This window comes from Salinihabitans flavidus, assembly GCF_900110425.1.
GTDB lineage: Bacteria > Pseudomonadota > Alphaproteobacteria > Rhodobacterales > Rhodobacteraceae > Salinihabitans > Salinihabitans flavidus.
In genome coordinates this window covers 112,374-336,704 of the sequence record NZ_FODS01000001.1, presented here as the reverse complement: position 1 = coordinate 336,704, position 224,331 = coordinate 112,374, and the positions used below count along the sequence as shown (strand labels likewise).

Genomic DNA, 224,331 nt, shown 5'->3' with positions numbered 1-224,331 from the left:
CGCCGCCTCTCTGGGCCAGACCCTTGCCGACACCACACTGCAAGAGGCGCGCGCGGGCGCTGCCGCGATCTTCCCGGTCGCGCCCGCCGATCTCATGCCCGCCTATCGCGGCAAGGCACTGGGCGACCGGCTCAAGGCGCTGGAAGCGCTCTGGATCGCCTCGGGCTTCACCCTCACGCGCGATGATCTGCTCTCGCGCTCGGACGACTTGCCCCCGCTTTGACATCGCCGGACGGGCGGGGCATCTTGCGCCTGCCCCGCGCCGCCCGCCCGTCGATCTGGCCAGCCCCGCGCCGGGCAACCCTTGCCCCGGAGTTTGCGCGCGTGTTCCGTCTGTTTGAAAACCTTGTCGATCCCTATTGCGACTACCCCGAGAACGACACCCCGCCCCGGCGGCTCTGGCCGTTCATGGCGGCCTATGCGGTCCCCTTCCACCGGGTTTTCGTGCTGGCTACCCTCATGTCCGTGGTGGTCGCGGCGGTGGAAATCGGGCTGATCTACTACATGGGGCGGCTTGTCGATCTTCTGGGCGGCGATCCGGTGAGCTTCTGGGACAGCTACGGGACCGAACTGATCCTCGCCGCGATTTTCATGCTCTTCCTGCGCCCGATCATTCAGGCGCTGGATGTCCTGTTGCTCAACAACACGATCATTCCGAATTTCGGCACGCTGATTCGCTGGCGCGCGCATAAACACGTCCTGCGCCAGTCGGTCGGCTGGTTCGAAAACGATTTCGCGGGCCGCATCGCCAACCGCATCATGCAGACACCCCCCGCCGCCGGAGAGGCGGTGTTTCAGGTATTCGATGCGATCACCTTCTCACTGGCCTATTTTGTCGGCGCCGCCATCCTTCTGAGCGACTCCGACCCGAGACTGGTGATACCGCTCATTTTCTGGCTGGTGCTTTATGCCGGCCTCATCCTCTGGACTGTCCGCCGCGTCGGCCCAGCCTCCAAACGGGCGTCGGATGCCCGAAGCCAGGTGACGGGCCGCGTGGTGGACGCCTACACCAATATCCACTCGGTGAAACTCTTTGCCCATAACCGCCGCGAACTCGACTACGCCCATGAGGCGATCGAGCATGCGCGCGAGACGTTTCAGCAGGAAATGCGCATCTATACGGTGATGGATGTGACGCTGGTGATCCTCAACGGGCTTCTTGTCGTGGGAGTTGTCGGCTGGGCGATCCTGCTCTGGGCGCAAGGGTCGGCCTCTGTCGGGGTCGTTGCGGCGGCCACCGCCCTGACGCTGCGGCTCAACGGCATGACCGGCTGGATCATGTGGGCGCTCACCTCCTTCTTCCGGCAGCTTGGCGTGGTGGCCGAGGGGATGGAAACCATCGCGCAGCCGATCACCCTTGTGGATGCGCCCGATGCCGAGCCCCTGCGCCTGACGAAGGGTCGGATCGAGATCGACAATCTCTCGCATCACTACGGGCGAGGAGCGGGCGGGCTCGACCGCGTGTCGCTCTCCATCGCGCCGGGGGAAAAGATCGGGCTGGTCGGTCGTTCCGGCGCGGGCAAATCGACGCTGGTGAAGCTTTTACTGCGCTTTTACGACACCGAAGAGGGGCGAATCCTCATCGACGGGCAGGACATCGCCCAAGTCACACAGGACAGCCTGCGCGACCAGATCGGCATGGTGCAGCAGGACAGCTCCCTCATGCACCGCTCCGTGCGCGACAATATCCTCTATGGTCGCCCCGACGCATCGGAGGAAGAGATGATCGAGGCCGCGAAAAAGGCCGAGGCGCATGAGTTCATTCTTGATCTGGAGGATTCAGAGGGCAACCCCGGCTATGACGCTCGCGTGGGCGAACGCGGTGTGAAACTTTCCGGCGGGCAGCGGCAGCGAATCACCCTCGCCCGCGTGATCCTCAAGGATGCGCCGATCCTGCTTCTCGACGAGGCGACAAGCGCCCTCGATTCCGAGGTGGAGGCCGCGATACAGAAAACCCTCTATGGCATGATGGAGGGCAAGACCGTGATCGCCATCGCGCACCGGCTTTCGACCATCGCGCGGATGGACCGAATCGTTGTGCTCGACGATGGCCGCATTGTCGAAAACGGCACGCATGACGATCTGCTCTCACACGGGGGGCTTTATGCCTCCTTCTGGGCGCGGCAGTCGGGCGGCTTTCTCAATGCCGACGAAGAGGACGAAACAGCGGCGCAATAACCCAAAGGATAGCGTGCGCTCCGTTAATCGCGCCGATCCAGCGAAATGTCGGTCATCGCCACCGACGCAATACCGACGTTATACCGACGTGATACCGAAAGCGGTTTTTGAGCGAAATCAGCGTATTAACCCTGATTCGCCCAAATCCGCTTTTACAGTGTGGTTTCGGGCTCTATGACACCGGAATGAGCGAGCATGACATCGAGCGTCTGGGCCATCACGGCGACGGTATCGCCGAAGGGCCGGTTTTCGTCCCCCTCACCCTGCCGGGTGAGCGGGTAAGCGGGGATATTGTGGGCAATCGCCTTGCCGATCCCAAGATATTGCGCCCCTCGCCCGACCGCGTGACCCCGCCCTGCCGTCATTTCAAGCACTGCGGCGGCTGCCAGTTGCAACACGCAAGCGATGATCTCGTGGCGGCGTGGAAGGTCGATGTTGTGCGTCAAGCCCTTGCCGCACAAGGGGTTTCCGCCGATTTCCGTCCGATCGTCACCTCGCCGGCCCAATCGCGCCGCCGCGCCGCCCTCTCCGTGCGACGCACCAAGAAAGGCGCGCTCGCCGGTTTTCACTCCCGCGGCACCAACGTCATCGCGGAGATCCCCGATTGCCAGCTCCTGCACCCCGACCTTATGCCCGCCCTGAAGGTGGCAGAGGCGCTGGCCGTGCTGGGCGCGAGCCGCAAGGCGGAACTGACGGTCACGGCTACCCTTTCGCGGGGTGGCGTGGACATCGCCGCGCGGGGCGGGAAAGAGCCGGATGGCCCCCTCCTCGCCCGTCTGGCCCAGGCGGCGGAGGCGCATGGGCTGGCCCGGCTAAGCTGGAACGACGAGGTGATCGCAACCCGCCTGCCGCCCATACAAGTGTTTGGAAAAGCAGAGGTTTCTCCACCCCCCGGTGCGTTCCTTCAGGCCACGGAAGAGGGCGAAGCCGCGCTTGTGATGGCGGTGAAAGAGGCAGTCGGCAGCGCTGCGAAAGTGATCGACCTGTTCGCCGGATGCGGCACCTTCGCGCTTCCTCTGGCCGAAGGGGCACGCGTCCATGCCGTCGAAGGCGACCGCGCCATGACCCGCGCACTGGAGGACGGATGGCGCATGGCAAGCGGCCTCAAACACGTCACCACAGAGGCGCGCGATCTCTTCCGAAACCCGGTCATTGTCGAGGATTTGCGCTACGACGCAGCTGTGATTGATCCGCCCCGGGCCGGGGCAGAGGCGCAGGTGCGCGAACTCGCCGCCTCCGCAATTCCGCGTATCGCCTTTGTGTCCTGTAATCCCGCGACCTTCGCCCGCGACGCCGCGATCCTCATCAGCTCCGGCTACACGCTCGACTGGGTGCAGGTCGTGGATCAGTTTCGCTGGTCCGCCCACGTCGAACTTGCCGCGCTGTTCACGAGAGGGAAAGCCTGACGGTTTCCTCTATCCCGCTGCTGCGGATCAGAGTACAATCCGGAAAAAATCGAGCGGAGTTCCCCCCATGCGCATCTTGTCCTGGCTGCTGATCGCAGCGCTTGGCTTGGGCCTCGCGGCCTGTTCCAAGTTCCAGACCTATAACGGACCAGAGGTCACAAGAGTCCTTGTTTATAAGGGCGAAAGAAAGATATACCTCCTGCACCACGACCGGGTTCTGAAGCACTACGACATGGATCTTGGTTTTGCACCGAATGGGCACAAGGCGAAACGCGGCGACGGCCGGACGCCCGAAGGCGACTACGCGATTGACCGCCGCAACCCAAACAGCGAGTTCTATCTGTCGATCGGAATTTCCTACCCCAACAAGGAGGACATAGCGCGCGCCAAGGCCGCAGGAGAGGATCCCGGCGGCGATATTTTCATCCACGGAAATCCCCGGCGACCGGGTGGACGAAAACCCGACTGGACCGCAGGCTGCATTTCGGTAACGAACGCCGAAATGCGCGAGATCTACGCGATGGTGAGGAACGGAACGCCGATTTCGATCTATCCTTGAGGGATGGCTTTCGTTCCCATTATAAGGGTCCACCAGATCTTGCCATTGTCCTCCTGAAACCAGGCGAACCCCATGTCCTGTGCCTCGGGATCAACGATGATTGCGCGGGTGTCGTCCTGATCGATCCACGCACCAAGCGTCTCAAGCTCTGTCTCGTAAGTCTCTGAAATTGCTTCTCCGGTCAGGCGGCCCGGATAGCCCGCGCGTTCCACGCGGTCGACGGGCGACGAACCGTCGGACCCGAAATGCCAGGGTCGATTCTGGATCGACATATCACGCGAATGCGTGGCCGCTGCCGCATTGAGTCTGGAATCAAGCTCGACCACCTGCGCCCCCCGAGCCCTGCGTAGCGCATTGACCGAATCAAGCATACGATACTGCACCTTTTCGGGACTTGATCCCCCGATACGGTAGAGCCGCGTTCCGTCGGATGTCGTTCCCACACCACCCGGGGCGCAGCCTGCTACGGCAAGCGCAAGAGACAGGAACAGGACGATCAGACGTGTCATTTTCATCACCCATGAATAATTTTGCCTTTCCGTCTAACCCGCTGTCCGTTGCGATGGAAACCCACATCGGCGTGAAGTTCTAAAATGAGGCGTGTTTCATTTGCGACTGCGGCTTTCCGGCAATATGATTACAAAGTTCATTCGATTGCAGATGGATGGAGAATAGCGATGAACCGGAAGACGAATGTGGGTCTCGGAAGACGGGCCTTTCTGACCGGCGGCGCCGCCTTGCTTGCAACCCCTGCGCTAACGCAACAGCTCGACAGGTCTGGCACGGTTGAAATGGAGCGGGATGTCACAACGTCTGTAAAACGCAATATTTCCAGCTTTCGCGCACTTGACTGGCGTCCCCATTTTCCGAATCTGAACAATGGCGCGATACTAGTCGATGTTTCTTCGCGCGCACTTCACTTCTGGTCCGAGGATCACAGCACCTACCGGCTTTTCCCGTCGAGCGTGCCTTTGACCGAGGATCTGACCCGCCGCGGACGAACTCGTGTTGTGCGCAAGGTCGTGGGGCCGGACTGGCGTCCGACACCGGCAATGAAACGGCGCAATCCGGAATGGCCGGACTACGTTCCGCCCGGCCCTGACAACCCGCTTGGCACCCACGCGCTTTACCTCGGCTGGACGTATTACCGTATCCACGGCACCCACGACACACGCAAGATCGGGCGGAGATCTTCGAACGGCTGTATCGGGCTATATAACGAACATATTGCAGAGCTATTCGGATATGCCAAAGTGGGCACGCAGGTGTTGCTAATATGACGACATCCTGCACCTCGGCGCGTGGAAACCTTAATCTTCGGTTTGCATTGGCGAGGCTTTGTTGTTTACACAGGGGTACGAGGTTTAGTCTTGGGCGCCTGTCGTTGCGTGTAACGTGGCAACGCCGGGCAATAACTGGAGGATACTATGAAGAAACTCGTTCTCGCCGCTGGCATCACTGCCGCTGCTTCGACCGCATACGCCGGTAACATGGTGGAGCCGGTTGTTGAGCCCGTTGTCATCGAGGAAGAAGCTGCAAGCTCTTCCGCTGCCGGCATCTGGGTGCCGCTGGTGCTTCTGGCCGTTGTCGCTGCTGTAATTGCACACGACTGATCGGCGCATTTTTGCGTGAAACGGAAAAGGGCGGTGCATAGCACCGCCCTTTTTCATTGCCTGATCCTTGCAAGGATCATCCCTTATCGATCCAGCCCGCGAGATTTTCGTCGATCACGTTGCAAAGCGCGGTGACGTGGCCTTCATCGGCATTGAGACAGGGGATATAGGTGAACGACTCACCCCCCGCCTCTTCAAAGCTCTCGCGGATTTCTTCGTTGATCTCTTCCAGTGTCTCAATGCAGTCGGCGGAAAAGGCGGGCGCCATCACGGCGATGTTGCGCTTTCCCTTTTCTGCAAGCCGGGCAACCTCTTCCACCGTATAGGGTTTCAGCCATTCTTCTGGTCCAAATCGGGATTGAAATGTAGTTACGATTTCCGCGTCCGCCCAACCAAGCCGCTCTTTCAGAAGGCGCGTCGTCTTCTGGCACTGACAATGATACGGATCACCCTGAAGCAGGTAGCGTTCCGGCATTCCGTGGTAGCTCACGACAAGAACATCAGGGCGCGAATCCAACTTCGAATAGGCGCGCTCGACCGACGCTGCGAGTGCTTCGATATAGTCCGGATGCTCGAAATAGGCTGGGACTGTGCGTGCTGCGGGCTGCCATGTTTCTTCCATCAAGGCGCTGAAAAACTTGTCGTTGGCAGTTGCTGTTGTTGCGCAAGCATAATGTGGATAGAGCGGGAAGAACAGGATACGCTCACACCCCGCTTTCACCATCTTTCGCACTCTGGACGGCGTGGAGGGATTTCCATAGCGCATGCAGAAATCCACCATGACGTTGTCACCATAGCGAGCCGTCATTTTTGCGGCGATACCCGCAGTTTGCTCTTTGGTGATGGTCAGTAGCGGGCTTTCGTTTTTCTCCTCATTCCAGATCGACTTATAGGCCGCACCGCTTGAAAAGGGGCGTTTGGTCAGAATGACAAGCTGAAGAAGGGGCTGCCATTTCCACGCAGGATAATCGATCACCCGCTTGTCCGACAGGAATTCGTTGAGGTAGCGCCGCATAGGCCAATAGCTGTAGTGATCCGGCGTACCGAGATTGGCCAACAGCACGCCGGTCTTTCCCCTCGGCACCTTGGGGTGATCCTCCGGGGCGTGTGGCGGGCGCTCTGATACTTGGCTGGCGTCTGGCATGTGTCATCCTGTCATTCACAATAGAGCATCACATAGCGTATGCCGCATCCCGGTCAAACCCGGTGGGGACCATGTTCCGCTGCGGCATGGGCATATTTCGTTGTGGCTTCAGTTCCCGACCTTCGTTTGCCTTGTGCCAAGCGCATCGGCGAGGTGGGCCGACGCAGATCCCGGTCGAAGCGGCTGCGGTTGACTGGCGTGCGGCGACCAGCCCGTCAATACAACGATTTCGAACGTTGCGGGCATCCGACCGTGGTCCATGAACGACTCGGCATAGATTTCCGCGGCACGGATAAGCACGCCCCGCCCGGTCATGCGCCTGAGCCGACCCGTGAGGGCATTGCCCTCTCCCATTGCGCGCAAATCCCGCATAAGATGCCAAGCTGTTTCGTACATTGCCCGCACCGGGACAGCGTCAGCGACAGGGAGACTGTAACCCGCGCGTTGCAGAAGGGCGCCAAGTTCGCGCAACTCCCCCATCGGCGCCACGCGGGGCGAAAGCCCGCCGGTGATCTCTGCTTCGGCTTGGGCGAGCGCACTGCGAAGTTCATGCAGCGTCTGCCCACCAAAACTCAGGCAGATCAAAAGTCCATCCGGCCGAAGGGCCCGACGGCATTGAATGAGTTGTCCCACCGGATCGTTTGCCCAGTGAAGGCAGAGACCGTGAACAACCAAGTCATATGACGCATCCTGAAGCGGCAGAACCTCGTCATCCGTGACGCAGTGCGCCTCGGGAAAGGCATTTTGCCAGAGTTCAGGAAAACCGGTTACCACAGCGGGAGCTGTAAACTCCCTATTAACCATACTCAGGCGATCCTGCACCTCGCCAATCGCGGTCTCCTGCAAAAAAAGGGCGTCGGCTTGCGCACGGGCTCGGTTGCGACGCAGTTGCGTGCGATCCGTTATCTGGGGGGGCATGTTCATAAGGGAACAATAAGTGCATGAAAGGTAAGTTTCAAACCGCGCTGGAGCTTCTTTTTCCCCCTCGCTGCGTGAGTTGCGGCGCTTTGGTTGAAAGCGACTTCGGCCTTTGTGGAACATGCTGGCGTGACACGCCCTTTATCGGAGGCCTGGTTTGTGACCTGTGCGGCGTCCCGCTGCCCGGCGAGGATGAGGGGCAATCAGAAATATGTGACGATTGCATGCGCGTGGAACGGCCATGGTCACGGGGACGGGCGGCCCTTCTCTACAAGGATCGCGCGCAGAAACTTGTTCTGGCGTTGAAGCATGGCGACCGGCACGATGTCGTTCAACCAGCGACGCGTTGGCTCACGCAAGCGGTCGCTCCCATTCTCGTTCCGGATATGCTTATCACGCCTGTGCCACTGCACTGGGCAAGGTTGCTGGGGCGGCGCTACAATCAATCGGCCTTGCTGGCAGGGGCCTTGTCGCGACACTTGGGACTGGAGTATTGTCCAGACCTCCTTATCCGCCCCCGCAACACCGCAAGGACCGATGGACTATCGCATGATGAGCGGTTCTTGCTGCTCTGTGGTGCCATTGCGCCGCATCCAAGACGCGCGCACAGAATCGCGGGACGTTCGGTTCTCGTTGTCGATGACGTGATGACATCGGGCGCCACGTTCGCCGCATGCGCCGAATGCTGTATTGCCGCATCGGCCCGGGATGTTCGCGTTCTTGCCCTAGCGCGCGTTGCCAAGGATGCCTAGATCCTGCACAAAGACTGAGTGCAAGGATGGACGTTCCGATGAATGCAATCGAAATATACACAAGTCCGCTCTGCGGATTCTGTCACGCCGCCAAACGTCTGCTGAAGCAGAAAGGCGCCGAGTTCGAGGAAATCGATATCTGGGCAGAGCCGGACCGCAAACCCGAAATGATCCAGCGCGCCGATGGCGGCCGTACGGTGCCGCAGATATTCATTGGCAATACACATGTTGGTGGATGCGATGAGCTTTACGCCCTTGAGCGTGCGGGCAAGCTCGATCCGCTTCTTGCACCCTGACCCATGCGAACGGCACTTTTGCAACTCACCTCTTCCGACGATCCGATAGACAACGTTGCGGTGACGCGAACCATGGTGGAGCGCGCCGCAAATCAGGGCGCGGGGTTCGTGCTCACGCCTGAAGTGACGAACTGCGTTTCTGGAAGTCGCACGCATCAACGGGCCGTTCTGTGCCATGAGGATGACGACCCCACCCTTTCTGGATTGCGCGACGCCGCATCCAAGTCAGGGCTGTGGCTTCTGATCGGCTCGCTTGCGCTCAGGACTCATGATGCGGACGGACGATTCGCCAATCGGTCTTTTCTAATCGATCCTTCAGGCGAAATCGCCGCACGTTATGACAAGATTCACATGTTCGACGTAAATGTGTCGGCGGAAGAGACATATCGCGAATCCGATGGCTACCGCCCCGGAACGCGGGCGCCGGTGGTTGAAACGCCCTTTGGCCGGATCGGATTGACAATTTGTTACGACGTGCGGTTTCCAGGGCTTTATCGGCGGCTGGCTCATGCAGGGGCCGATATACTGACAGTGCCTTCGGCATTTTCGCATGTTACCGGCGCGGCGCACTGGCATGTGCTTCTGCGCGCGCGGGCAATAGAAAATGGATGTTATGTTCTTGCGCCGGCTCAAACCGGACAGCATGCGGCCAGCCGAGGTCCGAAACGCCGTACTTTTGGGCACAGCCTTGTCGTGGCGCCTTGGGGTGAGGTGCTGTCCGATGCCGGTGACTCGCCAGGGACGACATTCATTGATCTGGATCTGGAAAAAGTGGCAGAAGCACGCAAGCGCCTTCCGTCCCTCAGTCATGACCGGGAGTTTGATGTAGTCTGAATGCCTAATGCCAACGAATCTCTGGCGGTTTCGCTCTTCGGCGAGATTCTGATGGCTGATCAACTTGCCCGGAATCGTCTTTCGCGGATGCTTCCCAAAGGGATGGAATTGTCGCATTTTTCGGTACTCAACCACTTGGCGAGGATTGAGGCAGAGCGCAGTCCTGCCCAGATCGCAAAGACTTTTCACGTGACACGCGGGGCGATGACAAACACGCTCGGCAAGCTGGAGGCACGCGGTTATGTGCATATCCGCCCTGATTGGGATGATGCACGACGCAAGATGGTCGCGATCAGCCCGGCGGGACGACAGGCGCGTGACGCCGCAATTGCAGGAATCGTACCAATGATTTCCGAAGTTGTAGCAGATCTTGGCGGCGAAAAAGTACGCGCCGCTCTTCCGGTTCTACGCGAACTGAGAATAAAGCTGGAGCGTGAGTAATTCAGGCGGGCTTCAGGCTTGCGGTAACATAGTTCACGCTCAGATCACGTTCAGAGATTGACCATTGCCAACTCAACGGGTTGAACACGAATCCCTTGCGATCCACCGGCGTCATTCCGGCCTTTGAAAGCAAGTCGAACAGTTCGTCCGGTGTGATAAACTTCTGCCATTCATGCGTGCCTTTCGGCAGCCAGCGCATGACATACTCTGCCCCAACGATCGCCATCGCAAAACTCTTGGGATTGCGGTTGATTGTCGAACAGATGTGAATCCCGCCGGGCTTCAGAAGTTGGCCGCAAACCGTGAGGAAATCGAGCGGGTCAGCCACATGTTCGACCACCTCCATATTGAGGATTCCGTCGAATTGTTCACCATCGGCGGCCATCGCCTCTGCCGTGGTGTGGCGATAGTCGATTTGCAGATCAGATTGTTCGGCGTGCGCGCGGGCAACCGGAATGTTACGCTCGGCGGCGTCGACGCCGACAACCTCGGCACCAAGCCGTGCCATCGGTTCGCTTAGCAACCCGCCCCCGCAACCGATGTCCAGTATGCGCAACCCGGCAAAGGGTTCAGACCCATTCAGATCGCGGGCAAACTCTTCCGCGACTTGACGAGTGATATAGTCGAGTCGACAGGGATTAAGCATGTGGAGTGGCTTGAACTTGCCGTTAGGATCCCACCACTCAGAAGCCATCGCCTCGAATTTCGCGATCTCCGCGGGGTCGACTGTGCCGTGAACCGCTTGCATTCCTGTCTCCATATGCTCATTTGGTTCGCGCTTTACTATATAGGACGGTAATGGACAAAGACTCAGGTCAAAAACGCGCAGTTCACTATCTTTATCCTCCTGTCGAGCCATTCGACCAGCGGATGTTGGATGTTGGTGACGGCCACAGCGTCTACATGGAGCAGTCCGGCAATCCCCAAGGTCTACCTGTAGTGGTTCTGCACGGCGGACCTGGGGGCGGGTGCAGCCCGGCAATGCGGCGCTATTTCGATCCGCACATCTACAGGGTGATCCTGTTCGATCAGCGTGGCTGTGGGCGTTCGAGGCCGCACGCGAGCGTTGAAAGCAACACAACCTGGCATCTCGTGGCTGATATTGAGCGTATCCGAGACGAGTTGGATATAGATCAATGGGTGGTGTTCGGTGGCAGTTGGGGGGCAACGTTGGCGTTGGTTTATGCGCAGTCACTTCCCGAGCGGGTCGCTTGCCTCGTGTTACGCGGCGTGTTCCTGATGACGCAAGGTGAGCTTGACTGGTTCTATGGTGGCGGCGCGGGGAAATTCTGGCCGGAAATCTGGGCGCGGTTCACCGGGCTGATTCCGGATGACGAGCACGATGACTTCATAACTGCATATAACAAAAGACTTTTCTGCGGGGATCGCGAGACTGAAGTGACATATGCGCGGGCGTGGTCTTCTTGGGAGAATGCGCTTGCGTCAATCTATTCGGCCGGAATGGGGGGGGATGCCCCGGCGGAGTATGCGTTGGCCTTTGCACGGTTGGAAAACCACTATTTCCACAACAAGGGCTTTCTGGGGTCGGAGGATCAGATCCTCTCAAACCTTGGAAAAATAAGTGGAATTCCCGGTTATATCGTACAGGGACGCTATGACATGATCTGTCCGCCGCAGGCCGCCTACCGTCTGTCGCAGAGCTGGCCCGGCGCCGATCTTCGGATGATACGGAATGCCGGACACGCGCTGTCGGAGCCGGGAATCAGCGCCGAGCTGGTGCGGATCATGGATCAGATCGCTCGTCAGTAGGAGGCAGAACCTGCCTGAAATTCCGTGTCGGTATAACGTCGGTATTTTGTCGGTATAACGTCGGTATCGTTTGCACGCAGTGCAAGGTCGCGCAAAGCCCTTGCAGACTCAGACGCTCTGACCTATATGCGTCTCAACAGCGGCGCGCTGGACGAGTTTTCCACTGCACCACCGGGAAAGACCAACGGGCCGCGCGCCCGTTTTTTTGTGTTTGGACGATCCATGAACGACCTGATTGCCAAGGCAGCGATAGACCATCGGCTGGCAGAGATCATTACCCCAGTGATCGAGGATCTGGGATTCGAGTTGGTGCGCGTGCGTCTGATGGGTGGCAAGACCCATCTGCTTCAGATCATGGCGGAGCGGCCCGAAGGCGGAATCGAAGTGGACGAGTGCGCGACAATCTCCAGCGCGGTGAGTGCGATTCTCGATGTGGAAGACCCGATCACCGATACCTATACGCTTGAGGTCTCAAGCCCCGGCATCGACCGTCCGCTGACCCGATTGAAGGATTTCGAGACGTTCGAAGGTTACGAGGTCAAGCTGGAGACAACCGACCTTATCGATGGGCGCAAACGCTTCAAGGGCGTGCTGGCCGGAGTCGATGGCGACGAGGTGCTGATCAATCTCGATGAAGGCACCGTTGGGTTGAAGTTCGACTGGATTAGCGATGCGAAGCTGGTTCTGACCGATGAACTGATCAAGGAAATGCTGAAGGCGCGCAAGGCAGCCGGAACGCTGAATGAAAACGATTTCGACGAGATCGAGACCGAAGGGTCTGAGGAGGACTGAACGATGGCAATTACCTCTGCGAACCAGCTTGAACTGTTGCAGACGGCCGAGGCGGTGGCGCGCGAGAAGATGATCGATCCCGCGCTGGTCATCGATGCGATGGAAGAATCCCTCGCTCGTGCAGCCAAGAGCCGCTATGGCAGCGAGATGGACATTCGCGTAAAGATCGACCGCAAGACAGGTCGGGCGAGTTTTACCCGTGTGCGCACTGTTGTCGAAGAAGACGACCTGGAGAACTACCAGGCCGAGATGACGGTCGAGCAGGCCAAGCAGTATCTGGACGATCCCAAGGTCGGCGACCAATACATCGAAGAGGTCCCCCCGGTTGAGATGGGCCGCATCGCCGCGCAGTCGGCCAAGCAGGTGATCCTGCAAAAGGTGCGCGAAGCCGAGCGTGATCGCCAGTTCGAAGAATTCAAGGACCGCGTGGGCACCATCATCAACGGTCAGGTCAAGCGCGAGGAGTACGGCAACATCATCGTTGATGTGGGCAGTGGCGAGGCGATCCTGCGCCGGAACGAGAAGATTGGTCGCGAAAGCTATCGTCCGAGCGACCGCATCCGCTGCTATATCAAGGATGTGCGCCGGGAGGCCCGCGGGCCGCAGATTTTCCTGTCGCGCACGGCGCCGGAGTTCATGGCAGAATTGTTCAAGATGGAGGTGCCGGAGATCTATGACGGCATCATCGAGATCAAGGCCGTCGCCCGTGATCCCGGCAGCCGAGCGAAGATCGCGGTCATTTCGTATGACAACAGCATCGATCCTGTCGGAGCGTGCGTGGGGATGCGCGGCAGCCGGGTTCAGGCCGTCGTGAACGAATTGCAGGGTGAGAAGATCGACATCATTCCGTGGAACGAGGATATGCCGACCTTCCTTGTGAACGCGCTGCAGCCCGCCGAAGTGTCGAAGGTGGTGCTTGATGAGGATGCGGAGCGGATTGAGGTCGTCGTGCCGGACGAGCAGTTGTCGCTCGCTATCGGGCGGCGGGGTCAGAACGTGCGCCTCGCCTCGCAACTTACGGGGCTTGATATCGACATCATGACCGAGGAAGAGGAAAGCACGCGTCGCCAAAAGGAATTCGAGGACCGCACCCATCTCTTCATGGAGAACCTCGATCTTGACGAGTTCTTCGCACAGCTTCTGGTCTCCGAAGGGTTCACCAACCTCGAAGAAGTGGCCTATGTCGAGCTGGACGAGCTTCTGGTGATCGACGGTGTGGATGACGATACCGCCAAGGAACTTCAGGCCCGGGCGCGCGATGTGCTCGAGGCGCAGAACCGCGCCGCGATGGAAAATGCCCGCGCACTGGGTGTCGAGGACAGCCTGGTTGAATTCGAGGGGCTGACACCCCAGATGCTTGAGGCGCTGGCCAAGGATGATGTCAAGACGCTGGAAGATTTCGCCACCTGCGCAGATTGGGAATTGGCCGGTGGCTGGACCACGGTGAACGGTGAACGGGTGAAGGATGAAGGTGTTCTTGAGCCGTTTGACGTATCGCTCGAAGACGCGCAGACTATGGTCATGACAGCACGCGTTCTTCTTGGTTGGGTTGATCCGACGGATGTGGGTGCCGATGAAGACGGCGAAGAGTCTGCGGGCGAGACCACTGAAGAAGAGGAGGCCGGGGCCTGATCGCAGGCCCCGGGGCTTGAACATGGGTCGCGGTGGACGAACCAAGGATCGCGAGGACGGTCCGGAACGCAAGTGCATTGCCACGGGGGAGGTGCGACCCTGCGCGGGAATGATCCGTTTCGTGATCGGACCCGAAGGTCAGGTTGCACCCGACATCCTTGGCAAGCTGCCGGGACGGGGCATCTGGGTGATAGCGGATCGTGCCGCATTGACCAAGGCCGCGAGCAAGGGGCTTTTTGCTCGGTCCGCGAAACAGCCGGTCAACGTTCCAGAGGGTCTGGTCGATGAGGTCGAGGCGCAGCTTGCTCGACGTGTCGTGAACCTCATCAGCATGGCGCGGAAATCCGGGGATGCGGTCGCGGGTTATGAACGGGTTAAGGACTGGTTGACCAAGGAAGAGGCCAGAGTGCTGATTCAGGCGTCCGATGGTTCGGGGCGCGGGAAATCGAAGCTGAGCACGCCATATGGCGGTTCCTATATCGGCTGGTTGACGGCGGATGAGTTGGGATTGGCATTTGGGCGACAAACTGTGATACATTGCGCGCTTGCCGCTGGCGGACTCAGCAAACGTGTTGTAGAGGAAGCCCAAAGGTTAAAGGGCATCCGCGAAATTACGGTGGCAGGGGCCGCCGGAAAGGAAAAGACAGCTAGATGAGCGATAACGACGGTAAAAAGACTTTGGGTCTGCGTGGCGGTGCCCGACCGGGCAACGTGAAGCAAAGCTTCAGCCACGGGCGGACAAAGAGCGTCGTGGTGGAAACCAAGCGCAAGCGCGTGGTCGTGCCGAAACCCGGCGCGGCCAAGCCTGATACGCAATCGGGGGGCAAGCCCTCGACCGGGGACCCCAAGCGCCGCCCGGCCGGAATTTCCGACGCGGAAATGGAGCGCCGCCTGAATGCGCTCAAGGCTGCCAAGGCGCGTGAGACCGAAGACGCAGAGCGCCGCGTTGCCGAAGAGAAGGAACGCGAGGAGGATCGCGAGCGCCGGCGCGCCGAGCAGGAGGCCAAGGAGCGTGAACAGCGCGAGGCCGAGGACAAGGCGCGTCAGAAGGTCAAGGACGAGGAACGCAAGGCGCGTGATACCGAGGATGCCGCAAAGGCCGCCGCCGAACAGGCGGCTGCAGTGCCGGCAGATCCCGACGCACCCGTGCAGCGGGCGAGCAAGCAGGCGCCCACGGCGACTCCGGCGCGCAAGCAGCAGGAGCGCGAACGCGAACAGCGCCCGACGCGCGGCAAGGGCCGTGGCGACGATGGGGGGCGCCGTGCGGGCAAGCTGACGCTGAACCAGGCGCTCTCGGGCGGTGAAGGCGGACGGCAGAAATCTCTCGCCGCGATGAAGCGCAAGCAGGAACGTGCTCGCCAGAAGGCGATGGGCGGCCCTGTTCAACGCGAAAAGGTTGTCCGCGATGTTCAGCTTCCCGAGGCCATCATGGTATCGGAGCTTGCCAACCGCATGGCGGAGCGTGTGGCCGATGTGGTCAAATCGCTGATGAATATGGGCATGATGGTCACGCAGAACCAGACCATCGACGCCGACACCGCGGAGCTTATCATCGAGGAGTTCGGCCACCGGAGCGTGCGCGTCAGCGATGCCGACGTGGAGGATGTGATCAAGGAGGTCGAGGACAATCCCGAAGATCTTCAGCCGCGTCCGCCGGTCATCACCATCATGGGCCATGTGGACCACGGAAAGACCTCGCTTCTTGATGCGATTCGGAACGCGAAGGTGGTTGCGGGCGAAGCCGGAGGCATTACGCAGCATATCGGCGCCTATCAGGTGACAACCGAGGGCGGCACGCCGCTGACGTTTCTCGATACGCCGGGCCATGCGGCCTTTACCTCGATGCGCTCACGCGGGGCGCAGGTGACGGATATTGTCGTGCTTGTCGTCGCTGCGGATGACGCGGTGATGCCGCAGACGATCGAGGCGATCCATCATGCCAAGGCGGCCGGTGTGCCGATGATCATTGCGATCAACAAGATCGACAAGCCAGAGGCCAACCCGGACAAGGTGCGGACCGATCTGCTTCAGCATGAGGTGATCGTAGAGGGTCTTTCGGGCGACGTGCAGGACGTGGAAGTGTCCGCCGCCACCGGACAGGGTCTTGATGATCTTCTCGAGGCGATCGCTCTTCAGTCGGAGATTCTCGAACTGAAGGCCAACCCGGAGCGTGCCGCGCAAGGTGCGGTGATCGAAGCGCAGCTTGATGTAGGCCGCGGCCCGGTTGCCACCGTGCTCGTGCAGTACGGCACGCTGCGTCAGGGCGATATCTTCGTTGTCGGTGAACAATGGGGCAAGGTTCGTGCGCTCATCAACGATACCGGCGAGCGTGTGAAACAGGCCGGGCCTTCTGTCCCGGTGGAGGTTCTGGGCATCAATGGCACGCCAGAGGCGGGCGATGTGCTTAATGTTGTCGAAACCGAGGCGCAGGCGCGCGAGATCGCGGAATACCGTGAATATGCCGCCAAGGACAAACGCGCCGCCGCCGGTTCCGCCACGACGCTCGATCAGCTTCTTGCCAAGGCCAAGGAAGACAAGAACGTCAAGGAGCTGCCTGTTCTGATCAAGTCAGATGTGCAAGGCTCTGCCGAGGCGATCCTTCAGGCGATGGAGAAGATCGGCAATGACGAGGTGCGCGTGCGCGTGCTGCACTCGGGTGTCGGCGCCATTACCGAAACCGATGTCGGCCTTGCCGAAGCATCGGGCGCGCCGATTCTGGGGTTCAACGTGAGGGCTAATGCCTCGGCCCGGAATACCGCGAATCAGAAGGGCGTCGAGCTTCGCTACTACTCCGTGATCTACGATCTCGTGGACGACGTGAAGAAGGCCGCGTCCGGCCTGCTCTCCGCCGAGATCCGGGAGAAGTTCATCGGCTATGCCGAGGTCAAGGAAGTCTTCAAGGTCTCCGGTGTTGGCAAGGTGGCCGGGTGTCTTGTCACAGAAGGCATTGCGCGTCGGTCTGCCGGTGTGCGCCTTCTGCGCGATGATGTGGTGATCCACGAAGGCACGCTCAAGACCCTCAAGCGCTTCAAGGACGAGGTCTCCGAAGTTCAGTCCGGTCAGGAATGTGGCATGGCCTTCGAGAACTACGAAGATGTCCGCGCAGGCGATGTCATCGAGATCTTCGAGCGGCAGGAGGTCGAGCGGACGCTCGATTGATCCTGTGTCGATTGATAGCAAATGGGGGCAGCCATTCAGGCCGCCCCCATTTTCATTTGCTGGATCAGATTAAATCCGTGAGCGGTCAACTTGCCTTCGCAATGACAGGCAGGCCGGAATACATCTTCTTGCCGACCTGAACACAGATTCGGCCATCCGGAAGGCTACGGACGAAGAGTCCCTGAACAAGGATATGGCTACCCAGTGTAATCGTGCGCAACATGTCAAATCCTCCCCATAGGTATTGACCAAGTTGAACGTTGAAACTGTTAGGATACTAAAACACAGCGTTCTTTCACATGAGTGTCACATTACCGTGGATTCTCCGATTTGCGAAGATGCAATTTCAATATTGTGCGCAATATTTGGACAAAGACCCAAGACATAGTAGATTTCTATAGCCAATCCCGGAGAATGGGTATTAGCGGAATATCCGCGGGGGGCATCGGAAAATCGCGCAAGTTGCGCGGAAAAACCCACTTCAGTGCTTGTTCTTCGCGAGATTCCGGGATTCCCTCCCATTTTCGGCAGGCGAAGAGTGGCATCAGCAGATGAAACGTTTCATAGCTATGTGAGGCGAAGGTGAGCGGCGCGAGGCAACTTTGCCATGTGCCAATACCCAACTCCTCCTCCAGTTCCCGAATCAACGCGGCCTCCGGGGTCTCGCCTGATTCCACCTTGCCGCCAGGAAACTCCCATAGTCCGGCCATGGATTTTCCCGCTGGTCGTTGGGCTAGCAAGACGCGCCCGTCACGGTCTATCAACGCCACAGCCGACACAAGAACGATCTTCACGAGCGGTAATCCGCGTTGATCGAGATGTAGCCGTGCGTCAGATCGCAGGTCCAGACCGTGGCCTCGCCGGACCCGAGGCCCAGATCGACGCCGATTTCCAATTCGGGATTCCGCATGTATGCGGCGCCGTCCTCTTCGCGGTACTCGGGTGAAACCCAGCCATTCTCGGCAACAAGAATATCGCCAAAGCGTATGGTGAGCCGATCACGGTCGGCGGTGGCACCGGACTTACCGATGGCCATGACGACGCGCCCCCAGTTAGGATCTTCGCCCGCGACGGCGGTCTTGACCAGTGGTGAATTTGCAATGGACAGCGCGTGGGTGCGGGCGTCTGAGTCGGTTTCGGCGCCGGTAACGGCGACTTCGACGAACTTCGTCGCCCCTTCGCCATCGCGCACGACCTGATGGGCCAGATCGAGCATCACACCATGAAGCGCGTCACGGAAGGGGCCGGTAGGAGTCGTAATGTCCACACCGGAAACGCCGGTTGCACCGAGCAGCAGCGTGTCGGATGTGGAGGTGTCGCTATCGACGGTGATGTTGTTGAAGGTCAGATTGGTCAGCTCCGCCAGCATGTCTTGCAACAGCGGGCGGGCGATCCTTGCGTCGGTGAAAATATAGACAAGCATGGTTGCCATGTCGGGCGCGATCATGCCGGAACCCTTGGCAATGCCCGCTATCCTGATCCGCTTTCCATCAATCTCGACCTCTGCGCCGGCCCCTTTGGGAAAAGTGTCAGTGGTGCGGATGCCCTCGGCAGCGTCGCGGATTGCGGACGGGGAAAGAGCCGCGCGAGCCTCTTTCAGCTTGGCGGTGATCCGTTCGTGAGGCAGCGGTTCCCCAATCACGCCGGTCGAGGATGAGAAGACACGCGATTCGGGTAGATCGAGGCAAGCCGCGACGGCGGACGTGACGATGCGCGTCGCCTCTTCACCGTTCCGGCCAGTGAAGGCGTTGGCATTCCCCGAATTGACGATGATCGCGGCGCCAGCGGCACTGTCCAGCCCGATCTTGGCTTGGCAGTCGCGGACCGGGGCGGACCGGGTGGCAGAGCGGGTAAACACCCCTGCCAGCGTCGTCCCCTTGCAGAGACGGATCAGGGTCACATCCTTGCGACCCTGATACTTCACACCTGCGGCGACGGCGGAAAATTCCACTCCGCCGATCTCCGGCAAGACGGGAAAACCCGCGGGTGCGAGCGGAGAGACCGCAGTGATCTCTGCCATGGTCAGTTCTCCAGCAAGCCGATGTTCTTGAGCACGGTGGGGTCATCAATGCTCTGCGCGCCCGAGCGGTCGATGTCCGCAGCCTCGGTCAGTTCGGCGATGCGGTCATCCACGGCCTGTTTCTGCATCTCGGCCACGATCTCGTCGCGAACATCCTCAAGCACCGGCGCCTCCTGAAGGCGGGTCTCGTTAAGGAGTATCAGGTGCCAGCCAAACTGCGTCTGCACGGGGTCGGAGACCTCGCCCACTTCAAGCTCCTTTAGCGCCTCCTCGAAGGGTTGGACCATCTGACCGGGACCAAACCAGCCAAGCTTGCCACCCGAGGGGCCGGAGGGGCCGGTGGATTTCTCTTCTGCCATCGCGGAAAATTCAGCGCCATCGTTTACGATCTCACTACGGATCGCGGCGGCTTCCTCTTCGGTCTCGACAAGGATATGGGAGGCATTGAATTCACGCCCACCCTCGAAATCGACATACTTGTCATCGTAGTAGGATTGAACCGCCTCATCGGTTATGGAGTCGCCCAACAGGTTTTCCACCGCTTCGGCGGCCAAAAGTGAGCGGCGTTCATTCTCGAGCGCAAGCTCGACGCGGCGTGGTGGATCGCCGGTGAACGACTGCGCGAGGACGGCCTGCTGCACGAGCTGATTGAGAATGCCATCGAAAAGAACGTCGTCGGCGAGCTGATCATACTGATCGGGCAGGGAGTTGCGCACGAGGATCATCTGACCGAGCGTGATTTCGTCACCGTTGATGGTGGCGACCACGGTGTCGGCGTCGGCGGTTTCGTCAGCCAGTGTGGGCGTGGCGAGAAACACGCTGAATATGGCGATCCACAGGAACCTGAGCTGTTTAGACATCGAATCATCCTTAGTTTGTTGCCGGGCCATGGCCGCGTAGGTTGGCGACGTTGACACTGTTACACCAGCCCCTTACATCGCCCTAGGGCCATTGCAAGAGGCCGTCTCGCCGCCGTTTGTATGGGCTGGCCAAGAGACGGGCAAGCATTGCGGCACATGATGATGTCAACGAGGGACGAAAACACATGTTGGGTATTGGAAATTTGGCACGAAAGGTCTTCGGCACGCCGAACGACCGGAAGATCAAGGCCGCCAAACCCATCATCGACAAGATCAACGCCCTTGAGCCGGAATTCCAAAGCCTGAGCGATGAGCAGATCAAGGAAAGAACCGAAGACCTTTCAAGCCGTGCCAAAGCGGGCGAAAGCCTCGATTCACTCTTGCCCGAAGCCTTCGCCAACTGCCGTGAGGCGGCGCAACGCGCATTGGGCTTGCGGGCATTCGATGTCCAGCTCTTGGGTGGTTTGTTTCTGCATCGCGGTAATATCGCAGAGATGAAGACAGGTGAGGGCAAGACGCTTGTGGCGACCTTTCCAGCCTATCTCAACGCATTGACACGCAAGGGTGTGCATATCGTCACGGTCAACGACTACCTTGCCAAGCGGGACGCCGAGTGGATGGGCAAGGTCTATGGTGCGCTTGGCATGACAACCGGCGTGATCTACCCGCAACAGCCGGAGGAAGAGAAGAGGGCGGCCTATGCCGCTGACATCACCTACGCCACCAATAACGAATTGGGGTTCGATTATCTGCGAGACAACATGCGGGCCGAGTTGTCCGAGATGTTCCAGCGCGCGCATAATTTCGCCATCGTGGACGAGGTGGATTCCATCCTGATCGACGAAGCGCGGACGCCGCTGATCATTTCAGGCCCGGCGCAGGATCGCAGCGATCTTTATACTGCGGTCGACAAGATCATCCCGGATTTACAGGAAGATCACTATACGATCGACGAAAAGACCCGCAATGTCACCTTTACCGACGAAGGCAACGACTATCTGGAGCAGCATTTGCATGCGCGCGGTATCCTGCCCGAAGACCAATCACTTTACGATCCGGAAAGCACCACGATTGTTCACCACGTAAATCAAGGGCTTCGTGCGCACAAACTCTTTACCCGCGACAAGGATTACATTGTCCGCGATGGAGAAGTCGTCCTGATCGACGAGTTTACCGGGCGAATGATGGCGGGGCGGCGTCTGTCCGACGGGTTGCATCAGGCGATTGAGGCCAAGGAAGGCTGCACGATCAAGCCCGAGAACGTGACCCTGGCACAGGTGACGTTTCAGAATTATTTCCGGCTCTATAACAAGCTTGCAGGGATGACCGGCACGGCAACCACGGAAGCCGAAGAATTCGCGGAGATCTATGGTCTTGGCGTGGTCGAGGTTCCGACCAACATGCCGATCGCGCGGATCGACGAGGACGACGCGGTCTATCGCACGGCGCGCGAAAAATACGATGCCGTCGTCGAGTCGATCAAAGAAGCCCACGCCAAGGGGCAGCCGACGCTTGTGGGTACGACCTCGATCGAGAAATCTGAATTCCTCAGCGACCTTCTGAAGAAGGAAGGGATTCCGCACAATGTCCTTAACGCCCGCCAACATGAGCAGGAGGCGCAGATTATCGCGGATGCCGGTAAGCTTGGTGCGGTAACAATCGCCACCAACATGGCCGGGCGTGGAACCGATATCAAGCTGGGCGGGAATGTTGAATTCAAGGTAATGGAGGCTATCGCCGCCGATCCCGATGCCCACCCCGATGAGATCCGCGAGAAGATCGAAGCAGAGCACAAGGCCGACGAAGAGGCTGTGATCGCAGCAGGTGGTCTTTTCGTGCTCGCGACCGAACGGCATGAAAGCCGCCGCATCGACAATCAGCTTCGTGGTCGGTCCGGGCGGCAGGGCGACCCTGGCAGGTCGGCATTCTTCCTGTCGCTGGAAGATGACCTGATGCGGATTTTCGGATCTCAGCGGCTTGAGAAAGTGCTCAATACATTGGGGATGAAGGAAGGCGAGGCCATTGTTCACCCTTGGGTGAACAAATCGTTGGAGCGGGCGCAGGCGAAGGTCGAGGGGCGTAACTTTGACATCCGCAAGCAGCTTCTGAAGTTCGACGATGTGATGAACGAGCAGCGCAAGGTGATCTTCAGCCAGCGCCGTGAGATCATGGAAGCGCAGGATATCAGCGAGATTACGCAGGACATGCGACACGAGGTGATTGGCGATCTGGTGCATCGTTTCATGCCGCCCAAGACCTTTGCTGACCAGTGGGACACAGAGGGGCTTTATGCTGCGGTGCTGGAGCAGTTGGGAATCGACGTGCCGGTGATCGCGTGGGCGAACGAGGAAGGCGTGGACGATGATGCCATCCGGGAACGTCTCGAGAATGCGGCCGATGAGCTCATGGCAAAGAAGACCAGCCAGTTCGGCCCGGAAAACATGCGGATGATCGAGAAGCAAATCCTGCTACAGACCATCGACAACAAATGGCGTGAGCACCTTCTGACGCTGGAGCATCTGCGCAGTGTTGTCGGTTTTCGTGGTTATGCGCAGCGTGATCCTCTCAACGAATATAAAAGTGAGTCGTTTCAGTTATTCGAATCGATGCTCGACAGTTTGCGTGAGGATGTGACCCGTAGCCTGGCCCAGATTCGCCCCATGAGCGAAGAAGAGCAGCAGGCGATGGTCGCGGACATGCAAGCTCAGCAGTCGCAGATACAGGCTGCGGCCAAGCCGCAAGGTCCGGAAGACGACGAGAAGACAGAGGAGCCCGTATTGGCCGGGTTTGACGAGAACGATCCCGCCACATGGGGCAACCCGGGGCGGAATGCACCCTGTCCTTGTGGATCGGGCAAGAAGTTCAAACATTGCCATGGGCGATTGTCTTGACGCCAAGGCGCGTCGGATCGGAATGATTCGACATGAACCCGCATCAGGTTTTGATCAAAGGGGCGCCATATAGGCGCCCCATTTTTTTGCAAAAAGGAGACCCGGGGCCGTACGAGTTTGGAGATATAGATGAAATTAAAGGATAGCACCCGGCGCTATTTGCTCGCGTTCACGACATTCTGCGCTGCCATGTCGATTTCCTTTGCGATGCAATCTGCGGAGGCGAGTCGCGCAGCTGACGCCAGGGGGAAAACAAACAAACCACCCGCGTCGAACCCGAAACCTGAACAAAGCAGTCACAACTCCCGTGCGGAACCGCGCACGGCGGACCTTTCGCTGACCGGGGTGACGCCAACCGCGTTTCTTCCGACTCCTCCGGCCGAACGGGCAGAGCCCGAGACTCTGCCGAAACCGCCTGCGATACGGGTTGCGGCGCAACTCGATGGGCTTGGTGATCTGCCGGATGAGGAGCCAACACCAAGTCTTGGTTGTCCCGTCGTGCTGGTGGCGGAGCCGGCCCCGGCAGCGATGGTAACGCTGACGCTTAGTGCCGATTGTCTGGGTGACGAGCGCGCGACCATTCATCACAGCGGAATGATGTTCACCGTTGTGACCGGACAGGACGGCAGCCTTGAGCTCACGGTGCCTGCTTTGTCCGAGAATGCGGTCTACATTGCGTCCTTTGCCAATGGCGAAGGGGCGGTGGCACAAACGCGAGTTTCATCCCTGCCCTACTATGACAGGGCGGTGTTGCAATGGCGTGGAGAGAGTGGCTTGCAGCTTCACGCGATGGAATACGGCGCGAGCTATGGCGGTGACGGCCATGTCTGGAAGGGTGCACCACGCGACCTTCAGTCTGTGGCAGAGGGACGGGGCGGTTTCATTACCCTACTGGGCAATGTCGAAGTCCCTGACGCCAGACTTGCCGAGGTCTATACCTTTCCTCACCAGCAGGCAAAACGCGATGGCACGATTGCGCTGCGGATAGAGGCCGAGGTGATCGAGGCCAACTGTGAAAGCGAGCTTGTGGCACAGATCATTGAGTTGCATGGAGGAGAAAAGCCCCGGATGCGTGATCTGACACTCGACGTGCCGGAATGTGCGGCCACAGGGGATTTTCTTGTGTTGAAAAACCTGCTCGAAGACCTGACAATCGCCAGCAAGAAATAGGCAGCTTCGGGTGACCCCATGGTGCAATTACGTGCGGCGTTTCGCGCCGCACTTTTCCTTTGCTTTACCGGTCTGTATTCACAGGCCGTCGCACAGGACATCACGCTGACATCGTATGATGGTGCGGTAGAGATCTCGGGCACGTTGCTTGGCTTTGACGGGCAGTTCTATCGTGTCGAAACCATCTATGGCGAACTGACTGTGGATGGCACAGGCGTACGCTGCGAAGGGCCGGCCTGTCCCAGCCTTCTCGACTATGTGGCGGAGATCCGCATCTCAGGTAGCGCAGGGATGGCCGAGGTGCTTCTACCCGCTCTGGTCGAGGCGTTCGCGCTGCGCAATCAATACGGGGTGACGCGGGTTTCCAAGGAGGCGCGGCGTTTCGAATACCACCTGAGCGATCGGGAGACGGGCAAACTGCTGGTCAAATTTTTGATTCACGCAAGCAATGCGGATGAGGGGTTTGCCGACCTTCTTGCCAATGAGGCCGACATCGTCATGTCACTGCGCGAAATACGGGAGAAGGAAGCCACGCGCGGCTATGAGGCGGGCTTGGGCGACTTGACCGATCCACGACGCAGTCATGTGCTCGCGCTTGATGGGTTGGTTCCTGTGGTTGCACCGGGTAATCCGGTGCGTGACATTTCCCCAGGAACGCTGGCGCGGGTCTTTGCCGGGGAAATCGATAGCTGGAAGATTCTGGGAGGTCCGGATGCGCCGATCGACCTTCACCTACTGACCAGAAAATCTGGATTGACGCAGGCGGTTGAGGATCAGTTGATGCAACCTGCGGAGCTGTCCCTCAGCAGCCAGATCAAGCGACATGAAACCCCCGACGACTTGATCTCGGCGGTGTCGCGGGCCCCCTTCGCCATTGGCATGTCCGCCTTTTCGAACACGGGTGCTGCCCGCGTGCTGGACCTTTCGGGGGGCTGCGGCTTCACGCTCTCGGCGGCACGGCGCAGTATCAAGACAGAGGACTATCCTCTCACCGCACCGATGTTTCTTTACCTGCCCGCGCGGCGGTTGCCGAAACTGGCGCGCGCCTTTCTGTCCTATGCGGTAGGTCCTGCTGCGCAGATCGTGATACGACGTGCCGGCTTTGTGGACCAGACACCGGAAGAGGTGCCGGTGACGCTTCAGGGAGATCGATTTATCAATGCGATTTCGGCGGCAGGGGAAGAGATCTCGCTGCGCGAATTGCAGAGTATGGTCAAACTTCTGGCACCGCGTGACCGGCTGACAACGTCGTTCCGATTCGAGGCAGGGTCCGCGCGGCTTGACGCGCAATCCCGATCCAACGTGCTTTTGCTGGCGCGAGGACTGGAGGCCGGGACCTATGATGAGCGGGAGATCCTGTTTGTGGGGTTCAGTGACGGGTTGGGTCGGGCAACCGGGAACCGGGAGATTGCGCAGAAGCGGGCCGAGGCGGTGCGCAAGGCGGTTCTGGAGGCGGCGGAAGCTGTAGATCGTGAGCTGCTTTCGACGCAGGTGGCAGCCTTCGGAGAGGCGATGCCGATGGCTTGCGATGACAGCGCATGGGGCCGGCAGGTGAATCGTCGGGTGGAAGTCTGGCTGCGTTAAAGCAGACCCTCGCTTCTGAAGCTGAACTCGCCGCTTTTGCCTATGACGAGGTGATCGTGAAGGGTGATGCCGAGCACGTTGCAGGCCCGCTCCACCTGTTCTGTCATGCTTATGTCAGCCTGTGACGGTGTCACATCGCCGGAGGGATGGTTGTGCACGAGGATCATGGCGGAAGCGTTGTGTTCGAGTGCGCGCTTGGCCACCTCGCGCGGGTAGACCGGAACATGGTCGACTGTGCCGCGGGCCTGTTCCTCATCGGCGATCAAGATATTCTTGCGGTCGAGGTAAAGAATGCGAAATTGCTCAATCTCCCGGTAAGCCATTGATGTGCGGCAATAATCCAGAAGCGCATCCCAGGAGCCAAGCACCTGTTGGCCCAGCACGCGGGATCGGGCCATACGGTGGGTCGCGGCCTCCACGATCTTGAGTTCGGTGACGACCGCATCGCCCACACCCTGCACCTCCCGCAGGCGTGGCGCCGGGGCCGACAGAACCTGATTGAAACCGCCGAAACGGTCGAGAAGTTGCCGCGCGAGCGGTTTGACATCCCGCCGCGGAATGGCGCGGAACAGGATGAGTTCCAACAGTTCATAGTCCGGCATGGCGTCCGCGCCGCCTGAGAGAAAGCGGTCACGGAGCCTCGCGCGGTGGTCGCGAATGTAGGAGGGAAGTCTGCCCGACTTGAGCGGCGTTTCCGGGGCCTCTTCCGCGTTGAACAGCGGCAGGGGCATTTCGGAAAAGGCGCGCGTATCGGACATGGCCGCAGACTGCCGAAGCAAGGTTAGCGAAGGGTTAACAAATCCCGCGAAACGTCGAAAATGGCACGTCGGTATAACGTCGGTATTTTGTCGGTAATACGTCGGTGGTGACTTCGCGCGCCCGGGCGGAAATGGGTCGCATGACACGGGGACCCCTCCACCGCGATGGAAATGAAAAAGGCCGGGCTTTGGACAGCCCGGCCTTTTCCGTTTCGACATGGTGAGAGCTTCAGCCCTTCATGCTGTCCCAGAAACTTTTTACCGAAGAGAAGAAGCTCTTGCTCTCCGGATTGTTGTCCTCGCTCTCGGCGGCGAACTCTCGCAGGAGTTCCTTTTGACGGGACGTGAGGTTCACTGGGGTTTCCACCGCCAGTTCGATGAACATGTCGCCAGAGCCGCCACCACGCAGGGCCGGCATCCCCTTGCTGCGCAGGCGCATCTGGCGTCCCGACTGCGACCCCGGCGGGATCTTCACCCGGCTTCGCCCGCCGTCGATCGTCGGCACCTCAATATCACCGCCGAGGGCCGCTGCGCTCATGGAGACGGGAACGCGGCAGAACAGGTCGTTGCCTTCGCGCTGAAAGATCTCGTGCGGGGCAACCTCGATGAAGATATAAAGATCGCCAGGCGGACCACCGCGCATCCCGGCTTCTCCCTCTCCGGCGAGGCGGATGCGAGTGCCGGTTTCCACCCCTGCGGGGATGTTCACGTTGAGCGCGCGATCCTTTTCCACACGTCCCTGTCCACCGCAGGAGCGGCAAGGATTCTTGATGATCTGGCCAAGTCCAGAGCATGTGGGACAGGTGCGTTCGACGGTGAAGAAACCCTGCTGCGCGCGGACTTTGCCCATGCCCGAACAGGTCGGGCAGGTTGTGGGTTCGGCGCCGCCTTCGGCGCCCGATCCGTCACAGGCGTCGCAGGGCACGGAGGTGGGCACCTGAATGGTTTTCTGAAGGCCGGAATACGCCTCTTCCAGCGTGATGCGCATGTTGTAGCGCAGGTCGGAGCCGCGCGCGGCGCGCTGACGTCCACCGCCACCGCGACCGCCCATGAAATCTCCGAACAGATCGTCGAACACATCCGAGAAGGCGGAAGCGAAATCGCCCTGAGCGCCGGGTCCGCCACGGAATCCACCGGGATGGGCGCCGCCGCCACCGCCACCGCCCATGCCGCCGTCAAATGCAGCATGACCGAAGCGATCGTAGGCGGCCTTTTTTTCGGCGTCCTTCAGAATCTCGTAGGCTTCGTTCACTTCCTTGAACTGTGCCTCGGACTCGGGGTCATCCTTGTTGCGGTCGGGATGCAGTTCCTTGGCCTTCTTGCGATATGCCTTCTTGATCTCGTCCGCGGATGCACCCTTGCTGACGCCAAGCACATCGTAGAAGTCACGTTTTGCCATGGGTCACTCCTTTATGCCGGAATGAGAGAGGCCGGTCCGGCAACCGGACCGGCCCCTGTCGGTTCCGACGTTGGGCGCATCAGCGCTTGTTTTCGTCGTCCAGGTCTTCGAAGTCGGCATCGACGATATCGTCGTCGCCCGGACCGGTCGCATCGTCCGTGGAGGCGGAATCATCGCCGCCGTCCTCTTCCTGGCTCGCCTTGTAGATCGCCTCACCCAGTTTCATGGAGGATTCCATGACGTTCTGAATACCGGACTTGATCTTCTCGGGGTTGTCGCCTTCGAGATCGTCCTTGAGCGCGGCAATGGCCAGTTCGATTGCCTCCACCGTGGTGGGGTCGACCTTGTCGCCATGCTCTTCCAGCGACTTCTCTGTCGTGTGGATGAGGCTTTCGGCCTGGTTTCTGGACTCCACGAGTTCCTTGCGGGTCTTGTCCGCCTCGGCATTCTCCTCGGCGTCCTTGACCATGCGCTCGATATCCTCTTCCGAGAGGCCGCCGGACGCCTGAATCGTGATCTTCTGTTCCTTGTTGGTGCCCTTGTCCTTGGCGGAGACGTTCACGATGCCGTTGGCGTCGATGTCAAACGTCACCTCGATCTGGGGCATGCCGCGCGGTGCGGGTGGAATGTCCTCAAGATTGAACTGACCGAGCATCTTGTTGTCGGAGGCCATTTCGCGCTCGCCCTGGAACACGCGGATGGTCACGGCGTTCTGATTGTCCTCGGCGGTGGAGAAGACCTGCGATTTCTTCGTCGGGATCGTGGTGTTGCGGTCGATCAGCCGGGTGAACACGCCGCCCAGCGTTTCGATGCCGAGCGAGAGCGGAGTCACGTCGAGCAGGACCACATCCTTCACGTCGCCTTGCAGAACGCCGGCCTGAATCGCGGCGCCCAGAGCAACCACCTCGTCGGGGTTTACGCCCTTGTGCGGCTCCTTGCCGAAGAACTTGGTCACTTCCTCCATGACCTTGGGCATGCGGGTCATGCCGCCCACGAGAACCACCTCATCCACATCGGAGGCCGAGATCCCGGCATCCTTCAATGCGGCCTGGCAGGGCTTCATCGACGACTTGATCAGGTCGCCCACCAGCGATTCCAGCTTGGCGCGGGTGAGTTTCATCACCAGGTGCAGCGGCTGGCCGTTGGCGCCCATGGAGATGAACGGTTGGTTGATCTCTGTCTGGGTGGTGGAGCTCAGTTCGATCTTGGCCTTCTCGGCGGCCTCTTTCAGGCGTTGGAGGGCCATCTTGTCCTGGCTGAGATCGACGCCGTTTTCCTTTTTGAACTCATCGGCGAGGTAGTTGACGATTCGCATGTCGAAATCCTCACCGCCGAGGAAAGTGTCCCCGTTGGTGGACTTCACTTCGAACAGACCATCGTCAATCTCAAGGATCGTGACGTCGAAGGTACCGCCGCCAAGGTCATAGACGGCGATGGTGTGTGTCTCTTTCTTGTCGAGGCCATAGGCCAGCGCGGCGGCGGTCGGTTCGTTGATGATCCGCAGCACCTCCAGCCCGGCGATCTTGCCCGCATCCTTGGTGGCCTGACGCTGAGCGTCGTTGAAGTAGGCCGGCACGGTGATGACGGCCTGCGTCACCTCTTCGCCGAGATAGGATTCGGCGGTCTCCTTCATCTTGCCGAGGATGAAGGCGGAAATCTGGGAGGGTGAATACTTTTCGCCACGCGCCTCAACCCAGGCGTCGCCGTTGCCACCGTCCATGATCTTGAACGGGACCATCTTCTTGTCCTTGGTGACTTCGGCATCGTCCACGCGGCGGCCGATCAGGCGCTTCACGCCAAAGATGGTATTTTCGGGGTTGGTGACCGCCTGACGTTTGGCCGGCTGGCCGACAAGGCGCTCATTCTCGGTGAAGGCGACAATCGAGGGGGTCGTGCGGGACCCTTCCGAATTCTCGATGACCTTCGATTGTGCCCCATCCATGATGGCCACACAGGAGTTGGTTGTCCCGAGGTCGATCCCAATCACTTTGCTCATTTCTGATCCCTTCTGACTTAGGCGATGTTTCGAGGCCGGACCCGTTTCGGCATCCGTCCCCGGACTCTTTCATGACCGACCCTTTGGACGATCACGTTTCGGAGGGTATATAGGGAGGGGAAATCGGCGCTGCAAGCACCTCGCAGAGGGGGGCGGCGTTAAATACGGGCAATTTTCGGCACCTGAGGCGCAGACATGGCTGAGCAGCTTCGGATCAGGGGGTTCGAGATCCACAAGGGTCTTCTCGGGCAGGCGGAGCAGGCCACCGTCCTCGGCGCCATCCGCGAAGTTGTGGAATACGCGCCGCTGGTCCGGCCTGTAACGCCATCGGGCAAGCAGATGTCGGTTCGGATGACTTCGGCCGGCCGGGTGGGCTGGGTGACGGATCGGCGCGGATACCGATATGAGCCGCGCCGTCCGTCGGGCGTGGACTGGCCGCCGATCCCGCAGGACGTGCTTGCCATCTGGGATGCAGTCAGCGGGGTTGAGCGTGCGCCCGATTGCTGCCTGATCAACTTCTACGGCGAGGACACCCGGATGGGTCTTCATCAGGACCGCGACGAAGGGGACTTCGGTTTTCCGGTGGTGTCCGTGTCGCTCGGCGATGACGCCCTGTTTCGAATGGGCAATACGACGCGAGGCGGCAAGACGGAGTCGATCTGGCTTGCGTCCGGCGATGTCGTGGTGATGGGGGGAGCGGCGCGTCTGGCCTATCACGGGGTGGATCGAATCCGGTTTGGCACATCGCGTCTTTTACCGAAGGGAGGACGAATCAACCTGACCCTGCGCGTGGTTGCCTAGGTGTCCGCGAGGCGGCGGGTGTCGGCGTAGCGCGACCGGCGGCTCAGCGCCGGGCTTCCCAGCTCATGGAGGCGCGGCGTCTTGTATAGAACTCCCCCATCAGGCCGATCATCAGAAGGATGGTGCCCACGATCAGGGGATATTCCACCGAACTGTAGCGCGGAAAATAGTTGATGAAGGCAAAGCCGCGCGCCTGGTCGATGCAATGAAACAGCGGGTTCCAGTCGAACATGGCAAGCATGAAGCCCGGCAGCGTGTTGGCCACGAACATCTTGCCCGATGCGATCATGTTGGCACGCTGATAAACGGTGGTGGCGATCTGCACGAAGGTGGGGAACCATGGCTTCAGCGCGAGCAGCAGCACCCCGATCGCCAACCCGGTAAACCATGCCAGAAGCAGCATGCCGAAGGTCGCGATCGGCTGATTGATCTCCAGCGGGGTAAAGGCGGCGTGGTAGACGAACAGGATCGCCGCAAGCGACAGCACCTGAATGTAAAGCGCCCCGAAGGCGGCGGCCCCGATGGCGATGATCGTGTTCATCGGCGCGTGTTTCATCATCGGCGAAGACGGCCCTTCGGACCCGACCACCGCGCCGAGCGTGCGGTTGTGCGTCAGAAACAGGAAAATCCCGCTCATTATATACAGAAGAAAATCGCCACGCAGGGCAGTGCCCCGCAACCCCAGCACTGAGAACATGACATAGAAGGCAAGCACGAACATCACCGCCTGAACGATGTTGATGAGGATCGACATGATCGCATTGCCGTGGGTCTTGCGCACACTGCGAACAACGGCATGGTAGGTCAGCTCGGCGAGCACGATGACCGAACCCAGTGTCGTCCTGGGAAGCGTTTTCTGAAACATTGCCTCAAGACCCCTGCTGTTGGGCTCGGTTTGACATGGAATTCTTGCCGTTCCGTTACGACCGGAGCATAAGGGGGCAAAGGCCATTATTCAAACAAATCCGTGCAGGAGAGTCTCTTGAACTACACAACACTCATTCCCGTCATGCGCCGGCTTGCCCTCGAAGCGGGGGACAAGATCATGGAGATCTACAATTCGGACGATTTCGACGTGAAGCTGAAGTTGGACGACAGCCCGGTGACGGTGGCCGATGAAGCGGCGGATGAGATCATTTCGGACGGGTTGCGTGCGGCGTTTCCGGACGCGATGCTTGTGACGGAGGAACAGGCCGACAGCCACATGGCGCAGGGTGACACTTTCCTGATTGTCGATCCGCTGGACGGCACCAAGGAATTCATAAACCGACGTGGAGATTTCACCGTCAATATCGCCTATGTCGAAAACGGCATGCCGCTGCGCGGCGTTGTCTATGCACCGGCGAAGGAACGCATGTTCTATACCCGGCCGGAGGGGCAGTCGGTGGAAGAGACCGGACCCTTTGACAAGGTCGCGCCGGGCGATGTGACGCCGATACAAGTATCAAAGCCCGACAATGGCGCGCTGATGGTCGTCGCGTCGAAATCGCACCGCGATCAGGCGACCGACGACTACATCGGCAAATACGCGGTGAAAGATTCCAAGAGCGCGGGATCATCTCTCAAGTTCTGTCTTGTGGCGACGGGGGAGGCCGATCTCTATCCGCGGCTCGGTCGAACGATGGAATGGGATACCGCGGCGGGGCATGCAGTGCTTCTGGGGGCCGGGGGCTCGGTCGTGCGGTTCGACGATCACAGCCTTCTGACCTATGGCAAGGCGGAGTTTGCCAACCCGTTCTTCATTGCACATGCCCCCGGGGTGGAGCTTCAGAAGGCGTAGCAGTGTGAGCCAGTGTCCGGTCAGCGTGGTGGTGGTGTCCCGGGAACGGCCCGCGGCGCTTCGGCTATGCCTGAAAGGGCTGTCGCAACAGATGCACCCCGCATTCGAGATCATTGTGGTGGCCGATCCGGGCGGAATCGCGGCGGCGGAGGCACTGCCGTTCGCAGAGCATCTCAAGCTGGTGCCTTATCAGGACGCCAATATATCGGCGGCACGCAATCGCGGTATCGCGGCGGCGACGGGCGAGGTGGTCGCCTTCATCGACGATGATGCAGTGGCGGAGCCGACGTGGCTTTGGCATCTGACGGCGCCGTTTGCCGAGCCGCGGGTTGCGGCGGCCGGTGGGTTCGTGCGCGGGCGCAACGGGATTGCGTTCCAGTGGCGGGCGCAGTCGGTGGACCGGCTTGCGCAGACGCGCGCGCTTGAGGTGACGGGGGATCGGCCTGTCGTCCTTTTTCCAAATGCGGAGAGGGCGATCAAGACCGAGGGCACCAATATGGCCGCGCGGCGCGATATCCTTGCCAATATGGGCGGTTTCGATCCGGCCTTCCGGTTCTTCCTTGATGAAACCGACATGAACCTGCGACTGGCTGCGGATGGTCTGGCCACGGCCATCGTTCCATTGGCTGAGGTGCATCACGGCTATCTTTCAAGCGAGCGACGCCGCGCGGATCGAGTGCCGCGCGATTTGCACCAGATGGGGGCAAGTTTCGCGGTGTTCCTGCGCAAGCACGCGCCGCAGAATGAGCAGGCCGGGGCATGGGCGCGTTTTCAAGCGGAGCAGCGTCGGCGGCTTGTTTCGCATATGGTCGCCGGCCGGCTGGAGCCGGGCGCAGTGCGCCGTCTTCTGCGCGGGCTGCGCACGGGGTGGCAGGACGGGCAGGCGCGCGAGCTGCGCAGCCAGCCCCCCCTTCCGCGTGCCGCCGAGGGGTTCCGTCCCTTTCCGGGACGTCCCGGCGGGCGAAGCGTTCTGATCTCGGGGCGAATCTGGAGGCGGCAGGCGTTGCGCAGGAAGGCGGCGGAACTCGCGGCATCGGGAAGGATCGTGACGCTCATGCTGTTTTCACCCACGGCGCTTTATCATCGGGTGCGATTCCGGGAGGCTGGATACTGGGAACAGTCCGGCGGCCTTTTCGGGCGGTCTGAGCGTGAGCAACCCCTTTTCCGATTCTGGCGCTTCGGACGCCGGGTGAGGCAGGAGCGGCGGCGCGTGGCGATGCAGCGCGGGCTGCCGGACGAATAACAGAAGACGGAACAGGCAATGGCAATACACAGAACGGCGCTGGTGACGGGATCGGCAGGGTTTATCGGATTTCACACCGCGCGGGCGCTTCTGGATGCGGGATGGCGCGTGATCGGGCTCGACGCGATGACCGACTATTACGATGTCACGCTCAAACGCGACCGGCACGCAGGTCTGGAGACGCATGAGAATTTCACCTCGGTCGAGGCGCGCCTTGAAGAGCCGGGGCGGCTGCTTTCACTCTTCGAGGAGGAGCGCCCCGACGTGGTGGTGCACCTCGCCGCGCAAGCGGGGGTGCGCTATTCGATAGAGGCCCCGCGCTCCTACGTGGAGGCGAACCTTTTGGGTACGTTCGAATTGCTGGAGGCGGCGCGTGCCTTCCCCCCGGCGCATATGCTTCTGGCTTCCACATCCTCGGCCTATGGTGCGAACGAGGATATGCCCTACCGCGAGACGGATCGTGCGGACTGGCAACTGTCGTTTTATGCCGCGACCAAGAAGGCAAATGAGGCGATGGCGCATTCCTACGCCCACCTCTATCGTCTGCCGGTCACGATGTTCCGGTTCTTCACGGTCTATGGCCCGTGGGGGCGACCGGATATGGCGCTTTTCAAGTTTACCAGCGCGATCCTGAAGGGACGGCCGATCGATATCTACAATCATGGCAATATGCGGCGCGATTTCACCTATATCGACGATTTGGTGGCGGGAATCCTGGCCCTGATCGACGCAGTGCCGCCGCAGGCTGACGGGCGTGGTGCCGTGAGTGGTGTCGATAGCCTGAGCCCGGTGGCGCCGTGGCGCGTGGTCAACATCGGCAATGGCGATTCCGTGCCGCTCATGCGGTTTGTCGAAGCTGTGGAGGCCGCGACCGGCCGGACAGCGGAAAAGAACTTCATGGAGATGCAGGCGGGGGACGTGCCCGCGACGTGGGCGGCGGCGGATCTTCTGGAGGATTTGACAAGCAGGCGCCCCTCCACCCCGGTAGAGGACGGCGTGGCCCGGTTCGTTGCTTGGTACCGAGAGTATTACGGACGCAGGCCCGCTACTGATTGATGAGGTTCTTGCTTTCGTCTCGGGTGCCGATTTCGACCCAGCGGCGGATCACGGCCCGGGCCATGTCGGCATCGCGTGCGTCGATGGCGCGACGCAGGTCCTGAAGCGCATTGGCCACTTCCAGTTCCGAAAGACCGGTTTCCTGCGCCCGAAGAATCTTTGGATGCGGGGTGTTGGGCTGTTCGGTTCCGATCAGAAGCTCTTCGTGCATTTTTTCACCGGGGCGCAGGCCGGTAATCTCGATCCCGATATCGCCATCGGGGTTGTTCTTGTCCTGAACGGTGTAACCGGCGCTTTCGATCATCTTGCGGGCGAGATCGCGGATGATCACGGGTTTGCCCATGTCGAGCACGAAGACATCGCCGCCCCGGGCAAAGCTGCCGGCCAGAAGCACAAGGCGCACCGCTTCGGATACGGTCATGAAATAGCGTGTCACGTCGGAATGGGTCACGGTGACGGGGCCGCCACGCCTGATCTGATCCTCGAAGAGTGGAATGACCGAGCCGGAGGAGCCAAGTACATTCCCGAAACGCACCATGGAGTAACAGGTTTTCGTGCTGCGGGTGGCGAGATCCTGCACCACCAGTTCCGCGAGACGCTTCGACGCGCCCATGATGGACGTGGGGCGCACCGCCTTGTCCGAAGAGACGAGGATGAAGCGATCCACCTCCAGAACCCGCGCGGCCTCTGCCACATTGCGGGTGCCAAACACGTTGTTGCGCAGCCCCTCAATGGAGTTGTCTTCGACCAGCGGCACATGCTTGTAGGCAGCGGCGTGGAAAATTACATCAATCTGGTATCGCTTGATCACATCAAGCATCATGTCGTACTGGCATATGCTCCCGAGCACCGGCTCGATCGGCAGGTTGGGAGCGAGATCCGTCAGTTCGCGCAGCATGTTGTAGAGCGCGAGTTCGCTGTGATCGAGCAGAACAAGGATGGAGGGATTGCAGGCCAGAAGCTGTCGGCACAACTCCGATCCGATGGAGCCGCCCGCGCCGGTGACGAGAACCCGACGCGCCTGATACGTTCCGTTGACAACGGGAAGGTCTGCCTCAAGACCGTCGCGCCCAAGCAGGCTTGCGGCGGCGATGGGGGCGACGGATTGAGCGGCGTTGTCGCCGCGCAGGACCATCTCGGCAAAGGAGGGCACGGCATGAACCTCGCAGCCAAGGCCGCGCAGATCCTGTGCAATTCGCATGCGCACATGCTGGCTTGCCGATGGCATGGCAAGCACGATTCGGTTGACGTCCAACTGCTCCACGAGTTTGCGGAGGTTCTTGGGGGAGTCGACGCGAAGCCCGCCAATGGTGAGGTTTTGCAATACGGGATTGTCGTCGACAAAACCGATCGCTTCAAATTCATTGTCGGTCAGCAGAGCTGCGGCGAGTTGTTGCCCGGTCTGGCCCGCCCCGTAGATCAGAACCCGCTTTCGATTCTGCACGCTGCGGTAGATGTGCAGCACGATTTCGCGCAGCAGGAGGCGACCGGTCACCGACAGGATGAGAAACAGCATGGAGAACACGACAAAAACCGGCACCGGCAAGGGTGTCAGCACATTTCGCACATAGGGCAGGTGACTGCTCGCCAGAGCACATGCTCCGACGACTATCGCGAGCGCCGCCGTCTCGACCATGCCCTGCATTCCATAAGCATTGAGCTTTACGCGGTGAACGCCGAAAAACACGATAAAACAGAGCGCAGTTGGAAGCACGATCGCCAGATAGGTCAGGCTGTTAGCCATGTCGCCGTGCCATGGCCATTCCCCGAGGATGAGCGACTGCGCCCCGAAAAAGGATACGATCAGCCAGAACGTGTCAAATCCAAGAAGGATCTTGCTTTTCTGAGACCGCGTCAGATTGAAGTAGAAAGACAGATTCATCCAGATCCCAACCATCCTTCGAGCCGCCTACAATTCTCGTGTTGTCGCGGTGCGCCCGGCGTCACGAATGATGTAGAAGTAATAAAAACGCCGACAGAGCAAAACTGATTATACTCAAAACCCATGTTAAGCTGCCAGTATATCTTCTGTTTGCTGCTTTGAATAGCAGGTTGCGCGCTCAAGGCGCTGAAACTGGCGGTTTTCTGCGGTTCTCGAGACGAAGCGTGAATCCCCCGAATCCGGCAGCATCCGCTGGAGCCCCGGTCACAGGTTTCGGGAGGTCGCCGGATGAGGATTCCCCGCATCACAAGGCCCCTCGAGTCGTGCCTGCGCTGCCACGGTCCTTGTGGCACCGGGACATGAGGTGACAAACCCGTTGTATCATGTGGGGGCTTGTCGCTATGAAAGTGACGACGGACAGAGACGGGGGCATCGGACAACGTGACTGCGAAAATTGGCAAGTTGGGCCTGCTGGCATTTGCAACCCTGTTTCTGGCAGCCTGTTCCCTACCGCGTGGCGCTGCGCTTCAATCAGAAATTGTGGCCACGAAATCCGGTGAGGAGGCGAGCTTTGTTGTGGAGCCGGTGACTCGGGCGAACCTGCCGCGTTTGAAGCAGTGGCCTGCAACGGGCTGGAAGGGGCACTACCGCTGGTTCGAGGCCCGGCCGGGTCCGGCCTCGAGTGTCATTCGCAAGGGCGACCGGGTGAAGCTGACGATTTGGGACAATCAGGAAAATTCCCTTCTGACCAGTAACGTGCAGAAAAACGTGGAGATTAGCAACATCGTCGTCTCTTCAAGCGGCACGATTTTCGTTCCCTATGTAGGTGAAGTGCTGGTGCGGGGAATGACGCCAGATGATGCGCGCGCGCATTTGCAGAAGGAGTTGAGCGGTATCGCTTCGACCGCGCAAGTGCAGCTCGAGATGCAATCCGGGCAATACAATTCTGTAGATCTGGTGGGTGGAGTCGCGAAACCAGGCAGTGTTCCCTTGCCGGATCGGAACTTTACCCTGCTCAGCCTGCTCGCGGAGGGCGGCGGCATTTCGCCCGCGCTCAACAACCCGCTCGTGCGGCTGATTCGGGATCGCGAGACCTATGAGATTCGCGCGTCCGATCTGTTTTCGGATTCAGAGCGCAACGTCACCCTCCGGGGCGGCGACAAGGTGATCGTCGAAGAGGATGAGAGGTATTTCATCGCGCTTGGGGCCACCGGGACCCAGCGGCTGGTATCCTTTGAAACAGAAAAGGTTATGGCGCTTGAGGCGCTGTCCATGTTGGGCGGGCTCAATGAAGGCAGCGCCAATCCGCAAGGAATTCTGGTGCTGCGTGAGTATCCGGAAACGGCATTGCGCCAGGATGGAACCGGACCGGAGAAGACCGAAGTGATCTTTACGATAGACCTGACGAGCGCGGATGGGCTTTTTGCCGCGCGGAAGTTCGAGATTCATCCTCACGACACAGTGATGGCCACCGAATCGCCCTTCCGATCGGCACGGACCATCATGTCACTCTTCGGCGTCGCCTTCGGGCTGGCAAACCAGGCGCAATAGTGATCGCGTCCGGTGACAAAGTATGACAAAAATTTAGACACAATTGTATTGTCTAACCAATGAGACAGGCCCAACAAGGCAATGAGACCTTTGTTGTGAAGGCGCTCATCCGTGTTAAGGGTCGGACTTACACGCGCGTATCAAGAATGTTTGAGGTTGGGCGACAATGCGTAGGAAAGTAACAAAGGCAATTTTCCCGGTTGCGGGGCTTGGAACGCGCTTCCTGCCCGCGACCAAATCCATTCCCAAAGAGATCATGACGCTGGTGGACAGACCCCTGATCCAGTATGCGATCGACGAAGCGCGCGCGGCCGGCATCAAGGAATTCATTTTCGTGACATCGCGCGGCAAGAGTGCCCTGGAGGACTATTTCGACCAGGCGCCAATTCTTGAGCAGGCACTTAAACAAAGTGGCAGGCATGAATTGCTCGAGACACTCAAGAAGACGACCATGGAAAGCGGCGCCATCGCTTACATCCGGCAGCACCGCGCCCTTGGTCTTGGCCATGCCGTGTGGTGTGCGCGACGGCTCATTGCGGATGAGCCTTTTGCAGTGATTCTGCCGGATGACGTGATCGCGTCCGATACGCCCTGCCTCAGGCAAATGGTCGATGCCTATCAGGAAACCGGCGGCTGCATGGTCGCGGCGATGGAAGTGCCGGACGACAAGACATCGTCATACGGGATGCTGGACGTGGCCGAGGACATGGGCTCCATGGTGGCGGTCAAGGGAATGGTGGAAAAGCCCGCGCCAGGGGAGTCACCGTCGAACCTTGCGGTGATCGGGCGCTATATTCTGACTCCGAATGTGCTGCGCAATCTCAACAAGATCAAATCCGGATCGGGCGGGGAAATCCAGCTTACCGATGCGATTGCCGATGAGATCGCTCAGGAACGCGATCCGGTTTTTGGTTACCGGTTCCGTGGACAGCGGTTCGATTGCGGGTCAAAAGCCGGATTTCTTCAGGCTACCATTGCCTTCGGGCTGGAGCGCGAAGATCTTCGGGGAGAGCTTCTTCCATTTCTCTACGAACGGTTGGCACTCGAAAAAGCTGCGGAATAGCAGGCGCGTGACAGTGGGGGGAGCCCTTTGCGAAAGCATGTGTCCAGAGATCTGACCGGACATGCTGCCTCAGACCCGAAACCAGCCCGAATCATTGATCTGTCCCGACTGATCCGGCGCACGGGACGCAGACCTACCGGCGTGGACCGGGTGGAGCTGGCTTATCTGCGGTTCGTGATCGGACGGGCAGAGCCGGCGTTCGGGCTGGTGCGCACGCGGCTTGGGTACGTTCTGTTGGACCGGGCCGGGTTGCGGGATCTGCTGGCACGGTTCACCGGGGCGCAGGAGTGGGGTCCGGCGGACCGACTTGCCCGCGCGATGCGGATCGACCCCGGTCAAAGGCGCGCCGAAAGCGATCTGAGACGCCTTTGCACGGCGCGCTGTCTGCCATCGGGATTGAAGCGGATGCTTCGACGCAACCTGCCGCGTGGGGCGGTCTATTACAATGTGGGCCACTCCAACCTGACACGGCGGGTTCTGCGCGCGCTGAAGGACGGCGCACAGGCATCCATCGTGGTGTTTCTACACGATACGATTCCGCTTGATCATCCGCAGTATCAGCGCCCCGAGAGCGAGCCACGGCTTCGCAAGATCCTGCATCAGGTATCCGTTCATGCCGATTTACTGCTGTGTAATTCAGAAGCAACGCGGACCAATCTGATCCGTCATCTGGGTGCGGAAGGTCGCGTGCCCCCGGTCTATGCCGCGCATCTTGGTGTCGATCTGGATTGTTCCGAAAACGGGAACAATGCGACGGTGCCACATATTTCCGCGCCGTATTTCCTGTGCCTCGGGACGATCGAGCCGCGCAAGAACCACGCTTTTCTTCTTGATTTGTGGGACAGGATGGCCGCAGAGCGCGGGGTGGAGGATTTGCCGCACCTGGTGATTTGCGGACGGCGCGGATGGTGCGCGCCAGCGTTTTTCGAGCGGCTGGACTCCAACCCACTTCGCGGGCGCGTTATCCATGAGTTCGGCGGGCTTTCGGATGGTGCGGTGCGGGGTCTGCTTCGGAACGCAAGGGGACTCTTGTTTCCAAGCCTTGCGGAAGGGTTCGGCCTGCCACCGGTTGAGGCCGCTGCACTCGGTATTCCGGTGATCTGCAATGATCTTCCCGTACTGCGGGAAATCCTTGGCGATATTCCCATTTACGCAACCGTGTCAGATAGTTATTTATGGGAGCGAAAAATCAGGGATCTGACGGAAGAAACGCGGTCAAGATCGGGACCGTGCAGTCGGACAGGGTTTTCCGCCCCGCGGTGGGAAGATCATTTCAAGACTGTGTTAAGCGTCACATGATACCCGAATACCGGATCATGTACGCGGGTTTGAGCGGGGCAGAGGGGTAGGGCTTGGGCGTCTGGAATTCATATCGGCTTCGGCTTCAACGGCGGCGATGGCTTGTGCGGGCCATGCGCAAGCGGCGGGAGCTGCGCCGTGTAGCCGACCGGACGGATCATATCCGGCGCGACGACCTGCTTGTCTTTTCCACGCTGCGGAATGAACGCGTTCGGCTACCTTTTTTCCTGCAATACTACCGAGATCTTGGCGTCAATCATTTCCTGATCGTGGACAATAATAGCTCGGACGGATCGCGCGAGTATCTTGCCGATCAGCCGGATGTGTCGCTTTGGACCACGACGCGCAGCTACAAACGCTCGCGGTTCGGGGTGGATTGGCTCAACTGGCTGCAGTTCCGGTATGGGCACAATCACTGGTGTCTGGTGGTCGATCCTGATGAGTTCCTGATTTATCCCTTCTGCGATACCCGACCTTTGCGGGCCTTGACGGACTGGCTTGATGCATCGTCGATCAAGTCGTTCAGCGCGATGCTTCTCGACATGTATCCGAAGGGTCGGCTTGACGCGGAGCCGTATCGGGAAGGGCAGAACCCGATGGAGATCGCATCATGGTTTGACGCCGGGAACTATACGATCGACAAGAACAGGAAGTTCGGCAACCTGTGGATACAAGGGGGGCCGCGGGCGCGTGTCTTTTTTCGGGACCAGCCGGCCAAGGCGCCGGCACTGAACAAGATCCCGTTGGTGAAATGGAATCGTCGCTACGCCTATGTCAGTTCGACCCATATGCTTCTACCGCGAGGACTCAATCAGGTCTATGATGAATGGGGCGGCGAGAAGGCGAGCGGTATTCTGCTACACGCGAAGTTTCTGGACACGTTCTCCGCCAAGGCGGCGGAAGAGCTGGATCGGCGGCAACATTATGCCGCGAGTGTGGAGTACAAGGCCTATGCCGAAAGCCTGAGAGACGATCCGGAACTGTGGTGCAAGTGGTCGGAGAAATACATCAACTGGCGTCAGCTGGAGATTCTGGGGCTGATGTCCAAGGGGAACTGGGCATGAGGCGAGGGACGGCAGAGTGAGCGTGGGCATTGTCATGCTGGTGCATACCGCGCTCGGTCGTGCGGAGCAGGTGGCGCGGCACTGGGCCGCGGCCGGTTGTCCGGTTGTGATCCACGTTGATTCCACCGTGCGGCGGCGCGACTATACCCTGTTTTCCAAGGCACTGTCGGATGTGGCCGACGTGCGGTTCTGCAAACGGCATAGGTGCGAATGGGGCCGTTGGGGCATCGTGGCGGCGTCGCAATCGGCATCGGAGATGTTGCTGGCGGAGTTCCCCTCGGTCAGGCACGTCTACCTGTCGTCGGGGTCGTGCCTTCCGCTACGGCCGGTTCAGGAATTGATCGACTATCTTGCCGCGCGTCCTCGCACCGATTTCATCGAGAGCGCGACAACGGCGGACGTGCCCTGGACGGTCGGTGGGCTGGATCACGAGAGATTCACGCTTCGCTTTCCCTTCTCCTGGAGGCGGCATCGCTACTTTTTCGACAAATATGTGGATTTGCAGCGGCTTGTCGGGTTCAAAAGGCGGATTCCGAACGGGATCACCCCGCACATGGGATCGCAGTGGTGGTGCCTGACGCGGCAGACACTTTCGGCAATCCTCGAAGACCCTGAGCGTTCGGTTTACGATACCTATTTCAAGAAGGTCTGGATTCCCGATGAAAGCTATTTCCAGTCGTTGGCGCGTCTTTATTCGACAAACATCGAGAGCCGATCGCTTACCCTGTCGAAGTTCGATTTTCAGGGCAAGCCGCACATCTTCTATGATGATCATCTGCAACTTCTTCGACGCTCCGACTGTTTCGTGGCGCGCAAGATCTGGCCGCACGCCGAAAAGCTCTATCGGGCCTTCCTGACATATCCTGCGGGGGCGATTACAATGGCGGAGCCGAACCCCGCCAAAATCGACCGCATCTTTACCAAGGCGGTAGAGCGACGGACACGTGGGCGTCCCGGGCTTTACATGCAGAGCCGGTTTCCCAATGAGGACTGGGAGAACGGCGTGACGGCCGCCCGGTATTCGGTCTTCGAGGGGTTTTCCGATCTGTTCGAGGATTTCGAAACCTGGCTCGGCCGGGCGACGGGGGCACGGGTTCATGGGCATCTCTATGCTCTGGACCGGGTCGAGTATGCGCATGGGCAGACAGCGATCAGCGGCGCGCTCAGCGATAGCGCGGCGGGACGTGACTACCGGCCCAAGGCTTTTCTGACCAACCTGATCTGGAACACGCGCGGAGAGCGGCAGTGTTTTCAATACGGACCGCGCGACAACCAAAAGGTCAGCTGGCTGATTGCAAAGGATCCGAATGCGCAGATTTCCGTGATCTCAGGGGCCTGGGCAGTGCCTCTGTTCCAGTCGAACCGCAATTTCACCGAGATCAGGAAAGAGGCGGCAAAACTTCAACGTATCGAGAGCAAGCATCTTGATGTGCTCCGCTCACCGCACGTCAAAGCACGTGTGCGCATCTGGAGCATGGCGGAGTTCATCGAAGCCCCGATGGAGCCCTTGCAAACCATCATCGACGAGATGGGGCACACCACCCTGCGCCGGCTGACGGAAGCGCCGAAAATGGCGGATCTTGCCGGCTTCGGTCAGTTTCTTCAGAACCTCAAGAATCAGGGGATGCACCCCTATCTCATGGGGGATTTCGCTGTTGCCCAGCACGATGCCGGCCCCCTGAATCCCCCCCGCAAACCCTATCTGGTGCAGTGAGTGCCGATGCCGCGACCCTTTGATTTTTTTGTCGTGTTCGCCGAGATGCGGACTGGATCGAACTTCCTCGAAACCAATCTTAACGCTCTTGATCGCGTGACCTGCCATGGAGAGGCGTTCAATCCGCACTTCATTGGCTATCCGAACCGCGAAGAGATCCTTGGCATTTCACTGGAAGAGCGGACCGACAATCCGATGGTCTTGGTGCAGGCGATCCGTGAACGAACGGACGGGCTTGGCGGGTTCCGGTTCTTTCACGATCATGACCCGAGGATTCTCATGCCCTGTTTGACCGACCCGCGTTGCGCGAAGGTCATCCTGACACGCAATCCTGTGGACAGCTATGTAAGCTGGAAGATCGCGCAGGCCACCGGGCAATGGAAACTGACAGACGTGCGCAAACGCAAGGATAGCCGGGTCGCATTCGATGCGGCCGAGTTTCGCGCCCATCTGGAGGAGTTGCAGGATTTTCAGGTGATGCTCCTCAACACGTTGCAGCGCACGGGTCAGACCGCGTTTTATGTCGCCTACGAGGATCTGCAATCGCTTGATGTGATGAACGGGCTTGCGCTCTATCTGGGTTGTGACCAGCAACTTGGGGAACTGGACGGAAAGCTGAAGCCGCAGAATCCCAGCCCCGTTTCCGATAAGGTCTCGAATTTCGAGGAGATGCAGTCGTCGATTGCGGATCTCGACAGGTTCAACCTGTCGCGCACCCCGAATTTCGAACCGCGCCGGGGGCCGTCGGTTCCGCAATATGTAGCCGGGGCGCGAGCGCCTCTATTGTTCATGCCGGTACGATCGGGACCGGATCAGGAGGTGCGCAACTGGCTGGCCGCGCTGGACGATACGTCGGTCTCCGCGCTTCAAACCGCGTTCAACCAGAAAGCATTGCGGCAATGGATGCGTACGCATTCGGGCCACAGGTCGTTTACTGTGCTCCGTCATCCTGTGGCACGTGCGCACGCGGCTTTCTGTCAGTGGGTTCTGCCGAACACGGGAGGAGATCAGAAGGTCCGGCGAATTCTGCGCAACCGCTATAAACTGCCGATTCCGGAGAAAATGCCTGATGCGAAATACGATCGCGCGGCGCATAGAACCGGATTCATCGCGTTCCTCGATTTCGTGAAGGCGAATCTCGCCGGGCAGACCAATCTGCGGCAGGATGCGCATTGGGCGACGCAATCGAGCCTGATCCGGGGGTTCGCGGATTTTGCCCTGCCCGATGCGGTGCTACGCGAAGAGGAGCTGGAGACAGCCCTGCCCGCGCTGGCAGCGCGCGTTGGCCTGCCGGATGCGCCGCTGCCGGAGCAGGCCGCGCCGGACACCCCCTTTGCCCTTGATGACGTCTATGATGACGAGGTCGAATCGCGCGTCGCAGAAATTTATCAGCGCGACTACCTTCTGTTCGGGTTCGGACCCTGGCGATAGTCCCCAAGGATCAGAGTGTCAGGCGGCCTGTGACTTCTGGTTCTCGGTCAATATGGTATAGAGCGTGGCGGGATCGTGGTTAGCCCGCAGCTTCGCGCAGATCGTGCTTTCGCGCAGGGTGCGTGAGACGAGCGCCAGCGCCTTGAGATGTTCCACACCAGCCGCCTCCGGGGCAAAGAGCGCAAAGGCGATGTCCACTGGTTGCCGATCGACCGCGTTAAAATCGACGGGCTTTTCCAGAAGGATGAAGGCGCCGACGACACTGTCAAGTTGGTTGTTGCGGGCATGCGGGATCGCCACACCATGGCCCACGCCGGTCGGACCAAGGCTTTCGCGTTCTTGCAGCGCATCCACTATGGACGAGGCGTTGAGCCCATAAGCGGATGCGGCCACATCGCCAAAATCCTGCAACAAACGCTTTTTGCTTGAGGCGGCCGAGATGACCTTGACCGCCTCCGGCTTGAGGATCGTAGAAAGGTCCATTCTGCCTGTATCCTTGGGTCCGGGGCGCCCCGATTACCCTACATCTGCGGATCGATCCAGCCGATATTGCCGTCTTCACGGCGATAGACCACGTTCAAACCGTCTTGTCCCTCTTTTCGGAAAACAAGAACCGGCGCCCCGGCGAGTTCCATCTGCATGACAGCCTCTCCCACCGACAACGACGGGATCTTGGTCTCCATCTCCGCAACGATGATCGGTTGCAGGGAATCGGGTTCCTGCTCTTCCGATTCTTCGCCGCGCGCGAGGATATAAGACGATGCGCCAGAGAGTTCAACAGGTTCCGAACGTTCCCGATGATGGTCCTTCAGTCGGCGCTTATAGCGGCGGAGCTGCTTTTCCATCTTGTCGCTGCAACTGTCGAAAGCCGCATAGATTTCGTTGGCATGGGCCTTGGCCTGCGCGGTCAGCCCGGTGGACAGGTGAACCGTCGCCTCGCACACGAATTCATGCGCGCTCTTGGAAAAGATGATGTTGGCGTCGGTAGGGCGCTCAGCGTATTTGTTAATGACAGAGTCGAACCCGTCTTTCACATGGGTCTGGAGGGCCTCGCCGATGTCGATCTGCTTTCCGGTGATTTGGTAGAGCATCCTGTCTCCTTTGCGGTAACATGCCGGACCGTACCCTCGGCGCGGGGCGCCGGGGTGGCTCAGGTCCGAATGCTGAAATAAGACACGTCCAGAGTCTGCCCGGAAACGGGACTTGAAGGAAAATCCGCGACAATCAGCGGGGCGAGTTCCATTCGTGTCATGGTTCTATTTGAGGACACACACTGCGGGCTTGTCAATGTTGTGAATCAAACTTCCGTCTTGCCTGTCGCGAAATTGAACGACGTCAGGAAATCCGGAAATCGTCGCCAAGATAGACTCGGCGCACGTTTTCATTTTCGACCACCTCTCCGGGTGTGCCGGACATCAGAACCTTGCCATCGTGCAGGATATAGGCGCGGTCCACGATCTCCAGAGTTTCGCGAACATTGTGGTCAGTGATCAGAACGCCAATCCCGCGCTTTTTCAGATCAGTCACCAGATGCCGGATGTCGCCAACCGAGATTGGATCTACCCCGGCGAAGGGTTCGTCGAGCAGGAGATAGCGCGGGTTGGCGGCAAGGCAGCGGGCGATCTCGACTCGCCGACGTTCCCCGCCGGACAGGGCAAGCGCCGGGGCGCGGCGCAAGTGCTCTATGGAGAAATCGCTCAGCAACTCCTCCAGCCGCTCGCGGCGTTTATGGCGATCCTTCTCGGTGATGTCGAGGATGGCGATAATGTTGTCCTCAACATTGAGCCCGCGGAAAATCGACATCTCCTGCGGCAGATAGCCGATGCCAAGTTTGGCGCGGCGATACATGGGCATCGAGGTCACGTTTCGCCCGTCGATCGTGACAGTTCCGCCTTCGGGCAGGATCAGCCCGGCGACGGCATAGAAAGTCGTGGTCTTGCCACAGCCATTGGGACCGAGCAGCGCCACCACTTCGCCCCGGTTGAGTTCCATGCTGAAATCGCGGATCACCACGCGCTTGCGATAGCCTTTGCGCAGGTGCGAAATGCGCAGGCCGGAACTTCCGTCGGTCACGGTCAAATCGGGCTGTGCCATCAGTTGCCCTCTGGGCGGAGGATCGTCTTCACCCGCCCGGTCATCTGGGCAGTGCCGGCGTCGATATCGAACACCATGTTGTCGGAACTGACGGTGTTGTCACCCTGAGTCAGAAGAACGTTGCCGGACATGCGGATCATGCCGTTGTCGAGATCATATTCCGCGTCATCGGACTCGGCGGCGTCTTCGCCGCTGACAACGGTCACGCCTCCGCGTGCGATAAGTTTGGAAATCCCGCTTGTGTCCTCGTTGTAGAACACGTCGACGACGGGGGCCGAAATCCGCATCTCTCCCTGCCCGATCAACACATTGCCGGTGAAGGTGGCGCTGCCGTCCTTCTGATTGACAGAAAGACTGTCGGCTGTGACTTCGACCGGGGTGTCGGGATCCTGCTGCACGTCACCGAAGGCAACCTCGAAGCCCTGCGCAGAGGCCAGAAACGGGAGCATCGACAGAAGGGCGATGGATAACACACGGGTGATGAACACGGACGACCTCATTTTTTCTCGGGTGTGTATATCAGCTTCACTCCATTTGTGAAAACCAAATACATCTCGTTCGTTTCGGCATCCTGCGTCAGCTCGGCCCGGCCCGCGGTGAAGCGGCCAGCCGGTCCGGTTCCGGTGATCTCGCCCTCACTGATCGCTTCGGCCTTTTGCAGATCGGTGATCAGTTGGTCGGTCTTGATGACGTAGCCCGTCGAGGATTCAATCCGCACTGCGCCGGACAGAGTCAGGATCTGGCCCTGGCCCTGGCTGTCCATCCTGCCGGTGTCGGCGAAAAATCCGATCTCAGCCCCGTCCGCGAACTCGATATGGGTTTCGACCTTTTCTGCGAGGGTTACGCCGGATTGATCCGGGTCGGGTCTGGCGGAGTCGGCGGAGAGCGAGATGAGGTGCCCATCGCGTGACCTGCCAGAAAAATAGGGCGAGGTGACCCGTTGCTCGCGGGCGCGCTCTTCGAGATCGAATTCGGTAAAGGGAATCGAGGCGGTGGGATCGACATTGCGCGAAAAGAGAAACAGGGTCGACAGAAGTGTCAGTGCGGCGATCGGCAGAAGGATCTTCAGCCAGGCGATCACGCGCGAATATGTCAGCCCGGTTTCCTTCATTCTCTCGTGTCCCGGCATTTGCAAGGGTCAGGCCGGGGGTGCCTTTCAGTGTGCGAAAATATCGATTTCCGGCCAGCCCGTCAGATCGAGTCTGGCCCGCATCGGCAGGAAGTCAAAACAGGCCTGCGCCAGCTCTGTCCGACCTTCACGTTCCAGCATGGCGTTGAGCGCCGTGCGCAGGTCGTGCAGATAGAGCACGTCGGAGGCGGCATAGTCGAGCTGCGCCGCGGTCAGGGTTTCGGCGCCCCAGTCGCTCATCTGCTGCATCTTGGATATATCCAAGCCCAGAAGCTCTTGCAGCAGGTTCTTGAGCCCGTGCCTGTCGGTATAGGTGCGCACGAGTTTCGACGCGATCTTGGTGCAGTAGACCGGCGCGGCCAGCGCACCGAAGGCATGATAGAGCGCGGCGATATCGAACCGGCCGAAGTGAAAGAGCTTGAGAACATTGGGATCTTCGAGCATGCGGCACAGGTTCGGTGCCTGCGTCTGACCCTTTGCCACCTGCACCATATGCGCGTTGCCGTCGCCGCCGGACATCTGAATCACGCAGAGCCGGTCGCGATGCGGGTTAAGCCCCATGGTTTCACAGTCGATGGCCACGATCGGGCCGAGGTCGAGGTTGTCGGGCAGATCGCCTTGATAAAGATGGTTCGCCACGGTGCGCCGCCCTTGCCTGTCCGTTTGCCGATACTGCACGGGAAATAGAGGCTTGCCTGTCAACTTGCAACTCTTGACGGATATCGCTGATAAGGATGGCGGGCAGGGCCCGGGCGGATGTTTACAAGGCTTCAACAACCCCTGTATCGTGCGCCCAAAGACGAACGCATCCCAATGTGTCGAGAGGAAAGGGCAGGTTATGAGTGAACGACGTCCGGTAGCGTCGCTGTGGATTGGTGAAAAGCTCCACTATCTCAATCAGTTGTGTCTCAAGAGTCATGTCGAGGCAGGGCATCCCACGACGCTTTACTGCACTGATGATGTGCAGAATGCACCCGAAGGGGTCGAGGTGCGGCCCGCGTCCGATATCATGCAGATCGACATGGATCTTGTGGCGACCACGAGCGCATCTTTCCTGTCGAATGTTTTTCGCTACAAAATGATCCGGGAGACCGGGGCGATCTGGATCGACTGCGATGCCTTCTGCCATCAACCCTTTCCCGACGATCAGGAGTATATTTTCGGAGAGCACGGCCTGTCAGGGGCGCTCAACTGCGGGGTGGTCGCACTGCCGCGGGAGTGCGAGATGATGGATCAGCTACTGGATTATTACGACAACCTGCCGGATTACCCGCCATGGTGGAACAAGAACCAGCGCAGGAAATACGACAAGGCCGACCCGACGCTGAGCCATGCCGCGCGCATCTACAAGGCGGAGCGGACGGCCTTTGGCCCGCAGGCGTTCACGTGGTTCGCCAAGCAGGCGGGGCAGTTCGAAAAGGCGCTGCCGCGTGATGTGCTCTATCCGGTGCCCTTCCAGCTCAACGATATCTTTTATGACCCGCATGGCAACGTGGAGGGGCATTTTACCGACAATACACTATCGGTGCATCTTTACACGAACGGCACCAAACCATGGTGGGAAAAACATGTGCCGCCGCCGGGTTCCTATGCCGCGCGGATGTGCGAGAAGATCGGCATCGACCCGTCGCAGGCGCTGAAATAACCAAGGGGGTTCGCGTGAACCTCAAACCTCACAAAAGCCGCCACGGGGAGCTTCTGGCGGTGTCGATGATGAAGGACGAGGCGCCGTTCCTGTTGGAGTGGTGTGCCCATCATCTGGCCGTGGGTTTCACGAAAATCCTAGTCTATACAAACGATTGCACCGACGGCACCGATGACATGCTGATCCGGCTGGAAGAGCTTGGACTGGGCTATCACCGTCGCAACGTGATCCCCGAAGGGGTGAAGCCGCAGCCGTCCGCGATCAAGCACGCGCAGGTCGAACCGCTGGTGGGTGAGGCCGATTGGGTGCTTTTGTTCGATGCCGATGAGTTCCTCTGCATCAACCATGGCGATGGCACGCTCGATTCCATGCTGGATGCGGCGGGGGATGCGAATGGCATCGTGATCACATGGCGGATTTTCGGGTCCGGCAATGTCGTGGACTGGAGCCGGGAGCCGGTGACGGAGCAGTATCTTTATGCCGCGCCGCCGACATGGAACAAGGGCTGGGGGGTCAAGACGCTGTTCAGGTTCGACCCGCATTACTGGAAGCTCGGGATTCACCGCCCGTCGATCAAGGCCAAGCATCTCAAGACCGACTTTCCCGAGACAATCAAATGGCTTAATGGCTCCGGTCAGCCGATGGAGGAGTATTTCAAGTTCCGCGGCTGGCGGTCGATCCGGCGGACTGTGGGCTATCAGTGGGCGCAGATGAACCACTATGCGGTGAAGTCCGTGGACAGCTATGCCATTCGCAAGTTTCGCGGCAACGTGAATAACAAGAAGGACAAGTATAACGCCGACTACTGGGCGCTTCAGGATCGCAACGAGGTGCGGGACGACAAGATCCTGCGCTATGCTGGGAAAACGAAGGCGATCATGGCGGAGCTTTTGACCGATCCGGTGCTGTCGGAGTTGCATTACGCCGCGTTGGAACGTGTCGAAAAGCGGCTTGACGAATACCGGAAAACAGAAGGGTATCAGGAGCTTAAGGCGTCCCTGATCGAGGCGTCCAAGATCCCGATCACGCAGATTTCGGCCAAGCCGCCCAAACCCCGAGACCCCGAGAAGATCGCCGCGCTGATGTCGGAGGTGGAGCAGAAGAACGCCGCCCGACCGGCCAGCGAGCGGCGCCGCAAGCCTGCGCCGGAGTTCGCGGATGTGACCGAGGGCGGCGACGGCTTTGTGCCGGGAGAGATCGACCTGTCGGCGGAGGCGACAGTGGAATGGGTGCCCAACCATGGCCTTGAATTGCCCGCCGACGTGCGGATCTTCGCGCAGAATACTCTCGATCAGGTGATGCGGGGGAAGTATCAGCGGCGGCTTGCGCGGTTCAACGACCGCTTCATCGAAGACGGCGAGCGAGTGCTGGATCTTGGCGCCGGGATCGGGTTCCTGTCGCTGCTGACCTGCCTGACGCAGGAGAAAACTTCGCTTCTTGTTCAAGAGGATACGCCCTCGCGCCTTGCGGTGATGCGGCAGGTGATGGCGCACAACAAGCTGTCGTTCGGCCCGCGTCTGGGGGTGGATGAGCGCCCCGTTGTGGGCAAGGACGATGCCGCGACGGTGCGGGCGGTGAACGCGCTGACGGAGGTGGTGGCGCCGGATGTGATCCGCGCCAGTCAGGCCGATATCGGGCGGCTTGTGGGGCAGCTTGCGCTGGACGGGGTGAAGCGGATCGTGCTGATCGGGCCGGCGGCGGAGCGCTATCGCCGGGGGGCGCGGCATCCGGGCGAGGACAGCGAGCGGACCATCGCCGAAGCGGTGGTGATTTCGCGCACATCGTCGGTTTCGGACAGGTGATTCGAAAACCGGGTTAACACGCTGATTTTGCGGAAAAACCCGGTTTCGGTATCACGTCGGTAAAACGTCGGTATTGCGTCGGTATCGAATACCGAAAACAGGCCCTCAGGGGCAGCGTTACCACGGCGACCGTTGCCTTTTGCGCCGGCAGGGCGGTCAGGTCAGCAGATAGAGCAGGGCGTTGAGCGTCACGAATGCGGCGGTGGTCGCGCCGAGCATCGCCAGAGAGGCGGCCCCGGCAAGGCCGTGACGCTGCGCCAGAACCGTGTAGATTCCGAACATCGGCATCGCCGCCGAGAGCACCACCGCCACCCGCAGATCGGGGGTGAGCGAGACCGCGCCCACAGCCGTGAGTGCGAGCAGCACCGCCCCCACAAGCGCGGGCTGCGCGATGAGCTTCAGCGCGACGATCTGCGCCGCCAGCCCGCGATTGCCCGACAGCGGCAGCCCCACCAGAGAGCCGCCGATCACGATGAGAGAGAGCGCGGCGGCGGAGGTGGCAAGCATCGACAGAACCCGGTCCACCGGGCCGGGGATCGTCAGACCGACGAGCGAGGCGGCCAGCCCGGCCAGCAGCCCGATGATCATCGGCATCTTCACAAGGCCCAGCAGGATGCCGCCGAGCGTGCGCAGGGGGCCGCGCCCGCCGCCGCCGGCCGCCAGTTCCATCAGAAGAAGGCTTAGCGGGACGAGCAGGATATTCTCCACAAGAAAGTTCAGCGCGAGGATCATGCCCGCCAGATCGGGAAAGGCCAGCAGCATGATCGGGTAGCCGACAAAGGCGTTGTTGGGACAGATGGAGCCCATCACGCCGAGCGCGCGGCGCGCCGGGTCGGTGCGTTGAAGGGTAAGAACGCCCCACGCCAGCGCCGCCGTGAGAAGGCCGCCCAAGGCATAGACCAGCATGTAATCGGGTTGAAACACCTCGGCCACGTCGCGTTTGGCCACGGCGGTGAACAGCAGGGCGGGCAGCGCGAGGTTGAGCACGTATCGGCCCAGCGTCCGCATGTCACTGGCCTCGAAAACGCCCTTGTGGACGATGACATATCCCAGCGCGATCAGCGCGTAGATGGGAAAGGTGATGCCAAGGATCGCGGTCATCTACGGACCGATATGCCCCTGATTTTCACCAATCTGCCCGCGATGCAGCAGCAGGTGATCGAGCAGGACGCAGGCCATCATCGCCTCGCCCACGGGCACGGCGCGGATACCGACGCAGGGATCGTGGCGGCCCTTGGTGATCACCTCTGTCGCGGTGCCGTCGGTGCGGATCGAGCGGCGCGGGGTCAGGATCGAGGAGGTCGGCTTGACCGCGAAGCGGACCACGATCTCCTGCCCGGTGGAAATGCCGCCGAGGATGCCGCCGGAGTGGTTGGAGGAGAACTCCGGCCCGTCCTCGCCCATGAAAATCTCGTCCGCGTTGGCCGTGCCGGTGAGGCCGGCGGCGGCCATGCCCTCGCCGATTTCCACGCCCTTGACGGCGTTGATCGACATCATCGCGGCCGCCAGATCGGTATCGAGCTTACCATAGACCGGCGCGCCCAACCCGGCGGGCGCGCCGCGGGCGGTGACTTCGATCATGGCGCCGACGGAGTCGTGGTTCTTGCGCAGTTTTTGCAGGTAAGCCTCCCACTCCGGGGCGGATGTCGCGTCGGGAAGCCAGAAATCGTTGCGGTCGATCGCGTCGCGGTCAAAGCGGCTGCGGTCGAGGGTCATTTCGCCCATCGCGACCATGTAGCCCTTGATTTCAAGGCCGGGCGCGAGGTGGTCCAGCGCGGCGCGGGCGATGCCGCCGGCGGCGACTCGGGCGGCGGTTTCGCGCGCCGAGGAACGCCCGCCGCCGCGATAGTCGCGGTTGCCGTATTTCAGGTGATAGGTGATGTCGGCGTGACCGGGGCGGAAGGTGTGGGCGATATCGCCGTAGTCGCGGCTGCGCTGGTCGGTGTTCTCGATCATGAGCTGGATCGGGGTTCCGGTGGTCATTCCGTTGAAAACGCCCGAAAGAATCCGCACCGCGTCGGCCTCTTGCCGCTGGGTGGTGTTCTTGTTGACCCCCGGGCGGCGCTTGTCGAGCCAGTGCTGGAGCGCCTCTGCCGAGAGGGGCACGTTCGGCGGGCAGCCGTCCACCGTGGCGCCGAGAGCGGGGCCGTGGCTTTCGCCCCATGTGGTGACGCGGAAGAGGTGACCGAAGGTGTTGATCGACATGGCGCGGGCTCCTTTCAAATCGGTCTAGCGGGGCGGCGCGGGCGGCTCAAGAGGGTTGGGGGACGCCACAGGGAGCGCGGCGGACACGAATCGGGCGCAAGCTGTTGTTAACGCTGCAAAACGCCATGCGGTAAAACGTCGGTATTTTGTCGGTATCGCGTCGGTGGGCGATGGCGCGGGCCGGTCCGGTTGTCGCGGCGCAGGGGGTGCGGGACTTGTGTTCGGCCCCGAGGATGAATAAGTTTGTCACCACCTCGGGGTGCCTTCGACGAAGGCTGAGATGCACATCTTGCGAACCCGTTGAACCTGAACCGGTTAAGACCGGCGGAGGGAAGGTTTGGAATTCTCCTGACTCGCTCCGCCCGTCGCAGATAAGGAGGATGCCATGAAGGCATTTGCATTTGCCGCGGGAGTTGTTCTGGCCACGGGCGCCGTGGCCGAGACGCCCCAACTGACCGTTTATACCTATGACAGTTTCGTGCCCGACTGGGGCCCCGGCCCACAGGTGGAGGCCGCCTTCGAAGAGACGTGCGGCTGCGATCTGAACCTCGTGGCGGTGGGCGATGGCGCGTCGCTGCTGGCGCGGCTGCGGCTTGAGGGGGAGCGGAGCGACGCGGATGTGGTGCTTGGCCTCGATACCAACCTGATCCAGTCGGCGCGCGAGACCGGGCTTTTCGCGCCGCATGACGTGGATGCGGAGTTCGATCTGCCGGTGGCCTGGGACGATCCGGTGTTCGTGCCCTTCGACTGGGGCTATTTCGCCTTCGTCAAGGACGCCGGGCTTGAGGCGCCGGGCAATTTCCGGGCGCTGGGGGACAGCGATCTGAAGATCGTGATACAGGACCCGCGCTCATCCACGCCGGGGCTTGGCCTGCTGATGTGGGTGAAGGCCGCCTATGGCGACGAGGCGCCCGAGATCTGGGAGGGGCTGGCCGACAATATCGTGACCGTCACCAAGGGGTGGTCCGAAGCCTATGGCCTGTTCCTTGACGGGGAGGCGGACATGGTGCTGTCCTATACCACCTCGCCAGCCTATCACCTGATCGCGGAAGAGGACGACAGCAAGGCCGCCGTGCCCTTTGACGAGGGGCATTACATGCAGGTGGAGGTCGCCGCGAAGCTGGCCGGGAGCGATCAGCCCGAGCTGGCCGACGCCTTCCTGCGGTTCATGGTCACCGATGCGTTCCAGTCGATCATTCCCACCACCAACTGGATGTATCCGGCGGTGATGCCCGAGGGCGGGCTGCCCGAAGGGTTCGAAACGCTGATCGCGCCGGAGCGGGCGCTTCTACTGCCTTCCGAGGAGGTGCCCGCGCTGCGCGAGGAGGCGCTTGACGAGTGGCAGCGCGCGCTCAGCCAGTAGCGCGAGTCTGGCCGGGGATCGGTGCGGCGGCGGTTGTCGCGGCGCTGATCCTTGGCACGCTCGCGGCGGTTGCCCTGCGCGCGGAGGCGGGCCGGGGGCTGTCGCCGTCCGACTGGGCGGCGCTGCGGTTCACGGTCATGCAGGCGGCGCTTTCGGCGGTCTTCAGCGTGGTGCTGGCCGTGCCGGTGGCACGGGCGCTGGCGCGGCGGGCGTTTGCCGGGCGGCAGGCGTTCATCACGCTTCTGGGCGCGCCTTTCATCCTGCCGGTGATCGTGGCGGTTCTGGGCCTGTTGGCGGTCTTCGGGCGGCGGGGTGTGCTCAATGCCGGGCTGGAGGCGCTGGGCATGCCGGCGGTGCAGATCTACGGGCTGTTCGGGGTGGTGCTGGCGCATGTCTTCCTCAACCTGCCGCTGGCGGTGCGGCTTATCCTTCAGGGATGGCAGACGATCCCGGCCGAAAGGTTCCGGCTGGCGGCCTCTCTGGACTTCGGGCCGGGCGACATGTGGCGGGTTCTGGAGCGGCCGATGCTTCTTCGGATGGTGCCGGGGGCGGCGGCGGTGATCTTCGCCATCTGCCTGTCGAGTTTCGCGGTCGTGCTGACGCTGGGCGGCGGGCCGCGCGCGACGACGGTGGAGCTTGCCATCTATCACGCCTTTCGCTTCGATTTCGATCTGGGGCGCGCGGCGCTTCTGTCATGTCTTCAGATCGCGGTTGCGGGGGCGGCGGCGCTGATTGCGCTGCGGCTGTCGGGGCAGGGCGGATTCGGCGCCGGGATGGGCCGCCCGGTGCGGCGCTGGGACGCGCGGGGGGCCGGGTTCCGCGCGATGGACGCGGCGTTCATCGGGGCGGCGGCGCTGTTCCTGATCGTGCCGCTGGCGATGGTGCTGCGCGACGGGATCGAGGGGCTTGGCCAGATGCCCGCCGACGTCTGGCGCGCGGCGGGGTATTCGATCGGCGTGGCGCTGGTGTCCACGGTGCTGATGCTGTCGCTGGCGCTGCCGATGGCGGTGGCCTCTGCCCGCTGGCAGGGACTTGAGGCGGCGGGGCTGATGGGGATTGCGGCCTCTCCTCTGGTGATGGGCACGGGGCTTTTCATCATCGTCTATCCGTTCGCCGATCCCGGGGCATGGGCGCTCGCGGTCACGGCGCTGGTCAATGCGGTGATGTCGCTGCCGTTCGCGCTGCGGGTGCTGGCGCCGGCGGCGCGCGATTGCATTGCCGACTACGGGCGGCTGTCGGCCTCGCTTGGCCTGCGGGGACGGCACTGGCTTCGGCTGGTGCTGTTGCCGCGCCTGCGGCGTCCGCTTGGGTTCGCGGCGGGGCTGGCGGCGGCGCTGTCGATGGGCGATCTGGGGGTGATCGCGCTGTTTTCCGACCCCGAGCGCGCGACATTGCCCTTGCAGATGTACCGCCTGATGGGATCATACAGGACAGAGGCGGCGTCGGGCGCGGGGCTTTTGCTTCTGGCGTTGACGCTGGCGGTGTTCTGGGGGTTCGACAAGGCGGGGCGGTATGGCGCTGACGATTGAGGGGCTGCGGCTGCGGCAGGAGGGGTTCGGCTTTGCCGCCGATCTGGAGGTGACCGAAGGCGCGCGGGTCGCGGTGATCGGGCCATCGGGGGCGGGCAAATCCACGCTTCTGGCGGCGATTGCCGGGTTCCTCGCGCCGGAGTCGGGGCGCATCCTGTGGCAGGGGCGCGATATCACCCATGCGCCGCCGGGGGCGCGGCCCGTGGCGATCCTGTTTCAGGACAACAACCTGTTTCCGCATCTGAGCGTGGCGCAGAATGTCGGGCTGGGCATCCGGCCCGACCTGAAGCTGAGCGCGGCGCAGCGGGCGCAGGTGGAGGATGCGCTGGAACGGGTGGGCCTTGCGGGGATGGGCGCGCGGCGGCCCGGCACGCTATCGGGCGGACAGCAGAGCCGCGCGGCGCTGGCGCGGGTGCTGGTGCAGGACCGGCCTGTCGTGCTTCTTGACGAGCCATTCTCGGCGCTGGGGCCCGCGCTTCGGAACGAAATGCTCGATCTGATGGCGACCCTTCTTGGAGGGACGGGCGCGACGCTCCTGCTGGTGAGCCACGATCCGGCGGATGCGCGGCGGATCGCGGAGCAGACGATCCTTGTCGCCGAAGGGGTGGCGCATCCGCCGCGGGAGACCGGGGCGCTGTTCGACGATCCGCCCGAAGTGCTTCGGGATTATCTCGGGTAGGGGCCTTGTGACGCGCAAACGGTTGCGCGGGCGGGGTGTGGGGGCCTAAAGTGCCGCCAAGTGGCGGAACCGCAAGAACAGCACAAGACCGCGGGGCAGGTATGGTTTCAGTGGAGGAGTTTGTCGAATCCTCGATCGCGCATCAGCTGGGCGATATCTCCGCCTGCGCATTCTCGCATGACGCGGATGCGTTCGAGGCGGCACGGCGCGGGTGCAGCGGCATGACGCTGGCATGGGATCACGCCGGGGATGGGCCCTATCCGTTCAACGGGTATCAGGGGCCGCGCGAGGGCAAGCCCCGCTGGGCGATCCGCAACCCCAATCACGGTAATGTCTGGAAGACGCGCGGGGCGCTGGAGCCGGTCCTCCGCGCCGGGGCGGATTTCGATTTTCTGGTGGACATGCAGGATCACCGGGGGCGCAATATCGTCACCGAGGACATGCGCGCGCCGCCGGTGTTCGCCTTCAACCGCCCCGTCGCGCGACCATGGGGGCGGGTGCTCTGGCCGCTGCCGAAATATCAGGATCTGGACAGCCCAGATTTCCTTGGCGGGCTGGACCCGGAGCGGGTGCCGTGGCGCGACAAGCAAGACCGGGTGGCCTGGCGCGGGGGGCCGGGCAATCGCGGGCGGCTTGGCAAGACCGGGGGCGGCGGGCAGATCCGGCTAGTGGAGTTGCTGCGGCGCTACAAGGCCGGGACGATGGGTGAGGAGGAGGCGCTTCGGGTGCTGCGCACCATGTCGCGCTATGCCGTGCTGGAGCGGTTTGGCGACGATCCGCGCTTTGACGTGGGATTCACCAACGCCCACAGGTTCACGATCCGCGAGGAGCCGTTCATCGACCGCCTTGAGCGGCCGATCATTCCGCGCGAGCAGTTCCAGACCTTCAAGTATATCCTCGTGCTGCCGGGGTCGGATGTCGGGTCAAGCTTCTACTGGACGATGAACAGCGGGTCGCTTGGCCTTGTGATGGATTGCGATTTCGAATCCTTCGCCACGGCGCATTTCCGCCCGTGGGAGCATTACGTGCCCTTCGGCCAGTCGGTCGAGGAACTGGAGGATGTTTTGGAATGGTGCGCGGCCCATCAGGAGGAGTGCGAGGCGATGACGCGGCGCGCGGCGCAGGTGTGCCGCCTTTTGGCGCGCTCCGACCTGCGCGACGAGATTTCAAGGGGCGTCATTGACCGGATGCGCGCGGCCTTGCCAGCGGGGGAGCGCGGATGGGCGAGGCCGCCGGAATGAGCGCGCAGCCTGCGGCAGCGGCGGACGCGGCGGTCGTGCCGGGCTGGCGGCACCGGCAGGTGATCTATGAAAGCGGGCATGTGCGGCTTGAGTATTCCGGGCCGGAGCCGGCGCGCGGCGATCCCGTATTGGTCGTGTTTCCCCCGGTCGACTATCCGTTCGACCCCGCCCTGCCGGGCTGGGGCGCGCGGTCGCTGGCCAAGCGGGGCATCGCGCATATCTGCGTTTGCCATGCCGCCGAGGACTGGCACCAGTATCCGGATTTCTTCGACGCGATGGCGGCGGCGCGGGCCTTTGTCGGGCCGGGGGTGCAGATCGGCACCTATGGTTATTCCATGGGGGGATACGGCGCGTTTCTGGGGGCGCGCACGCTTGGCGCGGTTCGGGCGGTGGCGGTGTCGCCGCAGGTGTCGATCGACCCCGCCGTTGTGCCGTTCGAGCGCCGCTATGACGCGCAGTGGGCGGCGATGGACGGCTGGCGCCACGATCTGGCCGCGCAGATGGATGGCGCGCGGGAGTATATGTTGCTCTACGATCCGCTGCATGGCAAGGATCGCCGGCATGAGGCGCTTTTCCCCAAACCCGCCCAGTATCGCCGGGTGCCGATCCACGGTTCGGGGCACGCGGCGATTCAGACCTTTGTGGACATGGGGCTACAGGAGGTGTTCTTTGATCTGCTGCGCGGGCGGACGGGGCGGCAGGCGTTTCGCCGGGCCTATCGCGGCAAGCGGGCGGGCAGCTTTCGCTATGTTCGCAAGATGGGCACGCGGCTGCATCAGCGCGGCCATCCGATGGCGGCGCGCTTTCTGGAGCTTGCGCAGGACGGTGGGTTTCAGCGGTTGTTGCGGAAATGGAGGCCGTATCATGATACATGAGAGGGCCGGAGACAAAGATCGCATGGCCCGGAGCGGTTCGGCATACGCAAGCGTATGGTTCAAGCGGTTCGGGAGATACGATCATGACGTGGGAGAGATAGATGCGGATCACGCTGCATGTGGGGCTGCCGAAAACCGGCACGACCTCCTTTCAGGATTACATGTTGCGGCATCATGCCGAGCCGGGCGCCGTGGTCTGGTATCCGGGCGTGGGAACCACGCCGCGCGATCCGTCCCATGCGTGGCTGGGCGAGGCGTTGCGCGCGGGGGACATCGAGGCGCTTGAGACGCGGCTGCGGGCCCTTGAGGGACATTCGGGTCATGTCGTGCTGTCGGATGAAAACCTCTACGTGGAAATGCCGGGCGTGACGGATGCGGTCGCCGATGCCGTCACCGGCCTGCTGGCGGATCATGATGTCACCCTGCTGTGCGTGACGCGCGAGGCGGCGCACTGGCGGCGGAGCTTCTACCTGCAATCGGTGGAGATGCGGCGCAGCCGGGCGCATTTCGATCACCCGACGGCGAAGGACATGTGGCAGACCCCGCTGAAGATGGAAGAGTTTTTCGAGCAGCCTTATGCGCAGGCGGTGCAGGACTACCCGCGCCAGCGTGACCGGATCGCGCAGATGGTCGGCGCGCAGGCGGTTGTCGAGCTTCCGTATGAGGATGCGCCGGACGTGGTGGAGTTGATGGTCCGGGCGCTGGGCCTGCCGTGGGACGGCGCGCAGGATGCGCGGCGTAACCCGTCTCTGAGCGATGTGCAGGGAGAGGTTCTGAGGCAGGCCAACGCGCAGCGGCAGGTGGACGGGCGGATGATCCGGACGCTGATCATGCGCGACAATGGCGTCGAGGTGGCCGCCAAGAAACTGGCGCGGATAAGCGAGTGGGCGCCGACGTATGACTGGGGGCAGTTTGCCTTTATGTCGAACCCGCCGCTGGAGTATAGCGAGGCGGAGTTCGAGGCGCTGGTGTCGCGGCTGCGGCAGGATGCCGAAACGCTTTGCGCGCAGGCGGAACAGGCGGGGGAGCGATGACCGACACGCCCGACCGGAAAGACCGCGGCGTTCTGTTGCGCGCGCGCAATGGCGATGTCATCGGCTATGACGCCACGGGGCTGCGCATGACGCTTTCGGATGCGGTGGTCGCCGATCTGGGGCGGCGGCTTGGCGCGGCGGAGCAGGGGTGGATCGACCCGGCGGTGCTTGGCGATATCGACGCGTGGAGCGTGGCGCAGTCGGGGGAGTGGTATCTGTTCGACGCGCGCCTGCCCGGTGCGCAGGGGGTGCGGCGGTTCCGGCGGCGCATCAGCCTGCCCGGCGACGCGGTGCCCGAGGTGATCGCCGACCCGGCCGGGGCGCTCTTCGCGATCCTGAGCCTTGGCGGGGCGCGGCGGGCCGTGACCGGGGATGAGGCGCCGCGCTTTGGCTATCATGTGGTGACGACGGGCGATGACCTTGGCCCGGCGGGTGCGGCGGGCACGGAGGCGGTGCAGGCGACCGACCTGATCCAGCGCCCGCGCGAGCAGAGCCGCGACAGCCTGATCGCCGATGAGATCGTGGCGCGGCGGCACGGGGCGCACCGGGCGCTTCCGGTGATCTATGCCCGCGCCGAATGCGACAGTTCGGCGTCGGTGGGGGCGCTGTTGCAGGGGGCGGCGCTGGCGAATTTCCGGCGCACGGTGCAGAACCTTGTTCTGGCGGCGGGAAGCCTTGGCCTGCCGGCGAAGGTGCTGAGCGTGGGGCTTGATTTCACGCTTGAGGACGTGGTGAGCGACGGCGCCACATGGCGGCGGGGCATGTATGACCTGATGGCGCAGATCACGGATATTTTCGCCGATCACGGGCTGCGCAAGCCGCTGTTCACGCTGATATATGAGGCCGGGACGGCGGATATGTCGGACGGTGAGGTGGTGCGCGCGCAATGGGAAATGGCGTGGAATCGGGGCGGGCATGACATCGTGTTCGCCGCGCCAGGATACATGTTCGCGCAGGATCGGTTCGGGCGCCCCACGGCGGAGGCGCGGGTGCAGATGGCAGAGATGGAGGCCGCCGCGATCGAGGCGGTGAACGCCGATGAGGATTGGACCTGCCCGCTGCTGCTTCTGGCGGAGCGGGAGGGGGACGGTTCGGTGATCCGCTGCCGGGGGCAGGGGATGGGGCGTTTCATTCTTGATCACGGCGATCCGATGGGTGCCGGCACGGGGTGCGGTTTCCGGCTTGAGGGCGCGACGAACGGCGCGACGATTACCGATGTGTCGGTGGCCAAGGAGGATCGGAACGATGTTCTGATTCGCTGTGACACGGTGCCCGAGGGGGATCTGACGCTTTGCTATGCCATCGGACACGAGCCGGTTGGCGATGGCAGGCCTGCCAATCGCGGGGCGCTGCGGGACGAATGGTCGATGGAGTCGCGGACGGGGGGGCGGTTGCACCGCTGGGCCCTGCCAGCCGCGTTGCCGGTGCATTGATGGAGGAGGATGGCGCGATCTTCCTCGACCTCGAATTGCCCGAAGGGGCCTTGCTGCGTTGGGAGCCGGTGGCGGAGCCTGTGCCGGGGGCGGAGCATCCCAATACATACGGAGCTGTATGGTATGCGGCGCGGGGCGAGGCCATCGCGCGCGACGGCGGTGCGGTGATCGGCTGGACACCGGAGAATGGCCTTGGCATCCCGGCGGTGCCGGTGACGGCCAATGCGGGCGGCGGGCTGAGCGACGGGGGCGGGCTCCGGTTCGAGCGGGAGGTCAACGCCGGGCTGGTGGCGGAAAACGCGCTTGTCGATGCGCGGCATTTCACCGTCGCCGTGCGGTTCGAGAGCCCCGAGCACGAGGCGCGCACGCTTGTCACGCTCAACCCCGGGGCGCATGACAACTACCTGTTCCTGTCGGAGAAGGAGGGCACGCTGATCTGGGAGGACGAGGACGCGACGGCGGGGGTGCGGATGCCATCGCGCGCGGGGGCACAATGGGTCGCGGCGTCCTATGCGCTTGGCGCGCTGTCGCTGTCGCGTGCCGACGAGGGGGGCGATTTCGAGGACGTGCAGAGCGGGCCGGCGAGCCTGTCACTGGCCGCCGCGATGGCCGGGGCGAGCGATCTTTTCATCGGCTGTCGGTCGCATCGCAAGGGGATCGTCAAGACGCTGGGCGCGTCGGTGATCCATGACATCCTGTTCTGGATCGACGCGGATTGTCTGGCCACGCCGGAAGGGCGCGGAATGCTAACGGCGGCGTGCCGCCATGTGGAAGGGGCAGACGCATGAGTTTCGACCGGGGAAGCGTTGCCGGCGACACTATCGCGGTGATCTGGATCGACGACATGATCGACGTGGTGACATGGCGCAACGCCTTTGGCCTGACGATCCAGACGCCCAATATCGACTGCTTCATGGCCGAGGGGGTGCGCTTTGCCAATGCCTATGCCACCGTGCCGCTATGCGCGCCGTGCCGGGCGGAGCTGGCCACCGGGCTGTCGCCGTTCCGGACCGGGCTTGTCGATCTCAACCGGTTCTGGCGCGATGTGCTGCCGCCCACGGCGGGCTGGCAGTTCGACCTGCGGCGGGCGGGGTTTCGCAATTTCACCACCGGCAAGGTGGACAGCAATTACAAGCCGATGCCCGACGCCTACAAGCGCATCCTGTTTCACGAGGAGCCGGAGGCGAAGGACGCGGGCAAGCGCGAGAAGGTCAAGGATTACCTCGGCAAAGGGCCGGGGATTTCGGGGGTGAATCATCCCGACGACGACGGGGCGCAGGATCACAAGTTCTATGACTGGAAGGTGGCGCAGAACGCGATCGACTATCTGGGTCGGGCCGACCCGGCGCGGCGGCATCTGATCCAACTTGGCTTCAAGCATCCGCACTACAACCTGCAATGCCCCGACCGCTTCTATCAGCGTTATGACCCCGAGGGGATCGTCTGGCCCGAGAATGCCGCGCCGGAGGATTACTTCGGCCCGCAGGAGGGGATGGCAGTCTATGAGGCGGCCTATATCACCAACGGGCCGTGGACGCCGGAGAAGGCGGGCGATCATGCCTGGCGGCAGGTGGTGCGCGCCTATTTCGCCGCGATCAGCCATGTGGATCATGAAATCGGGCGGTTCATGGAGGCGCTGAAAGCCTCGCCGCTTGGGCAGTCCACGACGGTGATCCTGCTGTCGGACAACGGGTTCAACCTTGGCACGCATGACAGCTTCCACAAGATGAGCCAGTGGGACAGCGCGGCGCATGTGCCGCTTGGCATCTGGTCGGCGCGGATGGAAGCGGGCGCGGTCGTGGAGATGCCGGTGTCGCTTCACAATCTTCCCAAGACGATCATGGATCTGGCGGGGCTGCCCTATCGCCCCGACTGGGTCTCGGGGCAGAGCCTGTTGCCGCTGGTGGATGAGAGTTTCGGACATTTCGACCGGAGCAAGTCGCCGGTCACGAGCGTGTTCGGCACGCTGTCGGTGCGGCCCGCGGGGCCGGAGCTGAGCCGCTATCGCTATTTCCGGTATCCCAACGGCGAGGAACATGTCTACGATCTGGTGGACGATCCGGGCGAGACGCGGAATCTGGCGGAAAGCGGACCGCTGGAGGCGTTGCGGGGAGAGCTTGTGGACAACGCGCTCGACCTCGGCCTGGATCTGCGCGGCTTCGAGAACCCCGAGCGGGGGGTGAACGCGATGATGTCTCTTGATGGCAGCGTGGTGATGGCAGGGGGCAACGCCGACAACGATTACTGGGCCTACGGCGCGGACGCCGAGAAGATCGTGGAAGAGCCGGACGGCGGGCGCGACACGCTTTGGTACATGGCGGGGCCGGATGACTACGTGCTTCATGCCCCGGCGCATGTGGAGAATATCCGCATCGCCACCGTGGTGGCGCGCCGCGAAAGCGATGGCGCGACGTCCAAGGAGATCGCCATCGTCGCCCATCCCGATACGCCGATCACTTTTGAGACCTCGGAGCGGGTGACGGTGAACCTGCGCGGAAGCCGGGGTGACGATGTGATGATCGGGCCCAAATACGGCGGCGCGGAGTTTCACGGCGGCGCCGGGGATGACGTGCTGATCGCCAAGTCGAAGCGGGGCAAGGATGTGCACCGCTTCTTTGGCGGGGCGGGCAATGACACGCTGATTGGTGGTAATGGGCGCGATATACTCGACGGCGGGGCAGGGGATGACGTGATCCGGGGCGGCGAGGGCCGCAGCCGCATCCACGGCGGCCCCGGCAACGACCAGATCAGCGACGGGCCGGGCGGGTCGGAGATCCATACCGGGCCGGGGCGCAATACCGTCACCTCGGACGGCGGCGACGACCGGATCTTTGTCGGGGCCGGGCACAACGTGATCCGCGCGGGAGAGGGCGATGTCACCTTTACCATCGACTATGGCGGGGTGACGGAGATTGACGGCTGGCGCGCGGGCTACCGGCTTGATCTGTCGCGCTGGCCCGCGCGGCCGGAGGTGGTGTCGGCCAGCGATGCGGAAATCGTGCTGCGGCTTGGCGTGGCGCATGTGGTTTTGCGCGGTGCGCTCAAGGACGTCGATGCGGCGGACTTGGTGGATGGCTGAGATGGCGGCGGTTGTCATAATCACCGCGAACGGAACAATCGCGCAGGCCCCGGATGCAACACGGCTTTGACCCGGATGCCCCGCTGGCCGGGCGGATCGAGGTTCTTGAGAACGCGGTGGTCGTGCCGTGGGGCGAAGGGCGCCGGAAAGGCATTGCCCGGCCCGCGGGTGTGTTTCACGCCGATGGCCGCTATTGCCGGGCGGGGCAGGCGTTTCGCGCCGAGAGCCGCCCCACGACGCTGGAGCCGGCGTTTCCCAAGCCCGCCGAGATCACCGGAGAGCTGTCGGGCACGGTGCTTTATGCCGGGTTGGCCTATGGGCATTTCGGTCATGCGCTGTGCGAATCGACCGCGCGGCTCTGGGCGCTGGATCATGCGGGGCCGGTGGACGAGGTTCTGTTCCTGCCCAAGAAGCGGCTGACTTGGCCCATGCGGAGCCTGCGGCAGCTTCGCCCGATCATGGAGGCGCTTGGCCCGATGCCCCCGCTGACCGCGATTTCCGAGCCGACGCTCGTGGAGCGGCTCATCGTGCCGCCGCAGGGGTTCGGCGTCGGCGGCCTGATCGCCGGATGCCCGGAGTTTCGCGCCTTCACGGAGTCGCGGCTGCGGCAGAGGGTGGTGCCGGACGGGCCGGAGAAGCTCTATATCTCTCGCTCGCGGCTGTTTCGCAAACGCGGGCGGCTGCTGTTCGAGGATGTGATCGAGGCGCGGATGGCGCGGGAAGGCTATGAGATCTTCCATCCGCAGGAACACGATCTTCAGACCCAGCTTGCGCGTTACAAGGCGGCGCGGGTCATCGTCTCGACCGACAATTCGGCGCTGCATCTGGCGGCTTTCGTGATCGCGCCGGAGTGCCGGGTGGCGATCCTGACGCGGCGACCGGGACATATCATCGACGATTTCCTGCTGCATCTGGATCGGTTCGCGGGGGTGTGCCCCACGGTCGTGGAGACCTGCCTGCGCTATTGGTTCCGCGCGGATGAGAAGGTGCAGTTCAACGAGGTGATGACGCTTCTCGATCTGGGGCGGACGGGCGCGGCGCTTCGGCAGGCGGGGTTCGTGGCGCATGGCGACTGGCCCGAGCCGACAGGGGCGGAGCTTGACGCGGAGCTTCGCGCCTTCGAGGCGCGGGCGGAGGCCAGCTTGCGCGAGGTCTTTCCCTGAGCGGTGTTGCGACAAGTTTAAGCGTTAAGGCCACGGTAATCCCTGCCCGTTAGATCAGAGGGTGGGTGAGATACAGGTGGTGGAAATGGCAGCGCAGTCCAATGCGGCGCCGGTCATCATCAAGAGAAAGAAAATCGTCGCTGGCGGCGGCCACCACGGGGGGGCGTGGAAGGTTGCCTATGCCGATTTCGTGACCGCGATGATGGCGTTCTTTCTTCTGATGTGGCTGCTGAACGCGACAACGGAACAACAACGCAAGGGTCTTGCGGACTATTTCAATCCTTCGGTGCCGATTGTGCGCGTGTCCGGCGGTGGGGACGGCATGTTCGGTGGTGAGACCATCTTCGAGGACAAGGTCGCGATGCAGAACGGCACGGGCGGGGTGCCGCCGGTGGATCAGCTTGAGCGCGACGGCGATGGGCCGATCGGTCAGAAGGATGGCGCCGGGCCCGAAGAAGCGGCGGAAAAGGCAGAGGAGGATGCGCTTTTCGCCAAGGTGGAGGATCTTCTGATCGGCGGCGGTGGCGAAAGCCTGGTGACGGAAAACGCGCTCAAGCACATTGTGACGCGGGTGACGGATGAGGGGCTGGTGATCGAACTGTTCGACGTGGAGGATGGGGCGCTTTTCTCGGAACACGACGACGCGCCCCGTCCGATTCTGGTGGATCTTGTACGGATGATCGCGGATGTGGCCGAGCTTGTGACGAACAAGCTGGCGATTGGCGGGCACATGCGGGCGGAGCCGGTCGTGGTTGCCGAACCCCGGGTCTGGAGGCGGTCACTGGCGCGGGCCGATACGGTGCGCCGCCTTCTGGAAACCCACGGCACCGCAGCCGAGCGGATCTCGCGGGTGACGGGCCATGCCGACCGCAAGGCGGTCACCGACATCCCGATGGACATTCGCAACAACCGGATCGAGATCGTGATCCTTCGCAGCAACCGGGGAGAGTAGATCGGATTTGATTTGTTAGGCTGCTGTTAAAGCGGAGCGCGGTATCTGTTGCGTCGAAACAGGTCGATGCAGCAGAAAGGCGTATTCATGACGATTTCATCCTCGCTCAACGCGGGAGTGGCCGGGCTCTCGGCCAATGCCACCCGCCTTGCCGCGATCTCCGACAATATCGCGAACTCCTCCACCTTCGGATACAAGCGGGTGGAATCGGATTTCCATTCCATGGTGATTTCGAGCCGGGGCGGCGTGAGCTATTCCGCCGGCGGTGTCCGGGCCTCCAATCAGAGACTTATTGATCAGCGCGGCCCGCTCGTGTCCACCGGGAACGCCACGGACCTCACGGTGCGCGGTCGCGGCATGATGCCGGTTTCCGTCGTGTCGGACGTCAAGGCCGGCAAAGCCAATCCCCAGATGCTCTTGTCGACCACAGGATCGTTTCGAACCGACTCGGAAGGCTATCTGACAACCAGTTCCGGGCTGGTGCTGATGGGCTGGGCGTCCAATCCTGACGGGACGACCCCGACGATGCCGCGGGATACAAGCGACGGATTGGTGCCGGTCCAGATCAACTCCAACCAGCTTGTCGGGGAGCCGACGACGAGGGTCAACCTTGGCGTGAACGTGCCCGCGACCGCCACGGAAGCCGGAAGCGCGGGCCAACCGGAAAGCCTGTCGGTGGAATATTTCGACAATCTCGGACGCTCCGAAAGCCTGAACGTGGAGTTTGTGCCGACGGTGCCGGCCGCCGGAACGGCGAATGAATGGACGATGATCATCCGCGACAGCGCATCCAACGACGCCGTGGTTGGCGAATACATTGTCGGTTTCAACGACGGACGGACAGATGGCGGCACGCTCGCCTCTGTCACGGCGACGACGGGCGGAGCGTATGATCCCGACAGCGGGTCAGTCGTCGTCAATACCGATGACGGGCCGTTGGAAGTGAAAATCGGCCATATCGGAGACAACGATGGCCTGACGCAACTGTCCAATGGGTTCGCCCCGCTTCAGATCACCAAGAATGGCTCTCCCGTGGGAAACATGACGGGCGTTGAGGTGGACGCGAGCGGATTTGTTCATGCCTATTTCGACAGCGGCATCACACGGACGATCTATCAGGTTCCGCTCGCCGACATCCCCAATCCGAATGGCATGGTGTCGCTCGACCATCAGACCTATATCCCAAGCCTTGAAAGCGGGCCCTTCTACCTCTGGGATGCGGGGGACGGGCCAACCGGGGACATGGTGGCCTTCGCCCGCGAGGAATCGGCCACCGACGTGGCGGGCGAACTGACCGACATGATCCAGACGCAGCGCGCCTACAGCTCCAACGCCAAGGTGATTCAGACCGTGGACGAGATGCTTCAGGAAACCACCAACATCAAACGCTGAGCCTCTGACGGCTGATCCGGTATTTCGAAAGGTAAGGGCATGAGTATCAACGGGATTCTCTCCAACGCGATGTCCGGGCTGAACGCTGCGGCACGGGCGGCCGATGTTGTATCCTCGAATCTGGCCAACGCCATGACGGAAGGATACGGGCGGCGCGAACTCGACCTGTCGTCGCGCGTTGGTGGCAGCTATGGCGGCGTCAGGATCGACGGGGTGTCGCGCTGGGTCGATGCCGGGGTGCTGGCCGATCGATGGCTTGCGGATGCGGGCCACGCCAATGCCGACATGCTGTCGGGGTTTCACTCTCGTCTCGAAGGGCTGTTCGGAGTGCCGACGGACCCGCATGCGCTGTCGAACAAGATGGCGGACTTCGAGGCCAGTCTTGTTTCCGCCGCGAGTTTGCCGGAGTCCGTCTCACGGTTGGAGGGGGTCGCAACGCGGGCCTCGGATCTGGCGGCCGGGCTGGCGCGCGTCTCCGACGGTTTGCAGGACATGCGCGAGTCTGCGGATACCAAGATCGATGCCATGGTCAAACAACTGAACGGGCTGCTGGGGCAGGTGCGCGACATCAACACGAGGGTCACGGCGGCCCAGATTTCGGGGCGGGACACATCGGCCCTTCTCGATCAGCGGCAGAAAGCGGTTGATGGCATCGCCGAGATTGTGCCGGTCCGCCAGGTGGACCGTGATCGGGGGCAGGTCGCGCTTTATTCCACGGGGGGTGCGATCTTGCTGGATGGTCGGGCGGTCGAGGTCGAGTTCGATCGCACGCAGACCATCATGCCATATATGACCGTTGAGAGCGGTCTGTTGTCCGGGCTTTCGATCAACGGGATCGCGGTGCGGACGGGCGCGGACAACGGCGCCCTGCGGGGCGGCGCGCTTTCGGCGCAATTCCAGATCCGCGACGAGCTTGCCGTGCAGACGCAGGAACAGATCGACGCCGTGGCGCGGGATCTGGTGGAGCGGTTTCAAACCCCGTCGGTCGATCCCACGCTCGGGGCGGGCGACGCGGGGCTGTTCACGGATCGGGGTCTGGCTTTCGATCCGGCGGATGAGACCGGGCTTGCCGGTCGTATCGCCGTCAACACCAGGGTCAGCCCCGCCGGCGACGGGGACTTCTGGAGGTTGCGTGACGGGCTTGGCGCGGCGGGGCCGGGCAATACCGGGGATGCGACGCTGCTTCAGTCAATGTCGGCGGCCATGTCCGACAAGCGGGTGCCGGCCTCTGGCGATTTTGGCGCGGGCGCGACGAGCGCTGCGGGGCTTTCCGCATCGCTTCTGTCGCAGATCGGGGCGGATCGGCTCGCCGGGGATCGGGCGCTCGGCTTTGCCTCGGCGCAGAGGTCCGCGCTGCGCGATCTGGAACTGGCCGATGGCGTTGACACGGATCAGGAGATGCAGCGCCTGATGATGATCGAGAATGCCTATGCGGCCAATGCGCGGGTGGCCCAGACGGCGGATGAAATGATGCAGGCCATTCTGAGGATTTAACCATGACGATGATCAGTATCGGAGACCTATCGACGCAGTTCATCCTGCGCCGGCATAACGGGCTTCTCAAGCAGGACATGATGCGCCTGACGCAGGAGATGACGACAGGACAGAAGAGCGATCTGGCCGATGCGCTTACCGGGGATTACTCCTATCTCTCCGATATCCAGAGATCGTTGAGTCTTCTGGACGGATACCAGCAATCCACCAAGGAGGCCGGACTGTTCACCGGCGCGATGCAATCGGTTCTCGGAAAGGTTCAGGACAGCACCGCGCAGCTTGGTTCCGATCTGATGACGGCGACGGAATCCCCCTTGCCGGGCGTTGTGCGCAACGCCTCTTCAGCGGCGGCCGATACGTTTCGATCCTTGGTGTCGCGGCTCAATACGGACATCGCGGGACGGAGCCTGTTTTCCGGCGTGGCCACCGATCGGGCGCCGCTTCTGGATGGCGATGCGATGCTGGACGAATTGCGGGGTGCGGTGGCGGGGGCCGTGACGGAATCGGATGTTCTCGATGCGATCGACGATTGGTTCCATGCACCCGGCGGCGGATTCGAAACAACGGGATATCGCGGCGCGGGTGAGTCGCTCTCTCCGTTTCAGCTTGGCGAATCGCAGTCGGTGACGGTGAACCTGCGGGCGGATGCCGATGAAATCCGCGACATGCTGCGCATGACCGCGGTTGCGGCGCTCGCCGGGGACACGGCATTGGGCTACAGCAAGGACTGGCAGCTCAATATGCTGCGCCGCGCGGGGTCGGAGATGCTTGGCGCGCAAGACGGGTTCACGGCCATGCGTGCCGATCTGGGCTTCGTCGAGGCGCGGGTCGAGGAAATTTCGACCCGCAATGCCGCTGCCCGCAGCAGCCTTGAGATTGCCCGGTCCGATCTGGCGTCCGCAGATCCCTATGAGACCGCGACTGAACTGAAGAATGTCCAAGGGCAGTTGGAGACACTCTATACGCTCACCGTGCGCCTTTCGCGCCTGTCACTTACGGATTTCATGCGATGAATGAGACATTCAGGATGCTGGCCACCGTTTTGTGTACCTTGCTTCTGGCCGGGTCTGCCACTGCCAACCAGATCCGGATCAAGGATCTGGTGGAGTTTGACGGGGTGCGCGGCAACGATCTTCTCGGATATGGCCTTGTGGTCGGGCTCAACGGGTCCGGTGACGGGCTGCGCAATGCGCCGTTCACCGAAGAGATCATGTCCAACACGCTTGAGCGGCTGGGCGTCAATGTGAGCGGAGAGCAGTTTCGGCCCAAGAACGTGGCTGCCGTCCTAGTGACCGCCGCATTGCCACCGTTTGCCCGGGCCGGGGGGCGGATCGACGTGACCGTATCGGCGATTGGCGATGCCAAGAGCCTTCTCGGCGGAACGCTTGTGATGACCCCGCTCAATGCGGCGGACGGACGGATCTATGCCGTGGCGCAGGGCACGGTGATTGCGGGCGGCGCGGCAGCGCAAGGCGATGCCGGTGGCGTTGTGCAGGGGGTGCCGACCGCAGGGGTCATCCCGGCAGGGGCCCGGGTCGAGCGCGAGATCGAGTTCGACTTTACCTCCCTGACCAGCCTGCGTCTGGCCCTGCGCGAACCCGATTTTACCACGGCGGCACGGATCGAACGCGCGATCAACAGGGATTTCGGCCGGGGCGTTTCTGTCATGCTCGATGCGGGCACGGTGCATCTCGACATCGCGGCCACGCAAAGCCGATCACCCGCCCATGCGCTTGGACGGGTCGAGAACATCCTCGTGCAGCCGGAACGCAAGGCCCGCGTTGTCGTCGATCAGCGGTCCGGTACGATCGTGATGGGCGATGATGTGCGGATCTCTCGCGTGGCGGTGTCACAGGGCAATCTGACGATCCGGATTCAGGAGCGGCCGCTGGCGGTGCAGCCAAACCCGTTTTCCGATGGGCGCACGGTCGTGGTCCCCCGCACCGATGCGGAAATCATCGAGGAAGAAGGCGTGGGGCTTGCGGAAGTTCCCGAGGGCGCATCGCTCAGCGAGGTGGTGGCCGGTTTGAACGCTCTTGGTGTCGCCCCGCGCGACATGATCGACATTCTCAAGAGCATCAAGGCCGCTGGCGCACTGCATGCGGAATTTCTGGTGCGCTGATCCCGCGAGGCCCTTCGGTGGTCATGAGCCTTCTGGGCACGGGAGGGGATCAGCCGCTTTCAATGGACAGGAACGCGATCAGAAATAGCTGCGTACCAAGGCGCTGGAAATCAGGCTCCAGCCATCGGCGACGACGAAGAAGGCGAGCTTGAACGGCAGCGAAACGATGGCAGGGGGCACCATCATCATCCCCATCGACATCAGGATCGCCGCGACCACGAGGTCGATGATCAGGAAGGGCAGGAAGATCAGGAAACCGATCTGAAAGGCGCGCGCAATCTCCGACAGAAGAAAGCTCGGTACCAGAACGGAAAGCGGGGCGTCGGGGGCGGGGGCGGTGCCCGCGACATCGGGGCGAAGTGCGGCCAGCGCCTCGAACGTGTCGGGGTCGAGCCGGGCGGCCATGAAGGTGCGGAACGGCCCGAGCGTACGCTGGAACGCCTCTTCAACGGCAATTTCCTCGTTCAGAAGCGGGCTGACACCCATCTCCCAGGACTGGCGAAACACCGGGTCCATCACGAAATACGTCAGGAAAAGGGCCAGACTCACCATCAACATGTTGGGCGGCGACTGCTGCAATCCGATAGCCTGTCTCAGAATCGACAGGACGGTCACGACAAAGGGAAAACAGGTGATCATGATCGCCAGCCCCGGCACGAGGCTGAGCAGGGTGATCAGCACGAAAAGCTGTATGCCGCGCGCCGTCAGGGACCCATCATCGCCCAGCGAAACCGAAACGTCCTGCGCCGCCACCGGACCGGAGGCCAGCACAAGCACCAGAAGCGCGAGAGCGGCCGGACCGGGGCCGCGCCCGATCATTCAAGCCCGCCCTGAAGATCGGCCACTTCGGTCAGGCGCACGGCAAGCTGCCCCTGCTGCGCGCCATCGAGCTCCTCCAGCTCGCCGCGCGCGATTAGCTTGTCCCCGACGTAGAGTTCCACCGGATCGTCGACCCGCCGGTCGAGTGTGAGCACGCCGTTCTCTCCGAGTTTGAGCAGATCCCCGATCAGCGGTCGGGCCCGTCCGACGGAAATCGTGATCTCGATCGGGACCGAATTGAATGGCCCCGAGAGTTCGGGGCGATCGGTTTTGCCGGCAGGGGTATCAGCCATGACGTGCCTCTTTCTCGGTTTCGTGGAAGAAGCCGGCGATCGCCTCTTCGATGCCGCTGAGGACATCGTCCATCGCGATCTGCTTCTCTCGGGTTCCCAGACGAATGAAGGCCTGGCCATCGGTCAGGCTGGAGTCTTCGAGGATTTCGACCGGCATGGAGATCGATCCGGGGAGATACGCGCTCAGCCTTTCGGCGGTGCCGGGGGCGGCTACGATCTCGGCGGTGACATCGGTGGCGCCTTTGCACAGATCCTCAAGCTGTTCGACGATCCGGGGAACAAGCGATGCCTGAGCAATGGGCGGTAGCACCTTCGTCACGATCTGCTCCAGAACGGGTTTCATCGCCGCCGCCATTGCGACATACGCCTCCGTATAGGTGAAGGACAGATCCTGAAGGTTGCGGGCAAGATCGGCGGCAATATGGGCCTGCTCTTCACTGGATGCCTTGATCGCATCATCCCAGCCGGCCTTGTAGCCTTGTTCGAAGGAGGCGAGCATGTCAGCGTCCCCCGTCGTTTCGGCGTGGGTTGGGGTATCGGCTGTGGGGGTGCTGAAATCTTCGAGCAGGTGGGCAATGCTCATCAGGCATTCTCCTCTCGGTCTTCAAGCCAGTTGCGGAGGATTTCGACCGTTTCCTCCTGCCGCTCACCGATCAGGGCGCGCAGACGGTCCACCGGATCGCGGGAGTCATCGGAGGCACCGAGCGCGTCAAAATCACTGTTGGTGTTGAAATTCAGCTCGGGCAGATCGCCTGCCGTCGAGAAGTCAAAGGCGCCATCGTCCACCTCTCCGGTCAGGGCGTCGGAGCCTTCGGCGCCGTCCTGTTCAGAGGCGGCCCACGATCCAAGGCGCGCGGGATCGGCCGTCGCGGGCAACGCATCGGCGGCGGAGCGGGTCAGGAGCGGCCGAACGACGAAAAGCCCCAGCAAAAGAGCGACCAGCGCAAGCACCGCGGTCTGTATGACAGACATCAGGTCAAGCGAAACCCTGTCGAGCAGGGAGGTCGTGGCGGCTGTCCCCTCTTGCAGGACGGGTTCAAAGGCCATGGATTTCAGCGTGATGACGTCGCCGCGCGCCTCGTTGAGGCCCACGGCAGAGGCGACCAGTTCCCTGAGCGCGGCAAGCTCCTCTTCCGGGCGGGGAATGAAAACCGTTTCGCCGTCGGCGTTCACCTCCTGCGTTGCGTTGACAAGAACGGCAACGGTCAGGCGCTTGACGGCGCCGGGCACACGAGTGATTTCGCGTTCTGTCTCGGAGACCTCGTAGTTTACCCGTTCGCGTGTTTCGCTGTCCTGTTTGGTTGAGCTTTCGCCCTTGGCGGCATCGCCATCCGGCAGGTTCGACGCAACTGTGACACCATTGTCACCGGAGTTCCGGGAACTGGTGGACCGTTCTTCGGTGTCGGTGCTTATGGCGACGCGGCTTGCGGGGTCGAAAGTGCGTTCGCGGATCGATTCGGTTTCGGTGACGCTCTCGACGCTCAATTCCACAACGGCATTGCCGGGCCCCACGCGCGCTTCGAGAAGATTCTGCACCCGGTCGCGCATCCGGGTTGCGCGGTCATCGAGCCCGGCGGCGGCCGAAGGGGTTTCATCCCCCTTGCCGATCAGCCCGTTGATACCGTCGATTATGACCACGTCCTCCGGCGCGAGCCCGGCGACCGCCGAGGCCACAAGGTATCTGAATGCGCGCGCCTGCTCGGCGGAGAGAGGACCGCCAGCGGTGGTGACGGAAACGGAGGCCGTGGGGGTCACGTCGCGGCGGAAAGGGTTCGAGTTGGTGTTGGCGATATGAACGCGTGCACCTGTAATGCGGGGGCTGCCGGTGATCGTTCTTGCAAGCTCCCCCTCCTTGGCGCGCCAGTAGGCGGCATCGAACATCTGGCTGGTCGTTCCGAACCCCGAGAGCGTGTCGAGCAGTTCGTATCCGCTGTTTGTGTTGGCAGGGAGTCCCTCGCTCGCAAGAGTCATGCGCAACGCGTCGCGTTGTGACGAATCGACATAGATCGCGCCGCCCCGGATCTGAAAGGACACGCCGCGCTGTTCCAGCGCGCGCACGACCTCACCGGCGGGGCCGCTTTCCAATCCGCTGTAGAGCAGGGCCATTCCCGGTGTTGTGGCCATACGGGTGAGTGACAATACCGCCACAAAAACCGCGATGGTCGCGGCCAGGACGATCACGCGGCGGCGCATGTTCAGGGCGGACCACACATTCAGAATCTGCTGCACGACAATCCTCCGTCACACCGGACCTTCTGCCCGGTTTGGGTCATCATTCTCCGGTCAGGCTTAACAATCAGTTAGTTTCTGTCGGTCTATAGAGGGGGCAGCAAAAAATTCGGATGCGAGTATGGCAGAGGCTGCGACATCAGAGGAAAACGGTGGCAAGGCGGGGAGGAACCTCTCTCGGCGATCACTTCTGACCGGATTGATTCTTGCCATCGTGGGCGGTGGTGGGGGGTTCTATGCGGTCTATTCCGGAGCCCTTTCGGGAATGGGGATGTTTGCGGACGGCGCCTCCGTGGGAGCGGTGGAAGAATCGCCGAATGCGATCCCCACGGAGCCGTTGCCGGACATGGCGTTCGTACCGATTGAGACGATCATCGTGTCGCTCCGTGGTGATTCGCTAAGCCGTCATCTGAAGTTCCGCGCCCAGCTGGAGGTTCCGTCAGAATACCGCAGAGAGGTCGAATCGGTCCTGCCCCGGATTGTGGACGTGCTCAACGGTTATCTCGGAGCACTGGAACCCGGCGATATAGAGCGGACGGCGGCCCTGACCCGCCTGCGGGCGCAGATGCTGCGCCGAATCCAGATCGTGACCGGGCAGGCGCGGGTACGTGATCTGCTCATCATGGAATTCGTGTTGAACTGAAAGAGGCCAGAATGGATTTGATCGCCGATACCCTGCTCGTTGCCGGTGCGCTTGGTGCCGGGCTTTATTGTTTTGTTCTGGCCCGGCGGCTTTCGCGTTTCAACGATCTGGAAAACGGCGTTGGGGGGGCGGTTGCCGTTCTCTCGGCTCAGGTGGACGATCTGACCAAGACGCTGACCGCGGCGCGGAAGACCGCCAATGCATCGACCGAATCGCTCAACGAACTGACGGGACGTGCGGAGGATGTGGCCAAAAGGCTCGAACTTCTTGTGGCGTCGATGCACGACCTGCCCGACCCGGAGGCGGGTGAGAAGCATCCGCCCCCCCCTTCGGAGCCGTCTCCGCCGGAGGCGATGTTTCTCCGACACAACGCCAATAGCCGGACCAATCGGCAATGACCAAGGCGCCGAAGAAGACAAGTGGGCGTCGCCCGGGCAAAGGGAGCCTGATGGTGATTGCCTTGCTTCTTGTCGGGTCGGCCCTCATCCGGCTGGGCACAGAAGCGGGGCAGGCAATCGCAAAGGAAAGCGACCCACCCTCCGGCGAGCGGACGGAACTGTCGCAGCCCGCAAACTGTGAGCCACCCGAGGACATGCGCGAGTTGCTCGGCGTGTTCCGCGCGCGCGAAGACAGGCTTGTGCAGCGTGAGGCGGAGGTGCGCAACCGGATGCAGGCCCTGTCGGTCGCCGATGAGCAGATCGGCAAGAGAATGACCGCCTTGCAGCAGGCGGAGGAACGTCTGCGCGAGACCATCGCGCTTGCCGATAGCGCGGCAGAGGGTGATCTGTCACGCCTGACAGAAGTCTACGAGACCATGAAATCCAAGGAAGCGGCGGCGCTTTTCGAAGAGATGGACCCGGTGTTTGCGGCCGGGTTCCTGGCCCGGATGAAACCCGATGCCGCGGCAGGGATCATGGCCGGGCTGACTCCGAAATCCGCCTACACGATCAGCGTGGTCCTGGCCGGGCGAAACGCCAATGTTCCAACCGAATGACCTCTGCACAGCCGACGGTTTCTTAACCCTTGGCTGCCAGTGTGATGCCGGAACGAGGCTTGTTGGGGAATTTGCATGATCGGGATCATCGGCATTTCTGTTGTGTTTGTGATGGTATTCGGTGGCTATCTTGCTGCGGGCGGCAAACTCGCGATCATCCTCCATTCCCTGCCTTTCGAACTGGCGATGATCGGCGGTGCGGCGATCGGGGCCTTTCTTGTCAGCAACGACATGTCCGCGATCAAGCAGACGATGAGGGATCTGGGCAAGGTTTTCAAGGGACCGAGATGGAAACATGAGGATTACCGTGACCTTCTGTGCCTTCTCTTCGAACTGATCCGAATCGCACGTCAGAACCCTGTTGCCATCGAAGAGCATATCGAGGCACCGATGGACTCTGCGATTTTTGGAAAATACCCAAAGATTCAAGCGGATAAGGAGGCGGTGGCCCTGATTGCCGACACAATGCGCTCGGCGTCGATGAACTATGACGATCCGCATCAGGTGGAGGAGGTGCTTGAAAAGCGGATGGAGGCCAGTTTGCACCATGCGCTTCACTCCAGCCATGCACTTCAGACGATGGCGGACGGTTTGCCCGCACTGGGCATCGTGGCGGCGGTACTGGGCGTGATCAAGACGATGGCGTCGATCGATCAACCACCCGAGATCCTGGGCAAGATGATCGGCGGGGCGCTTGTGGGGACGTTTCTCGGCGTGTTCCTGTCCTATGGACTGGTCGGGCCCTTCGCGGCGAAGGTGAAATCCGTGGTCGAGGAGGACAGCCATTTCTATCAGCTCATTCGGGAGGTGTTGGTCGCGAACCTGCACAATCATGCCACCAATATCTGCATCGAGGTTGGCCGTCAGAATACGCCGGCCCATTGCCGTCCGGACTACTCCGAACTTGAAGAGGCGCTGAAATCGGTAAAAAAGGACGCTGCATGACCCGCTGGATCGTATTTGCCCTGCTGGCCGCGATACTGACAGCCGGACCCGTGCACGCCGTTGCGGTGCCTGTGCGGACGGGTGATCACGCGGATTTTACCAGACTGGTGCTGACCCTTCCCGATAGCGAGACCGGCTGGAGGCTGCGCAAGCGGGGACAGGGCTACAGGCTCACGCTTGAGGCCGAAGGTATTGAATATGATCTGAGCGAGAGCTTCGTTCGCATCTCACGGGAACGTCTGGCCGACCTTCGTGCCGTTGGCGGCGACCGGGCGCTCGATCTGCTCCTCAACTGCGGTTGCAGTGTGAGGAGTTTCCGTTTCGGCGACCGGCACCTTGTTGTGGATATACAGGACACGAAGGGGACGGGTACCGGGCATGAGGCTCATGTATTCGGTTTCGGATTGCCTGCGGTCGACAGTCCGACACCGCGCGCCAAGCTCCGGTTCGCCCGCGCTGTTCCAAGGCGCACGCCGGAGCGCTTCCCAAGGCCGTCCGCAGATGCGGCGGTGTCTGCAAACCTGCCGACGCCAAGGGGGGAGGATTGGCTTGGCAATGAGGGGTTTTTTGAACGCCAGAAGCAAGTTCGAACGGCTCGCATCAAACTTTTGGAAGGTCTGGGCAAAGCGGCAACGCAAGGACTTCTGGACCCTGTGGAGAGGGTGGGTCGACAGGTTTTGCGCGTGCCGGACACTCGTGAGCGGCAGGATTCAACCTCCGCCCCTCCTTCACCGCCGGCTGAATCGAAGGGCGGGCTCCCGAATGTCAACATGGCGGCGCAAACCAGTATTGATCAAGCGGTGGAGCAGACGTTCGATGCGCTCAGGACGCAGGCGAGCGACGTGCGCTGTCTGACCTCCGCGGCCGTCGCGATTCAGGACTGGGCGGACGACCGTTCTATGGCGGCACAACTCGCCGATTGGCGCGGGAAACTCTACGGAGAATTCGACAAGCCCGACATCGCGTCGGTCACGGGGCTTGCGAGGCTTTACCTTCATTTCGGTTTCGGCGCGGAGGCGGAGCAAATTCTGAAACTGGCGCAAGCGGAGAGTCCCCGTCATGACGTGCTTTTCGCCATGGCGCGGATGATGGACCACAACAGCGTGGGCCGCGTAAATCCATTTGCCGGGCAGTTGACCTGTGACGGTGGCGCAGCGCTATGGTCCCTGCTTGCCGAGGAAACGCCCGAAGCCGCCGGCAATGTAAACGTTCGGGCCGTTCTGCAGGCGTTTAGTGTCTTGCCGGCGCACCTTCGTCTGCATCTCGGCCCGAGGCTCAATGAACGCTTCATCGCCCGGCAGGATGTCGAGGCGTCCCAGGCCATACTGAAGGCCACGGAACGTGGAGCCGAAGCACCGGACGCCCGTGTGCATATGGCAGAGGCGCAACTTGATATGTCCACGGGCGATATGGCGGCGGCCGAGAAAAATCTCGACAAGGTGGTGGCATCAAACAGCGAGTTGTCGCCTGCGGCCCTCGTTGATCTGATCGAGTCCCGACATGAGCAGGGCGAGTCACTTCGCGAGGATCTGGCGGCGCTGGTCGGTGCCATGGCCATCGAGCATCGAAATGAACCGGAAGGTGCGGACCTGCGAATGGCACATGTCACTGCGCGGGCGATGACATCGGAGTTTGCCGCCGCCTTTGAGGCGCTGTCGGATCTTGAGAACCGAGATGGAGCCGGGAATGCCGCGCAGGCGCGCTCGCGATTGGTGGACCGACTGACAGACCGTGCCGAAGACTTCGCGTTCGCGGAGCTGATGTTGCGGAAGGTTGTGCTGCCCGGCAAGTCGCTGGAGGCGTCGGTAGAGAACGCGGCGGCAAACCGGCTTGTCGCGCTCGGCTTTCCGACCGAGGCGCGCCATCTGATCGCCGAAGGGGCGGACGGCGACATCGGATCGGCACGTCGGATGCTGAGGGCGCGGGCCGCGATACTGCTTGGGAAGCCACGTCAGGCCGAGGCGGATCTGCTTGGTCTGAAGGGGCAGGAGGCGAACAGGCTGCGTGCCGAAGCGCGAAGCATGGCCGGTGAACATGAGCGGGCCGCCGCTCTTCTTGCTTCGATCGGAGAGACGGAAGAGGCGGAAAACGCGGCATGGCTGGCCGGAAGCTGGGACCGCCTCAGGTCAGCGGAAACAGACGTGTTTCGCAATTTGACGCGGGTCGTTTCCGCGCCTGAAGCGCCACAGGGCGATCTGCAACTCGCATCTCTGGACGAGGTGACACTTTCGGAGAGCCGCACGCTTCTCGAGGAGAGTATCGAGGCGCGGGAAACACTCCGCAACCTTCTTGCGCATTTCAAGGTGCAGGTTCCCCAGACGGAATAAGCCGAAATGAAGGTTCCTTTCCATTTTCGCGGGCGGCGTTACCGAATCTAAATCTCCTGAGCATATCCCGGTGAACGTCACCGCAGAATGCGAACAAATAACGGATCAAACCTCATGCCCAGAAGAATTCGGGGCCTTTTCATCCCTCGTGTCATTCTTGCGACGATGCTCGCGCTGCCTGGCCCTGCCATACTGGCCGCATCTGTCGAGAGTGCCATTTGTGACCGGGCGGCCCGTATCGCATCCAGTGACACTGGTGTGCCGATGGACGTCCTGATGGCGATCACCCGTTCAGAGACCGGACGAATGCGCAGCGGGCGATATAATCCGTGGCCCTGGACGGTGAACATGGAGGGCAAGGGTCTCTGGTTCGATAGCGAGCAAGAGGCGCTGCGCTATGCCCTCCGGAACCACAAACGAGGCGCGCGCAGCTTCGATGTGGGGTGTTTCCAAATCAACTACAAATGGCACGGTGAAGCATTTCAGACGATCGCTCAGATGTTCGATCCGGTCAAAAACGCCAGATATGCGGCCGATTTTCTGAGCCGGCTACATCATGAGACCGGAAACTGGCCCGAAGCAGCGGCAGCCTATCATTCACGCACGCCGAAGTACGCCAACCGCTACAAGGCACGCTTCATCAGGATCAGGGCGTCGCTGGATGAGTCCGGCAGGATCGAATCCGATGACATCAGAGGCACAGGGCCTACCGATGCGACAGTGATCGCAAGCAATGGCTTGCCATTGCTGTCCGGCAAGCAGGGCGTTGCCGCTCTTGGTTCGCTCGTGCGGTTGCAGCCTGACCCAGAGCGGCGCTCTCTCTTCGCGGCTGGAGGCTGAGCCATGTCTGTTCTTTCGCTCAAGGCAGTGTTCAGTCCGACAATATTGCTCGCGCTGGCACTGATGGCGGTCATCGTGATGATGATATTGCCCGTACCGGCTTGGGTGCTTGATATCGGTCTGGCCGGGTCGTTCGCACTGGCGATCCTGATTTTCACGGTGACGCTGTTCATTGAGCGACCGTTGGATTTTTCCGCCTTTCCAACAGTGCTTCTGGCGTCTCTGATGCTGCGTCTGTCGCTCAACGTGTCCTCGACCAAGCTAATCATCGGACAAGGGCATACCGGAACCGGAGCCGCCGGGGACGTGATCCAGGGTTTCGCGAATTTCGTCATGTCGGGTAGCGTTTTTCTTGGGCTGGTGGTGTTCGGTGTTTTGCTCATCGTGAACTTCATGGTGATCACCAAGGGGGCGGCGCGGATGGCAGAGGTCGGCGCGCGATTTGCGCTGGACGGGATGCCGGGCAAACAGCTCGCCATCGACAGCGACATGTCGGCCGGTGCGATCGACCATGCCGAGGCCAAACGCCGTCGGGAGGTGGAGCAGCAGGAGACCACCTTCTTCGGCTCGCTCGACGGGGCGTCGAAATTCGTCAAGGGCGATGCCATTGCCGGGCTTCTCATCACCATGATGAACCTGATCATGGGGCTGGTGATGGGGATCGTTGTGCATGGCATGCCCCTGGCGGAGGCGTTCGAAACCTATTCGATCCTGACCGTTGGTGACGGGCTTGTGACGCAGATTCCGGCGGTCATCATTTCCATTGCCTCAGCCCTGCTTCTGGCGCGCGGGGGCAACACCGGATCGACCGACTTGACGCTCGTTGCCCAGCTCGGGAAGTATCCGCCCGCGCTTGTGACAGTCGCCGTACTGATGGTGCTTTTCGCGCTTGTCCCCGGCCTGCCGTTCCTGCCCTTCATCGCGGGCGGAGCGGGCCTTGGCGCGGTGGCCTATTTCCTTCACCGAAATCAGACCAGTCGCGCGGCTGAAGATCAGGCGGAGCCGGAAGAAACGCATGGCCCGACCGAGAAAACCATGGGTGATATGCTCGACCTCGATGATATTCACGTCGAGTTCGCGCCCGATCTGGTCAATATGGTGCTCGATGCAGGAGCCGGCCTTGATGCCCGTATCGCGAGCATGCGGTCCCATGTCGCCTCGAGCTTTGGTGTGATCCTGCCGGAGATCCGGCTGACAGACGATGCGGCCCTGCCAACGGGGAGCTATGTCGTGCGTATCCATGGGGTGGAGCTTGCGCGAGCGACTCTCCTGCCCGACAGAGTGCTGGCACTGATTCCCGAAGGCGGGTCAAATCTGCCCGATGGCAAGGATATAAGTGAGCCTGTTTATGGTGCACCAGCGCGATGGATCAGCCCCGGGGATCAGGAAAGCGCCGCGCTTTCGGGGCTGACCATCGTCACCCCGGTGGAGATTCTGGCTACGCATCTTCTGGAGATCATCCGCAAGAACCTAGCTCGTCTGCTCACGTTGAAATCGCTGCGCCGCCTTCTTGATGAGATGGTTAGATTGTCGGACCCCGGGCGGGCGGAGGCAAACCGCAAGTTGCTTGATGAGTTGATCCCGGACAAGGTACCGATGGACCTTCTGCACCGGGTTCTGAGGCTGTTGCTGGAGGAGCAGGTTTCGATCCGAAACCTGCCGCTGATCATGGAGGCGATTGCCGAAGCCCGTCAGATTCATGTCCGTCCCGAGGCAATCAGCGAACATGTCCGCCACAGGCTGGGATTCCAACTCGTTTCTGCGTTGCGGCGTGAAGATGGCACCATACCGCTTGTGCAGCTTGCGCCCGAATGGGAGGACACGTTCAACACCTATCAGATCGAAGGTGAAAAAGGCGGTTTCGACATTGCCCTGCCCCCGGACATTTTCAACACCCTTGCGACGTCGGTGTCGGACAAGCTGACCGAGGCCAGCGGCAAGGGAGTGTCTCCGGCGGTCGTGACCTCGACCCGGCGCCGCCGCTTTCTGCGCACCGTGATGAGCGCAAAAGGGATACCAAATCCCGTGCTGTCGTTTGAGGAGATCGGGCTGGAGGCGCGTCCGTCGCTTGTCGGGGTCGTGCCGGCATGAATGACACCGCACTGGCCCTGTTCAATCTGTCGCAGGACATGTTCTGGCATGGGGCTGCGGTCTTTCTAAGGGTCGGTGCGGCGATGGCGGTTCTTCCCGCCTTTGGGGAGCAATCGGTTCCCGCACGGGTCAAGCTGGCGCTTGCTTTCGTTTTCACGCTTGTCGTCGCGCCCTCACTGGCGACGCCTATCGGAACAGAGCGCGACTTGCTCTCTTTCGGCTGGCTTGCCGTGAGCGAGGCCGGGGTCGGGCTGGCTCTCGGGATCGGAGTCCGGATGTTCATCTTCGCACTGCAGGTCGCGGGTTCCATGGCGGCTCAGGCAACGTCGCTGTCGCAACTTCTTGGGTCGGCGGGGGCCGAGCCACTGCCCGCTATGGGACATCTTCTCGTCGTGGCCGGGCTGGCGCTCGCTGTCCTGACCGGATTGCATGTGCGTGTGGCCGAGCTTTTGATTCTGTCCTATGAGGTATTTCCCGCTGGCCGTATGCCCGAGGCAGGCGCGCTTTCGGAATGGGGGATCGCGCAGGTTGCGCGGGCCTTCTCGCTCGCCTTCAGCCTCGCGGCACCATTCGTGATCATGTCAGTGCTTTACAATCTGACCCTTGGGGTAATCAACAGGGCGATGCCGCAGCTGATGGTGGCCTTTGTCGGTGCCCCTGTGATCACGGCGGGGGGTCTATTCCTGCTCTTTCTGGTTTCGCCGTTTCTGCTCAGCGTCTGGATCGAGGCGTTCAACGGTTTCCTCGCCAGTCCCGTGGGTGGGCGATGAACGCGCAGGGTGAGGAAGCTGAGAAATCTCATGAACCGACTCAGAAAAAGCTTGATGACGCGCGAAAGAAGGGTGAAATCGCGCGCTCGACGGACCTCTATGTGGCGGCGTCCTATGCGGGCTTCCTGCTCGCCCTTCTGGCGTCCGGTGCCTATACTGTCGGCACTGTGGGCGAGGCGCTGTTGGTTCTGATTGATCAGGCGCCGGAACTGTCCCTGCTGGTTTTTGAAGGTCATCCCTCCACATTGCCTGGCGGTCTGATGCGTGGCGTCGCCATCGGTCTGGCCCCGCTTTTTCTCATTCCGGCCGGTGCGGTCATTCTCGCGGTGTTGGCGCAGCGGGCTTTTGTGGTCGCTCCAGAGAAACTCATGCTCAAGGCGTCGCGGATCAATCCGGTGCAGAATGCCAAGAACAAGTATGGCCGGGGCGGGCTGTTCGAGTTTGCCAAGAGCTTCGCCAAACTCGTCACCTACTCGATCTGCCTCGCATTTTTCCTTCGGGCCCGGCTGTCGGAAATGGCTGGTTCGATACAGGCCGACCCCCATGTCATAGCCGGGCTGCTCGCAAGGTTGGGGGTGGAGTTTCTTTCACTGGTCCTGGTCATTGCGCTTGCCATCGGTGTGATCGATTACCTTTGGCAGTGGCAGGAACACCGGCGCAAGAACATGATGTCGCGGAAGGAACTGACAGATGAGACCAAGGAGTCCGAGGGCGATCCGCATATGAAGCAAGGGCGCCGGGCCAAGGCGCAGGAGATTGCCAATTCGCACATGCTCGCGGATGTTCCGGACGCTAGCGTCGTGATCGTGAATCCGATGCACTATGCGGTCGCCCTTTCGTGGAGTCGCAAACGTGGAGAGGCACCAATCTGTATCGCAAAGGGTGTCGATGAGATCGCAAAGCGGATCAGGGATATTGCCGGAGAGAATGGAGTTCCCGTTCGAAGTGACCCGCCCGTGGCGCGTGCACTCTATGCCGTGATTGAGATCGGTGATGAGATTCCAACCGATCACTACCGAGCGGTTGCCGCCGCGATCCGATTCGCCGACGCCATGCGAGAAAGGGCCTGGAGGTGAGCGTGAGCAGGACGAATCTGGAGCCTCTCGCAGAGGTGATCGACACGCAGTATCGGGTGGAAGAAGCCGGATTCCGCAGGGTTGTTGATGAAGAACGGCGCCTGCGTGCGATGCTTGATGATCTCAACGAAAAGGAGCGGGCCGCGCGGGATGCGCTTCGCACGGACAGTGCCATGAGGAGCTTTGGTGGTGACGCGCTATGGTTTACCTGGATGGCGCGCAACCGGGTGCTGCTCAATGCACGTCTGGCCAATATCCTCGCCCGAAAGGAAGCTTCTCAAGCCCGTCTGAAAAAGGCGAACGGCCGTGTGCTGGCGGCGAAGGATATCCGCGACAGCGCGCGCGAAACTCAAAAGAATGCCCGGACGGCTCAGCAACTATCGGTGCTATTGGAGCAAATGACCTGGCGTTGAAACCCAAACGGTTCAAACGTCCTGACGCGCGAGATCGGTTATCAGAACATTCCCGACAGCATTCCCCAAGATCTTGCGGGCGGTTTCACGTAGAGAGAGACGCAATGGATCAAGTTTATTGGGATTTGTGAAAGCCCCATGAAATCCGCCTAGATTGGCATGGTCGAACATCGCTTGCAGTAGAGCATCGCGCAGCTTTGGCTCGCGCTCAAAGACGAGTTCTCTTTGGCCGGTCTTGACTTCAAGGCTAAGTGTCAAAACGATCAGAGAGGTTACCATCTCGTCCTTGACGACGGGCACGACAAATTGATTGTTCAGTTTGACATACTCGATTCCGACGGAAGTGGGACGGTCCTCTACGTCTACGGGTTCGGCCGCCGCCGTTCCCGGTTGGCTTTGCTCGTCACCGCAGGGATTGGCAAGCGGCACTTCCGCCAGCTTGGGTTTGAGCAGATACCCTGCAACGCCTCCGCCGCCAATCCCGATCAAGGCCAGCAAAAGCGGAAGAAGTTTCTGCATCTCGTTTCCCCTCAGAATGGTAGAACAGAATCGAGGATCTGCTGACCGATCCGCGGTTGCTGCACGTCGGTGATCTGTCCCCGTCCCCCATAGGAGACACGGGCCTGTGCAATCTTGTCATAGGTGATCTCGTTCCGTCGTGATATGTCTTCGGGCCGGACATAGCCCGTCACAAGAAGTTCGCGCATTTCGAAATTGACCCGAACCTCCTGAGATCCCGAGATCGAGAGTATTCCGTTTGGCAAAACATCGACCACCGTTGCAGCGACGCGCAGTGTAAGCTCTTCCTGCCGCCGGACCTCGCCATCCCCGCTGCTGCTGCTATTGGAGTCAATGGAAACCGCGTCGCTCATCGACGCACCTGCCGGCAGTTCACGATTAATGCGCTGAGGCAGACCGAACAATCCCGGCACACCAAGGGCTTCCGATCCATTTCGTCCGCGCGATGTGGAATTGGAAATCTCGGCCTTGTCGTCGATTTCAACGACAACGGTAAGTATGTCACCGCGTTGCATCGCGCGTCTGTCACCCAGAAGTGACTTTTTGTTCCGGCTCCAGAGCGAGGCATCGTCGGAACGTCTTCCCCGTTCCACGGTTTCGGGTAAAGGTCGGGTGAGCATCGCGTGATGCTCATTGCTGTTCATGGTTGGCGTGAAGCTTGGCGGCTTTCCGAGATGATCGGAATTTCCGCAACCAACCAGAACACCGAGAGCCAGAAACCCCAGAGCCCGCATGTTTTTTCCTTTCATTGCGATACTTTCACCCGGCCATCCGGGAGCAGGAAGCCGATCACGGTGGTGCGGGAAGACAGGTTCATGACGCGCACGCTTTCTTCTGCCGCCGCGCGGGTCAGAGAGCGCCCCTCAGTGGAGATCAAGAGACCGTTCCGTTCATAGAGCAGTGTTACAATCTGGTTTCGATCGATCAGGGCGGGCGCACCGATATCTCCCGGTCGGATAGGTCGTCCCGGATAAATGGCAACGCGCGCTTCCTTTCCGATGACCTCTGACGGATCATCAATGCCTCCGGCGATGGAGGCCTCCTGAATCCGGATGTCGTCTGCGGTGATAATGGTCCTGGGACGAATGATCTGTGCCGAGACGACGGTATCTGCATAGGTTGTTGTCGCCAGAAGCATCAGGATGAGGGAAGCCTGTCGTAACATCAGCGCACCTGTGTCGTCGCGCCAAGCATCTGGTCTGCCGCCGATATGATCTTGGCGTTGAGCTCGTAGCCCCTTTGCGCCTCAATCAATTCCGTCACCTCCCGCACGGCATCGACCGAGCTATCTTCCAGATATCCTTGACGGAGAGTACCGAGTCCGTCTTCTCCGGGGTTGGTGACAAAGGGCGCGCCCGACGCTTCGCTTTCCAGAAAGAGATTTCCTCCCGCTGCCTCAAGCCCCTTTGCGTTCGGAAAGCCCGAGAGGGTGAATTGTCCGAGACGCTGACCCTCTACGGCATCCTGGAAGTAGGCGTAGACTTCACCATCGGCATTGATGGAGATGCTGCGAGCGTCTTCAGGAATTGTGATTTCGGGGGCGACAGGGAAGCCATCGGAGGTGACGATCAGCCCGTCCGCACTTCGTTTGAGCGCACCATCTCTGGTATAGGCGGGCTGGCCGGAAGGAAGCGTCACTTCGAGATAGCCGCTGCCGTCGATCGCGAGATCAAGATCTCCGCCGCTCGCAGACAGAGAGCCTTGGGCCAGATGGACAGTGACGGCAGAGGGGCGCACGCCGAGACCCACCTGAACGCCGGTCGGAAGAACGGTGCCATCGGCGGCATTGACCGCACCGGCGCGAGTGACCTGCTGATAATGCAAATCGGCGAACTCGGCACGTCGGGCATTATAGCCCGTGGTCGACATGTTTGCGAGATTGTTGGAAATGGTTTCAACCCGCAACTGCTGAGCACTCATGCCGGTGGCTGCGATCTTCAGGGCGCGCATGGCGGTTTCCTTTCACTTAACGGATGAGTGCCTTGAGGGCGTTTCGGATGCGTTCGTTTTCCGACTCCAGAAAGCTCTGGCCCATTTCATAGGCGCGCTGAACTTCGATCATGCGGGCAATTTGCGAAATCGGATCGACATTTGACCCTTCGACGAAACCCTGGAGAATTCGGCTGCCTTGCGTCAGTTCCACCCCATCCTCGGCATGAAACATCACGCCATCCTCGCGTTTGAGGCCGATCGGGTTCACAGGCTGATAGATTCCGATCTGTGTGAGTGGGCGGCCATTGGAACTTAGTGTGCCGTCACCGGCGATATTGATGTCACGGGAGTCGGGCGGTACGAAAACCGGAGCCCCGCCGATATCCAACAGACGATGACCGTCCATGTTCACAAGATCGCCTTGGGCGTTGGGTGAAAAGCTGCCCGCCCGAGTCAGTCTTTCGCCGTTCGGCGCTTCGATCAGGAAAAACCCGTCGCCCTCGATCGCCAAGTCGAATTGGCCATTGGTGCGTGTGAGCGCGCCATGCTCCTGAGACGTGTTCCGGATGCTGCCGCGAGCCATTGACAGGGAAGACCCGTTCTCGGAAGCGTGAACGTATTCCGAAAAGATCAACCCTTCCTGACGATAACCTGTCGTGGCGGCGTTGGCGATATTGTTCGCGACGATGTTCATTTCACGCATCAGCCCGACCTGTCGGGTCAGTGTCGTGTATCCTGCGTTGTCCAACCTATCCTCCGGTGATCAGTGGGATGAGCCGATTGTGGAAAAAGGCAACCAGCGTTTCTGTCATGAATCCCATGGAAATCCAGAATACGATGACAATTGCCACGAGTTTCGGCACAAAGGTCAGTGTCATTTCCTGAATAGATGTCAGCGCCTGAAATAACCCGACTGTAACCCCGGCGAGCAGGGCGGCGGTCAGGATCGGGATCGAAATGATCACCGCAACCCAAAGCCCCTGACGCAACGTGTCGAAGAAGATTGTCTCTTCCATCATCAGATCGGCATTCTGAGAATTTCCTGATACGCTTCTACGACCTTGTCGCGTACCGTGACCGCGGTTTCCACCGCCAGTTCCGCCTGCGCGAGCGCCTGGACAAGAGTATGAGGGTCAGCTTCATCTGTCATGGACTGCATGGCGACGTCTTCGCTTTCGGCGAGGGTGCTGGCAAAGTCGTGGGCAAGGCCTGCGAAGGCCTCGCCCATCTCTGAAGTCCCGGCAGTGGGTTCGGTCGCCGGGCGAGCCGCCGCATATTTCTGCGCGGCTTGTATGGAACGAATATCCATTCTGGATCTCCCTTATCTGCGAAGCAGGTCCATCAGACTCGACGACATCTGCCGGGTCTGATCGAACATCTTGAGATTGGCTTCGTAGCTGCGCTGCGCTTCGCGCGCGTCAGCGATTTCGATCACCAGATCGACATTGGAGCCGTCATAGTGACCCGTTTGGTCGGCAAGAGGATGGGACGGATCGTAGACCTGCTCCAACTCACCCCGGTCAAGTTTCACCTGACCCGCCCGAACCGCACCTTCGGCGGTTCGGGAATCGATTTCAAATGGAACGATCTTGCGCCGATAGCCGGGTGTATCGGCGTTGGCGATGTTCTCGGATACATGGCGCAGTCGCGCAGCCTGTGCTTTCAGCCCGCTGGCAGCCACTTTCAGGGCAGAAGAAAAATCACTCATGAAACAGGCTCCCGACTATCTGCGACCAAGCGTCGTGCGCAGCACGCCGAGGGAGGATTTGTAGATGGCGATAGCGCGATCGTGTTGACGTTTGGTATCGACCGACTTCATCATTTCCTCTTCAAGAGAGACGCCGTTGCCGTTCGGTGAATCCCCGATGTTTGCAGCTTGGACAACAGCGAGAGGGCGTGGTTGGGTCGTGCCGTGGAGATGCTTTGCACGGGTCGCCTGAAGGCCGGTGGTGTCGCGTCGTTCGTCCACTATTTCTTTGAACGCACTCACATCTTTCGCGGCATAGCTCGGGGTATCGGCATTGGCCATATTGCGGGCGATCACGGATTGTCGTGTTGCCGCATGCCTTGCCATGGCGTGCGATACCTTGAATATCTCTAGTGATTTGAACATCGGGGCTTCTCCCTCGAATTGCTTAAATCAAGGCTTAACCCTGATTCCTTTAGAAAGTGTTTTCAGAAGACAGCAGGAGTGCCGGATGGTGCACACGACATTCAGAGGATTCAGGTCGGAAATGGCCAATTTGCGCCCTGTGCGTGACATCGGTCGTGTAGGCGCCGTGGAAGGGGCGCTTTTGCGTGTAGGGGGTCTCGGGGCTATTGCACGGGTTGGCGATCAGGTGAGTATCGACCGATACAATCGTGCGCCGGTTTGTGGAGAGATTCTCCAACTGCATGGTTCGGAGGTGTCCATTCTTCCGGACTCTCCGCCGGACGGTGTTTCGATAGGTGATCGAGTGGTTCTGTTCGGGGCGTCTGGTATTGCTCCGTCGGACGCGTGGATCGGACGTGTGATCGACCCTTATGGCAGACCACTTGATGGTGCGGCGTTGCTGCCAGGGGCGGATGAAAGGCGTTTGCGGGCGCCGCCGCCCAAACCAGCGGAGCGGCGCTCGCTTGGCGCCCGACTTGAAACGGGGATGGCCGTATTCAACACGTTTTTACCAATTGTGCGCGGCCAACGTCTGGGCCTTTTTGCCGGTGCTGGCGTGGGAAAGTCCAGTCTTCTTGGCCATCTGGCGCGCAACATGCATGTTGACGTTGTCGTGATCGCCCTTGTCGGGGAGCGCGGACGTGAGCTGCGCGAGTTCGTCGAGCAGTTTCTGGGTAAAGAGGGTATGAAGCGCTCTGTCGTGGTGGCGGCAACTTCGGATCAGTCGCCCTTCGTTCGACGCCGTTGTGCCTGGGCCGCTATGTGCGTGGCCGAGCATTTCAGGGATCAGGGCAAGCACGTCTTGTTTCTTGTCGATTCAATTACCCGATTTGCCGAGGCACATCGGGAAGTCGCCGTTGCGGGCGGCGAACTGCCTTCACTTCGCGGATATCCGCCTTCGACGGCGCATATGATCATGGCGCTATGCGAGCGTGCAGGGCCTGGATCGGCGGGTATGGGGGATATCACTGCGCTGTTCAGTGTTCTGGTCGCCGGTTCGGACATGGACGAGCCGGTCGCTGACATTCTGCGGGGTGTGCTCGATGGTCATGTCGTCATGGATCGCAAGATCGCAGAACGGGGGCGATATCCTGCAATCGACCTGCTGAGATCATTGTCCCGAAGTCTTCCTGACGCCGCAAATGATGGCGAGAATGCCAGCATTCGGGCCGCTCGGCAAATGTTGGGCACCTATCACCAGTCCGAAACAATGATACGCGCAGGACTCTATTCGGAAGGAAGTGATCCGACACTCGATCAGGCGCTCAGGGCATGGCCAGAACTTGATGCATTTATTGCCGAGCAGGAGAGCGTCTCAATACGGAACAGTTTTGCCCGGCTCGACCTTATCCTGCGGCGGGCCGGAATCGCACAGACGTTGCAATCCCGCGGGAGTACTCAGCGCGTCGTGAGGTCCGGGCAGAACAACCTGCTTGCCCCGGACGCCGGCGATCAGGATCTGAGCAACGTCAGTGCTACGCTCCCGGCAGAATAGGTTGTCACCTCCGCTATCTGGGACATCAGCATAAATCTTTGGATCAGGTCTTCGCGCTTCTCGGGGTCGGCGAACTGGCTGATTTCACCGTTTCCCGTCATGCGTTGGGTTTTACTTCGCAAGGTCTCGAGTTGCTGATCAAGGTCGATCTGACCGAAAGACGCGGGTAGTCCGAGAGCGGTTTCGAATACAGATCGCAGAGGCGGCGCGCCCATGATGGTGAACCACTTGGCATTGTCGCTGACTGAACTATTTGCCAAATCCTCAAGCTCGCGCGCCGCGTTCAGGGCAAGTCTCATCGGTTCTTCCTGCTCTCCAACAGCGACTTCGAACGCTCGGTCCCGATACTTGCCAACTATTTCTGCGCCGAATGTGGACAGCTGAGTGCGGGGTGTATCGAAATCCCCGAAGCCGAATGCCTTTACAAATGCGACATAGCGCTTGTCAGCCATGCGATTGGCCAGAGAGTCCTGTTTGAGTGTGCCTTCCTCAAGCAACTTCCGTACAAAAAATCGATTGTCGATATCATCCTGCAACCCGAAGGCACCGAGTGCGACCCGGAGCAGACGACGGTCATCGACCAGATCTTCTGCTGTCTTGATTCCGCCTATTTTCTCTTTGAAGTGGTCCGTGTCCCGGCTGATCGCAGGCGTGTTTTCGAACGCCGCCTTCTGCTCAGCCATTGTGCGTTGCAGAAAAGCCCAGCCGACCAGACCGCCGCCAGGCAAGATCGGCTGGAAGCTCATTGCAGGTTGACTCCGAGCAAACGATCTTCTCGCGGTAGCAATGCGCGCAGTGATTTCAGGCACTGGTAGAATTTGTCATTCAGAACGGCTTCGGTGGCGGTGGTCAGATGCCTGCGGCTGTCATGATCCGTCAGGATCTGACTAAGTTCCTCAATTCGGCGCAGCAGTAGAAGTTTTGTGTCCTTTGGATCGGCATCGCCAGAGAGGACAAGCTGCGTCGCATAGCAGACTCTGCGCACCGGGCTGTTCGCGTCCGCAGGATGAATGGCATCACGCAGGCGCAATATGTGCGCATCTGGCGTCATGATGGAGAGCCGGCTCCGCCGATCACCGTTTTCTATGACAGCTCCGTTCACAAGGACACGTTCCTTGGGGCTAAGTTTGAGAACCAGTCCGCTCATTTGGAAGAGATCCCATTGCGTAGGCCACGCAGGATGGCAGTGTTGACTTCAAGAAGCGGCCTTACCGAAGCGTTTTCGCGAAGAACTTTGCCACTGTGAATATGGGTAAATTCTGCGAGGTAGAATATTCTTGCCCTTAGCGACTTCGGAAGCGGATTGTCGATATCGGCCACGTCCGTGGCCAGAATCGTCCAGAGCTGGCGGTTGTCATGGACTGCTTCAGCGAGTTCGGGAAAGCCGGGTCTACCTTTCTTGGCGGTGGCTTTGATGCGATGCGTGATGCGTGCAATTAGTTCATATTCGGTGCCACGTGGTGTTCGAATAGGCGTGGCAGCCTGCGCATATGCGCCATGCGCGAGAGTGTGCGGAGTCACTTGATATCCTTCCTTTTGTCTGAATCGTCACCTGAACGAGTCAGTTCCGGGGGCGCGGTGGACGACCGCGCCCCCGTCAATTCTCGTTTAGCGGAACAGGGACAGGAGGGATTGTGGTGCCTGGTTTGCAATCGAGAGTGACTGAACTGCAAGCTGCTGTTGCACCTGAAGGGCCTGAAGGCGGGCAGAAGATTCCTCCATGTCCGCATCGACCATCGCGCCGATCCCTGATTTGAGAGAATCTGTCAGGTTCGAGATGAAGTCGGCCTGCGTTGAGATCCGGCCTTCGACCGAACCGAAGGCGGCCGAGGCGTCGATCGAGGTATTGATCAGGGTCTCGATCGTACCGAGCGCAGTCGTTGCGCCGCCGCCGGTCGACACGTCGATGCTTGCCATGGCACCCAGCCCACCGGACCCGGCGTTTGTAAACTGACCGCCGATCTGGATCGATCCGGTGCCGTCATTGGTGATCGTCAGTTCGCCCGGGCTGCCGCTGTCATAGTCGACCGTGACGTTCGCGGAGGAGGCTTCGATGGCAGATTTCAGACCCACGGCGATGATGTCTGCCGTGGTTGTCGAGGCGACATCATCAGCGGTGACGGTATAGGATATTTCTTCCGCACCCAGGTTGAGTGTGATCTTGTCACCGGCTGCGTAGGTCGGATCGGCAATGACAATGTCGCCGGCGTCGTCAGTTCCGCCATTTGCGTCGAGAGAGAAGCCGAAGGCGTCCGCACCATCCGCCGCGACGCCATCGGTGCCGGTGAATGCCGCCTTGGCAACATAGCCACCACTGGACAGATCCTGACCATTGACGGTGATTGAGCTGGCCGTCACATTCCCAGTAGAATCCCTGTCCAGCGATGCAAGGACATCGGCGCTCGCCACTCCACCGTTTACCAAATTGAGGCCATTGAACTGCGCAGCAGCGACCACAGATTCGACCTGACCCTTCAGAGCCGTCACATCGGCGTTGATCTTGCCGCGATCCACGTTGTCTTCCTGGGCCGCGACGATCTTCCCCTTCATCTGCGTCAGAAGGTCTGTGATGGTCTCGGACGCCTGCCGTGCCACTGCCACCGTGGATTGCCCCAGCGAGAGGCTGTCAGAGATGGCCTTGAAGCCCGAGACATCGGATTCCATGACTTTCGATATGGCCCAAACGGCAGAGTTGTCCTTGGACGAGGCCACGGTTTTGCCGGTTGAGATTTCCCCTTGTGTCTTGGCAAGATTGCCGTTGACCGACTTCAGCGTTTGCAGCGCGACCATTGCACTATTGTTTGTCAGAATGCTCGACATGGCATTTCCCCTACTTTGCGACGATGCTTTTGCATCGTGGTTCACATCCCGCCCCCAAAGGACGGCTCAGAATGTCTTTCTGACCATTGCAGTGGAAGAATGCCTCCGCCCTGCGCCACCCTCTCGGATGCGGGATAACCATGTGGGTTCAAGTGCTAATGGAGTGCTAAGCCACACACGTCCAGTATGGAGCATTTGACACAAATGCGGTCTCAGGCCCGCTTCTCGACATGGCGTTGGCTGTTGTTGGGAACAGAGGTCCGGCGCCCGGCACTGTCGTAGGTTTCCAGAGAGCTATGCACACGGCGCAGATTCCCAAGCCTGTCCGCAACTGTCCGAATTCCGTGCAACGCACCGTCAACCAGCGCCTGATTGTGCGCGACTTTCGACTGAAGCGCGTCGAGTTCCCCTCGCGCCGCGTGGTCGAGAGACTGCAAGCGATCGAAAAGCGCCTCCTTCTCTTTGAGAAGCGAAGGAATTGCTTCAAGGTTACCATCCTTGAGCGCGGTGCATTCCCGGTCAAGTATGGCATCCAGCGCGTCAAAGATTTTCCGTGGGTGTTCAGTCGGCATTCATCTTCTCCTTCAGTGCATGGTAAAACGATTCTGCAAGTCCAATTCCGCCGGCGCGCACCATCTCCTTGGCTTGGGCCTGCCGAAGAAAGGATGAAAATTGTTCTTCGCCCGCGCCGCCTCCGAAGCTTTCCCGTACTTTGCCAAGGCCGGCGGACTTCAGCATCTCCGCCAGAAAACTCGCTTCGAGGTCCTGGGCGACCCGATGCAAGGCGGCATCACTTTGCATGTGCGGGATACTCCTTGGCAAAGCATTGTCCGATGGTGAGATTGTGGGCATGTCATTGTCTCCAAATTGAACGGGTTTTTCCGAAACTGACTCATTAGCGGTAAAGAACTGGTAACCACATATCGCCCATAGTTTTCGCGACCTGGAAGAACTCCCGGAGGTATTATGTCCTTGCACCCAACTCTTCCCGCCGTTGCGAGCTTGAGGGAGTCTCATGTCCGCATTCCAGGCAATAGCGTCCAAAGGGAAGGTGAAAGCTTTCAACTAGCTTTTGATGATGCGGGGAATTCCCTCGAGACAGATGATGAGATCGGTGAGCCGGATATAACGTCCGACGACGAAGCGGCTGAACTTCCCGCTGACATTGAAGTACCGGGTGATCCAGCTGAACCAGAGGAGGATCAGCCGCGCTCTGCTCACCTTCCAATGATCGAGATCGGTCACGGTGACAGGTTTGCCTTCACCGAAAGTCCAAAACGCATGGAGCGGGCTTTGAGAGAAATGGATGTTGAAACCGCTCAATCGCCAACGCGTCACTCAGGGGGAGCACAGCCCTCCCAAGGCGCTATGGAGTTGCGGCAGATCCAAGTTGGTCCCTTGACCGGGACTGCCGCCACCGACACGGTCAAAGCCCCTGCGCACAGTGTGTCGGCCCACGATCAACCCCACCACCTGACACGACCAGCGGTGCCAACTTCGACCGAACAGTCTATGGAGAAAAGTGGTCCCGAGAGCGTGGCCAAACAAGTAGAGCGCGGGGCCGTTCAATCCTTGGCGGCAAGTCACTCCTCACTCGTCAGGGCAAGGATTCCGCGAGTGCCGGAGGCCGGACGCACCGTGGGGGACGGCACGGAGTCGGGAGAGCGTGGGCGGGGGGTGTCGCACATGTCGCAAGGTGATCCTGTCCGGAGCCAGATCTCGTTTGTCGGGTCGTACGCCACTGAGGCAGAGTCCCCATCTCGCCGCCGCAATACCGCTTCCGCAGAAATTCGATATGGGGATAAATCCGATTACCCGGAAGCGCGGTCGCATGATCTTGTAGGGAGGGCTATGGCGAACAGGTGGCGTGCGACGTCTCCGGTGCCTCCTGTCTTTGCGGAGTCGGTGTCCGAGGCCGCATCTGAGCAGATGAAGCTGCGCCAGGTTGAGATCGCTGCCCCCGAACTCATCGATCCAAAATCCGGGCAGGGTGGTGATATGCGCGCTACTCAGCATGGGACATCGCCGATGCCGCCGATTGCTGACCGCGCCGAGGCGACATCTGTGATTCGACAAGTTATGGCTCATTCTCCGAGAGTCTCCGACGGTCGGATCGAGATCACCCTAAGCCCTGAAGAACTTGGACGGGTCAGGATGGCCATTTCGGGTATCGACGGCGCCATGACCGTCACCATTCAGGCAGACCGATCCGAAACTCTTGACCTCATGCGGCGCCATCAGGATCAACTGATGCAAGAGTTCCTGGATGCAGGATACGGCGATGTCAGTTTTGATTTTGGCCAAAGCGCAGACAGGCAGCGCGAACACCGACAGGCCGAAATGGCACGAAACAATTCGCCGGGTGCCAACCCGGCAAGTGACATCGCCTCACTTGGCCAACAGCCCACCAACTCAACCGGACTCGACCTGAGACTGTAGGAGAAACACAGTGACCGTATCCTCGACAGCGGCGACCGCCGCGCAGCCCGGGGCCTCTGCGGCGCCGACGACCAGCGACAAGGGCGCGTCGGCCCTGACCTCGGACTTTGAAACCTTTCTGAAAATGCTCACTGCGCAGGCTCAAAATCAGGATCCGCTCAACCCGCTCGATTCTTCGGAATACGCGGCCCAACTCGCTCAGTTTTCCTCTGTCGAGCAGCAGGTGCTCACCAATGATCTGCTCAACAACATGGTGGTTCAATTGGGTGCCATGGGTATGGCGCAGCTTTCAAACTGGATCGGGATGGAAGCGCGGGTTGCGGCGCCGGGCTACTTCGATGGCGATGCGATCGAGGTGTTGCCCGCGCCGAATGCAGGCGCTGATTCGGCTGATCTGGTAGTCTACAATGGGGAAGGTACCGAGGTTGATCGGGTGAACATTCCCATATCCGGAGAGTCCTATTCCTGGGATGGCATGGGGCAGGATGGAGTTCCCTTGCCTCATGGTCATTATCATTTCGAGGTGGAGAGTTTCGTCAATGAAGAGTCTGTTGGTGCCAGCTATGCCGACGTTTACTCCAGGATCGTGGAAGCAACGGGGGAAAATGGCGACACCGTGCTGGTGCTCGAAGGTGGCGCACGGATATCAGCCAATCAAGTTGCAGCGTTGCGCGAGGCGACCTAATATCTTGCTGTGTCGTTCGATCTCGACTAGCGTCTGGCAGGATTTCAAGATCGGAGTGGCGCACTGACACCACGCACCTGCACAGCCCCCTCCGAAGTCGTGAGTGCCGTTGAATCCGCACGCCCGGAACTGTGCGGTGCCGTGTGGCGGCAGATGCTAGGCGGACGGACGAACCGGGCATGGCAGATCACGGGCAGGGAGGGGCAGGCGGTTGCCGTGAAGCTCTATTCCCGGAAAAGCCGAAATCCGATGTTTCCCAATGATCCGATGGCAGAAGCGGCGCTCTTGCGGCATCTCTCGGGTACCGGGCTCGTGCCGAGACTTCTGGTAGATATCCCAACCCCATTGGGGATCTGCCTTGTCTACACAATGATCCCTGGAACTCTCTGGCGGTCCGATGTTGACGTGGTGGCGGCAACGGTGCGGCGTTTGCACCGTTTGCGCGCACCATCAGGGTTGCGCAAGGCTCCGGATGGCAGTGCGGAAATTGCATATCATACCGAGTTGATTCTCGATCTGTGTTCATCCGGGCAGGATCTTCAGGAGGCGCGCCCACGGATGGCTGTCCCGCCTTGCGGTCAGAAGGCGTTGCTGCATGGGGATATTGTGCCGGGGAACCTGATCGCGAACGAAAGCGGTCTTTATCTTATCGACTGGCAATGTCCCGCTATTGGCGATCCATGTGAAGATATTGGCGTTTTTCTCTCACCCGCCATGCAGCATCTCTATCGCGGGCATGTGTTGAGTCCCGCGGAAGAGGCGCAGTTTTTGGACGCTTATGCGGATACGGAACTGTCCACGCGTTACCAAAAACTCGCGCCATGGTATCACTGGCGTATGGCGGCCTATTGCCTCTGGCAGGTTGAGAATGGCCGCGAGGAGTATGGCGCCGGTCTGAAGCTGGAGTGGGACGCGCTTCAGCGGTCTTTGAGTGCGTAGTATCCGTATGCAGGCCAAAGGGCCAGACGTCTGAACGCACCGCCCGGGAATCGACCTGCAGGGTGATCGAGTAGGGCGGAAACTGGATGTTCGCCTCGACCCAATAGCCGGTCAGCAATCGCCGCCCCCGCATAGCTGCCCATCGCGACACCGTTGCCGTGATAGGCGAAGGCCGCGAAGACGCCGGGCTGGCCGGGAATTTCGCCCGCAAAGGGGGTCATATTGCGCGCCATGCAGGCAAAGCCGGACCAGAACCAGGGGGTTTCCACGTGCGACCACGCAGGAAACATCGTCTCAAAATCGCGACGAACACTCTTTTCCATATGATTCTGGACGCCTTTGGTCGTGCGCAGTCCGCCGCGCATCCCGAAGAGGAAACGCCGGTCCGGCATCAGGCGGAAATAGTGAAGCAGGTTGCGGCTGTCATAGGCAATCTGCGCGCTGGTCCAGCCCTGCGCCTCAAGCTCCGCATCCGTAAGTGGGCGCGTCACGATCACATTTGATTGCACCGGCATATAGCGCCCGGCCATCCAGGGCGGGAGAGTCTCAGCCGAATACCCGTTGGTGGCAACAATGACACGCTTTGCTCGCACCGCTCCAGCGGGTGTCGCAAGTTCGTGGTCTCCGTTCGTTGCGCGCATGGTTTGAACCGGGCTATTTCCGAACCCCGCGACCCCGGCGGCGGAGGCGGCTTGGGCAAGCCCCAGCACGTATTTGCGCGGATTGAGGCCGAAGCCCACGGGTAGCGTCACGCCGCCGTGAAACGGTCCAGCCATGCCGTGCTTCACCAGATCGCTTGCGGCGATCACTTCGGCCCGCACGCCGAGGACAGAGGCGGTTCGCTCCGCGTCGGACACAAGCCTGTCGAAGTCACGCGGCCTGTGCGCAAGCATGGTTTCTCCGTGCGAATGGGTGTCCGCCTCGATCTTCAGCCGGGTCAGTTGTGAGGCCACGAAATCGACAGCGCGTTGTTCTGTCCGATACCAGTCGCGCGCTCCGTCTTCGCCGACCCGCCGCACGAGTGTGTCATGTGAAATGCGAGCGCCGCCAAGACAGCAGAATCCACCATTGCGCCCAGACGCGCCCCAGCCCGGTTGCTCGGCTTCAAGCACTGCCACCGAAAGCCCCGCCTCCGCGAGATGCAGGGCAGCGGTCAGCCCGGTGAAGCCGGCGCCGATCACGGCAACGTCGGCGTCAAGGTCTCCGCTCAAGCGAGGCCAGGTCAGATCAGGGGGCGTCCGGGTCCAGAAGCAACGCTCGATCGGACCCGGACCATAGGCGTAAGTGTCGGCAATCCGCTTCACGCCATCCCCGCGCGATCCGCAGCCTGTTCATCGCGGCGCTGCTGCACCGCCGCGCGCTTTGATATCAAAGATGCCGTCACGACTCCGACCGTGACCACGGCGATCATGAGGGTCGAAAGCGCGTTGATTTCGGGGCTCACGCCCAGGCGAACGGAACTCCAGATTTTCATAGGCAATGTTGTCGCCGATGGACCGGATGTGAAGGATGCGATCACCAGGTCATCGAGTGAAAGCGTAAAGGCAAGAAGCCAGCCTGAGATAACCGCGGGTGCGATGATCGGCAGGGTGACGAGGCGAAACGCCTGCAAAGGCGAGCACCCCAGATCAAGCGCGGCTTCTTCCAGAGACGTGTCGAAGCTTATGAGGCGCGATGAGACAACGACCGAGACATAGCACATGGAGAAGGTCGTGTGTGCCAGAATGATCGTGAACACCCCTCTGTCGAGCCCGAGCCCGATAAAGAGCAGAAGAAGTGACAGGCCAGTGATGACCTCTGGCATGACAAGCGGTGCATAGATCATGCCGGAGAATAGGGTTCGCCCGTGGAAGCGCCCCATTCGCACCATGACGATCGCCGCCATCGTTCCCAGAACCGTCGCCAAGGTTGAGGATATTCCGGCGACCTTGATCGTGACCCAGGCGGCATCCAGAAACGCATCGTTCTGTATCAACTCGCCATACCAACGGGTTGAGAATCCAGCCCACACGGTCACGAGCTTGGAATCGTTGAAGCTGTAGATCACCAGAATGATCATGGGCAGATAGAGAAAGGCAAATCCCAGCGTCAGAGAGGTTGTATTGAACCAGGTGAACCGCCTCATGTGTCCGTTTCCCTCTGCTTCTGCTGATTCCGTTGAAACAGGATGATCGGCACAATCAGGATCAGCAAAAGGATCACCGCCACCGCCGAAGCCACCGGCCAGTCGCGATTGGAGAAGAACTCTTCCCACAGTACTTTGCCGATCATCAATGTGCGCGATCCGCCGAGCAGTGATGGAATCACGAATTCCCCTATGGTCGGGATGAATACGAGAAAGCAGCCCGCGATGATTCCCTGTTTCGAAAGCGGTACAGTGACAAGCCAGAAGGCAGTAAGGCGCGAACAGCCAAGATCTTCAGCGGCTTCGAGAAGGCTCTCGTCGAGCTTCTCCAGCGCGGCATATATTGGCAGTATCATGAAAGGAAGATACGTGTAGACGATGCCGATATAGACTGCCACCGGGGTGTTTAGAATGGTCAACGGGTTCTCGATCAGACCTGCCCAGATCAGAAGCTGATTGAGATACCCCTCTGTCGAGAGGATCCCCATCCAAGAATAGACCCGGATCAGAAAGCTGGTCCAGAACGGCAAGATCACCAGCATGAGCAGCGTCGCGCGCCATTCCTGAGGGGCGCGGGCCATTCCGTAGGCGATAGGGTAGCCAACGAGCAACGTCAGTAGGGTGGCAACAGCCGCAATCTGCAGGCTTGAGAGATAGGCTTTCCAGTAGAGATTGTCGGTGGCGAGAAAGCGGAAGTTCTCAAAATCGAGCCCTGCGAAAAACCTCCTGATCCCGGCCCACCCTTCGGACAGATCAAGTGTCGGCGTATAGGGGGGAATCGCCAGAGCGATATCTGAAAGAGAGATCTTCAGGACAATGATGAAAGGCACCAGGAACAGGGCCAGGAGCCACAGATAGGGAACGGCGATAAGGGCAAAGCGGCGCATGACTCAACGCTCCAGCAGGATGCCGGCGGTATCCGTCCAGCTTAGCCAGACCTGATCCCCCCAGGTGAAGCTGCGTCGTGAAATGCGACGATTGTTGGCCTTCTGCGCCTTGATGACTTGCCCGCCCGCAAGCTCCACATGATAGGTCGAAATGTTACCGAGATAGGCAATGTCGAGCACTTTCCCCTCAACCGTGTTTGTAGCGCCTTCGGGTTTCTGCGCCGAGATGGAGATCTTTTCGGGACGGATTGCGTAATGGCAGGTCTGGCCCTTTTCGAAAGGACTGGCGGGCGTTCCGATGAACTTTGGCTGTCCTTCGGCCCAGTTGAGATGTACCTTGTCACCCTGCGGATCGGCGCGACCAACAATGATGTTCACGTCCCCGATGAAGTCAGCGACATAGACGGAATTCGGGGTCTCATAGATGGCATCCGGTGTGGCAACCTGCACGATCCTTCCATCTTCCATGACCGCGACGCGGCTGGCCACCGTCATTGCTTCTTCCTGGTCGTGGGTGACAATCACGAAGGTGGTGCCGGTGCGTTCCTGAATATCCATCAACTCGAACTGCGTATCCTGCCGCAGCTTCTTGTCGAGAGCGCCCAGCGGCTCATCCAGAAGCAGAAGCGTCGGCGCCTTGGCGAGAGAGCGTGCAAGTGCGACGCGCTGACGTTGACCGCCGGATATCTGGTGTGGCTTGCGACGGGCAAATTTTTCCAGTCGGGTCAGGCGGAGCATTTCCTCGACACGGTTTGCGATCTCGGCCTTTGGCATCCGACCTCGACGCAAACCGAAAGCGATATTGTCCCAGATACTCAGATGCGGAAAAAGCGCGTAGCTCTGGAACATCATGTTCACCGACCGCTTGTTGGGCGGAACTCTGGCGATATCCTTGCCGGCCAGTTCAATTTGGCCTTCGGTCGGGGTTTCGAAACCGCCAAGCATGCGCATGAGAGTTGTCTTGCCGCAACCGGAGGGGCCTAGAAGCGCAAAGAATTCACGCTCGTATATGTCGATTGTGAGGTCGTCGATGGCCGTGAACTCGCCGAATCGCTTGGTCACGTTGCGAAATCTGATCAAGGGTTTGGCGTTCGGATCGTCCCAGGGGGCAAAGATGGTTTCCGCCATGTCGGGGTTTCCTTGGTATGCGCATGAAAAGGCCCGCGCAGGGAGGTCTGCGCGGGCCGGATCGTTTTCTATCAGGTGCCGGACTTGATCTTGGTCCAGAGGCGAGTCACGACCCGCTGCACCTTGGCGGGGTAGGGCGTGGTGGTGAACAGGTTGTCGAGCGTTTCCTCGTCAGGATAGATCGCCGGATCGCCAATGACGTCCTCCACCAGATAATCCTGCGACGCCTTGTTGCCGTTGGCGTAGTAGACGTAGTTCGAAGCAGCCGCCATATTCTCGGCATCCATTATGAAATTCAGGAACTTGTGCGCGCCGTCCGGGTTGGGGGCGTCGACCGGAATCGCCATCTGGTCGAACCACATCTGTGCCCCCTCCTTGGGTGCGTGATACGCGATGTCGACACCGTTATCGGCCTCGATCGCACGGTCGCGGGCTTGCAGGATGTCACCCGACCAACCGACGGCCACGCAAATATCGCCATTGGCCAGCGAGTTGATGTATTCCGAGCTGTGGAATTTCTGAATGTGGGGGCGGATTGCTCCGTATACCTCTTCAGCCTGGGCAATCACGTCGGGATCGTGGCTGTCAGGGTTCTCTCCGATATAGTTCAGCGCGGCGGGGATCATCTCGGCCGGGGCGTCGAGGAAGTGGACACCGCAATCGCCGAGTTTCTCCATGTTGGCCGGATCGAACACCAGAGCCCAGCTATTGATTGGCGCATCCTCGCCAAGTGCTTCCCTGACCTTGTCAAGATTGACCCCAATGCCCGTCGTGCCCCACATGTAGTTTATGGAATACTCGTTGCCAGGATCATATTGTGACGTGCGTTTCTCCACCACGTCCCACATGTTCTCGAGGTTGGGCAACTTGGATTTGTCGAGCTTCTGGAAGGCACCAGCCGTGATCTGGCGTTGCAGGAAGGTTCCCGAGGGCACCACAACGTCATAGCCGGAACCACCGGCGAGCATTTTGGTTTCCAGAACCTCGTTGCTGTCAAACACGTCGTAGATCAGGTCGATGCCGGTTTCGTCCTCGAACTTCGTTAGAAGCTCCTCATCGATATAGTCGGACCAGTTGTAAACGCGCACTTCTTCGGCGCCGGCCATCGCCGCGCTCAGCGCAATAGCGGATGTGAAAATCGCAAGTCTCATATCATTCTCCCGTTGACCAACCGGATCTTCGCCCGATCATTTCATTGCATGAATAATTTGATCAATTTTCGACCCTCATGGCAATATGGTAAAATGGAGCGATCCGAAATAGAGTGTCGTTTCGTAGACAAGCACCTGTTTTTGCTCAAATGAAAGGCATCGCACAATGCCGGAATCGCGACCTTCCAACGCCGAGACTCGTCGTGCACCCGCACATCAGCAGGTTTATGAACGTCTCCGCGATCTTGTGCTTTTCGGTGATCTGGCACCGGGCCAGCCGGTCACGATCCAGGGACTGGTTGCGCGGCTTGGCGCAGGCATGACACCGGTACGCGAGGCGATCCGGCGCTTGACGTCGGAAGGCGCGCTGGAGTTTCAGGGCAACCGCCGTGTTTGTGTTCCGGTTCTGACGTCCGCGCATCTGGAGGAGCTGATGTTCGCGCGGCAGGCGATCGAACCAAAGCTGACGCGCAAGGCATTGGAGCGGGCCACCGAGGACGATGTTCAACAGCTTGAAAAGATAGATAAAAAACTTGATGAAGCAATTCACAAAGGGGATGTTGGCGCTTATCTCAAGCACAATTTCGAGTTCCACAATCGACTTTATGCCATTGCGGACTCACCGATCCTGACCCAGCTTTCGCATGGGCTGTGGCTCCGGTTCGGGCCGTCGCTGCGGGTGGTTTGCGGTCGGATGGGCACGCAGAGCCTGCCGGATCAGCACAAGGAAACGCTTGACGCGATGCGAAAAGGCGACGCCGATCGCGCGGCAGAGGCGATCCGCAAGGACGTGGTTCAAGGGATGGTTCAGGTCCGCGAGGCGCTTGATCTGGCGGGCAATCCCTGACTCGGTGATTGACAGTCCAAAATTTGATCATATCCTGAAAATGGGAAGGCGCATCCCTGTCGCGCCTTGAGTTTCTTCAAATGAGGACAGTCATGGACGCGATCACGAATCACATGCCGACAGCCGAGTTGCAGGCGCTGGATGCCGCACATCACATGCACCCGTTCACCGCGCAGAAAGACTTAGCGGAAAAAGGTGCACGAATCATTACCCGTGCGAATGGGGTCTGGCTGACCGATTCCGAGGGCAACGAAATGCTGGACGGGATGGCCGGGCTCTGGTGCGTGAATATCGGCTATGGACGGTCCGAACTGGCCGACGCCGCGGCACGGCAGATGCGTGAACTTCCCTATTACAATACTTTCTTCCAAACCAGCCATGTGCCCGCCATCGCGCTTTCCGCGAAGCTGGCGGAGCTGGCGCCGGGCGATCTCAACCACGTTTTCTTCGCCGGGTCCGGATCGGAGGCGAATGACACCAATATACGCATGGTGCGTCACTACTGGGCGATGAAGGGCAAGCCGGAAAAGAGCATCATCATCAGCAGGAAAAACGCCTATCACGGGTCTACCATGGGCGCGGCGAGCCTTGGCGGCATGGTGCCGATGCACGAACAGGGCGGATTGCCGATTCCCGACATCCACCACATTCCGCAACCGAACTGGTGGGCCGAAGGCGGCGACATCAGCCCCGAGGATTTCGGCTTTGCCCGTGCGAAGGAGCTTGAGAAAGCGATCCACGAACTCGGAGAGGAGCGCGTGGCCGCCTTTATCGCGGAGCCGGTGCAGGGCGCGGGCGGTGTGATCGTGCCGCCGGAGACATACTGGCCTGAAATTCAACGCATTTGCGACCAATACAGCATCCTTCTGATCGCCGACGAGGTAATCTGCGGTTTCGGGCGCACGGGCAACTGGTTCGGCAGTCAGACCATGAACATTCGCCCGCATATCATGACCATCGCCAAGGGCCTGAGTTCCGGGTACGCGCCGATTGGTGGGTCCATCGTCTGTGACGAGGTGGCGAATGTGATCGGGCAGGGCGAATTCAACCACGGCTACACCTATTCGGGGCATCCGGTTGCCGCATCCGTTGCGCTGGAGAACCTGCGTATCCTCGAAGAGGAGAACGTGATCGGCCATGTGCGCGACGTGGCGGGCCCGCATTTGAAAGAGAAATGGGAGGCGCTGGCCGATCACCCGCTGGTGGGTGAGGCAAAGATTTGCGGGATGATGGCGTCGATCGCACTGACGCCCGACAAGGCGACGCGGGCAGCCTTTGCCGCCGATGCCGGAACGGTGGGGTTCATCTGCCGCGAACGCTGCTTCGCCAACAACGTGGTGATGCGCCATGTGGGCGATCGAATGATCATTTCTCCGCCCCTGGTGATCAGCACCGACGAGATCGACCAACTTGTGGAACGGGCTCGCAGATCGCTTGACGAGTGCCTTGAAGAAGTGACCCAAAAGGGCCTTCTGAAGTCTGCCTGAGCCAGAGATACAAGGCCCCGGACGACGTGCCAGGGCCTTGTTTTCAACGCAGTTTTTTCAGAAGAGCAAGGGAGGCGTAGCCGTCTGGCGCCATCCCGACAGAGCGTTGATACCGGCGCACCGCGTCGATGGTCAGGGGGCCGATCTTGCCGTCGATCTTCCGGGTATCGAAGCCCGCGCGCGTCAGACGACGCTGCAACTCCTGGCGTTCGGAAAAGGTCAGGGCACGGTCGCCGCGCGGCCATTTACCCTTGAGCTTGTTGCCGCCCGCGATCCGGTCGCTGAGATGACCAACCCCGATGACATAGGCATCGGCGGAATTATAGCGCTCTATCGCGTTGAAATTCTTGAAGATCAGGAACGCCGCGCCGTTCGCGCCAGCCGGCAGGAGAAGGGCTGCGCTGCCGTAGTCGCGCACCGGGCGGCCATCCATTCCGGTGACACCGAGGCGGGCCCAGTCGCTTGGCATCTTGAGGGTTTTGCGGTTGGCGAGCGAATAGTCGAAGTCGCGCGGAACCTGCACCTCGACCCCCCATGGCATCCCCTTGCGCCAGCCAGAGCGCGCCAGATAGGCGGCGGTGGAGGCGAGCGCGTCGGTGGGGTCTTCTGACCAGATGTCGCGTTTGCCGTCTCCGGTAAAATCGACAGCATAGGCAAGGTAGGACGTGGGAATGAACTGCGTATGCCCCATGGCGCCGGCCCAGCTTCCGGTCATACCATCCGGCGTAACGTCCCCGTTTTGAAGGATTTTCAGCGCCGCGATGAGCTGTTGCTCGAAGAAGGCGCCGCGACGTCCGTCATGGGCGAGCGTGGCGAGCGCCTCGATGATGGGGGTATCGCCGCGGTAGGTGCCATAGGCGCTTTCAAGCCCCCAGACAGCGACCACCACCTCCTTCTCGACGCCGTATTTCCGCTCAATCGCGTCGAGCTTGCGGCGGTGTTTGCGCAGGGCGTCACGACCGTTTGCGACGCGGGTTTCGGAGGCGGCGCTGTCGAGGTAATCCCAGATCGTTTTGGTAAACTCCGACTGGTTGCGGTCGCGGCGGATCACGTCGCTGTTGTAGCTCACCCCTTGAAACGCCCGATCAAGCACATCGGAGCGGATTCCGGCGCGCTGCGCTCTGCTGCGGAAGCCGTTGATCCAATTGCGGAATTCCGTGTTTCCGGCGCTCACCTGTCGGGGCTCTGGGGCCTGCCCGGTAAAGACCGCGGGCCGCGTGACGGGGCGCTGGCTACCTGTGGGATCGCCGGTTGCGACGTGGGTGACCACGGCTGCATCCGCCGAGGGGCGGACGACCGGGCGGAGGGATTGTTCCGGTGGGCTGGCGACGGCCGCAGTACCGACCGTCAGGGCCATGAAAACAAGGGCGTGAAAGGGACTGCGCATGGGGTTGCCTCGTGATTTTATCATTGCGCTGAATTTACAGCGAAACAGGCCATTCGTGAAGCGGGCAAACGCAGGGTGGCGGCACATCGCCGGGACAATGCAACGACTTAGGCCAAGCCCTTGTTAATGCCCAAAAACCCATATCGGCAAAACGTCGGTATTTTGTCGGTATCGCGTCGGTGCCATTTGCCCCGCAGGTCAGGTTAACACGGCGCGCGGACCAGATCGCGTTAACCATTCCGCATCCCCGGGTCAGGAGCGGCTGCGCTTCGCCTTCTGACGGTCCTTCGCGCCCTTGTGCCTCGATTTCCCGGCCTTGCGTCTGGGCGGTTTGCCGCGGGCGCGTTTCGGCCCCTTCGGCATAGCCTCATCCTCCAGCGAAAGCAGTTCCAGCGTCAGCCCACCGGTGACCGGCGCGGCCTCTGCCAGCCGAACGGTGACGCGCTGTCCCAGCGAGATCGTTGTTCCCGTGTCCGAGCCGGTGAGCGTGCCCGACTCGCTGTCATAATGGAAATACTCACGCCCCAGCTCCCGCATGGGCACGAGACCGTCGGCGCCGGTCTCATCGAGTTTCACGAAAACCCCGAAGCGGGCGATGCCGCTGATCCGTCCGGTAAACTCATTGCCCACCCGTTCGGACAGGTACGACGCAAGATAGCGGTCGGTGGTGTCGCGTTCGGCGAGCATGGAGCGGCGCTCTGTCTCGGAGATGTGGGTGGCGGTGGTCTCCATCTGCTCCATCCCCTCGGGGCTGAGCCCGTCATCGCCCCAGCCATGCGCCGAGATCAGCGCCCGGTGCACCACCAGATCGGCATAGCGCCGGATCGGGGAGGTGAAATGCGCGTATGCCTGAAGCGCAAGACCGAAATGGCCGAAATTGGCCGGGGAATAATACGCCTGCGTCATAGAGCGCAGGGTGGAGAGATTGATCAGCTCCGCATCCTCGGTTCCGGCGGCGGCCTGAAGAAGTGCGTTGAGGTGCTGTGTCTTGAGCACCTGCCCCTTGGCCAGCGTCAGACCGGCGGCCTGTGCGACCTCGCGCAGGGCGTCGAGTTTTTCGGGGCTGGGCTCCTCGTGCACGCGGAAGATCAGCGGCGAGCGTTTGGAGATCAGGGTTTCGGCGGCGGCGACATTGGCCAGCACCATGAATTCCTCGATCATCTTGTGCGCGTCAAAGCGGTCGGCGAAGTTGACCGAGGCGACCTTGCCCTCTTCGGTGAGCACGATCTTGCGTTCGGGCAGTTCGAGGTTGAGAGGTTGGCGCGCGGCGCGGGCCTTGGACAGCGCCTCGTAGGCGTCGAAAACCGGGTTGATCACCTCTTCGAGCAGGGGGGCGCATTTCTCGTCCGGGTCGCCGTTGCGGGCGGCCTGAGCCTGTTCATATGTCAGCGACGCGGCGGAGCGCATGAGGCCGCGGGTGAAGCGGTGGCCGAGTTTGCGGCCATGCGCGTCGATCTGCATGCGCACGGCGATGCAGGCGCGCGGCACGCCCTCGTGCAGAGAGCACAGATCGCCCGAGAGCCGGTCGGGCAGCATCGGCACAACCCGGTCGGGAAAATAGCTCGAATTTCCGCGCTTGCGGGCCTCTGTGTCGAGCGCGGTGCCGGGGCGCACGTAGTGGGCCACATCGGCGATGGCGACCCAGACGACATGGCCGCCCTCGTTGCGGGGGTCGTCGTCGGCGTGGGCCCAGCAGGCGTCGTCATGATCGCGCGCGTCCCACGGGTCGATGGTGATGAGTGGCAGGTCGCGCAAATCCTCGCGTCCGTCCAGCCCGGCGGGCTTGGCGCTGTCCGCCTCTTCGATCACGGCGTCGGGAAAGCGGTCGGGGATGCCGTGCTGATGGATGGCGATGAGCGAGACCGCCTTGGGCGCGGACGGATCGCCGAGCCGGTCCACCACCCGCGCGCGCGGCAGGCCGAGACGGCCGCGGGGGCCGGATTGTTCGGCCTCGACCAGTTCCCCCTCTTTCGCGCCGCCGGTGGCGTCGCTGGGAACCTGCCATTCCTTGCCGTCGCCCTTGTCGATGGGCACGATGCGCCCGCCCTCGGGCGTTTTTCGGAAAACGCCCAGTACACGGCGCGGGTTGGTGCCGATGCGGCGAATCAGGCGGCCCTCATAGTGGTGATCCTCGCCCTTCACCTCGGTCAGCCGGGCAAGGATTCGGTCGCCTTCGCCCAATGCCGGATCGGAAGCGCGGGGGACGACGAGCACCTTCGGCTCCGGCCCCTCGCCGGTCCATTCCAGCGGGCGGGCGTAGAGATCGCCATCGGTGTCGGGCGCCTGCACCTGAAGCACCGAAACGGGCGGCAGGCGGTCGGGGTCGCGGTAGGTTTTCTTGCGCTTTTCAAGATGGCCTTCCTCCTCCAGCTCTCGCAGGACGGATTTCAGGTCGATCCGGGCGGCGCCCTTGATGCCGAAGGCACGGGCGATGTCGCGCTTGGAGGTCTGGGTCGGGTTCGCTGAGATCCAGTCAAGGATCTCCTGTTTGGTAGGTATACGCATGGCCCTGCCCTAGCACGGCGCGCGGGTGGCGTCACCGGGGAAAGCTTCGGCCTGTGGCTTCGGCGCTTGCAGGGAACGGAGCGGCAGGTATCATCGCGCGGGGCGGATGGTGGGATCGAGGTATTTCGACCGAGAAGATGCGGCGGAGCCGTGCAGATCGGTGGCGGTGTCGATGTCGGCGAGCGTATCGGTCAGCGCGATGCGATGGCCGGGCAGGGTGGCGATGCTGTCGTCGAGGGCGTGATCGGTGGACCAGCGGCAGCCGCGCAGGAACCCCGGTGGCGGCGGGGCACGGCGTTTGAGCCCGATGAGCCAGTAGCCGCCGTCGGTGGCGGGGCCGAAGACCGCGTCATGGCGGCCGAGCGCGGCGAAGGTGCGGGCGATATGGGCCCGCGTGATGCCCGGAATGTCGGCGCCGATGACGCAGGCGGGGCCGGGAGGCAGTCCGCGCAGCAGCCGTGCCATGCGGGCGCCGAGATCGCCCCGCCCTTGCGGCAGGCGTGGCAGGTGGGGCGGCCACATGCGCGCCTCCAGCGCGGTATCGGGGGCGACGGCAAGGATCGTCTGCCAGCGCGGATCGTCGATCCGGCGCAGCAGGCAGGCGGTCTGATGGCGGAACCACCATGCGGCGCGGGTCATGCCGATATCGCGTCCGAGCCGTGTTTTCACGCGGCCGGCGCGCGGTTCCTTCACCATCACGACAAGGCGGCGGCGGAAGGCGGGATCAGGCGAAATAGTCACGCAGGATCCGCGCGTAGATCGCCTTGAGTTGATGAATCTGCGCCACCGGGACGCATTCGTCCACCTGGTGCATGGTCTTGCCGACGAGGCCGAATTCGACCACCGGGCAGTGATCCTTGATGAAGCGGGCGTCCGAGGTGCCGCCGGAGGTGGAGAGCACCGGATCGCGCCCGGTTTCGGCGCGTACCGCGGCGGCGACGAGATCGGAGAGCGGGCCCGGCGGCGTCAGGAAGCTTTCACCCGAGATCTTGACCGTCATGCCGATGTCGATGCCGGTTTCCTGCGTCACGGTGTCGGCCATGCCGCGCATCCAGTCGGTCAGGCCTTGGCCGGAGTGGCTGTCGTTGAAGCGGATGTTGACGGTGGCGCGGCATTCGGCGGGGATGACGTTGGTGGCCGGGTTGCCGGTGTCCATCGTGACCACGGCCAGCGTGGAGGCGTCGAAATGGTCGGTGCCCTCGTCGAGCGTGTGACTGGAAAGCCTGTCCATCAGGCGGGCCATGGCGGGCAGCGGGTTCTTCGCGCGGTGGGGATAGGCGGAATGGCCCTGCACGCCGGTGAAGGTGAACCATGCCGAGAGAGAGCCGCGGCGGCCGATCTTGATCATCTCGCCCATCTCGTCGGGGCAGGTCGGCTCCCCGACAAGGCAGGCGGTCATCGCCTCGCCGGTTCGGGCCATGTGGTCGAGAAGGGCACTGGTGCCGTCGATGGCATCGCCTTCCTCGTCGCCGGTGATGGTGAGGATCACCGCGCCGTCGGGGGGCGTGTCGCGGACGAAGTCTATGGCGGCGGCGGTAAAGGCGGCGACGCCGGATTTCATGTCGGTGGCGCCGCGTCCGTACATAAGGCCGCCGCGGATCTCGGCGCCGAAGGGATCGACTGTCCATGCGGCGGCATCGCCCACGGGCACAACGTCGGTATGACCGTTGAAGCCGAAGGTTCTCGGGTGGCCCTTGTCGCCCCAGCGGGCCAGGAGATTGGCCACGCCGCCACGGTCGGCGCGGGTGCAGGTGAAGCCGGCGCTTGACAGTTCGGCCTCAAGTAATGTGAGCGCGCCGCCCTCCTCGGGTGTGACCGAGGGGCAGCGGATCAGGCGGGCGGTGAGATCGGCGGGGTCGGTGGTCATCGGGTCCTCAACATGGGGCGGCAGGGCGTTCGCCTGTGGCCGGTATGCCGCAAGAACGCCCGTTTCCCGCCAAAATGCAACCCAAGACGCTTAACAGCCGCGTGAAAGTCGTGCTAGCTGGACCCAATAAAAATGCCCGAGGCAGGGTAAGAGCAGCAGACGGGCCGCAAATGGCCCCAATGACATATGGCGAGACAACGCCTGTGGTCACGTTTCTGGCGCCGTTGGCCGGGGCGTGCGCTGTGCCATCCTGCTTACGGGACGTGTTGGGTAAGGGGCAGGCATGGTTTGGGCGAGAGATATTCCCATAGACGAGAATGCCAACGCCATGAAGATGGCGCAGACCATCTTTGGCGATGGCGTGAAGGTTGTCGGGGCAAGTTACGAGGGCGACGACAGATCCTCGGGGATCTACAGTGACGGCAACGCGGTTTCGCCGGGGGTGACGCCGGGCGATACGGGGGTGATCCTGTCCACCGGCCGGGCCGGGGATTTCACCAACTGGTGGGGCGATCCGAATCGCAGCGACAGCACCTCGACCAACACCAAAGGGGTGGACAACGACCCAGACTTCAACGCGGCGGCGGGCGCGCGGACCTATGACGCCTCAATTCTGAATGTCGATTTCATTCCGGACGGCGACACGATGACGATGCAGTTCGTCTTCGCCTCCGAGGAATACCCCGAGTTCACCAATTCCATCTATCAGGATTTCGTCGGTGTCTGGGTCAATGGCACGCAGGTGGAAATGTCGATTGGCGGCACCGATCCGGGCAACATCAACGGCGGGTCCAATGAAAACCTGTTCATCAGCAACAGCGGCGACACCTACAACACGGAGATGGATGGCTTCACGGTCACGATGACGATGACCCTTCCGGTCAATCCGGGAGAGTTGAATTCCATCACCCTTGGAATCGCCGATGTCGCCGACACGAGTTACGATTCCAACCTTCTGATCGCAGGGGGCTCTGTGCAGACCGCGCTCATTGCGCAGGATGACAGCACGCATCTGACAGGGGACGCGACCAAGACCATCGACATTCTGGGCAATGATGAAAGCGCCAGCGGCGGGACGCTGAGTGTTACCCATATCAATGGGCAGGCTGTGAATGCGGGTGACACAGTCACGCTCAAGACCGGGCAGACGGTCACGCTCAATTCCGATGGAACGATCACGCTCGTGGGGGATGGCACCGACGAGGATTTCAACTTCACCTATGCGATCGACGACGGAACGAACAGCGATACAGGAGTGATCACCGTCAGCTCCGTTCCCTGTTTCGTGGCCGGAACAATGATCCGCACGCCAGGGGGCGAGGTGCCGGTGGAGACGCTGTCGCCCGGAGATCTGGTGAAAACGATGGACAACGGGCCGCAGCCGATTCGCTGGATTGGGCGGCGGTGCGTGCCGGCAGAGGGGGATTTCGCGCCGATCCGCATTGCCGCGAACACGATTGGCCGACACCGGGAACTTCTGGTGTCGCCGTTGCACCGGGTGCTTGTCCGCGATGCGCTGGCCGAGCTTCTGTTCGGTGCCCGCGAAGTGCTCGTGGCGGCGCGCGATCTGGTCAACGATCTGAGTGTGCGGCGTGTGCCCGGCGGGATGGTGGAGTATTTCCACATTCTCTTTGACGCGCATCAGATTGTCTTTTCAGAGGGTCTGCGGACCGAGAGCTTTCTGCCCGGCCCGCAGATCGCGGAGAACTTCGAGGCGGAGATCGTGGAGGAGATCTGCACGCTTTTCCCCGAGTTAGACCCTGACTCTGGTGATGGATACGGATCGGCGGTGCGCCCGGCGCTTCGTCGCTATGAGGTCGAGCTTTTGTTGGGGCGGGCAAGGGTGGCATGATGGGCTCCGGGGATCGCCGATGACCTGGATCGCGCTGGCAGATCACCTTGGTGGGTGCTTTGGTCCGCGCGGAATCTCCGCAGGGCCGGGGCCTGCTGCAGATGAGGTGATGCCGAAAGGCAGTCTTCTTGTCGAAACGCGGTTGTCGCCGGGACGTCGGCCGCAACGGCTTCTGGGGCATCGGCGCCCCCACCCTTGGGCGAGTGGGCTCGCGCTCTACGCGGTGCCGGGCGGTGGTATCGTGCTGGTGCTGTCACGCGGGCGAAAGGTGTTTCACGCCACGCTCAACCACGATGCGGAGGAGCGCGCGGATGTGATCCGCGTCACCTATAGCTGGGACATGCACGCCGGGGGCGGACGACTTGTGATCGAACGGCCGGAACTGTCGAAGGCGTTCATCGTCCGGGTGGAGGACCCCATGCCGCTCATGCAGTCGGATGTGCGGGAAATGGCGGCAGCGCCGGGTGGTTGCGAGATGGACCCCGATCTGGTGTTCTTCGCGGTCTCGGACACGGTGGAGCCGATCGGCCCCATGCCGGCGCTTAGCCCCGATGTGCCGATCGCCACGCCGCAGGGGTATCGCACGGCGGGCGATCTTCGGCGTGGCGACATGGTGACGACACTCGACGGGGCGGCCGTACCCGTGTTGCAGGTGGTCGAGCGGCGGGTGCCTGCGCGCGGATCGTTCCGCCCGGTGCGGCTTCGACATCCGTATTTCGGACTACAGAGCGACGTCTTCGTGGCACCGGGGCAGCGGCTGGTGATAGGTGGATCGCAGGTGGAGTACATGTTCGGGCGCGAACATGTGCTCGTGCCCGCGCGGCATCTGGTGAACGGCACGGCCGCCTTGCAGGAGCCTCCGGGCCTCGAGATGCGCTATGTGCATTTTCTGCTGCCGGACCACGAAGCGGTGATCGCGGCGGGCACGGCGATCGAGAGCCTCAATATCGGACGAATCCGGCGCAAGCCCGAGTTGCTTTCCGCGTCGCTTCTGGCGGGGTTTGATCGCGCTACCCTGCCGGATCATTCCGTGACGGCCTTTCCGATTTTGCGCCCGTTCGAAGCGGTCACGCTGGCAGAGGCGCGGGCGGCCTGAAGCTTCGCTCGCCGGACAAGACGTCAGTGAAGCGGGTCGGTGCCGGTTGATTCCTCCCCACCGAAGAAGGGCGTCATCTGCGCCACGACGACCGAGTTTTCGTCAAATGCGCGCTGCATGAGGGCGCGCTCCTCGTTGTCGATCTCGTGACCCTGTTCTTCGCGTTCTTCCAGCGTGCCATAGCCGGTCACATCGAGCGGGGCGAGATCGGCCTGTTTCAGGATGGCGACGGTTTCGCGCACGGCCTCGGCCTCATCGACGCCGCTGGCATAGATCATGAGCGCACCGCCGGTCGCACCCTCGGGCAAGCCGTCATCCTGCTTGCGGCCAACCTGAACCAGAAGCGTATAGACCTGTTGGCGGGAGTGTTTTTTCTGAGCCATGCGCGGGCCATATCCCGCGGTGCGCGGGCGCGTCAAGCGGCGGCACCGTTGCGGGTTTGAGTCAAATGCGCCGAAAAGGACGGGTGACGGGAAAGAGTTCGTGAAGCATTGGGGCGTAGCCCGGACGGACAGCAATCAGGAGTCCGCCCATGTCCGCCACGTCTCAGCTTCCCATCGACACATCCGCCAGCGCCATGCAGATGGCGCAGAGCATGTTCGGATCCGGGATCACGATAGAGGATGCGAGTTACTCCGGGGCGTCCTCGGCCTCGGGGATCTACAGCGAGGGAGACAGCGTCGCGCCGGGTGTGACCCCGTCGGACAGCGGGGTGATCCTGTCCACCGGGCGGGCGGAGGATCTCACGAACAAATGGGGCGATGCGAACCAATCGGCTGGTACCACGACGAAGCAGTGGACGCCGGGGGATTCGGACCTGTCGGAGCTCGCGGGGCAAAAGACCTTTGACGCCTCGATCTTCGAGGCGAGTTTCGTGCCCGAGGGCAGCACGCTGACGATGCAGGTGGTCTTTTCCTCGGAGGAGTATCTCGAATATGTCGATTCGGGCTTCAACGATGCCGTCGGGATCTGGGTGAACGGCCAGCAGGCGGAACTGACGGTCGGGGATGGCGACATCACGATCAACAATATCAACGACGATACCAACCAGAACCTTTATGTGGACAATCCGGCCCCGGATGGCGACTTCAACACGGAAATGGACGGCTTCACCGTCACCCTGACGCTCAAGGCGCCGGTTGAGCCGGGGGAGGTGAACACGATCAAGATCGGCATCGCCGATGCCGGGGACCGGGCCTATGACAGCAACCTTCTGATCGCGGGCGATTCGGTGCAGACGGCACTTGTGGCCGGGGACGACGAGATCGGCGTGACGGACACGGCGCCGGAGAATTTCGACGTGCTGGCCAATGACAGCAGCAGCGTGGGCGGCACGTTGACCATCACCGCGATCAATGGGCAGCCGGTCTTCGCGGGCGATACGGTCACCCTTGGCTCTGGCGAGCGGATCACGCTGAATGGCGATGGCACGATCCGGGTGCAATCGGACGGGGACGAGGGCGAAAACACCTTTTCCTATGAGGTGAGCGACGAGGCCGGGAACACCGATACCGGGTTCGCGACGGTGACGACGACTCCGTGTTTCGTGGCGGGAACGCTGGTCGAGACGGTGGACGGGCCGGTTCCGGTGGAAGCGCTGGAGGCCGGTGACATGGTGATCACCCGCGATCACGGGGCGCAGCCGCTGCGCTGGTCGGGGCAGTCGGTGCGGATGGCGCGCGGGCGGGATGCGCCGATCGCCATCGCCGACGGGGCACTGGGGAACCACGGGGCGGTGGAGGTGTCGCGCAATCACCGGGTGCTGGTCACATCGGCGCGCGCCGAACTTCTGTTCGGTCAGGCGGAGATTCTGGTCAAGGCTGGCGATCTGGTGAACGACACCACCATCCGGCCGCGGGCGGACGGGCGGGCGGTGACCTATGTGCATCTGCTGTTCGACCGGCACGAGATCGTGTTCGGCAACGGGCTTGAGAGTGAGAGCTACCACCCCGGGCGCGAGACGCTTGAGAGCTTCGACAGCGCGACGCGGGAGGAGATTCTGCGCCTTCTGCCGAACGCCGACAGCTTCATGGGCTATGGCTATGGCCCGACGGCGCGCGTGGCGCTACGCAGCTATGAATCGCGGGCGTTTCTGGCCGGGCGGGCGTAGCCCGGGGCGTTTGGAGACGTCCCGGGCCGACAAGTGCCTGCGGGCTAGTCGCGCAGAAGCTCGTTGATGCCGGTCTTGGAGCGTGTCTGCGCATCCACGCGCTTCACGATCACGGCGCAATAGAGGTTCAGGTTGTTCTTCGTCGGCATGGACCCCGAGACCACGACCGAATAGGGGGGCACCTCGCCGATGAAGACCTCCCCGGTTTCGCGGTCCACGATCTTCGTGGATTTGCCGATGTAGACGCCCATGCCAAGCACCGAGCCTTCGCGCACGATGCAGCCTTCCACAACCTCGGAGCGGGCTCCGATAAAGCAATTGTCCTCGATGATCGTGGGGCCGGCCTGCATCGGCTCCAGCACACCGCCGATGCCGACCCCGCCGGACAGATGCACGCCCTTGCCGATCTGCGCGCAGGAACCGACGGTGGCCCATGTGTCGACCATCGTGCCCTCATCGACATAGGCGCCGAGGTTCACGAAAGAGGGCATGAGCACGACGCCGGGCGCGATATAGGCCGATTTGCGCACGATGCAGTTGGGTACGGCGCGAAAACCCGCCGCGCGCCACTGGTTGTCGCCCCAACCCTTGAACTTGCTGTCCACCTTGTCCCACCAGCCGCCGCCTTGCGGGCCGCCCGGCTGCTGCTCCATGTCCTTGATGCGAAAGCCCAGAAGCACCGCCTTCTTGGCCCATTGGTTCACATGCCAGTCGCCGTTCTCGCGCCGTTCGGCCACGCGGAGCTTGCCGCTGTCGAGCGCGTTCAGCGTGTCCTCGATCGCTTCTCGGGTTTCACCGCCGGTGGTGGGGGTGATGGTATCGCGTGCCTCCCATGCGGCTTCGATGGCGTGTTCAAGCTGGGCGTTGGACATCGTTATGCTCCGTAGTTGTCGGGATTCGGGTCTTCATAGCGGTATCAGGCCGCCCCGTCACCCGTGCAAAGCGACACTCTGATCGCCAGATCACGCGCGGGCCATTCCCACCCTTCCGCTGGTCTTGCCGCGTTGAAAGCGATAGGTCAGGGAAAAAGACGCGCAAGCAAGGAAAACGACATGGATGACCACCGTATCAGCCGGTTTCGGGACGCGCACACGGACCGCGATACAGCCGAACATGTGCCCGATACCCCGCAGACGCGATCCCCGTCCTACCGGTTGGCGTTCGATGACTGGGATTTCCTGTGCCGCGATGAATTGCGTCCGGTGCGGTTGCAGCTTGAACTTCTCAAGCCGCAGCTCATGCTCGATGACCATGGGGTGGAGAGCACCATTGTTCTGTTCGGCGGCGCGCGTATTCCAGAACCATCGAGAAAAGAGGGCGCGCGGACCAAGACGCTGGCCGAATTGTCACATTACTACGATGAGGCGCGGGAATTCGCGCGTCTGATGACGCTGAAAAGCCTTGAAAGCGGGGGGCGGCACAACGTCATCGCCTCGGGCGGCGGACCCGGCGTGATGGAGGCTAGCAACCGCGGCGCGGCGGATGTCGGCGGGGAGTCGATCGGCTTCAACATCGTCCTGCCGCATGAGCAGGCGCCGAACGAATACGTGACGCCCGAGCTTTGCTTCAACTTCCACTATTTCGCGATCCGCAAGATGCATTTCCTGATGCGGGCGCGGGCGATCTGCGTCTTTCCCGGCGGATTCGGCACGCTCGACGAGATGTTCGAATCGCTCACACTCATTCAGACCGGGCGGATGGAGCGGGTGCCCTTCCTGCTGTTCGGGCGGGCCTTCTGGGAAAAGATCATCAACTGGCAGGCGCTGAGCGAGGCCGGCACCATTTCCGACGACGATCTGGATTTGTTCCGGTTCGTGGAAACCGCCCAAGAGGCAGTCAAGGTGATCGAGGAGTGGGGCGAGACGACGCCGCGCGACGATATTCCGGGCCGGTAGGGCCCGGAACCGCGTTGCACACAGGTGCGGCCCGGTCAGGCCGCGTATTTGGGATCGAGCGTGCCGATGTCGCGACCATGCGGCAGGGAGGAGATCATAAGCCCCTCTGTCGTCGGTCGCACGGCATAGCCGTAACCGGCGATGCGGAATTTCCATTCGCGCGGCGAAAGCGACTTGCGACGTTCGTCGGCGATGATACGGCGGGCGGCTTCTACATCAAACATCATGGTCGTTACCCTTCTGGAAACTAATTGTTCACAAGGATAACGCTGCCACTCGATTGGGGCGGGATTTGGCCCGGGTCGTGCCGGAATAGGGGATTTATCCGGGCAGGATCAGCCGATTCCGGCCTCCGCCTCAATCTGGCGGCGGGGTTTGCGCGCGCGTTCAGAGGCGGATTTGAGCTGCCCGCAGGCGGCCATGATGTCCTCTCCGCGCGGGGTGCGGATGGGAGAGGCATAGCCGGCCTTGTAGATGATGTCCGAGAACGCCTCGATCCGGTCCCAGTCGGACCGCACATAGGGGGAGCCGGGCCATTCGTTGAACGGAATCAGGTTGATCTTGGCGGGGATGCCGGAAATCAGCTTCACCAGCCGCCGCGCGTCCGCGTCGCTGTCGTTCACACCCTTGAGCATCACGTATTCAAAGGTGATCCGTTCTGAATTCGACAGTTTCGGATAGGCGCGCAGGGCGTCCAACAGTGTCTCAATGTTCCATTTCTTGTTGATCGGAACCAGTGTGTCGCGCACCTCGTCGGTGGTGGCGTGGAAGCTGACGGCGAGCAGACAGCCGATTTCCTCTGCGGTCTTGGTGATTTCCGGAACCACGCCGGAGGTGGACAGCGTGATACGGCGGCGGGAGAGAGAAATCCCTTCGCCATCCATCGCGATTTTCATCGCGTCGCGCACATTGTCGAAGTTATAGAGCGGCTCTCCCATGCCCATCAGCACGATATTGCTGATCAGGCGGGGCCGTTCGCCGGCGGCCTCACCTTGCCGGGGCCATTCATTCAGATCGTCCCGCGCCAGCATGACCTGACCGATGATCTCTCCCGCTGTCAGGTTGCGCACCAGCTTCTGCGTGCCGGTGTGGCAAAAGGAGCAGGTCAGGGTGCAGCCCACCTGCGACGAGATGCAAAGCGTGCCGCGGTCGGATTCGGGGATATAGACAACTTCGACTTCATGCCCGCCGGTGATCCGGACAAGGTACTTGCGGGTGCCGTCGGCGCTGACCTGTTTGCTCACCAGCTCAGGGATCTCGATGGTGAACGCGTCTGACAGATCCCGGCGGTATGCCTTGGACAGGTTGGTCATCGCGTCAAAGTCACGCACGCCCCACTGGTAGATCCACTGCCAGATCTGGCCCACACGCATCTTCGCCTGTTTTTCCGGGGTGCCGTGTTCCACCAGCACCTCGCGCAGCCGGTCGCGCGTCAGGCCGACAAGGTTGATCCTGTCACCGGCGGGCAGTTTACGGGGGATGGTCATCAGATCCTGGGTGATCGGGGTCGTCATTTCGCGCGTGTCCTTTGGTTTAGACGGGACGCTATACAGGATTCGCCGCGCTTTGCCAAAGCATTCGGTCGCGGCGCGGATCAGGCCGCGCTGCACAGGGCGAGGGCAAGGGGCACCTCATGCGATTCAAGGCTTCGGCGCGCGGGTGCATTGGTGGGCCGGGCGACAAGATCGGGAAACAGGCGATAGAGGTCGTCGCGCACCTCATGCCCGCAACCGAGATCAGAGAGTGCGCCGGGCGGCAGGCTTTCCACCGGCAACCCGTCGGCCATGATGATATGATGCGCGTCGAGCAGAAGATGGATGTAGTCCACGCGGCCGGGATCGCGCCGCCGGTCCACCCCGCGCCAGCCGACAAGCTGCTCGGCTGGAACGAGCACTTCGGAGGAGGCGAAGGCCGCGCCGAAGCTGTCGTTCTTCATCCAGATTCGGTGACCGGGAGAGATATGCAGATCGCGCGCCGGCAGATTGCGCCCCAATGCTCCGGCGGGGATACACACCGGGGCGGTGTGCGGACAGGGCGTGATCGTTGCCGTGCCGATCCAACGCAGGGGGGCAAAGCCCCTGTCGCGTGTCACGAGGCTATCGCCGGGGCGGAGATCTTCAACCGCGACCTCGCCGCGCCGGGTCACGATCCGGGTGCCGTGCAGAAAGGCGGGGGCGCAGGCGGTCGAACGGGGTTTGTCCTGGGCGGGCATGGCTGTGGCCTCTTGATGAACAGGGCGCGGTCAGTTTCCGCGAACGCTGTCCCCCCAGGACCTTGGTTTTCTGTAAACCGCCCTGGCAGCCGGGCGGCGAACGATCACTTGCAGCGACTTTCGGCCTCTTCCACCGCGGCAGTGAAGCCCAGTAGGGAAAAGGTATCCTCGGTCTTGGTGCCGCGAGAGCTGCGTGCGGTCAGAACCGCCTGAGTGCCGCGCTTCATCGCGGTGATGATCTTGGCATCCTCGGCCGCCGAAGCGGGCCAGGCCCATTCACCTTCGGTGAAAAGCTCGAACTCGGTCCCGTCAACGTCCACATTCACGGTGGAGCCATCGGCGAACGGGTAGCCGCCGGTAAAGCCGACCTGCCCCATGACCTCGGCCTCCGGGCGGAAGAACACCATGAGCAGGATTTCACCCCGCCGCACGGCCACGACGCGCCCGTCGCGGGTGTTGACGCTTTCCTTGTAGGTGGTCACCGCCCAGCATTCATGCGGGTCGGTATCTTCGAACACGCTCCAGTCCGTCTCGGCGGCGACCTGATTATCGCTTTGATCCTGCGCCATTGCCGGCAGTGTGGGTGAAAGCAACGCAACCGCCAGTCCGGCCCGGATTGCAGCGCCCCATTTCGATGAACCCATCTTCAACAGCCTCCAAGCTGTAGGTTTTGCCTCAAGTTTCGATGTCCTGCCGGTCCCTTTTGACGGGATTTTTCGCGGCGGGGCATTCCCTTCTCGATGCGGCAACACTAGCCTGAAAACATCAGCGGGCGAAAGTCCCTTTGGCAGAAAATCGCCCAATTCGTGAGGGACGAAATGACCAATCCCATTCCAATGGCCGAAATCTGGCGCGGCCCCTTTCTCGAAAGTGTGCATCGCGGACATGCAGTGGTCTGCGACGAACGCGGAGAGATCGTGGAAGCCTGGGGCGATCCGGAGGCGATCGTGCTGCCGCGCAGTTCGGCCAAGATGCTTCAGGCGCTGCCCATGGTGGAAAGTGGCGCGGCAGATGCGGCGGGGCTGGACGCGGAGCAACTGGCGCTGTCCTGCGCGTCGCACAACGGGGCGGCGATCCATATCGACCGGGTGACCGAATGGCTCTCGGCGCTTGGATTTTGCGATGACGACCTGCGCTGCGGGCCGCAAGAGCCCGGCGACCGCGCCGTGCTTGAGGCGCTGATCCGTGCCCATGAGGCGCCCTGCCAGTATCACAACAACTGCTCGGGCAAGCACGCGGGGTTCCTGACGCTGACGAAACACCTGCGTGCCGGGCCCGAGTATGTGGACATGGATCATCCGGTGCAGCGAGCGGTGCTGGGCGCGTTTGAGGAGGTGACGGGCGAAGAGAGCCCCGGTTTTGGAATAGACGGGTGTTCGGCCCCCAACCACGCCGCGAGCCTTCATGGCATGGCCCGCGCGATGGCCTTCTATGCCGTAGCGCGCGAGGGGCAGGGCGCACGCGAAAACGCGGCGGTGCGGCTGCGCGAGGCGATGACGGCGCATCCTGAACTTGTCGCGGGGGAGGGGCGGGCCTGCACGCGCCTGATGCGGGCGATGGGTGGCAAGGTCGCGGTCAAGACGGGTGCCGAAGCCTATTTCGTTGCAATCCTGCCCGAAAAACGGCTTGGCGTGGCGCTCAAGATCATGGATGGCGGCACGAGGGGCGCGGAATGTGCGATTGCGTCGATCCTTGTGAAGCTGGGCGTTCTGGACCCGGCGCATCCCGACGCACAGCGGTATATCAACGGGCCGATCCTCAATCGCAGGGGGCTCGAGACGGGCAGGATCAAGCCTGCCGCAACGCTGTGCTGACCCGGGCGCGGTCAGGCCACCAGTGCACTTTCCCATCGCCGCAGACAGCGCCGGGCGGTGGTGTGCTGTGTCGGTGTGGCATCCGATCCTTGCACCTTCTCAGGGAAAAGCGCCTCGAGTTCTGCCCGTGCGGCCCGGTTCAGAGTCTCGATCGTCATGGCACCCAGATGCAGGCTCTCGCTCGGGATGCCTTCGGCCCAGATCACTTCATGCCGGTCGAACACCAGATGCACATAGCGGACCCGACGCATTCCGATCTGCCGGATCGTCGAGCCATTGACCAGATGAAGCGCCGCCACCAAAACCTGCGGCTGGCCGAAATACAACTCGGCATATCCGTTCTCCACCAGCATCCGGTGTTGCGGGGATACCAGAAGATCGCGCCAGTTTCCAAGCGCACCGGCCTTGATTTCGACCGGCGCCATCGTGCCAAGCCCCGGTACCTCGCGCTGACCTGCCCATCTGACCGGCTGAAGCCCGTTATCGAGCGTGCGCACCAGATCGCCGGGGCGTATCACGTCGACAGGCAGGGGGCCGGTGCCCGTCTCGATCAGCGTGCCGGCCGCGAAACAGGGAAAATTCATCGGCTCGGGTGAGAATGTTTCGAACGAAAGCTGCTGATCGCGCGGCGGATCCGCGCCGGGCCCGTATTGCACCGTTCCCGAGGTCAAACCGTTTGCGTCAAAGACGATATTCGCGGGGCTGGTGATGATCTGATGATCGCCCGAGGATGCCCGCCCCTGAAACTGATCATGCTGCGGGTTGAGACTGGAATAGATCGGCGGTGAGGGCGGATCGGTTTCCGGCCAGGCATAGATGTCGACGAATTGTCCGTTGGAGAACAGCGAATCGCCATCGTTTACCTGCCGAACGACGATGCGGAACACGTCTTGCTCTGTTCCCAGAGCTTCGACACCGGACAACTTGACCTTCATGCCGTTGTTATTGCCGGAGGTCGAAACGTTCGAAAACGTCCCGATTTCATTCCCGGTCATGAAAACTTCGACTTCTGCCACGATATGGCCCCTTGCAACACATCCCCCCAGGATTTGTTGCCGGAACAGGCGTTCCAAGAAGTGCCCGACATTTCAGATGGTTTCAAGGCTGTTTGCGCCCGGCGCGTGAGATTGACCGCCGCCTGTGTGCGTTCAGCCCGCGAACTCCGACCGCGAATACCCCTGAAGATAGAGAAGCGCCGTCAGATCCCCGTGATTGACCCGGATGTCGCATTGCGCCGCGACCGAGGGTTTCGCGTGGAGCGCAACGCCCGTGCCTGCCAGCCCCAGCATTCCCAGATCATTGGCCCCGTCGCCCACCGCGATCACCTGATCGAGACGCAGGCCGCATCGCGCGGCAGTCTCCGTCAGGGTTTGAACCTTCGCCTCACGTCCAAGGATCGGACGGGCTACATCTCCGGTGAGCTTGCCGTCCTCGATCAGAAGTGTATTGGCGCGGTTCTCGTCGAACCCGAGGGTGGCGGCGACATGGGCGGTGAAGGCGGTGAAGCCCCCGGACACAAGCACCGTATGCGCGCCAGCCGCCGTCATCGTTGCCACAAGCGTGGCGCCACCGGGCATGACGCTGATGCGCTCCGCCAGAACTTGGTCGATCACCGCCGCGTCCAGTCCCTTCAGAAGGGCGACCCGTTCCAGCAGCGCGCCTTCGAAATCCAGCTCGCCGTTCATGGCGCGGGCGGTGACGTCTTTCACATGGGCGCCGACGCCGGCCATGTCGGCCAGTTCGTCAATGCACTCCTGTTCGATCATGGTGCTGTCCATGTCGGCAATCAGCATGAATTTACGGCGATTCTCGCGGGGCTGCATGTTGAGATCCACGCCAAGGGGCTGAAGATCCGCCCACACGTCCCGAAAGTTTTCGGGCATTCGCGGGACGGGAAATTCCGCCGCCTCATCGGGGGACAGCCAAAGCGCCTCACCCCCACCCCAGGCGTTGCGCAGCGAGTCGACCAGTGCCGGAGCGAGCGTCGGGGAGTCTGGAGAGGTCAGCAGTGTGATGGTGTGCATGGGGAAGTTTCCGATAGGCGGCGCGTGAAGTCGCAAATGAAGGATCAAGCGACGCGATAGCACCATTTTCCGGCTTGTGAAAGCCGCGCCCCCCCTCTAAGACCGTCGGCGGGACACCCCTCCCCAACGAGGGGCGTTTATCTGGAAGGATAGCAGAAATGACTATGCAACAACCGGCAACGCGGCCGGCCAACCCGCGTTTTTCTTCGGGCCCCTGTGCCAAACCCCCCACATTCGAGTTGAGTAAACTGGCCGACGCCACACTGGGCCGGTCGCACCGGGCCGCTGTCGGCAAGGACAAGCTCAAGGCCGCGATCGAAGGCACACGCGAGATCCTCGGTATACCGGCTGATTACCGGATCGGGATCGTGCCAGCCTCGGATACCGGGGCGGTGGAAATGGCGATGTGGAACATGCTCGGCGCGCGCGGCGCAGAAATGCTGGCCTGGGAGAGTTTCGGGTCGGGCTGGGTCACCGATGTGGTCAAGCAGCTCAAGCTCGACGCGGTGGTCAAGACCGCCGATTATGGCGAGATCGTCGATCTCGCCTCGGTCGATTTCGCCAATGACGTGGTGTTCACCTGGAACGGGACGACGTCGGGTGTGCGCGTGCCCGATGGCGACTGGATTCCTGCGGACCGCGAAGGCCTCACCATTTGCGACGCGACCTCCGCGGCCTTCGCGATGGATCTGCCCTGGGACAAGCTCGACGTGACGACCTTCTCCTGGCAGAAGGTGCTAGGCGGGGAAGCGGCGCATGGTATGCTCATCCTCAGCCCCCGGGCGGTCGAGCGGCTGGAAAGCTATACGCCGGCATGGCCCCTGCCGAAGATCTTTCGCCTGACCAAGGGGGGCAAGCTGATCGACGGCGTATTCAAGGGCGAGACGATCAACACCCCGTCGATGCTTGCGGTGGAAGATTACCTTTTCGCTCTGGATTGGGCGCGCTCCGTCGGCGGCCTGAAGGGTCTGATCGGGCGCGCGGACGCCAATACCGGGGCGGTGGCCGATTTCGTGAAGCGGAACGACTGGATCGATTTTCTGGCGCAGGATCCTGCGACGCTGTCGAACACCTCCGTTTGCCTGAAGTTCACCGACGAGCGGATCAAGGATGGCGCAGCCTTCGCCAAGGCCGTGGTCAAGCGGCTGGAAGCGGAGGGTGTGGCCTATGATGTCGGCGCCTATCGCGATGCGCCGGCCGGTCTGCGGATCTGGTGTGGTGGCACGGTGGAAACCGCCGATGTGGAGGCGTTGCTGCCATGGATCGACTGGGCCTTCCACGAAGAGATCGACGCACAGGTGTGAAAACAGGGGTGGATTGGCGCCCGGCACATGGCGTGTGGGCGGGTTTTCCCCGCCCTGCGGCCGCCGGACGGCACCGCGCCCCCTGATCCCGGAATTTCAAAGGAATAACGACAATGGCTCCTAAAGTACTCGTCTCCGACAAACTCTCCGAAACCGCCGTGCAGATCTTTCGGGATCGCGGCATTGATGTGGATTTCATGCCCGATCTGGGCAAGGACAAGGACAAGCTGGCCGAGGTGATCGGTCAGTATGACGGTCTCGCCATCCGCTCGGCCACCAAGGTGACTCCGACGATTCTTGAGAAGGCCGACAGGCTCAAAGTGGTCGGTCGCGCCGGTATCGGCACCGACAATGTGGACAAGGAGGCGGCCTCCAGGAAGGGCGTGATCGTGATGAACACGCCGTTCGGCAACATGATCACGACCGCGGAGCACGCGATTGCGATGATGTTCGCCGTGGCGCGTCAGATCCCGGCGGCCAGCGCCTCCACCCAGGCGGGCAAATGGGAAAAGTCGAAGTTCATGGGCGTGGAACTGACCGGCAAGACGCTTGGCGTGATCGGCGCGGGCAATATCGGCGGCATCGTGTGTGACCGGGCGCGCGGCCTGAAGATGAAGGTGATCGCCTATGATCCCTTTCTGGGCCAGGAAAAGGCCGACAAGATGGGGGTGGAGAAGGTCGAGCTTGACGACCTCTTGGCGCGGGCCGATTTCATCACGCTGCATGTGCCGCTGACCGATCAGACGCGCAACATCCTGTCGAAGGAGAACCTTGAAAAGACCAAGAAGGGCGTGCGCATCATCAACTGCGCGCGCGGCGGATTGGTGGACGAGGCGGCTCTGGCCGAACTGATCAAGTCCGGTCATGTGGGCGGGGCGGGGTTCGACGTGTTCTCGCAAGAGCCGGCAACGGAAAACCCGCTTTTCGGTCTGCCGAATGTGGTCTGCACCCCGCATCTGGGCGCCGCGACGACAGAAGCGCAGGAAAATGTCGCGCTCCAGGTCGCCGAACAGATGTCGGACTTTCTGCTTACCGGGGCCGTGACCAATGCGCTCAACATGCCGTCAGTGACGGCGGAAGAGGCAAAGGTGATGGGGCCGTGGATCAAGCTGGCCGATCATCTGGGCAGCTTCATCGGCCAGATGACCGATGAGCCGATCAAGGCGATCAATATCCTGTATGACGGGGTGGCGGCGCAGCTCAACCTGGAGGCGCTGAATTGTGCCGCAGTGGCGGGCATCATGAAATCCTTCAATCCGGAGGTGAACATGGTTTCCGCCCCGGTGGCCGCCAAGGAACGCGGGATCAAGATTTCCACCACCAATCAGGATAAGTCCGGTGTCTTCGAAGGCTATATCAAGGTCACGGTCGTCACCGACACGCGCGAACGGTCCATCGGGGGCACCGTGTTCTCGGACGGCAAGCCGCGCTTCATCCAGATCAAGGGCATCAACATTGACGCCGAGGTCGGGCCGCACATGATCTATACCACAAATGAGGACGCGCCGGGGATTATCGGCATCCTTGGCCGGACCATGGGTGAGAATGGGGTGAACATCGCCAACTTCACCCTGGGTCGCTCGGCGGCCGGGGGGGAGGCGATTGCGCTCCTCTACGTCGATGAGGCGGTGCCGGCCGATGTTGTCGGAAAGCTGAAGGAGACCGGGCTTTTCAAACAGGTCAAGCCGCTGGAATTCGACGTGGCCTGAGACAAAGGGTATTGTTCGGGAAATTCCGCGCCGTCCCCTGTCGGGGGCGGCGTTTGCGGTTTATGATCCGATGCGAGGCGAAAAGGAGCAGAAGGTCATGACAGGCAAACCGATTTACGCCGTGGGAGACATTCACGGGCAGCGCGCCATGCTCGAAGACGCGCTGGCGCGGATCGAGCGTGACAGCGGCGCGGATGCGCGGGTCGTGTTCCTTGGTGATCTGGTGGATCGCGGGCCGGACAGCCGGGGCGTGATCGAGCTGCTGTCGCAGGGGGTCGCGGCGGGACGTGACTGGACCGTGCTGCGCGGCAATCACGACCGGCTTTACAGCTATTTCCTTCGGCAGGTTCCCTGTACCGATCCACAGATCCTTGTAGGTTATCAATGGCTTCATGAGCGGATCGGCGGGGTGGAAACGCTGCGATCCTATGGCATAGAAGTGCCAGCTGGCATGCGCCATTATCAGCTTCTGAAAGAGGCGCTGGCGGTGATCCCGCAAGCGCATCTCAATTTCATGGACTCTTTGCCCACGCATCTGGAGGCCGGGGAACTTCTGTTCGTTCATGCCGGTATCCGCCCGGGGCTGCCGCTGGAGCAGCAGAGTGAGGACGACATGCTTTGGATCAGGGACGAATTTCTGGATTACAAAGAGCCACATCCGTGGCTTGTCGTGCATGGGCACACGCCGGAAAGACGGCCCGTTCACATGGGCAACCGCGTCAATCTGGACAGCGGGGCAGGCTTCGGAAGGCCGCTTACCACGGCGGTGTTCGAGGGGCGCAGGTGCTGGATTCTGGGCGACAGGGGACGCGAACCGCTTACCCCTTGATCGCAGATCGGGTCGGGCGGGTTCGATGGGTCGGCAGTCTTTCCCCTGCTGCGGGCAAGCGGGCGCCGAAGTATACCTTTCCTTGCGTCGCGTCGTGACGGGACGTTCTGGCTGACAGGGGGATGCCGCGCCTGCATAATGAGGGCAACTCAGACATCTGAAGGAGATGGACATGTCGGATATCGTGATTCTCGGTGGTGCGCGCACCGCGATCGGCACATTCGGAGGGGCGCTGGTTGGCACGCCGGCGATCGAGCTTGGTGCCGTAGCGGCGCGCGCGGCGCTTGAGCGGTCGGGTGTGGAGGGTGCGCAGATCGGGCATGTCGTCTTTGGCAACGTGATCAACACCGAACCGCGTGACATGTATCTGTCGCGCGTGGCCTCCATGCAGGCAGGCGTGCCCGAGACCGTCCCGGCGATGAACGTCAATCGCCTTTGTGGTTCCGGTGCGCAGGCGATTGTTTCGGTGGTGCAGTCCTTGATGCTGGGCGATGCGGACTTCGGGCTGGCCGGTGGTGCGGAAAACATGAGCCGCGCCCCCTATATCGTGCCGGATCAGCGTTGGGGCGCGAAGATGGGGGACATCAAGACGCTGGACATGATGCTTGGCACGCTCAACTGCCCCTTTGGCAGTGGTCATATGGGCGTGACCGCCGAGAATGTCGCCGATGAACATGAGATCAGCCGTGAGGATATGGACGCCTTCGCCCTTGCAAGTCAGACCCGCGCGGCCAAGGCCATAGAGGAAGGGCGGTTCAAGGAGCAGATCGTGCCCGTCGAGGTGAAGGTCAGGCGCGACACCGTGGCCTTTGACACCGACGAACACCCCAAGGCAACGACCGAAGAGGCGCTTGCCGGTCTCAAGGCCGTGTTCAAGAAAGATGGCCGCGTCACAGCGGGAAACGCATCGGGCATCAATGATGGCGGGGCGGCGATTGTTCTGGCCCGCGCCGAGGCGGCGGAGAAGGCCGGGCTCAAGCCGCGTGCGCGTGTAATTGGCTATGCCCATGCCGGTGTTCGTCCCGAGGTGATGGGGATCGGCCCTGTACCCGCGGTGGAAAGCCTGTTGGCCAAAACGGGCCTGTCCGCCAGCGATTTCGATGTGATCGAATCGAATGAGGCTTTTGCCGCGCAAGCAGTGGCGGTGAACAAGGCACTCGGTCTCGATCCAGCGAAGGTGAACCCCGATGGCGGGGCGATCGCTCTTGGCCATCCGGTTGGCGCGACGGGCTGCATTCTTACGGTAAAGGCGCTGTATGAGCTGGAGCGGATCGGTGGATCAAAGGCGCTGATCACCATGTGCATCGGTGGCGGCCAAGGGATCGCGCTGGCTATCGAAAGAATGTGATCGTTTCAGATCGGTGCGGCGATACGCCTCTCTGCACTCTTCGCCGGGTGCGCCCGGCGAAGGCATTGGATACAAGGGCAAGAGAATCGCGGCCATCGCGAATGTCGGGCCGTTCCTGTTCCGGACGATGCGTGGTTTTGATGTCATAGGTGTGCGTGACGCGACTTGGCGCCATGTTTTTTCCACGGTTTCGTGCCCCTTTAGGTCGGTTTTGCCGTGCAACAAGGGTTCGACCGTTTGAAAGGGGTGCCGGAGATGGTCCGGGTTTTGCCGTTCATACTGCTGGCACTTGGCTTTGTCGCCTATGCCGTGGCCGATGCGCGCGGCCTCGGACAAGGTGAGCCGGTTGCGACATTGATCACCCCGACGGTCGTCGTTGAACAGATCGCGTCTGACAAGACGTACTGAAAGTCAGGAGCGGGAACATGCGATTCGGTGCGGCACTACCCTTTGCGATTGTCTGCGCGAACGTGAGCGTTGGCGCGGACTTCATGATTCAGGCGCAGGCGGCCGGGGGTGTCTTCACGCTTCGCGATTACGGCCGGAGCGTTTGGGATCGAATGGACGCGATGGGGACCGAGGCTGTGGAACTGGCCAGCACGGCAAGCGGCGAAACAGGGCCGGAGGATACACCAGCCCCACCCGCGCCGGTGATGACAGCCCGACCGGCAAAGCCCGCCGCGATGACACCCCCCGCCCCGCCAGATCCGAAGCCCGTGGTGCGGCGTGAAACGCGCGGTGTATCGGGCTTTGGAGCCGGAAATTGCACGCAGGTCGGAGCGATGAAGCGCTGCACCATCGGCGACTGACGTTTTGCCCTGATCTGTGAATGCGTCCGCCGCGTGCGGCCCGTAGACTCTGGTGGAAATTCCGGGGGACCAAAAGGCGACTCACAGGTCGGTTTCAAGCCTTTTTAAGTCGGGTGAAAACAGCGCAGCGCCGCCGATTTTGACAATGTGCCGCAAGTTCACCTTTCAAGGGAGTCGCGGCGCGATGAAAACCCAAGTCAAAGCATTGATTGTCGGCGGTGGCGCCATCGGCACCTCGATTGCCTATCATCTGGCCAGGGCGGGCTGGGCCGACGTCATGCTGATTGAGCGGGATGAACTGACCGCCGGATCGACATGGCATGCCGCTGGGCTTCTGCCGCTGTTCAACATGTCCTATGCGACGACCCATATCCACAAGTACTCCGTCGATTTTTACAAGACACTGGAAGAGGAGACCGGGCTTAACGCCGGCTTCTATGTCGTGGGCAATCTGCGCATGGCGCAGAGCGAGGCGCGCATGGATGAATTCATGCTCTATGCCACGACCGCTGAAACCTGCGGTGTGCCCTTTGAGTGGATGAGCCCGCAACAGATCAAGGACCGTTGGCCGCTGGTGCATAGCGACGATCTGAAAGGCGCGATCTATCACCCGACGGACGGCTACATCAACCCGGCCGATGTCACGATGGCAATGGCCAAGGGTGCGCGTCAGCACGGCGCGACGATCGAACGCAAATGGCAGGCGGACGGATTCGAATGGAAGGGTGACCACTGGGACGTGACGCTCACCAAGATGGTGGAAAAGGGCGGCAACCTTGTGCCCAGCGACGAGCAGGTGATCGTCAGCGCCGAACATGTCGTCACCGCCTCCGGCAACCACGCTCCGCGCACCGCGCGACTTCTGGGCATCAAGATGCCCGCCATCCCGGTGGAGCATCAGTATATCGTGACAGAGCCGGACCCGGCGCTGGTGGCCTGGCGCAAGGAGGGCAACCCGGAGCATCCGGTCCTGCGCGATGCGGATGCGAAATGGTATGTGCGTGAAGAGCGTGGCGGCTGGATTCTCGGCCTCTATGAACGAAACGCCCCCGCGCGCTTCGAATACGGGGTGCCGGAAAGTTTCCGCGCCGATCTCTTCCCGCTCGATCTGGAGCGGATCGAAGAGGAATACATGTCGATGATCCACCGCATCCCCTCGTCGGAAGAGGTGGGGCTGAAGGATGATTACAACGGGCCGATCTGCTATACGCCGGACGGCAACCCGCTCGTCGGTCCGGCGCCGGGCCTGCGCAACATGTGGCTTGCCGAAGGGTTCAGTTTCGGCATCACGGCGGCCGGCGGAACAGGGTATTACCTCGCGCAGATGATGGTGGAAGGTGAGGCAGAGATTGACATGGCCTCGCTCGACCCCAAGCGGTATTCCAGCAATTGGATGACGACGGAGTTCGCGGCGCGCAAGAACGAAGAGGCCTATGAGCACGTCTATATCCTGCATCACCCGGATGAAGAGCGCCCTGCCGCCCGCCCGCTGCGCACCGCACCGGCCTATGACCGGCAGAAGGCGCGCGGGGCACAATTCGGATGGGTCAACGGCTGGGAGCGTCCGAACTACTATGGACCGCTGGATGCGCCGGAAAACTTCGATCACGACGCGCGCAGTTTTCGCCGGGGCGGTTGGTGGCAATACGCCGTGGACGAGGCGAAGGCGATCCGAGAGGGCGTGGGCCTGATCGACGCGACCGCCTTTACCAAGCATGTCGTCAAGGGGCCGGGCGCCACCGCGTTCCTTGACTGGTTCACCTGCAACAAGCTGCCGCGCGTGGGGCGGATCAACCTGACCTATGCGCTTACCAGTCATGGCACGACGCGCACCGAATATACCATCGTGCGGCTGAAAGAGGATGAATATTATCTCGTCTCCTCGGGCGGTTGGACGGAATATGACGCCGATTACCTTCGGGCAGCGGTTGCCGACAAGGAGCCGGAGTTTGGCCGGATCGAGGTGCAGGACGTGACCACGCAATGGGGCGTTTTCGCCATCGCGGGGCCGAAATCGCGCGACGTTCTCAATGAGGTGATCAAGGACGCGGAACCCGGCACAGCGCTGTCCAACAAGCGCTTCCCGTGGCTGTCCGCGCGGCAGATCGAGCTTGGCATGTGCCCGGTCAACGCGATCCGCGTCGCCTATACCGGAGAGTTGGGCTGGGAGCTGCATCACCCGGTGGAAATGCAGAATTACCTTTTCGACCTGCTGGAAAATGCCGGTGAGAAACATGGCATGAAGCTGGTGGGCGCGCGGGCGCAGAACTGGCTCCGGCAGGAGAAGAGCTATCGCGCCTTCGGCAATGAGCTGGGCCGCGATGCCACCCCGCTGGAGGCCGATCTGCCGCGTTTCATCGATCTGGACAAGCCGTTTCACGGCAAGGAGAAGCTGGTGGAAACGGGGGTGCGATCGAAGTGTTGCACGCTTCTGATCGACGGGCCGGGCGATGCCGACCCCTGGGGCCGCGAGGCGCTTTATACCGAGGATGGCACGCGGGTGGGGCGCCTGACATCCGGCGGTTATTCGGTCGCCTTCGAGAAATCCATCGGCATGGGCTATATCCGGCCCGATCTGGCGGTCGAGGGCACCAGGCTTCAGGTGAAGATGCAGGACACGCTATGGGATGCGGTTGTGACCAGTGACAGCCCTTATGATCCGAAGAATGAAACCATCCGCAAGGATGGCTGATCTGGCTGGGGCGGCCTCGGCGGCCACCCCAGCCCTCTGAAGGGTTAGTCCGCCGCTGCGGTGAATTCATCAAAGCAAGCCAGCGCCTTGGCCGAATACATGAGCGACGGCCCGCCGCCCATCTGCACCGCCATTCCGAGCGTCTCGGAAAGCTCTTCTCGCGTGCCGCCAGCGCGGATCAGCGCCTCGATGTGAAAACCGATGCACGCCTCGCAGCGGTCGGCCACGGAGATTGCCACGGCGATGAGTTCCTTGGTCTTGATGTCCAGAACGCCATCGGTCTTGACCGCCTTGGAGAGTTGGCCAAAGCCCTGCGCGACCTCGGGAATGGCCTTGTTGAGACTGCGCAGCGCGTCTTTCATGTCGGTCTGTTTGTCGGTCCAGGTCATATGCGAATCCTTGCATTTTGTCTGCCGCGTTGGACCACGTTGACGCCGGCACCGCCTTGATCGAGATCAGGACGGGCGGCGCCAGACCAGCGAAAGATTGTTGGCGGGCATTTCGACGACATGCGCAACCTCAAGTCCCGCTTCCATGCCCCAGTCGAGCACGTCGAAATCGCTTTTGTAGCCGATATCGGGATCTTGTGCCCTAAGGCTTTGGTGAAAGGCCGCGTCGCCGTCCGAGGCGAATTCCTCGTCGCGCAGGAACGGGCCGTAGATCATCAGAAGGCCGCCGGAAGCAAGGGCGTTCGCGGCCTCAGTGATCAGGGTTCTGGCCTCTGGCGCGCTGATGAGATGTAGCAGATTGATCAGCACGATCAGCGACTTGCCGGTATGATCCGCCCCCCAGCCAGGGGCGGTGGCGTCGAGCGAGATGGCGGGCGCGAGATTGGAAAGCCCCGCCTCCGCGGCATAGGCGTCGATGCTGGCCCGGCGCGCGGCGTTGATTTCTGTCGGTTGCCAGTGAAGGCCCGGCAGCCGCGCGGCAAGGGTCACGGCGTGCTGCCCGGTGCCCGAGGCCAGTTCAAGCGCCGCGCCGTTCTGCGGTGCGATCTCCGCCAGCAAATCGGCGATGGCCTCGGCATTCCGCGCGGCGGAGGGGGCATGGAGCTTGCCCCCGGTGTCCGGTGTAGCAACGGCGGCGCTGTCGGGCAGGTTGAGACGGCGGGGCATCAGGCGAACCTTTCGGGGCTGAGGGCGGCGGCAGTGTCGGAGCCAATATCAGGCGTTCGGCCCGCGACGAGATCGGCGACAAGCAGCGCGGCGGCGGCAGTGGATTGAATCCCGTTGCCGCCCTGTCCGGCGACCCAGAAAAACTCGCTTGCGTCGGGGGCGGGGCCGATCACGAGATCGCGGTCGGGCGCGAAGGTGCGCAGCCCGGCCCAGTTCGCCTCCAGCCGGGTGACGGGCTCGGTGACGAATGCCTCATACCGGGCAAGGCCCTCGGCCAGCACCATGTCGTCCGCCCACGCGTCGTGAGGCTCTTGCGGGTCTTCCTCGGCTGGCGACACGATGAGCGATCCGGCGTCGGGCTTGGCATACCATTGCTCGCGGATGTCGAGCAGCATCGGCCAGCCGGATACGTCATGCCCGCCCGGCGCCGGAATCCGCGCCATGGAGCGGCGCATGGGCGTGACCCCGAGGGGCGCCACACCGGCCATTCGCGCGATCCCGTCCACCCACGCACCGGCGGCATTGAAGATGATGCGCGCCTCATGGGTGGTGTCGCCGGTAGATACGGCCCACCCGCGACCGTTTCGGGAAATGTCACTAACGTGTTGCCGCAAAAGGATTTCCGCACCATGTGCGCGGGCCTCTTTCACGAAACCCTGAAGCAGAAGATCGGTGTCGATGTCGCTGACATCCTCATTGATCGCGGCGTGACCAACGGCGTCGGGTGACAGGATCGGGACGCGGTCAAACGCGGCGTCCAGGGGCATATCGCGCATGTTGAGCGCCTGCTTTCGGGCCCCGAACACGTCCTCATCCCCCTTGCGCGCCACGATCATCAGGCCGCGCGGCGACAGCACGCCCGCCTCGCGCAGGTATGGGCCGCTGGCCATATTGAGACGGCGGGTCAGCCCGTGACCGTAATCGGGGGCATAGAGCGCGGCGGATCGGCCCGAGGCGTGATAGCTCAAAGCGTCCTCGGATTCGAGCACGCGGGTGGTGCCGAGGGGGGCGAGGCGGGCGGCGGTGGAGAGGCCGGCGATGCCGCCGCCGATGATCAGGAAATCGAGCATGTGCCCTCCTTCGACGCTTCGGGAACCGGCGGGACGATGCCACGGTAACGCCTTGGGGAAAAGCGGCTTTCCGCGCCTTGTCAGTAGGGATCGGCGGGGCCGCGATAGGCGGAGAGCGACGGCTGCCGGTCATCCACCAGCGCCTCGATCGCGTCGGCCAGATGCTCGGCGTCGATGTGATGGTCGCCGCGCTCCACCCGGATGCGATGGGCGCGGATCATCACCTCGGCGTGGGTGCAGCCTGCGGGCGGTTCGAACCGATAGCAGGCCAGTTCGATCAGCAGCCCCAGCGGATCCTTGAAATAGATCGAATCCATGAAACCCCGGTCCCTGACGCCGGAGTGGGCAATGTGGCGTTCATCAAGTCTTTGTTCCACTTGAAGAAAAACCGCGCGGCTGACGTTGAAGGCGATGTGATGGACGCAGCCGGGGTCGGTCGGGGTGCGGCGGTGAAGGGGTTTGCGGGCCTCGTTGGTGAAGATCGTGATAAGCCGCCCGTCGCCCGGATCGAAGTAGAGATGCCCCTCGTCGGGATCGTCGAGATTGGGCTGTTCGAAGACGAAGGGCATGCCCAAAAGCCCCTCCCAGAAGTCGATGGAGGTTTGCCGGTCGGCCCCCGTCAGGGTGATGTGATGCACGCCCTGTGCCTGAATCCTGCGCATGATCTTCCCCGTTTGTCCGATGCGGAAAGTGTAGCGTGTCGGGAGGGGATTTCGAAGGATTTTTGCCCCTCCCGGGCGAATCAGTCCAAGTCGTTGTTAACGCCGGATAACCCTGTGCGGTAAAACGTCGGTATTACGTCGGTATCGCGTCGGTGGCGGAGGGCGCCGGACGCACCGTTAACAGGGCGTTCGGTGAGGGTTTGTCAACCTTTGCGCCGATTGGCGGAGTTTGACCGGGCGGAGCGCGCGTTTCGCGCGCCCACCATAGTTTGCGCTCGGGCCGCGCAGGCCCCGGGGCGCTGCCCCGGACCCCGGAGTATCTCTGACAAAGGTGAAGAGTGGCCGAGGGGCTACGGGTTGGGGTGGTCTGAGGTTTGGCAGTTCGCGCACCACAAGAACCCAAGTTTGTTGACGCCTTGTGATTTGTCTTTCTAGGGTTGAAGCAATCATTGGGAGAATAGGTATGATTGACTTACCTGATTACGTGAAGCAGGGCGAGCGAGCCCGACTATTCCCGGTCCTTGCGGACACAAGCCGTGAAGGAAGAATGGCGTCGATTTTTCTGTCGCTTTTACCCCAAATCCCATCTCTTGCTGGAGCTGTCCTGAACACTGTGGGTTTGCGCGTCGGCAAACGAACAAAGATCGAGACCTTCACAGAAGTCGTCTTAAAGGACTGCAATGACACGAACAACAGGCCGGACGGCTTGTTGGTGGTTTCAACAGGAAAGGCAACCTGGAGTGCACTGGTTGAAGCCAAGATCGGCAAGTCCAAGCTCGACGCGGATCAGGTTCAGCGATACCTTGAAATGGCGAAGGCCAACGGGATAGATGCGGTTCTGACGATCTCAAACGAGTTCGTCGCCAGAGCCGATCATTCCCCGGTCGTTGTTCCCAAAACTCTACTTCGCAAAGCGAGCCTCTATCATTGGTCGTGGACATGGATCGCCACGCAGTGCGAAATCCTGTCCATTCAGGGCGACGTCGAGGATAAAGAGCAGGCGTTCCTGCTCAGGGAAATTATCCGTTTTCTAAAACACTCTGGGACAGGTGTTGAGCGCTTTTCACAGATGGGGGCCGGATGGAAGGATCTCGTTCAGGCCGTGACCAACAATGGAACCCTCAAGAAGACCGCACCAGAGGTCGAGGAGGGCGTTGGCTGTTGGCTGGAGGAGGAGCGCGACCTCAGCCTTCAATTGTCAAGGCACGTCGGGCAGCCCGTCGAGGCGGTCATCGAGCGCAAGTTGCGGGATGATCCTGCCGGCCGACTCAAGGCCGGAGTTGCCCAGCTTGTAGATGCGCAATGCCTGACGTCCATCTACCGGATTCCAGATAGTGCCGCTGATATCGAGGTGAATGCAGATCTGACACGAAAGACCCTGTCTGCCGGGATGAGAATGAAGGCGCCGCTTGACAAGAAATCGACGAAGGCCAGAGTGAACTGGCTTCTTCGCATGTTGAAGGATGATGATCCCCGAATCATCATCCGCGCCCATTGGCCCGGTCGGGCTGCGGCCACCCAGCAACCGCTTTCGGTGCTTCGCGATACGCCGGAGGTGATCCAGACCGAAAACAAGGATGCGGCGCCGCATTCCTTCGAGGTTCTCTTGGTCGAGAGCCTTGGCAAGCGTTTTGCCGGGCGCCGAACCTTCATAGAGGATGTCGAGCAAGTGGTGCCGGATTTCTACGATCTCGTCGGGCAGTATCTGCGTGCGTGGCAAGCCCCGCCACCGCGTCCGGTGAAATCGCGCTCTACCGTGGATGAGGATGCGATCACCCAAGAAACGCACGACGCGATCGATGAGGAGACACCGGAGGCTGCGGCCCGATGAGTATCCGGCGCTGACAGGAGGCCGACAACGCTGTTGGTCGCGCCACTCTTGTCAGGGCAACTCTGCGGAGGGGATGACGGGGAAGAATTCACCGCCCGACCAGAGGCCGAACCAGTCGGTGCCGTCCACCGTCTCATGCGCGCCAAGGTCCACCAGACGGTAGAAGCTCTTGCGGTCGATCAGCGCCTCGAGGTTGGCGCGGATCAGAACGTAGGGCGACGGCTCCCCGGTGTCGGGGTCGCGCGCGACACGGATCGGGTGATCGGGGCCGGCGGCGGCGGTGTCGCCCACGTTCGTCTCGAACGTCAGAAGCTGGTCGTGGCCGGTGCCTTCGGCCTCGAAATCGACGGCGACGAAGGGTGCGTCGTCGACGGTGATGCCGACTTTTTCCACCGGGGTGACGAGGAAATAGTCGTCGCCGTCCTTGCGCAGGATCGTGGAGAAGAGCCTGACCAGTTCGGGCCGCCCGATCGGTGTGCCGAGATAGAACCATGTCCCGTCGCGGGCGATGCGCATGTCCAGATCGCCGCAGAATTCGGGATTCCACAGATGCACAGGCGGCAGGCCCTTGCCCTTGCGGGCGGCGCGTGCGGAGGCGGCGATGCCGTCGGCGGAAGGTTTCACGAGATTTTGTCCGCTCATAGTTTTTGCCATTTGCACAATGCGCGATAGTGTTACTTGGGTATCATATAGGTTTTCAGAGGAGAAATGCCATGACCGATGAGTCCGACCTCGTGGCCGATATCGAGGCGCTGGGCGAAAAGCTCGGACGCGCGCGGGAGGCGATCACGCGGCGCTTCATCGGGCAGGAGCGGGTCGTGGATCTTACGCTGTCTGCGCTGCTGTGCGGGGGGCACGGGCTTTTGATCGGGCTTCCGGGGCTGGGCAAAACGCGGTTGGTGGAGACGCTTTCGACGGTCATGGGGCTGCATGGCAACCGGGTGCAGTTCACCCCCGATCTGATGCCGTCGGATATTCTCGGCTCCGAGGTGCTGGAGAAATCCAAGGGCGGGGCGCGGAGTTTCCGATTCGTGCCGGGGCCGATCTTCTGCCAGCTTCTGATGGCCGACGAGATCAACCGCGCCAGCCCGCGCACGCAATCGGCGCTGCTTCAGGCGATGCAGGAGCGCAAGGTCACCGTGGCGGGCGCGGATCGCGCGCTGACGCCGCCGTTTCACGTGCTGGCCACGCAGAACCCCATTGAGCAGGAGGGCACCTATCCGCTTCCGGAGGCGCAGCTCGACCGCTTTCTGGTGCAGATCGACGTGCCCTATCCCGACCGCGAGACAGAGCGCGACATCCTTCTGGCCACCACCGGGGTGGAGGAGGAGGAGGCGCATGGCGTGTTCACCGCCGAGGAGCTTATCGCGGCGCAGAGGATGCTGCGCCGGATGCCGGTGGGCGAGAGCGTGATGGAGGCGATTCTCGATCTCGTGCGGTCCTTCCGCCCCGAGGATGCGACCGCGCCCGAGCGTGTGCGCGAGGCGGTCGCATGGGGTCCGGGGCCGCGCGCGGCGCAGGCCTTCATGATGACGGTGCGGGCGCAGGCGCTTCTGGAGGGGCGGCTGTCGCCCTCGGCCGAGGATGTGGTGGCGATGGCGCGGCCGGTTCTGACGCACCGCATGGCGCTGACCTTCGCGGCGCGGGCGCGGGGCGAGACGCTGGGCGAGTTGATCGACGAGGTGGTCGCACCGCTGCGCGGCGGCGCCGGGGTGGCCGCGTGAGCGATGCCCCCACCCTTCGCGCGCGCGCCGAAGCAGAGGCGGCGCGGCTGCCGCCCCTTCTGGCGCAGGCGGAGCATCTGGCCGGGACCGTCCTTCTGGGCGAGCATGGGCGGCGGCGCGCGGGGATGGGGGACGACTTCTGGCAATACCGGCCGGTGCAGCCGGGCGACACTTATCGGATGATCGACTGGCGGCGCAGCGCCAAGAGCGGGCAGCATTTCGTGCGTGAGCGCGAATGGCAGGTGGCGCAGTCGGTGATGCTCTGGGTCGATGGGGCGGCATCGATGGGGTTTGCCTCGAGCCAGCGGGTGCCGGAGAAGGGCGAGCGGGCGCGGGTGATCGCGCTGGCGCTGACAATCCTTCTGATCCGTGCGGGAGAGCGCGTCGGCCTGACCGGGAGCCTTCTGCCGCCACGGCGCGGGGAGGCGCAGATCCTGCGACTGACCGAGGCGCTGCTTCAAGCGCAGCCGGGCGACTATGGCGTGCCCGAGGCGCGGGCGATGACGCCGCATGCGCGGGCGGTCTTCGTGTCCGATTTCCTTGGGGAGACGGCGGCGGTGGAGGCGGCGCTGACCAAGGCGGCCGACCGGGGCGTGCGCGGTGTGCTGTTGCAGGTGCTCGATCCGGCGGAGATGGCCTTTCCCTATCAGGGGCGGACGGTGTTTCAGAGCATGGGGCGGACGCTGCGCCATGAGACCCGCAAGGCGGGCGATCTGCGCGCGCGTTATCAGGCGCGGATGCAGGAGCGGCAGGCGGCGCTGGCCGATCTGTGCCGGGTGACCGGCTGGCAGTATCACCGCCATCTGACCGATGCCTCGGCGCAGTCGGCGCTCTTGTGGCTGTATCGCGCGATGGAGCGGGGGCGCTGATGGCCGGTCTGCCCCTTGCCTTCGCGGCGCCCTGGCTCTTGCTGGCGCTGGCGGCGCTGCCGGTGCTGTGGCTGATCCTGCGCGCGATCCCGCCCGCGCCGGTGCGGCGGCTGTTTCCCGGTGTGGTTTTGCTGCTGGGGCTGAAGGACGACGACAGCGTGAGCGACCGCACGCCTTGGTGGTTGTTGCTGCTGCGGATGCTGGCGGTGGCGGCGGTGATCGTGGGGCTGGCGGGGCCAGTGCTCAACCCCCAGCCGAAACAGGATGGGCGCGGGCCGCTTCTGATCCTGATGGATGGCGGCTGGGCCTCGGCCGATGGCTGGACGCGCCAGCGCGAGGTGATCGCGGGGATGCTGGAGGGCGCGGCGCGGGACGGGCGCAGGGTGGCGATGATGCGCGTGGCCGCGCCCGAGCCTGCGCTGTTTCAGCCGGCGGGCGCGTGGCGCTCTCGTTTGCCCGGCTTCGCGCCGGTGCCGTGGCAACCCGATGCGCAGATGGCGCAGGAGGTGATCGAGTCGCTGGGCGATGCGCGGTTCGACACGCGCTGGATCTCCGACGGGCTTGACGGGCCACAGCGCGCGCCGCTTCTGCGGGCGCTGGAGGCGCGCGGCGATGTGACGATCCATCAGGATGGCGCGCCGGTCTACGGGGTGCAGCGCCCCCGTTTCGAGGGCGGAGAGGTGACGATTGTGGCGCGCCGGTCGGTGGCCGGGATCGCGGCGGAGGTCACGGCGCTGGCGCAGGGACGCGATCCGGCGGGCAACGAGACGGTGCTGGCGAGCCTGCCGCTGACGTTCGGTGCGTCGGAGCATTCCGCCGAAGGCGCGCTGTCGCTGCCGCGCGAGATGTCGGCGCGGATCACGCATTTCACGCTGCGCGAGGCGCAGAGCGCGGGGGCGGTGGCGCTGAGCGATGACAGCCTGCGGCGGCGCGAGGTGGCGTTGATCGCCGGGCGGCAGGAGCGCGAGGAATTGCAGCTTCTGTCGCCTCTGCATTATCTACGGCAGGCGCTGGTCGATACCGCCGAGGTGCTTGAAGGGCCGCTGACCGATATTCTGCCGGCCAACCCCGATGTGGTGGTTCTGGCGGATGTGGCGGTGCTCGCGCCGGCGGAGGAGGAGGCGCTGACCGACTGGGTTGACGAGGGCGGGCTGCTGCTGCGCTTTGCCGGGCCGCGTCTGGCCGCGAGCGACGTGAGCCGCGAGGCGGAGCATCCCCTGATGCCGGTGCGGCTTCGGGTCGGGGGGCGCAGCGTGGGCGGCGCGATGACATGGGGAGAGCCGAAATCGCTCGCCCCCTTCGATCAGGACAGCCCCTTTCACGGGCTGGAGGTGCCGGACGATCTTCGGGTGAGCGCGCAGGTCATGGCGCAGCCCGATCCGGCGCTGGCGGACCGGGTGATCGCGCAGCTCAGCGACGGCACACCGCTTGTCACGCGCAAGGGGTTGGGCGAGGGGCAGGTGGTGCTGTTTCATGTGACGGCCAATGCCGAATGGTCGGGCCTGCCGCTGTCGGGGCTGTTCGTGCGGATGCTCGACCGGCTCGCGGTGCTGAGTGCGACCGACCGCGCCAGCGCCAAGCAGATGGAGGGCACGATCTGGCAGCCGGTCAGGGTGCTTGACGGGCAGGGCGACCTACACGACGGTCAGGCCCTGCCCGGCGTGGCGGGCGAGGATCTGAGCGCCGCGCCGCTTGGCCCCGATCTGCGGCCCGGTCTTTACCGCGAGGGGGATCGCCTGCTGGCGCGCAACGTCGTGACGGAGGAGACGGATTTGACCCCGATGCAATGGCCCGCGCGGCTGCCGGTGGAGGGGTTGGGCGCGCCCCGGACCGTGGATCTGAGCGGCGGATTTTTGGCCGCCGCGCTGATCGTGCTGGTGCTGGATGTGATCGGCTCCCTGCTGGTGTCGGGGCGATTGACCGGGCTGCGTGCCGGGCTTCGGGGCGCGGCGGTGCTGATTGCCGCGCTGGTGCTGCCGTTTGAGGGGCAGGCGCAGGAAGGCGACGACGCCCGCGCCATCCGCGACACGCGCGAGGTGGTGCTGGCGCATGTGGTGACGGGCGACGCGCGGCTTGACGAGGCGGCGCAGGCCGGGCTTCGCGGGTTGAGCGAGGTTCTGTTCTTTCGCACCTCGATAGAGCCGAACGCGCCCGCCGCCGTCGATCTGGAGCGCGACGAGCTGGCCTTTTACCCGTTCCTCTACTGGCCGGTTTCTCCCGATCAGCCGATCCCGTCGGACGTCGCCTATGGCAAGCTCAACGCCTATCTGCGGTCGGGCGGGATGATCCTGTTCGACACGCGCGACGCGGATGTGGCGCGGTTCGGCGCCTCGGGGCCGAACGGGCGCAAGTTGCAGCGGCTGGCCGAGCCGCTCGACATTCCCCCGCTGGAGCCGGTGCCGGACGATCATGTGCTGACGCGAACCTTTTACCTGCTTCAGGATTTTCCGGGCCGCTATCAGGGCCGCGATGTCTGGGTGGAGGCCGCGCCCCCCGATGCAGAGCAGATCGAGGGGATGCCGTTCCGCAATCTCAACGACGGAGTGACGCCGGTGGTGATCGGCGGCAACGACTGGGCTGCCGCATGGGCGGTGGATGAGCGCGGCAATTCGCTTTACCCGGTGGGGCGGGGCCGCGCCGGGGAACGGCAGCGGGAGCTGTCCTATCGCTTCGGGGTCAATCTGATCATGCATGTGCTCAGCGGGAACTACAAATCCGATCAGGTGCATGTGCCCGCGCTTCTGGACAGGTTGGGGCAATGACGGGTCTGGTGCTTTTCGAACCGCTTCTGCCCCTGTGGATCATCGCGGTGCTGGCGGTGCTTTCGGCCCTCGGGGTGGGCCTCGCGCACTGGCGCGGGCTGTCGGGCTGGGCGCTTCGGGGGATTGCGGCGCTGGTGGTTCTGGCGGCGCTGGCGGGGCCGGTGCTGCAACGCGAGGACCGCGAGCCGCTGTCGGATATCGTCGTGCTGCTGGAGGATGAAAGCGCCAGTCAGGTTCTCGGAAGCCGGGCGGGGGTGACGGAACAGGCAGCGGAGACGCTTGCCGCGCGGCTGGGTGCGCGGGATGCGACCGAAGTGCGGCGCGTCACCGTGCCCGATGGCGCGGGCGATGAGGGCACACGGATGATGACCGCGCTGACCGATGCGCTGGCGCAGGAGCCGCGGGCGCGGGTGGCCGGTGTCATCGCCCTGTCGGACGGGCGGGTGCATGACATGGAGCGCGCGCCGGACCTGCCCGCACCCTTCCACCTTTTGCACACCGGGCGGGAGGAGGATTGGGACCGCCGCCTGATCGTGCGCAACGCACCGGCCTTTGCCATTCTGGGAGAGCCTGTGACCCTTACCTTGCGGGTCGAGGACAGCGGCGCGTCGCCCGAGGACGTGGCGCGCGTTCCGCTTGAGATTTCCGTGGATGGCGAGCCGCCGCAGGAGTTCATGGTGCCGGTGGACCGCGACATCGAGATTCCCGTGACCCTGCCGCACGGCGGGCGCAACGTGATCCAGTTCACCGTGCCGGAGGCCGAGGGCGAGCTGACCGCGCGCAACAATTCGGCGCTGGTGCAGATCAACGGGGTGCGAGACCGGCTTCGGGTGCTGTTGGTGAGCGGAGAGCCGCACCCCGGCGGGCGGACGTGGCGCAACCTTCTCAAATCCGATGCTTCGGTCGATCTGGTGCATTTCACCATTCTGCGCCCACCGGACAAGCAGGATGGCGTGCCGGTGTCGGAACTGTCGCTGATCGCCTTTCCCACGCGGGAGCTTTTCCTCGACAAGATCGAGGATTTCGACCTGATCATCTTCGATCGCTACAAGCGCCGGGGAATCCTGCCGTCGCTTTATATCGACAACGTGGCGAGCTATGTCGAGAATGGCGGCGCGGTGCTGATTTCCGCCGGGCCGGATTTCGCCAGCGCCGACAGCCTTTACCGCTCACCTCTGTCGCGGGTGGTGCCGGCGCGGCCCACAGCGCGGGTGATCGACGAGGGATTCCTGCCCGAAATCACGGAACTTGGCGAAAAGCACCCGGTGACGGCGGGCCTTCCAGATGCCGGGGAATGGGGCCGCTGGCTGCGCCAGATCGACGTAGTGCCGGAGGCGGGGCAGACCCTGATGACCGGGCATGAAGATCGGCCGCTTCTTGTCCTCAACCGTGTGGGCGAGGGGCGCGTATCGCTTCTGGCATCCGATCACGCGTGGCTCTGGGATCGTGGGTTTGAGGGGGGCGGTCCGCAACTGGAGCTGCTGCGGCGGCTGGCGCACTGGATGATGGGCGAGCCCGAGCTTGAGGAAGAGGCGCTTTCGGCGGAGGCCACCGGGCAGCGGATGCGGATCACCCGCCAGACGCTTGCCGACGAGGTGGGCGAGGTGGAGATCACCACCCCGTCGGACGATGTCACCTCCGTCCCGTTCGACCCGGTCGGGCCGGGCCGGTTCGAGGCGCTCTACGAGGGGCCGGAGATCGGGCTTTACCGTTTGGCTCAGGGGGACCGCGAGGCGGTGATCGGACTTGGCCCGGCCAGCCCGCGCGAGTTCGAGGAAACGATCGCCACCGGCGATGTGCTCGAACCGCTGATCGCATCGGCACGCGGCGGGGTTCTGGCGCTGGAGGAGGGGATGCCCGCGATCCGCGAGGTGCGCGAAGGGCGCCCGGCGGCGGGGCGCGGCTGGATCGGAATCACGCCGCGCGGCGCCTACGAGGTGCAGGGCGTGTCGCGCAGCGCGCTTCTTCCGGGGTGGCTGACGCTGTTGCTGGTGGCGGCGCTGATCACCGGCGGCTGGCTGCGTGAGGGGCGGCGGTAGGGCCGCCTGCCCTGCGATCAGTCATAGCTGACCGCCATGCGGTACAGGTGCCATGTGGCATGGCCCAGCACCGGCAGCACCAGGATCAGCCCCAGAAAGAGCGGCGCGATCGCCACGGCCAGAAGAACCGCGACCGTCAGGCCCCAGCAGGCCACCGTGAATGGGTTTTTCGCCGCGACCCGCAGCGATGTGACCACCGCCACCGGAAGGCCGACGCGGTGGTCGATCAGCATCGGAAAGCTGATCATGCTGGTGACGAGCGCCAGTGCCGCGAAGATGAACCCCGTCCCGAGGCCGAGCCAGATCATTGCCCAGCCTTCGGGCGTTGTCACCGCGCTTTGCAGGAATGTCAGCGTGCTGGCGGGCATGTCGGGGCCCATAGCGTAGGATTCCGGGCCCATCGTGTAGGAATAGATGCCGAAGGCGGCCAGCATCCACAGCATGAACAGCCCGATCAGGTAAAGCCCCAGCACCATGACCGGCCCGAGGATATGGCTGTGCAACGCGCGCAGGGCCGAGCCCCATGTCGCGGCCTCTCCGGCCTCTTTCTGGCGGCTCAACTCATAAAGACCGACGGCGGCGACCGGCCCCAGAAGGGCGAAGCCGGCGGCCATCGGAAAGATCAGCGGGGCGAGCGACTGGCTGAAGGCGAGAAAGCTCAGCACGATACCGATTACCGGGTAGATGAGCACAAGCATGATCACGTCGCTGCGAAAGCGGCCCATATCGTGCAAGCCGAGCCGCAGCGCCTTGCCGATCTCATGCAGCCCGATGCGCCGCACGCGGGGGACCACGCGGCTGTCGCTGCCAATATGGCTGGCGGCCTCGCCGGCGACATGGCTGGCGCCGCCAATCGCCTGAGCCGTCCACGAAAGGGGATTTCCGATAGTCTTGACCATTGTGACCTCCTGTCTTGCAGGCAGGCCGCATGGCATGGTGGCTCCGGGTTCGGGCCGTGTCGGCAGGGCCGGAGCCATCAGGCGGCCTGCGCGTCCCTGTTATTCTACCACATAATAAGGATTTTTGGTTCACAAAGGGGGAGGGGCGGTTCAGACTCTTCGCAATATCGTGATATGCGTGTCGCCATAACGGCGGGTGTCCAGGGTCTCGAACCCCTCCGGCGCGGTCATCGGCGCGCTTTCCTCCCACACGATGAGCGCGCCGGGCGCGATCCAGCCGCCGCGCGGCGCCGCCATGAGCGCCTTTTGCCCCAGACCCCTGCCATAGGGCGGATCGAGGAAGATCAGATCGCAAGGGGTGCCGTCATGCATGGGCAGGCGGGCGGCATCGCGTCCGATCACCCGCGCCGCCTCCCCCGCGCGCGTCAGGCGGATGTTCTGCCGGATGAGCGAGAGCGCCTTGCGCCCGTCATCGACGAAGGTGACATGCGCCGCCCCGCGCGACAGCGCCTCAAGGCCCAGCGCACCGGTTCCGGCAAAAAGATCGAGCACATGCGCCCCGCTCACCGGATCGCCGAACCGCCCGCCCATCAGTATGTTGAAGAGGTTTTCGCGCACCCGGTCCGTGGTCGGGCGCAGATGCGCGCCCGCGTCGCCCTTGCCCAGCGCGGCCAGCGCCGTGCCGCGAAACCGGCCCGCGACGATTCTCACGCTTTCATCAGCGCCTTGAGGTCGGTGCCGGGATCGGCAATCACCTCTGGCGCGGGGGATTTGCCGCTTTCGATCAGGCGCTTGCCCACCATGTAATCGCGCGGCGCGTTCATCGCGTCCACGGCCAGAAGCTCCGCCCCCTTGTAGTACCAGAAGGAGGTGGACAGCCCCTCGCCCGGACGGGTCACCACCCGGTCATAGCCCCCGTTGAGCCCGGCAATCTGAAGCTTCACATTATATTGATCGGACCAGAACCACGGTTTCGCAATGTAATCCTTACCGGCGCCCATGATGTTCTCGGCTACACATTCGGCCTGATCGATGGCGTTGGGCACGCTTTCAAGCCGCACCCGCCCCCCGCGATAGGGGAAAGAGGCGCAATCACCGGCCGCCCAGACATGCGGGGCGGAGGTACGGCCCTGCGCGTCCGTCCTTATGCCGTTCTCGATTTCGATCCCGGCCGCTTCGGCCAGTCCCGTGGCCGGTTCGATGCCGACGCCGACGATCACGAAATCCACTTCCAGTTCTGAGCCGTCAGAGAATGTCGAGCCGCGCACCCGGTCCTCTCCGACAAGGCGTTCCAGCCCCACGCCCTCGCGGACATTCACGCCGTGCGCGCGGTGCAGATCGCGGAAATAGGCGCTGGTTTCCGGCGCGGCGACCCGTTGCAGGATACGGTCCGCCATTTCCACCACGGTGACATGCAGTCCCTTCGTCGCGGCGACCGCCGCGGCCTCCAGCCCGATATAGCCGCCGCCCACGATGAGGACGCGGGTGCCTTCGATGAATTCGGGCGCCATGCCGTTCACATCCGTCAGGTTGCGCACGACGTGCACCCCGTCGAGCGCGCCGCCGATGACGGCGGGCAGGCGGCGCGGCACCGATCCGGTCGCCAGCACCAGCTCATCATAGCCCATCACCTCACCGCCCAGCGTCACGGTTTGCGCGGCGGGGTCGATGGCCTCTACCCTTTGCGACAGGCGCAGGGCGATGTCGTTCTCGGGGTAATAGCTTTCGGGGCGAAGGAAGAGGCGTTCCAACTCCATCTCGCCCAGCAGGTATTTCTTGGACAGCGGCGGGCGTTGATACGGGGGGACGGGTTCCTCTCCGATCAGGGTGATCCGCCCGTCGAAGCCGCCGCCGCGCAATTTCGCCACGCAGGACGCGCCAGCCTGTCCACCGCCGATCACAACCACATGAGTCATCCGCATTCCGCCCCTTTTTGATTGTCGCTCCACCGCCGGAGGCTATATCGCTATGCGAGGAAAACGCAACTTCAAGAAGGAACAGGACATGGCAATTTCCACTGGGGACAGGATGCCGGACGCCACGCTGTCACGGTTTGGCGCGGAAGGGCCCGAGCAGGTGCCGCTGGTGCCGCGTCTGGACGGGCGCAAGGTCGTGGTCTTCGGGCTGCCAGGCGCGTTCTCGCGCGGGTGCAGCAAGACCCATCTGCCCAGCTTCATGCGCACCGCCGATGCCTTTCGCGAAAAGGGCGTGGAGGAGATCATCTGCGTGTCGGTCAACGATCCCTTCGTGATGGCCGCATGGGATGAGACTACCGGCGCGGGCAAGGCGGGGGTGACGCTTCTGGCCGATCCGGCGAGCGAGCTGACCAAGGCGCTGGGCATGAACATGGACGTGCCCCCCATCGGGTTCTACGACCGCTCGCAACGCTATGCCATGCTGGTCGAGGACGGTGTCGTGAAGGTGCTGCAAACCGAAGAGACCGCTGGCGCGTGTGAGTTGACCACGGGCGAGGCCCTGCTCGAAGCGATCTGACTATTCCGGCTGCCCGGCGGCGATATCAGGTCGCGCCGGGCAGCCGCCGCCTGCGGCGCATCAGGGCGACGATGTTCGACACCGCCAGCGCGCCGATCACCACCGCGCCGCCGACAATCGCCCATATGCCGGGATCTTCCGCGATCACCGCCCAGGCCAGAAGCGGCGCCAGCACCGATTCCAGAAGGATGAAGAGCGCCACCTCCGCCGAGGTGATATAGCGCGGGCCCAGTGCCAGCAGAGCGGAGCTTGCCGCGATGAAGGCGCCGTGTGCGAGCACCATCCAAACTTGCGGCGTGGGCACAGAGAACGGGTCGATGAAGGGCCAGATCAGGAGCGACGCGCCGATGTATCCGATCGGGGCCGCCGCCACCATCGGCACATGGCGCACCCGGCGCACCGCCGTCAGCCCGGCGGCGAACAGCGCCGCGACGCAGAGCGCGACGAGATCGCCGCTCCAATGCGCGCTGGCGGTCTCACCCGAGCCATAGGCGATGATCGCCAGCCCCGCCGCCACCGCGATCATGGTCAGGACCATGCGGCGGCTGATCGTCTCGCCAAGGATGATCCGGCTGTAGATCGCGGCAAAGACCGGCATCGTGGCGATGATGAAGACGACGTTGGCCACGCTGGTCATCGACACGGCGAGGATGAACAGAACGCCCGTCATGCCCATCACGGCAATGTAAACCGCGCCGTTCCATCCCGTGCGCAGCACCGCGCGGAACGGGGAGACGCCCTGCGTGATCAGCACCCAGACCATGATCAGCACACCGGCCACCACCCCGCGCCAGAAGCCGATCACGATCGGGTCGGCCTCGATCAGCCGGGCAAAGAGCGAATCGGGCACGACGAAAAGCACGCCCGCGGCGGTGATCAGCAGGCCCTTGAGATGTGTATCCATCCGCGCAGTCTTACCGCCCGGGCGTGCGGGGTAAAGGGCCGCCCTAGGATTCCTCGAAGCCCGCGAGCCGCCGCAGCATCATCCGCAAAAGCGCGCCTTCCCCGGTGGTGAATTTCGCCATGAGCTGCGCGTCATACTGGCGGGCCACCTCGCGCAGGTCGCGATAGGCGGTTTCTCCCGCCGGGGTCAGGCTCAGCAGTTCCTGACGCCGGTCGTCGGGTCTGCGTTCGCGCCGGACGAATCGGCGGTCCACGAGCTTTTGCACCGCGCGGCTGATCTTGGTCTTGTGAATCTTGGCGCGGATCACGATGTCGGAGGCGGTGATCGGCTGATACATGCCCAGATGGAACAGCACCCGCCATTCGGTGCGCAACATTCCATAGCGGTTCTTGTATACTTGCTGAAACGTCAGGCTGCTTTCCTCGGACGCTTGGTTGAGCAGATAGGGCAGGAAATCCTGCAAATGAAAATCGTCTTTTTCGGTCACTTTTCCTGTCCTCCCGGTTGTTAGTTACAAAATCAACCATTACCAACGCAACAAAATTCGAAAGGAGCGCGAAAATGAACCAGCATTCCATGCCAACCCGCATGACGAAGGCGCCCTCGTTGCCCGGCCCGCACGAAGGCTACATGCCCGGTTTCGGCAATGATTATGAGACAGAGGCCCTGCCGGACGCGCTTCCGCAGGGGATGAACAGCCCGCAGAAATGCAACTACGGCCTTTATGGCGAACAGCTTTCGGGCACCGCCTTCACCGCGCCGTCGCATCAGAACGAACGCACATGGTGCTATCGCATCCGCCCATCGGTCAAACATAGCCACCGCTATGAAAAGATCGACATGCCCTATTGGAAATCGGCGCCCAACGTGAACCCCGATGTGGTCAGCCTTGGCCAGTATCGCTGGGATCCGGTGCCCCATACCGACGCGGCGCTGACCTTCGTGACGGGCATGCGCACCATGACCACGGCGGGCGATGTGAACACGCAGGTGGGCATGGCCAGCCATGTCTACCTTGCCACCGAATCGATGCAGGACGACTATTTCTTCTCCGCCGATTCGGAGCTTCTGGTGGTGCCGCAGGAAGGTATCCTGCGATTCTGCACGGAGCTTGGCATCATCGATCTTGAGCCGAAGGAAATCGCCATCATCCCGCGCGGTCTTGTTTACCGGGTCGAGGTGCTGGAAGGTCCGGCGCGCGGCTTTGTCTGCGAGAATTACGGCCAGAAGTTCGAACTGCCGGGGCGCGGCCCCATTGGCGCCAACTGCATGGCCAACCCGCGCGATTTCAAGGCGCCCGTGGCCGCCTTCGAGGACCGTGACGCGCCCTCCACCGTGACCGTGAAGTGGTGCGGGCAGTTCCACCGTACCAAGATCGACCATTCGCCTCTCGATGTGGTGGCATGGCACGGCAATTACGCGCCGGTGAAATATGACCTGAGCACCTATTGCCCCGTGGGCGCGATCCTGTTCGATCACCCCGATCCGTCGATCTTCACCGTGTTGACCGCGCCCTCGGGTGTGCCGGGCACCGCGAATATCGACTTCGTGCTGTTCCGCGAACGCTGGGCGGTGGCCGAGGATACCTTCCGCCCGCCGTGGTATCACAAGAACCTCATGTCCGAGCTGATGGGCAACATCTATGGCCAGTATGACGCCAAGCCGCAGGGCTTCGTTCCCGGCGGCATGAGCCTGCACAACATGATGTTGCCGCACGGGCCGGACAAGAACGCCTTCGAGGGGGCGTCGAACGCGGATCTGAAGCCCGAAAAGCTGGACAATACCATGTCCTTCATGTTCGAAACCCGGTTCCCGCAACAGCTGACCGAATTTGCCGCGACCGAGGCGCCGATGCAGGACGATTACATCGACTGCTGGACCGACATCGAAAAGAAATTCGACGGCACCCCCGGCAAGAAATGACTCAGGCGGTGGGGCGCACCCACCAGCCACACAAAAGGATCGACCATGACGCTCAAGACATCCTGGGTGACCTCGGCCAATGACGCCGGGCATCCCTTCCCGCTCAACAACCTGCCCTATGGCATCTTTTCGACAGAGGCGCTCGATCCGCGCTGCGGCGTGGCCATCGGCGACATGATTCTCGACATGCAGCGCGCCGAAGAGGCGGGGGTTGTCACGCTTGACGACGGCCCGGTTTTCGACGTGCCCTTCTGGAACGAATTGATGGAGCTTGGCCCGGAGGCATGGGACGCGCTGCGCGAGCGGCTGATCCAGCTTCTGTCGGACGGCGCGGCGGAACGCTCCAAGGTGGAGCCGCTTCTTGTCCCGCAATCCGAGGCGGAGATGCACATGCCCTTCCTCGTGGCCGAGTATACCGATTTCTATGCGGGCAAGAACCACGCCACGAACATCGGCACCATGTTCCGCGGGGCGGAGAACGCGCTGCCGCCGAACTGGCTGCATATCCCCATCGGTTACAACGGCCGGGCGTCCTCCGTCGTGGTCTCCGGCACCGATGTGCGCCGCCCGTGGGGGCAGCTCAAGGGGCCGAACGACGACAAGCCCCGCTTCGCCCCCTGCGCGCGCTTCGACATAGAGCTTGAGATGGGCGCGATCGTCGGCACCGCCTCGGACGGGCCGATCACCGTGCAGGAGGCCGATGACAACCTCTTCGGCTATGTGCTGCTCAACGACTGGTCGGCGCGCGACATTCAAGCGTGGGAATATCAGCCCCTCGGCCCGTTTCAGGCGAAATCCACGGCTACGACCGTCTCGCCCTGGATCGTGACCAAAGCCGCGCTGGAGCCGTTCCGCTGCGACACGCCCCCGCGCGAGGTGGAGCTTCTCGACCACCTCAAGGATGTGGGTCCGATGCTCTATGACATCGATCTGTCCGTGACCCTCGCGCCCGAGGGCAAGGCGGCCACCACCATCGCGCGCACCAACTACAAGGAGTTGTATTACTCCGCCGCGCAGCAGCTTGCGCATCACACCACGTCCGGCACGCCGATGAACGTGGGCGATCTTCTGGGCTCGGGCACCATTTCCGGCGCCGAGAAGAACGAGCGCGGCTCTCTGGTGGAGCTGAGCTGGGGCGGCAAGGAGCCGATCGAACTCGACAGTGGCGAGACGCGGTCCTTCGTGGAGGATGGCGATACGCTCACGCTCAGGGGCGCGGCGAAGGGCGACGGATACACCATCGGATTCGGCGATTGCTTCGGCACGGTGCTGCCCGCGCTGAAAGACCCTTACGCCAGATGACAAGGCCGGGCGGGGACCGGCCCGCCCGACAGACACACACCAGTAGGGTGGGGGGCATCCCACCTTCCCGAGAAAGGAGCCAAGCATGGCCAAGGCATTCGCGTCCCAGGGGGACATGACCGAAAAGAAAATCACCTTCACCGAGGTGGGTGAAGGGCTTTACGCCTTCACGGCGGAAGGCGATCCCAACAGTGGCGTCATCATCGGCGACGACAGCGTGATGATCGTCGAGGCGCAGGCCACCCCGCGCCTTGCCAACAAGGTGATCGAATGCGTGCGCTCTGTCACCGACAAGCCGATCAGTCATGTGGTGATGACACATTATCACGCGGTGCGCGTGCTGGGCGCGAGCGCCTTCGACGCGCAGCAGGTCGTGATGAGCGACATGGCCCGCGCCATGGTCGTGGAACGCGGACAGGAGGACTGGGACAGCGAGTTTCAACGCTTCCCCCGCCTGTTCGAGGGGCATGAGAGCATCCCCGGCCTGACGTGGCCCACCACCACCTTCAACGATTCCATGACCGTCTATCTCGGCAATCGCCGGGTGGACTTGATGCATCTGGGCCGCGCGCACACGGCGGGCGACATCGTGATCCATGTGCCCGATCAGAACGTGATGTTCACCGGCGATATCGTGGAATACCACTCCGCCTGCTACTGCGGCGACGGGCATTTCGCCGATTGGGGCGACACGCTCGACGCGATCAAGTGGTTCGACGTGGACGCCATCGCACCGGGGCGCGGCGATGCGCTTGTCGGGCGCGAGATGGTCAATGCCGCGATCGAGAACACCCGCGATTTCGTGGAAAGCACCTACAAACCCGCCGCCCGCGTCGCCGCACGTGGCGGCACCCTGAAAGAGGCTTGGGACGCGGTGCGCGCCGAATGCGATCCGAAGTTTTCGGACTACGCGATCTATGAGCATTGCCTGCCCTTCAACGTCGCCCGCGCCTTTGACGAGGCGCGCGGGCTGGATACCCCCCGCATCTGGACAGCCGAGCGCGACATCGAGATGTGGGAGGCGCTTCAGGGCTGAGCGCCCCGATCGCACCTTGAAAACGGCCGGGGCGGTGCAAATCGCCCCCGCCTTGATCCAGATCGAAGCGCCCTGTCCGTCCCGCGTGCGATCCTGTGATCGGAGATGACTGGTCTGCCTCGCCTCAGGCGCCCGCGCCTGCCCGTCTTGAACGCGCTTGAACCGCATCCGGGAGGAAAAGATGAACAAGATTTTCGAAGTTCCGCTCTACCCTTATGAGCATAGCGAGGATCAGGACGCCCCGTCCCCGGTCCGCCATCAGGTCGCCGTGATCGGCGCCGGCCCGGTCGGTCTTGCTGCCGCCATCGACCTTGCCCAGCAGGGGATCGGCGTGGTCGTTCTCGACGACAACGACAAGGTGAGCTTCGGCTCCCGCGCGATCTGTTTTGCCAAGCGTCCGCTTGAGATCCTCGACCGCCTCGGCTGCGGGCAACCGATGGTGGACAAGGGGGTTCAGTGGAACGTCGGCAAGGTCTTTTTCGACGAACGCGAGGTTTACGAGTTCAATCTCCTGCCCGAAGAGGGCCACCGCCGCCCGGCCTTCATCAACCTGCAACAGTATTACTTTGAGCAATACCTCGTCGACCGCGTTCGAGAACTGCAGGCCGAGGGCAAGCCGATCGAGATTCGCGGCCGCAACAAGGTCAGCGCCATCGGCACCCACCCCGATCACGTCACGCTAGAGATCGACACGCCCGAAGGCTCCTACAACATCGAGGCCGACTGGCTTATCGCCTGCGATGGCGCCGCGTCGCCCACCCGCTCGATGCTCGGGCTCGATTTCGTCGGCCGCGTGTTCGAGGACAACTTCCTCATCGCCGATGTGATCATGGAGGCCGATTTTCCCACCGAACGCTGGTTCTGGTTCGATCCGCCCTTCAACCGCGGGCAGTCGGCGCTTCTGCACAAGCAGCCCGATGGCGTCTGGCGCATCGACCTGCAACTGGGCTGGGACATCGACAAGGAGATCGAGAAACGCCCCGAGAATGTCATTCCGCGCCTCAAGCAGATGCTGGGCGAGGATGTGGAGTTCGAGCTTGAATGGGTCTCGATCTATACCTTCCAGTGCCGCCGGATGGAGCATTTCCGCCACGGGCGGGTGCTCTTTGCCGGGGATGCCGCGCATCAGGTCTCGCCCTTCGGCGCGCGCGGGGCCAATTCCGGCCTTCAGGATACCGACAACCTTGTCTGGAAACTCAAGATGGTGATGGAGGGCAAGGCCCCCGAAAGCCTGATCGACAGCTATGACGTGGAACGTGTTCACGGCGCGGATGAAAACATCCTCAATTCCACCCGCTCCACCGATTTCATCACGCCCAAATCGCTCACCAGTCGCCTGTTCCGCGATGCGGTTCTGGACCTGTCGGAGCATTACGAATTTGCCCGTCCGCTGGTCAATTCCGGCCGGCTGAGCGTGCCGTGCACCTATGACGAATCGCCGCTCAACTCCGCCGACGCGCTCGACGGGCCAGAGCGCACGCGCCCCGGCTCTCCGTGTCCGGACGTGCCGTTGAAGGACGGCTTCCTGCTCGACAAGCTGGGCGACCGTTTCATCCTGCTGACCATCGACGCCGAGGCCCCCGATCATATCGAGGAAGATGGCGTCGCGGTCGAACGGATCGCGCTCACGCTGAAGGACGATTCCACGCAGGCACTTCGGAAACGCTATCTCGGCGAAAGTGATAGCGCGGTCTACCTCATCCGGCCTGATCAGCATGTCGCCGCGCGCCGGCCACGCTATGACGAGTCTCTCTTCCGCGCCGCGATCCGCCGCGCCACTGGCAAGGAGGCACACTGATGTCCGACGATCTGATCCTGTCCCCGAACATCGACGGGGCCGACGATTTCTATGCCGATCTGCTCGCCACCCACGAGGGGCTGAGCAAGGAAGAGAGCGACGCGCTCAACGCGCGGCTCATCCTCATTCTGGCAAACCATATCGGGAAACGCGCGATCCTGACACAGGCGCTGGCCAAGGCCGCGCTCAACCCCGGGGAGGACCCGTCATGAAGATCGAACAAATTCACCACGTTGCCTATCGCTGCAAGGACGCGAAAGAGACGGTGGAATGGTATAACAAGATGCTGAACATGGATTTCGTGCTCGCGATTGCCGAGGACCATGTGCCCTCCACCCATGAGCCGGACCCCTACATGCACATCTTCATGGATGCGGGGAACGGCAACGTGCTCGCCTTCTTCGAGCTTCCGACCAAGCCCGAGATGGGCCGCGATCCCAACACCCCCGAATGGGTGCAGCATATCGCCTTCAAGGTGAAGGACCGCGAAGAGCTTTTGGAGTTCAAGGACCATCTGGAGGTCAACGGGGTGGAGGTTCTGGGCGTGACCGATCATTCCATCTTTCACTCCATCTATTTCTTCGATCCCAACGGCCACCGGGTTGAGCTGGCCTGCCCGGACCCGGAGGAGGAAAAGCTGCTCGAAAAACTCGACAGCGTGAAATGGGACATGCTGGAGGAATGGTCGAAGACAAAAAAGGCCCCCAAACACGCCGACTGGCTGCATGCCAAGGAACTTTCGAAAGCCTGAAAGGCGCGGCTCTCGCCGTTCTCCGGGCCGGGGCGCATCCATCGCGCCCCGGCCACGGCCTCTTGAATCCGGACCGAGATGCGCCGCATGATCGGTGGGGTTGCTACTGCGAAAGGCCCGCGCATGGACGAGATCATCCTCTACGACTACTGGCGCTCTTCGGCGAGCTACCGGCTGCGCATCGCGCTCAATCTCGGCGGGATCGATTACCGCGCGCTGCCGGTCGATCTGGTGAAGGGGGAGCATAAATCCCCCGAGCATCTGGCCCGCAATCCGCAGGGACTGGTTCCCGTGCTGGAGATTGACGGCCACAGCTTCACGCAGTCGCTGGCCATTCTCGATTATCTCGACGAGACGCGGGGCCTTGGCCTGCTGCCGGACGATCCGGCGCGGGCGGCGAAGGTGCGGGCGCTGGCGCATAGCGTGGCGGTGGACGTGCATCCGGTCTGCAATCTCTCTGTCGCGGCCCATGTCGCCAGCCTTCTGCCGGGCGTGGAGACCGCGCGCGCCGACTGGATGCGCCATTTCATCCCGCCCGGGCTGCGCGCCTTCGAGGCGCTTCTGGCCGACTTCACGCAGACCCCCTTCTGCACCGGTGCGGCGCCCTCGCTGGCCGACATCTGCCTCATGCCGCAAGTCTACAACGCCCTGCGCTGGGAGGCGGATTTCTCGGACTGCCCGCGCATCCGCGCCGTGGCCGAGGCGTGCAACGCGCACCCCGCCTTCATCGCCGCGCACCCCGACGCCGTGCGCCCGGGCTGATCCTCCGGTCGAACGTCCCGCTTCATCTTTGTGAAAAATACTCCGGGGACCGGAGTAGAGCCCCGAGGCCTGCGCGGCCCGGGCGCGCCGGAACGGCGGCGCTGGGGCGCGCGATTGGGTAACGGTGCGGTTTCTCACGATTTCGGACAATGACACCGACGCAATACCGACGTTATACCGACAGGATACCGAAACGGATTTTTGCGTGAAATCAGATCGTTAACCTCACTTTTCCTCGGGAGGACGGAGTCAGGCCGCAAGATGCGGCCTCATAATGTTACCAAAAAGGAAGAAAATGGCTATCTGTGTAACATTACTATTGCACCGAATCACGTTTATGCTTATGTCCGACCATGCGGTCGGCTATTAATTTGCTGACGGAACAGGAGGAAACGCATCCATGGAAGCATTCATCTGCGACGCCACTCGCACTCCGATCGGGCGCTATGGCGGGGCGCTTTCCTCGGTTCGCACCGATGATCTGGCCGCCCATCCGATTGCCGCCCTGATGGCGCGCAACCCCGATGTGGACTGGGCCAGCGTCGATGACGTGATCTACGGCTCCGCCAATCAGGCGGGCGAAGACAACCGAAACGTCGCCCGTATGGCCTCGCTTCTGGCGGGGCTTCCGGTGGAGGTGCCCGGCACAACGATCAACCGCCTGTGTGCCTCTGGAATGGATGCGGTCGGCATGGCGTCGAGGGCCCTGCGTGCGGGCGATTACGACCTTGCCATTGCCGGCGGGGTCGAAAGCATGAGCCGCGCGCCCTTTGTCATGCCCAAGGCAGAGACCGCCTTTTCCCGTGCAAACGCGATCTATGACACCACCATCGGGTGGCGGTTCGTCAACCCGAAGATGAAATCCATGTATGGCATTGATTCCATGCCGGAAACGGCCGACAACGTTGCCGCCGACTACAACATAAACCGCGCCGATCAGGATGCTTTTGCCGCCCGCTCGCAGGCCCGCTGGCAGGTCGCGCACGAGGCCGGAATCTTCGCCGAAGAGATCACCGCCGTCACCGTGCCGCAGCGCAAGGGCGATCCGGTCGTGGTCGACACCGACGAGCATCCCCGCCCCGGTGTGACGGCTGAAAAACTCGGCAAACTCAAGGGGGTGAACGGTCCCGATCTGAGTGTGACCGCGGGCAACGCCTCGGGCGTGAACGACGGCGCGGCTGCGCTTTTGCTCGCCAATGAGACGGCGGCGAAAAAGAACGGGCTGACGCCCATCGCCCGTGTCGTGGCCATGTCCGCCGCCGGGGTGGAGCCACGCGTGATGGGCATCGGGCCGGTTCCCGCCACCCGCAGGGTTCTGGCGCGCGCGGGACTCACCATCGAGCAGATGGATGTGATAGAGTTGAACGAAGCCTTTGCTTCGCAGGGTCTCGCCACTCTTCGCGAACTTGGAATTGCGGACGACGCGCCGCATGTGAACGCCAATGGCGGCGCCATCGCCATGGGCCACCCGCTCGGAATGTCGGGCGCGCGGCTTGTGCTGACGGCGGCCTATCAACTCAAGCGGACGGGTGGGCGCTATGCGCTTTGCACCATGTGCGTCGGGGTCGGTCAGGGCGCCGCCATCATTCTCGAACGTGTTTAAGGGAGGAACCCGACATGTATGCTCAGATGATCAAGACAGCCCGTCCCGGCATCAAATCCCGTGAGGAGATGACCGATCAGGAACGGGAGTTTCAGGACAAGATCGACAACGACATCAAGATCGAGCCGCGCGACTGGATGCCGGAGGATTACCGCAAGACGCTGATCCGGCAGATCGGGCAGCACGCGCATTCCGAAGTCGTCGGGCAACTTCCCGAGGGCAACTGGATCACCCGTGCGCCGACGCTGGAACGCAAGGCGATCCTGCTGGCGAAGGTGCAGGACGAGGCGGGCCACGGGCTTTACCTCTATTCCGCCGCCGAAACACTGGGTGTGACCCGCGACGATCTGGTCGAGCGGCTGCACGAAGGCCGGATGAAATACAGCTCCATCTTCAACTATCCCACGCTGAACTGGGCCGATATCGGCGCGGTGGGCTGGCTGGTGGATGGTGCCGCGATCATCAACCAGGTCGCGCTTCAGCGCACGTCCTACGGCCCCTACAGCCGCGCGATGGTCCGGATCTGCAAGGAAGAAAGCTTCCACGCGCGTCAAGGCTATCACGCGATCATGAAGATGGCCTTCGGCACGCCGGCCCAGAAGAAGATGGCGCAGGATGCGCTCAACCGTCTGTGGTTCCCGTCGCTGATGATGTTCGGCCCCTCCGACAAGGATTCGGTGCATTCCGAACAGTCGATGGCCTGGAAGATCAAGGTGAAGACGAATGACGAGCTGCGTCAGCAATTTGTCGATCAGACCGTGCCGCAGATCGAATACCTCGGCCTCGATCTGCCCGATCCGGGCATCACCTGGAACGAGGAGCGGGAGCACTACGATTTCACCGATCCCGACTGGAACGAATTCTTCGACGTGCTCAAGGGCAATGGCCCCTGCAACACCGACCGGATGCGCGACCGCAAGGCCGCCTGGGATGACGGGCAGTGGGTGCGCGACGGACTTCTGGCCCACGCCCGGAAAAAAGCCGCTGCCAGGGTGGCAGCCGAGTAATCGCGTTCGCGAGGAGGACGAGACATGAAAAACGAATGGCCCCTTTGGGAAGTCTTCATCCGTGGCCAGCATGGACTGGCCCACCGCCACGTCGGCAGCCTGCATGCGCCGGATGCCGAAATGGCGATCAAGAACGCTCGCGACGTCTATACCCGCCGCAACGAAGGCGTGTCGATCTGGGTGGTCGAGGCCCGGCATATCGCCGCCACGGCCCCCGGTGAGAAAGGTCCGCTTTTCGAGCCTTCCGAATCGAAGGTCTATCGTCACCCGACGTTCTTCGACATTCCCGAAGAAGTGGGGCACATGTGATGGCGGAGGTGGACAACACAGCCCTTTTGCAGTTCCTGCTGCGCACGGGCGACAACACGCTGATCCTTGGCCACCGGGTGTCGGAATGGTGCGGTCACGCCCCCATTCTGGAAGAGGATATCGCGCTGGCCAACACCGCGCTGGACCTGATCGGGCAGACACAGCTCTGGCTCGGCTATGCCGCAGAGGTGCAGGGGATGGGCAAGAGCGCGGACGATCTGGCGTTTCTGCGCGACGTCTGGGATTTTCGCAACGTGCTGCTGGTGGAGCTTCCGAACGGCGATTTCGGGCAGACCCTGATGCGGCAATTCCTGTTTGATGCGTGGCATTCGATCATGCTGCCGCGTCTGGCGAAAGGCACCGATGAGAGGGTCCGCGAGATCGCCCAGAAGGCGGTGAAGGAAGTGTCCTACCACGTCGAACGCTCTGCCGACACGGTGGTCGGACTTGGCGACGGGACAGAGGAAAGCCACGCCCGGATGCAGGCCGCGCTCGATTATCTTTACCCCTATGTGGGGGAGCTTTTCGAAAGCGACGAAGTGGACGCCGCGATGGTTGACGCGGGAATCGCGCCCGATCCGGCATCCCTGCGCGACGAATACGATGCGCTGGTGGGCCGGGTCATGGAAAAGGCCACGCTGACCGTTCCCGACGGCTCGTTCGCGCACAAGGGCGGCCGCACCGGGCGGATGCACACCGAACACCTCGGCCATCTGGTCAGCTCGATGCAATGGCTGCAACGCGCCTATCCCGGCAGCGAATGGTAGCGCCCTGAAAGGGTAGGACAATGACACATCCAAGTGTGGAACAGGTTTGGGAATGGCTCGGAACCCTTCCCGACCCGGAGATCCCTGTGATCACTCTCATCGATCTGGGCATCATCCGGGGGGTGACGTGGGAAGGCGACACGCTGGTCGTCACCGTCACGCCAACCTATTCGGGCTGCCCCGCGACCTCAATGATCAACATGGATATCGAGGCGCTGCTGCGTGAAAAGGGGATCGAGAATCTGGAGCTTCGGCGACAGTTGTCCCCGGCCTGGACCACCGACTGGATGACCGACGAAGCGCGCGCGAAGCTGGAGGAGTACGGGATCGCCCCGCCGCAGCCCGCAGGCGGACCAAGCCGCTGCCCGCGTTGCGGAGGCACCCATCTCGAAAAGCTGAGCCAGTTCGGCTCTACCCCGTGCAAGGCACAGTGGCGCTGCCAGGACTGTCTTGAACCTTTTGAATATTTCAAGTGCATCTGAGGGAGGAACCCATGGCGCGCTTTCACGATCTTGAAGTCACCGATATCCACAAGACCATCCGTGACGCGGTTGTCGTCACGCTGAAGCCCGTCAATGGCGCGGCGGACACGTTCGATTTCATTCAGGGCCAATACCTGACCTTCCGGCGCGACTTCGAAGGTGAGGAACTGCGCCGGTCCTATTCGATCTGCGCGGGCAAGGATGACGGGGTGCTTCAGGTCGGGATCAAGCGCGTCGATGGCGGCGCGTTCTCGACTTGGGCGAACGAGGATCTGAAGGTGGGCGACACGCTTCAGGCGATGCCGCCGATGGGCAGTTTCCACACCCCGATCGACCCCAACGCCGAAAGGCAATATCTGGGATTTGCGGGGGGCTCCGGCATCACGCCGGTATTGTCGATCATCAAGACGACGCTGGCGCGTGAACCCAACTCCACCTTCACGCTGGTATATGCCAACAAGGGTGTGAACACGATCATGTTCCGCGAGGAGCTTGAGGATCTCAAGAACATCTACATGGGCCGTTTCAACATCATTCACGTTCTTGAGACGGATGCGCAGGAGATCGACCTGTTCACCGGCCTCGTGACCGAGGAGAAATGCGCCGATCTTTTCAAGACCGGATGGATCGACATCGACCATGTCGATACCGCCTTCATCTGCGGGCCGGAGCCGATGATGCTTGGCATCGCCTCGGCGCTGCGCAAGGCTGGTCTGGACGAGGCCCAGATCAAGTTCGAGCTTTTCGCCTCTGGTCAGCCGGGGCGCGCCAAGAAGAAAGCCGTGTCCAGGAACGCGGCGAGCGGCGCCAATCAGGCCAGCGCGGCGATCACGCTCGACGGGGCGACGCAGACGATCCGCATGCCTAAGGACGAAACGATTCTGGATGCGGCGTTGTCGAACAATCTCGACGCGCCCTTTGCCTGCAAGGCGGGGGTCTGTTCGACCTGCCGGTGCAGGGTGATCGAGGGCGAGGTGGAGATGGTCGCCAACCACGCGCTTGAGGATTACGAGGTGGAGAAGGGCTATGTGCTGTCGTGCCAATCCTATCCGCTGACCGACACCGTCGTGGTCGATTACGACCAGTAAGGGAGGACACGACATGGCCGAAGACATGACCATTGCAAGCTATCTCGCCGCGGGCGGGGTGCTGAGCAACCCCACCAACGTACCCCCGCGCTATCGTGCGGAGCTTCTCAAGCTCATGGCTATTTTCGTTGATAGTGAGCTGGCCGGGGCGGCGGGTTTCGCGGACATCATCAACGAAGGCCCCGGTATCAAGGAGCGGATCGCCGCGGCGCGGATCGTTCTGGAAAAGACCGACAACGCCGACCGGGTGCTGCGTATCATGGGCGATTTCGGCGCCGATACCGAGCGGTATGCCAGCCATCATCCCTGGACGGCGCGGCTTGATCGCGACGCGGATATTGGCACGATGCGGACCGAACATGACATGCGTCTTTCGGTGTTCAACTATCCGCTTGAGGGCTGGACCGATGCGGTGGTGATGAACCTTCTCATGGGGCGCGCGGTTACGGTGCAACTGGCGGAGTTTTCGATGATCAGCTATCAGCCGCTGGCCGAAGCCTTCCGCGCCATAGCCCCGGTCGAGGCGCATCACGCCGAACTGGCCGAGGAAGGTGTCCAGAAACTGATAGATGCGGACGGCAAGGAGGCGGTGCAGGCCAGCGTGGATTACTGGTGGCCCCGAGTGGCCGCATCCTTCGGTTCGACCAGTTCCACAAAGGCCGAAAGCCTGCGTGAGATGGGGCTGCGCCGGTCCACCAACGCGGAGCTTCGCACCCGCTGGGAGGTCGAAGCCAAGACCATTCTTGAGAACCTCGGCCTTCGGGCCGGATGACGCAGGCGCCGCGCCAACGGGCGCGGTGGTCAGATCGGTTTCGGGGTGCGGTGCCCCATCACCTCGACAAACCCGGCGCCGACGATCAGTAGGCTGCCGATCCCCTCGCGCCAGCCAAAGGGCTCACCCGACCAAAGGGCCGCGGAGACGACGCCAATCAGAACCTCGCTCATCAGCAGGATGCCGACACGGCCGGGTGACAGCAAGGTGGCTGGCCAGATCGTCAGGAACAGCATGGGGATCACATAGACCGCTATCAGCAGACTCCAGGGCGTGGCCTCGAGGAATTGGCCGAAAGAGACGGGCTGCCCCATCGCGGCGCCACCGACCACCAAGGTCAAAAGCGTCACGGTCAGACTGCCGAAGATGAAGGCCACCACCTGTTCGGGAACCGGGACCGTGCTGCCGAGCTTGTAGAGCTGTAGCGACCCATACGCCCAGGCCAGTCCCGACATCAGCGCCATCCAGTCCCCGATATTGCGCGGCCAGGGAATACCGCCCCCGGTGCCAAGAACAACCAGCAACCCCACAAGGCCCAACACAAGGGCAAGCGCGCGCTCAAGCGTCATGCGCTCTCCCAGAAGGGCGATGCCCATTGCCGTGGCCCAGACCGGGGTGAGGTAGAAAAGCAGGATCGCGCGCACGACCTCTGTGAACATCAGGCTGGTGGTATAGAGGCTGAAGGCCATTCCGGCGAAGAAGCCGCAGAGCGCGAGCCCTTGCCAATGCTTGAGAATCGAATGGCGACGAACCCAGGCCAGTGGCAGGAGAAGGAGCGCCGTCGCGCCATATATCATGATCCCCGGCCACGCCCCGTCGAGCCCGAATGCTCCAAGAGCGCGCAGCGGAAGCCAGATCAGCCCCCACAAGGCCCCGCCCATGACGAGCCCGATGCTGGCAGACATCGGACGGCGGACCACCGATTGCAGACGGTTCATGGCTCCCTCATTGTGATGCGGGCACCTGTTGCCGCGCTGCGCCGGGACTGTGCCCAATTCGCTGCGCAGCGGCAAGGGTCAGAGACCGTGAACCCCCTTGAGGGTGAGATTTGAAACAAGCTGCGCGTATTCTTCGCGCACCTCTTCTCCGGCCTTGCTGTTCCACATGTAGAACCAGTTGAGCATTCCAAAGACCGACATGGTCGCGGAATAGAGCTTGCCGCGATCATTCTCGAAGACGTCCGGCGCAATGCCGCAGATCAGATCGGACATATGCTTGACCATATCCCGCTGATAGGCGCGCAGGATGTCCTGTTGCTCGGGCGGCAGGACAGGTATTCCGGTGGTCTGCACCCGATGTTCGTCATCGGCGCCCTGATAGGCCTTCAGCGTTGCCGAAATCGTGGCGCGCAGCTTGTCTTCGGGGGAGAGCCCGTCCAGCGGAGTGCCGCAGATCCTGTCCCGCAGACCGCTCAGGTACGTGTCCAGCAGATCGAAAAGGAGCGCATCCTTGCTATCGTAGTAGTGATAGATGTTCGCTTTCGATATTCCACATTCGCGGGCGAGTTGCGACATGGATGCGCGATCGAACCCCTGGTCGGCGAACACCTTCGCCGCGGAGCGCAGGATTTGCGCCCGTTTCTGATCGTGGTCCTTTGCGATGGTCCGCGCCAAGGGTCACTCCCCGCCGCGATTGTCGACGACGCGTTTGGCCTTGCCCTGCGAACGTTCCACTTCGCCCGGATCGCCCACGATCACCTCTGTCGAGACGCCCACCATATCCTTGATATGCTTGACGAGCATCCGCGCCGCCGCTGTCTTGGACGCGTTGTCAGCGGCATCGGGCATGGCCTCGACATAGATGCGCATCGCATCCATCCGCCCGGATTTGTAGAGTTCGATCTGGAAGTGGTTGGACAGGCCGCCGGTGGCAAGCACCTGTTCCTCGACCTGTGTCGGGAACACATTGACTCCGCGCAGGATGATCATGTCATCGGAGCGGCCGGTAATCTTCTCCATCCTGCGCATGGATCGGGCCGAACCGGGCAAAAGCCGGGTCAGATCCCGCGTGCGGTAGCGGACCATCGGCAGCCCTTCCTTGGTCAGCGTGGTGAAGACCAACTCGCCCATTTCGCCATCTTCCACCACCTCGCCGGTTTCGGGGTTGATGATCTCGGGGAAAAAGTGATCTTCCCAGACATGCAGGCCGTCCTTGGTCTCCACGCATTCGTTGGCGACGCCCGGCCCCATGATTTCCGACAGGCCGTAGATATCGACCGCGTGCATGTCGAAGGCGGCCTCGACCTCCAGGCGCATGGCGTTGGTCCATGGTTCCGCGCCGAACACGCCCACCGACAGGGAAGACTTGCGCGGGTCGAGGCCCTGCTTGTGGAACTGCTCAAGAATGTTGAGCATGTAGGAGGGGGTCACCATGATCCCGTCAGGCTTGAAGTCGCTGATCAGGTTCACCTGTTTCTCGGTCTGTCCCCCGCTCATCGGCACCACGCAGGCCCCGAGCCGTTCAATCCCGTAGTGCGCGCCAAGCCCGCCAGTGAAAAGGCCATACCCATAGGCGTTGTGAATCATGTCGCCCCGCCGCAGCCCCGAGGCGCGCAGAGAGCGGGCGACCATATCGGCCCAGACGTCGATGTCATTTTTGGTGTAGCCCACCACGGTCGGCTTGCCGGTGGTGCCAGACGAGGCGTGCAGGCGAATGATCTGATCGTGCGGTACGGCAAAAAGACCGAAGGGATAATTGTCGCGCAGGTCGTTCTTGTAGGTGAATGGAAACTTCCCGAGATCCTTCAGTTCCTTGAGATCGTCGGGATGAACGCCGGCGTCGTCAAAACGTTTCCGATACATCGGGACGTTGTCATAGGCATGCCGAAGCGACCATTTCAGCCGCTTCAGCTGGAGGGCGCGAATCTCGTCGACGGAGGCAATTTCGATTGGCTCCAGATCGGATTTGTTCGGGGTCAGGTCTTTCATCGCGTCCTCCTCGCCTATTCTTCGAAAAGCTGACCGCTGATCGCGCGGGAAAAGCCGCGGAATTCTGCGATCACCCTGCCATCCTGATTGGTCACCTTGACGTCATAAATCCCGCTGCGCCCCGTCAGGCTCAGCTCCGTCGCGGTCGCCGTGAGCCGATCGCCACGCTGACCCGCCGAGATGAAGCTTATCATGTTGTGCTGTGCGACGGTGGACTGGTTGCGGCTGTTGCAGGCAAAGGCAAAGGCACTGTCGGCGAGCATGAATGTCACACCGCCGTGGCAGATCGCGTGCCCGTTGCAGTGATGATCCTGCACCGTCATCTCAAGCGTTGCCGTGCCTTCGTCGATATGGGTAATCTCCATGCCCGCCCACTTTGAGGCGGCATCGCCCGACCACATGGCCGTGGCGGATTTTTCGGCGCGTTCCTTGGGTGTCATGCCTTCTTTCCGGTGTAGTTCGGGACGCGCTTTTCAAGGAAGGCGCTGACGCCCTCTGCGTAATCCGGGCTTTCGCCGCATGCTTTCTGAAACTCCGCCTCAAGGGCCAACTGCTCGTCAAGGCTATTGGTGCCAGCGGCGTGAATGGCCGCCTTCGTCAGGCCAAGTCCAATGGTCGGGCCCTTGGCGAATTGTTCGGCGAGGGCGTGTGCGCTCTCCATCAACTCGGCGTCGGGCAGGGCTTTCCAGATCAGCCCCCACTCTGCCGCGGTGGTGGCGGGTAGCGGTTCCGCGGTCAGGGCAAGGGCCTTTGCACGGGCCTCACCCAGCAGGCGGGTGAGAGACCATGTGCCACCGGCATCGGGCACCAGCCCGACCTTGGCAAAGCTCTGGATGAACTTCGCGCTGTCCGCGGCCAGCACGATGTCGCAGGCCAGCGCGATATTGGCCCCGGCACCGGCGGCGACACCGTTGACGGCGCAGATGACAGGAAACTCAAGGCTACGAATCAGTTTGACCAGCGGGCTGTAGTAGGTGTTGATCGTGACGCTGAGATCGGGGGGGGCGTCCATCTTCGAAGGGTCGCGGTCGCCCAGATCCTGACCCGCGCAGAACCCGCGGCCAGCGCCCGTCAGAACAATGGCACGAGCGCCCGAATCGTGTGCCTCTTCGAGGGCCGCGCGGAGGGCAAGATGCATCTCTTCGTTGAAGGAGTTCAGCCGATCCGGGCGATTAAGCGTAATCTGCACCCAATCGCCGTGCCTCTCCGAAAGAATCGTATCGCTCATGACCGCCCTGCTTTGCATAAATATCTCTTATGATCTTGCATAAACCGAACGGTTGGTCAATAAATAACGGAAACCCATGATTCTCAAGTTGAGGAACGATCGCGAATGCTGAACGCTCTGACGGTCAAGGTGGAGATGGATGGAGACGTGGCGTGGGTCACGATCGACAACCCGCCGGTGAACGCCACATCGCAGTCCGTGCGTCAGGGGTTGGTTGATTCAGTGGCCGAGGTGCAGGGGGCGCGGGTCGCAATCCTGCGTTGCCGGGGCAAGACCTTCATTGCTGGCGGCGACATGTCCGAGTTTGACGCGCCGCCTGTAGAGCCACATCTGCCCGATGTGATCCGGATGATCGAGGACAGCCCGGTGCCCTTCATCGCGCTCATGCACGGAAATGTGCTTGGCGGTGGATTCGAGGTCGCGATGGGGTGCGCCTGGCGGATCGCCGCACCCGGCACCGGTTTTGGCCTGCCTGAGGTGAATGTCGGGCTGATTCCCGGCGCGGGCGGTACCCAGCGGTTGCCGCGTCTCATTGGAATGGAGGCGGCGATCGACATCGCCTGCAAGGGCCGTGTCGTGAAGGCCGATGAGATGCTGAAACTTGGTGGGATCGACCGGGTGGCCAAGGACCCGGAGGCGGCGGTGCGTGAGTTCATCACGGCGCTTCCTGCCCGGCCCGGATCGGTGTCCCGCCGTAGCGTTCCGGCGTTCGAGCCGGAACTGCTTGAAGAGAGCAAGGCCACGCTTCTCAAGAATGCAAAGGGGCAGAAGTCGCCATTGGAGAATCTCAAGGCCCTGACCTGGGCGCTTGAACCGTTCGAGACCGGCCAACCCAAGGAGCGCGCTCGATTTGTCGAACTGAAAGCCGCCCCTGAAAGCCGCGCATTGCGCCATGTGTTCTTTGCGGAGCGTGCGGTCGCAAAGCCAGAGGCGATCAAGGGGGCCGTTCCGCGCGAATTGTCGAGCATTGCTGTGGTCGGCGGTGGCCTCATGGGGGCTGGAATTTCCGCTGCGGCGCTTGCAGCGGGGCTGTCTGTCACGCTGATCGAGCGAGACTCGGCGGCAGCGCAAAACGCACATGATCGGGTTGCGGACTTGCTTCGTGCCGCAGTTCAACGTGACAAGATGAGCAATCAGGGAATGGACTCGGCCCTGGAGGCGTTCCGGGCCGTCGATGACTATGCGGTTGCGTCGGATGCCGATCTCGCCATAGAGGCGGTTTTCGAAGACCTCGACGTCAAGAGGGATGTGTTTGCCCGGCTTGCGGAGGTCATGGACTCCAATGCGATTCTGGCCACGAACACCTCCTATATTGATCCGCAGGACATCTTTGACGGGATCGCCAATCCGGAACGATGCATTGGTCTGCATTTCTTCTCTCCGGCGCATATCATGAAGCTGCTTGAAATCGTGAAGATGCCGCGGACCTCCCCCGAGGTGCTTGCAACCGGCTTCGCTCTAGGCAAGCGCCTGCGCAAGGTGGGTGTGCTATCGGGGATTTGTGACGGCTTCATTGGAAACCGGATGCTCACCGCCTACCGGCGCGAGGCGGACTATCTGCTCGCGGATGGGGCTACGCCGTCGCAGGTCGATGCGGCGATGCGCGGGTTCGGAATGTCGATGGGCCCCTATGAGGTTCAGGATCTCACCGGGCTTCAGATCGCTTGGGCTAATCGCAAGCGCAACGCCGCCTCGCGCGACAGGAATGAACGCTATGTGACCATTGCCGATCAACTCTGCGAAATGGGTCGCCTTGGTCAGCGCGAGGGCAAGGGATGGTATCGCTATGAGCCCGGCAACCGAAAGCCGCAGCGTGATCCGGATGTCGAGGCGCTCATCGAATCCTGCTCTGCCGAGCAAGGAATTACCCGTCGCACCTTCACGGATGATGAAATCACTGGCAGACTGCTTGCAGTGCTCGCCAATGAAGGCGCCAGAATCGTGGAGGAGGGGATCGCCGAACGCGCCGCCGATGTGGATATGGTGCAGATTCACGGTTACGGTTTTCCGCGCTGGCGCGGAGGACCCATGCATTACGCGAAAGAGATCGGATGGGACGTGTCCCGGAAGGTGATGAACCTTGTGGCTGAGGAGAGCCCCGGTTCCTGGATACTGGCGCGGGAAAAAGCGCCAGTGTGATATCTGACTGCAATACGTTGATGGTTACAAATTGGACCGTTAGCTGCGCAACAATTGCCAATCTTATAGGGAGGACCTCATGGCAAAATTCTCGAAACTCACAACTCTTCTGGCCGGTGCGGCGATGGCTGTATCCGGGGCCGCTGCGAACGCTGCGGATCATACCCTGGTCATTTCGTCCTGGGCCCCGCCGACCCACAACATCAACGCAAAGATGTGGCCAAAGTTCGTCGAAATGATCGAAGAGGCCACTGACGGTCAGGTGACGGCCGAACTGAAGCTCGGTCTGGCCCCGCCGCCGGCACAGATGGACCTCATCATGGATGGTGCCGCCGATGTTTCGATCATCTTTCACGGCTATCAGGCCGGTCGCTTCGTGACCACGAAACTGATCGAGCTTCCGGGCTTTCCCGGCAATGCTGAGGCTGCTTCGGTCGCCTACTGGCGTGCCTTTGACGCGCATCTTTCCAATGCCAACGAGCATCGCGGGGTAAAGGTTGTCGCGCTGCACACCCACGGCCCGGCCCAGCTTCATACGGCCGATCCGATGGAAAACCTTGACGACATCGCGGGCCTGAAACTTCGCATCCCCGGCGGCGTTGGTGGTGATGTGGGGTCGGCTCTGGGCGCGACAGGCATTCAGGTGCCCGCACCCAAGGTCTATGAAACCCTCGCCTCCAAGGCTGCGGACGGTGTGGTGATGCCCGTCGATTCGCGCAAGGGCTTCAAGCTGACCGAGGTCGCGCCGCATCTTTATGAGATGCCGGGCGGGTTCTATCGTGGCTCCTTTGCCTTTATCATGAACGAAGATGCATTTGCGGGCTTGCCCGAGGATCTTCGCACCGTGCTCGACGAAGAGGTTTTCGGAGAGCCGTTGAGCCGTGAGATCGGCAAGATCTGGGATGCCGGCGATCTGGAAAGCCTCGAGGTCACGAAAGAGACCGAGGGCAACACGATTACCATCGCCTCCGAAGCGGACCAGGAGAAATTCGCCGGGATCGCGGCCGATGTGATCGAGACCGTTCTCAACGAGATCGAGGCAACCGGCGTCGACGCCGAGGCGGCCTACGAGATGGTGATGTCGGAAATGTCGTCCTACTGATCAGCAACCCGGGCCGGCGCATCATGCGCTGGCCCGCTACCCCAGCCGTTTGAAGGGGCTTTCTCATGAAACCCGTCATTCTCCTGGCACGGCGCGCCAGTCTTCTACCTGTGGTGCTGGCGTCCGTGGCGTTGTTCACCCTCATGATCATGACCTTCGCCGATGTCCTTTTGCGTTCGGCGCTGAATGCTCCGATCGAGCAGGCGACCGAACTCACGAGAATCTTCATGGTGATCATTGTCTTCGGAGTGATGCCTGTGATGACGGCCCGTGGAGATCATATCTCCGTGGACCTCACTGATGGCATATTCTATCGGCTGAGGCTCAATAATGTCCGCGATGGTCTGGTTTATATCGTCTGCGGTGTCATGATGTTCTGGCCGGTGCAGCGCGTCTGGGTGCTTGCGGAACGCTGGCGCAGCTATGGTGACGTGACCGAATACCTTGCATTCCCGCAGTTCTATGTCGGCTGGTTCATCGCAGCGTTCACTGCGCTCACTGCTATCGTAATGCTGGTGATCGGCCTCTTGCACCTCTTTGCCCCGCGATTTCTGGAGCGCACCCAATGACTGTTGCCCTGATCGGATTTGCCCTTGTCCTGATCCTCGTTCTTTTGCGCATGCCTATCGTTTTCGCGATGGGGCTGGTCGGCACGCTGGGGTATGCCTATGAGCGGGGCGGTTCCATTTTCGACACGCGAGGCCTGAATGCCTCGCTGTCCATGGTGGGTCGCCAGATCACCGATACCGCACAGGATTACGGCCTCTCAGTCGTACCGCTTTTCATCCTGATGGGTCTTTTCGTGAACAAGGGTGGTATGGCGCGAGAGCTTTATGCTGTGTCGAACGCCTTTCTCGGGCATTTCCGCGGTGGAATTGCCATGGCCACGGTTGCGGCCTGCGGCGGATTTTCCGCGATCTGCGGGTCGTCTCTTGCCACTGCGGCCACCATGTCGAAAGTCGCCATGCCGCAGATGCGCCGCTATGGCTATTCAGACGAATTGTCGACTGCGTCGATCGCGGCGGGGGGGACACTTGGCATCCTGATCCCGCCGTCGGTCATACTCGTGATTTATGGACTGCTGACAGAGACCTCGATCGGCAAGCTTTTCATGGCGGGAATCATTCCCGGTGCGATGGGTATTCTGTTTTATCTGTTCGCCGTGCGCTGGACCGTGTTCCGCAATCCCGATTCCGGGCCTGCCGGAGAGCGATCGAGCTGGATGGAGCGGTTGGTGGCACTGCGCTCGGTCTGGGCGGTTCTGCTTCTGTTTTTCCTCGTGATCGGCGGGCTCTACGGTGTGCTGGATGTCCATCCGTTGAACCTGACATTCTCCCCGACGGAAGCCGCCGGGATGGGCGCCATGGGGGCCTTCCTGATTGCCCTCAGCCGCGGGGGGCTCACGCTTGCGAGCACATTCGAGGTTCTGAAGGAGACAGCATTCACGGCGTCTGCGCTTTTCGCGGTTCTGATCGGGGCGCAGATCTTTTCCAACTTCGTCAATCTCGCCGGCTTGCCAGAGGCGCTGATCGGGTTGGTTACAGCCTATGATGTGCCCAACTTTGTCGTGATTCTCATGATCCTCGGGATCTACATTGTCCTGGGGTGTGTTTTCGAAAGCCTGTCGATGCTTCTTCTGACGGTTCCGATCTTCTTTCCGCTGATCACGCAGCTTGGATATGATCCGATCTGGTTCGGTATCGTTGTTGTGGTGGTTACCGAAATCTCGTTGATAACACCACCCGTGGGGCTCAACGTGTTTATCCTCAAGGGGGTCGTGGGCGACGTTTCCACCGGAACGATCTTCCGAGGTGTCACCCCATTCTGGGTGGTCGATATTATCAGGCTCGCCCTGATCGTGACAATTCCATGGCTTGTACTGGTGCTCCCGGACCAGATGGGCGCTCTCGGACACTGAGTTCACATCACCGGAAAGCGGTTCGAACGCTTTCCAGAATTACATTGGCCCACCGAACGCCTGTCCGGGCGAACCGGAGAGTCTTGCACGACGGGCATCAGAACCGAAGGATGAAACCATGAGCATTCAGGAAATTTCCAGTTTCGCCGCAGGCGAATGGGTGGCCCCGGGTGAGGGCGCGCGCAACATTGCGTCGGCGATCACGGGTGAGGTTATCGCCACCGCCGGAAACAGCGCGCTCGATGTGCAGGGAATGCTTGACCATGCCCGGACTGTGGGGGGGTCGGCGCTTCGCAAACTGACGTTTCATGACCGCGCAAGGATGATCAAGGCCCTGGCCGCGCATCTGGGGCAGCACAAGCAGGCCCTCTACGATCTGTCCTTCGAGACTGGCGCGACGCAGGCTGATCACCTCATCGACATCGACGGCGGTATCGGGACGCTTTTCGTCTTTGCGTCGAAGGGGCGACGAGAGATGCCGGACGGGCACGTCTATCTGGATGGCGATGTCGAACAGCTTAGCCGGAACGGCTCATTCCTGGGCCAGCATATCTGCACCCCGCTTCAGGGGGTCGCGGTGCATATCAACGCCTTCAATTTTCCTGTCTGGGGGATGCTGGAGAAGCTGGCCCCGACCCTTCTTGCCGGGGTGCCGGCCATTGTGAAGCCAGCGACGAACACCAGCTATGTGACAGAACTCGCGGTGAGGATCATGCTGGAGTCCGGCATTCTGCCCGACGGCGCGCTGCAACTGGTTTCGGGTGGCCTTGGCGACATGCTGGACCGGCTCAATTGTCAGGATGTGGTAAGCTTCACGGGGTCGGCCGATACCGCGTTCAAACTGCGGTCCGCACCTCATATTCTTGAGAATTCGGTGCGATTCGTGGCCGAACAGGATAGTCTCAACGCCTCCATTCTGGGGCCCGACGCAGAGCCGGGAACGCCCGAATTCGATCTTTTCGTGAAGGAAGTGCAGCGTGAGATGACCGCCAAGGCAGGGCAGAAGTGCACCGCAATCCGGCGTATCATCGCCCCGGAGAATCAGGTTCAGGCCGTGATCGAGGCACTTTCGGCCCGTCTGTCCAAGACAGTGATCGGTGACCCGCGCAGGGAGACGACGCGCATGGGCGCCCTCGTGTCAGAGGGGCAGAAACGCGACGTTCTGGAAAAGGCCGCGATTCTCGGGCAGGAGGCCGAGCGGGTCTTTGGCGATCCGGACAACTTCGAGGTGGATGGGGCCGACGGCGGAAAGGGGGCCTTCCTTCCTCCGATGCTGTTTCACTGCGCGGATCCTGACGCGGCGCAGCGTGTGCATGATACCGAAGCCTTCGGTCCGGTGTCTACCGTGATGGGCTACCGCGATCTCGACCACGCCGTGGAGCTTGCAAACAGGGGGCAAGGCAGCCTTGTCGCCTCCGTGATCACCCACGATCCGCAGGTCGCAAGGCAAGTCGCGCTTGGGGCCGGGGCCTTTCACGGACGGCTCTATTTCAACAACCGCGATTCCATAAAGGAAAGCACGGGTCACGGCTCCCCTCTGCCGCACATGGTGCATGGCGGCCCCGGCCGGGCCGGTGGTGGTGAGGAGTTGGGTGGTGTGCGTGGCGTGAAGCACTACATGCAACGCACCGCGATACAGGGCAGCCCGGACATCCTGACCGCGATCGGCAACCAGTGGGTTCCGGGCGCAACGGAAATCGAAGCCCCGGCGCATCCTTTCACCCGCCGCTTCGGAGAGTTGCGGATCGGTGAAACGCTTCGCACCGAGCCCCGAACGGTAACGCTTGAGGATATCGAGCATTTCGCGAGCTTCACCGGCGACACATTCTATGCACACATGGATCAGGAGGCAGCGGAGCGGAATCCGTTCTTCCCGGGTCGTGTGGCACACGGCTACCTCTTGCTGTCCTTTGCCGCAGGTCTTTTCGTGGAGCCGAATGAAGGCCCTGTCCTGGCCAATACCGGGCTTGATGGTCTGCGTTTCATGAAGCCGGTCTCAGCGGGCGACAGTATCAAGGTGCGCCTGACCGTGAAGAAGAAAACGCCGCGAAACGAAGAGTATGGCGAAGTGCGCTGGCATGTAACCGTGACCAATCAGGAGGAGGAACAGGTCGCGGAATACGAACTGCTGACCATGAACGCCTACTGACCAACGCGAAGCGCTTGCACGATATCATGGCCGCGGCGAGGACGCGGCCATGATCTGGGTGATGGCCCCCGATATCGTCCGCCGTCCAAATTGGACGGTATGGCATTAGGCTATTGGTGAGCCTATAATGAAATTATGCAAGCTACATCAAATACTTGGTTTCAGGAATGCATTGCGGCGCTGAATGCGCCGGGGGATCTGCGTGTCTGGTCCCTCGTGGTTACGCTTTTTGGGGATCTCGCGCGTGCGCCCGGTGACACGATCAGCGGGCCGCTCATGACGCGGATCATTGAACCGATTGGTATCCGCCCAGAGGCGCTGCGTGTCGCGTTGCATCGGTTGCGCAATGACGGCTGGATCGCCAGTGAGAGAAAGGGGCGGTCGAGCGAGTATCATCTGACCGAATATGGCCGCCGTCAGAGTGAGGCGGCCAGCCCTCGGATCTATGCTCAAGAGCCGCCCAAGATCGACTCGTGGCACCTTCTGGTGTTGGAGCCGATGACAACCGGGGAACGATCCGCCAGTGAAAAAACCCATCATGCGCGCGGCTATGTGTCCATCGCGCCCGGCGTGCTGTTGGGTCGAGGCGGGGCCGGACCGGAGAATAACGCATTTGTTCTTGAAGGGGGGCGGGTGCAGGTGCCTGACTGGCTTCGTGCCCAAATCGGGCCGGAAGAGATCAATGACGCCTATAAAGCGCTGGAGACTGCGCTGGATCGTGTGGATGTGCTGCTCGGACCGGTTCCGTCGCCTTCATCCTTGCAGATCGCCACGTTGCGCACTCTGATTGTGCATAACTGGCGCCGCGTTCTGCTGTCTCATCCCGACTTACCGCCCGTGTTCTTTCCCGAAGACTGGCATGGTTTTCAGTGTCGGTCGAAAGTTAACGCGCTTTTGTTGCGCCTTCCCCGGCCGACCCCGGCCGAAATCGCAGCCGCCTGAGCGGTCAGATGTCGAGATCGTTCAGTTCCGAGAGCAGATCGAGAAGCGCATCGTATCGATCTTCTCCCATTTGCATGCGCAACTGATCGAAAATCTGTATGCTTGCCTCCAGGTTAGCGGAGATCAGCGCACTACCCTCCGGTGTCACCGAAACCACCTGCCTCCGGCGATCTGTTTCGCTCTGGATGCGGGTCACGAGACCCTTGGATTCGAGCTTTTGCAGGATACGGGTCAGGCTTGGTAGGAGAAGAACGGCCTGATCCGCGATCGAGGTCGGGTCCATCGGGCCGTTTTCGTCCAGAACGCGCAGCACGCGCCATTGCTGCTCCGTAACCCCGGCGTCGGATAGCATGACGCGAATAGGGCCCATGACGCGCTCCCGCGCCCTAAGCAGGGCGATTGGCAGCGAGCGGGCTGTGGATGGAGTTTTCGGACCAGCATTCATGCGCAATTATTTGCACTGCCCCGCGGAAAAGAGCAATCAAATAACAATTGAACTGTCTGCCAGATTAACTTAACATGTTAAACTGTATCCGCGAGGGAGGTATGGGATGAATTGGTCGGAATTCACCAAATGGGGCGCGCGAATATCGGAGTGGGCTGCAAGATATCACAGGGACATTCGAAGCCGTCCCGTGCGATCGCAGGCCGCCCCCGGCGACACATTGAAGGCCCTACCCGAGCATCCACCGGAAACAGGCGTGCCGATGGAAGCCATCTTCGATGATTTCGAGCGGATCGTGATGCCGGGGATAACACATTGGCAGCATCCGGGTTTCTTTGCCTATTTCCCCTCTAATGCCACGCCGCCTTCGATACTGGCCGAATTTCTGTCGTCGACTATCGCGGCGCAGTGCATGCTCTGGCAGACATCGCCTGCGGCGACCGAGATGGAAACCCGCATGGTCGACTGGCTTCGTCAATCGCTGGGACTTGATAGTGGGTTCGAGGGCGTGATTCAGGACAGCGCGTCCTCTGCGACGCTGGCGGCGGTGCTGACCATGCGGGAGCGGGCCTTGAACTGGACGGGGAACAGCGACGGTCTGGCCGGGCAGCCGAAGTTGCGTATCTACTGCTCAGAAGAGGTTCATACCTCTGTGGACCGGGCAATCTGGATCGCGGGGATCGGACAGGCAAACCTGTGCCGAATTCCGACAAGGGGGCCTTTACGCGGTATGGATCCCGATGCGCTGGATGCCGCGATTCGTGAAGATTCGGCAGCGGGGCTGCGGCCTGCCGGAATTGTCGTGAGTGTCGGCGGAACTGGTACCGGGGGCACAGATCCGGTCGGTGCGGTTTGCGATGTGGCTGCCGCGCATGATCTGTATGTGCATGTGGATGCTGCGTGGGCGGGTGCGGCGATGATCTGTCCGGAGTTCCGCTCGCTTTGGGATGGAGTCGAAAAAGCGGATTCCATCGTATTCAATCCGCACAAGTGGCTCGGGGTGCAGTTCGACTGTTCAGCCCATTTCGTGAAGTCCCCTGACGATCTGGTGCGGACCCTCGCGATACGCCCCGAATACCTGAAGACTCACGGGCACGACGGGATCGTGAACTATTCCGAATGGTCAATTCCACTCGGTCGTCGCTTCCGCGCGCTGAAGCTATGGTTCGTTTTGCGCACATACGGGCTTGAAGGGTTGCGACAGATGATCCGCAACCATGTCGAGTGGTCGCGGGAGCTTTATGACATGCTGGTCGCAACACCCGGATTTGAAGGCGTGACCGCGCCGGTGTTGTCGCTCTTCACCTTCCGCTACATGCCGGAGGGAACGACTGATCCTGATGCGCTCAATCTTCGTCTGGTCAATGCGATCAACGACGACGGGCGAATCTATCTGACCCAAACCCGGGTTGATGATGCGTTGGTGATCCGGTTCCAGGTCGGTCAGGCCGAGGTGACGCGGGAGGACGTTCTTATGGCCCATGAGGTGATTACGGAGATCGCGGCGACTCTGTGATACCCTTTCCGTCCTACGTATTTCCCCCAAGTTGACTGAATTTCGACTCCGCTCCTACACTTCAGACAATGATTTTCGCTGCACTCGCAGCCCGAACATCATTCAGGGAGGACAAGAAATGAAACGACTTCTGATGACCACTGCGGTCTCGGTCATGGCAATGGCGGGTGTCGCCAGCGCCGATATCAAGATCGCCCACATCTATGGCAAGACCGGACCGCTCGAGGCCTATGCGAAGCAGTCGCATGACGGGCTGATGCTGGGACTGGAATATGCCACGGACGGCACGATGGAGATCGACGGCGAGAAGATCGTCGTTATCGAGAAGGACACTCAGCTCAAGCCCGAGAACGGCAAGGTGTTGCTGGCGGAAGCCTACGGCGACGACGAGGTGGATCTGGCGATCGGTCCTGTAAGCTCGGGTGTGGCGCTGGCGATGCTTCCGGTGGCGCAAGAGTATGAGAAACTTCTGATCGTTGAGCCTGCGGTGGCGGATTCAATTACCGGATCGAACTGGAACCGATACATCTTCCGTACCGCGCGCAATTCATCGCAAGACGCCGTGGCAAATGCCATCGCTCTTGCCGGCGAAGACGTGAATATTGCCACACTCGCGCAGGACTATGCGTTCGGCCGGGATGGGGTTGCCGCGTTCAAGGAGGCGCTTGAGGGAACCGGAACGAATATCGTGCACGAGGAATATGTGCCGACCGATACCACCGACTTTACCGCCGCGGCAGAGCGGATCTTCAATGCCATGAAGGATGTTGAAGGAGAGAAGAAACTCTTCGTGATCTGGGCTGGTGGCGGTAATCCCATGGGCAAGATTCAGGCGATGGAGCCGTCGCGCTTTGGCGTGGAGCTTGCAACGGGCGGCAATATCCTCGCGGCGATGGCGTCTTACAAGGATTTCCCCGGAATGGAAGGGGCAACTTACTACTACTACGAGAACCCGAACAATGATGTGAACGATTGGCTGGTTGAAACCCACCAGGAACGCTTTGGCTCTCCACCCGATTTCTTCACTGCCGGGGGGATGTCCGCCGGAATCGCGATCGTGGAGGCCATCAAGAAGGCCGGTGGTACCGACACCGAGGATCTGATTGCCGCGATGGAAGGTATGGAGTGGGAAACGCCCAAAGGCACCATGAAATTCCGCGCCGAGGATCATCAGGCGATGCAAAGCATGTATCACTTCAAGATCAGGGTAGACCCGGATGTTGAATGGGCGATCCCGGATCTGGTGCGTGAACTGACCATCGACGATCTTCCGATCCCGATCCGCAACAAGTAACCAATATCCAGAGAATGGCTCGGCTGGTACGCTGGCCGGGCCATTCGTATGCCAAATCGGACTCTCCCATGTCACACCCGATCCTTGAAACCCGGGATCTGTCTGTTCGTTTCGGCGGACATGTTGCGGTAGATAGAATTTCCTGCACCTTCCGCACCGGGGAACTGACCGCTATCGTCGGGCCGAATGGGGCTGGCAAGACGACCTATTTCAACCTCATCTCGGGTCAGATTGCCGCGTCGGCGGGAAGTGTGGTCCTGAATGGCCGGAATATTACGCGGATGCCGGTGGCGCAGCGCACCCATCTCGGCATTGGACGGGCCTTTCAGCTCACCAATCTCTTTCCCAATCTCAACGTTCTGGAGAACGTGCGGCTCGTGATTCAGTCGAAGGCAGGGCGCGGTTTCAACATGCTTTCGATGGCTTCGGATCATGACGACCTTACAATGCCGGCGGAAGAGATCGTGGAGCGTGTCCGCCTGACCGGACATGCGCACCAGCCGGTGAGTGAACTCAGCCACGGCAATCAGCGCAAGCTTGAGGTCGCGCTACTGATCGCTCTCGATCCGCTGGTCTACATGTTCGATGAACCAACCGCGGGCATGTCGGTCGATGAGGCGCCGGTGGTTCTTGATCTCATCGCGGAACTCAAGGCCCGCAAAGATCGCACGATCCTGCTTGTCGAGCACAAGATGGATGTGATCCGCACACTCGCAGACCGGATCATCGTGCTGCACAATGGCGCGCTGGCAGCCGACGGAGAACCAGCGGAGGTGATGGCCTCTGACGTGGTTCGGGATGCGTACATGGGCAGGGAGCTCGAAGATGGCTGACCCGATTCTCACGCTCTCCGGTGTGAAAACGAATATCGCGCAATATCATATACTTCAGGGCGTTGATCTCGATGTTCCGCGCGGGCAGGTGACGATGCTTCTGGGGCGCAACGGGGTGGGCAAGACCACGACGTTGCGCTCGGTGATCGGCCTTTGGCGCGCCCACGAGGGAACGATCCTCTTTGATGGGGAGGATATCACCCGCCGCCCGACCCCTGCCATTGCCAGGATGGGGATCGGCTTCGTCCCAGAGGACATGGGCATCTTCTCGGACCTCACTGTCGAAGAGAACATGACGCTGGCCGCCGTGTCAGGGCCGGTCGACAGCGCGCGGCTCGATTGGTTGTTTTCGGTATTCCCCCCGCTCAAGACCTTCTGGAAAGGATACGCAGGCACTTTGTCCGGAGGGCAGAAGCAAATGCTTTGCATTGCCCGCGCGATGATAGAGGAACGCAAACTGTATCTTATTGATGAACCCACGAAGGGGCTTGCCCCGGCCATCATCTCGACGATGGCGCGCGCGCTGCGCGAATTGAAGGCACAGGGCGCATCGATCCTTCTTGTGGAGCAGAATTTCGCCGTCGCACGGGCACTCGGTGATGGTGCCGCCGTAATGGATGACGGCCGCATCATCTGGGCCGGCGCAATGCGGGAACTGGCCACCGACAAAGACCTGCAAGAGCGCCTGATGGGCCTCAGCCTGGAGGCATCATGATGTGCCGATCCAAAAACAGCCCGACGACCGAACATTGCACGCAAACGCAGGAGGGATGGGCATGACAAGCTCCCCCGATCACCTACCGACGATGGCGCGGTCAAGCTTGTCAGATCGGCTGGCCCCCTACGGGCCGATCCTCATTCTGGTTCTGCTGGTTGTCTTCGGATTTCTTGCCATCCCGTCGATGTCAAGCTGGCTCACCCTGACGGTCTCGGGGTTGGCGATGGGCATGATGATCTTCATCATGGCGTCGGGCCTGACGCTTGTTTTCGGACTTATGGACGTCATCAATTTCGGCCATGGTGCCTTTGTGTCCGTCGGAGCCTTTGTCGGCGTGAGCTTCCTTCTGCTCTTGCAGCATATGACGGGGGCGCCTTCCCTGTTGCTCAATCTTACTGCGCTGCTGGTTGCCATCATCGGCGCAATGCTTGCCACCGGGATCATGGGCTGGGCCTTTGAGCGGGTGATCGTAAAGCCCGTCTATGGCGCGCATCTCAAGCAGATACTCGTGACGATGGGCGGACTTATTGTTGTCGAGCAACTCATTATCGTCCTCTGGGGGCCAGAGGAGATCTACATTACAAGACCCGAAGCCTTGAAGGGCGCTATTACCTTCGCCGGAGCCGCGCTGGAGAAATACAGGCTCGTGGCGGTGGGTATTGGTCTGGTGATCTTTCTGCTCATGCGCTGGATTCTGCGTCATACCAAGATCGGCCTTATCGTGCGTGCGGGGGTTGAGAATGGCGAAATGGTCGAGGCGCTCGGCTATCGCCTGCGGCTTGTTTTTGTCGGTGTGTTCATGGCTGGATCGGCGTTGGCTGGTCTGGGCGGCGTGCTCTGGGGCCTATATCAGGAGGTGATCACCGCTCACATGGGAAATGAGGTCATGATCCTGATCTTCATCGTGGTGATTATTGGCGGACTGGGCAGCGTCGAAGGGTGTTTTATCGGTGCCTTGCTTGTGGGGCTGTTGCAAAACTATGTCGCGTTTCTTGAACCCAAGGTCGCGTTGATCTCGAATATCGGTCTGATGGTGGCCATTCTGATGTGGCGCCCGATGGGCATGATTCCGGTCGTGAAGGCGAAATAGATGCTGACAAAACTCCTTTCCGGCGACACGCCGCGTAGTCCTGTTCTGGCCGTCTTGCTGATTGGCATTCTGGTCTGTCTTGCACTGGCCCCGTTTCTATTTCCCGGTGTGCGATCAGTCGACACGGCCGCGCGTATCTGTATCTTCATCGTGCTTGTTGCGTCTTATGACTTGATGCTGGGCTATGGCGGGATTGTGAGTTTTGCCCATACCATGTTCTTCGGCATTGGCGCCTACGGTGTGGCGCTGGCTTGCACGCATCTGGGGCGGGGGTTCGACGCGCTTCTTGTTGGTTCAGTTGCGGGCGCGCTCGTGGCGGCGACGCTGGCCTTTGTGATCGGGTTGTTCAGCTTGAGGGTGCGGGCGATCTTCTTTGCCATGATAACCCTTGCGGTGGCGAGTGCGGTGGCGGTTCTGGTCAGCCAGCTTTCGGCGATCACCGGAGGCGAGGATGGTCTCAACTACCGTATTCCGCGTGAATTGACGCCGGCTTTCAAATTCGCAGACGGGCAGATTCTCGGGGCACGCTTAAATGGTAAGCTGTTGAATTATTACCTTATATTCGGTTCAACCCTTCTAATCTTTCTTCTTCTCCTGCGCATAGTGCATTCCCCGTTCGGGCGTGTTCTTCAGGCGATCCGGGAGAATGATTTCCGGGCAGAGGCCATCGGCTATCGCGTGGTATACTATCGGGTGGCGGTGACCTGCATTTCAGCGGCGGCGGCGGCCTTGGCGGGATCTCTTTATGCGATCTGGCTGCGCTACGTCGGGCCGGATACCACGCTTTCGCTTGAAATCATGATCGACGTTCTGCTGATGGTGGTGATCGGCGGAATGGGAACGATGTATGGTGCGGTAATCGGCGCGACGATCTTCGTTCTGGCACAAAACTACCTTCAGGCGCTCATGAGTGTCGCGTCGGACGCACTGACAGGGCTGCCAGTTCTGCCCGAGTTGATCAGCGCGGATCGCTGGCTGCTTTGGCTCGGGGTTCTGTTCATTCTCAGCGTCTATTTCTTTCCCACGGGGATTGTCGGACGGTTGCGTCAGCGTCGAAGGTAGCTTTCGCCTCCCTTGATCTTCAGCGTGGCCTGAGCGTATCCGCCGGCGGCACCATCCACGAAATGCACATGGCTGTCGTCGGCCATCGACGGCACGAAGCATGTCATCATGGCCTCGTCTTGCGTGAAGAGGCCATATCGCAAAATCCCCTTCTTTTCAGCGTCCTGAAGGACTTGCTCGATCCTCTTTTGGGTGTCGGGATCGCAGTCCAGCGTCATCTTCAGACCGTCGTCGAATTTGCGAAAATCGGCGTTCTGCACTACCATGTTCCGATAATGGGCCGGATCGAAATCGCCTGCCTTCACTCCGCTTCGAAGAAAAAACCAAGCCATCAGACTGTGTATCAGAAGCGACAGGCGCGTGCGCCAGAGAGGGGTCGTGCCATGCGCGGCGTGCGCTTCTATCCCGAGGCCGGGAGGGGGCCAGCTGACGCCGGGGCCGTCCGGAGGCATGGGGTGACCGCCGCGATCAAGGGAGTCGGCGATGGCGACGATCTTGTGAATGGCCGTGGCGACATCCTCGGGCAAGGCGCCGGGCGCGGGTTCGGTAACAAGCGACAGGATCGTGCCGTGGCGCGCGCGGATGTGATTCCAGCGACAGGACAGGCCGTCGAGATTGGGCACGGCGTCTTGCAGGGCAGGGTCCAGAGCTATGGTTCCCGCCTTCAGTTCGGCCTCTGCCCAACTCAGGCCGCCGCCGGAAAACATAGCATAATCAATGTTCTGAGAGGGTTTGTAGCGGGCGACGCGGAGATCGTGACCGGCGTTCCGGATGTGCGAGACGGGGATCATGGCGGCGCGCAGGTCGATGTCGAATTCACGTTTGGCCCATGCCTGCACGGCAGCAAGCTCGCGCCGGGCGGTGTCGGCCTGATCGGGCCAGACAGCGAAGCCCGCCCCGTCGCCGCCGAACATATAGGGCAGCGCCCTGCCATCTGCGGCGTTCACCTGTGAAGCGATCACGGCGGCACCGATCATGTTGACGATCTTGTAGCGTCCTTCCACAATATGTTGGGTGGAGCCAACAATATCAGCCACGCCCAAAACCCAATCATCGGGCATGGGCCGATAGCTGCCATCCCCGGCGAGCGCGTCGAAATCGCTGGCTTTCGGGATCGTGTCATAGAACTCCGCTGTGTCACGCATGGGTCACCTGAGCTTTCAAATCACCATCATGATATAGTGCCGCGCCGTTCACATGCGATGCACCTTTTTTGCGTCCGAAGGCGAAAAACGGCCTTTCGGTATCACGTCGGTAAAACGTCGGTATTACGTCGGTATTGTTTACAGATCAGAGGGTTGGAGGAATTTTCACGAAGTTTCGCTTTTGCGATCCGATCAAACGCTCTATCCCTGCCGCGACACGACAGGGCTGAGACGTCATGAGGATCCCCGGAAAAGACATTGAGGTGATTGCCCCCAACTTCAGCCGCCGCCTTTCTGGGGTCACGGCAACGGTGGCCGCGCTTGTCCCGCGGCAGGCGCGGATCATGGGGGTGGTGGCCACTGGTGTTGGATTGCCAGAGGACGTGCCGAGGGTGCCATTCTGGCGGGTGCCGTTCCTTGCGCGGCGGCGTCGGGTCTGGCACGCGCGGCGCAATAACGAGATGCTTGTCGGGTTCGTGTTGCGCGCTCTGGGGGTGATGCAGCTGAAGCTTGTCTTCACCTCGTCCTCGCCGCGCCGGCGGGGCGGGCTGACGCGGTGGATGACACAGCGGATGGATGCCATCGTCGCCACCACGCCGGCCAACGCCGAGGTGATGCCGGGCGATCCGGTCATCATCCCGCACGGGGTGGACACCGACAGGTTCGCGCCCGGATCTGGCACGCTATTCACGGCAGCGGAGGGAGAGCGGCTCATCGGTTGTTTTGGACGGGTGCGCGAGATGAAGGGCACGCATCACTTCGTGGAGGCCATGTGCCGGGTGTTGCCGGACCGTCCGGAATGGTCGGCGGTGATCATGGGCCGGGTGAAGCCGGAGGATGAACCCTATGCCGCGCGGCTGCGCGAGAGGATCACGGCGGCGGGGCTGGAGCATCGCATCCGGTTTCACCCGGAGATTCCGGTGGAGCGGATGCCGGATGCCTATCGCGCGCTGTCGCTTTACGTCGCGCCATCGCTGCTGGAGGGGTTCGGGCTGACACCGCTTGAGGCGCTGAGCTGCGGGGTGCCGGTCGTGGCCACCGATGTGGGCGCCTTTGCCGATTTTGTTACGGAAGATTGCGGGGCGATCGTGCCAAAGGACGATGCCGGTGCGCTCACCGAGGCGATCCGCGCGACGCTGGCGCGCGACGTGGGCGAAATGGGGGGCGCCGGACGGGCGCGGGTGGTGGCGGAATTCGGACTTGAGCGCGAGGCGGAGGCGCTCTGCGCGCTCTACCGGGCGCTTCTGGCGGGCGAGGGGCGGACGCTGCCCCTTTAACTTTGGCCCGGTTCCCTATATGTGGTCGGCGCTGCACAACTGGGCAACTTGGAGAAACAGATGGGTTATCGCGTCGTCATCGTAGGCGCCACGGGCAATGTGGGCCACGAAATGCTGAACATTCTGGCCGAACGCCAGTTCCCGGTGGATGAAATTGCCGCTCTGGCAAGCCGCCGGTCGCTCGGAACCGAGGTCAGCTTTGGGGACAGAACCCTCAAGACTCAGGATCTCGATACGTTCGATTTTACCGGATGGGACATGGCGCTTTTCGCTGTGGGCTCGGACGCGACGAAGATCTATGCGCCCAAGGCCGCCAAGGCCGGCTGCGTTGTGATCGACAATTCCTCGCTCTACCGCTACGACCCGGATGTGCCGCTGATCGTGCCGGAGGTGAATCCGGAGGCGGTGCATGGGTATTCGAAGAAGAATATCATCGCCAACCCCAACTGCTCCACCGCGCAGATGGTTGTCGCGCTCAAGCCCCTGCATGACCGAGCAACGATCAAGCGCGTGGTGGTGAGCACCTATCAGTCGGTGTCCGGATCGGGCAAGGAGGGGATCGACGAGCTTTGGGATCAGACGAAAGCCATCTACAACCCCACGGACGAGCGCCCGCCGAAGGTCTATCCCAAGCAGATCGCGTTCAATGTGATCCCGCATATCGATGTTTTCCTTGAGGACGGATCGACCAAGGAAGAATGGAAGATGGTCGCGGAAACCAAGAAGATCATTGATCCGGCGATCAAGCTTACGGCGACCTGTGTGCGGGTGCCGGTGTTCGTGGGCCATTCCGAGGCGATCAATATCGAGTTCGAGGATTTCCTGGATGAGGAAGAGGCGCGCGACATCCTGCGCGAAAGCCCCGGCCTCATGGTGATCGACAAGCGCGAGGACGGCGGCTACGTCACGCCAGTGGAATGTGTGGGCGATTTTGCCACCTTCATCAGCCGTATCCGTCAGGACACGACGATCGAGAACGGCCTCAATATCTGGTGTGTGAGCGACAACCTGCGCAAGGGCGCGGCGCTCAACGCGGTGCAAATCGCGGAGCTTCTGGGCCGCGAGGTTCTCAAGAAAGGCTGAGTGCCAGCAGGGGTTTCCTGCATCTTTCGGGCGGCGCCAACGGCGCCGCCCGTTGTGTTTGTGGTTGTCATTTATCGGGAATCCGCCGCAGTGGGCGAAGGGTGCCCCGATGTTGTGCCGAAGTTGATCGATTCCTGCCACAATTGGGTCGGATGGTTGAATCATCGCGTCCCCGAAACGGACAAATGCAGAGGCTGCCATGTGGAAACAACATAACTCACCCGAAGACAAGACATCGCACTCCGTTGCGACATCACTCCTCCTCAAAGCGCGGCGCGGACGGCTTCGGGCTCTGAGCGTGCGCCAGAGCGATCCGGAAAATCTGTTCAGCGAAATGACGATGCCGGAGCCGGCGGACGCATGACCGCCTAGACGGTTTCAAAGGTGCCGCGGTCGGGATTGTAACATTCGAGAGCGCCGTCGCCGATTTCGTGCCACAGACCGTGCAGCGAAAGGCGACCGCTTTCGACCGCGTCGCGCACGAAGGGGAAGGTCATCAGGTTGGTCAGAGAGGTGACCACGGCCTCCTTTTCCAGGGTGCGCTGAAGTGTGGCGGGGTCGGCCGTGTCCTTGACCCGGTCGTATCCGGGGCGCAGCAGTTCCATCCACTTGCCGACAAAGCTTGTCCCGTCGGAAAGTTCCGGCGCGTTGCCCGAGCACATGTCGATGCACCCTTTGACCCCGCCGCAATTCGAATGTCCCATGATGATGAGATGCGCGACCTTGAGCGCGCCGACAGCGAATTCAACCGCAGCGCTGGTGCCGTGGTAGTCCCCGCCCGGCTCATAGGGGGGGACGAGGTTGGCGATATTGCGATGGATGAAGAATTCACCCTGATCGGCGCCGAAAATCGAGGTGACATGCACGCGGCTGTCGCAGCATGAAATGACCATCGCGCGGGGATGTTGCCCTTCGTCGGCAAGGCGGCGATACCAGCTTTGATTGTCGGTATAGGTGGTCTTTTGCCAGCCGTGAAATCGTTGAACAAGATAGGATGGCAGAGGCTTCGCGTGTTCCATGTCATCTCCCGTATCGCCGTGTTGCCAGTAGATAGACACAAATTGCAGAGCTTTCGAGTGATAAATTCGGCGCGCTTCAATCTTTTGGGAACTCTGCTGAGCACAGGGTGTCCGGGCCGTGGGGGCGAGGGAAATATGAGGGTGAGAGCGTGGAGAAGGTGGATGTTCTATATGTGAATGAGACCGTGGCCGTGGATTGCGAGCAACTGGCCGAATTGCATCGGCGGCTTGGCTCGTCCGGGGCCGAGGATGTGGTGATGCGCGCGATGGAAGAGCTGGCTCTGCGATTGACCCATGCGGAACGGCTTTACCGAGAGGGCGCATTGACCGAGATGCCCAAATGTGCGCGGTCCATGGCGGCAATCGCCGAGCAGGTGGGGATGCTGACCGTGGCACAGGTGGCGCGCGACGTGACACGCTGTCTCGACGGGGCGGATGGCGTTGCGCTGGCGGCGACGGTGACGCGGCTCATGCGGATCGGGGAGCGATCGATTTCCGAAATATGGGAATTGCAGGACATGACCGTCTGATCCGGGTTGAAGCGCAGGGCGCAGAGGCTAGGGTGAGGGCCACAAACCCCTACGCCGAAAGGACAGACCCGTGAAATTCGCGACGTCAGAGATCGACGCCATTCCGCTTCATGTGATCGACAAATCCGATCTGGAGGATTGGTGCAAGGGGCAGGAGCCGGCCGTCCGCACCTGGATCGAGAGCGCCGGCTTTACCGCCGAGATCGGACGCGTTCTTGTCGTGCCCGATGCCGACGGACGCCCGCGCATGGCGCTGGCGGGGTTCGGCGATACGGGATCGAGGGCACGGGGACGGTTCGCGCTCGCGGCGGCGGCACGGGCCCTGCCTGCGGGTAGCTACCGGATCGAGGGGGGGCTGCCGGCCGGGGATCCGGAGACCGAATGCCTGGGCTGGCTTCTGGCGGCCTATGCCTTTGACCGATACCGCACGCAGACCGGGGCGGCGGCGCAACTCGTCTGCCCCGAGGGTGTCGATGCCCGCAAGGTGGAGACCATAGCCGCGGCGGAGGCGCTGACCCGTGATCTGATCAACACGCCTGCCTCGGACCTCGGGCCGGATGCTCTTGAGGACGCCTGCCGGGATCTGGCAGAGGCGTTCGGCGCGCAGATCACTGTGACCACGGGCGACGATCTGCTGGAGCGGAATTTCCCGATGATTCACGCGGTGGGCCGCGCCGCGACCGAGGCGCCGCGTCTCATCGACTTGCGCTGGGGCGATGCGGGGCCGACGCTGACGCTTGTGGGCAAGGGCGTGTGTTTCGATACCGGCGGTCTCAATCTCAAGCCCGGCTCGTCCATGGGGCTGATGAAAAAGGATATGGGCGGCGCGGCGACGGTGCTGGGACTGGCGCGTATGATCATGGGGCTTGGCCTGCGGGTCCGGTTGCGTGTTCTGATCCCGGCGGTCGAAAACTCGGTCGCGGGCAACGCCTTTCGTCCCGGTGACATCCTCACCTCGCGCAAGGGTCTGACGGTGGAGATCAACAATACCGATGCGGAGGGGCGGCTGGTGCTGGCCGATGCGCTTTCGCTCGCGACGGAGGAGCCATCCGATCTGGTGATTTCCATGGCGACGCTGACAGGCGCGGCGCGCGTGGCGGTGGGGCCGGACCTCGCGCCGTTCTACACCGATGACGATGGCGTGGCGCAGGCCCTTGGCGAGGCCGCGAGCGCGGTATCGGATCCGGTCTGGCGGATGCCGTTCTGGGAGCCCTATGAAAAGATGCTGGAGCCGGGGATCGCCGATCTCGACAATGCGCCCAGCGGGGGTTTTGCTGGGTCGATCACGGCGGCGCTTTTCCTGCGGCGCTTCACGGCGGGGGCGCGATACATTCACTTTGACATCTTCGGCTGGCAGCCAGAGCCGGCCCCGGCCCGGCCAAAGGGGGGCGTGGGCATGGGCGCGCGGGCCTTGCTTGAGGCACTGCCGAAATTGCTGGGGGCGTGATGGATCCGAGACTGACCCCGATGAACGACCGCGTGGCCGCCGAGGCGCTGCGCGGGCGAGTGGAGGATGTCACGTTCGTGGAGGGCACGCATGAACAGGTGACATGGCCGGTTCTGGATCTTCTCGACGCACCCGAGGGACGCAGGGCCCGCCAGCTTCTGTTCGGTGACACGGTCGATGTCTACGAAAGCCGCGCGGGCTGGGCCTTTGTGCAGGCGCGGCGTGACGGATATGTCGGCTATGTGCAGCATTCGGCTCTGGCGGAGCCGGAGATTCCGACCCATTGGGTCAGCGCGACCGCCACTCATCTCTATGATTCGCCGGATATCAAGGCGCGAGATCTGATGTCCTTGTCGCTTGGCTCTTTGGTGCGGGTGTCGGCGATCGAGGGCGCCTTTGCCGCCACCTCTCAGGGATATGTGCCGATGTGGCATCTCAGGTCCACCAGCCAGCGGGCGCCGGAGCCTGCGGCGATTGCCGAACAGTTTCTTGGCACACCCTACCTCTGGGGCGGGAACAGCCGTCTTGGCCTTGATTGTTCGGGGCTGGTGCAGGCGGCATGGCTGGCCTGCGGGCTGCCCTGTCCCGGTGATAGCGACATGCAGGCGACGATGCCGGGCGCGGCGCTGGACGCGGGCACGGATCTGCGGCGCAACGATCTTCTGTTCTGGAAGGGACATGTGGCCATCGTGACGGGGGAGGATCGGCTCATCCACGCCAACGCCCATCATATGGCGGTCGCGCATGAAGGGGTCGGGGAAGCCATCGCGCGAATTGCGAGCCAGGGCGACGGACCGGTCACCAGCCGTCTGCGTCCGGAGGGCGGGGCGCAGACAGAGGGATGAGCGCCGCGCGCTTCAGTCCACCGGGCGGATCAGCTTGCGTTCGAGAACACGAAGCACCGCCTTCAGGTCGTGCCCGCGTTTGAGCACCTGCCCGTCCATGCCGATCACCGCATAGAGCCCCTGACGGTTGCGCAGGGCGGGGCGCTTTTCAATCCGGTAGAGGGGGTGTTCGGCGGTTCGCCGGAAGACCGAGAAAACGGCGACATCGCGCAGATGGGAAATGCCGTAGTCGCGCCATTCGCCCGCTGCGACCATTCGTCCGTAGAGCGACAGTATGATGCCAAGCTCGCTCCGGTGAAAGGCGACCTGGGCCGGCACTTCGCGGGGAAAGGGCGTGGGCATGTTCATACCCCAGAGTTGTCTGATTTCATCGGGAAATCAACCCTGCCCCGGAAAGGTCGCAATTTTATCCTCAAACGGCCACGGCGGTTCCCAGGAATCGCCGCCGGGCACAGGCAGTGTCCAACTCATAGCGGAATATACGCTACCCCCGGCGGCGCGGCTTAATTGCCCCCACCCAGTCCGCGTCGTCGGGGGCCTTTTCTTTCCGACATCAGAACAGATACGGGCGCCTGCGCCGTCGTGCAGTATTGAGATCAGGATACGGATCTGCGACATTCGATCCGCTGCGCCAACACGTTTGAGCCAAGTCTGAACTGGAGAGCGAATTGCCCGAAGGCACCACCCCCCTGCTGGCCGTCCTGATTGATGCCGACAATGTACCCGCGCGCCACGCCGAGGCGATATTCGAGGAGATCGCGTCTCTGGGCGAGGCCAGCATCCGTCGCATCTACGGCGATTTCTCGGGCGGCACCACGCAGGGTTGGTCCAAGGATCGGCTTGCCTCTCTCGCCCTCGTGCCGCATCAGCAATTTGCCAACACCATCGGAAAGAATGCCAGCGACATCGCGCTGGTGATCGACGCGATGGATATTCTGCATTCCGGCCGGTTCGACGGCTTCGTTCTGGTGTCGTCCGACAGCGATTTCACACGGCTGGCCAGCCGCATCCGCGAACAGGGGCTTGAGGTTTACGGAATCGGGGAGCGCAAGACGCCGGAGGCGTTTCGCAAAGCGTGCAAGCGGTTCATCTTTGTCGAAAACCTTGTCGGCGAAGAAGCGGTGGAAAAGCCCGGCGCGGAGGTCAAGAAAATCTCACCTTCCAAGGCCGTGCCGCTCATCACGATGGCGATGCGGGCCATAGATCAGGAGGCGGAATGGTATTCGCTTGGCCCGCTGGGTCAGTTCATCACCACCGCCAACCCCGATTTCGACACGCGCACCTATGGCTGCCCGAACCTCAGCACCCTGATCCGCAAGAGCGGAAAATTCGAGATCAAGACAGTGGATGGCGTTCTCAAGGCGCGGGCGCTTTAGGGCATCAGGCTGCGTAGCGGGCGAGGAAGGTTTGCACCGCGCCCTTCACCACGCGGTCGATTTCCGCCTCTGTGAATTCATCGCTGAGCCCGAAGACCAGACGCGGAAAGAGATCGGCGCGGCAAAGCTCGGGAAACTGATCGGCGGCAAGCTCCAGGTCGTCGATTTGCAATTGCCCACGCTGGATCGCACAGGTCAGAAACCCGATCATCCCCGCGCGCATCGCTCCGGGGCCGCTTTCGTAAAAGCGGCGACCGAGTTCCGGGAAACGGTCGGATTCCGCAACGCATATCCGAAAGATTCGCTTGCCAAAGTCCGACAGAACGATGCGCAGGAAGCCGCGCCCGATCTGTTCGAGCACACGGCCCACCGGGGCGTCGAAATCAACCTCGTCGACAAGGGACTGGGCCTGCTGGCCACATTCGATGCGCGCCATCTCCATGAAAAGCACACGCTTGTCGGAAAAATACTTGTAGAGCGTGGCCTTGGAGACCCCGGCGGTGCGGGCGATGTCATCGACACTCGCTCCTTCAAAGCCGTCGCGCATGAAGATCTGCCGGGCGCCGTCCAGAACCTGTTGGTATTTGCGTCCTTTGTGGATCGCGGGGGCCTGTGTTTTCATCGAGTCATGGAACCTTTCAATCTCTGAATATAAACTGATTGGTTCAGTTTCGGCAAGGCACAGGCGGGCTTGCAGGCGCGACAACGCGACGATAAATTAGAATCGTTCTAATGAAGGGTAAGTCCATGCGCCTATTCTCTCAGCAGCGGCGGTTCAGCGATCTGACGGAGCAGGAACTGATCGCGCTGGCCATTTCCAACGAAGAGGACGACGCCCGAATCTTTCGCAACTATGCCGATCTGTTGCGCGAGGAATACCCCGGCACCGCCAAGGTTTTCGAGGGAATGGCCGCCGAAGAGGATGAGCATCGCCAAAGTCTCATAGACCTGCATGTGGAAAGATTCGGCAAGACCATTCCGCTGATCCGGCGCGAGCATGTGGCCGGCGCCTACACGCGGCGGCCGGTCTGGGTGATGCAGACCCTTGGCGTGGAGCGGATGCGCGAGGAGGCCGCGGACATGGAGCGCAGCGCCGAGCGGTTCTATCGCGCGGCGGCGGAGCGCACGCGCGATGCCGCGACGCGCAGGCTGTTGGGCGATCTGGCGGCGGCGGAGGCCGGGCATCAGGACACCGCACATGCGCTGGCACAGGAACATCTCGACCCTGATACGCGCGAGAGTGAGGATTTCACAGCACGGCGGCGGTTCATCCTGACATGGGTGCAGCCGGGCCTTGCCGGGTTGATGGACGGGTCGGTCAGTACGCTGGCGCCGATCTTTGCCACGGCCTTTGCCACGCAGGACACCTGGACGACCTTCCTTGTCGGTTTGGCGGCGTCGGTGGGGGCTGGCATTTCCATGGGCTTTACTGAGGCGGCCTCCGATGACGGGGCGCTTTCGGGGCGCGGATCGCCGATCAAGCGCGGGGTGGCGTCGGGGGTGATGACGACACTCGGCGGGCTGGGTCATGCGCTGCCCTATCTCATCCCGGATTTCTGGACCGCCACGAGCATCGCGGTGGTCGTCGTTTTCATCGAGCTTTGGGCGATCGCCTGGATTCAGAACCGTTTCATGGAAACGCCGTTCTTCCGCGCCGCGTTTCAGGTCGTGCTGGGCGGCGCGCTGGTCTTTGCCGCCGGTGTCCTGATCGGGAGCGGGTAGCAGCGGCTCGGGTGGCACCCGTTGGTGACAGGGCGGCGGGGTTTTCCCGAACGCACTGGACATCGCGGAGTTTTGTCAGGACAAACGCGGCAAGACACTCACCCCGGAGAGGCTGCCGCCGCCAATGCTGGACATCTTCCTGAAAACCCTGCCCTTCTTTGCCCTGATCGGTCTTGGATACTGGGCTGGGCGGACCCGGTTTTTCAGCGAAGAGGCGACCGCCTATCTGACGAAGTTCGTTTTTTACTTCGCTCTCTCGGCCATGTTGTTCCGGTTTTCCGCCAACCTGTCGATTGGCGAAGTGCTCGACTGGACGCTGGTGGCGGGATACCTGTGGGGCACGGGGGTGGTTTACGGGATCGCCTCTGCGGTGGCGTTCCTGCGCCGGCTCGACGTACCGACGGCGGCAATGGAGGCGCAATGCGCCGTGATCGGCAATGTCGGGTTTCTGGGCGTTCCGATGCTGGTGCTTTTGCTGGGCGAGGCGGCGGTCGGGCCGGTGATGCTTGTGCTGTCGGTGGATCTGATCGTCTTCTCCTCGCTCATCGTGATCCTGATCACCGGCGCGCGGGACGGGCGGATGTCGCTTCGCATTTTGCGGACGGTTGGGCTTGGCCTGCTGCGCAACCCGATGATCGTGGCCATTTCGGCGGGGCTTTTGTGGTCGGCGCTGGATATCCCGAACCCGGGGCCGTTCAATGAGTTCCTGAGCCTTCTGGGGGCCGCGGCGACGCCCGGCGCGCTTTTCGCGATTGGCGCGTCGCTGGCGTCCAAATCGGCGGAGCGGATGCATATCGCCGGATGGCTGAGTTTCTGCAAGCTGGTGCTGCATCCGGCTTTCGTGGCAATCGGGGTTCTGGTGCTTTTCCCGATCGAGAGCTATCCGGCGGGCGTCGTGATCTCTGCCGCCGCGCTGCCGGTGGCGGGCAACGTCTATATCCTTGCGCAGCATTACGGGGTCGCGCCCCACCGTGCCTCTGCGGCGATTCTGATTTCCACGGTGCTGAGTGTCCTCACCGTGTCTGTCGCTGTGGCGCTTGTCAGCGGGTTATAGCCGGGCGCTTCGGCGAATTTCAGGCACGCGTTGTCGCAATCGGCTTGCCGTGCCGCGGCGGCATGGGCTAGCCATGAGGCGAAGCAGACAGGAGGCTTGCCATGGACGTGATTTCCGAGAACCGCGCATTCGGCGGTGTGCAGGGCGTTTACCGGCACAGTTCGCATAGCTGCGGCTGCGAGATGACCTTCGGGCTTTTCCTGCCGGAGGAGGCAAGGGATGGCCCGGTGCCGGTGCTGTGGTATCTGTCGGGCCTGACCTGCACGCATGAAAACGCGATGGTGAAGGCAGGCGCGCAGGGCTGGGCCGCCGAGCAGGGGATCGCGCTGGTGTTCCCCGACACAAGCCCGCGCGGCGACGCGGTGGCCGACGACGACGCCTTCGATCTGGGGCAGGGGGCGGGGTTCTATGTGAACGCAACGCAAAAGCCTTGGGCGCCGCATTACCGCATGTGGGATTACGTGGCAGAGGATCTGCCGTCGATGTTGCAGGAGGAATTCCCGCTCGACATGGCGCGGCAGGCGATCACGGGCCATTCGATGGGCGGGCATGGCGCGCTGACGCTGGCGATGTCGCTGCCGGGGCGGTTCCGGTCGGTGTCGGCCTTCGCACCGATCTGCAACCCGATGGCGAGCGACTGGGGCGCCAAGCAGTTCGCGGCCTATTTGGGCGGCGATGAGGCGCAATGGGCCGCGCATGACGCCAGCCACCTGATGCGCGAGCGCGGCTTTGACGGGCCGGTGCTTGTGGATACCGGCACGGACGATCAGTTCTATGACTTTCTGCGCCCCGCGGCGCTGGCCGATGCCGTGGTGGAGCGGCGGCAGGTGGCGAGCCTGCGTCTTCAGAAGGGATACGATCACAGCTATTTCTTCGTCTCCAGCTTTATGGAGGATCACGTCGCCTTCCACGCTGAGGCGCTCTATGCCGGGTGAGCCGTGAGCGTCTATCTCGACGCCGACGCCTGCCCGGTGAAGGCCGAGGCAGAGCGTGTGGCCACACGGCACGGCGTGACGCTTTACGTTGTCTCGAACGGAGGGCTGCGACCTTCGGCCAACCCGTTGGTGGAGACGGTGATCGTGCCCGACGGGCCGGATGTGGCAGATATGTGGATCGCGGATCGCGCGGGGCACGGCGATGTGGTGGTGACCGGGGACATTCCATTGGCGGCGAAATGCGTGGAGGCGGGGGCGAAGGTTCTCAAACACACTGGCGAGCCGCTGACCGAGGCGAATATCGGCAATATTCTGGCCACCCGTGATCTCATGGCGGACATCCGCGCCGCCGATCCGTTTCGGCAGGGTGGCGGCAAGGGGTTCACCCGCGCCGATCGCTCGCGCTTCCTCGACGCGCTTGAACGGACGCTCCGCGCGGCGGAGACAGAGCGAAAAAAGACATCACGTCCGGGCTAGATTGTCGCCGCCGGGCGTGATCAGATCCGTCCGAAAGGACGATTTCGATGACCAAGGATATTTCGGACAACCGCATCGGCCTGGGTGCAATTTCCGCTCTCTTGGGGGTGCTGTTCTTTTCGATCAACGACGCGGCGATCAAGTTTCTCAGTGGCGATTATGCCCTGCATCAGATCGTTCTGATCCGGTCCATCATCGCGATTATCCTGCTTCTGGTGGTGATCGTGCCGCTGGATGGCGGGTTTCGCGTGCTGCGCACCCGCCGACTCGGGATGCACGTCTTGCGGGGCTTCTGCGTGGTATTCGCCAATATGACCTTCTTTCTCGGCCTGTCACTCATGCCGCTCGCGGAGGCGGTCGCGGTGTTCTTCATCAGCCCGCTTCTGATCACCGCGTTGTCGGTTCTGATCCTTGGGGAAAAGGCCGGGCCGCGCCGCTGGGGGGCGGTCGTGGCGGGCCTGATCGGGGTTCTGATCATGTTGCGACCCGGCGCGGCGGGGTTTCAGGTGGCATTGCTGTTTCCACTGGCGGCGGCGCTTGGCTATGCCTTCCTGCATATTCTGACGCGCAGGATCGGCGGGACGGAAAGCGCCGCGACGATGTCGGTCTATATCCAGATCACCTTCATTTTCGTGAGCGGGGCAATCGGCCTTGGACTTGGGAATGGACAGCTTTCGGGGCAGGGCGGCGAGATGTTCGAGTTTGTCCTGCGCGGCTGGATCTGGCCGGATTCAGGGGACTACCCGCTTCTGGTCCTGCTGGGCATATGCAGCGCGCTTGGCGGGTTCTTCATCAGCCAAGCCTACCGCATTTCCGAGGCGAGCGTGATTGCGCCGCTGGAATATGCCGCGATGCCGATGGCGATTCTTCTGGGGTTGCTGGTGTTCGGGGAATGGCCCGATCTGGTGGCCTGGGCCGGGATGATCCTGATCGTCGGGGCCGGGGTGTTCGTGGCGTGGCGCGAGGGGCGGGCAAGCCGTCCGCAACCATCCTTCCCCCGCACACGCCGCTGAGTGATACAGGGCACGGGGTCCGGCGGTTGGCGCGGGGCCGAACATCTTCCCAAGAATCCGCTTTCCAGCGATCCGCCATTTGGACTAGCCTGCCGACATGGACGAAAGCTATACCGACGATCACCTGTCAGACATCCTGCGCCGCGTGAAGCGCGTGGCCGTGGTGGGCGTGTCGCTCAACCCGGTCAGGCCGAGCTATTACGTGGCGCGCTATCTCTGCCTGAAGGGCTATGACGTGGTGCCGGTCAACCCCGGCCACGCGGGCAAGGCGCTGTTCGGGCAGTCGGTCGTTTCCTCGCTGTCCGACATAGAGGGCAAGGTGGATATGGTGGATATCTTCCGTCGGCCCGAGGCCGTGCCCGGCATCGTTGATGAGGCGTTGGAGGCCCTGCCGGGGCTTGACGTGATCTGGATGCAGATCGGGGTCAGCCACCCGCAGGCCGCCGCAAAGGCGCGGGCCGCCGGGGTGACCGTGATCCAGAACCGTTGCCCCAAGATCGAATACCAGCGGCTTTTCGGCGAGCTGCGCATGGGCGGCTTCGCCACCGGGAGAATATCCTCGAAGCTGTGACGGCATGCGGCGCTGTTCCGGCTGCGCCGGAAGGCGCCCCGCCCGCCGTCCCGCAAACGGGCCTCAGGTTTGGGGGCGCGTAGCCTTTTCGGCGATGCCGCTGGTGCCTTGCCGCCGGGCCAGTTCGGCCTCCACCTCTTCGAGCGTGACACCGCGCGCCTGCAGCATGACGAGGAAGTGAAAGAGCACATCCGCGCCCTCGCGGATCAGGCCGTCGCGGTCGTCCTTCACCGCCTCGATGATCGCCTCGACCGCTTCTTCGCCGAATTTCTCGGCGGCTTTTTCGGGGCCCTTGGCCAGCAGCTTCGCGGTCCAGCTTGTGTCCGGATCGCCGCCTGCGCGGGCGGCGATGGTGGCGGAGAGGTCGTGCAGTATACTCATGTCAGCCTCACGGGGATACCGGCGGCGGCCATGTGGTCCTTGGCCTCGCGGATAGAGTATTCGCCGAAATGGAAGATCGAGGCGGCCAGAACGGCGGAGGCTCCGCCCTCGGTCACCCCTTCGACAAGGTGATCGAGCGTGCCGACCCCGCCCGAGGCGATGACCGGCACATTCACCGCGTCCGAGATCGCCCGGGTGAGCGGAAGGTTGAAACCCGCGCGCGTGCCGTCGCGATCCATCGAGGTGAGCAGAATCTCACCCGCGCCTTTCTCCACCACCAGCCGGGCGAATTCCACCGCGTCGATGCCGGTGGGTTTGCGTCCGCCGTGGGTAAAGATTTCCCATTTTCCGGGGGCCACGGTCTTGGCGTCGATGGCGACGACCATGCACTGGCTGCCGAACTGGTCCGCGGCGCGGCGCACCACGTCGGGGTCGGCCACGGCCGCGGAGTTGAAGCTCACCTTGTCGGCGCCGGCCAGCAGCAGGGCGCGCACATCCTCGACCGTGCGCACACCCCCGCCGACAGTGAGCGGGACGAAGCATTGCTCTGCCGTGCGGCGGACGACGTCGAACATCGTGCCGCGATTCTCATGCGTGGCGTGGATGTCGAGAAAGCAGATCTCATCGGCACCGGCGGCGTCATAGGCGCGGGCCGCGTCGACCGGATCGCCCGCGTCGCGCAGGTCCACGAAGTTCACGCCCTTGACCACGCGGCCGTCAGCCACGTCGAGGCAGGGGATGATGCGGGTTTTCAGCATGAAACGGCCTTGGTCCGGGTGTTTACGGAATTGTTTATGTGCAAACGCGCCGGGTTTCCAGAGGATTGCCGCTATCGGTATTGAAACCAAAGGAGGGAGAGATGCGGCGGGTTTTTGCGATCATCGCAGTTTGCGTTGCAGGGCAGGGCGCGCCGGCGTCGGGCGACGACATCGATAGGGTAGAGGTTTCGCGGGACGTGCCACGGCCATGGGGGATTAATCCGCCAGCAGTTTCAGAGCCTTACCGAGGTCGAGCGCCCCGTCGTAAAGGGCCCGGCCCGAGATCACGCCGTTGAGCGGCGCACCGCAGGACTTCAGGGCGCGCAGATCATCGAGGGAGGACACGCCGCCAGAGGCGATCACCGGGATCGAGACGGCGTTGGCGAGGGCCGCCGTCGCCTCGGTATTCGGCCCCTTCATGGCGCCATCGCGCAGGATGTCGGTGTAGATGATCGCCGCGACGCCCGCATCCTCGAAGCTCTTGGCAAGTTCGGTGGCGTCCACATCGGTGACTTTGGCCCAGCCCTTTGTCGCGACCCGGCCATTGCGGGCGTCGATCCCGACGGCGACCTGCCCCGGAAAGGCGCGGGCAGCTTCGCGCACGAGGGCGGGATTTTCCACCGCCACGGTTCCAAGGATAACGCGCGCCAGACCCTTCGAAAGCCACGCCTCGATGGTGGCCATGTCACGGATGCCGCCGCCAAGCTGAGCGGGCACGTCGGTGCCTTGCAGGATCGCCTCGACCGGCGCGGCGTTGACGGGGGCGCCGGCGAAAGCGCCATTGAGATCAACGAGATGCAGCCATTCGCATCCTGCCGCGACGAAGCTTCTCGCCTGGGCGGCGGGATCGTCGTTGAACACCGTGGACCGCTCCATGTCGCCATGCACGAGGCGCACGGCCTGGCCGTCCTTGAGGTCGATCGCGGGGTAGAGGATCATGGCGCTGCATCCTGTCACACGGAAGGGTCGCGCGGGGTTTGGCATGGGGCGCGCGGAAATGCAACGTGACGCAAAGTGAGGGTTGATCGGAATCGAAGCGGGGGGTCAGACTCGCGTCTGTAAACGAGGGAGGAAACCGAGATGAAAGCGATGGTTCTGGCCGCCGCGGTGGCGACGGGTCTGGCGGGCACGGCGGGGGCCGATCCGGTTCTCGGCGTCTGGCAGACACAAGTGGATGACGGTGCCTATGCCCATGTAAACATGGATAAATGTGGCGAGGCCATCTGCGGGGTGATCGCGCGGACCTTCCGGTCCGGAGGCGAGTACGACTCTCCCAACAAGGGCAAGCGGATTGTCTGGGACATGGAGCCGAAGGGCGGCGGGACGTATGGCGGCGGCAAGATCTGGCAGCCCTCGACCGACAAGGTCTACCGCTCCAAGATGGAGTTGAAGGGGGACCGGCTTGGCGTGTCGGGCTGTGTCGCTGTGTTCTGCAAGGAGCAGACATGGGCGCGGGTGAAATAGGCCCCGGTCTGCCGCGACCGCTCCGCTGAATTCCGCCGACGGGCGCGGGTGTGTTCCGGCGGCGCAGTCTGGCCACCCGCGATGTGATATGATCTGCGATGCTCTAGCCCGGCGAATCGCGCGGGCGAGCAAGGAGATCATGTTATGAATATGAATTCATTGCGAAAAATCGGCGCAGCCTTGGCAGCGGCGGTGACCTTTTCTGTTGTCGCGGGTGCCGGGGCGGCGCAAACGCCGCTTGGTGTGTGGCTGACCCCGCCCGACCGAAAGGGGCAGGTGGCGCATGTCGAGACGGAACGCTGCGGTGATGCGTATTGCGGAAGCATTGTGCGGGCCTTCGACAGCGATGGCGAGCCGGTGATGACGCCCAATGTCGGCAAGCGGGTGTTCTGGGATCTGACGAAGATCGAGGGCAATACCTATGGCGGAATGGCCTGGGTGCCGGCGCACGACCGGACCTACAATGCGAAGATGACGGTCAAGGGAGACGAGTTGACCGTCAAGGGATGCGTGCTGATGATCTGTCAGTCGCAGGTCTGGAAAAGGGTGCAGTAGGCCCCATCGGGGCGAATCACCTCAAGCTATTGTTAACGCCGAAAAACCCTGTGCTGTAAAACGTCGGTATTTTGTCGGTATCGCGTCGGTATCGTTTTCCAGATTCGGCCCGTTAACGGGGCGCGCGGTGGGAAGGTGTGACGTTCGGGTTAAGATGCGACCCGGAACGGATGCGCCCCCACCGTGCGGACCGGCAGGGGGCACAGCGGCCTTCCGTCGAGGCCGAGGCGTCTTGTTCGATCGCGCGGCAGAAGGCGGGGGCGAGTCCGACCTGACCGACCCCGCGATGGAACACGTTCAGTCGCGGCACGATTGGTAGCGACAGGGTCGGCCCGCAGCCGACACTCAACGGGCCGTTCTTGTGACGTGACGACCCTACTGGCAGGCAAAGCCAATCGTGTGCAAAGGCGACACCCGTCGTTTCCATGACGGGTCCGGAAACAGCTTTGACTCCGCGCTTTCGCTCCGTATACCACATCAGCATCATTTGGGAGGCTGCCTGACAATGCCCGAAGCCGACCCGTTCTTTGGCGTTTCTCCGACGCATGTTCTGATGGCTTCGATGGGCGCAGCTGTTTTTCTCGCTTATCTGATACCGCGTTTCGCTTTTCTGCGCGCGGCGTCCTCCTCGGCAATGCTGATGATCCTCGGATTGGTGGCCTTCACGTTCATCCCGGGGATGCCGCAGGCACTCGATCCAACCGTTTCGCCGCGCATATGGGAGATCACGAGCGAGATTGCGGTGATTGTGGTCCTCTTCGCCACCGGGCTGCGGATCGACAATGTCAGCAGCTGGAGCCGATGGCGACCAACCGTCCGTCTGCTGTTGATCGCAATGCCGCTCACGATCGCTGCGATTGCGCTGCTGGGATGGGCGCTCGCAGGCATGACAATCGCCGGTGCAGTCATGCTGGGCGCGGTTCTGTCGCCCACCGATCCGGTTCTGGCCGGGGATGTGCAGGTCGGGCCACCACTGGAAGGGCGCGAGCATCCGATACGTTTTACCCTGACGGCCGAGGCCGGCCTGAATGACGGCCTCGCATTTCCCTTTGTCTATCTGGGGCTGATCATTGCGGCGCAGGGGGCCAATCCCTCGGTCTGGTTCGTCGAATGGGTGGCGTTCGACTTGATCTACCGCATTGCGGTAGGAGCGGCGGTCGGGGCGCTGGTAGGCTGGGTACTGGGCCGGAGCCTCTTTTCCAGATGGGGCAGCATAGCCATCGAGAAAAGCGGGCCCGGCGTACTCGCTTTAGGGGCCGTTCTTCTATGTTACGGCATCGTCGAACTTGCCGAGGGTTACGGATTCATCGGTGCATTCACAGCGGGCCTTGTATGCCGCCGTGTGCAGGAACGGCACCACTTCCACAAGCGTCTTCATGCGTTCAGCGAGGCTCTGGAGCATGCGCTGACGGCGTTGCTTCTCGTGATGCTGGGTAGCATCCTGCCAGCACTCTGGCCGGTGCTGGATTGGCGGCACACGCTGATCGGCTTTGGACTGCTCCTGTTCATCCGGCCGCTCGTGGGCTGGCTGTCGCTGCTGCGAACCGGCATGACGTCGAGAGACCGTCTGATCGTCGGATTCTTCGGCGTGCGCGGCATCGGCTCGATCTACTATGTCGGCTACGCAACCGGGCACATGGAGTTCATCAACGAGGACCAGCTTTGGGCGTTGGTGGCCTACACCATCTTCGCCTCGGCCCTTCTTCATGGCGCGACCAGCTTTCTGGTTGACCGCTATGCGTCGCCGTGGCGGGAGGATTTCGAAGCGCCCGATACGACGAAGCGATCGGACTCTCCCCCGATCATTGGCGGCGACTCATGATCGCCCTTCACGCCTAGGACCGACCGCCCGGGGCGCCACCCCGGACCCCGGAGTATTTGACGCAAAGATGAAGCGGGGGCATCGGGGGCGATCCGCCCGGATGTTGACCCGGCCTTGAGGGCGCAATAGGAAGCGCGGAGCCTGCGCGCGCATGGGGCGCGCGGGGCATCGCCCGTAGTGCTGGAGAATGACATGTCCGAATTGCGCGACGCCGCCCTTGCGTCCAAAGCGTGGCCCTTCGAGGAGGCGCGCCGGGTGCTCAAACGCTATGAGAGCGGCGCGCCCGACAAGGGGCATGTCCTGTTCCAGACCGGATACGGGCCGAGCGGGCTGCCGCATATCGGCACCTTCGGCGAGGTGGCGCGCACCACGATGGTGCGCCGCGCCTTCGAGGTGATGAGCGATATTCCCACGCGGCTGATCTGTTTTTCCGACGACATGGACGGGTTGCGCAAGATCCCCTCCAACCTGCCGATGAAGGAGGAGTTGAAACAGGATCTTAACCTGCCGCTGAGCCGGGTGCGCGATCCGTTCGGCACGCATGAGAGCTTTGCCCATCACAACAATGCGCGGCTTTGCGCGTTTCTGGACAGCTTCGGCTTTGAGTATGAGTTCGCGAGCGCGACGGAGTATTACACCTCGGGGCGGTTCGACGAGATGCTGCTTGTCGCGCTGGAGCGGTTCGACAAGATCATGGAGATCATGCTGCCGACGCTGGGACCGGAGCGGCAGGCGAGCTATTCGCCGTTCCTGCCCGTCTCTCCCAAGACCGGCCATGTGCTTCAGGTGCCCACGCTGGAGCGCAATGTGGCGAAAGGCACGATCGTTTACGAGGAGCCGGACGGCGAGCGTATGGAGGTGCCTGTCACCGGCGGGAATGTGAAGATGCAGTGGAAGCCGGACTGGGCGCTGCGCTGGGCGGCGCTGGGCGTGGATTACGAGATGTCGGGCAAGGATCTGATCGATTCGGTTACGCAATCGACAAAGATCTGCCGGGCGCTGGGCAAGCGGCCGCCCGAAAGCCTGTCCTACGAGCTGTTCAATGACGACGCCGGGCAGAAGATTTCCAAGTCGAAAGGCAACGGCCTGTCGATGGAGGAATGGCTGACCTACGCGGCGCCGGAATCGCTCAGCTATTTCATGTATCAGAAGCCGAAGTCGGCCAAGCGGCTTTACTTCGACGTGATCCCCAAGGCGGTGGACGAGTATCACCAGCAGTTGCGCGCATACCCTGCGCAGGATCTCAAGGCGCAGTTGAGCAACCCGGTGTTTCATGTCCATGGCGGGGACGTGCCGGCAAGCAATCTGGTGGTGCCGTTCTCCATGCTTCTCAATCTCGCCTCTGTCGCCGGGGCGGAGGACACCGAAACGCTTTGGGGATTCATCCGGCGCTATGCGCCCGAGGCGAGCGCCGAAACCCATCCCGATCTGGATGCGGCGGCGAAATTCGCGGTGCGCTATTACAACGATTTCGTCAAACCCGCGCGGGTGTTCCGAGCGCCCACCGCGCTTGAGCGCGAGGCGCTGGAGGACTTGCGCGACGGGCTGGCCGCATGGGAGGGGCCGGCGGATGCCGAGGCGCTGCAATCGCTGGTCTTCGCCTGCGGGCGTGAGCGGTTCGAGCCGCTGCGCGACTGGTTCAAGGCGCTTTACGAGGTGCTTCTGGGCGCCAGCCAGGGGCCGCGTTTCGGCGGGTTCATCGCGCTTTACGGGATTGACGAGACCGTGACGCTGATCGACCGGGCGCTGGCGGGAGAGCTGTCGGGCTGATCCATCTCGCCCGGGTCGCGTGCGACCCGGGCATGCGCCCGCCCCACGCGCGCCGTGGACGGCGGAGCGCCGCGCGCTATCTCATGGTTCGGGAGGATCATGCGATGAGATATGTTCTGGCGATATGTCTGGTGCTCTGGGCCTCGGCCCCGCTGGCGCAGGAGACCGCGATCCAAGGGGTGATTTCCGATCAGATCGCGCGGTTTCAGGCCGATGACGTGGAGGGCGCCTTCGAGCACGCCAGCCCCGGTATCCGCCGTCTGTTCGGCACGGCAGAGCGGTTCGGCGCGATGGTGCGGCAAGGCTATCCGATGGTGTGGCGGCCCGGCGAGGTTCGGTATCTCAACCTGCGCGAGATCGGGGGCGCGCTGTGGCAGAAGGTGCTGATCCGCGACCGGGCGGGGCGGACCCACCTGCTTGATTACCAGATGGTCGAGGGCGAAAACGGATGGAAAATCAACGCGGTGCAAGTTCTGGAGGCGCCGGGCGCCGCAGTGTGAGACAGGGCACCGTGACGGTGATGTGACCGCGCGTTAAGCCCGTGTTGATATTTCCCTTTCCGCCGGGGCGCGTACCCCGGTTCCTGAGAATGGCGCACAACGGAGCGCGGGCGCGGGGCCCGTGTGGAAAGGGGTTTGAATGAACAAGGCAATTACGGATGGCGTGCTTTTCATGCCGCCGCCCTTCGCGAACGGGCTGGACGTGTGGTCGAGCGGCAACGGCACCCCGGGATCGGACACCTATGACGGTGCGGCCAATGCCGCCTTCGTGCCGGCCGATCAGGATTTCGGCGGCTGTCTGGAGGTGCTGAAGACCGACGCGACGCAGAAGCTCCGGTATATGGGCGAGACGCCGATCCTGCCGGGGTGCTATCTGCGGGTGCGCGCGCGGATCAAAGCGGTGAGCGGCAACTTCCCGTCGGTGCGCGTGGCGGCCTGGGCGGGAACATCGGGCGGCGCGCATGTGGGCGGGGTGCCGGAGACGGGGCCATCCACCGCGCTGTCGTCCTATGGCGAGGTGATGGAGATCAGCGCGATCGTCGGCACCGGGCTGCGCACCGGGGTGGACATTGGTCTGGGGCACGGAGCCGATCTACGGGCATTTCGGGATCGACCTGACCGGCCCGAACGGCGGCGTGGTGCGGATCGACGATATCGAGATCGAGGATGTCACGGCGGTGTTTCACCGCGATCTGCTCAGCCGGGTGGACGTGCGCGATTTCGGCGCGCTCGGGGACGGCAGCACCGATGACAGCGCCGCGTTCGAGGCGGCGGACGCGGCCGCCGGCGGGCGGCGGGTACTGGTGCCCGAGGGGGTTTATTACCTTGGCGACAGCGTGACGATGGAGTCGCCGGTGATCTTCGAAGGCACGGTGACGATGCCCGATGACCGGACCCTTGCGCTGGCCAAGGATTTCCACCTGCCGGCCTATATCGACGCCTTCGGCAATGAGGAGCTGGCCTTCAAAAAGGCGTTTCAGGCGCTGGTGAACGACGGCAACCATGAATCGCTCGACATGGGCGGGCGCGCGGTGACGATCACGGCGCCGGTGGACATGCAGGCGGCTGTGGCGACGCGGACCGAATACGCGGTGCGGCGCACGATCCGCAACGGGCAGTTCTATGTCAGTGGTGGCCCAGCGTGGGACCCGGATGTCGTGACATCGCAGGCGAGCTATTCGGCGAGCGATTCCAAGGTGCTGAGCAATGTGGTCAATGTCGCCAATATCCCCGTGGGGGCGCTGGTGACGGGCAACGGCGTCGGGCGCGAGGTCTACGTGAAGGCCAAGAACGTCGCGACGCAGGAAGTGACGCTTTCAAGCGCGCTCTTCGATGCGGAGGGCACGCAGACCTATACCTTCACGCGGTTCAAATACATTCTGGATTTCAGCGGCTTCGACAAGCTGACGCGGTTCACGATCGCGGATGTGGATTTCCTGTGCAACGGCCATGCCAGCGGGGTCATGCTGGCGCGGGCGGGGCTGATCTTTCATGCGCGCGACACGTTCTTCACGCGGCCGCGGGATCGTGCGATCACCTCCATCGGCACAGGCTGTCAGGGGATGCTCGTGGACAGGTGCCAGTTCCTCAGCCGCGAGGGCAGCGAGCTGGCGCAGGATCGGGTGTCGCTCGTGCTCAACGCCAATGCCAACGATGTGAAGCTGCGCAACAACCGGGCGACGCAGTTCCGGCATTTCGCGGTGCTGGCCGGGGCCAATTCGGTCGTGAGCGGCAATCACTTCTTTCAGGGGGACAGCGCCTCTGCGGGGATACGACTGGCGGGGATCGTGCTGACGCGGACATATTGTTCCACCTCCATCGTGGGCAACTACGTCGACAACTGCACGATCGAGTGGAGCAACGAGCATGAAGCGCGCCCCGATTTCACCGTCGGTTTTTCCTTCAGCGCGTTGAGCATCACCGACAACGTGTTCCTGTCGTCCGAAGTCGCGCCGTGGTTTTCCTATCTGGTGATCAAGCCGCATGGACAGGATCATTTCATCGGCGGACTGACCGTGACGGGCAACAAGTTCCGATCCATCAACGGGGTGATCGACCGGGTTGACACGGTGGACACGAGCTATGCCGGACTCGACATGAGCAAGGGCAAGAACATCCTGTTCACGGGCAACACCTATCACGCGATCACGACGCCGGTTTACAGCCCGCTTGTCATGACCCACAGCCAGAACACCGAGGCCGGAACATGGTTGGTGGACACAGACGGGCAGCTGCCGTTCGGCGGGCGCGCGCGCAGCGTGGACGCGGTGGTGATGAAAGGCGCGATCCGCAACGGCGCGAACGTGGCGCAATACACGGTGCCCTATGTCAACACAGAGCGGGGCGGCGACGGCAGCGCGGTGCATCTCAACTGGGAGCAGGCGGTGCGCGGCGAGGTGTCGGTCACGATCCGGATGGATTGAGACAGCCATGAGATGGCGGGCGAGGCCCCGGACGGGTGTGTCCGGGGTCTTGGTGTATGGCGCGGCTGGCCTTGAGGGCAAGCCAAGGGATGCGGGAGGAGCCGCGCAGCGCCCCGCCCGAGGGGGCGGTCGGGCGCTGCGCGGCGGCGCATATGCGCCTTTACTCCGCGCATTGGGGCCAAGCCTCAACGTTTCCTTATGGCCAACTCCCGCGCCCGCCCCTCTGCATTCGCGGTGGGGCAGGCCAGATCAGCATTGGGCCGCCGGTGCCGGGGGCGGGCCCTAGCCCAGAACCGCGTTGAGCAGCAGGAAGATCACCCCCGACAGGAGCGCGGCGGCGGGCACGGTGATGATCCAGGCCGCGATCACGGTCATGAAATGCGAGCGGCGCACGAGCTTGCGGCGGCGACGTTCCTCGGGTGCGATGCGCAGTTCGGGGGGGCGGGCGTTGGAGCTTTCACGCATCCGCCGCTCTGCGTGCCATTCGCGGAAAAAACCCACCCCGAAGACACCGCCCACGGCGATATGGGTGGAGCTGACCGGCAGGCCCAGCCATGAGGCGATGATCACGGTGATGGCCGCCGACAGCGCCACGCAATAGGCGCGCATCGGGTTCAGTTTGGTGATCTGCGAGCCGACCATGCGGATCAGCTTCGGCCCGAAGAGAAACAGCCCGAAGGAAATGCCGAAGGCGCCGATCACCATGACCCAGATCGGGATCGCGACCTCTGCGGAAAACTGGCCTTCCTGACTGGCGTGGACGATGGCGGCGAGCGGGCCGACGGCATTGGCCACGTCGTTGGCGCCATGCGCAAAGCTCAGCAGCGCGGCGGAAATCACCAGCGGCAGGCCGAACAGCACCTTGAGCGACTTGTTGCGGTTCTCCAGCCCGACCGCCTTGCGCCGGGTGAGCGGGATGGTCACGATCCAGCACAGAACGCCAACCGCCAGCCCGATCAGAAGCGCCGTGGGCAGGCCTATGTCGAGCACCCGCTTGAGGCCCTTGAGCGCGAGGTAGGTGGTGAAGGCCCCGGCCATGATCCCCACGAGGATCGGCACCCAGACGCGGGCGGCGGCGATCTTGTCCTCCTGGTAGATGATGCGCGACTTGATCAGCCACAGGAAGGCCGCGGCGATGGCCCCGCCCATCAGTGGCGAGATCACCCAGCTTGCCGCGATGGCGCCCATTGTCGGCCAGTTCACCGCCGCCATGCCCGCCGCCGCGATGCCCGCGCCCATGACCCCGCCAACAACCGAATGCGTGGTGGAGACCGGCGCGCCGACCCATGTGGCAAGGTTGACCCAGAGCGCCGAGGAGATCAGCGCCGCCATCATCGCCCAGATGAAGATGCCGGTGCTGGCCACCGCGTCGGCCTGCACGATCCCCTTGGACACGGTGGAGACGACATCCCCCCCCGCGAGCAGCGCGCCGGCGCTTTCGAACACAGCGGCGATGGCGATGGCCCCGCCCATGGTGAGCGCATTGGCCCCCACCGCCGGGCCCATGTTGTTGGCCACGTCGTTGGCGCCGATATTGAGCGCCATATAGGCCCCGAACACCGCCGCTGCGGCCACGATCAATGTGTTGGAGGTGGAGCCGAACAGCAGTGCCGCCATGAGCCCGGCGATCACCACGAATATCAGCGCGATGCCCGGCCCGACGGCGGGACGCGAGACGTATTGCGCCGCCGTTTCCAGATGAGAAAAGCGGTGCAGGTCGCGATCCAGCGTTTCGAGATGGTCGAGATTGTCGTTCTTGTCGCTCACGGTTGGCGCGCCCCCGAGGTATGCAGTCGAGTGGGGGCTAGAGAACCCCGACGGCCAAATCAACCCGCGTTGTCATAAAACTGTTACAAACGGCGCAGGATGTCCTGCAACTGTGCTTCATCCACCATGTTCGCGGCCTGAGCCGGAGACACCCATTTGCGGCGGCGTTCATGCGCCTCGGGGAAGTCGTCGGAGAGGGCTTCGACCTCAAGCGGGAAAACGAGGGTTTCGACCGCCACCGGCAGGCCGGTCTTGAGTTCCTTGTCGTAATCATAGGTGCCGATGGGATCGTCGGAGATGTGCCCCTCTGCCACGCCGGCCTCTTCCCAGGCTTCCTGCATCGCGGCCTGCGGTGCGTCCATGCCGTCGATGGGCCATCCCTTGGGGATGATCCAGCGCCCGGAGCCGCGGCTCGTCACCAGCAGCACGCGCGGCTCACCGTCATCCTCGCGGTAACAGAGCGCGCCCACCTGAAACCGCTTGGGGCGTGATAGCATGGGCCGGACCATTTCGGCCCAGGCCTTTCTGAAAACGTCAACCATGACTGTCTGCCTACCTGCTCAAGCGTTTTTTGTTATTACCCAGAGATATATAGGGCGACGTAGCGGAAGCTGCAAGTTTGGTTCAGGTGCCGCGCCGCTTGGCGCGCAGGGTGGGATCGGCCACCGTCGGGTCTTCGGGCCAGGGATGCCGGGGGTAGCGGCCGCGCATGTCCTTGCGCACATCGGCGTAGGATGAGGCCCAGAAGCCGGGAATATCCATCGTGGTCTGCACCGGGCGCCCAGCAGGCGAGAGCAGCGTGACGCGCAGGGGCGTGCCCGCGATCACCGGGTGCGTGGTCTGGCCGAACATCTCTTGCAGGCGCAGGGCGATCTGCGGGTGTTCGCCGGAATAGTCGATGGGGATCTTGCGGCCCAGCGGGGTGGTGAAATGCGCCGGCGCCAGCCGGTCGAGCAGTTGCATCTGCGGCCAGTCGAGCATGGCGCGCAACGCGGGAAGCGGGTCGAACCGTTTCCATTCCTCGGCCGTGCGCACGCCGGTCAGATGCGGCAAGAGCCAGTCCTCCAGGGTCTCCATCAGGGCCGGTTCGGACATGTCGGGCAGATCGTGCCCCGCCGCGCGCAAAAGCGTCACGCGGGCGATGAAGCGGCGGGCGGCGTCGGTCAGGGTCAGGCCCAGATCGCGCACCCCGTCCAGCATGGCGCGGGCGATGGCGTCCGCAGGCGCGTCCTTCCAGATCCGGTCGTCGAGCGGGAGCGCGCCAAGGCGCTCCTGTTGGCGGGCGATGACCCGCCGCTCGCGCCGCGACCAGTCGCACAGATCGGTCCAGGCGATCCGGTCGGCAAACAGGGCGCGGATTTCGCCCTCGCTGATGCGGACGGCCTGCCGGATGCGGGCCTCGCGCGGGTTGCCGTCGGTATCGGTGACGACGATGAGCCGGGCCGCCGCGAGCGGGTCGCTTTCGTCCATCACGGCGCCCTTGCCGCCCGACAGCACGAAGCGCGGCGCGTCGCCCTTGCGGTGCAGGCCGATGCGGTCGGGATAGGCGAGGGCGGCCATCTCCGCGAGGCTGTGGGCCCTGTCCGGGGTCTCCGGGGCGCTTTGGGACAGGCGCTTGGCCTCGTCGCGGATGCGGCGCAGGGCGGCGCGGCTGACCTGCCAGGGGCGGCGATCGGTGAAGCGCTTGAGGTCGGTCAGCGCCTCGATCCGCAGCGACAGATCCACCGGCGCCCCGCGCGACAGCGGATCGCGGTCCGCCAAAAGCGCCGCCAGCGGCGCCGCCGCCTTGCCCGCCAGCGTCAGCATGTGGCCCAGCCGGGGGTGCAGCGGCAGGGCGGCCAGCGCGCGGCCGTGATCGGTGATGCGGTTCTGCGTGTCCAGCGCGCCCAGCATGTGCAGCACGGCCTGGGCCTCGGCATAGGCGCCGGGATTGGGAGGGGTGAGAAAGGCCAGATCGTCGGGCCGCGCGCCCCAGAGGGCCAGCTCCAGCGCGAGCCCGGTCAGATCGGCGCTTTCGATCTCCGACGGCGGATAGGCGGCGAGCGCGCCCTCCTCTCCCTTGGTCCAGAGGCGATAGCAGGTGCCCGGGGCCACCCGCCCCGCGCGCCCGGCGCGCTGCGTCGCCTCGGCGCGGGTGACACGTTCGGTGACAAGGCGCGACATGCCCGAGCCGGGATCGAAGCGCGCCCGCCGCGCGCGTCCGGCATCCACGACCACGCGGACATCCTCGATCGTGAGCGATGTCTCCGCGATGGCCGTGGCCAGAACGATCTTTCGGCCGGTGGCTGCGGGGCTGATCGCGGCGCGTTGATCCGCGAAGGGCAGGGCGCCGTAGAGCGGGTGGATCGTGCAACCCTTCGGCAGGATGAGCTGCGCCTGCGTGCGCCGGATCTCCCCCTCTCCCGGCAGGAAGACAAGCACGCCGCCCTCTGTCTTGGCCACGGCCTGTTCGATCAGGCGGGCGGTCGCCTCTTCAAGGCGCGCGCCGCGCGGCAGGGGCGTGTCGCGCCAGCGAATGTCCACCGGGAAGTTGCGCCCTTCGGAGGTGATGACCGGCGCGCCGCCCATCAGGTCGGCCACCGGCGCGGCGTCGAGCGTGGCGGACATGGCCAGAAGGATCAGATCCTCGCGCAGGGCGTCCGCGATCTCAAGGCAGAGCGCAAGGCCCAGATCGGCGTTGAGGGAGCGTTCGTGAAATTCGTCGAAGATCACCGCACCGATGCCGGACAGTTCGGCGTCGGACTGGATCATGCGGGTGAGAATCCCCTCGGTCACGACCTCGATCCGGGTGGCCTTGCCGATCCTGCTGTCGCCCCGGACGCGGTAGCCCACGGTTTCGCCGGGCGCCTCGCCAAGGGTTTCGGCCATCCGTTCTGCGGCGGCGCGCGCGGCGAGGCGGCGCGGCTCCAGCATGAGGATGCGGCCCGGCGTCAGCCCGGCGCGCAGCATCTCGAGCGGCACGACGGTGGTCTTGCCCGCGCCGGGCGGGGCCTGAAGCACAGCGCGGCCTCGCGCGCGCAGGGCGTCGAGAAGCGGGGCAATCGCATCGCGGATCGGCAGGGACGTCATGGGCGTCTTATCGGCCAAGCCGCGCGGCGCGTCCAGCCCGGCGCGCCCGGTCAGTCACGCCGGTGCAGCGTGGCGGTGCCGTGGCGGGTGACGATGCTCAGCCCCTCGGCCCGCCAGCGCGCGCCCTCCGCGCCGACCGCGCGGTAGGTGACCGACAGCGGCGAGGTCGCCATCTCCGCCAGTTCCTCGTCGCTGTAGCCGCCGATGCGGTCATAGCGGCCATTGCAGGTGACGGTCCCTTCGTCCACCTGCTTGCGGGCGCTCAGCGTGATCCGGGTCAGGCGGGTGCCGTCGAACTGCGTCTGGTCAAAGGCGCAGAGCGTCTCGTCGCTCTGATCGCGCAGCACCTGCCACATCACGGTCATGGGATCGTGCGCGCCGCGTTTGGCCGCGTCCGGAATGGGCACGGCGGGGTCCTGCGCCCCCGAGACCTTGCGCGGGACGGTGCCGGCGAAATCCAGCCGCGTTTCCGACACGCGCTTGCCGGTGTCGATCTGCCCGTCATAGCCGTCAGGCTGGTAGCGGCCTGACACAAGCCGCCCGTGCGAGGTGATCGAAAAGCGGATGCGCCGCAGCACCCCGGCAAGCCCCGTGGTGCGAAAGGCCGCCGCGCCGGTATAGCGGGCGTCCGCCTCCGACACCTTGAGCCGCATTTCACCGACCTTGATGCCGAAGGCGTGGACCGACCACGCCTGTTCGCCCGCTTGCGCCGGCAGGGCAAGACAGCCAAGCATTGCGGCCAGCAGGAACGCGTGCCAGCGGGCGGCGCGGGCTGGACAAGCGAGGCGGGGGCAAGGCATGAACACACCCTAGGGCAAGGACGGGGAACGGAATGGACATCGCGGATCTGCGTGACAGGATATTGAAACAGGACCGCCGCGCGCTGGCAAGGGCGATCACCCTTGTCGAAAGCGGGCGGGCGGATCACCGCGCGCAGGCGGCGGAGCTTCTGGAGGCCTTGCGCGGCCACGGACAAGAGGCGATTCGCATCGGGCTTTCGGGCACGCCGGGTGTTGGCAAATCCACATTCATCGAGAGCTTCGGCATGATGCTCACGGCGCAGGGGCTGCGCGTCGCGGTGCTGGCGGTCGATCCAAGCTCCGCCCGGTCGGGAGGCTCCATCCTTGGCGACAAGACGCGGATGGAGCAGCTCAGCCGCGATCCCAACGCCTTTATCCGCCCCTCCCCCAGCCGGAGCCACCTTGGCGGCGTCGCGCGGCGCACCCGCGAGGCGATCGCGCTCTGCGAGGCGGCGGGATTCGACGTGGTGCTGATCGAGACGGTGGGCGTGGGACAATCCGAAACCGTGGTGTCGGAAATGTCCGATCTGTTCCTGCTGTTGCTGGCGCCCGGGGGCGGCGACGAGTTGCAGGGCGTCAAGCGCGGGATCATGGAGATGGCCGATATCATCCTTGTGAACAAGGCCGATGGCGATCTGCTCCCGGCGGCCAAACGGACCTGCGCCGATTATGCCGGGGCGCTCCGGCTGCTGCGCAAGCGTCCGCAGGATCCCGAGGGGTTTCCCAAGGCGATGACCGTCTCCGCGCTGCGCGAGGACGGGCTCAACACTGCGTGGGAGGAAATGTGCAAGCTGGCCGACTGGCGGCGCGAGACCGGCCACTGGGAGGCGCGGCGCGCGGCGCAGGCCGAATACTGGTTCTTCGAGGAGGTGCGTCAGGCACTTCTGGCGCGGCTGGAGCGGGGGCCGGTGAAGGCAGCGCTGCGCGAATATGGCGCGCAGGTGGCGCGCGGCGAGATCACCCCGGCGCTCGCAGCCGATGCGGTGTTGAAGCTGCTGGGCGAAGACGAGGGCAAAACCTGACGCCGTACCACTTGACGCCCCCGCGCGGAGGGCCTAAAGACACCCGACGAATTTCGGTGCGCTGCCCGTGGCAGTGCCCGCTTGTATTGGCGGGGCGCTATTCCCCGTAAACCGAAACACGAGGATGAACCCATGTCGCGCCGTTGCGAACTGACCGGAAAAGGCCCGATGTCTGGCAACAATGTCAGCCATGCCCACAACAAGACAAGGCGTCGGTTTCTGCCGAACCTTAACGATGTGACCCTGCAATCGGAAACGCTGAGCCGTGGCGTGAAAATGCGCATTTCGGCTGCGGCGCTGCGGTCGGTCGATCACCGTGGCGGGCTTGATGCCTTCCTTGCCAAGGCGAAGGATTCGGAGCTGTCCGAAGCCGCGCTGAAGGTCAAGAAAGAGATTGCGCGGGTGCAGGCGGCACAAGCCTGAACCGCGATTGCAATCAGTCCCATAGGGGACAGTGAAGACAGCCCTGCCCGGAGGTTCCGGGCGGGGCTGTTTCCTTTTGTCGCTATACATTCCAGCGCGGGAAGGTTTATATCCGGCGCGATGACGGGCTGGCGTTCATATCTGGCGGGGCTGATGGCGGCGCTCTTGCTGCTGACCGCGCAGGGCGCGGCGGTGGCGCGGGGGGTGCCGCCCGCCGTCGATTTCATGGAGATCTGCACCGGAACCGGCCCGGCCATGATGCCGCTGGACGCCGAAGGCAACCCGACCGGCGCGCCGCACCTGTGCCCCGATTTCGCGCTCTCGCTGCTCAATGCCGTGGCGGAGGCCCCTTTGGTGGCCTTGCCCGTTTCGGGCGCTTCCGAGCGGATTGCCTCGGTGTCCGGACACCCGGTCGCCGGGCGGCAGGGGGTTACCGCCTCGGCGCGCGGGCCGCCCTCTTCTCTCTGATCAGACTTGCCGAAAACACCCGTAAAATCAGAGATCAGGAGGAGAGACGCAATGTCCTTCAAACCGCTTGCCGTGGCGCTTGCCGCCGCCCTTTTCGCCGCCCCCGCCCTTGCCGGGAGCGAGATCGCCATTCACGAGCCCTATGCCCGGACCTCCGGCATGATGGCCAAGACCGGCGCCGCCTTCATGAAGATCGAGAATGGCGGCGATGAGGATGATCGCCTGATCGAGGCCCGCGCCGACATGTCCGAGCGGGTGGAGCTTCACACCCACATCGACGATGGCGACGGGGTGATGAAGATGCGGCATGTGCCGGACGGATTCGCCATTCCCGCCGGACAATCGCATATGCTCATGCGCGGCGGGGACCATGTGATGTTCCTTGGCCTGACACGACGGCTCAAGGATGGCGACGTTGTGCCGGTCACGCTCATCTTCGAGAAGGCCGGTGAAATCACGGTCGATGTGCCGGTGGACCTCGACCGCAAGCCGCGCGAGGGGGCGCATGGCGGTCATGGCATGACCGACGGCGACTGAGTGCGGCCGCTGGCCCGGCCATCCTGCGATCAGGACCGGGCCAGTTCCTGCGCCACCCAGCGTGGAACGGTCTCGGTCGCCGGGCCGAAAAACGTCTCTGCGAAGGCCGTGACATGCGCCGAGGGATCGAGATTCAACTCGACCGTATGCGCCCCGGCGGCAGCGGCCTCTTCCACGAAGGCGGCGGCGGGATAAACCTCGCCCGAGGTGCCGATGGCGGCGAACAGGTCCGCCTGTGACAGATGCCGCAGGATTTCATCCATGTGATGGGGGATCTCTCCGAACCAGACGACATCGGGCCGCGTCGCCGTTGCCCCGCACGTCGGGCAGACATCTGTTTTCGACATGATGTCAGGGGCTTGCCAGCGCCCGCCGCAGGCCCCGCAGAGCGCGCCGGCGATCCGCCCGTGCATGTGCAGAACCGATCGGGAGCCGGCCCTTTCGTGCAGATCATCGACGTTCTGCGTCACCACCACCACCTCGCCCGGGTGCTCGCGTTCCAGCCGTGCAAGTGCCTCATGCGCGGCGTTGGGTCTGGCGGTGGCGGCTTTGGCGCGGCGGGTGTTGTAGAAGCCGTGGACCAGATCGAGATCGCGGTGAAAGCCCTCGGGCGTGGCCACATCCTCGATCCGGTGCTGCGTCCAGAGCCCGCCGACATCGCGAAAGGTGCCCAGCCCGCTTTCGGCGGAAATGCCCGCTCCTGTCAGGATCACGATCTTTTCCGTGGTCATAGGTGCCCCCTTCCGTTCTTGGCAGAGTGTGGCAAGCGGGCCGGGCGCGGGCAAGGCTTGACCTTGCCGGCCCGCGCGGGTCAAAGACGGGGCAAAGGGGGACGCGGAATGAGTGACTGGATCGCGGCAGAGCGCGGGGCGAACGGGCTGCACGGCTGGCGGATGCCGGACGGGTTCACAGCGCAAGCGGCTGATATGAAAGGGATAACCGCGAAGCTCGGCAACGGCCTTCCGGTTGTGATGATCGGCGAGGGGGAACGGACCCTGCCCGCCCCGGTGATCGCGCCGCCGGTGAAAACAGGCGATCACTGGGCTATCAAGGGGTTGCGGCAAGCCACGCCCGAAGATCGGCTGGGCGCGGAAATCGCCATTCTGGCCGGGCTGGTGGCGCCGCGCCCGCGCTGGGACGGGGTGGTGTGCATCACCGGCGCGCGCAGCGTCTGGGCGCATGTCAGCGCCGGGGAGGTGATCAGTTTCCGCAGCTTTGTCAGTGGGATACTGGCCGGTGCGCTGAGTGCCGGAGACCCGGTGGGCGGCGCTGGATTCGATACCGCCTTGGAAGAGGTCGTCACCCGGCCCGAGCGGCTTGCCTCTCTGCTGGGCCAGGGGGGCGCGGCGCGGATCTGGGGGGCGCTGATCGGGGCGGAGATCGCGGCCACGAAACCCTATTGGCTGGGCCAGCAGGTGCTTCTGGCCGGGCCGAACCCCTATGCCGGGGCGCTTCGGGATCAGGGTGTGCCTGTGGAGATTTTCGACAAGGAGTCCATGCGGTTGGAGGGCCTCAAGGCAATCTGGACGACGCGGGAATGAGGGCGCGCAAGCCTGCGCGGACGGTCAGCCGTCGATGAGGCGCAGATCGTCCTCAAGGAAGGGCAGGGCGCGCTGCGCGGGCGTGATGATCTGATCCTGCACCAGCCGCCGCATGGTCCCCGCCACGTCGCGCGGCACGCGGTCGGCCCAGTCGGCGGCGGCGAAAAGCGAGATCGTCCGCGCGAAGGGCGTGAGCGGCAGCGGATAGGCATTGATCCTGTCGTGAAAGCGCGCCGCGCGCATGAAGCCCAGAGGTGTCGTCACCGCCCAGCCGATGCCGCGCGCCACCATCGCCATGAGTGCCAGATGGCTGCCGATCTCGAAACGTTCGGGAAAGCTAAGCTGCGCGCGCGCCAGATGCGCCTCGATCTGGCGGGAAATGAGCTGCGCACGGTCATAGCGCAGAAGGGGCATGGCCTGAAGATCCTGAAGCGACGGGGGGGCCTTGCCGGTGCGGGAGGCGGGCGCCACGAGGATGAAGGGATCGCGCACCAGCGGATATTCGTTGACGCCGTCGATCACCTCTCCGGTGGTGGCGGCGACCCCGATGTGCAGTCGGCGTTCGCGCATGGCGGCGGTGATATCGTGGCTGGCGGCGGTGATCAGGCGGAATCGGCAGCGGGTCAGGCTTTCGGCCAGAACAGTGACGAGGCGCGGTGTCAGATCGTTGTCGAAATCGTCGATGATTCCCATGTTGAGCGTGGTCAGATGGGACAGATCCATCACCGTAAGCTCCGATTGGGCCAGCCGCAGTTCCGACAGCACCGAGTGAGTGCGCGCCAGAAAGCTGCGCCCCGCCGGAGTGAGTTGCATCGGGCGCCGGCCGTGGTTGACGAGCTCGGCGCCAAGCGCGGCCTCAAGGTTGCGCAACTGCTGGCTGACCGCGGGCTGGCTCAGCCCCGTGGCTTCGGCGGCATGGGCGACAGAGCCTGAGGCAGCGAGGGCCTCGAACACCTCCAGCCCGCGCAGGGTGACGCCTTTCGTCGGCATGACCGGCCCTCTCATGCGGTGGTAGTTTTGTCTTTTGTGAAACTAAAGAGGGTCGCGGGTCAAGTCGGGACTTGGCAGAGTGCGAATGCGCACTGCGTGCCCCAGCGGGATATTCGAAAACTCGAAACCGGGCGCCGGCCCCGCGTCAGAGCGGATGTCCAGCCTGCCGGGGGGTGTGGATCAGCCCAGGTGGCCGCAACTCGCCGCGACGATGGTGCCGAACTCTGAATACCGCTTCCAGAACACCTCGTTGGAGTGGCTGCGCGATTGGCGGACTTCCTGCGCCTTGTGCGGATCGCGGAAGAAGCCGGCGGCGATACGTTGCTCTGAGCGCGTGAGGGCCTGATCTGCGACCTGCTGTATGCAGCCGCAAAGGCTTCTGGATTTCGCCGCGCGATCCGATTGCAGGCAGGCGCTGGAGATCGGCCCTGCCAGCACCGCAGGGGCGGTCATGGCGACCACAAGGGCGGCCGCGCAGGTGGTGGCGATCATGGTCTTCATGGTGTTTCGTCCCTCGTTCGATCTGAACCGCGAGCTATCGCGCAGATCATGCCGTAAACGCGGGATAAAGACAATTCATTCAGAACTCTTGCCAGATCACGATTTTGACGCCGGCGGTGCCGCCGCCGAAACTCTGGCCGAATCCCGACAGTTGCAGGCGCCGCGCGGAATCGAGCCGCAGCACGACCGATGGCGTCGCCGTCCAGTGCACGCGTCCGCCGCGTGTCTGTTCCAGTGTGAGTTGCGCCATGAGCGAAAGGCCGGGCCGCAGCGCGACGCCATAGGTCGATTCGATCTTGCCGCCGAGCAGGCCCGCTCCGGGCGACAGCGTGAGCCGCGCGTCGGTGGAGAGCCAGCCCGCCCCCACCTTCGTGGTCAGCCCGCGCCCCCAGGACAGCCCCGGCCGCACGATCAGGCGGCTGCCGGTGGCGTCGATGTGTTGCCCGGTGCCGAACTCGGCGGCCCAGAGATCCCCGCCGGCCCCCCGCCACAGCGGCAGGCGCGAGAAGAATACGCCAGCGAAACTCTGGCCCGGCGCGGACCAGCCATCCAGCCCGATGGTCAGCCTCTCGCTGACGCCCCATTCAGAATAGAAGGTGGTCACATGGCGCACCGCGCCCCCCGTCAGCGGGCGCGACAGCGTCAGGCCCGTGGCGGTGAAGACGCGCCCCGTATCGCGCAGCCATGGACCTGCCTGCGCCTGCGTGCCGATCAGAAGCACAATCAGCAATAGCCTGATCATGGCGCCTCCTTCAGCGTTAACCATTTTCGCAGGAAGGTGAAGAAATCGTTAATGCGCGCGGGGACGCCACCTGTTCGATTGGCTGTAGCCACAGCGCTTGCGACCGGGTTAGTCTGATCGGGAACGAAGGAGGATGAGATGCCCACGATCGCCAAGGATGCGCAGCTTCAGACCGTCATCACCACGTTTGAAATGACGCCGGGCACCTGTCAGGATGTCATGGAGGCGCTGGTCGATGCCTATGAGAATTTCATCTCGAAACAGCCCGGGTTCATCGCCGCGGGTCTGCATGTGAACGACGCGCAGACAAGGATCGCCAACTACTCGCAGTGGGAAAAGCGCGAGGATTTCATGGCGATGCTGCGCACCACGGAGATGCGCGAACGCAACCGCAAGATCAACGACATGTGCAAGAGTTTCGAGCCGGTGATGTATGACGTGGTCGCGGCCTTCGATCCGGGCTGACGTGACTTGGATCAAACCCCGTGCCGGGCCGTGATGATAGGCTCGGCGGGACGCAAGCAGGAGATTTCAATGTACAAGAGCATTCTTATTCCCGTGTCCTTCGACGAGGACCGCGAGACGGATACCGCGATGGACGTGGCGCGGATGCTGGCCGATAAGGGCGCGGACATCACGCTTTTGCACGTGATGGAGAAGGTGCCCTCCTATGCGGTGGATTATTTTCCCGAAGGCTACCGCGAAGAGGCGCGCAGGGCGGTCGAGGGGGCGTTGAACGATCTGGCCGCCCGGTTGCCGGGCGCGCACGGGGTGGTGACGGACGGTCACGCCGGGCGCGGTATTCTGGATTACGCCGCCGAGATCGGGGCCGATTGCATCATCGTCGCCTCGCACAAGCCGGGATTGCAGGACTACTTCCTTGGCTCCACCGCCGCCCATGTGGTGCGCCATGCGCATTGCGCGGTGCATGTACTGCGCTGAGCGCGCCGCACTCATTCAGACAGGAGAGACAGAATGTACAAGAATATCCTCGTTCCCATTGCCCCCGATCATACGCGCGATACGGGAAAGGCGCTCAACGTGGCGCGGATGCTGGCCGATGAGGGCGCGACGATCACCGCGCTGACAGTGATCGAGATGATCCCCGGATATATCGAATCGCAACTGCCCGCCGGGCAGCTCGAACGCAACCGGGACGAGATGGTAGCCTGGCTCAAGGCGGAGCTGGGCGGGGTCAAGGATGTGAAGGCCGCGGTGGTGTCGGGTCATTCGGGACGCACGATCCTCGACTGGGCCGCCGAGAAGGAGGTCGATTGCATCGTCATCGCCTCGCACGATCCGGGGCTGAGCGACTATTTCCTCGGCTCCACGGCGGCGCGGGTCGTGCGCCATGCCCATTGCGCGGTGCATGTGATCCGCTAGGCGGCGATGCCCTGCGCCGCTGCATCCGCGCCACCTTGCGCGCAAGGACGGCCCGCGCCAGCCGACGAAGCGGCGGGACGGGCCGGATCGCATCGGCAAGCCATGGACCGATTGCATAGTAAACGCGGATGAAGGCGCGGCCCGCCGGGTGCGTGGTCAGTTCCAGATCACGGTAAAGGCGCAGGAAGGCGACGTCGGGGTGATCGTAGTCGCCATAGGCGCAGGTGGCCACGAAGCAGCCCCCTCCACCACTGCCGGTTCCGTCGTCCTCTTCGTCTTCGTCGTCCTCGTCGTCGTCCTCGTCCTCTTCCTCCTCCTCGTCCTCTTCCAATTGGGCAAGCAGGTCTTCGAAATCGGGGTTGTCCTTCACGCGCTCGGGGACGACATATTCCTGCCAGAGCGGCACCGCCTCACCGTTTTCGAAGGCGACGCGCCGCTCGTCGATCTCATCGGGGTCCAGCCCGAAGATCTGCGACAGGTCCATGCCGTCTGTCTCCGGGATCGCCTCCCAGAAACCCTCGGCGGCGGCGGTGCGCTGATCCTCGGAGTAGGAGAAGTAGTAGTCGAGAAGCACGTCATGGCTGATCCCGTCGAGAAAGCCCTGCAATATGTCGGCGTCAAGCTGCGGCAGCTCCGTATAGGTGCCCTCGGCGAAATTCGCGGCGGTCTTGAGCGCCCAGACATCCAGGGTTTGCGGCGCAATCGAACCGAAGAACTGCTGCACGCCCTCGCTTGGCAGGTTGTTGAGAAATGTCACGGTGGTGGAGCCTGTCGCCGTGATCATGAAAATATCGGGATTGATGTAGTCGAGCAGCCCGTTCCGGGCGTCCTCGTCAAGGGACTGCATATACGCCGCGAGTTCATCATTGCTCCCGACCAGTAGCAGCTCTTCGACGATGCGCTGCTCCTCGGGTGGTTCCTCGGGTTGTGGATCCCCGGGGATGTCATAGTTCGGGATGGAGCCGTCGGGCGGCTCTTGCAGCAGGGTATCGACTTCATCCTCGATGGGGGAGTCGCCCTGAAAATCGGCCAGAACGGCCTGGAAGCTTTCGAATGTGCCAAGGCGCGTGCCCATCCCCGCCAGCCGCGTCGTGCCGCCCGCGTCGTGGTCGATCACCAGATCGCCGTCTTCGGTGGTGGCCCGGTCCCAGACATCTTCCGCAGTCTCGTAGTTGCGCAGGAAGCTGATGCTTTCGCCCGCGTTGGGGTCGAGATCGGAAATCGTGGTCAGGCCGGCGACATCGACGATGAAGTGATTGACCTCGCTGCCGTCGCGGCCGCCATAATCCCCGCCGCGCAGATCGTTTTCGCCGCCGCCGGCGATCAGAACGTCGCTGCCGGGGCCGCCGACCAGCGTGTCATTGCCATCGCCCGCGTTGAGCGTGTCCTCCCCCCGCCAGCCGCCAAGGTAATCGTTCCCCTCGCCGCCGATCAGAACGTCATTGCCGGCGTGGCCGCGCAACTCGTCATCCCCGAACTGGCCGCTGATCGTGTCGTCATAGGCGCTGCCGTCCAGCGTGTCGTTGTAGTTGGCGGTGGGGTCCACGACCTGATCGTGCCCGGACATGCGCACGCCCATCTCCGCGGTGGTGAATTCAAGCTCCATGATTTCATAGGGGCCGAGCTGAAACGTGATCCCGTCGCCGGATTCAAGCTGCGAGCGGCCGAGCGTCTGGATATAGGGCCGGGACAAGTGCGATGTCGGGTCACCCTCGTCGAGATCGCCGGTTGTGGGGTCGTCGATCACGCCAAGCTGTTCGCCCCAGAGGTGGTGATAATCCGGCAGCAGCCCATCATCCTGCAAGGTCACGTCGATCGGCTGATCGCTGCGCGAGGAGACAAAGATCACCGTTTTGTCGCCGTCTCCGAAGGCGTGCATGGTAAGCTGTTCGCGCTCTTCGGGCGCGCGCTCTTCGGGCGGTGTGCCGATGGCGTCGCGTAGGGTCTCGGGCGTGTTGATGTCGATGTGCCGAAGGCCGCGGACATCGTGGCTCATCATGCGATACACCTCGCCCGGCGCGGTGAGGGTGTAGTCCAGGCCGCCGGGTGCGTCCTCGTCGGTGTAGAGCTTCGCCAGACGGGAGCCGAGATTGAAGTATTGCGTGCCCCAGACCGCCGCGAAATCGACATCCCGGTCGACAAGATGGCTCATGATCTCGGGCATGGCGGAGGCGTGTTCCAGACCGTCCATGTCCGACCGGTTGGAGACGTTCCATTCGGAAATATAGTATTCCAGATTCGGATTGCCGCCGGGCATGTCCCCCCATTCATCAAGCCGGTCGAAATGCCGATCCTTGCCGCTCGCGGCGTCATAGGTGCGCGGATAGTAGTGGGTCACGACCGCGTCGATTCCCTGCCGGGCCGAAAGCGAAAGCTCATCCTGAATGAGCCCGTTCGCCTCCGGCAACCAGCCGGGACCGGCCTGCATGGCGATTTCGGGCCGTATCCAGCTGGCTGGCGTGCTGAGATCCTGTTCGTGATTGTCGAAGATGAACTCCAGACTGGAGGACAGCTCGTTGACCATGGCCCCGTATTCCGCAGGGGTCTGGCGGTCGTCCTGATACCAGAACTCGTTGCCAAGCTCGAACATGGTGATGTTGGCGGGGCCGTAGTCCCCCTCGATCATGCGGTCCACGCGATCCACCAGCCGGTAAAGGCCAAAAGGGGTGGGTTCGCGCAGGCCGGTGTCGGGGTCTTCCACATCACTGAAGTATCTCTCCGTGGGCAGGACGTATTGCAGGTCCATGTCCCGATCCCACGTGTATTTGAAGGCTGCGGGCGCGGTCAGGATGCGGGAATTGTCGCCATCGGGGTCAACGCCGCTCGGGGTGCTGGTGTCGAAGAACTGCTCCGAGAAATCGGTGCCGGGCCCGAACAGCTCCTCCGTCACCGTGCCGCCCGGAAAGCGAAGCGCGGACCAGTTCATATCCTGAATCATGCGATCGAACGGACCGCCCGGATCAAGGAAATCGCGGGTGAAAACCGTATTGACCTGAAACATCTGGTCATCAAGCGGGGTGCCGATGTAGGGGGAAGACTCCAATGATATGTTTTGGGCACACATTTAGAGACTCCGCAAAGGGAGACGCCGAAAGAACCGAACGATTCCTTCTAGCAAATTTTTTACACTATTTTAACGATAGTTCTGAATCACGAACTCGTGTTACATTAGGCGTTCGAAGTATTTTTTCGAAAATACAGCGCCAAGAAGAAATAAAAGTATTTAATAACAATATGTTGTGAAAATTAGAAAACAGCTGTATTTTACGGCATTCAAAATTTACGAGGTTAAAATATTTTCATTTGAAGGGTCGAGTGCGTTACTTTCATCCTGCCATGCGCTCGCGCCAGCGAGAATCAGATGGCTCAATTGTTGTCGATTCTTCTCAAACGTTACGGGATTCTGTCAAATTCGGAAATTTGGTCACTTGTCCGGGTTAGGTGATTACCGAGAACCGGATCGGGGTATGATCATACTCAATTTCCCCCGAAACCTGACCTGAAAAACTGCAATAGGCGTATTGGGATTTGAAGGTCACTTTTCAGAAAACCAATAGCACCTAGTCAAAGGTCAAAGAGTTTTCACCGCGGAAATACGACGAGCTCTCGCGGGTTCGGACATGCGGCCCGACGCGGGGCATTGTCCCCGGCAGCGCCCCCTATCTCACAGGCCCCGAGCAGAAAAATCTTGCGCGATACAGAGAGAAGATGGAAAGATGCGAAGAATATAACATAATTTTTGTTTTATTATTTATGAGGGAACGGGGGGTTGAAAACGCGAACGGTCATCGTGCACCGTTTCGG

The 224,331-nt window shown here is 62.2% G+C and carries 220 protein-coding genes, 2 pseudogenes and 1 riboswitch (2 of these 223 running past the window's edge); of the genes and pseudogenes, 132 read left to right on the top strand and 90 right to left on the bottom strand.

Annotated elements, in window-relative coordinates; translation table 11 throughout:
- The 4 genes from BMW66_RS01640 to BMW66_RS01625 form a co-directional block, all read left to right on the top strand.
- Positions 1-223 carry the end of a CCA tRNA nucleotidyltransferase gene (locus BMW66_RS01640; RefSeq protein ID WP_093114882.1) on the top strand. The gene continues 947 nt to the left of window position 1, outside the view, so 223 of the gene's 1,170 nt are visible here — the last part of the coding sequence; its start codon lies off the left edge, out of view; it ends in the stop codon at positions 221-223.
- Positions 224-324: 101 nt separating this feature from the next.
- On the top strand, positions 325-2,178 hold the full coding sequence (locus BMW66_RS01635) for an ABC transporter ATP-binding protein (protein WP_093114954.1): 1,854 nt from the start codon (positions 325-327) through the stop codon (positions 2,176-2,178).
- A gap of 185 nt (positions 2,179-2,363) precedes the next feature.
- Positions 2,364-3,584, top strand: coding sequence for a class I SAM-dependent RNA methyltransferase (locus BMW66_RS01630; RefSeq protein WP_093114881.1), 1,221 nt, complete (start codon positions 2,364-2,366; stop codon positions 3,582-3,584).
- A gap of 67 nt (positions 3,585-3,651) precedes the next feature.
- Positions 3,652-4,143 carry a L,D-transpeptidase family protein gene (locus BMW66_RS01625; RefSeq protein ID WP_093114880.1) on the top strand — a complete coding sequence of 164 codons (492 nt, stop codon included), beginning with the start codon at positions 3,652-3,654 and terminating at the stop codon, positions 4,141-4,143.
- Here BMW66_RS01625 and dalA read toward each other — a convergent pair.
- Complete coding sequence (dalA, locus tag BMW66_RS01620) at positions 4,134-4,652, bottom strand: divisome-associated lipoprotein DalA (RefSeq protein ID WP_093114953.1); 519 nt, start codon at positions 4,650-4,652, stop codon at positions 4,134-4,136. The two genes, BMW66_RS01625 and dalA, sit on opposite strands and share 10 nt — an antisense overlap.
- Positions 4,653-4,820: 168 nt before the next feature.
- Between dalA and BMW66_RS01615 the strand changes: the two genes are divergently transcribed.
- Together BMW66_RS01615 and BMW66_RS01610 are read left to right on the top strand one after the other, a co-directional pair.
- Positions 4,821-5,423, top strand: coding sequence for a L,D-transpeptidase (locus BMW66_RS01615; protein ID WP_093114879.1), 603 nt, complete (start codon positions 4,821-4,823; stop codon positions 5,421-5,423).
- Positions 5,424-5,570: 147 nt separating this feature from the next.
- The gene (locus BMW66_RS01610; protein WP_093114878.1) at positions 5,571-5,756 is read left to right on the top strand and encodes a hypothetical protein; all 186 of its coding nucleotides are present in this window, start codon (positions 5,571-5,573) and stop codon (positions 5,754-5,756) included.
- A gap of 76 nt (positions 5,757-5,832) precedes the next feature.
- On the opposite strand, the gene hemH is transcribed toward BMW66_RS01610, so the two are convergent.
- Positions 5,833-6,900, bottom strand: coding sequence for a ferrochelatase (gene hemH, locus BMW66_RS01605; protein WP_093114877.1), 1,068 nt, complete (start codon positions 6,898-6,900; stop codon positions 5,833-5,835).
- A 108-nt stretch (positions 6,901-7,008) separates the two neighbouring features.
- Positions 7,009-7,824 (bottom strand): methyltransferase domain-containing protein, encoded by an 816-nt coding sequence (locus BMW66_RS01600; protein ID WP_093114876.1) that lies wholly within the window; start codon positions 7,822-7,824, stop codon positions 7,009-7,011.
- Between the two features lie 17 nt (positions 7,825-7,841).
- Here BMW66_RS01600 and BMW66_RS01595 point away from each other — a divergent pair, with 17 nt between their 5' ends.
- From BMW66_RS01595 to BMW66_RS01580, 4 genes are read left to right on the top strand one after another with little or no spacing between them, the layout of a single operon-like run.
- Positions 7,842-8,570, top strand: a complete 729-nt coding sequence (locus tag BMW66_RS01595) for a double zinc ribbon domain-containing protein (protein ID WP_093114875.1) — start codon at positions 7,842-7,844, stop codon at positions 8,568-8,570.
- A 38-nt stretch (positions 8,571-8,608) separates the two neighbouring features.
- Positions 8,609-8,866 carry a glutaredoxin 3 gene (grxC, locus tag BMW66_RS01590; RefSeq protein WP_093114952.1) on the top strand — a complete coding sequence of 86 codons (258 nt, stop codon included), beginning with the start codon at positions 8,609-8,611 and terminating at the stop codon, positions 8,864-8,866.
- A 3-nt stretch (positions 8,867-8,869) separates the two neighbouring features.
- Positions 8,870-9,700 carry a carbon-nitrogen hydrolase family protein gene (locus tag BMW66_RS01585; RefSeq protein WP_093114874.1) on the top strand — a complete coding sequence of 277 codons (831 nt, stop codon included), beginning with the start codon at positions 8,870-8,872 and terminating at the stop codon, positions 9,698-9,700.
- Positions 9,701-10,141, top strand: a complete 441-nt coding sequence (locus BMW66_RS01580; RefSeq protein WP_093114873.1) for a MarR family winged helix-turn-helix transcriptional regulator — start codon at positions 9,701-9,703, stop codon at positions 10,139-10,141.
- 1 nt (position 10,142) lies between these two features.
- Here BMW66_RS01580 and ubiG read toward each other — a convergent pair whose 3' ends face one another.
- Positions 10,143-10,889: a bifunctional 2-polyprenyl-6-hydroxyphenol methylase/3-demethylubiquinol 3-O-methyltransferase UbiG gene (gene ubiG, locus BMW66_RS01575; RefSeq protein ID WP_093114951.1), complete on the bottom strand. Its 747-nt coding sequence runs from the start codon at positions 10,887-10,889 to the stop codon at positions 10,143-10,145.
- Between the two features lie 50 nt (positions 10,890-10,939).
- Between ubiG and pip the strand changes: the two genes are divergently transcribed.
- The 5 genes from pip to infB all read left to right on the top strand — a co-directional run bounded on the left by pip (position 10,940) and on the right by infB (position 17,494).
- Positions 10,940-11,911, top strand: a complete 972-nt coding sequence (pip, locus tag BMW66_RS01570) for a prolyl aminopeptidase (RefSeq protein ID WP_093114872.1) — start codon at positions 10,940-10,942, stop codon at positions 11,909-11,911.
- A 222-nt stretch (positions 11,912-12,133) separates the two neighbouring features.
- Complete coding sequence (gene rimP / locus BMW66_RS01565; protein ID WP_093114950.1) at positions 12,134-12,703, top strand: ribosome maturation factor RimP; 570 nt, start codon at positions 12,134-12,136, stop codon at positions 12,701-12,703.
- A 3-nt stretch (positions 12,704-12,706) separates the two neighbouring features.
- Complete coding sequence (nusA, locus tag BMW66_RS01560) at positions 12,707-14,335, top strand: transcription termination factor NusA (RefSeq protein ID WP_093114871.1); 1,629 nt, start codon at positions 12,707-12,709, stop codon at positions 14,333-14,335.
- 22 nt (positions 14,336-14,357) lie between these two features.
- Positions 14,358-14,990 (top strand): RNA-binding protein, encoded by a 633-nt coding sequence (locus BMW66_RS01555; RefSeq protein ID WP_093114870.1) that lies wholly within the window; start codon positions 14,358-14,360, stop codon positions 14,988-14,990.
- Positions 14,987-17,494, top strand: a complete 2,508-nt coding sequence (gene infB, locus BMW66_RS01550; protein ID WP_093114869.1) for a translation initiation factor IF-2 — start codon at positions 14,987-14,989, stop codon at positions 17,492-17,494. Before BMW66_RS01555 ends, infB begins: the two co-directional genes overlap by 4 nt.
- 85 nt (positions 17,495-17,579) lie before the next feature.
- Here the strand turns inward: infB and BMW66_RS20250 are convergent, their stop codons facing one another.
- From BMW66_RS20250 to BMW66_RS01530, 4 genes are all read right to left on the bottom strand, one after another.
- Positions 17,580-17,717: a hypothetical protein gene (locus BMW66_RS20250; RefSeq protein WP_093114868.1), complete on the bottom strand. Its 138-nt coding sequence runs from the start codon at positions 17,715-17,717 to the stop codon at positions 17,580-17,582.
- A gap of 172 nt (positions 17,718-17,889) precedes the next feature.
- Positions 17,890-18,288, bottom strand: coding sequence for a (deoxy)nucleoside triphosphate pyrophosphohydrolase (locus tag BMW66_RS01540; RefSeq protein ID WP_093114867.1), 399 nt, complete (start codon positions 18,286-18,288; stop codon positions 17,890-17,892).
- Entirely contained in the window at positions 18,285-19,514 is a 1,230-nt protein-coding gene (gene argJ, locus BMW66_RS01535) for a bifunctional glutamate N-acetyltransferase/amino-acid acetyltransferase ArgJ (RefSeq protein ID WP_093114866.1), read from the bottom strand. The genes BMW66_RS01540 and argJ overlap by 4 nt, the downstream gene beginning before the upstream one ends.
- Before the next feature lie 2 nt (positions 19,515-19,516).
- A complete protein-coding gene (locus BMW66_RS01530) occupies positions 19,517-20,374 on the bottom strand; it encodes a peptidylprolyl isomerase (protein WP_093114865.1) in 858 nt (285 codons plus the stop codon).
- 185 nt (positions 20,375-20,559) lie between these two features.
- Here BMW66_RS01530 and secA point away from each other — a divergent pair, with 185 nt between their 5' ends.
- The 3 genes from secA (at position 20,560) to BMW66_RS01515 (ending at position 26,019) form a co-directional block, all read left to right on the top strand.
- Positions 20,560-23,265, top strand: a complete 2,706-nt coding sequence (gene secA / locus BMW66_RS01525) for a preprotein translocase subunit SecA (RefSeq protein ID WP_093114864.1) — start codon at positions 20,560-20,562, stop codon at positions 23,263-23,265.
- Positions 23,266-23,610: 345 nt separating this feature from the next.
- A complete protein-coding gene (locus BMW66_RS01520) occupies positions 23,611-24,435 on the top strand; it encodes a translocase (protein ID WP_139196103.1) in 825 nt (274 codons plus the stop codon).
- 18 nt (positions 24,436-24,453) lie between these two features.
- Complete coding sequence (locus BMW66_RS01515; RefSeq protein WP_093114862.1) at positions 24,454-26,019, top strand: phosphate ABC transporter substrate-binding/OmpA family protein; 1,566 nt, start codon at positions 24,454-24,456, stop codon at positions 26,017-26,019.
- On the opposite strand, the gene radC is transcribed toward BMW66_RS01515, so the two are convergent.
- The 3 genes and pseudogenes from radC to dnaK all read right to left on the bottom strand — a co-directional run.
- Positions 26,016-26,777, bottom strand: coding sequence for a RadC family protein (gene radC / locus BMW66_RS01510; RefSeq protein WP_093114949.1), 762 nt, complete (start codon positions 26,775-26,777; stop codon positions 26,016-26,018). The genes BMW66_RS01515 and radC overlap by 4 nt on opposite strands.
- A 229-nt stretch (positions 26,778-27,006) precedes the next feature.
- Positions 27,007-28,176, bottom strand: coding sequence for a molecular chaperone DnaJ (dnaJ, locus tag BMW66_RS01505; protein ID WP_093114861.1), 1,170 nt, complete (start codon positions 28,174-28,176; stop codon positions 27,007-27,009).
- Positions 28,177-28,255: 79 nt separating this feature from the next.
- Positions 28,256-30,181: pseudogene (gene dnaK, locus BMW66_RS01500) on the bottom strand (molecular chaperone DnaK); the annotation flags it as partial.
- A gap of 186 nt (positions 30,182-30,367) precedes the next feature.
- Here dnaK and BMW66_RS01495 point away from each other — a divergent pair.
- Positions 30,368-30,973, top strand: a complete 606-nt coding sequence (locus BMW66_RS01495; RefSeq protein ID WP_093114859.1) for an alpha-ketoglutarate-dependent dioxygenase AlkB family protein — start codon at positions 30,368-30,370, stop codon at positions 30,971-30,973.
- Between the two features lie 43 nt (positions 30,974-31,016).
- Here the strand turns inward: BMW66_RS01495 and BMW66_RS01490 are convergent, their stop codons facing one another.
- Entirely contained in the window at positions 31,017-31,838 is an 822-nt protein-coding gene (locus BMW66_RS01490) for an ABC transporter permease (protein ID WP_093114858.1), read from the bottom strand.
- Between the two features lie 117 nt (positions 31,839-31,955).
- On the opposite strand from BMW66_RS01490, the gene cysQ reads away from it, so the two are divergent.
- The 3 genes from cysQ to BMW66_RS01475 are packed head-to-tail and all read left to right on the top strand — an operon-like array spanning position 31,956 to position 35,052.
- Entirely contained in the window at positions 31,956-32,753 is a 798-nt protein-coding gene (gene cysQ / locus BMW66_RS01485) for a 3'(2'),5'-bisphosphate nucleotidase CysQ (protein ID WP_093114857.1), read from the top strand.
- Positions 32,754-32,757: 4 nt separating this feature from the next.
- Positions 32,758-33,996, top strand: a complete 1,239-nt coding sequence (locus BMW66_RS01480) for a glycosyltransferase family 2 protein (RefSeq protein WP_245729282.1) — start codon at positions 32,758-32,760, stop codon at positions 33,994-33,996.
- Between the two features lie 18 nt (positions 33,997-34,014).
- The gene (locus tag BMW66_RS01475; protein WP_093114855.1) at positions 34,015-35,052 is read left to right on the top strand and encodes an NAD-dependent epimerase/dehydratase family protein; all 1,038 of its coding nucleotides are present in this window, start codon (positions 34,015-34,017) and stop codon (positions 35,050-35,052) included.
- On the opposite strand, the gene BMW66_RS01470 is transcribed toward BMW66_RS01475, so the two are convergent.
- Positions 35,042-36,934, bottom strand: coding sequence for a polysaccharide biosynthesis protein (locus BMW66_RS01470; RefSeq protein ID WP_093114854.1), 1,893 nt, complete (start codon positions 36,932-36,934; stop codon positions 35,042-35,044). The genes BMW66_RS01475 and BMW66_RS01470 overlap by 11 nt on opposite strands.
- A gap of 462 nt (positions 36,935-37,396) precedes the next feature.
- Between BMW66_RS01470 and BMW66_RS01465 the strand changes: the two genes are divergently transcribed.
- The 6 genes from BMW66_RS01465 (at position 37,397) to BMW66_RS01440 (ending at position 45,056) form a co-directional block, all read left to right on the top strand.
- Positions 37,397-38,485, top strand: coding sequence for a polysaccharide biosynthesis/export family protein (locus tag BMW66_RS01465; protein ID WP_342741832.1), 1,089 nt, complete (start codon positions 37,397-37,399; stop codon positions 38,483-38,485).
- Between the two features lie 166 nt (positions 38,486-38,651).
- Positions 38,652-39,548, top strand: a complete 897-nt coding sequence (gene galU, locus BMW66_RS01460; protein WP_093114853.1) for a UTP--glucose-1-phosphate uridylyltransferase GalU — start codon at positions 38,652-38,654, stop codon at positions 39,546-39,548.
- A 39-nt stretch (positions 39,549-39,587) separates the two neighbouring features.
- On the top strand, positions 39,588-40,847 hold the full coding sequence (locus BMW66_RS01455) for a glycosyltransferase family 4 protein (RefSeq protein ID WP_245729281.1): 1,260 nt from the start codon (positions 39,588-39,590) through the stop codon (positions 40,845-40,847).
- Positions 40,848-40,960: 113 nt separating this feature from the next.
- Positions 40,961-41,911, top strand: a complete 951-nt coding sequence (locus tag BMW66_RS01450) for a glycosyltransferase family 2 protein (RefSeq protein WP_175483132.1) — start codon at positions 40,961-40,963, stop codon at positions 41,909-41,911.
- A gap of 16 nt (positions 41,912-41,927) precedes the next feature.
- Positions 41,928-43,625 (top strand): DUF5927 domain-containing protein, encoded by a 1,698-nt coding sequence (locus BMW66_RS01445; protein WP_093114851.1) that lies wholly within the window; start codon positions 41,928-41,930, stop codon positions 43,623-43,625.
- Positions 43,626-43,631: 6 nt separating this feature from the next.
- Positions 43,632-45,056, top strand: coding sequence for a sulfotransferase family 2 domain-containing protein (locus BMW66_RS01440; RefSeq protein ID WP_093114850.1), 1,425 nt, complete (start codon positions 43,632-43,634; stop codon positions 45,054-45,056).
- Positions 45,057-45,074: 18 nt separating this feature from the next.
- Here BMW66_RS01440 and BMW66_RS01435 read toward each other — a convergent pair whose 3' ends face one another.
- From BMW66_RS01435 to BMW66_RS01410, 6 genes are all read right to left on the bottom strand, one after another.
- A complete protein-coding gene (locus BMW66_RS01435) occupies positions 45,075-45,539 on the bottom strand; it encodes a PTS sugar transporter subunit IIA (protein WP_093114849.1) in 465 nt (154 codons plus the stop codon).
- A gap of 38 nt (positions 45,540-45,577) precedes the next feature.
- Positions 45,578-46,147: a ribosome hibernation-promoting factor, HPF/YfiA family gene (gene hpf / locus BMW66_RS01430; protein ID WP_093114848.1), complete on the bottom strand. Its 570-nt coding sequence runs from the start codon at positions 46,145-46,147 to the stop codon at positions 45,578-45,580.
- A gap of 244 nt (positions 46,148-46,391) precedes the next feature.
- Positions 46,392-47,150 carry an LPS export ABC transporter ATP-binding protein gene (gene lptB / locus BMW66_RS01425; protein ID WP_093114847.1) on the bottom strand — a complete coding sequence of 253 codons (759 nt, stop codon included), beginning with the start codon at positions 47,148-47,150 and terminating at the stop codon, positions 46,392-46,394.
- Entirely contained in the window at positions 47,150-47,632 is a 483-nt protein-coding gene (gene lptA, locus BMW66_RS01420) for a lipopolysaccharide transport periplasmic protein LptA (RefSeq protein ID WP_245729291.1), read from the bottom strand. Before lptA ends, lptB begins: the two co-directional genes overlap by 1 nt.
- A gap of 14 nt (positions 47,633-47,646) precedes the next feature.
- Complete coding sequence (locus BMW66_RS01415) at positions 47,647-48,261, bottom strand: LPS export ABC transporter periplasmic protein LptC (RefSeq protein ID WP_175483131.1); 615 nt, start codon at positions 48,259-48,261, stop codon at positions 47,647-47,649.
- A gap of 45 nt (positions 48,262-48,306) precedes the next feature.
- The gene (locus BMW66_RS01410) at positions 48,307-48,918 is read right to left on the bottom strand and encodes a ribonuclease D (protein ID WP_093114844.1); all 612 of its coding nucleotides are present in this window, start codon (positions 48,916-48,918) and stop codon (positions 48,307-48,309) included.
- A 199-nt stretch (positions 48,919-49,117) separates the two neighbouring features.
- Between BMW66_RS01410 and BMW66_RS01405 the strand changes: the two genes are divergently transcribed.
- Positions 49,118-49,924 carry a glycosyltransferase family 32 protein gene (locus BMW66_RS01405; protein WP_093114843.1) on the top strand — a complete coding sequence of 269 codons (807 nt, stop codon included), beginning with the start codon at positions 49,118-49,120 and terminating at the stop codon, positions 49,922-49,924.
- Positions 49,925-49,938: 14 nt separating this feature from the next.
- Positions 49,939-51,726 (top strand): glycosyltransferase family 2 protein, encoded by a 1,788-nt coding sequence (locus BMW66_RS01400; RefSeq protein ID WP_245729279.1) that lies wholly within the window; start codon positions 49,939-49,941, stop codon positions 51,724-51,726.
- A 156-nt stretch (positions 51,727-51,882) separates the two neighbouring features.
- Here the strand turns inward: BMW66_RS01400 and BMW66_RS01395 are convergent, their stop codons facing one another.
- Both BMW66_RS01395 and aroC read right to left on the bottom strand, forming a co-directional pair.
- Entirely contained in the window at positions 51,883-52,827 is a 945-nt protein-coding gene (locus BMW66_RS01395; protein ID WP_093114842.1) for an AEC family transporter, read from the bottom strand.
- Positions 52,828-53,931, bottom strand: coding sequence for a chorismate synthase (gene aroC / locus BMW66_RS01390; RefSeq protein WP_093114841.1), 1,104 nt, complete (start codon positions 53,929-53,931; stop codon positions 52,828-52,830).
- Positions 53,932-54,176: 245 nt separating this feature from the next.
- Positions 54,177-54,281: riboswitch (TPP riboswitch) on the top strand.
- Positions 54,282-54,316: 35 nt separating this feature from the next.
- Here aroC and thiB point away from each other — a divergent pair.
- The 15 genes from thiB to BMW66_RS01315 all read left to right on the top strand — a co-directional run bounded on the left by thiB (position 54,317) and on the right by BMW66_RS01315 (position 72,287).
- Complete coding sequence (gene thiB / locus BMW66_RS01385) at positions 54,317-55,294, top strand: thiamine ABC transporter substrate binding subunit (protein ID WP_093114840.1); 978 nt, start codon at positions 54,317-54,319, stop codon at positions 55,292-55,294.
- Positions 55,270-56,823 carry an ABC transporter permease family protein gene (locus BMW66_RS01380; protein WP_093114839.1) on the top strand — a complete coding sequence of 518 codons (1,554 nt, stop codon included), beginning with the start codon at positions 55,270-55,272 and terminating at the stop codon, positions 56,821-56,823. Before thiB ends, BMW66_RS01380 begins: the two co-directional genes overlap by 25 nt.
- A complete protein-coding gene (gene thiQ / locus BMW66_RS01375) occupies positions 56,807-57,502 on the top strand; it encodes a thiamine ABC transporter ATP-binding protein (RefSeq protein WP_093114838.1) in 696 nt (231 codons plus the stop codon). Before BMW66_RS01380 ends, thiQ begins: the two co-directional genes overlap by 17 nt.
- A gap of 101 nt (positions 57,503-57,603) precedes the next feature.
- Positions 57,604-58,743, top strand: coding sequence for a glycosyl transferase family 90 (locus tag BMW66_RS01370; protein ID WP_093114837.1), 1,140 nt, complete (start codon positions 57,604-57,606; stop codon positions 58,741-58,743).
- Complete coding sequence (locus tag BMW66_RS01365; RefSeq protein ID WP_175483130.1) at positions 58,740-59,618, top strand: hypothetical protein; 879 nt, start codon at positions 58,740-58,742, stop codon at positions 59,616-59,618. Before BMW66_RS01370 ends, BMW66_RS01365 begins: the two co-directional genes overlap by 4 nt.
- A gap of 101 nt (positions 59,619-59,719) precedes the next feature.
- The gene (locus BMW66_RS01360; RefSeq protein ID WP_093114835.1) at positions 59,720-60,652 is read left to right on the top strand and encodes a hypothetical protein; all 933 of its coding nucleotides are present in this window, start codon (positions 59,720-59,722) and stop codon (positions 60,650-60,652) included.
- A complete protein-coding gene (locus BMW66_RS01355) occupies positions 60,649-62,085 on the top strand; it encodes a hypothetical protein (RefSeq protein WP_093114834.1) in 1,437 nt (478 codons plus the stop codon). The genes BMW66_RS01360 and BMW66_RS01355 overlap by 4 nt, the downstream gene beginning before the upstream one ends.
- Positions 62,013-62,873: a hypothetical protein gene (locus tag BMW66_RS01350; RefSeq protein ID WP_139196102.1), complete on the top strand. Its 861-nt coding sequence runs from the start codon at positions 62,013-62,015 to the stop codon at positions 62,871-62,873. Before BMW66_RS01355 ends, BMW66_RS01350 begins: the two co-directional genes overlap by 73 nt.
- Positions 62,870-65,164, top strand: coding sequence for a sulfatase-like hydrolase/transferase (locus BMW66_RS20735; RefSeq protein ID WP_093114832.1), 2,295 nt, complete (start codon positions 62,870-62,872; stop codon positions 65,162-65,164). The genes BMW66_RS01350 and BMW66_RS20735 overlap by 4 nt, the downstream gene beginning before the upstream one ends.
- Before the next feature lie 53 nt (positions 65,165-65,217).
- On the top strand, positions 65,218-66,327 hold the full coding sequence (locus BMW66_RS01340; protein ID WP_093114831.1) for a glycosyltransferase family 61 protein: 1,110 nt from the start codon (positions 65,218-65,220) through the stop codon (positions 66,325-66,327).
- A gap of 85 nt (positions 66,328-66,412) precedes the next feature.
- Positions 66,413-67,279: a flagellar motor protein MotB gene (locus BMW66_RS01335; RefSeq protein ID WP_093114830.1), complete on the top strand. Its 867-nt coding sequence runs from the start codon at positions 66,413-66,415 to the stop codon at positions 67,277-67,279.
- Between the two features lie 87 nt (positions 67,280-67,366).
- Positions 67,367-68,671 carry a flagellar hook protein FlgE gene (locus BMW66_RS01330; RefSeq protein ID WP_175483129.1) on the top strand — a complete coding sequence of 435 codons (1,305 nt, stop codon included), beginning with the start codon at positions 67,367-67,369 and terminating at the stop codon, positions 68,669-68,671.
- Positions 68,672-68,710: 39 nt separating this feature from the next.
- Positions 68,711-70,165, top strand: a complete 1,455-nt coding sequence (flgK, locus tag BMW66_RS01325; protein ID WP_093114828.1) for a flagellar hook-associated protein FlgK — start codon at positions 68,711-68,713, stop codon at positions 70,163-70,165.
- Positions 70,166-70,167: 2 nt separating this feature from the next.
- Positions 70,168-71,178, top strand: coding sequence for a flagellin (locus BMW66_RS01320; RefSeq protein WP_093114827.1), 1,011 nt, complete (start codon positions 70,168-70,170; stop codon positions 71,176-71,178).
- A 14-nt stretch (positions 71,179-71,192) separates the two neighbouring features.
- Complete coding sequence (locus BMW66_RS01315; RefSeq protein ID WP_093114826.1) at positions 71,193-72,287, top strand: flagellar basal body P-ring protein FlgI; 1,095 nt, start codon at positions 71,193-71,195, stop codon at positions 72,285-72,287.
- A 78-nt stretch (positions 72,288-72,365) separates the two neighbouring features.
- Here the strand turns inward: BMW66_RS01315 and fliP are convergent, their stop codons facing one another.
- The 4 genes from fliP to fliF are packed head-to-tail and all read right to left on the bottom strand — an operon-like array spanning position 72,366 to position 75,628.
- Positions 72,366-73,106: a flagellar type III secretion system pore protein FliP gene (gene fliP, locus BMW66_RS01310; protein ID WP_093114825.1), complete on the bottom strand. Its 741-nt coding sequence runs from the start codon at positions 73,104-73,106 to the stop codon at positions 72,366-72,368.
- Positions 73,103-73,399 (bottom strand): FliM/FliN family flagellar motor switch protein, encoded by a 297-nt coding sequence (locus tag BMW66_RS01305; protein ID WP_093114824.1) that lies wholly within the window; start codon positions 73,397-73,399, stop codon positions 73,103-73,105. Before BMW66_RS01305 ends, fliP begins: the two co-directional genes overlap by 4 nt.
- A complete protein-coding gene (locus BMW66_RS01300) occupies positions 73,392-73,982 on the bottom strand; it encodes a FliH/SctL family protein (RefSeq protein WP_093114823.1) in 591 nt (196 codons plus the stop codon). Before BMW66_RS01300 ends, BMW66_RS01305 begins: the two co-directional genes overlap by 8 nt.
- Entirely contained in the window at positions 73,982-75,628 is a 1,647-nt protein-coding gene (fliF, locus tag BMW66_RS01295) for a flagellar basal-body MS-ring/collar protein FliF (protein WP_093114822.1), read from the bottom strand. The genes BMW66_RS01300 and fliF overlap by 1 nt, the downstream gene beginning before the upstream one ends.
- Positions 75,629-75,749: 121 nt before the next feature.
- Between fliF and BMW66_RS01290 the strand changes: the two genes are divergently transcribed.
- The 10 genes from BMW66_RS01290 to BMW66_RS01245 all read left to right on the top strand — a co-directional run bounded on the left by BMW66_RS01290 (position 75,750) and on the right by BMW66_RS01245 (position 85,727).
- Positions 75,750-76,271 (top strand): flagellar basal body-associated FliL family protein, encoded by a 522-nt coding sequence (locus BMW66_RS01290; RefSeq protein WP_093114821.1) that lies wholly within the window; start codon positions 75,750-75,752, stop codon positions 76,269-76,271.
- An 11-nt stretch (positions 76,272-76,282) separates the two neighbouring features.
- Positions 76,283-76,669: a hypothetical protein gene (locus tag BMW66_RS01285; protein ID WP_093114820.1), complete on the top strand. Its 387-nt coding sequence runs from the start codon at positions 76,283-76,285 to the stop codon at positions 76,667-76,669.
- Positions 76,666-77,265 carry a MotE family protein gene (locus BMW66_RS01280; protein WP_093114819.1) on the top strand — a complete coding sequence of 200 codons (600 nt, stop codon included), beginning with the start codon at positions 76,666-76,668 and terminating at the stop codon, positions 77,263-77,265. Before BMW66_RS01285 ends, BMW66_RS01280 begins: the two co-directional genes overlap by 4 nt.
- A 75-nt stretch (positions 77,266-77,340) precedes the next feature.
- Positions 77,341-78,210 carry a flagellar motor stator protein MotA gene (motA, locus tag BMW66_RS01275; RefSeq protein WP_093114818.1) on the top strand — a complete coding sequence of 290 codons (870 nt, stop codon included), beginning with the start codon at positions 77,341-77,343 and terminating at the stop codon, positions 78,208-78,210.
- Positions 78,207-80,537: a hypothetical protein gene (locus BMW66_RS01270; RefSeq protein WP_093114817.1), complete on the top strand. Its 2,331-nt coding sequence runs from the start codon at positions 78,207-78,209 to the stop codon at positions 80,535-80,537. Before motA ends, BMW66_RS01270 begins: the two co-directional genes overlap by 4 nt.
- Before the next feature lie 165 nt (positions 80,538-80,702).
- Positions 80,703-81,377 carry a transglycosylase SLT domain-containing protein gene (locus tag BMW66_RS01265; protein WP_093114945.1) on the top strand — a complete coding sequence of 225 codons (675 nt, stop codon included), beginning with the start codon at positions 80,703-80,705 and terminating at the stop codon, positions 81,375-81,377.
- A gap of 3 nt (positions 81,378-81,380) precedes the next feature.
- Entirely contained in the window at positions 81,381-83,468 is a 2,088-nt protein-coding gene (gene flhA, locus BMW66_RS01260; RefSeq protein ID WP_093114816.1) for a flagellar biosynthesis protein FlhA, read from the top strand.
- The gene (locus tag BMW66_RS01255; protein WP_093114815.1) at positions 83,465-84,238 is read left to right on the top strand and encodes a flagellar biosynthetic protein FliR; all 774 of its coding nucleotides are present in this window, start codon (positions 83,465-83,467) and stop codon (positions 84,236-84,238) included. Before flhA ends, BMW66_RS01255 begins: the two co-directional genes overlap by 4 nt.
- Positions 84,235-85,314 carry an EscU/YscU/HrcU family type III secretion system export apparatus switch protein gene (locus BMW66_RS01250; RefSeq protein WP_093114814.1) on the top strand — a complete coding sequence of 360 codons (1,080 nt, stop codon included), beginning with the start codon at positions 84,235-84,237 and terminating at the stop codon, positions 85,312-85,314. Before BMW66_RS01255 ends, BMW66_RS01250 begins: the two co-directional genes overlap by 4 nt.
- 2 nt (positions 85,315-85,316) lie before the next feature.
- Positions 85,317-85,727: a hypothetical protein gene (locus BMW66_RS01245; protein ID WP_139196101.1), complete on the top strand. Its 411-nt coding sequence runs from the start codon at positions 85,317-85,319 to the stop codon at positions 85,725-85,727.
- 12 nt (positions 85,728-85,739) lie between these two features.
- On the opposite strand, the gene BMW66_RS01240 is transcribed toward BMW66_RS01245, so the two are convergent.
- From BMW66_RS01240 to BMW66_RS01200, 9 genes are read right to left on the bottom strand one after another with little or no spacing between them, the layout of a single operon-like run.
- A complete protein-coding gene (locus BMW66_RS01240; protein ID WP_093114812.1) occupies positions 85,740-86,246 on the bottom strand; it encodes a flagellar basal body-associated FliL family protein in 507 nt (168 codons plus the stop codon).
- 11 nt (positions 86,247-86,257) lie between these two features.
- Positions 86,258-86,980 carry a flagellar basal body L-ring protein FlgH gene (flgH, locus tag BMW66_RS01235; protein WP_093114811.1) on the bottom strand — a complete coding sequence of 241 codons (723 nt, stop codon included), beginning with the start codon at positions 86,978-86,980 and terminating at the stop codon, positions 86,258-86,260.
- Between the two features lie 11 nt (positions 86,981-86,991).
- Positions 86,992-87,411, bottom strand: coding sequence for a flagellar basal body P-ring formation chaperone FlgA (gene flgA, locus BMW66_RS01230; protein ID WP_093114810.1), 420 nt, complete (start codon positions 87,409-87,411; stop codon positions 86,992-86,994).
- Positions 87,411-88,196, bottom strand: a complete 786-nt coding sequence (flgG, locus tag BMW66_RS01225; protein ID WP_093114809.1) for a flagellar basal-body rod protein FlgG — start codon at positions 88,194-88,196, stop codon at positions 87,411-87,413. Before flgG ends, flgA begins: the two co-directional genes overlap by 1 nt.
- Before the next feature lie 16 nt (positions 88,197-88,212).
- A complete protein-coding gene (locus tag BMW66_RS01220; protein ID WP_093114808.1) occupies positions 88,213-88,926 on the bottom strand; it encodes a flagellar hook-basal body complex protein in 714 nt (237 codons plus the stop codon).
- A gap of 1 nt (position 88,927) precedes the next feature.
- Complete coding sequence (locus tag BMW66_RS01215) at positions 88,928-89,197, bottom strand: flagellar biosynthetic protein FliQ (RefSeq protein WP_093114807.1); 270 nt, start codon at positions 89,195-89,197, stop codon at positions 88,928-88,930.
- Positions 89,197-89,487: a flagellar hook-basal body complex protein FliE gene (gene fliE / locus BMW66_RS01210; protein WP_093114806.1), complete on the bottom strand. Its 291-nt coding sequence runs from the start codon at positions 89,485-89,487 to the stop codon at positions 89,197-89,199. Before fliE ends, BMW66_RS01215 begins: the two co-directional genes overlap by 1 nt.
- Positions 89,488-89,499: 12 nt before the next feature.
- On the bottom strand, positions 89,500-89,886 hold the full coding sequence (flgC, locus tag BMW66_RS01205) for a flagellar basal body rod protein FlgC (RefSeq protein WP_093114805.1): 387 nt from the start codon (positions 89,884-89,886) through the stop codon (positions 89,500-89,502).
- 15 nt (positions 89,887-89,901) lie between these two features.
- Entirely contained in the window at positions 89,902-90,291 is a 390-nt protein-coding gene (locus BMW66_RS01200) for a FlgB family protein (protein ID WP_093114804.1), read from the bottom strand.
- An 85-nt stretch (positions 90,292-90,376) separates the two neighbouring features.
- On the opposite strand from BMW66_RS01200, the gene BMW66_RS01195 reads away from it, so the two are divergent.
- Positions 90,377-91,825 carry a FliI/YscN family ATPase gene (locus BMW66_RS01195; RefSeq protein WP_093114803.1) on the top strand — a complete coding sequence of 483 codons (1,449 nt, stop codon included), beginning with the start codon at positions 90,377-90,379 and terminating at the stop codon, positions 91,823-91,825.
- Here the strand turns inward: BMW66_RS01195 and BMW66_RS01190 are convergent.
- The 7 genes from BMW66_RS01190 to BMW66_RS20245 all read right to left on the bottom strand — a co-directional run bounded on the left by BMW66_RS01190 (position 91,783) and on the right by BMW66_RS20245 (position 95,890).
- Positions 91,783-92,571: a DUF1217 domain-containing protein gene (locus BMW66_RS01190; RefSeq protein WP_093114802.1), complete on the bottom strand. Its 789-nt coding sequence runs from the start codon at positions 92,569-92,571 to the stop codon at positions 91,783-91,785. The two genes, BMW66_RS01195 and BMW66_RS01190, sit on opposite strands and share 43 nt — an antisense overlap.
- Positions 92,568-92,972 carry a flagellar biosynthesis repressor FlbT gene (flbT, locus tag BMW66_RS01185; RefSeq protein ID WP_093114801.1) on the bottom strand — a complete coding sequence of 135 codons (405 nt, stop codon included), beginning with the start codon at positions 92,970-92,972 and terminating at the stop codon, positions 92,568-92,570. The genes BMW66_RS01190 and flbT overlap by 4 nt, the downstream gene beginning before the upstream one ends.
- Positions 92,969-93,346: a flagellar biosynthesis regulator FlaF gene (flaF, locus tag BMW66_RS01180; protein ID WP_093114800.1), complete on the bottom strand. Its 378-nt coding sequence runs from the start codon at positions 93,344-93,346 to the stop codon at positions 92,969-92,971. The genes flbT and flaF overlap by 4 nt, the downstream gene beginning before the upstream one ends.
- A gap of 87 nt (positions 93,347-93,433) precedes the next feature.
- Positions 93,434-94,645, bottom strand: a complete 1,212-nt coding sequence (locus BMW66_RS01175; RefSeq protein ID WP_093114799.1) for a flagellin — start codon at positions 94,643-94,645, stop codon at positions 93,434-93,436.
- A 212-nt stretch (positions 94,646-94,857) separates the two neighbouring features.
- Positions 94,858-95,217 carry a flagellar export chaperone FlgN gene (locus BMW66_RS01170; RefSeq protein ID WP_093114798.1) on the bottom strand — a complete coding sequence of 120 codons (360 nt, stop codon included), beginning with the start codon at positions 95,215-95,217 and terminating at the stop codon, positions 94,858-94,860.
- Positions 95,207-95,446 (bottom strand): rod-binding protein, encoded by a 240-nt coding sequence (locus BMW66_RS01165; RefSeq protein ID WP_245729277.1) that lies wholly within the window; start codon positions 95,444-95,446, stop codon positions 95,207-95,209. Before BMW66_RS01165 ends, BMW66_RS01170 begins: the two co-directional genes overlap by 11 nt.
- Positions 95,447-95,710: 264 nt before the next feature.
- Positions 95,711-95,890, bottom strand: a complete 180-nt coding sequence (locus BMW66_RS20245; RefSeq protein ID WP_175483128.1) for a hypothetical protein — start codon at positions 95,888-95,890, stop codon at positions 95,711-95,713.
- Positions 95,891-96,574: 684 nt separating this feature from the next.
- Here BMW66_RS20245 and fliK point away from each other — a divergent pair.
- The 3 genes from fliK to BMW66_RS01150 all read left to right on the top strand — a co-directional run bounded on the left by fliK (position 96,575) and on the right by BMW66_RS01150 (position 98,708).
- Positions 96,575-97,084: a flagellar hook-length control protein FliK gene (gene fliK / locus BMW66_RS20240; protein WP_175483127.1), complete on the top strand. Its 510-nt coding sequence runs from the start codon at positions 96,575-96,577 to the stop codon at positions 97,082-97,084.
- 10 nt (positions 97,085-97,094) lie between these two features.
- The gene (locus tag BMW66_RS01155) at positions 97,095-97,769 is read left to right on the top strand and encodes a flagellar hook capping FlgD N-terminal domain-containing protein (RefSeq protein WP_093114795.1); all 675 of its coding nucleotides are present in this window, start codon (positions 97,095-97,097) and stop codon (positions 97,767-97,769) included.
- A gap of 153 nt (positions 97,770-97,922) precedes the next feature.
- Complete coding sequence (locus BMW66_RS01150; protein WP_093114794.1) at positions 97,923-98,708, top strand: aminoglycoside phosphotransferase family protein; 786 nt, start codon at positions 97,923-97,925, stop codon at positions 98,706-98,708.
- Here BMW66_RS01150 and BMW66_RS01145 read toward each other — a convergent pair.
- The 5 genes from BMW66_RS01145 to BMW66_RS01125 all read right to left on the bottom strand — a co-directional run bounded on the left by BMW66_RS01145 (position 98,687) and on the right by BMW66_RS01125 (position 103,999).
- On the bottom strand, positions 98,687-99,919 hold the full coding sequence (locus tag BMW66_RS01145; protein ID WP_342741831.1) for an NAD(P)/FAD-dependent oxidoreductase: 1,233 nt from the start codon (positions 99,917-99,919) through the stop codon (positions 98,687-98,689). The genes BMW66_RS01150 and BMW66_RS01145 overlap by 22 nt on opposite strands.
- Positions 99,920-100,008: 89 nt before the next feature.
- Entirely contained in the window at positions 100,009-100,833 is an 825-nt protein-coding gene (locus tag BMW66_RS01140; RefSeq protein WP_093114792.1) for an ABC transporter permease subunit, read from the bottom strand.
- A complete protein-coding gene (locus tag BMW66_RS01135; RefSeq protein ID WP_093114791.1) occupies positions 100,830-101,720 on the bottom strand; it encodes an ABC transporter permease subunit in 891 nt (296 codons plus the stop codon). Before BMW66_RS01135 ends, BMW66_RS01140 begins: the two co-directional genes overlap by 4 nt.
- 3 nt (positions 101,721-101,723) lie before the next feature.
- Positions 101,724-102,848, bottom strand: a complete 1,125-nt coding sequence (locus tag BMW66_RS01130; RefSeq protein ID WP_093114790.1) for an ABC transporter ATP-binding protein — start codon at positions 102,846-102,848, stop codon at positions 101,724-101,726.
- A 71-nt stretch (positions 102,849-102,919) separates the two neighbouring features.
- The gene (locus tag BMW66_RS01125) at positions 102,920-103,999 is read right to left on the bottom strand and encodes a polyamine ABC transporter substrate-binding protein (RefSeq protein ID WP_093114789.1); all 1,080 of its coding nucleotides are present in this window, start codon (positions 103,997-103,999) and stop codon (positions 102,920-102,922) included.
- 166 nt (positions 104,000-104,165) lie between these two features.
- On the opposite strand from BMW66_RS01125, the gene BMW66_RS01120 reads away from it, so the two are divergent.
- On the top strand, positions 104,166-104,846 hold the full coding sequence (locus BMW66_RS01120) for a GntR family transcriptional regulator (RefSeq protein ID WP_093114788.1): 681 nt from the start codon (positions 104,166-104,168) through the stop codon (positions 104,844-104,846).
- Between the two features lie 92 nt (positions 104,847-104,938).
- Positions 104,939-106,333 (top strand): aspartate aminotransferase family protein, encoded by a 1,395-nt coding sequence (locus BMW66_RS01115; protein ID WP_093114787.1) that lies wholly within the window; start codon positions 104,939-104,941, stop codon positions 106,331-106,333.
- 43 nt (positions 106,334-106,376) lie between these two features.
- On the opposite strand, the gene BMW66_RS01110 is transcribed toward BMW66_RS01115, so the two are convergent.
- The 4 genes from BMW66_RS01110 to dapE form a co-directional block, all read right to left on the bottom strand.
- A complete protein-coding gene (locus BMW66_RS01110) occupies positions 106,377-107,720 on the bottom strand; it encodes a lytic murein transglycosylase (RefSeq protein ID WP_093114786.1) in 1,344 nt (447 codons plus the stop codon).
- 252 nt (positions 107,721-107,972) lie between these two features.
- The gene (gene rnr, locus BMW66_RS01105; RefSeq protein ID WP_093114785.1) at positions 107,973-110,225 is read right to left on the bottom strand and encodes a ribonuclease R; all 2,253 of its coding nucleotides are present in this window, start codon (positions 110,223-110,225) and stop codon (positions 107,973-107,975) included.
- 90 nt (positions 110,226-110,315) lie between these two features.
- On the bottom strand, positions 110,316-110,921 hold the full coding sequence (locus BMW66_RS01100; RefSeq protein ID WP_093114784.1) for a TIGR04282 family arsenosugar biosynthesis glycosyltransferase: 606 nt from the start codon (positions 110,919-110,921) through the stop codon (positions 110,316-110,318).
- A 28-nt stretch (positions 110,922-110,949) separates the two neighbouring features.
- Positions 110,950-112,092, bottom strand: coding sequence for a succinyl-diaminopimelate desuccinylase (gene dapE / locus BMW66_RS01095; protein WP_093114783.1), 1,143 nt, complete (start codon positions 112,090-112,092; stop codon positions 110,950-110,952).
- 283 nt (positions 112,093-112,375) lie between these two features.
- On the opposite strand from dapE, the gene BMW66_RS01090 reads away from it, so the two are divergent.
- The gene (locus tag BMW66_RS01090) at positions 112,376-113,944 is read left to right on the top strand and encodes a Hint domain-containing protein (RefSeq protein ID WP_093114782.1); all 1,569 of its coding nucleotides are present in this window, start codon (positions 112,376-112,378) and stop codon (positions 113,942-113,944) included.
- A gap of 19 nt (positions 113,945-113,963) precedes the next feature.
- Positions 113,964-115,040, top strand: a complete 1,077-nt coding sequence (locus BMW66_RS01085; protein WP_093114781.1) for a Hint domain-containing protein — start codon at positions 113,964-113,966, stop codon at positions 115,038-115,040.
- A gap of 23 nt (positions 115,041-115,063) precedes the next feature.
- On the opposite strand, the gene BMW66_RS01080 is transcribed toward BMW66_RS01085, so the two are convergent.
- On the bottom strand, positions 115,064-115,423 hold the full coding sequence (locus BMW66_RS01080) for a hypothetical protein (RefSeq protein WP_093114944.1): 360 nt from the start codon (positions 115,421-115,423) through the stop codon (positions 115,064-115,066).
- Between the two features lie 149 nt (positions 115,424-115,572).
- Here BMW66_RS01080 and BMW66_RS01075 point away from each other — a divergent pair, with 149 nt between their 5' ends.
- The gene (locus BMW66_RS01075; protein ID WP_093114780.1) at positions 115,573-117,150 is read left to right on the top strand and encodes a choice-of-anchor L domain-containing protein; all 1,578 of its coding nucleotides are present in this window, start codon (positions 115,573-115,575) and stop codon (positions 117,148-117,150) included.
- A gap of 44 nt (positions 117,151-117,194) precedes the next feature.
- Here BMW66_RS01075 and dapD read toward each other — a convergent pair whose 3' ends face one another.
- Positions 117,195-118,022 (bottom strand): 2,3,4,5-tetrahydropyridine-2,6-dicarboxylate N-succinyltransferase, encoded by an 828-nt coding sequence (dapD, locus tag BMW66_RS01070; protein ID WP_093114779.1) that lies wholly within the window; start codon positions 118,020-118,022, stop codon positions 117,195-117,197.
- Positions 118,023-118,202: 180 nt separating this feature from the next.
- Here dapD and BMW66_RS01065 point away from each other — a divergent pair, with 180 nt between their 5' ends.
- Positions 118,203-119,045: an LOG family protein gene (locus tag BMW66_RS01065; RefSeq protein ID WP_093114778.1), complete on the top strand. Its 843-nt coding sequence runs from the start codon at positions 118,203-118,205 to the stop codon at positions 119,043-119,045.
- Positions 119,046-119,080: 35 nt separating this feature from the next.
- Here BMW66_RS01065 and BMW66_RS01060 read toward each other — a convergent pair whose 3' ends face one another.
- The 4 genes from BMW66_RS01060 to BMW66_RS01045 form a co-directional block, all read right to left on the bottom strand.
- Positions 119,081-119,272 (bottom strand): hypothetical protein, encoded by a 192-nt coding sequence (locus BMW66_RS01060; RefSeq protein ID WP_093114777.1) that lies wholly within the window; start codon positions 119,270-119,272, stop codon positions 119,081-119,083.
- 108 nt (positions 119,273-119,380) lie between these two features.
- On the bottom strand, positions 119,381-120,559 hold the full coding sequence (gene rlmN, locus BMW66_RS01055; RefSeq protein WP_093114776.1) for a dual-specificity RNA methyltransferase RlmN: 1,179 nt from the start codon (positions 120,557-120,559) through the stop codon (positions 119,381-119,383).
- 80 nt (positions 120,560-120,639) lie between these two features.
- A complete protein-coding gene (locus tag BMW66_RS01050; protein WP_093114775.1) occupies positions 120,640-121,257 on the bottom strand; it encodes a Hint domain-containing protein in 618 nt (205 codons plus the stop codon).
- A 104-nt stretch (positions 121,258-121,361) separates the two neighbouring features.
- Positions 121,362-121,826 (bottom strand): invasion associated locus B family protein, encoded by a 465-nt coding sequence (locus BMW66_RS01045; RefSeq protein WP_175483126.1) that lies wholly within the window; start codon positions 121,824-121,826, stop codon positions 121,362-121,364.
- Between the two features lie 249 nt (positions 121,827-122,075).
- Between BMW66_RS01045 and BMW66_RS01040 the strand changes: the two genes are divergently transcribed.
- Positions 122,076-123,071 carry an asparaginase gene (locus BMW66_RS01040; protein WP_093114774.1) on the top strand — a complete coding sequence of 332 codons (996 nt, stop codon included), beginning with the start codon at positions 122,076-122,078 and terminating at the stop codon, positions 123,069-123,071.
- An 11-nt stretch (positions 123,072-123,082) separates the two neighbouring features.
- Here BMW66_RS01040 and BMW66_RS01035 read toward each other — a convergent pair whose 3' ends face one another.
- Both BMW66_RS01035 and serB read right to left on the bottom strand, forming a co-directional pair.
- Positions 123,083-124,087, bottom strand: coding sequence for a Hint domain-containing protein (locus tag BMW66_RS01035; RefSeq protein ID WP_093114773.1), 1,005 nt, complete (start codon positions 124,085-124,087; stop codon positions 123,083-123,085).
- 132 nt (positions 124,088-124,219) lie between these two features.
- Complete coding sequence (gene serB, locus BMW66_RS01030; RefSeq protein ID WP_093114942.1) at positions 124,220-125,095, bottom strand: phosphoserine phosphatase SerB; 876 nt, start codon at positions 125,093-125,095, stop codon at positions 124,220-124,222.
- Between the two features lie 158 nt (positions 125,096-125,253).
- Between serB and BMW66_RS01025 the strand changes: the two genes are divergently transcribed.
- The 7 genes from BMW66_RS01025 (at position 125,254) to BMW66_RS01000 (ending at position 133,786) form a co-directional block, all read left to right on the top strand.
- Positions 125,254-126,399 carry a phosphoserine transaminase gene (locus tag BMW66_RS01025; protein ID WP_093114772.1) on the top strand — a complete coding sequence of 382 codons (1,146 nt, stop codon included), beginning with the start codon at positions 125,254-125,256 and terminating at the stop codon, positions 126,397-126,399.
- A gap of 113 nt (positions 126,400-126,512) precedes the next feature.
- Positions 126,513-128,108, top strand: coding sequence for a phosphoglycerate dehydrogenase (gene serA / locus BMW66_RS01020; protein WP_093114771.1), 1,596 nt, complete (start codon positions 126,513-126,515; stop codon positions 128,106-128,108).
- Positions 128,109-128,205: 97 nt separating this feature from the next.
- Positions 128,206-128,937, top strand: coding sequence for a metallophosphoesterase family protein (locus BMW66_RS01015; RefSeq protein ID WP_093114770.1), 732 nt, complete (start codon positions 128,206-128,208; stop codon positions 128,935-128,937).
- 172 nt (positions 128,938-129,109) lie between these two features.
- Complete coding sequence (locus BMW66_RS01010) at positions 129,110-130,285, top strand: acetyl-CoA C-acyltransferase family protein (protein ID WP_093114769.1); 1,176 nt, start codon at positions 129,110-129,112, stop codon at positions 130,283-130,285.
- Between the two features lie 255 nt (positions 130,286-130,540).
- Positions 130,541-130,693 carry a hypothetical protein gene (locus BMW66_RS20235; RefSeq protein WP_175483125.1) on the top strand — a complete coding sequence of 51 codons (153 nt, stop codon included), beginning with the start codon at positions 130,541-130,543 and terminating at the stop codon, positions 130,691-130,693.
- A 17-nt stretch (positions 130,694-130,710) separates the two neighbouring features.
- On the top strand, positions 130,711-131,094 hold the full coding sequence (locus BMW66_RS01005) for a hypothetical protein (protein ID WP_093114768.1): 384 nt from the start codon (positions 130,711-130,713) through the stop codon (positions 131,092-131,094).
- A 184-nt stretch (positions 131,095-131,278) separates the two neighbouring features.
- Complete coding sequence (locus tag BMW66_RS01000) at positions 131,279-133,786, top strand: GcvT family protein (RefSeq protein WP_093114941.1); 2,508 nt, start codon at positions 131,279-131,281, stop codon at positions 133,784-133,786.
- A 44-nt stretch (positions 133,787-133,830) separates the two neighbouring features.
- On the opposite strand, the gene BMW66_RS00995 is transcribed toward BMW66_RS01000, so the two are convergent.
- The 4 genes from BMW66_RS00995 to BMW66_RS00980 all read right to left on the bottom strand — a co-directional run bounded on the left by BMW66_RS00995 (position 133,831) and on the right by BMW66_RS00980 (position 136,633).
- The gene (locus BMW66_RS00995) at positions 133,831-134,175 is read right to left on the bottom strand and encodes a carboxymuconolactone decarboxylase family protein (RefSeq protein ID WP_093114767.1); all 345 of its coding nucleotides are present in this window, start codon (positions 134,173-134,175) and stop codon (positions 133,831-133,833) included.
- 66 nt (positions 134,176-134,241) lie between these two features.
- The gene (locus BMW66_RS00990) at positions 134,242-134,901 is read right to left on the bottom strand and encodes a DUF938 domain-containing protein (RefSeq protein WP_093114766.1); all 660 of its coding nucleotides are present in this window, start codon (positions 134,899-134,901) and stop codon (positions 134,242-134,244) included.
- Positions 134,901-135,971, bottom strand: coding sequence for an NAD(P)/FAD-dependent oxidoreductase (locus BMW66_RS00985; RefSeq protein WP_093114765.1), 1,071 nt, complete (start codon positions 135,969-135,971; stop codon positions 134,901-134,903). Before BMW66_RS00985 ends, BMW66_RS00990 begins: the two co-directional genes overlap by 1 nt.
- 80 nt (positions 135,972-136,051) lie before the next feature.
- Positions 136,052-136,633 (bottom strand): VOC family protein, encoded by a 582-nt coding sequence (locus BMW66_RS00980; RefSeq protein ID WP_093114764.1) that lies wholly within the window; start codon positions 136,631-136,633, stop codon positions 136,052-136,054.
- Positions 136,634-137,180: 547 nt separating this feature from the next.
- Between BMW66_RS00980 and BMW66_RS00975 the strand changes: the two genes are divergently transcribed.
- Entirely contained in the window at positions 137,181-138,464 is a 1,284-nt protein-coding gene (locus BMW66_RS00975; protein WP_093114763.1) for a hypothetical protein, read from the top strand.
- Positions 138,465-138,515: 51 nt separating this feature from the next.
- Here BMW66_RS00975 and BMW66_RS00970 read toward each other — a convergent pair whose 3' ends face one another.
- Complete coding sequence (locus BMW66_RS00970) at positions 138,516-139,106, bottom strand: DUF1285 domain-containing protein (protein WP_093114762.1); 591 nt, start codon at positions 139,104-139,106, stop codon at positions 138,516-138,518.
- A gap of 71 nt (positions 139,107-139,177) precedes the next feature.
- Here BMW66_RS00970 and BMW66_RS00965 point away from each other — a divergent pair, with 71 nt between their 5' ends.
- From BMW66_RS00965 to BMW66_RS00950, 4 genes are read left to right on the top strand one after another with little or no spacing between them, the layout of a single operon-like run.
- The gene (locus BMW66_RS00965) at positions 139,178-140,188 is read left to right on the top strand and encodes an AAA family ATPase (protein ID WP_093114761.1); all 1,011 of its coding nucleotides are present in this window, start codon (positions 139,178-139,180) and stop codon (positions 140,186-140,188) included.
- Positions 140,185-141,057, top strand: coding sequence for a DUF58 domain-containing protein (locus tag BMW66_RS00960; protein ID WP_093114760.1), 873 nt, complete (start codon positions 140,185-140,187; stop codon positions 141,055-141,057). The genes BMW66_RS00965 and BMW66_RS00960 overlap by 4 nt, the downstream gene beginning before the upstream one ends.
- The gene (locus BMW66_RS00955) at positions 141,057-143,819 is read left to right on the top strand and encodes a DUF4159 domain-containing protein (protein ID WP_093114759.1); all 2,763 of its coding nucleotides are present in this window, start codon (positions 141,057-141,059) and stop codon (positions 143,817-143,819) included. The genes BMW66_RS00960 and BMW66_RS00955 overlap by 1 nt, the downstream gene beginning before the upstream one ends.
- On the top strand, positions 143,816-145,858 hold the full coding sequence (locus BMW66_RS00950; RefSeq protein ID WP_093114758.1) for a hypothetical protein: 2,043 nt from the start codon (positions 143,816-143,818) through the stop codon (positions 145,856-145,858). Before BMW66_RS00955 ends, BMW66_RS00950 begins: the two co-directional genes overlap by 4 nt.
- Positions 145,859-145,875: 17 nt before the next feature.
- Here BMW66_RS00950 and BMW66_RS00945 read toward each other — a convergent pair whose 3' ends face one another.
- The 3 genes from BMW66_RS00945 to BMW66_RS00935 all read right to left on the bottom strand — a co-directional run bounded on the left by BMW66_RS00945 (position 145,876) and on the right by BMW66_RS00935 (position 148,673).
- Positions 145,876-146,757 (bottom strand): DUF2189 domain-containing protein, encoded by an 882-nt coding sequence (locus tag BMW66_RS00945; RefSeq protein WP_093114757.1) that lies wholly within the window; start codon positions 146,755-146,757, stop codon positions 145,876-145,878.
- Positions 146,758-146,907: 150 nt separating this feature from the next.
- Positions 146,908-147,468 carry a 16S rRNA (guanine(966)-N(2))-methyltransferase RsmD gene (rsmD, locus tag BMW66_RS00940; protein WP_093114756.1) on the bottom strand — a complete coding sequence of 187 codons (561 nt, stop codon included), beginning with the start codon at positions 147,466-147,468 and terminating at the stop codon, positions 146,908-146,910.
- Entirely contained in the window at positions 147,465-148,673 is a 1,209-nt protein-coding gene (locus BMW66_RS00935; protein ID WP_093114940.1) for an NAD(P)/FAD-dependent oxidoreductase, read from the bottom strand. The genes rsmD and BMW66_RS00935 overlap by 4 nt, the downstream gene beginning before the upstream one ends.
- 88 nt (positions 148,674-148,761) lie before the next feature.
- On the opposite strand from BMW66_RS00935, the gene BMW66_RS00930 reads away from it, so the two are divergent.
- Entirely contained in the window at positions 148,762-149,250 is a 489-nt protein-coding gene (locus BMW66_RS00930) for a peroxiredoxin (protein ID WP_093114939.1), read from the top strand.
- Between the two features lie 25 nt (positions 149,251-149,275).
- On the opposite strand, the gene BMW66_RS00925 is transcribed toward BMW66_RS00930, so the two are convergent.
- Together BMW66_RS00925 and BMW66_RS00920 are read right to left on the bottom strand one after the other, a co-directional pair.
- Positions 149,276-150,154, bottom strand: coding sequence for a DMT family transporter (locus BMW66_RS00925; RefSeq protein WP_093114755.1), 879 nt, complete (start codon positions 150,152-150,154; stop codon positions 149,276-149,278).
- A gap of 43 nt (positions 150,155-150,197) precedes the next feature.
- Positions 150,198-150,641: a MarR family winged helix-turn-helix transcriptional regulator gene (locus BMW66_RS00920; protein ID WP_093114754.1), complete on the bottom strand. Its 444-nt coding sequence runs from the start codon at positions 150,639-150,641 to the stop codon at positions 150,198-150,200.
- A 74-nt stretch (positions 150,642-150,715) separates the two neighbouring features.
- Between BMW66_RS00920 and hmgA the strand changes: the two genes are divergently transcribed.
- From hmgA to BMW66_RS00850, 14 genes are all read left to right on the top strand, one after another.
- Positions 150,716-152,077, top strand: coding sequence for a homogentisate 1,2-dioxygenase (gene hmgA, locus BMW66_RS00915; RefSeq protein ID WP_093114753.1), 1,362 nt, complete (start codon positions 150,716-150,718; stop codon positions 152,075-152,077).
- Between the two features lie 45 nt (positions 152,078-152,122).
- Positions 152,123-153,379 carry a fumarylacetoacetase gene (gene fahA / locus BMW66_RS00910; RefSeq protein ID WP_093114752.1) on the top strand — a complete coding sequence of 419 codons (1,257 nt, stop codon included), beginning with the start codon at positions 152,123-152,125 and terminating at the stop codon, positions 153,377-153,379.
- Positions 153,380-153,464: 85 nt separating this feature from the next.
- Positions 153,465-154,415, top strand: a complete 951-nt coding sequence (locus tag BMW66_RS00905; protein ID WP_093114751.1) for an MBL fold metallo-hydrolase — start codon at positions 153,465-153,467, stop codon at positions 154,413-154,415.
- 181 nt (positions 154,416-154,596) lie between these two features.
- The gene (locus tag BMW66_RS00900) at positions 154,597-156,213 is read left to right on the top strand and encodes an FAD-dependent oxidoreductase (protein WP_093114750.1); all 1,617 of its coding nucleotides are present in this window, start codon (positions 154,597-154,599) and stop codon (positions 156,211-156,213) included.
- Complete coding sequence (locus BMW66_RS00895) at positions 156,213-156,425, top strand: DUF2783 domain-containing protein (protein ID WP_093114749.1); 213 nt, start codon at positions 156,213-156,215, stop codon at positions 156,423-156,425. The genes BMW66_RS00900 and BMW66_RS00895 overlap by 1 nt, the downstream gene beginning before the upstream one ends.
- Positions 156,422-156,964, top strand: coding sequence for a VOC family protein (locus BMW66_RS00890; protein WP_093114748.1), 543 nt, complete (start codon positions 156,422-156,424; stop codon positions 156,962-156,964). The genes BMW66_RS00895 and BMW66_RS00890 overlap by 4 nt, the downstream gene beginning before the upstream one ends.
- Positions 156,965-157,087: 123 nt before the next feature.
- Entirely contained in the window at positions 157,088-157,726 is a 639-nt protein-coding gene (maiA, locus tag BMW66_RS00885; protein WP_093114747.1) for a maleylacetoacetate isomerase, read from the top strand.
- A 400-nt stretch (positions 157,727-158,126) separates the two neighbouring features.
- The gene (gene pcaF, locus BMW66_RS00880) at positions 158,127-159,329 is read left to right on the top strand and encodes a 3-oxoadipyl-CoA thiolase (RefSeq protein ID WP_093114746.1); all 1,203 of its coding nucleotides are present in this window, start codon (positions 158,127-158,129) and stop codon (positions 159,327-159,329) included.
- A gap of 14 nt (positions 159,330-159,343) precedes the next feature.
- Positions 159,344-160,336 (top strand): 1,2-phenylacetyl-CoA epoxidase subunit PaaA, encoded by a 993-nt coding sequence (paaA, locus tag BMW66_RS00875; RefSeq protein WP_093114745.1) that lies wholly within the window; start codon positions 159,344-159,346, stop codon positions 160,334-160,336.
- Between the two features lie 24 nt (positions 160,337-160,360).
- Positions 160,361-160,645, top strand: a complete 285-nt coding sequence (gene paaB, locus BMW66_RS00870; protein ID WP_093114744.1) for a 1,2-phenylacetyl-CoA epoxidase subunit PaaB — start codon at positions 160,361-160,363, stop codon at positions 160,643-160,645.
- Positions 160,645-161,412 carry a 1,2-phenylacetyl-CoA epoxidase subunit PaaC gene (paaC, locus tag BMW66_RS00865; protein ID WP_093114743.1) on the top strand — a complete coding sequence of 256 codons (768 nt, stop codon included), beginning with the start codon at positions 160,645-160,647 and terminating at the stop codon, positions 161,410-161,412. Before paaB ends, paaC begins: the two co-directional genes overlap by 1 nt.
- A gap of 20 nt (positions 161,413-161,432) precedes the next feature.
- Positions 161,433-161,894 carry a 1,2-phenylacetyl-CoA epoxidase subunit PaaD gene (gene paaD / locus BMW66_RS00860; RefSeq protein ID WP_093114742.1) on the top strand — a complete coding sequence of 154 codons (462 nt, stop codon included), beginning with the start codon at positions 161,433-161,435 and terminating at the stop codon, positions 161,892-161,894.
- Positions 161,895-161,905: 11 nt separating this feature from the next.
- Positions 161,906-162,982 (top strand): 2Fe-2S iron-sulfur cluster-binding protein, encoded by a 1,077-nt coding sequence (locus BMW66_RS00855; RefSeq protein WP_093114741.1) that lies wholly within the window; start codon positions 161,906-161,908, stop codon positions 162,980-162,982.
- A gap of 13 nt (positions 162,983-162,995) precedes the next feature.
- Entirely contained in the window at positions 162,996-163,754 is a 759-nt protein-coding gene (locus BMW66_RS00850) for a Phenylacetic acid catabolic protein (RefSeq protein ID WP_093114740.1), read from the top strand.
- Between the two features lie 29 nt (positions 163,755-163,783).
- Here the strand turns inward: BMW66_RS00850 and BMW66_RS00845 are convergent, their stop codons facing one another.
- The 5 genes from BMW66_RS00845 to paaG form a co-directional block, all read right to left on the bottom strand.
- Positions 163,784-164,692, bottom strand: coding sequence for a DMT family transporter (locus BMW66_RS00845; protein ID WP_093114739.1), 909 nt, complete (start codon positions 164,690-164,692; stop codon positions 163,784-163,786).
- Positions 164,693-164,770: 78 nt separating this feature from the next.
- Positions 164,771-165,367 (bottom strand): TetR/AcrR family transcriptional regulator, encoded by a 597-nt coding sequence (locus tag BMW66_RS00840; RefSeq protein ID WP_093114738.1) that lies wholly within the window; start codon positions 165,365-165,367, stop codon positions 164,771-164,773.
- Between the two features lie 3 nt (positions 165,368-165,370).
- On the bottom strand, positions 165,371-166,681 hold the full coding sequence (gene paaK / locus BMW66_RS00835; protein ID WP_093114737.1) for a phenylacetate--CoA ligase PaaK: 1,311 nt from the start codon (positions 166,679-166,681) through the stop codon (positions 165,371-165,373).
- A gap of 14 nt (positions 166,682-166,695) precedes the next feature.
- Positions 166,696-167,121: a hydroxyphenylacetyl-CoA thioesterase PaaI gene (gene paaI, locus BMW66_RS00830; protein ID WP_093114736.1), complete on the bottom strand. Its 426-nt coding sequence runs from the start codon at positions 167,119-167,121 to the stop codon at positions 166,696-166,698.
- Entirely contained in the window at positions 167,118-167,909 is a 792-nt protein-coding gene (gene paaG, locus BMW66_RS00825) for a 2-(1,2-epoxy-1,2-dihydrophenyl)acetyl-CoA isomerase PaaG (RefSeq protein ID WP_093114735.1), read from the bottom strand. Before paaG ends, paaI begins: the two co-directional genes overlap by 4 nt.
- 105 nt (positions 167,910-168,014) lie before the next feature.
- On the opposite strand from paaG, the gene BMW66_RS00820 reads away from it, so the two are divergent.
- The 6 genes from BMW66_RS00820 to BMW66_RS00795 all read left to right on the top strand — a co-directional run bounded on the left by BMW66_RS00820 (position 168,015) and on the right by BMW66_RS00795 (position 176,159).
- Positions 168,015-170,048, top strand: coding sequence for an FAD-dependent oxidoreductase (locus tag BMW66_RS00820; protein ID WP_093114734.1), 2,034 nt, complete (start codon positions 168,015-168,017; stop codon positions 170,046-170,048).
- 79 nt (positions 170,049-170,127) lie between these two features.
- Positions 170,128-171,150 (top strand): TRAP transporter substrate-binding protein, encoded by a 1,023-nt coding sequence (locus BMW66_RS00815; protein ID WP_093114733.1) that lies wholly within the window; start codon positions 170,128-170,130, stop codon positions 171,148-171,150.
- A 65-nt stretch (positions 171,151-171,215) separates the two neighbouring features.
- Positions 171,216-171,719: a TRAP transporter small permease gene (locus tag BMW66_RS00810; RefSeq protein ID WP_093114732.1), complete on the top strand. Its 504-nt coding sequence runs from the start codon at positions 171,216-171,218 to the stop codon at positions 171,717-171,719.
- The gene (locus tag BMW66_RS00805) at positions 171,716-173,068 is read left to right on the top strand and encodes a TRAP transporter large permease (RefSeq protein WP_093114731.1); all 1,353 of its coding nucleotides are present in this window, start codon (positions 171,716-171,718) and stop codon (positions 173,066-173,068) included. The genes BMW66_RS00810 and BMW66_RS00805 overlap by 4 nt, the downstream gene beginning before the upstream one ends.
- Before the next feature lie 118 nt (positions 173,069-173,186).
- The gene (gene paaZ, locus BMW66_RS00800; RefSeq protein ID WP_093114730.1) at positions 173,187-175,217 is read left to right on the top strand and encodes a phenylacetic acid degradation bifunctional protein PaaZ; all 2,031 of its coding nucleotides are present in this window, start codon (positions 173,187-173,189) and stop codon (positions 175,215-175,217) included.
- 135 nt (positions 175,218-175,352) lie between these two features.
- On the top strand, positions 175,353-176,159 hold the full coding sequence (locus BMW66_RS00795; RefSeq protein WP_093114729.1) for a PaaX family transcriptional regulator C-terminal domain-containing protein: 807 nt from the start codon (positions 175,353-175,355) through the stop codon (positions 176,157-176,159).
- Positions 176,160-176,163: 4 nt separating this feature from the next.
- Here BMW66_RS00795 and hpaR read toward each other — a convergent pair whose 3' ends face one another.
- Positions 176,164-176,604 (bottom strand): homoprotocatechuate degradation operon regulator HpaR, encoded by a 441-nt coding sequence (gene hpaR / locus BMW66_RS00790; protein ID WP_093114728.1) that lies wholly within the window; start codon positions 176,602-176,604, stop codon positions 176,164-176,166.
- A 106-nt stretch (positions 176,605-176,710) separates the two neighbouring features.
- On the opposite strand from hpaR, the gene BMW66_RS00785 reads away from it, so the two are divergent.
- The 6 genes from BMW66_RS00785 to BMW66_RS00760 all read left to right on the top strand — a co-directional run bounded on the left by BMW66_RS00785 (position 176,711) and on the right by BMW66_RS00760 (position 183,117).
- Complete coding sequence (locus tag BMW66_RS00785; RefSeq protein WP_093114727.1) at positions 176,711-178,120, top strand: pyridoxal phosphate-dependent decarboxylase family protein; 1,410 nt, start codon at positions 176,711-176,713, stop codon at positions 178,118-178,120.
- A 118-nt stretch (positions 178,121-178,238) separates the two neighbouring features.
- A complete protein-coding gene (locus BMW66_RS00780; protein ID WP_093114726.1) occupies positions 178,239-179,414 on the top strand; it encodes a substrate-binding domain-containing protein in 1,176 nt (391 codons plus the stop codon).
- A gap of 68 nt (positions 179,415-179,482) precedes the next feature.
- Complete coding sequence (locus tag BMW66_RS00775; protein WP_093114725.1) at positions 179,483-180,247, top strand: ABC transporter ATP-binding protein; 765 nt, start codon at positions 179,483-179,485, stop codon at positions 180,245-180,247.
- Positions 180,240-180,962 (top strand): ABC transporter ATP-binding protein, encoded by a 723-nt coding sequence (locus BMW66_RS00770; protein ID WP_093114724.1) that lies wholly within the window; start codon positions 180,240-180,242, stop codon positions 180,960-180,962. The genes BMW66_RS00775 and BMW66_RS00770 overlap by 8 nt, the downstream gene beginning before the upstream one ends.
- A 61-nt stretch (positions 180,963-181,023) precedes the next feature.
- Complete coding sequence (locus tag BMW66_RS00765; RefSeq protein ID WP_093114723.1) at positions 181,024-182,055, top strand: branched-chain amino acid ABC transporter permease; 1,032 nt, start codon at positions 181,024-181,026, stop codon at positions 182,053-182,055.
- Positions 182,056-183,117: a branched-chain amino acid ABC transporter permease gene (locus BMW66_RS00760; protein WP_093114722.1), complete on the top strand. Its 1,062-nt coding sequence runs from the start codon at positions 182,056-182,058 to the stop codon at positions 183,115-183,117.
- Here the strand turns inward: BMW66_RS00760 and BMW66_RS00755 are convergent.
- Positions 183,102-184,262, bottom strand: a complete 1,161-nt coding sequence (locus tag BMW66_RS00755; RefSeq protein ID WP_093114721.1) for a DUF3095 domain-containing protein — start codon at positions 184,260-184,262, stop codon at positions 183,102-183,104. The genes BMW66_RS00760 and BMW66_RS00755 overlap by 16 nt on opposite strands.
- 236 nt (positions 184,263-184,498) lie before the next feature.
- Here BMW66_RS00755 and BMW66_RS00750 point away from each other — a divergent pair, with 236 nt between their 5' ends.
- Both BMW66_RS00750 and BMW66_RS00745 read left to right on the top strand, forming a co-directional pair.
- Entirely contained in the window at positions 184,499-185,539 is a 1,041-nt protein-coding gene (locus tag BMW66_RS00750) for a glycosyltransferase family 4 protein (RefSeq protein WP_093114720.1), read from the top strand.
- Positions 185,540-185,599: 60 nt separating this feature from the next.
- Entirely contained in the window at positions 185,600-186,622 is a 1,023-nt protein-coding gene (locus BMW66_RS00745; protein WP_093114719.1) for an aspartate-semialdehyde dehydrogenase, read from the top strand.
- A gap of 368 nt (positions 186,623-186,990) precedes the next feature.
- Here the strand turns inward: BMW66_RS00745 and BMW66_RS00740 are convergent, their stop codons facing one another.
- Positions 186,991-187,641 (bottom strand): carbonic anhydrase, encoded by a 651-nt coding sequence (locus BMW66_RS00740; protein ID WP_093114718.1) that lies wholly within the window; start codon positions 187,639-187,641, stop codon positions 186,991-186,993.
- Between the two features lie 149 nt (positions 187,642-187,790).
- Between BMW66_RS00740 and BMW66_RS00735 the strand changes: the two genes are divergently transcribed.
- From BMW66_RS00735 to BMW66_RS00725, 3 genes are all read left to right on the top strand, one after another.
- Positions 187,791-188,171, top strand: coding sequence for a hypothetical protein (locus BMW66_RS00735; RefSeq protein WP_093114717.1), 381 nt, complete (start codon positions 187,791-187,793; stop codon positions 188,169-188,171).
- Between the two features lie 70 nt (positions 188,172-188,241).
- Positions 188,242-189,618: a leucyl aminopeptidase family protein gene (locus BMW66_RS00730; protein WP_093114716.1), complete on the top strand. Its 1,377-nt coding sequence runs from the start codon at positions 188,242-188,244 to the stop codon at positions 189,616-189,618.
- Positions 189,618-190,463: a C40 family peptidase gene (locus tag BMW66_RS00725; RefSeq protein ID WP_093114715.1), complete on the top strand. Its 846-nt coding sequence runs from the start codon at positions 189,618-189,620 to the stop codon at positions 190,461-190,463. Before BMW66_RS00730 ends, BMW66_RS00725 begins: the two co-directional genes overlap by 1 nt.
- A 12-nt stretch (positions 190,464-190,475) precedes the next feature.
- Here BMW66_RS00725 and BMW66_RS00720 read toward each other — a convergent pair whose 3' ends face one another.
- The gene (locus BMW66_RS00720; RefSeq protein WP_093114714.1) at positions 190,476-190,811 is read right to left on the bottom strand and encodes a DUF2794 domain-containing protein; all 336 of its coding nucleotides are present in this window, start codon (positions 190,809-190,811) and stop codon (positions 190,476-190,478) included.
- A gap of 320 nt (positions 190,812-191,131) precedes the next feature.
- Between BMW66_RS00720 and BMW66_RS00715 the strand changes: the two genes are divergently transcribed.
- The gene (locus tag BMW66_RS00715) at positions 191,132-191,839 is read left to right on the top strand and encodes an NYN domain-containing protein (RefSeq protein WP_093114713.1); all 708 of its coding nucleotides are present in this window, start codon (positions 191,132-191,134) and stop codon (positions 191,837-191,839) included.
- A 4-nt stretch (positions 191,840-191,843) separates the two neighbouring features.
- On the opposite strand, the gene BMW66_RS00710 is transcribed toward BMW66_RS00715, so the two are convergent.
- A complete protein-coding gene (locus BMW66_RS00710; RefSeq protein WP_093114712.1) occupies positions 191,844-192,461 on the bottom strand; it encodes a TetR/AcrR family transcriptional regulator in 618 nt (205 codons plus the stop codon).
- Positions 192,462-192,586: 125 nt separating this feature from the next.
- Between BMW66_RS00710 and mbfA the strand changes: the two genes are divergently transcribed.
- The 6 genes from mbfA to BMW66_RS00680 all read left to right on the top strand — a co-directional run bounded on the left by mbfA (position 192,587) and on the right by BMW66_RS00680 (position 197,611).
- Entirely contained in the window at positions 192,587-193,561 is a 975-nt protein-coding gene (mbfA, locus tag BMW66_RS00705) for an iron exporter MbfA (RefSeq protein ID WP_093114711.1), read from the top strand.
- Positions 193,562-193,685: 124 nt separating this feature from the next.
- Positions 193,686-194,615, top strand: a complete 930-nt coding sequence (locus BMW66_RS00700) for an AEC family transporter (RefSeq protein WP_093114710.1) — start codon at positions 193,686-193,688, stop codon at positions 194,613-194,615.
- A gap of 101 nt (positions 194,616-194,716) precedes the next feature.
- Positions 194,717-195,550 carry an S-formylglutathione hydrolase gene (gene fghA, locus BMW66_RS00695; RefSeq protein ID WP_093114709.1) on the top strand — a complete coding sequence of 278 codons (834 nt, stop codon included), beginning with the start codon at positions 194,717-194,719 and terminating at the stop codon, positions 195,548-195,550.
- Between the two features lie 3 nt (positions 195,551-195,553).
- Positions 195,554-196,027: a YaiI/YqxD family protein gene (locus tag BMW66_RS00690; RefSeq protein WP_093114708.1), complete on the top strand. Its 474-nt coding sequence runs from the start codon at positions 195,554-195,556 to the stop codon at positions 196,025-196,027.
- 47 nt (positions 196,028-196,074) lie between these two features.
- Positions 196,075-197,040 (top strand): DMT family transporter, encoded by a 966-nt coding sequence (locus BMW66_RS00685; RefSeq protein WP_093114707.1) that lies wholly within the window; start codon positions 196,075-196,077, stop codon positions 197,038-197,040.
- A gap of 97 nt (positions 197,041-197,137) precedes the next feature.
- Positions 197,138-197,611, top strand: a complete 474-nt coding sequence (locus BMW66_RS00680; protein ID WP_093114706.1) for a CoA-binding protein — start codon at positions 197,138-197,140, stop codon at positions 197,609-197,611.
- Positions 197,612-197,674: 63 nt separating this feature from the next.
- Here BMW66_RS00680 and BMW66_RS00675 read toward each other — a convergent pair whose 3' ends face one another.
- The 3 genes from BMW66_RS00675 to hisA all read right to left on the bottom strand — a co-directional run bounded on the left by BMW66_RS00675 (position 197,675) and on the right by hisA (position 199,689).
- Positions 197,675-197,992: a phosphoribosyl-ATP diphosphatase gene (locus BMW66_RS00675; protein ID WP_093114705.1), complete on the bottom strand. Its 318-nt coding sequence runs from the start codon at positions 197,990-197,992 to the stop codon at positions 197,675-197,677.
- Positions 197,989-198,750, bottom strand: a complete 762-nt coding sequence (gene hisF, locus BMW66_RS00670; protein ID WP_093114704.1) for an imidazole glycerol phosphate synthase subunit HisF — start codon at positions 198,748-198,750, stop codon at positions 197,989-197,991. Before hisF ends, BMW66_RS00675 begins: the two co-directional genes overlap by 4 nt.
- A gap of 216 nt (positions 198,751-198,966) precedes the next feature.
- On the bottom strand, positions 198,967-199,689 hold the full coding sequence (hisA, locus tag BMW66_RS00665) for a 1-(5-phosphoribosyl)-5-[(5-phosphoribosylamino)methylideneamino]imidazole-4-carboxamide isomerase (RefSeq protein WP_093114703.1): 723 nt from the start codon (positions 199,687-199,689) through the stop codon (positions 198,967-198,969).
- 141 nt (positions 199,690-199,830) lie between these two features.
- Here hisA and BMW66_RS00660 point away from each other — a divergent pair, with 141 nt between their 5' ends.
- The 6 genes and pseudogenes from BMW66_RS00660 (at position 199,831) to BMW66_RS00635 (ending at position 207,284) form a co-directional block, all read left to right on the top strand.
- On the top strand, positions 199,831-200,214 hold the full coding sequence (locus BMW66_RS00660; protein ID WP_093114702.1) for a DUF2147 domain-containing protein: 384 nt from the start codon (positions 199,831-199,833) through the stop codon (positions 200,212-200,214).
- A gap of 144 nt (positions 200,215-200,358) precedes the next feature.
- Positions 200,359-200,769, top strand: coding sequence for a DUF2147 domain-containing protein (locus BMW66_RS00655; RefSeq protein WP_093114701.1), 411 nt, complete (start codon positions 200,359-200,361; stop codon positions 200,767-200,769).
- A 505-nt stretch (positions 200,770-201,274) separates the two neighbouring features.
- The gene (locus BMW66_RS00650) at positions 201,275-202,591 is read left to right on the top strand and encodes a cation:proton antiporter (RefSeq protein ID WP_093114700.1); all 1,317 of its coding nucleotides are present in this window, start codon (positions 201,275-201,277) and stop codon (positions 202,589-202,591) included.
- A 192-nt stretch (positions 202,592-202,783) separates the two neighbouring features.
- Entirely contained in the window at positions 202,784-204,361 is a 1,578-nt protein-coding gene (locus BMW66_RS00645; protein ID WP_093114699.1) for a lysine--tRNA ligase, read from the top strand.
- Between the two features lie 104 nt (positions 204,362-204,465).
- A complete protein-coding gene (locus BMW66_RS00640; protein WP_093114698.1) occupies positions 204,466-204,861 on the top strand; it encodes a DUF4864 domain-containing protein in 396 nt (131 codons plus the stop codon).
- Positions 204,862-205,000: 139 nt separating this feature from the next.
- Positions 205,001-207,284, top strand: a pseudogene (locus tag BMW66_RS00635) (glycosyl hydrolase family 28-related protein).
- Between the two features lie 282 nt (positions 207,285-207,566).
- Here BMW66_RS00635 and BMW66_RS00630 read toward each other — a convergent pair.
- From BMW66_RS00630 to BMW66_RS00615, 4 genes are all read right to left on the bottom strand, one after another.
- A complete protein-coding gene (locus BMW66_RS00630; protein ID WP_093114697.1) occupies positions 207,567-209,051 on the bottom strand; it encodes an inorganic phosphate transporter in 1,485 nt (494 codons plus the stop codon).
- A gap of 83 nt (positions 209,052-209,134) precedes the next feature.
- A complete protein-coding gene (locus tag BMW66_RS00625; protein ID WP_093114696.1) occupies positions 209,135-209,593 on the bottom strand; it encodes an NUDIX hydrolase in 459 nt (152 codons plus the stop codon).
- Between the two features lie 82 nt (positions 209,594-209,675).
- The gene (gene hrpB, locus BMW66_RS00620; protein WP_093114695.1) at positions 209,676-212,120 is read right to left on the bottom strand and encodes an ATP-dependent helicase HrpB; all 2,445 of its coding nucleotides are present in this window, start codon (positions 212,118-212,120) and stop codon (positions 209,676-209,678) included.
- Positions 212,121-212,170: 50 nt separating this feature from the next.
- Positions 212,171-212,920: a DUF3108 domain-containing protein gene (locus BMW66_RS00615; protein ID WP_093114694.1), complete on the bottom strand. Its 750-nt coding sequence runs from the start codon at positions 212,918-212,920 to the stop codon at positions 212,171-212,173.
- Positions 212,921-212,952: 32 nt separating this feature from the next.
- On the opposite strand from BMW66_RS00615, the gene meaB reads away from it, so the two are divergent.
- The 4 genes from meaB to BMW66_RS00595 all read left to right on the top strand — a co-directional run bounded on the left by meaB (position 212,953) and on the right by BMW66_RS00595 (position 215,370).
- Positions 212,953-213,942 carry a methylmalonyl Co-A mutase-associated GTPase MeaB gene (gene meaB, locus BMW66_RS00610; RefSeq protein ID WP_093114693.1) on the top strand — a complete coding sequence of 330 codons (990 nt, stop codon included), beginning with the start codon at positions 212,953-212,955 and terminating at the stop codon, positions 213,940-213,942.
- A gap of 132 nt (positions 213,943-214,074) precedes the next feature.
- Positions 214,075-214,365 carry a 50S ribosomal protein L28 gene (gene rpmB, locus BMW66_RS00605; protein WP_093114692.1) on the top strand — a complete coding sequence of 97 codons (291 nt, stop codon included), beginning with the start codon at positions 214,075-214,077 and terminating at the stop codon, positions 214,363-214,365.
- Between the two features lie 120 nt (positions 214,366-214,485).
- Positions 214,486-214,833 carry a hypothetical protein gene (locus BMW66_RS00600; RefSeq protein ID WP_093114691.1) on the top strand — a complete coding sequence of 116 codons (348 nt, stop codon included), beginning with the start codon at positions 214,486-214,488 and terminating at the stop codon, positions 214,831-214,833.
- 51 nt (positions 214,834-214,884) lie between these two features.
- A complete protein-coding gene (locus BMW66_RS00595) occupies positions 214,885-215,370 on the top strand; it encodes a copper chaperone PCu(A)C (RefSeq protein WP_093114690.1) in 486 nt (161 codons plus the stop codon).
- Between the two features lie 29 nt (positions 215,371-215,399).
- Here BMW66_RS00595 and BMW66_RS00590 read toward each other — a convergent pair whose 3' ends face one another.
- Positions 215,400-216,101: an NAD-dependent deacylase gene (locus BMW66_RS00590; protein ID WP_093114689.1), complete on the bottom strand. Its 702-nt coding sequence runs from the start codon at positions 216,099-216,101 to the stop codon at positions 215,400-215,402.
- 108 nt (positions 216,102-216,209) lie between these two features.
- On the opposite strand from BMW66_RS00590, the gene BMW66_RS00585 reads away from it, so the two are divergent.
- Entirely contained in the window at positions 216,210-216,911 is a 702-nt protein-coding gene (locus tag BMW66_RS00585) for a 2-dehydro-3-deoxygalactonokinase (RefSeq protein ID WP_093114688.1), read from the top strand.
- Between the two features lie 24 nt (positions 216,912-216,935).
- On the opposite strand, the gene BMW66_RS00580 is transcribed toward BMW66_RS00585, so the two are convergent.
- From BMW66_RS00580 to BMW66_RS00570, 3 genes are all read right to left on the bottom strand, one after another.
- Positions 216,936-217,901, bottom strand: a complete 966-nt coding sequence (locus BMW66_RS00580; protein WP_093114687.1) for a LysR family transcriptional regulator — start codon at positions 217,899-217,901, stop codon at positions 216,936-216,938.
- 180 nt (positions 217,902-218,081) lie between these two features.
- Complete coding sequence (locus tag BMW66_RS00575) at positions 218,082-218,402, bottom strand: hypothetical protein (RefSeq protein ID WP_093114686.1); 321 nt, start codon at positions 218,400-218,402, stop codon at positions 218,082-218,084.
- A gap of 79 nt (positions 218,403-218,481) precedes the next feature.
- Complete coding sequence (locus tag BMW66_RS00570; RefSeq protein WP_093114685.1) at positions 218,482-219,144, bottom strand: hypothetical protein; 663 nt, start codon at positions 219,142-219,144, stop codon at positions 218,482-218,484.
- 138 nt (positions 219,145-219,282) lie between these two features.
- Between BMW66_RS00570 and BMW66_RS00565 the strand changes: the two genes are divergently transcribed.
- The 3 genes from BMW66_RS00565 to BMW66_RS00555 all read left to right on the top strand — a co-directional run bounded on the left by BMW66_RS00565 (position 219,283) and on the right by BMW66_RS00555 (position 220,527).
- Positions 219,283-219,609 (top strand): antibiotic biosynthesis monooxygenase family protein, encoded by a 327-nt coding sequence (locus BMW66_RS00565; RefSeq protein ID WP_093114684.1) that lies wholly within the window; start codon positions 219,283-219,285, stop codon positions 219,607-219,609.
- A 69-nt stretch (positions 219,610-219,678) separates the two neighbouring features.
- Positions 219,679-220,086 carry a universal stress protein gene (locus BMW66_RS00560; protein WP_093114683.1) on the top strand — a complete coding sequence of 136 codons (408 nt, stop codon included), beginning with the start codon at positions 219,679-219,681 and terminating at the stop codon, positions 220,084-220,086.
- Positions 220,087-220,119: 33 nt separating this feature from the next.
- Complete coding sequence (locus BMW66_RS00555) at positions 220,120-220,527, top strand: universal stress protein (RefSeq protein WP_093114682.1); 408 nt, start codon at positions 220,120-220,122, stop codon at positions 220,525-220,527.
- On the opposite strand, the gene BMW66_RS00550 is transcribed toward BMW66_RS00555, so the two are convergent.
- Positions 220,427-223,570 (bottom strand): calcium-binding protein, encoded by a 3,144-nt coding sequence (locus tag BMW66_RS00550; RefSeq protein ID WP_093114681.1) that lies wholly within the window; start codon positions 223,568-223,570, stop codon positions 220,427-220,429. The genes BMW66_RS00555 and BMW66_RS00550 overlap by 101 nt on opposite strands.
- Positions 223,571-224,296: 726 nt before the next feature.
- Here BMW66_RS00550 and BMW66_RS00545 point away from each other — a divergent pair.
- Positions 224,297-224,331, top strand: the 5' end (the start) of a protein-coding gene (locus tag BMW66_RS00545; RefSeq protein ID WP_093114680.1) for a FecR domain-containing protein. The gene runs 2,329 nt beyond the window's last position; only the first 35 of its 2,364 coding nucleotides appear in the window; the start codon lies at positions 224,297-224,299; its stop codon lies beyond the right edge, outside the window.

Excerpts from the sequence above, each read along its gene's own strand:
- BMW66_RS01630 (WP_093114881.1), top strand. The coding sequence starts at position 2,364 with ATGAGCGAGCATGACATCGAGCGTCTGGGCCATCACGGCGACGGTATC.
- BMW66_RS01625 (WP_093114880.1), top strand. The coding sequence starts at position 3,652 with ATGCGCATCTTGTCCTGGCTGCTGATCGCAGCGCTTGGCTTGGGCCTC.
- dalA (WP_093114953.1), bottom strand. The coding sequence starts at position 4,652 with ATGACACGTCTGATCGTCCTGTTCCTGTCTCTTGCGCTTGCCGTAGCA.
- BMW66_RS01615 (WP_093114879.1), top strand. The coding sequence starts at position 4,821 with ATGAACCGGAAGACGAATGTGGGTCTCGGAAGACGGGCCTTTCTGACC.
- BMW66_RS01610 (WP_093114878.1), top strand. The coding sequence starts at position 5,571 with ATGAAGAAACTCGTTCTCGCCGCTGGCATCACTGCCGCTGCTTCGACC.
- hemH (WP_093114877.1), bottom strand. The coding sequence starts at position 6,900 with ATGCCAGACGCCAGCCAAGTATCAGAGCGCCCGCCACACGCCCCGGAG.
- BMW66_RS01600 (WP_093114876.1), bottom strand. The coding sequence starts at position 7,824 with ATGAACATGCCCCCCCAGATAACGGATCGCACGCAACTGCGTCGCAAC.
- BMW66_RS01595 (WP_093114875.1), top strand. The coding sequence starts at position 7,842 with ATGAAAGGTAAGTTTCAAACCGCGCTGGAGCTTCTTTTTCCCCCTCGC.
- grxC (WP_093114952.1), top strand. The coding sequence starts at position 8,609 with ATGAATGCAATCGAAATATACACAAGTCCGCTCTGCGGATTCTGTCAC.
- BMW66_RS01585 (WP_093114874.1), top strand. The coding sequence starts at position 8,870 with ATGCGAACGGCACTTTTGCAACTCACCTCTTCCGACGATCCGATAGAC.
- BMW66_RS01580 (WP_093114873.1), top strand. The coding sequence starts at position 9,701 with ATGCCTAATGCCAACGAATCTCTGGCGGTTTCGCTCTTCGGCGAGATT.
- ubiG (WP_093114951.1), bottom strand. The coding sequence starts at position 10,889 with ATGCAAGCGGTTCACGGCACAGTCGACCCCGCGGAGATCGCGAAATTC.
- pip (WP_093114872.1), top strand. The coding sequence starts at position 10,940 with ATGGACAAAGACTCAGGTCAAAAACGCGCAGTTCACTATCTTTATCCT.
- rimP (WP_093114950.1), top strand. The coding sequence starts at position 12,134 with ATGAACGACCTGATTGCCAAGGCAGCGATAGACCATCGGCTGGCAGAG.
- nusA (WP_093114871.1), top strand. The coding sequence starts at position 12,707 with ATGGCAATTACCTCTGCGAACCAGCTTGAACTGTTGCAGACGGCCGAG.
- BMW66_RS01555 (WP_093114870.1), top strand. The coding sequence starts at position 14,358 with ATGGGTCGCGGTGGACGAACCAAGGATCGCGAGGACGGTCCGGAACGC.
- infB (WP_093114869.1), top strand. The coding sequence starts at position 14,987 with ATGAGCGATAACGACGGTAAAAAGACTTTGGGTCTGCGTGGCGGTGCC.
- BMW66_RS20250 (WP_093114868.1), bottom strand. The coding sequence starts at position 17,717 with ATGTTGCGCACGATTACACTGGGTAGCCATATCCTTGTTCAGGGACTC.
- argJ (WP_093114866.1), bottom strand. The coding sequence starts at position 19,514 with ATGGCAGAGATCACTGCGGTCTCTCCGCTCGCACCCGCGGGTTTTCCC.
- BMW66_RS01530 (WP_093114865.1), bottom strand. The coding sequence starts at position 20,374 with ATGTCTAAACAGCTCAGGTTCCTGTGGATCGCCATATTCAGCGTGTTT.
- secA (WP_093114864.1), top strand. The coding sequence starts at position 20,560 with ATGTTGGGTATTGGAAATTTGGCACGAAAGGTCTTCGGCACGCCGAAC.
- BMW66_RS01515 (WP_093114862.1), top strand. The coding sequence starts at position 24,454 with ATGGTGCAATTACGTGCGGCGTTTCGCGCCGCACTTTTCCTTTGCTTT.
- radC (WP_093114949.1), bottom strand. The coding sequence starts at position 26,777 with ATGTCCGATACGCGCGCCTTTTCCGAAATGCCCCTGCCGCTGTTCAAC.
- dnaJ (WP_093114861.1), bottom strand. The coding sequence starts at position 28,176 with ATGGCAAAACGTGACTTCTACGATGTGCTTGGCGTCAGCAAGGGTGCA.
- BMW66_RS01495 (WP_093114859.1), top strand. The coding sequence starts at position 30,368 with ATGGCTGAGCAGCTTCGGATCAGGGGGTTCGAGATCCACAAGGGTCTT.
- BMW66_RS01490 (WP_093114858.1), bottom strand. The coding sequence starts at position 31,838 with ATGTTTCAGAAAACGCTTCCCAGGACGACACTGGGTTCGGTCATCGTG.
- BMW66_RS01475 (WP_093114855.1), top strand. The coding sequence starts at position 34,015 with ATGGCAATACACAGAACGGCGCTGGTGACGGGATCGGCAGGGTTTATC.
- BMW66_RS01470 (WP_093114854.1), bottom strand. The coding sequence starts at position 36,934 with ATGAATCTGTCTTTCTACTTCAATCTGACGCGGTCTCAGAAAAGCAAG.
- galU (WP_093114853.1), top strand. The coding sequence starts at position 38,652 with ATGCGTAGGAAAGTAACAAAGGCAATTTTCCCGGTTGCGGGGCTTGGA.
- BMW66_RS01450 (WP_175483132.1), top strand. The coding sequence starts at position 40,961 with ATGCGCAAGCGGCGGGAGCTGCGCCGTGTAGCCGACCGGACGGATCAT.
- BMW66_RS01440 (WP_093114850.1), top strand. The coding sequence starts at position 43,632 with ATGCCGCGACCCTTTGATTTTTTTGTCGTGTTCGCCGAGATGCGGACT.
- BMW66_RS01435 (WP_093114849.1), bottom strand. The coding sequence starts at position 45,539 with ATGGACCTTTCTACGATCCTCAAGCCGGAGGCGGTCAAGGTCATCTCG.
- hpf (WP_093114848.1), bottom strand. The coding sequence starts at position 46,147 with ATGCTCTACCAAATCACCGGAAAGCAGATCGACATCGGCGAGGCCCTC.
- lptB (WP_093114847.1), bottom strand. The coding sequence starts at position 47,150 with ATGGCACAGCCCGATTTGACCGTGACCGACGGAAGTTCCGGCCTGCGC.
- BMW66_RS01415 (WP_175483131.1), bottom strand. The coding sequence starts at position 48,261 with ATGAAGGAAACCGGGCTGACATATTCGCGCGTGATCGCCTGGCTGAAG.
- BMW66_RS01405 (WP_093114843.1), top strand. The coding sequence starts at position 49,118 with ATGAGTGAACGACGTCCGGTAGCGTCGCTGTGGATTGGTGAAAAGCTC.
- BMW66_RS01395 (WP_093114842.1), bottom strand. The coding sequence starts at position 52,827 with ATGACCGCGATCCTTGGCATCACCTTTCCCATCTACGCGCTGATCGCG.
- aroC (WP_093114841.1), bottom strand. The coding sequence starts at position 53,931 with ATGTCGATCAACACCTTCGGTCACCTCTTCCGCGTCACCACATGGGGC.
- thiB (WP_093114840.1), top strand. The coding sequence starts at position 54,317 with ATGAAGGCATTTGCATTTGCCGCGGGAGTTGTTCTGGCCACGGGCGCC.
- thiQ (WP_093114838.1), top strand. The coding sequence starts at position 56,807 with ATGGCGCTGACGATTGAGGGGCTGCGGCTGCGGCAGGAGGGGTTCGGC.
- BMW66_RS01370 (WP_093114837.1), top strand. The coding sequence starts at position 57,604 with ATGGTTTCAGTGGAGGAGTTTGTCGAATCCTCGATCGCGCATCAGCTG.
- BMW66_RS01365 (WP_175483130.1), top strand. The coding sequence starts at position 58,740 with ATGAGCGCGCAGCCTGCGGCAGCGGCGGACGCGGCGGTCGTGCCGGGC.
- BMW66_RS01360 (WP_093114835.1), top strand. The coding sequence starts at position 59,720 with ATGCGGATCACGCTGCATGTGGGGCTGCCGAAAACCGGCACGACCTCC.
- BMW66_RS01355 (WP_093114834.1), top strand. The coding sequence starts at position 60,649 with ATGACCGACACGCCCGACCGGAAAGACCGCGGCGTTCTGTTGCGCGCG.
- BMW66_RS01350 (WP_139196102.1), top strand. The coding sequence starts at position 62,013 with ATGGTCGATGGAGTCGCGGACGGGGGGGCGGTTGCACCGCTGGGCCCT.
- BMW66_RS20735 (WP_093114832.1), top strand. The coding sequence starts at position 62,870 with ATGAGTTTCGACCGGGGAAGCGTTGCCGGCGACACTATCGCGGTGATC.
- BMW66_RS01340 (WP_093114831.1), top strand. The coding sequence starts at position 65,218 with ATGCAACACGGCTTTGACCCGGATGCCCCGCTGGCCGGGCGGATCGAG.
- BMW66_RS01335 (WP_093114830.1), top strand. The coding sequence starts at position 66,413 with ATGGCAGCGCAGTCCAATGCGGCGCCGGTCATCATCAAGAGAAAGAAA.
- BMW66_RS01330 (WP_175483129.1), top strand. The coding sequence starts at position 67,367 with ATGACGATTTCATCCTCGCTCAACGCGGGAGTGGCCGGGCTCTCGGCC.
- flgK (WP_093114828.1), top strand. The coding sequence starts at position 68,711 with ATGAGTATCAACGGGATTCTCTCCAACGCGATGTCCGGGCTGAACGCT.
- BMW66_RS01320 (WP_093114827.1), top strand. The coding sequence starts at position 70,168 with ATGACGATGATCAGTATCGGAGACCTATCGACGCAGTTCATCCTGCGC.
- BMW66_RS01315 (WP_093114826.1), top strand. The coding sequence starts at position 71,193 with ATGCTGGCCACCGTTTTGTGTACCTTGCTTCTGGCCGGGTCTGCCACT.
- fliP (WP_093114825.1), bottom strand. The coding sequence starts at position 73,106 with ATGATCGGGCGCGGCCCCGGTCCGGCCGCTCTCGCGCTTCTGGTGCTT.
- BMW66_RS01305 (WP_093114824.1), bottom strand. The coding sequence starts at position 73,399 with ATGGCTGATACCCCTGCCGGCAAAACCGATCGCCCCGAACTCTCGGGG.
- BMW66_RS01300 (WP_093114823.1), bottom strand. The coding sequence starts at position 73,982 with ATGAGCATTGCCCACCTGCTCGAAGATTTCAGCACCCCCACAGCCGAT.
- BMW66_RS01290 (WP_093114821.1), top strand. The coding sequence starts at position 75,750 with ATGGCAGAGGCTGCGACATCAGAGGAAAACGGTGGCAAGGCGGGGAGG.
- BMW66_RS01285 (WP_093114820.1), top strand. The coding sequence starts at position 76,283 with ATGGATTTGATCGCCGATACCCTGCTCGTTGCCGGTGCGCTTGGTGCC.
- BMW66_RS01280 (WP_093114819.1), top strand. The coding sequence starts at position 76,666 with ATGACCAAGGCGCCGAAGAAGACAAGTGGGCGTCGCCCGGGCAAAGGG.
- motA (WP_093114818.1), top strand. The coding sequence starts at position 77,341 with ATGATCGGGATCATCGGCATTTCTGTTGTGTTTGTGATGGTATTCGGT.
- BMW66_RS01270 (WP_093114817.1), top strand. The coding sequence starts at position 78,207 with ATGACCCGCTGGATCGTATTTGCCCTGCTGGCCGCGATACTGACAGCC.
- BMW66_RS01265 (WP_093114945.1), top strand. The coding sequence starts at position 80,703 with ATGCTCGCGCTGCCTGGCCCTGCCATACTGGCCGCATCTGTCGAGAGT.
- flhA (WP_093114816.1), top strand. The coding sequence starts at position 81,381 with ATGTCTGTTCTTTCGCTCAAGGCAGTGTTCAGTCCGACAATATTGCTC.
- BMW66_RS01255 (WP_093114815.1), top strand. The coding sequence starts at position 83,465 with ATGAATGACACCGCACTGGCCCTGTTCAATCTGTCGCAGGACATGTTC.
- BMW66_RS01250 (WP_093114814.1), top strand. The coding sequence starts at position 84,235 with ATGAACGCGCAGGGTGAGGAAGCTGAGAAATCTCATGAACCGACTCAG.
- BMW66_RS01240 (WP_093114812.1), bottom strand. The coding sequence starts at position 86,246 with ATGCAGAAACTTCTTCCGCTTTTGCTGGCCTTGATCGGGATTGGCGGC.
- flgH (WP_093114811.1), bottom strand. The coding sequence starts at position 86,980 with ATGCGGGCTCTGGGGTTTCTGGCTCTCGGTGTTCTGGTTGGTTGCGGA.
- flgA (WP_093114810.1), bottom strand. The coding sequence starts at position 87,411 with ATGTTACGACAGGCTTCCCTCATCCTGATGCTTCTGGCGACAACAACC.
- flgG (WP_093114809.1), bottom strand. The coding sequence starts at position 88,196 with ATGCGCGCCCTGAAGATCGCAGCCACCGGCATGAGTGCTCAGCAGTTG.
- BMW66_RS01215 (WP_093114807.1), bottom strand. The coding sequence starts at position 89,197 with ATGATGGAAGAGACAATCTTCTTCGACACGTTGCGTCAGGGGCTTTGG.
- fliE (WP_093114806.1), bottom strand. The coding sequence starts at position 89,487 with ATGGATATTCGTTCCATACAAGCCGCGCAGAAATATGCGGCGGCTCGC.
- flgC (WP_093114805.1), bottom strand. The coding sequence starts at position 89,886 with ATGAGTGATTTTTCTTCTGCCCTGAAAGTGGCTGCCAGCGGGCTGAAA.
- BMW66_RS01200 (WP_093114804.1), bottom strand. The coding sequence starts at position 90,291 with ATGTTCAAATCACTAGAGATATTCAAGGTATCGCACGCCATGGCAAGG.
- BMW66_RS01195 (WP_093114803.1), top strand. The coding sequence starts at position 90,377 with ATGGTGCACACGACATTCAGAGGATTCAGGTCGGAAATGGCCAATTTG.
- BMW66_RS01190 (WP_093114802.1), bottom strand. The coding sequence starts at position 92,571 with ATGAGCTTCCAGCCGATCTTGCCTGGCGGCGGTCTGGTCGGCTGGGCT.
- flbT (WP_093114801.1), bottom strand. The coding sequence starts at position 92,972 with ATGAGCGGACTGGTTCTCAAACTTAGCCCCAAGGAACGTGTCCTTGTG.
- BMW66_RS01175 (WP_093114799.1), bottom strand. The coding sequence starts at position 94,645 with ATGTCGAGCATTCTGACAAACAATAGTGCAATGGTCGCGCTGCAAACG.
- BMW66_RS01170 (WP_093114798.1), bottom strand. The coding sequence starts at position 95,217 with ATGCCGACTGAACACCCACGGAAAATCTTTGACGCGCTGGATGCCATA.
- BMW66_RS01165 (WP_245729277.1), bottom strand. The coding sequence starts at position 95,446 with ATGCAAAGTGATGCCGCCTTGCATCGGGTCGCCCAGGACCTCGAAGCG.
- fliK (WP_175483127.1), top strand. The coding sequence starts at position 96,575 with ATGAAGCTGCGCCAGGTTGAGATCGCTGCCCCCGAACTCATCGATCCA.
- BMW66_RS01150 (WP_093114794.1), top strand. The coding sequence starts at position 97,923 with ATGCTAGGCGGACGGACGAACCGGGCATGGCAGATCACGGGCAGGGAG.
- BMW66_RS01140 (WP_093114792.1), bottom strand. The coding sequence starts at position 100,833 with ATGAGGCGGTTCACCTGGTTCAATACAACCTCTCTGACGCTGGGATTT.
- BMW66_RS01135 (WP_093114791.1), bottom strand. The coding sequence starts at position 101,720 with ATGCGCCGCTTTGCCCTTATCGCCGTTCCCTATCTGTGGCTCCTGGCC.
- BMW66_RS01130 (WP_093114790.1), bottom strand. The coding sequence starts at position 102,848 with ATGGCGGAAACCATCTTTGCCCCCTGGGACGATCCGAACGCCAAACCC.
- BMW66_RS01125 (WP_093114789.1), bottom strand. The coding sequence starts at position 103,999 with ATGAGACTTGCGATTTTCACATCCGCTATTGCGCTGAGCGCGGCGATG.
- BMW66_RS01120 (WP_093114788.1), top strand. The coding sequence starts at position 104,166 with ATGCCGGAATCGCGACCTTCCAACGCCGAGACTCGTCGTGCACCCGCA.
- BMW66_RS01115 (WP_093114787.1), top strand. The coding sequence starts at position 104,939 with ATGGACGCGATCACGAATCACATGCCGACAGCCGAGTTGCAGGCGCTG.
- BMW66_RS01110 (WP_093114786.1), bottom strand. The coding sequence starts at position 107,720 with ATGCGCAGTCCCTTTCACGCCCTTGTTTTCATGGCCCTGACGGTCGGT.
- rnr (WP_093114785.1), bottom strand. The coding sequence starts at position 110,225 with ATGCGTATACCTACCAAACAGGAGATCCTTGACTGGATCTCAGCGAAC.
- BMW66_RS01100 (WP_093114784.1), bottom strand. The coding sequence starts at position 110,921 with ATGGTGAAGGAACCGCGCGCCGGCCGCGTGAAAACACGGCTCGGACGC.
- dapE (WP_093114783.1), bottom strand. The coding sequence starts at position 112,092 with ATGACCACCGACCCCGCCGATCTCACCGCCCGCCTGATCCGCTGCCCC.
- BMW66_RS01090 (WP_093114782.1), top strand. The coding sequence starts at position 112,376 with ATGGTTTGGGCGAGAGATATTCCCATAGACGAGAATGCCAACGCCATG.
- BMW66_RS01085 (WP_093114781.1), top strand. The coding sequence starts at position 113,964 with ATGACCTGGATCGCGCTGGCAGATCACCTTGGTGGGTGCTTTGGTCCG.
- BMW66_RS01080 (WP_093114944.1), bottom strand. The coding sequence starts at position 115,423 with ATGGCTCAGAAAAAACACTCCCGCCAACAGGTCTATACGCTTCTGGTT.
- BMW66_RS01075 (WP_093114780.1), top strand. The coding sequence starts at position 115,573 with ATGTCCGCCACGTCTCAGCTTCCCATCGACACATCCGCCAGCGCCATG.
- dapD (WP_093114779.1), bottom strand. The coding sequence starts at position 118,022 with ATGTCCAACGCCCAGCTTGAACACGCCATCGAAGCCGCATGGGAGGCA.
- BMW66_RS01065 (WP_093114778.1), top strand. The coding sequence starts at position 118,203 with ATGGATGACCACCGTATCAGCCGGTTTCGGGACGCGCACACGGACCGC.
- BMW66_RS01060 (WP_093114777.1), bottom strand. The coding sequence starts at position 119,272 with ATGATGTTTGATGTAGAAGCCGCCCGCCGTATCATCGCCGACGAACGT.
- rlmN (WP_093114776.1), bottom strand. The coding sequence starts at position 120,559 with ATGACGACCCCGATCACCCAGGATCTGATGACCATCCCCCGTAAACTG.
- BMW66_RS01050 (WP_093114775.1), bottom strand. The coding sequence starts at position 121,257 with ATGCCCGCCCAGGACAAACCCCGTTCGACCGCCTGCGCCCCCGCCTTT.
- BMW66_RS01045 (WP_175483126.1), bottom strand. The coding sequence starts at position 121,826 with ATGGCGCAGGATCAAAGCGATAATCAGGTCGCCGCCGAGACGGACTGG.
- BMW66_RS01040 (WP_093114774.1), top strand. The coding sequence starts at position 122,076 with ATGACCAATCCCATTCCAATGGCCGAAATCTGGCGCGGCCCCTTTCTC.
- serB (WP_093114942.1), bottom strand. The coding sequence starts at position 125,095 with ATGCACACCATCACACTGCTGACCTCTCCAGACTCCCCGACGCTCGCT.
- BMW66_RS01025 (WP_093114772.1), top strand. The coding sequence starts at position 125,254 with ATGACTATGCAACAACCGGCAACGCGGCCGGCCAACCCGCGTTTTTCT.
- serA (WP_093114771.1), top strand. The coding sequence starts at position 126,513 with ATGGCTCCTAAAGTACTCGTCTCCGACAAACTCTCCGAAACCGCCGTG.
- BMW66_RS01015 (WP_093114770.1), top strand. The coding sequence starts at position 128,206 with ATGACAGGCAAACCGATTTACGCCGTGGGAGACATTCACGGGCAGCGC.
- BMW66_RS01010 (WP_093114769.1), top strand. The coding sequence starts at position 129,110 with ATGTCGGATATCGTGATTCTCGGTGGTGCGCGCACCGCGATCGGCACA.
- BMW66_RS20235 (WP_175483125.1), top strand. The coding sequence starts at position 130,541 with ATGGTCCGGGTTTTGCCGTTCATACTGCTGGCACTTGGCTTTGTCGCC.
- BMW66_RS01005 (WP_093114768.1), top strand. The coding sequence starts at position 130,711 with ATGCGATTCGGTGCGGCACTACCCTTTGCGATTGTCTGCGCGAACGTG.
- BMW66_RS01000 (WP_093114941.1), top strand. The coding sequence starts at position 131,279 with ATGAAAACCCAAGTCAAAGCATTGATTGTCGGCGGTGGCGCCATCGGC.
- BMW66_RS00995 (WP_093114767.1), bottom strand. The coding sequence starts at position 134,175 with ATGACCTGGACCGACAAACAGACCGACATGAAAGACGCGCTGCGCAGT.
- BMW66_RS00990 (WP_093114766.1), bottom strand. The coding sequence starts at position 134,901 with ATGCCCCGCCGTCTCAACCTGCCCGACAGCGCCGCCGTTGCTACACCG.
- BMW66_RS00985 (WP_093114765.1), bottom strand. The coding sequence starts at position 135,971 with ATGCTCGATTTCCTGATCATCGGCGGCGGCATCGCCGGCCTCTCCACC.
- BMW66_RS00980 (WP_093114764.1), bottom strand. The coding sequence starts at position 136,633 with ATGCGCAGGATTCAGGCACAGGGCGTGCATCACATCACCCTGACGGGG.
- BMW66_RS00975 (WP_093114763.1), top strand. The coding sequence starts at position 137,181 with ATGGCGTCGATTTTTCTGTCGCTTTTACCCCAAATCCCATCTCTTGCT.
- BMW66_RS00970 (WP_093114762.1), bottom strand. The coding sequence starts at position 139,106 with ATGAGCGGACAAAATCTCGTGAAACCTTCCGCCGACGGCATCGCCGCC.
- BMW66_RS00965 (WP_093114761.1), top strand. The coding sequence starts at position 139,178 with ATGACCGATGAGTCCGACCTCGTGGCCGATATCGAGGCGCTGGGCGAA.
- BMW66_RS00955 (WP_093114759.1), top strand. The coding sequence starts at position 141,057 with ATGGCCGGTCTGCCCCTTGCCTTCGCGGCGCCCTGGCTCTTGCTGGCG.
- BMW66_RS00950 (WP_093114758.1), top strand. The coding sequence starts at position 143,816 with ATGACGGGTCTGGTGCTTTTCGAACCGCTTCTGCCCCTGTGGATCATC.
- BMW66_RS00945 (WP_093114757.1), bottom strand. The coding sequence starts at position 146,757 with ATGGTCAAGACTATCGGAAATCCCCTTTCGTGGACGGCTCAGGCGATT.
- BMW66_RS00935 (WP_093114940.1), bottom strand. The coding sequence starts at position 148,673 with ATGACTCATGTGGTTGTGATCGGCGGTGGACAGGCTGGCGCGTCCTGC.
- BMW66_RS00930 (WP_093114939.1), top strand. The coding sequence starts at position 148,762 with ATGGCAATTTCCACTGGGGACAGGATGCCGGACGCCACGCTGTCACGG.
- BMW66_RS00925 (WP_093114755.1), bottom strand. The coding sequence starts at position 150,154 with ATGGATACACATCTCAAGGGCCTGCTGATCACCGCCGCGGGCGTGCTT.
- hmgA (WP_093114753.1), top strand. The coding sequence starts at position 150,716 with ATGAACCAGCATTCCATGCCAACCCGCATGACGAAGGCGCCCTCGTTG.
- fahA (WP_093114752.1), top strand. The coding sequence starts at position 152,123 with ATGACGCTCAAGACATCCTGGGTGACCTCGGCCAATGACGCCGGGCAT.
- BMW66_RS00905 (WP_093114751.1), top strand. The coding sequence starts at position 153,465 with ATGGCCAAGGCATTCGCGTCCCAGGGGGACATGACCGAAAAGAAAATC.
- BMW66_RS00900 (WP_093114750.1), top strand. The coding sequence starts at position 154,597 with ATGAACAAGATTTTCGAAGTTCCGCTCTACCCTTATGAGCATAGCGAG.
- BMW66_RS00895 (WP_093114749.1), top strand. The coding sequence starts at position 156,213 with ATGTCCGACGATCTGATCCTGTCCCCGAACATCGACGGGGCCGACGAT.
- BMW66_RS00890 (WP_093114748.1), top strand. The coding sequence starts at position 156,422 with ATGAAGATCGAACAAATTCACCACGTTGCCTATCGCTGCAAGGACGCG.
- maiA (WP_093114747.1), top strand. The coding sequence starts at position 157,088 with ATGGACGAGATCATCCTCTACGACTACTGGCGCTCTTCGGCGAGCTAC.
- pcaF (WP_093114746.1), top strand. The coding sequence starts at position 158,127 with ATGGAAGCATTCATCTGCGACGCCACTCGCACTCCGATCGGGCGCTAT.
- paaA (WP_093114745.1), top strand. The coding sequence starts at position 159,344 with ATGTATGCTCAGATGATCAAGACAGCCCGTCCCGGCATCAAATCCCGT.
- paaB (WP_093114744.1), top strand. The coding sequence starts at position 160,361 with ATGAAAAACGAATGGCCCCTTTGGGAAGTCTTCATCCGTGGCCAGCAT.
- paaC (WP_093114743.1), top strand. The coding sequence starts at position 160,645 with ATGGCGGAGGTGGACAACACAGCCCTTTTGCAGTTCCTGCTGCGCACG.
- paaD (WP_093114742.1), top strand. The coding sequence starts at position 161,433 with ATGACACATCCAAGTGTGGAACAGGTTTGGGAATGGCTCGGAACCCTT.
- BMW66_RS00855 (WP_093114741.1), top strand. The coding sequence starts at position 161,906 with ATGGCGCGCTTTCACGATCTTGAAGTCACCGATATCCACAAGACCATC.
- BMW66_RS00850 (WP_093114740.1), top strand. The coding sequence starts at position 162,996 with ATGGCCGAAGACATGACCATTGCAAGCTATCTCGCCGCGGGCGGGGTG.
- BMW66_RS00845 (WP_093114739.1), bottom strand. The coding sequence starts at position 164,692 with ATGAACCGTCTGCAATCGGTGGTCCGCCGTCCGATGTCTGCCAGCATC.
- paaK (WP_093114737.1), bottom strand. The coding sequence starts at position 166,681 with ATGAAAGACCTGACCCCGAACAAATCCGATCTGGAGCCAATCGAAATT.
- paaI (WP_093114736.1), bottom strand. The coding sequence starts at position 167,121 with ATGACACCCAAGGAACGCGCCGAAAAATCCGCCACGGCCATGTGGTCG.
- paaG (WP_093114735.1), bottom strand. The coding sequence starts at position 167,909 with ATGAGCGATACGATTCTTTCGGAGAGGCACGGCGATTGGGTGCAGATT.
- BMW66_RS00820 (WP_093114734.1), top strand. The coding sequence starts at position 168,015 with ATGCTGAACGCTCTGACGGTCAAGGTGGAGATGGATGGAGACGTGGCG.
- BMW66_RS00815 (WP_093114733.1), top strand. The coding sequence starts at position 170,128 with ATGGCAAAATTCTCGAAACTCACAACTCTTCTGGCCGGTGCGGCGATG.
- BMW66_RS00810 (WP_093114732.1), top strand. The coding sequence starts at position 171,216 with ATGAAACCCGTCATTCTCCTGGCACGGCGCGCCAGTCTTCTACCTGTG.
- BMW66_RS00805 (WP_093114731.1), top strand. The coding sequence starts at position 171,716 with ATGACTGTTGCCCTGATCGGATTTGCCCTTGTCCTGATCCTCGTTCTT.
- paaZ (WP_093114730.1), top strand. The coding sequence starts at position 173,187 with ATGAGCATTCAGGAAATTTCCAGTTTCGCCGCAGGCGAATGGGTGGCC.
- BMW66_RS00795 (WP_093114729.1), top strand. The coding sequence starts at position 175,353 with ATGCAAGCTACATCAAATACTTGGTTTCAGGAATGCATTGCGGCGCTG.
- hpaR (WP_093114728.1), bottom strand. The coding sequence starts at position 176,604 with ATGAATGCTGGTCCGAAAACTCCATCCACAGCCCGCTCGCTGCCAATC.
- BMW66_RS00785 (WP_093114727.1), top strand. The coding sequence starts at position 176,711 with ATGAATTGGTCGGAATTCACCAAATGGGGCGCGCGAATATCGGAGTGG.
- BMW66_RS00780 (WP_093114726.1), top strand. The coding sequence starts at position 178,239 with ATGAAACGACTTCTGATGACCACTGCGGTCTCGGTCATGGCAATGGCG.
- BMW66_RS00775 (WP_093114725.1), top strand. The coding sequence starts at position 179,483 with ATGTCACACCCGATCCTTGAAACCCGGGATCTGTCTGTTCGTTTCGGC.
- BMW66_RS00770 (WP_093114724.1), top strand. The coding sequence starts at position 180,240 with ATGGCTGACCCGATTCTCACGCTCTCCGGTGTGAAAACGAATATCGCG.
- BMW66_RS00765 (WP_093114723.1), top strand. The coding sequence starts at position 181,024 with ATGACAAGCTCCCCCGATCACCTACCGACGATGGCGCGGTCAAGCTTG.
- BMW66_RS00760 (WP_093114722.1), top strand. The coding sequence starts at position 182,056 with ATGCTGACAAAACTCCTTTCCGGCGACACGCCGCGTAGTCCTGTTCTG.
- BMW66_RS00755 (WP_093114721.1), bottom strand. The coding sequence starts at position 184,262 with ATGCGTGACACAGCGGAGTTCTATGACACGATCCCGAAAGCCAGCGAT.
- BMW66_RS00750 (WP_093114720.1), top strand. The coding sequence starts at position 184,499 with ATGAGGATCCCCGGAAAAGACATTGAGGTGATTGCCCCCAACTTCAGC.
- BMW66_RS00745 (WP_093114719.1), top strand. The coding sequence starts at position 185,600 with ATGGGTTATCGCGTCGTCATCGTAGGCGCCACGGGCAATGTGGGCCAC.
- BMW66_RS00740 (WP_093114718.1), bottom strand. The coding sequence starts at position 187,641 with ATGGAACACGCGAAGCCTCTGCCATCCTATCTTGTTCAACGATTTCAC.
- BMW66_RS00725 (WP_093114715.1), top strand. The coding sequence starts at position 189,618 with ATGGATCCGAGACTGACCCCGATGAACGACCGCGTGGCCGCCGAGGCG.
- BMW66_RS00720 (WP_093114714.1), bottom strand. The coding sequence starts at position 190,811 with ATGAACATGCCCACGCCCTTTCCCCGCGAAGTGCCGGCCCAGGTCGCC.
- BMW66_RS00710 (WP_093114712.1), bottom strand. The coding sequence starts at position 192,461 with ATGAAAACACAGGCCCCCGCGATCCACAAAGGACGCAAATACCAACAG.
- mbfA (WP_093114711.1), top strand. The coding sequence starts at position 192,587 with ATGCGCCTATTCTCTCAGCAGCGGCGGTTCAGCGATCTGACGGAGCAG.
- BMW66_RS00700 (WP_093114710.1), top strand. The coding sequence starts at position 193,686 with ATGCTGGACATCTTCCTGAAAACCCTGCCCTTCTTTGCCCTGATCGGT.
- fghA (WP_093114709.1), top strand. The coding sequence starts at position 194,717 with ATGGACGTGATTTCCGAGAACCGCGCATTCGGCGGTGTGCAGGGCGTT.
- BMW66_RS00685 (WP_093114707.1), top strand. The coding sequence starts at position 196,075 with ATGACCAAGGATATTTCGGACAACCGCATCGGCCTGGGTGCAATTTCC.
- BMW66_RS00680 (WP_093114706.1), top strand. The coding sequence starts at position 197,138 with ATGGACGAAAGCTATACCGACGATCACCTGTCAGACATCCTGCGCCGC.
- BMW66_RS00675 (WP_093114705.1), bottom strand. The coding sequence starts at position 197,992 with ATGAGTATACTGCACGACCTCTCCGCCACCATCGCCGCCCGCGCAGGC.
- hisF (WP_093114704.1), bottom strand. The coding sequence starts at position 198,750 with ATGCTGAAAACCCGCATCATCCCCTGCCTCGACGTGGCTGACGGCCGC.
- hisA (WP_093114703.1), bottom strand. The coding sequence starts at position 199,689 with ATGATCCTCTACCCCGCGATCGACCTCAAGGACGGCCAGGCCGTGCGC.
- BMW66_RS00660 (WP_093114702.1), top strand. The coding sequence starts at position 199,831 with ATGAAAGCGATGGTTCTGGCCGCCGCGGTGGCGACGGGTCTGGCGGGC.
- BMW66_RS00655 (WP_093114701.1), top strand. The coding sequence starts at position 200,359 with ATGAATATGAATTCATTGCGAAAAATCGGCGCAGCCTTGGCAGCGGCG.
- BMW66_RS00650 (WP_093114700.1), top strand. The coding sequence starts at position 201,275 with ATGCCCGAAGCCGACCCGTTCTTTGGCGTTTCTCCGACGCATGTTCTG.
- BMW66_RS00645 (WP_093114699.1), top strand. The coding sequence starts at position 202,784 with ATGTCCGAATTGCGCGACGCCGCCCTTGCGTCCAAAGCGTGGCCCTTC.
- BMW66_RS00640 (WP_093114698.1), top strand. The coding sequence starts at position 204,466 with ATGAGATATGTTCTGGCGATATGTCTGGTGCTCTGGGCCTCGGCCCCG.
- BMW66_RS00625 (WP_093114696.1), bottom strand. The coding sequence starts at position 209,593 with ATGGTTGACGTTTTCAGAAAGGCCTGGGCCGAAATGGTCCGGCCCATG.
- hrpB (WP_093114695.1), bottom strand. The coding sequence starts at position 212,120 with ATGACGTCCCTGCCGATCCGCGATGCGATTGCCCCGCTTCTCGACGCC.
- BMW66_RS00615 (WP_093114694.1), bottom strand. The coding sequence starts at position 212,920 with ATGCCTTGCCCCCGCCTCGCTTGTCCAGCCCGCGCCGCCCGCTGGCAC.
- meaB (WP_093114693.1), top strand. The coding sequence starts at position 212,953 with ATGGACATCGCGGATCTGCGTGACAGGATATTGAAACAGGACCGCCGC.
- rpmB (WP_093114692.1), top strand. The coding sequence starts at position 214,075 with ATGTCGCGCCGTTGCGAACTGACCGGAAAAGGCCCGATGTCTGGCAAC.
- BMW66_RS00600 (WP_093114691.1), top strand. The coding sequence starts at position 214,486 with ATGACGGGCTGGCGTTCATATCTGGCGGGGCTGATGGCGGCGCTCTTG.
- BMW66_RS00595 (WP_093114690.1), top strand. The coding sequence starts at position 214,885 with ATGTCCTTCAAACCGCTTGCCGTGGCGCTTGCCGCCGCCCTTTTCGCC.
- BMW66_RS00590 (WP_093114689.1), bottom strand. The coding sequence starts at position 216,101 with ATGACCACGGAAAAGATCGTGATCCTGACAGGAGCGGGCATTTCCGCC.
- BMW66_RS00585 (WP_093114688.1), top strand. The coding sequence starts at position 216,210 with ATGAGTGACTGGATCGCGGCAGAGCGCGGGGCGAACGGGCTGCACGGC.
- BMW66_RS00580 (WP_093114687.1), bottom strand. The coding sequence starts at position 217,901 with ATGCCGACGAAAGGCGTCACCCTGCGCGGGCTGGAGGTGTTCGAGGCC.
- BMW66_RS00575 (WP_093114686.1), bottom strand. The coding sequence starts at position 218,402 with ATGAAGACCATGATCGCCACCACCTGCGCGGCCGCCCTTGTGGTCGCC.
- BMW66_RS00570 (WP_093114685.1), bottom strand. The coding sequence starts at position 219,144 with ATGATCAGGCTATTGCTGATTGTGCTTCTGATCGGCACGCAGGCGCAG.
- BMW66_RS00565 (WP_093114684.1), top strand. The coding sequence starts at position 219,283 with ATGCCCACGATCGCCAAGGATGCGCAGCTTCAGACCGTCATCACCACG.
- BMW66_RS00560 (WP_093114683.1), top strand. The coding sequence starts at position 219,679 with ATGTACAAGAGCATTCTTATTCCCGTGTCCTTCGACGAGGACCGCGAG.
- BMW66_RS00555 (WP_093114682.1), top strand. The coding sequence starts at position 220,120 with ATGTACAAGAATATCCTCGTTCCCATTGCCCCCGATCATACGCGCGAT.